Below are 207,345 nucleotides of genomic sequence, written 5' to 3' on the forward strand. Positions count from 1 at the left end.
AAAGCCCTGCAAGGCGGGTTGTTCGCTGCGCGGTGAGCCCTGGCTTTCACGGGGGGTATAAGTCGGCTTCTCGACCGTGGTTTTCATGTTGAAGCTGGTGACGCTTTCTTCATCGCCACTGCGAACACGCACCACCTCAAAATGAGGTGTTTCCAGCTGTTCGTTAGGAATAATGAAAATGTTGACCTGGTAACGCTGCTCGAGAGCGGCAATGGATTTGCGCTTTTCGTTCAGCAGATAGGCGGCCACGTCAACCGGCACCTGACCGTGGATCTGGCCGGTGTTGTCTTTTAGCGCTTCTTCTTCTATCAGGCGCAAAATGGCCAGTGCCAGCGATTCGTTATCGCGAATGGTGCCCTGGCCCAAGCAGCGGGGGCAGACATGAGTGCTGGACTCGCCAAGAGAAGGGCGCAGACGCTGGCGAGACATTTCCAGCAAGCCAAACCGGGAGATACGGCCCAGCTGAATGCGGGCACGATCCTGGCGGACGGCGTCGCGCAGGCGGTTTTCCACTTCGCGCTGGTGGCGTACCGGTGTCATGTCGATAAAGTCGATGACCACCAGGCCACCCAGGTCACGCAGGCGTAACTGGCGGGCAATTTCTTCTGCCGCTTCCAGGTTGGTTTGCAGCGCGGTTTCTTCGATATCGCCGCCTTTGGTGGCCCGTGACGAGTTGATATCGATACTGGTCAGTGCTTCGGTAGGATCGATAACGATGCTGCCGCCGGAAGGCAGGCGCACTTCGCGTTGAAAAGCCGACTCAATCTGACTTTCAATCTGGTAATGGCTGAACATGGGCACGTCGCCCTCGTACAGCTTGACGCGGCTGACAAAGTCGGGCCGTACCAGTTCGATATGATTTTTTGCCCGCTCGAAAATAACCGGGTTGTCGATCAGGATCTCACCGATATCGCGACGCAAATAGTCGCGAATGGCGCGCACTATCACGTTGCTTTCCTGGTGGATCAGGAAGGGGGCGGTGCCTCCTTCGGCGGCTTCCTGAATGGCGGACCAGTGCGTTTGCAGTACGTGCAAATCCCACTCCAGCTCTTCTGCCGATTTGCCCACACCGGCGGTGCGCACAATCAGGCCCATGCCATCGGGCAGGGTGAGCTGGGAAAGGGCTTCTTTCAACTCGGTACGCTCGTCGCCTTCGATACGGCGGGAAATCCCCCCCGCGCGCGGGTTATTGGGCATCAGTACCAGATAAGAGCCCGCCAGGCTGATAAAGGTGGTCAGGGCGGCCCCTTTATTGCCACGCTCTTCTTTATCTATTTGGACTATGACTTCCTGACCTTCCTTGACCACTTCCTTGATATTGGGACGGCCTTGATAGGTATAACCGGCGGGGAAATAGTTACGGGCAATTTCTTTGAGTGGCAAAAAACCGTGGCGGTCGGCGCCATAATCAACAAAGGCGGCTTCCAGGCTGGGTTCTACGCGGGTTATTTTTCCCTTATAGATGTTGGCTTTTTTTTGTTCGTAACCCGGGCTTTCAATATCCAGATCGTATAGTTTTTGCCCATCTACCAGGGCAACACGCAACTCTTCTTCTTGAGTTGCGTTGATTAGCATTCTTTTCATTGATGACTCTTTTTATATAGTTTTTACTGTTTTTACAGTGTTGGTATTGCCCCGGCCCAACCATGTTATTCCGACGGACACCGGCCTCGAGTCTGTGAGCGTAACGAATACAGCCTCCCGGCTGGGTACGCATGAGGCGCTTATTCAGGTGTCTTTCGCGTTAAGGGGAGAGCCCAAAGGTCGCGAATAAAACGGATAACCAGGGGTATTCAGGGTGTACTCCCCAATCTCGGCAAGCACGAAAAGCTACGTCATTATCACACTTTAACTGTAACCTTAGCAAGACGCCTTTTTTACATCAAATTACACAAGCTAATGGTAGAATATCTGTCATGAAAACAGAACAACACAGCGTGCGACTGCTCACCATAGAGGCTGAGTATGAAGGGCAGCGCATAGATAACTATTTAAAAACTCAGCTTAAAGGCGTTCCCAAAAGCCTGATCTATAGAATATTGCGTAAAGGCGAGGTAAGAGTTAACAAAAAGCGCATAAAACCTGAATATAAGCTGGTGAGCGGTGATGTGGTCAGAGTGCCGCCGGTGCGTGTGGCCGAGCGCGAACAATTGCTGCCGTCGGCCAAATTAAATCAGGTGCAATCCCTTGAAGCCGCCATTGTCTATGAAGACGATGCCTTGCTGGTGATTAACAAACCGGCAGGACTCGCGGTGCACGGGGGCAGCGGCCTGAGCTTTGGCCTTATTGAAGGCTTGCGAGCCTTGCGACCCACGGCGCGCTTTCTGGAGCTGGTGCACCGGCTGGACCGGGATACCTCGGGCCTGTTACTGGTAGCCAAAAAGCGCAGCATGTTACGCAGCCTGCACGAGCAGCTGCGGGAAAAAACCATGGACAAACATTATTTGGCGCTGGTTCGCGGTCAGTGGCAGCCACATCAAAAAGCGGTCAAGGCCCCGCTGAAGAAAAACGAGCTGGCCTCCGGCGAGCGGGTGGTGCGGGTAGATAAAGAAGGCAAACCGTCGGAAACCCGATTCAAGATCCTGCAGAAGTTCACTCAGGCCACCCTGGTGGAGTGCAGCCCCATTACCGGGCGTACCCATCAGATACGCGTGCATACCCTGCATGCGGGGCATCCTATTGCCGGCGACAACAAGTACGGTGATCAGGGGTTTGACGAGCAGATGCGCGGCCTGGGGTTGAACCGGCTGTTTTTGCATGCCTGCCGGCTGCGCTTTTTCCACCCTGGCCGGGAAGAAAGCATGGTGCTGGAAGCCCCCCTGGAGCCCGCGCTGAAAAAACTGCTGACACGGATGGCGCAATCATGAAGTACCCCCTGGTGATTTTTGACTGGGACGGCACCTTGATGGACTCGGTAGCACGCATCGTGTCCAGCATGCAGGCGGCTGCCCTGGAGTGTTGCCAGGCCATTCCTTCGGCGCCGGCGGTGCGCGATATCATTGGCCTGAGTTTGCACAAGGCGTTTCCCATCCTGTTTGGTGCGCTTACCGAGCAGGAGGAAGCGGCGCTATTGGCGGCCTATCGTCGGCATTATATAGAGCTTAACCAGACGCCATCGCCATTATTTGCCGGCGCCGCCGAGATGATAAAAAGTCTGCACCAGGACGGTTATCGATTGGCGGTGGCTACCGGCAAACAGCGAGTGGGGCTGGACCGCGTGCTGGCGGACACCCGGCTGGGCGGCTATTTTCATGCCTTGCGCGGGGCCGATCAGGCATTGTCCAAGCCCAACCCCTTGATGCTGGAGCAAATTCTGACCGAGCTGAATCTGAGCCCGGCCGACGCCGTGATGGTGGGGGATTCCAGTTACGACCTGGCCATGGCCGAAGCCATAGGCATGGATCGCATTGGCGTGACCTATGGTGTGCACGACAGCGCTAAATTATGCCAACATACTCCGGTGGCCCTGATCGATGACATCCGCCACCTGCGGGATTGGCTTTAACAGTTAGCGTAAGGAGTGAGGCGTAAAACGTGAGGAGTAAACCTCCATACCAACCAACTCGGTGTTGGTCGCCTCACTCCTGACCATTCCCACCTCACCTTTAGTTAAGGCACCTGGATTCCAAACTGACTCAGTAACTCGATCAGGGCTATCAGGGGCAAACCGATCAGGCTGTTGGGATCGCGGCCGTCCATGCGTTCAAACAGGCTGATGCCCAGGCCCTCGCATTTAAAGGCACCGGCACAGTCCAGTGCCGGCTCAAGCGCGAGGTAGCGCTCGATTTGTGCTTCACTCAAGGTGCGAAACACCACCGAAAAAGGCTCCACCAAGGAGTGCATCTCGTCTGTGGCAGCATCATAGACCGCAAGGCCGGTATAAAAGGTGAGTCGCTGGCCACTGGCCGCCAACAGCTGGGCCCTGGCGTTGGCCAGGGTGCCGGGCTTGCCGAGTATGGCACCCTGGTTCACGCACACCTGATCGGAACCAATAATCAGCCCGTTGGGATAATGAACCGCCACGGCACGTGCTTTCTGCTCGGCCAGCCGTTGGACCAGAGCCGGGGCCGTTTCACGGGGCAGGGCGCTTTCGTCTATATCCGAGCTCATGGAGCTAAAATTCAGTTTGAGCTTGCGCAATAATTGCTGACGGTAGGCAGAGGAGGAAGCAAGGATGAGTTGGGTCATGATCACCTGGACACTGTGTGAAGAGTCAGACTATTCTAATCCGCAAGCGGGGCGGCGTCATCCCGGTCAACACAGAACCCCGGGTATTTATTCTGTCTTGGGGAACATTTCTCTTTGACTCCACTGACCTCTCCCTATAATATGCGCGCCTTATGGAAAAGGTAAAGTTGCCCAACAAGGTTGATCTCGCTCGCTGCGCGCAAAATCGTCTGCAATATCAAGGCGAGTATGCCGCTGCTCTAATGCCCAGACTTGCGGAATCAACCCAAGGTATCCATGGTGATATCGACGTGTCTCTAGACTTTGGTACAGACGCCCAGGGGCTACGCATGATGTCGGGTCACGCCCGAGTTCAAGTGTCGCTTCAGTGCCAAAGATGTAATGAGCTGTTTGATACCACTATAGAATCCGAATTTACATACACACCACTGCGTGCAAATGCAGAGGTGTCAGAGGTGCCGGAAGACTACGACACTGTTGAAGTGGACGAGGCTGGCGAAATCGACTTGCTTGAACTGGTTGAGGATGAACTCATTCTCGGCTTGCCCCAGATACCGACTCATGAAAATGAGCACTGTTCTGAAGGTGCGTTCGATCAAAGTTTTGGTGAGCTGCCCGTTGCCGAAGAGCGTCCGAACCCTTTCGCGATTCTGGAAGAATTAAAACGTAAGTAACTGATTTAGGAGTGAGGTCAAATGGCCGTACAAAAGAGTAAAGTATCTCGTTCACGTCGTGGTCAGCGTCGTTCACACGACTCTCTGACTACAGCTGCACTGTCTGTAGACAAGACCACAGGTGAACTGCATCGCCGTCACCACGTGACTGCCGACGGTTTTTACCGTGGTGTTAAGGTTATCGCCAAGTAAGCGTAAACCTTGCCGCAGCTAACCGTTGCGTTAGATATGATGGGGGGCGATCATGGCCCTTCAATAACAGTGCCTGCCGCCGCGCAGGCACTGTTGCTTTTGCCTGAACTCAATTTGCTGTTGTTTGGTCTGGAAGAGGAGCTAGCCCCCTGGTTAAGCCGCTTTCAGTTGGACCGGCACCCCCGTGTGCAGGTGCAATTTTGCAGTCAGCAGGTGGGTAATGATCATAAAGCCGCTTATGCCCTGCGTCATCTAACCGACTCATCCATGCGCAATGCGCTTGATGCTCTGGCATCAGGGCGTGCCTGTGCCTGCGTCAGCGGGGGGAACACGGGTGCCCTCATGGCCATGGCCATCAAGACGCTCAGCACCTTGCCCGGTGTAGACAGACCCGCGCTTATTACCCGGCTGCCACAAGTGGGAGGCGGCTTTGCCCTGTTGCTCGACGTGGGGGCGAATATCAGCTGCAGTGCCGAGCAACTGGTACAGTTTGCCTTGATGGGCGAACAGGCGGCGCAGCATGCCCTGGGTATTGCACATCCCCGCATTGCCTTGCTGAATGTGGGGGCGGAAGCCAGTAAAGGAAATGACGTGGTTCGCGACGCAGGGCAGCGCTTAGCCCGGCTTTCTGGGTTACACTATAGCGGCTACATTGAAGGCAACGAGCTGTATTTGGGTCGAGCCGATGTTATCGTCTGTGATGGCTTTGTTGGTAACGTCGCGCTGAAAACCAGCGAAGGAATAGCCAAACTGCTGCTTGACCCACGAATAAAAAGCGGTTGGTTAAGCAAACTTTTGACTTTCTGGCTAAAAAAACGACTAGCTCATCTGAACCCCGACCAGTACAACGGTGCAAGTCTGATAGGATTACGCGCCAGTGTGGTCAAGAGCCATGGCAGTGCCGGCTCTCCAGCCTTCTTAAATGCGATCTTGCAGGCGATTTCCGAAATTGAACATGACCTGCCTGCGAGCATCGCGCATCGTTTGGATACTGCCCCACAGGACAGTCACGCAAGATAACGCCTATGAACAGTAGAATATTGGGAACCGGCAGCTACCTGCCGGAAGCGGTACGTACCAATGCCGACCTGGAACAAATGGTAGAAACCAGCAATGACTGGATAGTGGAACGTACCGGTATCCGGGAACGCCGCATCGCAGGTAACGATGAATCCATCGCCACCATGTCTTATCAGGCCGGCCTGCGCGCCCTGGAAGCGGCCAATCTGGACGCCCGACAGCTCGACATGATAGTGCTGGCGACGACCAGCGGTGATAATGCGTTTCCAGCCTCCGCCTGCGAAGTGCAGGCCATGCTCGATGTGCCGGGCATTCCGGCATTCGATCTTTCCGCCGCCTGTGCCGGCTTCAGCTATGCCCTGAGCGTGGCGGATCAATTTATCCGCAACGGCCAGGCCCGTCATATTCTGGTGATTGGTGCAGATGCACTGTCACGCATGTGCGAGCCCAACGATCGCTCCACCATCATACTGTTTGGTGATGGGGCCGGTGCCGTGGTGCTGGGTGCCAGCGAAGAGCCGGGCATTTTGTCGACGCATTTGCATGCAGACGGTCGTTACGCCGACATGCTCAAGTTGCCTCATCGTCAGCGCGGTATCAGCGGTGACGAAATGAACGCCTATATGACCATGAAAGGTAACGATGTTTTCAAGGTTGCGGTGTCACGTTTAAGCGAAATTGTGACCCAGACCTTAGAAGCGAACGGAATAGACAAGACCGAGCTGGACTGGCTGGTACCACATCAGGCAAATTACCGCATTATTAATGCCACCGCACGAAAATTGAGCATGTCACTGGACAAGGTCATTCTCACGCTGGACCGGCACGGTAACACCTCGGCGGCCAGTGTGCCCATCGCCCTGGACGAGGGGGTCCGTGACGGCCGTATTCAACGAGGCCATCTGGTGCTGCTGGAAGCCTTCGGCGGTGGTTTTGCCTGGGGTTCAGCCCTAGTACGTTTTTAACAAGGACAGACAATGACATTTGCCATTACCTTTCCCGGTCAGGGTTCTCAAACCGTCGGCATGCTGGCCGGCTTGCTGGCCGAGCACGACAGCGTAAAAGAGACCTTTGCCGAAGCCTCCCATGCCCTGGGTTACGATCTGGCCGAACTGGTGGTCAACGGCCCGGCCGACGAGCTCAATAAAACCTGGCGCACTCAGCCTGCCTTGTTGACCGCTTCGGTTGCCATTTGGCGACTATGGCAGCAGCAGGGTGGCGCCCAGCCGGCCGTAATGGCCGGCCACAGCCTGGGTGAATACTCGGCACTGGTCTGCGCCGGCGTATTGTCCTTGAGCGATGCGGTGAAACTGGTCGAGCTGCGCGGTCAGCTGATGCAGGAAGCCGTGCCGGAAGGCACAGGTGCCATGTCGGCCATTATCGGCCTGGACAACGACACTATTATTGCCAACTGTGCCAAGGCAGAAGAGGGCGAAGTGGTGTCTGCGGTCAATTTCAACTCACCGGGTCAGGTGGTGATTGCCGGTAACAAGGCGGCCGTAGAGCGCGCCAACCTGCTGATGAAGGAAAGCGGTGCCAAACGCGCACTGCCATTGCCCGTCAGTGTCCCTTCCCATTGTGCCCTGATGCGTTTGGCCGCCGAACAGCTGGAGCAAACCCTGGCAGAGATGACCTTTAATGAGCCAAGCGTGCCGGTGATCAACAATGTGGACGTCAAACAGGAAACCAGTGCCGCCGCCATCAAGGATGCCCTGGTACGTCAGCTTTACAGCCCGGTACGCTGGACCGAAGTCGTTGAAGCCATGGTGGGGCAGGGCGTGACTCTGGCCCTGGAAATGGGCCCAGGCAAGGTACTATCCGGCCTGGCCAAGCGCATCGACAAGCGTGTTGAAGGGCAGGCGGTCAATGATGATGCCAGCCTGCAGCAGGCGCTGGCGGCGGTTCAAGGGTAATCATTGCATTAATAAGGGCTGGCAGATTGCCAAACCGACGCACAACACCAGCCTGGTGGGATGAAACGCACCGGAAAGTGCCGGTGGCGGACAGGTGTGTTGCAGGTGCCAGCCCTCGCTATAACTGAAGGAGTCATTATGAGTTTTTCCGGTAAAGTGGTACTGATCACCGGTGCCAGCCGAGGCATTGGCCGTGCCACTGCCGAGCTGTTTGCCAGCCGTGGCGCCACCGTAGTGGGAACGGCCACCAGCGAAAAAGGGGCAGACGCCATTAGCGCCTACCTGGGCGAAAAGGGTGCAGGCCTGGTGCTGAATGTCACCGAACCCGCCTCTTTGGAGCAGTTGCTGGCGACGATTAAAGAGCGTTATGGCGATATTGATATTCTGGTGAACAACGCCGGTATCACCCGCGATAACCTGATGATGCGCATGAAAGAGGATGAGTGGCAGGATATTATCGACACCAACCTCACCTCGGTATTCCGTCTGTCCAAGGCGGTATTGCGCGCCATGATGAAAAAACGTCACGGCCGCATTGTGACCATCGGCTCTGTGGTGGGCACCATGGGCAACGCGGGTCAGGCAAACTATGCCGCAGCCAAAGCGGGCTTGATTGGCTTCAGTAAATCCCTGGGCCGGGAAGTGGCTTCCCGTGGCATTACCGTCAATGTGGTGTCGCCGGGCTTTATTGAAACCGATATGACACAGGCATTGAATGACGAGCAAAGGGCCGGTATTTTGTCTCAGGTGCCGGCGCAACGTTTGGGTAACCCCCAGGAAATTGCTTCTGCTGTGGCTTTTTTAGCTTCAGAAGAGGCTGGTTATATCACAGGTGAAACGCTGCACGTAAATGGCGGCATGTACATGGTGTGATGAAAATGTCCGCAGTTGCAGACTGTTTGGTGGAAAATCCTGCATTTTGAACAGGATTTCTGGTTAGACCAGCAGTAAATAGTCTTGCAAACCACGGTCATTTTAATACACTACCGCAACGACACGCACTAGCGTATTTCTAAAGGATAATATTGGTCATGAGCAACATTGAAGAACGCGTAAAAAAAATCATCATCGAGCAACTGGGCGTTAAAGAAGAAGAAGTAAAATCCGAAGCTTCTTTCGTTGATGATCTGGGCGCAGATTCCCTGGACACCGTTGAGCTGGTAATGGCTCTGGAAGAAGAATTCGATACTGAAATTCCTGACGAAGAAGCTGAAAAAATCACTACCGTTAAAGCGGCTGTTGATTACATCAACGCAAACCAGGAATAATAAATCTGTGCCGAAGTGGCTGTCCGTCACTTCGGCTCTTTCCCCGTTCTAATCCCCCATTCGGAGACGCACCTGTGTCCAAACGCAGAGTCGTGGTGACTGGTCTCGGTATGCTCTCTCCTGTCGGTAACACGGTTGATGCCAGTTGGCAGGCCCTGTTGGCAGGCCAAAGTGGCATCTGCAACATAGCGCACTTTGACACTACTGATTACAGCACCAAATTCGCAGGCCTGGTCAAGGACTTCGATCCCGAAGATCATGGTATCGCTAAGAAAGAAGCCCGCAAGATGGACTTGTTCATCCAGTACGGGGTAGCCGCTGGTTTACAGGCCATGGCCGATTCCGGTCTGGAGATTAATGACGCCAATGCCGATCGCGTTGGTGTGTCCATTGGTTCCGGCATTGGTGGACTTGGCTTGATTGAGCACAACCACACCAATTTGCTGGCCAGTGGCCCGCGCAAATTGAGCCCGTTTTTTGTCCCTTCCACCATTATCAACATGGTGTCCGGGCATTTATCGATTATGAGAGGCTTGCGCGGCCCTAATATTGCAGCAACCACTGCCTGTACCACAGGTACACACAGCATAGGGTTGGCTGCACGCATGATTGCTTACGGTGACGCCGACGCCATGCTGGCAGGCGGGACCGAAAAGGCCTCCACCACCATGGGTATGGGTGGTTTTGCCGCCGCACGCGCGCTCTCTACCCGCAACGACGAGCCACAAAAGGCCAGTCGCCCCTGGGACAAGGCCCGTGACGGCTTTGTACTGGGTGACGGTGCCGGCGTGATGATGCTGGAAGAGTACGAGCACGCCAAGGCCCGTGGCGCCACCATTTATGCGGAGCTGGTTGGCTTTGGCATGAGTGGCGACGCGCACCACATGACGGCTCCTCCTGCTGATGGCAGCGGTGCCGCCAAGTCGATGGCCAACGCCATTAAAGATGCAGATATCGATCCTGCCCTTATCGGCTACGTGAATGCCCACGGCACTTCTACCCCGCTGGGTGATGTGGCCGAGTTGCGTGGCGTGAAGCAGGTGTTTGGTGATCATGCCTACCAGTTGATGGTGAGCTCGACCAAATCGATGACCGGTCACCTCCTGGGTGCTGCCGGTGCAGTAGAAGCCATTTTCAGCGTGCTGGCACTGCGTGACCAGATAGTACCACCCACTATCAATCTGGATGATCCGGATGATGAGTGCGACCTGGATCTGGTTCCCCATCAGGCGAAAAAAGGTCAATTTGACTATGCCCTGTCCAATTCCTTTGGTTTTGGCGGCACCAATGGCTCATTGATTTTCAAACGCATATAATGGCCTTTTGGCCATCCCGAGCCCGGCCCTAGTGCCGGGCTTTTTTATGGGGGCAAGATGCAAACCCTTATTATCAATCACCCGATGAGCGATACCCCACTGAGCGATGCCGACGGGGTAATGGCACTCGGCCGTGCCTGGCAGCTGGGCGATGCGCACTTCAGCACCCTGCATGCCAGTGACGGGCAGTTGCACCACTGGCACTATCATCAGGCGCGGCTCATGGAGGCCTGCAGCCGTTTGCAGATGCCGATGCCGGACTGGCAGGCGGTGCACGAAGCGGCGCTGGCGGCCATGGAGCAGGCAGGAGACCAGGTGTTGCGCATTACGCTGGTTCGCGGCACCGGTGGTCGCGGCTACAGCATGACCGGCTGTGGTGCCACCACTGTGGTGATAAACTGTGCCCCGTTTCCCGGCCATTATTATCAATGGCGCCAGCAGGGCATTGCCCTGGGGGTGTGTGAAGGACGATTGGGACAGAGTTCGTTACTGGCCGGCTTGAAAACGGTTAATCGGCTGGAGCAGGTATTACTCAAAGCCGAACTGGATGCCCATGGCTGGCCCGAGGCTCTGGTGCTGGATAGTAATGACCAGGTAATAGAAGCCGTGACCGCCAACCTGTTTTGGCGGGAAGGCGAGCGCATTTATACTCCGGATCTGTCCTTGGCGGGGGTCAGTGGTACCCTGCGCGCCTGGTGCCAGGATTATCTGGGGTCGCGGCTGACGGTGAGCGAGACGGGGCTGGAACGATTACTGGCCGCCGATGAAGTCTGGCTGACCAATGCCCTAATGGGAATCGTGCCGGTCACGGCCATTGGCGAGCGGCGTTTTGCAGCGGATTTTATGATCACAAGGGAACTACAACTGGCTTATGAAGACACTCTTTAAATGGCTGACGCGCTTGTTTTTACTGGCGGTGTTGGTCATCGGCGGCATTGCCGCTTACGGCTATCAGCAATGGCAGAAGCTGGAGCAGATGACAGTCGTCCCCGGGGAAACACCCTTGTTTGTGGTGGCCCGAGGTGAAACCACCTTTCATTTGATCAACCGTTTGAGTGCCGAACCGGTCCCTGCGTTAACCCGCAGGATTTGGCTGCGTTTTCATCCCGAATTGGCCGCGGTGCGCCAGGGCACCTATAAGTTTGACCCGGACACCCGGCTGCGCTCGGCCTTGATGGCAATGGTGAATGGCGATGTCTATCGACTGCAGGTGACGCTGGTTGAAGGCCTGCGCCTGAGCGACTGGCAGCAACGACTGGCTCAGGCCGAATATCTGGATGTCACCCTGGACGAGGAGGTAACCGAGGCGGAGCTGGCCAGGGTACTGGGCCTGAATACCGACAAGCTGGAAGGCCGTTTCTTGCCGGAAACCTACAGCTATACCCCCGGCGATACCGATGTGTCCATCTTGCAGCGGGCCCATGATGAAATGGAGCGCTTTCTGGCGAAAGCCTGGGCCGAACGCCGCCCCGATTTACCCATAGCCACGCCCTATGAAGCCTTGATACTGGCCTCTATTATTGAGAAGGAAACCGGCATTGCCGAAGAGCGACCGCTGATTGCTTCCGTGTTTGTTAACCGGCTGCGGGTCGGCATGCGCCTGCAAACCGACCCTACCGTTATCTACGGCATGGGCGAAAGCTATGACGGCAACATCCGTAAAAAGGATTTGCAGACGCATACGCCTTATAACACCTACATGATTGATGGTTTGCCCCCGGGCCCCATTGCCATGCCGAGCAAAGAAGCCATTACCGCGGCCCTGCAGCCGGTAGACAGCGGTTATTATTATTTTGTGGCCATGGGCAAGGGCGAAGGGCGCCATTATTTCTCCAAATCCTTGCGTGAGCACAACAATGCGGTACGCCGCTACATCTTGAATAGGTAAATAATGAGCCAGTTTATTGTGATTGAAGGGCTCGAAGGTGCCGGTAAAAGTACGGTACAAGGCCATGTGGTGGCCTGGCTTGAAGCCAGAGGACTGACGGTGATGCGCACCCGGGAGCCGGGCGGCACGCCGCTGGCAGAAAAAATGCGGGGCCTGGTTAAAGAAGTACATGAAGAGCCGCTGACCATGGAAGCCGAGCTGTTGCTGATGTATGCGGCACGGGTGCAACTGGTGAAAAATCGCATTCAACCGGCGCTGGCCGCCGGTACCTGGGTGGTCGGAGACAGACACGACTGGTCGTCACTGGCCTATCAGGGGGGCGGACGAGGCATAGATATTGCGCTGATCAAACAGATCAAGCAGGCGGTATTGGGGGACTTTGCTCCCGACTTGATCCTGTACCTGGATATCGATCCGGCCCAGGGGCTGGAGCGGGCTCGGGTTCGCGGCGAGCTAGACCGCATAGAGCAGGAACAACTGGGCTTTTTCGAGCGCACTCGTGCCGGTTATTTACGTCTGGCCCAGGCTGACTCAGACTGTGAAGTCATAGATGCCAGCCAGAACGAGGCCGAGGTCAAGGCCGCGGTATTGGCTTGCCTGGAGCGACGCCTGTGTACCCTTGGCTAAACGAGCAGACACGGCAACTCACGGGGCTGATCGCCCAACGGCAACTGGGCCATGCGCTGTTGTTGAAGGGCATAGAGGGGCTGGGCAAGCGTGAGCTGGGTCTGCAATTGGCTCAGGCTTTATTATGCCAACATACAAGTGATGGGGAAAACAAGGTCCCGCCGCAAGCCGAAGTCGCCGTTCCTTGCGGCCACTGTCATGCCTGTCAGCTGGTCGTGGCGGGTAACCATTCCGACTTGCATATTATTCGTACCGATCAGCGCAGCATCAGCGTTGACACCATTCGCCAGCTGACTCAGGTATTGAGTGAAAGCGCCCGATTGGGCCATGGCAAGGTGGCGGTGATTGAGCAGGCCGAAAAAATGACCGAAGCAGCCGCCAATGCCTTGCTGAAAACCCTGGAAGAGCCGGCGGGGCAGTCCAATCTCTTGTTGATCAGTTCTCAACCCGATCGCTTGTTGCCCACCATTCGCAGCCGCTGTCAGCAATGGCTACTGCCGGTGCCGGACGCGGCATTGGTGCTCGACTGGCTGGCCGGGCAGGGGTTGGGCACGGCCGGAGCGCAGGCCAATTTAAGCGCGCTCAATGTAAACCAGGGCTCGCCACTGAATACCCGGGACTATTTGGCCGCGGGGACCGATCAGCGTCGCCAGCAATTGTTGCAGCAGTTTGCACAGTTACGACAACAGCCCCAGCTGTTAACCCGTGTGCAGGCCGGATTACTGGAGCAGCCGGTACACTTACTCTGGCTGCAATTATTGCTGCAGGATGCGCTGCAGCTGGCACTGGGCTTGTCGTCCGCCAGCCTGCGCCTGGTGGATAGCGAACCCCTGTGCCGGGGTGTGAGCGAGTTGGGCGCGCCCAGGCTGACCCTGGCCCTCGATGGCTTGGCGCAATTGCGCCGCACCCTGCAGTCGGGTACCGGCAGACCGGTCAACCCCGGGCTGCAGCTGACCCAGTGGCTGAATGACTGGTTGATTCATTAATATAAGGTGAAGTGCGAGGGGGAAGAGTAAAGAGTGAGGTGGAAGTACAGCCCCCTAGACTCCTCACTTCTCACGCTTCCCCCTTCACGATCTATTTAAAGGAGACGGTTTTGCTGGTTGACTCTCATTGCCACCTGGACAAACTTGAATACGGTAAAAAACACGCTGATATGGCCGAGGCCATTCGCAAGGCGGCCAATCGCGGTGTGCATCATATGCTGTGCATTAGCGTGGACTTATCGACCTTTCCCGAGATGCTCGCCGCCATCAAGCCTTTTCCTCAGGTGTTTGCCTCCTGTGGTGTGCATCCGCTGCATCAGGATGATGAGCCCAATGATCCCGGACTGCTGCAGCAGCTGGCGGCGGATCCGGCGGTGGTGGCCATTGGCGAGACCGGGCTGGATTACTTTTATGCTCCCGAGTCGGCCGAGTTACAGCGGCGTTCGTTCGAACAACATGTGGCCACGGCGGTGGCGCTGAACAAGCCCTTGATCATTCATACCCGTAACGCCCAGCAGGATACGCTGGATATTTTGCGTAACGGCGGCGCCGATAAGGTAGGCGGTGTGCTGCACTGTTTCACCGAGTCCCTGGAAATGGCCGAAGCGGCGATTGAGCTGGGCTTTTATATCTCCATTTCCGGCATTGTGACCTTTAACAGCGCAGCCGCCTTGCGGGAAGTGGTCAAAGCCCTGCCACTGGAGCGCTTGCTGGTGGAAACCGACTCTCCCTGGTTGGCGCCCGTGCCCTTTAGGGGGGAAGAAAACGAGCCGGCCTACACCCGCACCGTGGCGGAATTTATCGCCAAGCTGAAAGGGGTGTCGGTAGAAGAGGTAGCCGCCCAAACCACCGCCAACTTCTTCGAACTGTTCAAGCTGGCCAAACCCATGAACGTATAAATTGTTAAGCGTGAGGAGCGAGGCGCCAAACCGGCGCCTCGCTCCTCATGTATTACGGCTCACGCTTCACCTCTCACTCCTCCCAGCTATGCATATGTTCATCCCTCCTCTATAGTGATTATTCAATAAACAAACTGTTTCAATTGTGTCTTTTCTGGGAGGTGTGCCTTGCTGGCATGGCATGGGTGGCTGATTGCCGCCTTACTATTGTTTTTACTGGAGTTAACCGGCACCGGCTTTTTTGCCTTGGCTCTCGGGTTGGCGGCGCTGATCACCATGGCGGCGGCCTGGCTGAATGTCGGGGTGACCGGGCAGTGGTTCACCTTCGCCATCGCCGCCGCCGTGCTGGCTCCGCTACTCAAGTATCTGTTTCGTCGTTATGCGCCATCGCGCCGTACCAGCTTTCTGGCCGGAGAAGGACGCCGGCAACAAGGCGAAATCGTGCAGCTGTCTTCCGGTGAATATCGCCTCAAGCTGGAAGGGGATCTGTTTCCGGTACGCAGTGCCTCGGGGGCAACCCTGACGGCGGGCACTCGGGTCAAGGTGTGCCGATTTGATGGCATTACCGCCATTGTTGATTAAAAGGGGAAGGTTATGGATGCAATGTTAGTGGTCGCGCTGGTGTTTACCCTGGTTATTCTGGTGTTTGTCGTCAAGGGACTCATGATAGTGCAACAGTCGGAGGCGGTGGTTATCGAGCGGCTGGGGAGTTATAACAAGACCCTGGCGCCAGGGGTGAACTGGGTGATCCCCTTTATCGATCAGCCCCGCTCCATCAAGGTGCGCCGCTATCAGGCGATAGGCGGAGAAAACGTCGCCATAGTACAGGAAGAAACCCGCATCGACCGGCGCGAAACCGTACTCGACTTTCCCGGCCAGTCGGTGATCACCGCCGACAACGTGAGCGTGACGGTCAATGGTGCGCTGTATTTTCAGGTGATCGATCCCGAACGTGCCGTGTATCAAACGGAAAACCTGATTCAGGCCATCGAAATATTGGCCAAAACCTCGCTGCGTTCCGAAATGGGTAAAATGGAGCTCGACAAGCTGTTTGAATCCCGCCAGGAAATTAACGACAAGTTGCAATTGGTGATGGACGAGGCCGGCAACAAGTGGGGCGTCAAGGTCACCCGGGTAGAAATTCAGGATATTCTGATCCCGACCGAAGTAGAGGATGCCATGCGCAAGCAAATGGCAGCCGAGCGTGAGCGTCGGGCGCTGGTACTGCGTGCCAGTGGTGAGCGGGAAGCGGCCATAGCCAAGGCCGAAGGCGAAAAACGCTCCAGCATACTGGTGGCAGAAGGCCGCAAAGAAGCCGCCATTCTCATGGCCGAAGGTCAACGCAAGGCCATCGATGAAGTACTGTCTGCCGGGGATGAAAGACTGGATCCACAATTGGTGGTCGGTTATTTACTGGGGCTGGAATACCTGAAAACCCTGCCGGAGATCGGCAAAGAGGGCGATCGTATCTTCCTGCCCTTTGAAGCCAGCAGCGTACTGGGCGCAGTCGGCAGCATAGAAGCCTTGTTGAACGGACCCAAAAAATAATGGGCCAGGGGTGAAGTGAGGGGGGAAACCTAACCGCACAGATGCGGTGTTTGGTTCCCCCCTCTATTTACGCTTCACGCCTCACGCCTCACGGCGCTTTTCGTTCACATAACCAACCATAGGTAAGTGCCGACAGTAGGGCACAGCCACTCATGGTCAGTAGCATATACAGGGGCGAGCTGTCGGGCAGCATGGCCACCCAGGCTCCCGCCAGGGCGGCCATGCCGAAGCGCAGCGTACCGGCCAGTGACGAGGCGGTTCCTGCCAGGTTGGGCAGACTGCTGAGCAAGCTGGCCATGCAGTTACTGCCAATGGTGGAAATCACTCCTACATACAACATGATAGGGGCGACAACCGACCACAGCCCCCAGCCGAGCAAGGGCCCAATCGGCATCAGTATTCCCGCCAGCAACTGCAAACTCAAGGCCAGGCGCAGCATGGTGCGCGAGCCCAGTCGACGCACCCATCTGCCATTCAGGGTGGTAAACAGCATCAGGCTGATGACATTCAGCCCGAACAGATAACCTGTGTGTTGTGGCGATACCCCATAGATATCGATGTAGATAAACGAGGCACCGGTTAAAAAGGCGAACATACCGGCAAACGAAAAGGCGCCGCACAACATGAAACCCAACGCCTCGCGGGTAGAGAGCAGCCGCAGGTAACTGCGAATAATCGACATGAAATGCAAGGGCTGACGTCGCTCCGGGGGCAGAGTCTCGGGCAGCTTGAAACTGCTGAACAAGGCGATGAGTACGGTAAAGCCGGTGAGCACCCAAAAAATGGAACGCCAGCCAAACCAGTGAGCCAAATGTCCGCCCAGCATGGGAGCCACCAGGGGCGCCAATGTCATCACCAGTGTGATGTAGGCCATGGTGCGGGCAAAGTCTTCCCGATTGAACAAATCGCGCACCAGGGCCTGTACCACCACTGCCGAGGCGGCGCCGGCAAAGCCTTGAGCGGCCCGCAGCCAGGTCAGGCTTTCCACCGAATCGGCCATGGCACACAACATGGCGGCAATACCAAACACCAGCATGCCCCCCAGCAGCACGGGTCGGCGCCCCTTGGCATCAGACACGGGGCCAAACAACAATTGCCCCAGGGCAAAACCGCCGGTATAGGCGGCCAGGGTGGCCTGTACCCGGTGGGAGTTGGTGCCGAGTGTTTCGGCAATGGCAGGCATGGCGGGCAGATACATATCGATGGCGAGGGGGGTGAGGGCCGATACGGCACCTAACAGGATAATCAGTGGTAAGGTGGCATTAGATGACATGACGCAGCCGGTTCCTCCTGGATAACAAGGTGGCTCCCAGCCGCTTGTTGTCGTAAATGGTAAACGCAAAAAAAGCCAGGTACGAAATCCGTGTACCTGGCCTAGGGGAATGGCTCATTTGCTGAGCCGTGCGCTAGTGTGAAGGCGCCCAAAAAGCGCGCTTCACCTATCAACTATCGGCCAGAATGCACCAGCTCGCCAGCGAAGGGGCAAAAAAGATCAACAACCTGCAGCAAAAAGCGAGTCAGGATAGCGGATCCCACCAGAATAAGCGGTGAACGCCCCTGTGTCCAACAGCAAATATCAGGCCGGGCTCTTGCATCCCGGGTGGTATAATATTACTGTATATACATACAGAACAGGAGTCAGTTATGGCAGTCACAATACAGTATCTTGTAGTAAGAAACGGAATCGAAAAAATGGCGTTTACCAACAAAAAAGAAGCCGATGCCCATGATCGCCTGCTCGATCTGGCCGAACACCTCGACGAGGTGCTGGCGGATGGCCCCGTGAGTTTGAACGAGGCAGACCGTGAAGCACTGGCCCTGTATCTGGCACAGAACCAGGCCCTGTTAAGCGGCCCGAAAAAGAAGCCCGCCAAAAAGACCGATAAAGCCGCAGCCAAGGCTACTGATAGCGGCACAGACACAGCGCCAGATACGAGCGCCGAGACCAGCAACAGTGACGACGACATTCAGGCCGTCGCCTGACATCGGAACGCGATATAATATGTGAGGCGTAAAGGGTAAAGATCACCCACGCCTCACAGCATGGGTGTTTGGCATCCCCTCACGCCTCACGCCTCACGCCTCACGCCTCACTCCTCACGCTTCACATCCAACACCTTACTAAAGCTCAGCTATACAAGGTGCGATACAAACCATCCTGCTCCAGCAGCTCGTGATGGGTTCCCGACTGGCTGATCTTGCCATCTTCAAACACCAGCACGCGGTCTGCCTGGCGGATAGAGCTGAGGCGGTGAGCCACGATCAGTGTGGTTCTGCCCTGTAAAAACGTGGACAGGGCCCCATGCAGCCGGTTTTCGGTCTCGGTATCCAGGGCCGAGGTGGCTTCATCCAGGATCACGATAGCGGGGTTTTTAAGCACCATGCGCGCAATGGCCAGCCGTTGCTGCTGTCCGCCCGACAGCTTGACGCCGCGCCGTCCTACCTGGGTATTCAGGCCGTCTTCCATGACCGCCACCACATCATCCAGTTGCGCCACCTTCAGGGCCTGCCACAAGGCGGCATCGCCATGCTCATCCCCCAGGCTCAGGTTGGCGCGCACCGTATCATTGAACAAGACCGGCTGTTGCAAGACGGTGGCCACGTGCTCGCGAATGGTTGGAAAGCCGATGTCCTTGCTGCTGACCCCACCAAAGCAAATGACGCCGGTATCTGCCGGATACAGCCCCAGCAGCAGCTGGATGAAGGTCGACTTGCCGCCTCCGCTGGCACCGACCAGCGCGACTTTTTCACCCGCCTGGATCTGCAGGTTGACATCGTCCAGCACCTTACGCTCGCCATTGTAGGAAAAGCTGAGATTGCTGACCGCAATCGGCAGGGTAGTGACCCCCGAAAACGGGTTGGTACTGCCTTGTGGCTCGGGTTCGGCCCCCAGAGACAGCATGTTGTTCACCCGTTTGAGGGCGGCGCTGGCGGCATAAAAGGAGTACTGCATGTTCAGCAAATCCTGTACCGGGCCCATCATGAACCACAGGTAACTGAACACAGCAAATATCTGGCCAACGGTGAGGTCTGTATACAGCACCATGATCATGCCCGCGGCCCGAAACAGCTCGACCCCGGATAAAAACAGCAGGAAGCTGGCGCGGCTGGCCGCTTCGCTTTTCCAGGCATAATCAATGGCGGTATCGCGCACCCCGCGGGCACGGTCGGTCACGCGCAACAGGTAGTGGCGTTCGCGGTTGGCGGCCCTGATTTCGTGAATACCGTCTAGGGTTTCTATCAGGGCTTGCTGAAACAGCTCGAAGGCACTGTTTTCATCACGCTTCAGGTATTTGACCTTGGCACCCAGCCGGCTGGAAAAATACACCACCACCGGGTTGAGCAGTAAAATAAACAACCCCAGTTGCCAGCTGAGCAGCAGCAACACCACGGCGGTGCCAATCACGCTCAACAGGCTGATGAGTAAACGGCTCAGGGTTTCCCCCAGAAATTTATCCAGGGTTTCTACATCGGTGACAAAATGAGAACTGACAGTACCGGCCCCCACAGACTCAAAAGAACGCAGGGGGGTGCGCGACAACTGGCGCGCCAGTAATTGTCTGATCTGAAAGGTGAGGTTTTTGGCCACCCGGGCAAACTGGCGACCCTGAATAATATTGAATATCAGTGACAGGGTGCGCAACAGCAGTGTGATCACCAGCACGGCCAGAATGAAACCGACTCCGGTATGCCAGCTTTCGGGCAGCAGCCAGCTCAACCCTTCCAGCAAACGGCCCGGACTATCGAGTAATACTTCGTCTACCAGCAAGGGCATCAACAAGGGCACGGGAACCGCCAATACAGTGCCGCATAACGCAAACAAGTGCGCATAGATCAGTGCCGAACGCCGCTTTCGCATCATGTTGACGATATCTGACCACTGCAAAAGAGGGGTCTGCAGGTTTTTTTTATCCATCAATCACCATCATCGGGTTTTCATTTGGAGAAAGGGCAGGTAAGTTAGGCCAAAATTAACGATACTTTATGGCTATGTCTGAAAAAATTGCATTTTACCAGAGCCTTACTGCCCAGGCTCAGGCCTTGTGCGAAGGTGAACCAAACCGTATTGCCAAACTGGCTAACCTGTCTGCCCTGCTTAATCTGGCACTGGAAGACATCAACTGGGTTGGCTTTTACCTGCGCGAGCAAGACAGCCTGGTGCTGGGGCCTTTTCAGGGAAAACCCGCCTGCGTGCGGATTCCGTTAGGGCAGGGTGTGTGCGGTACCGCCGCCGCCAGTGGCCAAATCCAGCGTGTTGCCAATGTACATGAATTTTCTGGTCATATCGCCTGCGACAGTGCCAGTAACTCGGAAATTGTGCTGCCATTGCGTGACGGGGATAACATATGGGGGGTGCTGGACATTGACAGCCCTCAATATGGGCGTTTTGATGAAGAGGATGAAGCGGGTTTGCGGCAGTGGGTAACGGCAGTTCAACCCTTGCTGTAACGTTTGGGTCGCTTTTGTCTGTGTGCTCTTTATAATATGCGTGTATCAATGTGGGCAGTGCGCCCTTAGGCTTAAACCAAGGTATTTCATGGAAAACTCGGAAAAATTGAAAAACAGTAAAGAAGTCATCGCCTACCTGGCCGAACGCTTCCCGCAATGCTTTATCGCAACCGGTGAAGCCAAACCCCTGAAAATTGGTATTTTTCAGGATTTGGCCAGCCGTCTGGGTGAAGACCCCAAGGTCTCCAAGACCTTGTTGCGCACGGCATTGCGCCAATACACCTCAAGCTGGCGCTACCTGCATGGCCTGAAAGCGGGCCAGAGCCGAGTCGACCTGGACGGTGAACCTTGTGGCGAGTTGACCCAGGAGCATGTTGATCATGCCAAGGGTGCACTGAAAGAAAGCAAGGAAAAAGTGTTTGGTCAGCGCAAAGACAAAGCTGCCAAAGACAAACCCGCAGCCAAAAAAGCCAAACCGGCCCCGCGCAAGGTTGATCCGGCGACGCTGGCGGTGGCACAAGATGTAAAGGTCTTGCTGGGCAAGTCTCCGGTACCCGCTACTATTAAAGAAATTACTCGTGATGACGTTCAGGTGGAACTGAAAACCGGTATGTCGGTGCGTGTTAAATTCGAGCATCTTATTCTTTAAGGAGTAGGGTTTGATCAGTCACGGAATTCGTTTGTCTTTGATAGCCGCAGGCATGATGGCGGCAGGTATTGCCTGGGCAGTACCACCGACTACTGATGCTTCAGCCATTCCCATTTTGGCACCAGAAAGTCAGCATGCGGCTGCCAGCAAGCGGGTTACCGCGCTGTTCACCCGTTCTCATTATCGCCAGTTTCAGCTGGATGATGCCTTTTCCGGCCAGATTTTCGACCGTTTTATCGACAGTCTGGATTACGGCAAGAACATCTTCACTCAGGCCGACATTAATCGCTTCAAGCGTTATCGAGAGAGTTTCGATGATGCGCTCAGGGCCGGTCGGCTTGATATTGCCTTCGAGATGTACAACGAGAGTCTGCAACTGCGCTATCAGCGTCTGGTGTATGCCTTGTCGTTGCTCGATACCCCCATGAATTTCGATGGCAGCGAAGACTATCAGTTTGACCGTCGCAAGGCCGACTGGCCCAAGGATCAGGCCGAGCTCGACAAGCTCTGGTATCAAAGAGTGAAGTACGATGCCCTGAGCCTGGCCTTGACCGACAAGGACTGGGATGAAATCCGTGAAACCCTGGCCAAACGCTACAACAATGCCATCAAGCGCCTGGTGCAAAGTGAAAGCGAAGATGCCTTTCAGAGCTTTGCCAACGCCTTTGCCCGCACTATCGAACCCCATACCAGTTACTTGAGCCCCCGTAATGCCGAGCGCTTCGAGACCGAGATGAATCTGTCTCTCGAAGGCATAGGCGCTGTGTTACAGGCTGAAGACGACTATACGGTGATCCGCTCGTTGGTACCGGGCGGGCCGGCGGCCAAGTCCGGCGAACTGCAACCCGATGACCGCATCATAGGGGTAGGTCAGCAGTCCGAGAACATTACCGATGTTATCGGCTGGCGGCTGGATGAAGTCGTCGACCTCATCAAGGGCCGTAAAGGCACCGATGTCTGGCTGCAAATTCAGCGCGGCAAGGCCGTCACCGCGACACCCAAAGTCATTCAGCTGACCCGGGATACGGTACGCCTGGAAGACAGAGCCGCCAGTGGCAAGATCATCGAGGTGGCCGGTGAAAACATCGGAGTGATCGAAATTCCGAGTTTTTATGTCAACCTGAGCGTCGATGTTGCCGAAGAAATCAACAAGCTGAAAAAAGACAATATTCAGGGGTTGGTGATCGACTTGCGCGCCAATGGCGGTGGTTCCCTGACCGAGGCCTCCAGCCTGACCGGACTCTTTATCAAGAGTGGCCCAGTGGTACAAATTCGTGATGGCCTGGGGCGTATCTCGGTAAATGGTGACGACGATGGCCAGATCGCCTACGATGGCCCCATGACGGTGCTCATCGATCGTTATTCTGCTTCGGCGTCCGAAATTTTTGCCGCCGCCCTGAAAGACTACGGTCGCGCCGTTATCCTGGGTGAAAACACCTTTGGCAAGGGCACGGTACAGCAGCACCGCAGCTTGTCGCGCATTTATGACTTGTACGAGCACCCGATGGGGTTTGTGCAGTTTACCATTGCCAAGTTCTACCGCATTAATGGCGGCAGCACCCAGAACAAGGGCGTCAAGCCGGATATTCCGTTCCCGACGCCGATAGTGGCCGACGAAACCGGTGAAAGTCTGGAGAAGAACGCGCTGCCCTGGGATCAGGTAGACAGCCTCGAGTTCGAGACCATTCATGACTTAACGCCCTTGTTGGGCCAGTTGCGCCAGCGTCATCAGGCGAGAATAGAGCAGGATCCCGAGTTTGTTTATGTGTTCGAAGACATCAAGGAATACAAAAAGCTCAAGGAAAAAGACTCGATTTCCCTTAATCTGGCAGAGCGCAAAGCCGAAATGGAAGAGCAGGACGCCAAGGCCCTGGCTCGCCTGAACGATCGGCTACGCCGCGCCGGCCTGGATACGGTCAGCTCCCTGGATGACACTCCCAGTGACTTTGAGCCGGAAGACAGCTATCTGGAAGAAGCGGCACGCATTACCGCCGATCTTGCTCGATTGCTTGGCTAGTCCCCTTTGCCCGGCCAGCAGTCTGTTGGCCGGGCTTTTTGTATCACGCCCCCCCCGCTACGACTTTGACGAGATCTCCGCCATGACTCAAATAAAACCTCAAGTACAATATCGCGAAGATTATCAGCCGCCACATTACTGGATTGATACTCTGGATCTGGACATTCAACTGCATGACCATGCCACCGAAGTGGTGGCCATCAGCCGGGTGCAGCGCAACGGTGAGCACGACGAGCCACTGGTACTGGATGGCGAACAGCTAGAGCTGTTGCAGGTGGCCGTCAATGGCGTAGACATTACTCAATATCAGCAAACCGACAACAGTCTGATCCTGTCCCAGCTGCCGGAAAGCTTTGTGCTGACCATTAAAACCCTTATCGATCCGGCGGCCAATACGGCGCTCGAAGGGCTGTACAAGTCGGGCTCGGCCTTTTGCACTCAATGTGAGGCACAGGGCTTTCGTCGCATTACCTATTACCTGGATCGGCCCGATGTGCTGGCGCGCTTCAGCACCCGTATCACCGCCGATGCCGAGGACTACCCTTATTTGCTGTCCAACGGTAACCGCATCGATCAGGGCAGCCTGGACGACGGCCGCCATTGGGTGCAGTGGCAGGACCCGTTTCCCAAGCCGGCCTATCTGTTTGCCCTGGTGGCGGGCAATTTCGACGTCTTGCGCGATAGCTACACCACCATGAGTGGCCGCAAGGTGGCGCTGGAGATCTTTGTCGATCAGGGCAACCTGCATCGCGCCGGGCACGCCATGGACAGCCTGAAGGCCTCCATGGCCTGGGATGAACAGCGTTGCCACCTGGAATACGATCTTGACATCTACATGATAGTGGCGGTCGAGTTCTTCAATATGGGCGCCATGGAAAACAAGGGCCTGAATGTCTTTAACTCCAAGTTCGTGCTGGCCGATGCCAACACCGCGACCGATAACGACTACCTGGATGTCGAGCGGGTGATCGGCCACGAGTACTTTCATAACTGGACCGGCAACCGGGTCACCTGTCGTGACTGGTTTCAGTTATCACTCAAGGAAGGGCTGACGGTATTCCGGGATCAGGAGTTTTCTTCCGATCTGGGCTCGCGACCCGTTAACCGCATTCAGAACGTGCGGGTGATGCGCGGCCCGCAGTTTGCCGAAGACGCCGGCCCCATGGCGCACCCCATCCGGCCCGATGCGGTCATAGAAATGAACAACTTTTATACCCTGACCGTGTATGAAAAAGGCGCGGAAGTGATCCGCATGCTGCATACCCTGCTGGGGGAGCAGGCCTTTCAGCGCGGGCTGGCGCTGTATCTCCAGCGTCACGATGGCCAGGCCGCCACCTGTGATGACTTTGTGGCCGCCATGAGCGAAGCCAGTGGCCGTGATCTGACCCGCTTTACCCGCTGGTACAGTCAGGCCGGCACTCCGGTGCTGACCGTGAGCGATGACTACGATGCGGTCCAGCAACGCTACACCCTGACCGTGCGCCAGCATACCCCGGCCACGCCGGAGCAACCCCAGAAGCTGCCGTTGCATATACCCCTGAGCCTGGCCCTGTATACGGAGCAGGGCGAGCCCTTATCCCTGATGATGGCCGGCGAAGCCGTCGGCCCGGTACTGGATGTGCTGGAAGCCGAGCAGCAGTTTGTGTTCGAGCAGGTGCCCTCCAGGCCGACCCCGGCCTTGTTGCAGGGCTTTTCGGCGCCGGTGAAGCTGGACTACCCCTACAGCGACGAGCAGCTCACCTTGCTGGCCAAACACAGCATCGACGAGTTTGTGCGCTGGGATGCGGTACAGATGCTGATCAACAAGGCGGTGCGCGACAATGTATCCCGGCTGCAACGCCAGGAGCCGGCTGTGGTCCCCAGACCCCTGCTGGATGTGTTCCGTACCACCCTGGAAGACCCGGCCCTGGACAAGGCCCTGCAGGCGCAAATGCTGACCTTGCCCGATGTGGGCAGCTTGCTGGAACTGTTCGAACAGGTGGATATCGACTTGCTGGGACAGGTACACGAGCTGTTGCATAGCGAGCTGGCGGTGGCGCTGCAACCCTTGTGGCTGCAGGCCTATGAGCAGAATCAGACGCCGGAATACCGTATCGAGCATCAGGATATTGCCAAACGTGCCGTGAAAAACGTCGCGCTGAGCTATCTGGCGCTGGCCGGAGAGGCGCATCGGGTACAGCAGCAATATCAGGGTGCCGACAACATGACCGACACCCTGGCCGCCATGAAGGCTGCGGTGCGGGCCGAGCTGAGCGAAGCGGGTGCGCTGCTGGCCGATTTTGAAGGTAAATGGCAACAGGATGGCCTGGTGCTGGATAACTGGTTCCGGCTGCAAGCCACGGCCCCCGGCGACGATACCCTGGCGCGCATTCAGCAGCTGATGGCACACCCGACCTTCAGCCTGAATAACCCCAATCGAGTGCGGGCCGTGATTGGTGCCTTCATTATGGGCAACCCGCTGCAGTTTCATCGCATCGACGGTGCCGGCTATGATTTGCTGGTTTCGGTACTCACTCAGTTGAACAAGAGTAACCCCCAGGTGGCCTCACGGATGATCACGCCCCTGATCCAGTTTTCCCGACTGGACGATGCCCGCCAGGGGCTGATTAAAGCCCGCTTGCAGCAGTTGATGGCCTTGCCCGACCTGTCTCGGGACCTGTACGAGAAGATATCCAAGGCGCTGGCGTAATGCGAAGGCTGCGTTTTCGCCTGGCCATCTCGCGGGCGCAGCTGTTGCAGTACTATCAAGGTCGCACCGCGGCCTTGTCGGTGATCACCGAGCAAGGGGTACGACTGCAGGTAGGGCTGCATCATTTTCGCCGTTTTGTCGGGCACGACGGTTTAAATGGCCGTTTTGAAATTGAACTGAATGCCGAGCAGCAATTACATCGGCTCAGCCGATTATCGTAACCATTAACACAACGCCGCTCAGGTCATAATTAAACGACCCATTATTAAGCCTGTGCCGATAATACGGCACAGGCTTTTTTATCTATGGCACGGCGCATGGTTATAGCTAACTCACAGCGATCACATAACTATTCAATACAAATAGCCAAATATTCATTGGTATACAAAATAAACGTCGGTAAGAAAAACTTAAGACCGTGACTATATTCTGTTCATCAGTGATCGAGTCGATACTTTGGCATCTTTTTCTATTGCTTTGCTCGCATTCAAAATAGGGCGGGCTTACACTGGTTTAATCCTGTTGGGGAAGAGTCCCCTATGGTCATTGCCTGTATCCGAGGAAAATAACACCATGATATTTCAAGACGCCACAAGGTCCGTGTTACTCGAAAACGTCAACCAATTGGTGACAGAAAAATTTCCCGACACCACCGCAGACCTGGTTAATACCTTCGTCAGCAAGTTATACAGCGGCATTACCCATCACGATTTACACCACCGTAACGACAGCGATTTGTACGGCGCGGCCATCAGCCTGTGGAGCGCCTTCGAAACCCGCAGTGAAAGCACCCCTCATGTTCGGGTATATAACCCCGAACTGGCTCGCCATGGCTGGCAGTCGCCGCACACCATACTGGAGCTGATCACCAAGGATGCGCCGTTTCTGGTCGACTCCATTCGCATGGTACTCACCCGCATGGGCATCACCTCCCATTTAATGCTGCATCAACCCATGCATCTGGTGCGCAATAAACAGGGACAGCTACAGAAAATACTGACCACGACCGAAAAAACATCAGATTACAGTGCAGAAACCGCCTTTTTAATTGAAATAGATCGCCTTCCCCAAGCCAATACCCGCAACCAGCTAAAAGATGAACTGAAATCCGTGGTCGATGAAGTACTGCAAATGGTGGGTGACTGGCAGCCCATGGTCGAGCGACTGAACGACATTATTGACGCGCTGCCCAAGCAGGCCAAGGCCGCCCATCCCGAGCACATGCAGGAGACGCTGGACTTTTTAAACTGGATGGCCGATCACAAGTTCACCCTGATGGGCTATCGTCGCTATCACCTGAAAGCGGTGAAAGACGACTACGAACTGGTGCCCGAGCTCGACACCAGCTTGGGCTTGCTGCGCAATGTCCAGCAGGGCGAAGTTCTCAGGCTCGGCAACATGAACCCCACGGCCCGTGAAGCAGCCTTAAGCAACGATATTCTGATCCTGACCAAGACCAATCACAAGTCCCGGGTACACCGTCCTTCCTATATCGACTATATCGGCATCAAGCGCTTTGACGAACAGGGCAATGTGGTGGGCGAAGACCGCTTTATCGGCCTGTATGCTTCCAATATCTACAATACCAGCGCCATGGATATTCCGCTGATTGGTGCCAAGTTGAAGCGCATACTGGAAGACTCGGAGCTCGAGCCGGGTTCTCATGCCTATAAAGCCTTGCTGAATATTCTGGAAACCTACCCCAGAGACGAATTGATCCAGGCCACCGAAAAAGAGCTGAAAGAGATCGGCATGGGAGTGCTGGCCATGCAGGAGCGCGACATGACGCGCCTGTTTGTGCGCCGGGATTTATTTGGCCGCTTTTTCTCCTGCATGGTGTATGTGACCAAAGAGCGCTACAACACCGCCCTGCGCGAAAAAACCCAGGCGATTCTGCAGCGTTATTTTGGTTCGGAAGAAGAAGTGGAATTCACCACCTATTTTTCTGAAGGCGTACTGGCCCGTACCCATTATTTGATCCGGGTAGCAAACAACGCAATGGATATTGATGTGAGCGAAATTCAGGCCAACCTGATTGAAGCGGCCCGCAGCTGGGAAGATAAACTGGCGCAGTCGTTAACCGTGAGTTTTGGTGAAGCCGAAGGCAAGCGCTTGTCCGGCAAATACGGCAATGCCTTTCCTCGTGCCTATACCGAAAGCGTGATGCCCGGCTCGGCGGTGGCCGATATCGAAAAACTGGAAGCGCTGAGTGATAACAATCCGCTGGGCATGTTGTTTTATCGCGCCCAGGAAGAGCAGCGCGACTCTAACCGGGTACGGTTGAAGCTCTATCACAGAGCCGAGCCGATTCATTTATCCGATGTACTGCCCATGCTCGAAAACATGGGGCTGCGGGTCATAGGTGAAACCCCCCATAAAATAGAATGTGGCGGCGACACCTTCTGGGTACTCGACTTTTCCATGTATTACACCGGCGCCCCGCTGGATCTGGACCACAGCCAGCAACGTTTTCAGCAAGCGTTTGCCAAGGTATGGAATAACGAGCTGGAAAATGACGGCTTCAACCGCCTGCTGCTGGCCACCGACATGACCGGCCGGGAAGTCAGCGTACTGCGAGCCTATGCCAAATACATGCGCCAAACCGGCGTGACCTTCAGCCAGAGCTACATAGAAGAAACCCTGTCGCGTTATCCGCAATTGGCCGAGCTGCTGTTCAACCTGTTTGAACAGCGCTTCTCGTTGACGGTCAAGCAGGATACCGCCCAGCAGCACAAGCTGCACCAGCAACTGATAGCCGAGCTGGACAAGGTTGCCAACCTGGACGACGACCGTATCATTCGCCGCTATATGGAAATGATAGAAGCCACGCTGCGCACCAACTTCTATCAGGCGGCGAAAGACGGCACGGCCAAGGCGTATATTTCCTTCAAGCTGGCGCCGGAAACCATCAGCGACATGCCGCTGCCATTGCCCAAGTTCGAAATATTCGTCTATTCGCCCCGGGTAGAAGGGGTGCATTTACGTTGGGGCAAGGTGGCTCGAGGTGGCCTGCGCTGGTCGGATCGTCGTGAAGACTTCCGTACCGAAGTATTGGGCCTGGTCAAGGCGCAGCAGGTTAAGAATACCGTGATTGTACCGGTTGGGGCCAAAGGCGGCTTCGTCTGCAAACAGCTGCCGGTGGGCGATCGTGCGGCCTTCCTGAAGGAAGGGCAAAACTGCTACCGCTTGTTTATTCGCGCGCTGCTGGATGTGACCGACAATATTATTGACGGTGAGGTGATTCCTGCCCGGGACGTGGTGCGTCACGATGAGGACGATTACTATCTGGTGGTGGCTGCAGACAAAGGCACGGCATCGTTCTCGGATATTGCCAACGAAATCAGTGCCGAATACGGCCACTGGCTGGGGGATGCCTTTGCCTCGGGCGGCTCTGTGGGCTACGACCACAAGAAAATGGGCATTACTGCCCGCGGCGGCTGGGAGTCGGTAAAACGCCACTTCCGTGAAATTGGCATCGACTGCCAGCAAACCGACTTTACGGCGGTGGGCATAGGAGACATGGGCGGCGATGTGTTCGGTAACGGCATGTTGCGTTCCACCCATACGCGCCTGGTGGGGGCCTTTAACCATCTACATATCTTCATCGATCCCAATCCGGATGCGGCGATCAGCTTCAAGGAGCGCGAGCGGTTATTCACCACGCCCGGCTCAAGCTGGGCCGATTATGATGCCAGCCTGATCTCCGAAGGCGGCGGTGTATTCGAGCGCTCGGCAAAGTCGATCACCCTGAGCCCGCAGATGAAAACCTTGCTGGATACCAAGAAGGCTACCTTGACCCCCACCGAGGTGATCCGTCATCTGCTGACGGCCAAGGTGGATTTACTCTGGAACGGCGGCATCGGCACCTATGTGAAATCCAAGCACGAAACCGACGGTGACGTGGGCGATCGCGCCAATGACGCGGTGCGCGTGAATGGTGGCGAGCTGCGCGCCCGTATCGTGGGCGAGGGGGGCAACCTGGGGTGCACGCAACTGGGCCGTATCGAGTATGCGAGCACCGGCGGGCGGATCAACACCGACTTTACCGACAACGTTGGCGGCGTCGACTGCTCAGACAACGAAGTGAACATTAAAATTCTGCTCAACACCCTGGTCGACAAGGGTGAGCTGACCATGAAACACCGTAATCAGTTGCTGCATGACATGACGGATGACGTGACCGATATCGTGCTGACCAACGCCTATCGCCAGTCACAAAGCATCTCCATCACCGAGCACAGAGGCGCCGGCCCCCTCAAGGAACACCAGCACTTTATTCAGTGGCTGGAGCGCGAAGGCAAGCTCGACCGACAGCTGGAATATTTGCCCAGCGATGAAGAAATTGCCGAGCGCATGGCGGCCGGTCGTGGCCTGACCCGACCCGAGCTGGCCATTCTGGTGGCGTACGGAAAAATGGTGTTGAAAGACATGCTCAATATTCCCGAGCTGACCGACAACGACTATATTGCCCGCCTGCTGCCGATGAGCATGCCCGATAAACTGGTGGCCCAGTTTGGCGACGCCCTGATGAAGCATCCGTTGCGTAGCGAGATTATTGCCACTCGCTTAGCCAACATCATGGTCAACGACATGGGCTTTAACTTTGCCAACCGTCTGCAGGATGAAACCGGCGCCAGTATTTGTGACATTGCCGTCAGCTTCATGATTGCCCGGGAAGTGTTTGGCATGGACAGCCTGTTACGGGACATTGAAGCCCTGGACAATCAGGTACCGGCCAAGGTGCAGCTGCAGATGTTCTATCAGGTGCGCCGCATGATACGTCGTGCGACGCGCTGGCTCTTGCGCTCGCGCAATCGCAGCCTGAGCATAGAGCAAACCATTGCGCAATTTAAACCGGCTTATACTGCCTTGTCGGGCCATCTCTATCAGGCCATGGTGGCGTCCGAAGCCAAGGAGATCAAAGAGCAAGTGGCTGCCTTGGAAAAGCAGGGCGTGCCAACCTCGGTCGCAGAACGAGTCTCGCACATGAGCAGCCTGTTTTCGGCGCTGGATCTGGCTCAGGTGGCTGCCGAGCAGGACCGCGACATCAAGGTGGTGGCCGAGCTCTACTTCCTGCTGGGTGCCGAGTTGGAGCTGCACTGGTTCCTGGAGCAAATCAATCACCAGAGCGTGAGCAATCACTGGCAGGCGCTGGCGCGGGCTGCCTTTAGAGAAGATCTGGATTATCAGCAACGTAGTCTCACCGCCGTGGTACTGAAAAACTGTAAAGCGAAAGGTGAATGCGCTAGTATGCTCGACCAGTGGCTGGATGAGCATGAGCAATTACTGAATCGCTGGCGTCACCTGCTGGCTGAATTTAAAGCCTCGGGCAGCCATGAGTTTGCTCAGTTTTCAGTGGCGCTACGCGAACTGAACCTGCTTCATCTTAACTGTCTGAATGCCGTTTGATGTAACGGCGTACTGCACAAAAGCCCCGGCCCTGGCCGGGGCTTTTTTATAAGGACCAAATACGTGTATTCATTGGTAAAACCTCTTCTCTTTCAATGTGATCCTGAGCATGTCCACGAACTGACCATCAAGGGACTGGCGAAAACCCAGCATAGTCCACTGGCCGCCCTGTATCGCCAGCCCAAAATAGTCAACCCGGTCGAGTTAATGGGGCTGACGTTCGACAATCCGGTCGGGCTGGCCGCAGGGCTGGATAAAAACGGTGATTGTATCGACGCCTTTGCCGCCATGGGATTCGGCTTTATTGAAATCGGTACCGTCACGCCCCGGGCCCAGGATGGCAACGAGAAGCCGCGGCTGTTTCGTATTAAAGCAGCCGATGCCATTCTCAATCGCATGGGATTCAATAATAACGGCATCGATTATTTAATCGAAAACGTCAAACAGTCCCGCTATAAGGGAGTGCTGGGCATTAATATCGGCAAGAATAAAGATACCCCCGTCGAGCAGGGTAAAGATGACTATCTGATTTGCATGGAAAAAGCCTATGCCCATGCCGGCTATATTACCGTGAACATTTCGTCACCGAATACGCCTGGTCTGCGAAGCTTGCAGTATGGCGAGGCCCTGGATGACTTATTGTCCGCGCTCAAGCAACAGCAGCGCCAATTGGCCGAGCAGCATAATAAGCAGGTGCCGCTATTGGTTAAAATTGCTCCCGACTTGTCGATGGCCGAAATAGAGCAAGTGGCAGACAGCCTGGTGCGCTACGAAATAGACGGCGTGATCGCCACCAATACCACACTCGATCGAGACCTGGTATTTGATTTGCCGCACGCCCATGAAATGGGGGGATTAAGCGGGCGTCCGGTGCAAAATAAAAGCACCCTGGTGATCGCCGAATTATCGCGCCGCCTTGCCGGTCGTTTGCCTATTATCGGCGTCGGTGGTATCGATTCATTGACCGCAGGCCGCGAGAAAATGGCAGCCGGTGCCAGCCTGGTTCAGATATATTCCGGCTTTATTTATCAGGGGCCCACTCTTATTCAACAGCTGGCGCGTCACCTTTAATTCGATTATTGTTCATAACAGTTTGCTCCCCGGTCAAAATGCGATATATGATAAGTACTGGGGAAGACAAAATTCATAATAATGAACATATAAACATGAGGTGTGACCTGGATGTTACTTCAACCAAATGATCAGTGGCGCTGGTTTATGGGCGAAGATAAACACCTGATGCTGGACTTGGGGGCTGATATGCTGTTTAGCAGCCCCTATCTCAAAAAACATTTGGTGTGCCCAGAGGATCTGGATCAATGCTTTTCGGTAGAAGATACCGGGCTGTATTATAATTTTCTCGATAAACTGTCCTCGATCAGCTCCTCAGCGCAACGGGTACAGACGGCGCTGAACGGCGTGGCCGTGGCGCGTTTTTACAAACCCTTGATGCCGCAAAGCTGGTTTTTCGAGCCTCAGGCTGATTATCACCAACCCGAACTGGGCGAGCTGATTGCGCTGGATACCTCTGCCGAATGGCTGACCCTGATGGTGGTGGAAACCTCGCCGTCGGCTTCCGTGTGTATTTCCTTGTCGGGCAATCAACTGTTGTCCGGTAGCAAGCGTCTACCCACCTTTGGTGCTATCAAGGTGATGAACGACAGGATCATCAGCCTGGACAGCGGTAATCAGCAAGAAGAAATTCGCAAGGTGGGTTAAATACAGCGATAAGCGACAGACATAAGACGTGTTTTTGTAGGGTCGAATTCATTCGACCAAGGTCTTGCCGTAGGGTGAGCCGTGAAAGGTAAGGCGTGAGGGGTAAAGTATCGACGACAGGCTATGCTTTCACCTCACACCTCACTCTTTACGCCTTACGATTTTTTCAAACAGCATAAGCTCACTCAAATAAATGAGAGACAAGAATCAGAATAGAGTTACAGCTTGAATGGGGTGTTTTAAATTTGTGTTCGAGAGGGGCTAACAGGGTAGGGGAGTGCTGATAGGAGATATATATGTAATTGGTTGCGGGAGCCGGATTTGAACCGACGACCTTCGGGTTATGAGCCCGACGAGCTACCAGACTGCTCCATCCCGCGTCCATGACTTACATATTACTACTTTTAATACCTTTAAAACATAATGCCCAGTTTAAGTTGGTTGCGGGAGCCGGATTTGAACCGACGACCTTCGGGTTATGAGCCCGACGAGCTACCAGACTGCTCCATCCCGCGTCCATAACTTACTGGTACTACATGTAAAGGGTACTGCTTACGTCTTGCTTTTTGAATCTGATTGTATATCAAGTGGTTGCGGGAGCCGGATTTGAACCGACGACCTTCGGGTTATGAGCCCGACGAGCTACCAGGCTGCTCCATCCCGCGCCAATAACTTGATATCACACCATTACATTCAAACTTTACTGCTATTAAGCTGGTTGCGGGAGCCGGATTTGAACCGACGACCTTCGGGTTATGAGCCCGACGAGCTACCAGGCTGCTCCATCCCGCGTCCACTGCTTAATCTCTACTACTTATACATCTGTTGTTCAAGTTGGTTGCGGGAGCCGGATTTGAACCGACGACCTTCGGGTTATGAGCCCGACGAGCTACCAGACTGCTCCATCCCGCGTCCATTACTTAAACGCTACTGCTTTTCTACTACTGCTTTCTGAGCTGGTTGCGGGAGCCGGATTTGAACCGACGACCTTCGGGTTATGAGCCCGACGAGCTACCAGGCTGCTCCATCCCGCGTCCTCAGGCTGCGTATACTAGTGATCCGGCTCACTGAATGCAAGGGCTTAACCAGAACTTTATTCCGTATGCGCAACAATGCCGCAAGATGATTATTTAACACACAAAAAGCGGCAAGTTTTACAGTATTACGCCGGTTTGAGGTATAATACGGCCCTCTTTTTATTAGACAAGCGTGACTATGCTGCCGTTTTTTGCTACTTGCCCCAAGGGCCTGGAATCCTTACTCACCGATGAACTGAAAAACCTGGGCGCGACCGACCTTCAGGAAACCGTGGCCGGTGTGGCCTTCAAGGGAGAACTGGCCACTGCCTATCGTGCCTGCATGTGGTCGCGGCTCGCCTCGCGTATAATGTTGCAGCTGGCCGAGCTGACCATGCGCACCGACATGGACCTGTATTTAGGTGCAGCCAACATCGAGTGGGAGCAGCATATTCAACCAGGTCAAACCTTTGCGGTAGACTTTTCGGGTGGCAACGAAGCGATCACCAATACCCAGTATGGTGCGCTGAAAATCAAGGATGCCATCGTCGACCGGTTGACCAAGCGCTGGGGCGAACGACCGAACGTCGACAAGCGCACCCCCGATATTCGTATCCTGGCGCACCTGAAGCGCAATAACCAGCTGAGCATTACCCTGGACTTGTCTGGCCCCGCCTTGCATCAGCGTGGGTATCGCCAGCAGGCCGGCGAGGCCCCCTTGAAAGAAAACCTCGCGGTTGCCATTTTGCTGCGCAGTGGCTGGGACATCACCAAGCCATTGGTCGATCCCATGTGTGGCTCGGGTACCTTACTAATAGAGGCCGCCCTGATGGCCGCCGACCATGCGCCCGGTTTATTGCGCGTGCGGTTCGGTTTTATGGCCTGGAGCGGTCACGACCGTGAACTGTGGCAGGAAATCAGTGCCGAGGCCACGGTGCGCGCGACTCGTGGCTTGAAACAAGGCAATACCGAGCTGTATGGCTTTGACCAGGACAAGCGGGTATTGGCGTTTGCCGAAGAAAATGCCCAGGCCGCCGGGGTGGCTGCCTTTATTCGTTTTAGAGCCGGCGGCATCAATGACCTTGTCAATCCGGCGGCCGAGCCGGGCTGGGTGATCTCGAACCCGCCTTACGGCGAGCGCTTGAGCGAGTTTCCTTCTTTATTAGGCCTGCATCAGCTGTTGGGCGATAAACTGCGTGAGCAATTCAAGGGTTGGCACGTCAGCCTGATCTCCAGCTCCCCCGAATTGCTGAGCTGCTTGCGCCTGCGTCACGAAAAAATCTACAAGTTATTCAACGGTGCCCTGGCCTGTGATCTGCGCAACTATCTGATTGCCGAAGATGCCAAAGCCGCGCGCCCCCTGGCGGAAGACTTTGCCAACCGCCTGGCTAAAAACCTCAAGACGCTGGAAAAGTGGGCCAAAGCCGAGCAAATAGATTGCTATCGTCTGTACGATGCCGACTTGCCGGAATACAACGCCGCCATCGACCGTTACCTGGATTACATCGTGATTCAGGAATACGCGGCACCGAAAAGCATTCCCGAATACAAGGCCCGCGGTCGCTTTTACGATCTGGTGCAGGCCACCATGACGGTGACGGGTGTAGAAGGCCGCAAGGTGATTTTAAAGGTACGTGCCCGCCAGCAAGGTCGCGAGCAGTACGAAAGACTGGATCGCCGCGAGCAATGGATGCAGGTGCAGGAGCATAATGCACAGCTGCTGGTTAACCTGCACGACTACCTGGATACCGGCCTGTTTCTGGATCACAGACCGATTCGCAAGCAACTGGGCAAGATGGCCAAGGGCAAGGATTTTCTTAACCTGTTTGCCTATACCGGCAGTGCCACCGTGCATGCCGGACTGGGCGGGGCCAAAACCACCACCACGGTGGACATGTCGAAAACCTATTTGGGCTGGGCCGAGCGCAACATGGAGCTGAACGGCCTGACCGGACGCCGCCACCAGTTTATTCAGGCGGACTGCCTGCAGTGGCTGCGCCAGCCCGGTGACGATTACGACCTGATCTTCGTCGATCCACCGACGTTTTCCAACTCCAAGCGCATGGAAGATGCCTTCGACATACAGCAGGATCATCTCGAACTGCTGACGCTGTTAAGCAAGCGACTGCGAGCCGACGGAGTGATGATTTTTTCGAACAACAAACGTCACTTCAAGATGGACATGGACGGACTGGCCGAGCTGGGTCTGGTGGCAAAAGACATTACCAAGGGCAGCCTGCCCAAAGACTTTGCGCGTAACCCGCACATTCACAACTGCTGGGAAATTCGCTGGAGCTGATCATGAGCCTGACGCTGTTTTCTACCGATGGTTGCCACCTGTGCGAGCAGGCCTGGTCGCTGCTGGAACAAACCGGCTTGAGTGCCGATACCCGGCTTGAAGATATTATTGACGACGAACGGTGGATGGCTGCCTATGCGGTGCGCATTCCGGTATTGCTTCGCCCGGACGGCGGTGAGCTGGACTGGCCCTTTACGGCCGCCGATATTCTTGAATTTACTAGAGTGACTTAATGAGTTTATTAACCCTGCAAAACGCCCAGCTGGCGTTTGGTGATGCCCCGTTACTGGATGGGGTAGAGTTTAATATACAGGCCGGAGAACGGGTCTGTATTGTGGGCCGTAATGGTGCCGGCAAGTCGACGCTGATGAAGGTGATTGCCGCCGAATTACAGCTGGACGACGGCCGCCGTCAGCTACAGCAGGGCATCAATATCGCCCGACTGGAGCAGGATCCCCCCCAGGTTAACGACGATCAAACCGTGTTTGACTATGTGGCCGGTGGTCTGGCCGAAATGGGGGCCTTGCTGGCCAGGTATCATCATCAGCTGGAAAAAGTCGGTCACGACCACTCAGAAAAAGCGATGAATGAGTTGATGCGCCTGCAAGAGCAGGTAGAAGTGGCCAACGGCTGGCACTTCGATACCCGCATCAACCAGAGCCTGACGCTGCTGGAGCTGGATGGTGATACGCGCCTGAACGACTTGTCCGGCGGCTGGCTGCGTAAAGTGGCTCTGGCCCGGGCCTTGACCAACGAACCGGACATTCTGTTGCTGGATGAGCCGACCAACCACCTGGACATAGACGCCATTGCCTGGCTGGAAAGCTTTTTGCTGGATTTTAAAGGTGCCATCGTGTTTGTGAGCCACGACCGGGCCTTTATTCGTAAAATGGCCACCCGTATCGTGGATCTCGATCGTGGCAAGCTGTCCAGCTGGCCGGGCAACTACGACGACTATCTGGTCAACAAGGAAGAAGCCCTGCGCGTGGAAGCAGAGCAGAATGCCTTGTTCGACAAGCGCCTGGCACAGGAAGAAGCCTGGATCCGCCAGGGGGTCAAGGCACGTCGTACCCGTAACGAAGGCCGGGTGCGCGCCCTTAAGGAGTTGCGTAACGAACGCAGTCAGCGTCGTGAAAGTATCGGCAAGGTCAACGTGACCCTGGACGAAGTGCGCCGCTCCGGCAAGATAGTGTTTGAGGCAGAAAACCTGAGCTTTGCCTACGAAGACAAGCCCTTGTTGAACAACTTCTCTACCTTGATTCAGCGTGGCGATAAAATTGCGCTGGTGGGGCCGAACGGTTGCGGCAAGAGTACCCTGATCAAGCTGTTGCTGGGCAAGCTGGAGGCCGACTCCGGTACCCTGAAGTGCGGCACCAAGCTGGAAGTAGCGTATTTCGATCAGTATCGCGAACAGCTGGATCCGGAACGCACTGTCATGGACAACCTGGCCGAAGGCAAGCAGGAAGTGGAAGTAAATGGCCGCAGCCGTCATGTGCTGGGCTATTTACAGGATTTCCTGTTTGAACCCAAGCGCGCGCGTACTCCGGTTAAAGCCCTGTCCGGTGGCGAGAAAAACCGTTTGTTGCTGGCACGGCTGTTTTTAAAACCCAGCAACCTGCTGGTGCTCGATGAGCCCACCAACGATCTGGACGTAGAAACCCTGGAGCTGCTCGAAGAGTTACTGTCCGAGTATAAAGGTACCTTGTTGCTGGTCAGCCATGACCGGGACTTTATAGACAATACCGCCACCCATTGCTGGCTGTTTGAAGGGCAGGGCAAGGTCAGCGAATTTGTCGGCGGGTATCAGGATATGCAGCATCAGCTGTCCTATCGTGCGCCTGTGCAGAGCAAAACCAGCCAGAGCAAGGCAAAAGCCGCACCGCCTGCAGCCAAAGTGGAGGCAGCTGCCGACACCAAGGCCAAAATCAGCGGCAAGAAGCTGTCTTACAAGCTGCAGCAGGAGCTGAACGGCTTGCCGGCCAAACTTGAGCAACTCGAGCAAAAAATCGAGTCGTTGCAGGAAGTGGTGAATGCGCCCGACTTCTTCAGCAAGAGTGAAGATCTGACCCAGGCCACCTTGCAGCAGCTGGCCGAGGCCGAAGCCGAATTTGAACTCGCCTTTACCCGTTGGGAAGAGCTGGAAGCCCAGAGCTAAGCCCCCCGGATAAGCTGATCCTGAAACACTCCTCTGCCTGGCAGGGGAGTGTTTTTTTGCCTTATTGCCGTGCAGGCCCCACTATCTTCTTCTAGCCTGGTAATGTATTTTGCTTCCCGCTTCCCGCTTCCCGCTTCCCGCTTCCCGCTTCCCGCTTCCCGCTTCCCGCTTCCCGCTTCCCGTTGAAGTGGTCCGTTTCTGTCGCAGGGGGAAAATAAAAAAATGCATTGTCATCAAGCAGTAACCTGTTTTCGCTAGAGCTGGTTAAAATTTGACCTTGATTTTGGCTGGTAATTGCATTATTGATTAAGGGCGGTGGTCGGCGAATTCGCGGTATCACCGCATGCACTTTTTGTTGATTAAATGAGGGTTATACCTATGAAGAGACAAAAACGTGACCGTTTGGAAAGAGCGCGTACTCGCGGTTACCAGGCTGGCGTCAGTGGACGAGCAAAAGAAAACTGCCCCTATAATGATTTTGACGCCAAAGGACATTGGCTAGGGGGGTGGCGAGATGCCATGGAAGACAGAAGCTCGGGCCTCTTCATAAGATAATAGCGTTATTCGGCTGGCAGAATATCAAACACCCATGGCGCGCTTAACGCTGTGAGTGGCCAGCAAGTTAAACCTGATTGTTAACATGAGTTATAAAAAAGGCCCCGATACGTCGGGGCCTTGTTCTTTAAGCACTGGCTACCAGTACGGGATCAGAACGAGGAGGTGTCGGTAAACAGGCCCACTTTCAGATCTTTGGCTTCATAGATAACGCGGCCATCCACTTCTACCGTGCCATCGGCAATGCCCATGATCAGCTTGCGCCAGATCACCCGCTTCAGCGTGATCTTGTAGGTGACTTTTTTCGAGGTAGGCAGGATCTGGCCGGTAAATTTGACTTCACCTACACCCAGAGCACGGCCTTTGCCCGGGCCGCCTTTCCAACCCAGAAAAAAGCCAACCAGCTGCCACATGGCATCCAGGCCCAAACAGCCGGGCATGACAGGGTCACCGGGGAAGTGGCAATCAAAGAACCACAGATCCGGGTTGATATCCAGTTCGGCAATAATTTCACCTTTACCGTGCTCACCACCTTCATCGCTGATGTGCATAATGCGATCCATCATCAGCATGTTGGGGGCGGGCAGCTGGCTGTTGCCGGGGCCAAATAATTCACCCTGGCTACAAGCCAGCAATTCTTCTCGGGTAAAGGCGTGTTTGCCCAGTTCTTTTTGTGAAGGCATATCTTGTGAAGGCATAGTTCCACTATTCCGTTATGTTCAGGCCTGAGCCTGTCGTGTAAATTGGCGTCACTCTAGCGAACAGTTGTTCGCCAGACAAGTCCGATCACTTTAGCGTCGGAACAGGCGCCGTAAAAATCCGGTTTCCACGGGGTGACCATTAAGGTCGTCCAGCCGGTCTCTAATGCGACCAAACAAGGTATCGGGCTGCTCAACATCCCCGGCAACACTGCCGGTCAGCAGCTCGATGGCTTGTTCTACATGGGCCACCGGATAAATATGAAACTGGCCTGCCGCCATGGCGGCGACCACTTCGTCGGACAAATTCAGTTGCAACCGGTTGCTGGCCGGCAAAATGACCCCTTGCTGGCCGGTCAGACCCTGAATTTTGCACAGCCGGTAAAACCCTTCTATTTTTTCGTTAACGCCGCCCACGGGCTGCACGTTACCAAACTGATCCACGGCGCCGGTGACGGCAAAGTGTTGATAAATGGGCTCTTTGGCCAGTGCAGACAGCAGGGCACACAAACCGGTCAGCGAGGCGCTGTCGCCGTCTATTTCATGGTAAGACTGCTCGAACACCAGGTTGGCCGACAGGGGAGAAGGATGCTCGGCGCCAAACAGGTTGGCCAGATAGCCGTGAATAATCATCATCGCCTTGGCGTGAATATGGCCGGCGAGATCGGCTTTACGCTCGATGTCCGATACGTCGCCATCGCCCAGATGCACGGTGGCGGTCAGGCGCACCGGCTCCCCAAAGTCATAGGGGTGACCGGTGATCTGGATCACCGACAGGCCGTTGATTTGGCCCACTTCCTTACCCTGAGTCTGCATCAGGTACTGGCCATCGCGTACCCCTAAATCCGACTGCTCAATTAAATAGCTTAGGCGATGATCCTGCTCTTGCTGGGCCAGTATCAGGTGCGCATCGGTAATAATCTCACTTTGCTCGCGGCGGGCAATCACATCGGCCAGTTGCATCATAGCCACCAGCTGGGCCTCAACCAAAGACAACTTGTGCTGATGCTCGGTGAGTCGGCTGCTGTAACGGCACAAACGCAAAATGGCGCCGGCATCCATGTCCAGCAACTGGTACTTCTGCCGTAAATGGGACAAGAAGCCCAGGTAAGCGGGCAGATCGTCGCGGACATCCCATTCCGGAATGATGTCGGCGCGCAAAAAGGCCAGGGTATCGAGCTCGCGGTCCAGCAGGTACAGCTCGGCCACCGCCAGCCGGTCGCCTACCAGCACCAGGTGAATATTCAGCGGCGGTGGCTCGGGCTGAAAGTAAAACGCCGCCATTTCCGCCGAACGCGACCATTCTACCTGACGGGTCACCAGCGCATTTTTAAGCCGGAACCACAAATGAGGCTGCTCCAGCAGCTCTTCGATGGGCACGATTAAATAGCCGCCATTGGCCTGGTGGATAAGCCCGGGCTCCAAGAGATGATGATGGCTGAATACAGAGCCCTGCTCGGTTTGAAAGTGAATGGCGCCAAACAGTTGCTCGGGGGTGAACTGGCGCGCATACACCACCGGCATGGTGGTGTCATGCCGGTGCACCATCAGGTTGATCAGTACCGGGTGACTGAAGCCCTGGCCGGCGGCCACATGCTGAGACAGCAAGGACAGGTAGTCGGCCACCTTGTCGTTATTGTCCTGCTTTTTCAGGATGCGCTGCACTATGTGCTCGGCTTCGAGGTGGCGGGAGGATAATTCCAGCAACTGGCCGACCAGCTCGCAAAATTCGAGGCCGGTGCCTGCTTTCAGCTTGAGCCAGATGGGCTTTTGCGGATGATTGAGGTTTTCTGCATAACAGAGATCGAACAAGTCCGCATGATTCGCGTGTTTCTTTACCAGGCTCTCTACCAGCTCTTCGTAATCGACGCCGGCAAAGCCATTCAACAATAAAATGGGATTCACCGCATTCAGCGCCGACAAGGTGGCAAAGGCGGAATCTGCCCGGGCTTGCAAGGCACTGAACGGGGTGGTGGGAACCTCGTCAAGGGTGGCGAGATCGGGCAGAGTAAAAACAGGGTTCAGTTCAACGGGACTCAGTGGCTGCACTCAAAAACTCATCAAAATTGTTAAATGACCGCCAGTATACTGCAGCCAGCCTTGGGGTCGACAGCTTGATGGTCAATATGGGGGAAAAAGCCGATTTAACCGAGGATTGCCCCACAGGTTGTTGATAATTTAAACGCCGCCAGAGCGGGACACCGGCCCGGAGAGGACCGGGCGCTGGCCCGGCAGGGCTGGATGGCGATATGGATGACATATGGATGGCGACCAGGGCGGCAGAATTTATCGGCTGGCGCGTTTACGATAGTCAGCCAGCTGCACCACATTATCGAGGGCGGGCTTATCCGCATAGGGGCAGGGGAAGTCGCCGACCTTGGTGTTGGGATAGGCGCTGGCGGCCAGACCCGAGCCAAAACGAAACAGTGCGTCGTCCAGCAGCCGGACCATGGGCCTGAACCGTTGCGAGCGATTACCGCCGATTGTCTTTTCCAACTGATTGATATGCATGGCCAGGCCATAACAATGGTTGTCATCCATATACTCCAGCCCTTCCTGCTCCAGGGTTTGGGTAAACCAGAGCCCGGCATCGGTAATATGACCATTGATGCTGCGATCAAAATTATTAAACCAGTGGGACTGACAACGCTGATGGGTAAAGGCATCCACCATTAACGGCAGTTCGTCATCGGTAATGGCGCCGCTGTCTACCGCCAGATGCAGTGCTTCGTTGCCCCAACGCTCCAGCAGCACCTGCTCCAGTTCAATCTGGCTGGGAGGGGCACTGAAGGGCAGAAAGATCACGTAGCGGCTATATGCCTCCATGGCCACTATGGTGTAGTAGTCGTCATGTTGGCCGTGTTTCAACAGGTGGCACTGCCAGCACACCTTGGCATAACCGGAGCTGAGCGGCTGGGTGCCCACTCCTTTGCCGTTCGGGCTGGGGATGCGGGGGAGCGAGATCCCCAGCCAGCCTGCCAGGGCGTTACTGACCGAGATGATAATGTCCATATAGCTCCCTCAAGATAGGGTTGAGTGTTGTTCGGGTATGATAATGAAAATAACCGCAGAATTATACGCAGCCGAGCCGGCCAGGCCGGAGGCGCCAGCTGCACCACGTTTTGCATCGGGTTTATGGGGCGGCGGCGCCCAGGCTAAACACCAGCGCCTTGAGTCCGGCCTCCGGGTCTATGTCTTTAAACTCGGGCGGGTTGTCCAGTCGCTCTACAAAGTGCAGGGCGGGCGCGTGCTCGGCCATGTTGTCGATTAAAAACCGGCTGGGAATATCCGGGTCGTTCACGCAGGCCAGCACCTGGCCACCCGGGGCGAGTAACTCGGGCAGGCGGCGCAGGATTTTGTGGTAATCCTGAGTGAGCGCAAAGCTGCCTTTTTGAAACGAAGGCGGGTCGATAATAATCAGCTCATAAGGGCCCAGCTTGCGGACCTTGCCCCAGGACTTGAACAGCTCATGGCCCAAAAAGGTGACCTTGCTCAAATCGTGCTGGTTTAACCTGTGATTGTCCCGGCCCCGGGCCAGCGCCGCCCTGGCCATGTCCAGGTTCACCACCTGGCTGGCGCCGCCCGCGATGGCCGCCACCGAAAACCCGCAGGTATAGGCAAACAGGTTCAGCACCCGCTTGCCTGGGGCGTGCTGGCGCACCCAGTGCCGACCCAGGCGCATATCGAGAAACAAACCGTGATTCTGGTTGCGGCCCAGCTCCAGCTGATAGTGCAACCCCTGTTCACAGACCTGGGGCCTGGGCTCAAGCTCGCCCCACACTACCTCTACCGGCGCGCCGGGGCGGCTGCGATGTTGTAGTAATACAGATTTCGCGCCACTGTCTTGCCAAAGGGGAGCCTGGGTGAAGGCCTGCAAGCCCTGGGTTAACTGCGCCAAAAAGGCCGGCTCCGGCTCCCTGAACAGTTGCACCAGCAAGTGTTCACCCAGCCAGTCGGCGGTGAGCTGCTCCAGGCCCGGCGTGCAACGGCCACGGCCGTGAAACAGGCGCCGGATCTCCTGTGGCGCCTCGGCCTGGCTGCGGGTAAAGCAGGTGGCAAGCTGGTGAAAGAAAACGGGTAGGGCTGTGGTGTCCATCAGACTCTCGGCTAGCAAAACAGGCCGGCATTTTAGCGAGCCAGGCCCCATAACACCACCGCCTTGAATAGCCCGCTATTGGGAAGCGGGGGGATTGTCGTGAGCTTGAGCAGAGCTGCAACCTCCATCGGCAGGCATAGCGGCCTGCCAGGGAGCCGGCACCGACTGGTAAAGCGCGTGATCCGCCGGCATCAGCCCGGACAGGTGCAGGGAGTCGCCCACCTGGGAAATGGCTTCGCCCAGGGCTGCTCGCATGATGTCACGGGAAACAGGGCAATCCCGATGCATGACGAAGGGCGGCGAGGCCGCCGGCTGGCTGCGGCCAATAATGGTAACCCCCCGGGTATCCAGCAAGGGCCAGCTGTGGGCATCGATGGCCGCGATATCGGCAAGGCCCGAACGAAGTAAGTCCAGGCTGCAGGCATGGGCACCACTGACCAGCACCGACTGGCAAGATAGCTGGTGGCGCTGGGTCCACTCAAACAAAGCCGCACTCCCCGAGCGGGAGCTGGCCGAATTGATCACAAAGCGGTATGCACCAGGACAGGGCTCGCCCAGGGCATCGGACACCACTATGTGGCTGAAGTAGTCGCCCTCGGCGCAGTCCAGATCGCTGAACACGGGTCTGGCAATGGTCGTGAGCCCCTGGGCGCGGGGAGTAAACAGATCCGGCCCGCAGCACTGGCTAAGCAACAGCTTCGGGTTGGCCCACTGTTGTTCCAGCGGCGTGTGCCTGTTTAGCCTGTCCGGCAAGGAGTGCCGGGTAAACGGGGTCTGGGACAACAAGCCAACGCCATGATCGTGCAGCTGGCGCTTCAATACCGACCAGAAATGATCCTGCTGTGGCTGGCGCTGGGGTAAGTCATACCAGGGTAGGCTGGCCATCAAGGACACGGGGTTCTCCTGTAGGTGATCATCATGGCGCCCGCAGCGGGTGTGCTACCGGCCGCGGGCGCTTGCCGTTATGGTTTGCTTGAGCGCTGAAAGGATTTGCTGCTGCGCTTGCTGGCGCTGCGCCGGTTGGCCTGCTTATCCCGTGGGGGGCGTTTACGCTCGCCACTGGCAGGCTGGTCGGTCACCGGAAAGCCTTCCAGTGCCTGCAGCGGTAGCTCTGCTCCGGTGAGGTGACGGATGGCCGTCAGCGCACCGGCTTCGCCGTGGCAGGTTAACGAAATGGCCAGGCCACCCAGGCCGGCCCGGGCGGTGCGACCCACTCTGTGTACGTACACGGGCGCACTGGGGGGCAGGTCGAGGTTGATCACCACCGGCAAGGCGGTAATGTCTATGCCTCTGGCCAGCAAGTCGGTCGCCACCAATACCCTGACCCGGCCACCTTTAAAGGCCTGCAGTGCGCGCTCACGCTCGGCGTGCTCCTTTTCGCCATGCAGCGCCAGGGCTTCAATGCCGGCTTTGTTCAGCTTTTTGGCCACCGCATCGGCGCTGTCCCGCGCATTGATGAACACCAGCACCTGTTGCTGCCTGAACGAGTGCGTCAGCAAGGCAATCAAGGCCTGGGCCTTGCTGCCCTTGTTGACCAGATAACAGCGCTGCTCTATGTCTGCCACCACGCTGTTCTGGCGGCCCAGATCGATGCGCACCGCATTCGGCACCAATTGTTGGGTTTGCTGTTCGAGCTCGGCAGGCAGGGTGGCAGAAAACAGCAGGGTTTGGCGTGGCTCGGGCAGGGTGTGCAAAATACGTTGAATATCCGGCCAGAAGCCCATTTCCAGCAGGCGATCGACTTCATCCAGCACCAGGTGACGAACGGCACTCAATGACACCAGCTGTTGCTGAAGCAGGTCCAGCAGCCGGCCGGGCGTGGCGATCAGTAACCGGGGCGACTGCTGGTTGAGCGCCGCCACTTGCTGATCGAGACTGACCCCGCCGCAAACCGTGGCCAGTGTAAGCGACAGGGCACCGGCCAGAGGCGTCAGCACCTCGCCAATCTGGGCCGCCAGCTCCCGGGTGGGCACGATAATCAGCGCCTGAATGGGCTCCTCGTGCTGGGGCTGGCCCGGCTGTTGCACCAACTGTTGCAACAGCCCCAAACCAAAGGCCAGGGTCTTGCCACTGCCGGTGTGCGCCAACGCCAGCACATCCTCTCCGGTCATAATGGCGGGCAAGGCCTGCTGCTGAACAGGCGTGGGCTGCTGATACTGGTCCGGCAGGGCCGCCAGCAAATCTGGATGAAGCGAAAGCGCGCTAAAGGTCATGGAAACACCAACAGAAAGGGGGAGCGAAAGTCTAAACAGCCGGAGCCGACAAGTAAACTGCCTTGGTTAACACCGGCTTGTCAGCATAAAAACCTGCTGCCTTTAATGTAGCCTCGGGGAAAACCGATACCCGACAGGATAAAATACTGATAATTGCAGATTTGCGGGGTGAGTAGGCCGAATCGGGTTCGGCCTTCTGTTCAGACATCAGACACAGGCGGGGCGAGACGGCTACGGCCAGTCCCGTTTGGCCCGGTTAAAGAAGAATGTCACACCGCAGGGGGATCTTCCTTGAGTGTGCTCAGCTCCTTGATATGCGCAGGCGTAATGCCGCAACAACCGCCAATAATGCTGGCGCCGGCCCGGATCCATGACCGGGCAAAATTGCGGTAGGCGCTGGGCGTTAACTCTTCTCGCAGTGTGCAGAGCCCGTTATTGGCCTGATGTTGGTGACCGATAGGAGAGAAGCTGTTGGCATACACCCCCAGTCGTATCTGTTGCTCGGCACCGTCCGCCGTCAATGCCTGTCGGGCGCTGACAATGGCCTGCTCCAACACCTCGACACAGCTGCAGTTGAACAGAATGGCGGACAGCCGGGTTTTATCCAGCTGACGCACCACGTCCACTACCTTTTCGCCGGAGCGCAAGCGGGGCTCTGTGCCCGGCTCGTCCTGAATCGTAAAGGCCATCCACAATGCCTTGTCCGTATGCGAGACCCGGCTGGCAATCAGCTCCGCCTCGGCGAGGGATGACACCGTCTCGGCCAACCAGAAGTCCACCTGATCCTGCTGCTGGGCGATCAAGATATCGATAATCGGCCGGGCCTGGTCGGCGACAAACAGATCCGGGCGGTAAGAGCCCAGCACCGGCGGAATACAGCCGGCCACCCGTGCGCCCGGATACCGGCTGGCGCTGTCCCGGGCCAGGCTGGCAGCGAGCTGGATCAGCCGATGGCCGGACTCGTTAAAGCGCTCAGACCCGATATGAAAGGGCACCAGCGCATAGGCATTGGTGGTAATGAAGGGGAAATAGTAGATAACCGGAACCGCAGGGGGTCTGTTCTCGCCCGGCTAACTGTTACACCCAGGTAAAAGTCATTTGATGTTGAGGGTGATTATCATTATTTATAAACAATATAGAGTATTGAGGAAATAAAGCAGCAACCCAGCCTGCGGCTCGATATAAAACATAATAAACGCCAACATTAATTAAAAATAAACGTTTTAAGCAACACCTCTTTTCGTAGTAGAACAACACAGGGAATTAAAATGAACCAGTCAGTTAACGAAAGCATTAACAACATGATAAAACATGACGCCGCCCTAAGAAATGAGCATGAAGGCCTGAGAAATCGAGTGGGCTTTTACGACTTTACCCACCAGTTGCTGGAAGTGACAGGATCGGACGCCGCTGCGTTTCTGGATAAGATGTTTATCAACACCATCGCCAACATAAACGTTGGCAGTGCGAAATATACAACCATGTTGAATGAGAACGCAGAAATCATCGATGACGTGATTGTATTTCGTATGGCACAGGAAAAGTACTGGGTATCGACCCTCTACATTGCCGAGATGATCCAGTGGTTTGATACCCATTCTGCGGGTCAGGCGGTCAGCTATCAGGACATTACCGCCGAAACAAGCATGTATGCCATTCAGGGGCCCCGCTCAAAAGACGTCTTGAATGCCTTTTTGGGTGAAAGTATTGACGACCTGAAGTTCTTCACCATAGTCGACAACAGCATCGGCGAGATACCGGTAAAAGTCGCAAGATGTGGCTTTACAGGCGAGCTGGGCTACGAAATTTACATCAGCCCCGAGCACAAGGAACTGCTGGAAGAGAAGCTCAACCAGAGCGGCCAGGAGCACGGCATCGTTAAAATGACGACCGATGTGATCCTGACCAGCATTCCGTCTGAAAAGGGCTTTGTGCTGATGAAGGACGTGACCGGCATCAACCCGCTGGAAGCCAACTACGGCTGGCTGGTCGACTGGGACACCGACTTTATCGGCAAGGCTGTGCTGGAGCAGGCGAAAGCCGAGGGCGTTAAGCGCCAGCTGGTCGGATTTACCGTAGAAGACGCTGCGGCACAAGTCGCAGAGCAGGCCGTTGTTAAGGCCAATGGCGAGACCGCGGGCAAGGTAACCAACTTTACCTACGGATTTACCGTTGAAAAGAACATTGGTTATGCATTGATTGATCAGAACATCGCCAAGATCGGAGATAAAGTCACGATTGAAAGCGAGGGTAAAGAAATTGAAGCAACCCTTACCGAAAGGTGTTTCTACGACATCGAAGCCGCTATTCTTAAAGCATAAGATAACGCGCAAGCATATTTAACCACACGCTCGGGAGATTCGTTTCTTCCGGGCGTGTTTTATTTGGACTATCTCTTATTGATGAAGCTGGCGCCTGCACGGATCATTTCCCCACTGGTAAACATTAATTATGCCAACATACACTTTATATATAACTAAGAGATAGTCATAAGTAATACACCTGGAGTCCAGTCAATAAAGCTGGCGCCGGGATCAAGCACCGTAATAATACACGGCCACGTAATGGCAACTGGTGCCGGCCACCACCCATAAATGCCAGATAAAGTGACCGAAGGGCAGCTGATCATCAAAAATAAAAAACAGCACCCCCAGGCTATAACAGAGGCCGCCGGCCACCAGCCAGTAGATGCCAGCCGTTGGCATGCTGGCCAGCAGGGGCTGGATGGCAATGACGATCACCCAGCCCATCAGCAGATACAGGGCGGTAGAAAAGGCCATGGGCAAATGCTGGGCGAATACCTTGAGCAAGACGCCCATTAACGCCAGCGCCCAGATCACACCAAACAGGCTCCAGCCCCAGGCGCCGCTCAATACCCCCAGCAGCAGGGGAGTATAGGTACCGGCAATCAGTACAAAAATGGCGCAGTGCTCGAGTACCCGAAAGGCATGCTTGGCTTTCCCCACCGGCAGACAGTGGTACACGGTAGAGGACAGATACATAAAGATAATACTGGCGGCAAACAGGCTGGCGCCAACCACAAAGAAGGCATCACCGGTCACATAGGCCCGGTGCACGAGAAAGGGCGTGCCGATCACGCCGGCAACCAGGGCCAGCCCATGGCTGAGAGCATTGGCGGCTTCTTCGGCACGCGTTTGATGGCGGGAGACCCCCTTGCGATGAAACATCAAACACCTCCTTGGCTGGCGCTAATAACCTATTTACGCCACATCAACACCGCCGAATCAAGTGACATGCTAAGTAATATCCTATAACTGATTTGGATTTTGGCGCAGGTTTGCCTTTATCGTCACCCCCGCGAAGGAACGTCATCCCCGCGAAGGCGGGGACGGGGGTCCAGTGTCTTTGCAAGCACCCCGAAGGCAAGTATAAGAGATTACTGACCACCAATATAGTTATGCCAACATACATGGTTTGATATTAAACCCAATCACTATGTAACAACACCTTACTCATCCTATTAAAGTGTCTCTCTGTAACATAACTTTGGTTTACATATAGTGGGTAGCTACGACAGGATCTTACCAGCCATACCATCCAGCCTGGTTTTTACGACTTCATAGTAGGCATGACTTGCTTGAGTAATCGATAAAACCGCTCGCTGTCATTATGCTCGGCAATGTGACACAGCTCGAGCAAAGCAAGGGAGTACCGGTAAAGGCGACAAAAGCAGCCCTGGCGCATGCGAATATGGTTTTCGCCGCCCTGGCTGCGATGCCCTTCGTCAATCAGCACAACCTTACAATGATGTAGATACCGGGTTACAAGGTACTTCGATACGCTTCAAATACATCCATCAGTGCCAACTTATCTCTAACTGCGCGGAACAGGCTGTCCCTGTCAACGGCTGATAAGGGGGCTTTAAAACCGATAACTGTGCCTCGGGACTCATCCCAGTACTCAGTGCAGCCTTCGTTACTCAGCAACTTAATGGCAGCTTGGCGTAAGGCTGGGGTAGTCAGCTGACAGGCATAATAATTTACAGCAAACTGGTTGCCAGCCCTGGCATCCAGAAACAACACCACGTCTGAGTCAGTCTGCCAGTTACCAAACCCGAAGCGCAGTGCCGGATAGCCATGCCAGTGATTCAGCTGTGTTCCTACTTCCTTGCCATCAAACTGCTGTGTCAGGTATTTTCGGCAGTCCTGTTGCAAGGATTTGACCACGCTGTTTTTCAGCTCAAGTGCCTGCTGAATTTTATTAAGGTTGTCGAGCACGAAGGCTTCGGTTTTGTCGGCTACTTTGGGTGTGTTCATCAATGACTCCAGATGCAAAAGAAATTCACGCAGCAAAATGTGCCACTTGTTGAGCGGCTGCGAGATAAATGCCTGAGACAATTTGCTCGACAGCAACTCGATCAGCTGTGGGTAACCAATGCCGTGCCATCCTACTGGGGCGCTACCGTCAGGGGAAAGCACCACCAGCAGCGGCTGTTTATTGCTCGTGCCAGCTCTTTCGTTTGCGAAGCGCCGGTAACTCTCAAAGGGGTTGTTCTGGTGATGGTAAATCTTGTTTTCCAGCACCATGATCCAGTCATCCGACTCCAGAAACAGGTCGATGCGGCTGCCCGTTGCGGTGCTGACTTCCCGCTCCGGTGGCGTGCACAGTGAGGTGTTGTCTAGTACCGGTTCGTGGAGGTCGTGGCGTAGACAATCGAGCAAGGCCGACAACGCAAGGTCACCCAGTTTATGGTGAGCAGCCGGGTCGAGAAAAAAGGCCAGAATATCTGTGGTCGGGTTTTCAAAATAGCCTCGCCCGCCCAGGCTGAACAGGGTGGGCTCGGTCTCGACAAAATGTGGCAGACTTTTTATCTTGGCCAGCATTTTTTCTAATGCTTCCAAGTTCATGCGTTCACCACTCGGGTGACGTTCTGTGGCACTGTATTCTTCCTGAAATTTAGGGGCTGCGCTGTTCATCAGATAGTGATTCCCTGTTGTTGCAGCCAGCTAATGCCGGCTGCAGTGGTGCGGTAGGCTTGTTCGGGGTGATTGACCACTTCCGGGTGAAGGTAGTCAAGCAAGCCCTGTTGGTCTCTCAGCTTGCTCAGGTGGCTGGTTTTCAGCGGTGTGATCTTACGGTTGAGTAGGCTGGCCAATTCATCGGCCTTGTAAGGCCGGGTAGCACAAAGCCACAATATTACCGGCCACAGCTTGTCTTTACGGGCTTTGGGTGTCAGTTCGGCAATGCGTTCCAGCAAGAGGGGCGGGAGCTCACTCGTATTTGCACCGAGCTCACTCGTATTTTCGCCGAGCTCACTCGTATTTTCGCCGAGCTCACTCGTATTTGCGCCTGGTGCTGCGAGCAATGGCAGTGCCTGCCAGCCCGCCAGTTGGTAATAGGTGGCCGGTCCGGCTCCCCCTTTCACCAAACACTTTCGTTGATGGTGCAGTTTTCCCAGCACCTGACTGGCAGCCAGGGTGTCAAGCCCGGTCACGGCGCGTAACGCCGCATTATCAACCGCTCCGGTTTCTTTCGCCAGGATCAGCGCCTTGGCTTCATCATCACTCAGGGTGAGATGCCTGAACTGTTGTAGCCAGGCTAATTGCTGCTCACCCAACAACTGATGCAACAGGTAAATAGCGGTAAACTGATTTTCTATCGTATGACTGGAAAATACCGGTGGTGACAATCCGGACTGCTCCAGCAAGCGGCGCATGGTACGGATCCCCGAGCCTTTGGTTTCCGCAAAATCCACATCGTACAAGACACTCGCCAGCACGGGGTTACGCAGCACAGAACCCATGTCACCCAGGTGCATGTCCGGTTTAAGCGAATACCCGGCGTTACGGACTTCCAGACGGTTGCTGTAACGCACCACAAGAATAGGCTGGTGCACCCGATAATCCCGATGCATTACCGCATTCACTACTGCCTCTCGAATTACTTTCTGTGGTACCCAGGGGTGGTCCGAGCGTTGGGTCTCTCCCTCATGTAACTGAAAATGGCGGGGCATGTCGTCTAGAATGGTCGCTTCCAGCCTGGGGATCAGGCGTAACAGGGGCTCACGGAAATCCAGCGTGGAGGTAAATCGCTGCTCGGGATCTTCTACCCATTGAGTGCCCTGAATGCGTACATAATCGACGCGTACCGAGGGCAACAATCGACGCAGTGCCAGGGGTTTGCCCAACATCAGCAGGCCGGCGACATTGGGTAGCCAGCGGCCCTCGATGCGCTTGACCAGGTTCAGTGCCCGCAGCATGTCCGGATCGTCGGCCTGCAATTCTTCCGCATGCGGGCGCACCTGGGCCCGTAGTTTGCGATAGAGTGCAATCGCATCGGGATCTAGATCATCCCATTCGGCATCGTCCAGTACGACTTGCTCAAATCCACTGCCCAGTTTGGCCAGAATGATCGGCTCCAGATCACCCTGAGCACATTCGTAGTCGCCATTGAGGCCACGTCGCCAGACACCGGTTTTTCGTTTGTTCTTGCTGTCGAACTTGCCCTTGAAAACACACGGCTTCGCGGCCGGCGCCAGCTCAGGCACAAATACCGCCAGCAAGCGCTTGCCTTCCAGGATTACGGTTTTCCCCCTGACCGGAACCGGCGCTTCAAACTGATCTCGGCAATTAACCTGGAGTGTGTTCAGCAGGGTATCGGGGTTGTGCACCCCCTCCAGCCAGAATTGCTCATGTTCATCATCCGGCTCCCGTACGCCCAGCAGCAAGTAGCCACCGCCCAGCCCCGGCTCGTTGGCAAAGGCACAAACGGACTGCATCACCGAGCTGCCAATATCTCTGGCCTGTTTGGCCTCGATGCGCGGGTGTTCATCCAGGGCGCGCAATTCGGCCAGCAGGCGCTGGGGGTTGAATTCATCCGTTTCCATCAGCACGCCGCCGATTCGAGCTTGACCCGCAGTTTGCCGGTCAGCAACTGCTGTATCAGCGCCTTGTTGATTCTGTCCTGATTGATCTTGTCGTTCATGATTTATCCTGGCTGCAAAACGAAAGCATGACGGCTGGGCCTAACAATGCCAGCCCGAGCAGGTTGTATCGGTATGTATAGTACCGATATGGCGTCGTTATACGATGTGGGTCTGTAGGTTGTAGACGAAAAAGACGAAAAATAAGTGGTTGATAAAGTGGGCGAACAGACTTAACCGATCACTTTACACCGCGCCCTGCGCTTGGCAAGCAAACAGACCGATATGCGGCGCGTTTGGTCAAGCTTCAGGCGCACCAAAGTAAAGAGCAGGGCGCTTGTCTGGCTAACAGCGAGGATAATAACGTGAAGGACTCGGTTAATTCGGATATGCGGCAGGTACCGAATACCGGGAAGGCAAAAATAAAGGGCCCCGAAGGGACCCTGAATGAAAATTTACTTACAACCGCTGTGTCTGACCGCCTCTTTGAGGTTATCGATTATTTCCGAGAGCGGGGTACGGATACTGATGGTTTCTCCGGGCACCTTCATCGTCGCCTGGTTACCATCGTAATGGGCGACGGTGGCGATTAAATCACCGTTATAGTTGACCAGGCAGGAGGTTTTACTGACGTCGTCTTCCTTAATTTCTACGCCGTCCATCGCGTAGAAGGCCATAATCAACCGCTCTTCCAACGAGGAGAAATCTGAGGGCGGGGTAGAGGACTCGACTCCCTTGATTTTTTCCTTCAGCAGCGCGACTGCGGCTTCTATGGTATCGGTGCGCTCGTCTCCTTCGCCCAGCTGTATCGGCACCATGCCGTTGGCTGCGCGCTCACCCACAACACCCAACTGAAGCCCCTTGTAAAGTACGGTACAGGATTTGCGCACCGAGTCACTGTCGTAAACCACCACCCCATCGATGCCGGCCAGCGAACGGTCCAGTATTTTGGCTACCTCGGTTCTGTCGGTATCCGGAGCCTCTTCCGGCAGCACCGAGTCTATCTTGGCGACGGCATAGCCCAGCACCGCCTCAATGGTGACCTGTTCCATTTCATCTTCGTATTCCAGCTCTCGTTTGCCGAAAAGCGCCAGCCCTTTCAGGTGGCGCAAGGCTTCTTCCGAGAGAAGGTGCAGTGAGTCAACCACGTAAGAGAACAAGGGACGGCGAACCCCCATGCTCTGTTTGCCCAGCTCGTAGTAAACCATGGTGGCAGTCGGTTCGGTGTGGAGTGATTCCAGTATACCCAGCACCGTCATCTTGACGATGGCTCTGGGGGGAGGAGAGTTCCGGTTGGCCGCACCACTGGTACTCAGAAACACAGCGTAGAGCGCCGCCTCGGTATAGGGGTTGTCGGTAGTGGGGGTGGATTGCGAGCCGTCCACAGATTGACTGACTTCTGGGGTATCGTTAGACATGTTCACTCCGTCCTTTTAAAGCTGCTGGTTAATTTCAAACGCGATGTCGTTGATGGTCTCACCGCCGGCTGTGGGTGTGGTGGGACCATCTGTCTTATCCCAACCTTCGACACTAATGCTGAAAGTATAATCTATGCCTTCTAATACGATCACTTTACACCGCAGGCCACACTTGGCAAGCAAACCGACCGATAAGCCGCGCGACTGCTTAAGCTTCCGCCATAAATTCGAAGTCTGTAATAATGAAGAGCAGGGCGCTACACACCATCTTCGGCTTCTTCTTCATCTGGCGCTTCTATAATCGAGGTGTCCCAGGTGTTGGTGTTTTTGAACAGTACCAAGGTCTGTTGGTATTTGGCGAGCCGCTTCAGTTCCTGGTTGTCTTCTTCGGCCTTCGCCATCTCTATCGCTCCGTTTAGGGCGACGGTTAAAATGTCAATCACCAACGGCTTTTCCTGCTTGTTGGTGCCAACCAACCCCAGCAGCAGGGTGCCATCTTCCAGGCTCTGGTTTTTTATCAGATCCGCCACCACATCCTGTCTGCTTTGGGGCATTTCTTCTCGTTGCAGTTCTATCTCTTCAAATACCTGGCTGAAGGCGTCTTTAAAGAAGCCTTTCAGCTCTATGGTGGTTCGATAATGCATAGTTTTCGCCTTATTCTTTGTATTGGTTCACTTTAATGCTCTGAGTGTGAGCCTGTTACCGGGTTACAACAAGTCTATTTAGGGGGAGGACGAAGATCAGCCACCGCAGAGATTACGGCAATGCCTACATTATGGTAAATAGGGAGCAAGGCGGGAGGCTTGATGCCGGAAGTGACTGGGCTGACTAGCTGGCTTCCGCTGCACCATCATCGATAAATCTCCGCCCGAGTTCAGTGAGCTATGCCAGACTTAGGGCGAAAGACGGGTCTTCCCATGGCAATCCAAGCTTTTGCAGCATACAGGGCCCAAGCAGTATAGGCGTGAACAGGAATAAAAAGAGATAAACCATGAGGCTCAGTATCGGTCTGTAATCAGGGAAGGGCGGCTGTCTTGTCGTTTCTTGCGCTAGAACAAGGACGACAGCGGCTCACTCGATGAGACTGTTGATACCGGTTAGAAGAGGCTTTTGCCTTGGTCTGCTGTATCTGGGATCGACAGAAAAGGAGAAATGTTATGTCTGAAAATATGCATGGAATGGAAATGTGGTCTACGGGGCCACTCATGATGCTGGTGATGGCAGCCCTGGTGGTTGTGCCTTTTTGGTTTATCTTTTCTAAGGCGGGCCATTCGAAGTGGTTAAGCCTACTGATGGTGGTTCCCATCGTAAACGTCATTCTTTTATATTTCCTTGCGTTTAGCAAGTGGCCGAACCTTGGGAATAAGAATACGTAAGAATACCTTCCCAAAAGGCTTTGCTCCTGGAACAAGACTGCGCCTAACCAAACATTTATGGTAAATAGAGGTTCTGGTATCTGTATAGCTATTTAGTTAGGGCAACCTCCAAGATCCGTAATCCTGTACATGACAGTGTAACTATATGCTGCATTCAATGATGATCCGAGTTTGTTGCCCGATGAGCATGGGTTGCGGAGTATCGACATTGGAATTTACCGTGAACACGGCAGTTTCAGCTAGCTGCATGAAAACAGCCTTTGACGGTTTGAGCCATGACAGCTTGGGTAACGCCCAGTCATGTAAAGCCAGGTTAATCATCGAAGGCTTTGTAAATGAATGTATGGCTGAAATACCGGCTGCACAGACAACGCCATAGCTCAGGAGCAAACGAAGCCGTGAGCTGTGCCAGTCGACCGTCAGCATGGCCGGATGCTGTTAGTTACACAGCACAGATATAAACCACGGAACGCAGGTGGAGGCGGCTAAGGTAATGAGTACCTAAGTTGCTGAAAATTAATAGGTTCAGCATTATGGAAAAAATCATTGGGCGCTATAATATGTAACTTCGCATAATGTATATTATGTTAAATAGAGTATTATAGAGCTAGAATACAGCCTCATATTTGTGGGTTCCAGTTAAAAGTGAGATTTTTACAATACTGTGAGATCCACCGGCCAACCCCTTGCCTCTTTCTTACCCGTTACTGTTTAGCAACGTTTGGTTACGGCTTGAGCTGTCGGCTGTTTAAATACCAAACATCACATGGTTTAGCTGTGCATGACAGCGCACAACCATGTACCAGTTTGCCAGTCATGCATTTCGGCCGCGCAATGTGGTGCATTCTGTTGGAACAAGCTTGGCATCGAGCGAGCCGATCGTCGTCTGGTGTAGGTATGCAGATGGCACTTCAGTAAAGATTGGCATAGAGGTACACATGAAGAGCTGGTCTCCTGCTCCGATAGTGCTCGATGTTCCATCAAGGTTGCCATCTCTGGCTCGGTTTCACGGACGTTGTGGGCTTATACTTCACCCGGTATTGCTATCAAGCAGCAAGCAGCAAGCAGTTTGCAGTGGTTTGCCTATTCATCGAGCCTGGGGATCAGAACGCGTGACCGCAGTTGGTGATGTGGACACAGGTATGGCTTTATACCGCACTGGCTCTCACACGGGCCTGACATCATGGTCTTTCTACTTTTCAGAAGAGTTTGTGCCGGGTTTGGCTGTGGTTACCCCAACTTCTAAGCAGAATATCTGCTGCATCATGGGTGTGTCGCCATCATCGAGAGCGTTAAGTAAATGCCTTGGCTGCTGAAATACCCACATCCGAGCACCAGAAAACGATCAGTTGCATGCCTTTAACCAGCGAAGATATGCGTATAGCAGTCACCAGGCAAACTCTGAAAACCGCATGCTGACTGGGTTTCTAGCCGATTCAAGTAGTATGCGGGCCAACCGCCACGTTAATAGAAAGAGTAGTAAAAACAGCCCTTTAGGTTAATGCCGATAAACTGCATTATCGGCATTAACACATCATTATTTTTGCATAATATTGAAGTTAAGCTCGGTACCACTGAGAATGTGTTGTTACTTTCCCTGCTCTTTGCAGTTCTTTAGTAAAGATTGCTGTGCATTCGGATTGAAGATGCAAGCAACCCAACACCTCACCAGCTTTTCTAACGTCTCGGCACCGTATTGGTGTCGCTATGAAGTCAGCCCCCTGCTTTCGAGCTGATTGTCTGGCGGCTTGTTGGCAATTAACCATTAACCATGAGCGGGTGTGCTTGTGCCGTGCCCTGCTGCGCTCAGCATATGTGGGCTATACGGGAGCTCAGCTCCTTACCGGCGCCCCCTAGACTGAACTTTTTCGCCTCACTTCCTGGGCTCCCGACCCTGCGCGAGGATGCGGTTCCTTCGTGGGAGCGATGGCAGAATATCGTGTCCAGCCCTGTTCCTCTGTTAAAACGAAGGGCTCTGCCCTGCTCGCTGCCAATCATCGGATTTTACATACAAAAAAACCCGCCGAAGCGGGTTTTTTAGGTCTTGAATTACCTAAGGGTAATTACAGAGCCTGAATCTGTGAGGCTTGAGGACCCTTGGCACCTTCAGTCGCGGTGTAGGATACTGCCTGGCCTTCTGCCAGAGTTTTAAAACCACCGCCGACGATTTCGGAGAAATGAGCGAACAAATCTTTGCCGCCATCAGCAGGAGTAATAAAACCAAAACCTTTTGCTTCGTTAAACCATTTTACGGTACCGTTAGCCATTTTTTCTTACCTTTATTTTAGTGGTGAGCTTGTGCTCGAAAAATGCAACAAATATCAAATAAGGGAAGTTTGGTAACTGTAGTGCCGTAAGGTACGAACAATGACAAAAGGCCGCGCTAACTTGAAACTCTATGCTGGAGCGCACTCTACGCATGCATGGGGTGTGAGTCAAACATTATCTTGGCGCTCTTTTTTCCTGGTACCGATGTTGGGCCCCTCAGTCCCCAAAGACAGACTGGCTGCTTTAGCTTTCATGAATGTGCAAGCGGTTCAGGCGTTTGCTGATGGCACTTTCGTGACGCTCTATCTTGCCGGTGTGCAAATATTGCGAGGTGGTGTCTATGCTGTCGTGGCCCGCATCGGCTTGTACGTGGGACAAGGGACGGCCGTTCAGGTTAATGTCGTGAGTAATACCGGTGTGGCGAATACTGTGCACCGTCAGGCTGCGCATTTCGCTGGCATCATGTTCAAAGCCATCGTTGGCGGCATTGTCGGCGGCGTGAGCAATGAGCTCGTTCAACAAGTCACGCAGCTGGCGGATCCCCAGGTTGGCATTCAGCAAGCCCTGGTCTCGCCCTCGCCCGGCGGCCTTGTGGCGGACAAACAAGGGGGTGGCTTCATTGGGTGCCGGTAAGGGTGGCAACTGCAAGGCTTGCCGGTAGTGCTGCAGCGCTTCGAGCAGTTCACGGGATACGGCCACGGTGCGCTTTTTGCCGCCTTTGCTCACGGGAATATGAAAGCTCCAGATACCGGTATGGCTATCTCGGCGAAACTGGCTCATTACCGGCGAAAAGCCCGGTCTGGCCGCCACTTCAGAAATGCGCAGGTAGCAGCCGTACATCAAGGAAACCAGAAACAAGGTGCGTTGATGTCGTTCGGGATCCTGCTCTGCCAGCTGTTGTGCGGTACTCATCACGTAAGACCACTGCAGATCACTGAAGACCCTTACTTCATCTTCTTCACTAAAACTGGCGGTCAGCACCGGGCTGGAGCCAAAGCGACTGTGGCGCATCCACATCACGGCGGGATTGCGTTCGGTGACTTCTTCGTTGATCAGGTAGCTATAAAAGGAAGACAAGATCGCCATCTTGGTTTTCAGGGCTTTATCGCTAAGCTGATATGGTCTGGCAATGCCATCCTGCTTCTTGCCTAAGAACGGCCGCCATTGGGGATTGGGCTGACGTTCTCCCCAATCCTTATTCAGCATGAACTGAGCCACGTTATGGTAGGCGATCAGTGCCTTGGGGGGCGCCGAGCAATAGTCCACGTAACGGTTCATGCTGCGCCGATCCAGCTCGATGGGCGACGCCTGTTCGACATCGAAACACCAGTGCAAAAACGTGGTCAGTTCGCTGCGATAGGTCTTGTAGTTATTCTCGCTGAAACGGCTTTCCAGCAACCAGTCTACCGCATGCTCATAGATAAAGGCGGCATCGGCTACCTTATTCAGGGTAATGTCGGCGATATGCTGATTAACGACGCTGTTGCCCTCTTCCAGGTAGTGAGGAGCGTCGAACAATGGCAATACTTGGGTGGTCATCAATATCTGCGCTAAGTCACTGTGTATGTTTATACAGTATACCGGGTTGTCGGCAGGCTTGCCGAGCGAAGTGTGGTTGAAGCTTAACCGTGAGGTGTGAGAGGTAAAACGTGAGGCATAAAACATGGCAATTGTCCCCTCACGATTTACGCCTCACCGCTCACTCGCCTTAGCGCTCGACTTCAAATAGAAATTTAAACTGCTGCGTTTCGCCCTCGTGTTCAACATCCAGCACCCAGCCCCACACCATGCTGCGTTCGGTACAGGAGCCGACCAAAGCTTGCCCTTGCCAGTGTCCGGCAGCGTCCTGGGTGATGAGGGCCGGCAAGGTGCCCATGTACATACTGTGTCCTTCCAGGCGGCTGCCGGTTACCTTGGCATCGGGGTCGGACAGCGTCAGGGAGAGCTGAAAGGGTGACTCGGGCTGTAACTTGTCGGCGGTCAAATGGGCCTCTGCCCACACATTCCCCTGCTGCTCGCGGCAGGGGCTGTGGCCTATGTCACAAAACGCCTCTTTCGCCGTGTCCGGTTCGGGAGCCTGCGGGTCACCCTGGTAGGTTCTAAACCAGAATGCGGCGATCAATATTCCCAGCACTACCAGAATTTGTCCCAGTTTCGCGCCGGTCAACTTGTCTCTCATGCTTGTTTTTGTCCTCTATAGCATACAATTCACCAGGCTGTTTGATCTGGGTCAAGCCAGCTTTATATGCCTTCTGGTGCGGGTGAAGTGGTAATCATATTACTGTTTATACTGTTATTTTTGAAGCCACTCATTTATCATCCTCCCGGCAGCCAGCGCAATCGAGGCCTTGATCCACGGTTGTTAATAACCGGTTAATTAAGTAATCAAGCGTGCGGATGCCACTAACGAAGCGGTTATCTTACAATTCTTCCGACGTGTTTACCTTTTCGGTGAGCACAAACCTGAATAATTGCAGTGGAAGCGGAACTATAACGATGAGTCAAACTAATAATCAACCAAACTACAATTATACTGTAGTTCGCCAGTTTACGGTCATGACCGTAATCTGGGGTATCGTCGGTATGTCGTTAGGTGTGTTAATTGCAGCACAGCTAATCTGGCCTGCCCTCAACTTTGAAACACCCTGGTTAACCTATAGCCGATTACGGCCACTACACACCAACGCGGTTATTTTTGCGTTTGGTGTCAGTGCGCTGATGGCTACCTCCTTCTATGTCGTGCAGCGCACCTGTCAAGTCCGCCTCTTTGGTGGTCCGCTGGCAGCGTTCGTGTTCTGGGGCTGGCAGGCTATCATTCTTGCGGCGATTATTACTCTGCCCCAAGGTTATACCTCCACCAAGGAATATGCCGAACTGGAATGGCCAATCGATATTGCCATCGCCATCGTCTGGATAGCGTACGCTGTTGTGTTCTTCGGAACCCTGTACAAGCGCGTGACTTCACACATTTATGTGGCGAACTGGTTCTACGGTGGTTTTATTCTGACCATTGCCGTACTGCATATCGTTAACAGCATGGCTGTTCCGCTGAACGGCCTGAAGTCTTACTCCATGTATGCCGGTGCAGCCGATGCCATGATCCAGTGGTGGTATGGCCATAACGCGGTAGGTTTCCTGCTGACCGCAGGCTTCCTGGGCATGATGTACTACTTCGTACCCAAGCAGGCGGGACGTCCGGTTTATTCTTACCGTTTGTCCATCGTGCACTTCTGGGCGCTGATCACCCTGTACATCTGGGCCGGCTCTCACCACCTGCACTACACCGCCCTGCCCGACTGGGCTCAGTCTCTGGGCATGGTGATGTCCCTGATCCTGTTCGTTCCTTCCTGGGGTGGCATGATCAACGGTATCATGACGCTGTCCGGTGCCTGGCATAAACTGCGTTATGACCCCATCCTGCGCTTCCTGATCGTGTCCTTGTCGTTCTACGGCATGTCCACCTTCGAAGGCCCCATGATGGCAATCAAAACCGTTAACGCCCTCTCCCACTACACCGACTGGACCGTAGGTCACGTACACTCGGGTGCACTGGGCTGGGTAGCCATGATTTCTATCGGTGCCGTTTATCACCTGATCCCCAACCTGTTTGGCCAGGAGCGCATGTACAGCATCAAGCTGATTGGCACTCACTTCTGGTTAGCCACCATTGGTACGGTTCTGTACATCGTGTCCATGTGGATCAGTGGTGTGATGCAGGGTCTGATGTGGCGTGCGGTGAACGACGATGGCACCCTGACTTACAGCTTTGTTGAAAGTCTGCAGGCCTCGTACCCGTTCTACTTTGTACGTTTCCTGGGCGGTTGTTTCTTCCTGACCGGTATGTTGCTGATGGCCTACAACACCTATCGCACCATTCAGGCGCCGAAAGGCTCCCTGCAAGCCATTCCGCAGCCAGCATAAGGAGACGTGAACATGAAAAACCCAAAGAATCGTCACGAGTTGGTTGAAACGAATACAACCTGGTTGGTGATACTGACTGTTATTGCGATCAGTTTTGGTGGCCTGGTAGAGATCGTTCCCCAGTTCTTTCAACAGCAAACCACAGAGCCAGTAGAGGGCCTGCGCCCCTATACGGCTCTGGAAATGGAAGGTCGTGACCTTTACATTCGCGATGGATGTCATGTCTGCCACAGCCAGATGATTCGTCCTTTCCGTGCTGAAACCGAGCGTTACGGTAACTATTCCGTGGCCGGTGAAAGCGTGTGGGAACACCCCTTCCTGTGGGGCTCCAAGCGTACCGGTCCCGATCTGGCCCGTGTAGGTGGTCGTTACTCCGACGAGTGGCATCGTGTGCACCTGATCAACCCGCGTGACGTGGTGCCCGAGTCGAACATGCCTGCCTTCCCGTGGCTTGAAACGAACATACTGGACGGTAAAGAAACTGCGGCCAAGCTGAGCCTGTTCCGGGATAGCTTCGGCGTTCCTTATACCGATGCCGATATTGAAGGTGCCGAAGCAGCCGTTAAGGGTAAAACCGAAATGGACGCTATCATCGCTTATCTGCAATCGCTGGGCCACGCCCTTAAATAACCGGAGTCGATTATGGATTTCAGTACCCTGGATGCACTTAAACCTACTCTGATTAGCTATCAGACGCTGTTGTTGTTTGTGATGTTTATCGGTCTGGTCTCGTGGGCTTACAGCAAACGACGTAAAGACAAGTTTGATGAGATAGCCAACTCTATCTTTGATGATGAAGACCAGCCGGGCGGATCGTCTCCGGGTACTGAGCAGGATCGCGCAGGAGCTAATAAAAAATGAGTACTTTTCTGAGTGTTTTTGTCACCCTCATCAGCCTGGGCACCATTTTTGGGTGTCTGGCGCTGCTGATCTGGTGTTCTCGCGACAAGATGGGGATGGAAGATGGCGCCCCTACTGGCCACACCTATGACGGCATTACCGAGCTGAACAACCCGCTGCCCAAGTGGTGGAGCTACCTGTTCATCTTCATGGTGGTGTTCTCGCTGATCTATCTGGCGCTGTATCCTGGGCTGGGTAACTTTAAAGGCCTGTTGGGCTGGACGAGTTCCAACCAGAACGTACGTTCGCTGGAAGAGTATCACGCGGCGGCTGCCGAAGCTCGGGAGCAAGGCAAGCTGGTGCAGTACGATCGGGAAATGGTCAAGGCGGACGAGGTGTTTGGTGCCAAGTTCCGTGAGCTGACCTATGAAGCCGATGGTACTACCTATTTTGCCATTGCCGACATCGCTCAAAACGAAGATGCCACCAAGGTGGGCCAGCGCCTGTTCTTGCAAAACTGCGCCCAGTGTCATGGTTCCGATGCCCGTGGTGCCCGTGGTTTCCCTAACCTGACCGACGGTGATTGGTTGTGGGGCGGCAAGCCAGAGCAGATCAAGGCCACCATTATGCACGGCCGCCAGGGCGCCATGCCGGCCTGGGGCGACGCCCTGGGTGAAGATGGCGTGCGTGAAGTGGCTTCTTATGTGTTGAGCCTGTCCGGCCGTAAGGTTGATGCAGTGGAAGCACAGAAAGGCCAGGCTCGCTTTGCCGTATGTGCCGCCTGTCATGGTATGGACGGCACCGGTAACGAGATGATGGGTGCCCCCAACCTGACCGACAACATCTGGTTGTATGGTGGTTCCCGCGCCGCGGTTGAAGACACCATTCGCCATGGTCGTCATGGTGTCATGCCAGCCTGGAAAGACATTCTGGGTGAAGACAAGGTCCAGTTGCTTTCCGCTTATGTGTACAGCTTGAGCAACAGTAATTAAGCCCATCGGGCTCTGGTAAAAAAGCCCCGCTCGTCGGGGCTTTTTTTTGCTATATTAGCCACTGCTTTTTTTGTAGTAGGAATTGTTATGCAACGTCATTGGTATCAGCAGTTTTGGCCCTGGTTTCTTATCGTACTGCCCCTGTGCGCAGTCGCCGCCAGCCTTTATACCTTCTATTTGGCAAGCTCGGGTGCCGACAGCATGGTAGTGGATGACTACTACAAAAAAGGCCGGGGTATCAATAAAGACTTGAGCGAATTGAAGCGTGCCGCCGAGCTGAATATGGTCGCGACCCTGAGGTATCAGGACGAGCAGGTCTCTATCGTGCTGGACGGTGAACACAACAAAGGGGAAGCGATCCGGGTCAACTTTACCCACCCTACCCTGGAAAAAGAAGATCACCGGCTGCTGATGAGCAGCGATGCGGCGGGTATTTACCGGGTCCGCCTGGACACTCCGTTGATGAAGGGCAACTGGAACCTGCAAATAGAAGCCATGGATGGTAACTGGCGGTTGCAGGAGCGTATTAGCCTGCCCATTAGAGAACAGTTGATTATTCGCGCAGGGAGCTGATGATGGACGGCTGTTTTCACTGTGGTGAGGCCGTACCCACCGGCAATCGCTACCAGCTGGAACTGGACGGGACGGCGCAGTCATTTTGTTGCCCGGGGTGTTTGGCGGTTGCCGAAACCATTATCGATTGTGGCCTGTCCAGTTACTATCAACACAGAACCGCCCCCGCGCCCAAGGCGGAGGCGGTGCCCGATGAACTGAAGCAGTTGCAGCACTACGATCTGGCCGAAATACAGCAAGACTTCGTTAGCGACAAGGACAACCTGAAAGAAGTGCAGCTGTCTATTTCCGGGCTAAGCTGTGCGGCTTGTGCCTGGTTGATTGAACGTCATTTATCCCGGGTGGCCGGGGTGGTGCTGATCCAGGTCAATACCACCACCGAGCGCGCCCGTCTGCGCTGGGACGAAAAGCTGACGCCCCTGAGTCGGCTGCTGGCCGCCTTTGCCGATATCGGTTATCAGGCACGGCCTTTTCAACCCCACCAGCAAGAGCAGGCGTACAACCAGGAAGTCAAAGCCTATCTGTTGCGCATGGGCGTCGCCGGCATTGCCAGCATGCAGGTCATGATGGTGGCCATCGCCCTGTACGATGACCTGTTCCCTGAAACCGATGCCGGCCTGATCGAGTATTTTCGCTGGATAAGCCTGTGGTTGTGCATTCCGGTCATGGGGTACTCTGCCCTGCCTTTTTATCGTAATGCCTGGCGCGGCCTGAAAAACCGCGCCCTGAACATGGACTTGCCGGTCTCGCTGGCGATGGTATTCGCCTTTGTGGCCTCGGTATATGCCACCGTGACACAAACGGGGGATGTGTATTATGAATGCGTGTCCATGTTCGCCTTCCTGTTGCTCACCGGGCGTTTTCTGGAAATGCGCGCCAAGCGGCGTGCCTCGGAAACCACCGCCAACCTGACCTTGCTGGTGCCCATGCTGGCTCGCATAGAAACCGACGAAGGTGAACAGGAAGTCGCGGCCAAAACCCTGCAACCCGGGCACACAGTGCTGGTGGCGCCGGGGAGTCAGATCCCCGCCGACGCCGAGATTATCAGCGGCAGTACCAGCATAGATGAGTCCATGCTCACCGGGGAGCACCTGCCGGTGATCCGCCATGTCGGTGATGCGGTGTTTGCCGGCACCACCAACGTGGAGTCCCCATTACGACTGCGGGTATTGCGTCCCCTGAGCGAGGCCCGGGTGTCGGAAATTTTGCGCGCCCAGGACGACGCCTTGCTGGAAAAGCCCAAGGTGGCGATTCTGGCGGATCAGTTGTCCCGCTACTTTGTGGCGGCCCTGCTGCTGGTGACCCTGGCAACCTATGTTATCTGGCTGCAAGTGGATGCCGACAAGGCATTCTGGGTCATGCTGTCGGTGCTGGTGGCTACCTGCCCCTGTGCGCTGTCGCTGGCCACCCCCACCGCACTCACTGTGGCTACCTCCCGGTTGAGTCGCTCCGGGGTGCTGGTACGGCGAGCCCATGTGCTGGACACTTTGCCTAAAATCAATCGCATCGTGTTCGATAAAACCGGCACCCTCACCCGGGGGGAAATTACCCTTGCCGCTACCCGGCTATATGGCGATCTCGACGAGTCACGGGTGTTGGCCATTGCCGCCGCACTGGAAGCCCAGTCGGAGCATCCCATTGCCCGCGCCTTTGCCGACTACCGTCAGACCGGCATGACAGTGACGGATCGGGAAAACCAGGTGGGCCGGGGCGTCACCGGCAAAATTGATGGCCGTGACTGGCAACTGGGCAGTGGCGCCTGGCTGGCCCCGGAGCAAGTGAATGAAGAGCTGTGCGTTTATCTGGCCAACGACAAGGGGCTGGTGGCGCGCTTCAGCCTGTCGGATCCATTGCGCAGCGAAGCGGCGGCACTGGTACAGGCCTGTGCTACCCAGGGGATAGCCACCACCATTTTAACCGGGGACAGCTCGGGTCAGGCCGAGCGAGTGGCCGCAACCCTGGGGGTGGATCAGCTGATCAAGCACGCCAGCCCGGATGACAAGCTGGCCTACTTGCAGAAGCGTGACCAGGCCGGAGATATTTGTTTGATGGTGGGCGACGGTATTAACGATGCACCGGTACTGGCCGGGGCGCATGTGTCTTTTGCCATGGCGGGCGGGACCGATATTGCCAAGAACAGCGCCGATGCCATCATGCTGGCCGACAACTTGCGGCACATTTTAACTGCCCGGCACATCGCCACCCGTTGTCGCGCGGTGATCAAGCAGAACTTTAGCTGGGCGCTCGGCTATAACCTGATTATTCTCCCCCTGGCGGCCACCGGCCATGTCTCCCCCTGGTTAGCCATGGTGGGCATGTCGGTCAGCTCCCTGATTGTGATGACCAATTCACTGAGGCTCGCACGCTAATGACAGATGATGTAGAAGTTTGGTATTTCATGATCCCCGTGGCCATGGTGTTTGTCGGCATCGCCATTGTGCTGTTTTTCTGGTCGGTTAAAAGCGACCAGTTTGAAGATCTGGACCGGCACGGCAGTAGCATTCTGTTTGATGATGACGATGCCTCACACCAGCAGGCACAACGACAGCCATTGGCCGACCAGCAAGAAGCCGCTGACAATCAAGGCGGCACCGACAAGCAAGACCTGCACTCATGACCACACAGCTTGATGCCTGGGCGGCTTTGCTTATCGGTTTGCTGGGCGCCGGGCACTGCATTGCCATGTGCGGCGGCGTGGCGGCGGCCTTTTCCATGGCCATTCCGGCTGAACAACGGCGCTGGCAAGGGCTGTATTTACTCAGTTACAACGCCGGGCGCATTCTAAGCTACAGCCTGGCCGGAGCGCTGGTGGGGGGGGTGTTTGCCAGCCTGGCCGATATCAGCCTGGGCAAGCAGGCGCTGGTGTTCATGCGCCTGCTCACCGGCGTGATGATGATCCTGCTGGGCTTGTACCTGGCACGGTGGTGGTTTTTCTTGTTGCACCTCGAAAAACTCGGCTCGGGTCTCTGGCGACACCTCAAGCCCCTGGCCGGTCGCTTTGTTCCGTTCAGGCACCCCCTGGCGGCACTACCCTTTGGCATGATCTGGGGCTGGTTGCCTTGCGGCCTGGTGTATTCGGCGCTGACCTGGAGTGCGGTGTCCGGCGGGGCACTGGAAGGTGCTCGGGTGATGGCGCTGTTTGGTTTGGGCACCCTGCCCACCCTGTTGGCTCTGGGTGGCCTGGCCGGCCAGTTGCGCCATTGGCTCAATCACCCCATGTTTCGTCAGGTATCTGGTATCTTGTTGATTTTTTATGGTTTGTTTACCATTTATCAGGTTTTGCCCGTCGGGTACTAATCTATTAAGCGGTCATTTTTGGTGCTATGATTATTCATTGGCACCACAAAAGAACTGAGCGATGGGAAATCAGAAAAAAACAACGAGAACGACCAACGGCAGCAGTTGTGCTATCCACTGCCAGGATTGCAGCATCAGCCAGCTGTGTATCCCGCTTGGGCTTAACTCCGATGAATTGGACGAGCTGGATAACATTATTGAACGGAAAAAACCGATTCAAAAGGGCCAGGAACTGTTCAATGCCGGCGAAGAGCTGAAGTCGCTCTATGCCATTCGGGCCGGGACGGTCAAGTCCTATACCATTACCGAGCAAGGCGACGAACAGATCACCGCTTTTCACCTTGCGGGCGACCTTATCGGTTTTGACGCCATTAACAGCGGCCACCACCCTTCCTTTGCCCAGGCTCTGGAAACCGCCATGGTGTGCGAAATTCCGTACGAAATACTCGACGAACTTGCCGGCAAGCTGCCCCGCTTACGACAGCAAATCATGCGTTTGATGAGCAGCGAGATTAACGGCGATCAGCAGATGATTTTGCTGTTATCGAAAAAGACCGCCGAAGAACGCCTCGCTTCTTTTTTGCATGGTTTGTCGAGCCGCTATTCGCAGCGTGGTTTTTCGGCCAGGGAATTCAGGCTGAGCATGACCCGCGGCGACATAGGTAACTATCTGGGGCTGACGGTAGAAACCGTGAGCCGGTTGCTGGGCCGCTTTCAGAAGAACAACCTGATTGAAGTAGACGGCAAGTATATTCGCATTCTGGACTTGCCCGAGCTGGCCAGTCTTGCCGGCGCGCCCTCGTCTGCCTCATCGTTAGCTTGACATTTATGTTCATAGAAAGGGACGCCTTATGATTAAATATCAACATATTCTGGTGGTACTGGATCCGCTGGCTGAAGTTCAGCCGGCTTTGCACCGCGCCGTGTCCGTGGCCGCATTGCAGGAGCACGCCGACATTACCGTCTTCATGGCGATTTATGATTTCTCCTATGAAATGACCTCCATGCTGTCGAGTACCGAGCGCGACGAAATGCGCGAAGGGGTACTGCAGGGCCGCGAAGAGTGGCTGAAAACCCTGCTCACACCCTACGAAAACAGCAAGGTAAAGTTCAATCTCAAAGTGGTCTGGCACAGCCGCCCCTTTGAAGCCATTATTCAGCAGGTGCAGGACGGTCAGCACGATCTGGTGGTAAAAAGCACCCACAAGCACAGCCTGATCCAGTCGTTCATCTTTACCCCTACCGACTGGCACCTGTTACGCAAGTGCCCCTGCCCGGTGTTGCTGGTCAAGGAGCAGGACTGGCCCATGGGCGGCAATGTGCTGGCGGCCATTAACTGCGGCAGCGACGATAAAGAGCAGGATGCCTTCAACAACAAGATCATTGGCGAAAGTGCCGAGGTGGCGCGCCTGCTGTCGGCAAAGCTGCACCTGATTAATGCCTACCCCATTACCCCGGTCAACATGGCGCTGGAGTTGCCCGACTTCGATCCCAATGTGTATAACGCCGCGGTAAAACGTCATCACGAGAGAGCGCTCTATGAGTATGCGGTGCGCTTCGATCTGGAAACCAGCAGCCTGCACCTGGAAGAAGGCCTGGCCGAAGAAGTGATCCCGATCTGCGCCGATAAAACCAATGCCAGCCTGGTGATATTGGGATCGGCAGGCCGCACCGGCTTTTCGGCGGCGTTACTCGGCAATACCGCAGAGCAGGTGGTCGACAAATTGAGTTGTGACGTACTGGTGCTGCGCCCCGACGCCTAATACTTGCCTAATCCCGTCACGGGCGTCTTGCCCTCGAGACGCCAGTCACTATAATAACCCCAGTTTTTTTGCTGGGGTTACCATGTCCGTCTCAACTCGATCCGACTCAACTACGTCTGTCTCAAACAAATCCGCTTCAAGCACGTCCGACTCAAACCAGTCTGCGCTTTCTGCCAAACAGGTTTACAGCTTCAACAAGCTGCAAAAGCGGCTGCGTCGAAACGTGGGTCAAGCCATTGCCGATTTCAACATGATTGAAGAAGGCGATCGCGTCATGGTGTGCTTGTCCGGTGGCAAAGACAGCTACGCCATGCTGGATATGTTGCTCAATATCAGGGCCCATGCCCCCATCTCGTTTGAGATTATTGCCGTCAACCTCGATCAGAAGCAGCCCGGATTTCCCGAGCAGGTGCTGCCTGATTATCTGGATGCACTGGGGGTGGAGTACAAGATTGTTGAAGAAGACACTTACTCCATCGTCATGGACAAAGTCCCCGAAGGTAAAACCACCTGCTCGCTGTGCTCCCGGCTGCGTCGCGGCATTTTATATCGCACCGCCACCGAGCTGGGTGCCACCAAGATTGCCCTGGGCCATCACAGAGACGACATTCTCGAAACCCTGATGCTGAACATGTTTTATGGCGGCACCATGAAGTCGATGCCCCCCAAGCTGGTGAGCGACAATGGCAAGCATGTGGTGATCCGCCCGCTGGCCTACTGCAAGGAAAAAGATCTGGTGAGCTTTGCCGCGGCCAAGGCGTTTCCGATTATTCCCTGTAACCTGTGTGGCTCGCAGGAAAACCTGCAGCGCCAGGCCATCAAGAATATGCTGCAGGACTGGGACAAGCGCTTTCCGGGCCGTATCGAAAGCATGTTCCGCTCGCTACAGAACCTGGTGCCCTCTCACTTGCTGGACCATCAGCAGTTTGACTTCAAGAGCATCAACAGTGACTCGGGCGTGATCGACGGTGGCGATATCGGGTTCGACAAGCCGGACGTGGCACCGCGCTTTATCGATGAAGACGCAGAGGCGCCCGAGCTGGGCGAACGCCTGGATATTGTTGAAGTAAAATAAGAACCGTGAGGAGTGAGGTGAAAAGCGGGAGGCGTGATTTACACCTCACACCTATCGCCTCACTCTTTACGCATTACGAGTTTCTAAAACCAGGGCGTGATTCGCACCGCGGGTAACGTCAGGCTGCCCTCTTCTGCCAGCTGCTCCTGAGTCAAGGTCAGCTGCCGCTCGCCGTTAATCCGTTGCTCCGGTTTAGCGGGGGTCAGCTTGATGCCTTTCAGCTCGGGAACAAAATAGCGACCAGGCCAGCCGGCCATTTTTTGCAGCAGACGGTACATGTCGTCTTCTACCTGATGCAATTCAGACAGGGCCACCTCGCCACCGGCCAGGTTGCTTTGTATCTGAACCGAAATATCACAGTCGTGACTCCCCATCATCTCCAGGGCCAGCACGGCTTTGTCCAGATCCAGTTCTTTATCTTCTGGCAGCACAAACTGGCCATGAGGCAATACAGTCACCTCGCCTCTGATGGTGTCATCTACCCGTATCACTCCCGACTCTATGGTGCACAAGCCCTGGCCATCGGCCCGGCTTAAATAAAAGCCCAGCTCGGCATGCTCTATCCTGGATTTTTTAACCTTGGCCATGTATTTATAAAAGCCGCTATACCCCAGCTCCAGGGGCGCGGCTTGCAGCTGACTGGTCGATAGCGCCACCAGCGTGGCAATCATCAGTGACGTCTTCATGCCTCAAAGTGGTCCTTGTTGGTGGGGGAAGAAGAAGGCGGATCCAAAGGGGCGGCATCGGTGCCTTCCACGCCACAGGCTTCACGATACAGAATACCCTTGACCACTATATACATGGGCACCACCCAGATAAGCCCCACACCCAGCGTAAATACCGCGCCCATAAACAGCAGCAGCATCAGGATGTGAATCGTCAGCAATGCCAGCCACTGGCGGGCAAACAGACGCAGCGAAGTGGTTATGGCCTGTATCGGGGTCATGCCCTTGTCCAGGATCAACGGAAAGGTAAACATCAGCGCCACACTCAGGATCAGGGTGGGCAGCATGGACAAGACAGGTGACAGACCCAGCATTTGTCCCAGCGGCATAAACAGGCTGCTGATAATGCCCATCAAGAGGCTGGCGACCGCCAGGGGCAGTAAAAAGCGAAAATAATCAAAAATCTGATTAGGGCGAATGGGTCGGTCAACCGCCCTGTGTACGCCCATCATGTCGAGTGCCGCACTCATGGGGGCGATAATCATGGATATCGCCAGGCCCAGCAGGCTGACGCCCCAGGTCATTTCTTCACTGTCTCCGGAGACCGCCACCAGTAATTGATTGAGTACCAGCCAGCAGCCGACCACGCCAATGGTCGCCAGCAGTATTGGCATTTTGGCACCGTGAATACGCTGCCAGGCTTCTTGAAAAATGACTTTGGGGGCGAGTGTAAAACCCTGCTGTAACGACCGTTGCAGCCGGGCAAATCGTGGTTCATTCATTAATACAGTCTCTAACTTAAGATGGTGCCATTATAACGGAGGAAGCCGAGCGAGACAGCAAAGCTAAGCCATTATTAACACAAGGAATTAAATAGACGCTATTTTCTCATAGAACAGTAAAAGTGTTCATCTCGGTCATAAATATTTGCTTTGCTTTGCTCCCCCGGCTCACTAGAATGCGCGCTCTTTTGGATATCTAAACGCAGTGCGTTTTCATCGAGGTGCATAAGGCTACATGGCGGAACAATCTATTCCCCTAGTCTCTCTGACGGGTATTAGTAAAGCATTTGACGGCAAAGCTATCATAAACAACCTGGACTTATCCATTTATGACGGCGAATTCCTGACCATTCTGGGTCCTTCCGGATGTGGTAAAACCACGGTATTACGATTGATTGCCGGCCTTGAACAGGCAGACTGCGGACGCGTGACCCTGGCGGGGTCCGACATTACCGCCGTGGCGGCCGAACACAGACACGTGAATACGGTATTTCAAAGTTATGCCCTCTTCCCCCATATGACGCTGTTCGACAATGTGGCCTTTGGCCTGCGCATGCAAAAGCTGCCCATGGCCGAGATCAGGCCCCGGGTGCTGGAAGCATTGAAGATGGTGCAGCTGGATGCCATGGCCAACCGTTATCCGCATCAACTTTCCGGTGGTCAGCAGCAACGGGTGGCCATTGCCCGAGCCGTGGTCAATCGCCCCAAGGTGCTGTTGTTGGATGAGTCCCTGAGTGCGCTCGATTACAAGCTGCGCAAGCAAATGCAGAGTGAACTCAAGCAGCTGCAACGCCGCCTGGGTATTACCTTCGTCTTTGTGACCCACGATCAGGAAGAAGCTCTGTCGATGTCGGACCGGATAGTGGTGATGCATGGTGGCAAGATAGTGCAGGACGGCACCCCCCGCGAGATTTATGAGTCGCCGGCCAACTTGTTTGTGGCGCGCTTTATTGGCGAGATCAACGTGATGGACGGTGAACTGCTCGGCCCGGCAACGCCAGGCAGCTGGCATGCCCGGGTAGAAGGCCGAAATTGTGTGGTACACAGCCAGCAACCCTTTACCGCCGGTGACAAGGTGTGTGTCTTGCTGCGCCCCGAAGATTTGCGCATGAAGATCACCGATGCCAATGCGACCACGGACGGCGTTGCCGGGCGTATTGTCGAGCGCTTGTATAAAGGCGCCACATTGGAGTCACGGGTCGAACTGCAGTCAGGTCAGCACATTCTGGTGTCCGAGTTTTTTGACGAAGACGATCCCGACTTTGATTATCGTCTTGGCGAACAGGTCAGCCTGACCTGGGTGGATAGCTGGGAAGTGGTACTGCCCTATGAACAACACTAATACCCTGGCCACTCGCCCACTGGCTGCCCGGATAAAGGGGCTGAAGGGCAATGGTTTCAGAAACCTGGCGGTCAGTCTGATCGTCGGTTGGTTGCTGCTGTTTGTGTTTTTGCCCAACCTGATGATCATTGCCACCAGTTTCATGACCCGGGATCACGCCAGTCTGGTCAGCCTGGTGTTCAGTCTGGACAGTTATAGCCGTTTGCTCGATCCCCTGTATATACAGGTACTGGGGCATTCGCTGCTGATGGCGGGCATCGCCACCCTGCTGTGCTTGCTGGTGGGGTATCCGTTTGCGTTTATTATTGCGCAAATGCCGGTGCGTGTTCGCCCGTTATTGCTTTTTTTGGTGATAGTGCCGTTCTGGACCAACTCCTTGATACGGACCTACGCCCTGAAAATCGTGCTGGGTACCAAGGGGTTACTGAACACTGTCCTGCTGAGCCTGGGCCTGATTGAGCAGCCACTGCGCATCATGTTTACCGAAGTAGCGGTGATCATTGGGTTGGTGTACATACTGCTGCCCTTTATGGTGCTGCCTTTGTACTCGGCCATTGAAAAGCTCGATGGCCGCTTGCTGGAAGCGGCACAAGATCTGGGGGCGGGTAAGGTGTCGCGGTTTTTCCGCATTATATTGCCGCTGACACTGCCCGGCATAGTCGCCGGTTGCCTGCTGGTGTTCTTGCCGGCGCTGGGCATGTTCTATATCTCGGACCTGCTCGGTGGCGCCAAAAACCTGTTGATTGGCAACATCATCAAAACCCAGTTTTTGAATATTCGCGACTGGCCTTTCGGTGCCGCCACCAGTGTCACCTTGACGCTGCTTATGGCCGGCATGATGTATGTGTATTATCGCGCGGCGAAAATGATGAACAAGAAGGTGTCACTCGATGATTAAGTGGCTGAAGGGGTGTTTTTTACTGTTGGTATTCGCCTATTTGTACATTCCGATAGGAGTGCTGATAGCCAACGCCTTTAACCGCTCCAAATTCGGTATCCGCTGGGAAGGCTTTACCCTGGAGTGGTTCGAGCGGCTGGCCAATAACGCCAGCCTGATGGAAGCGGCCCGTCATTCCCTGACCATAGCCCTGGTGTCGGCCACCGCCGCGGCGCTCATTGGTACTCTGGCCGCCGTGGCGCTGTATCGTTACTCGTTTCGCGGCAAGCGGTTTGTGGGGGGCATGCTGTTTGTGGTGATGATGTCACCGGATATAGTGATGGCCATTTCGTTGCTGGCGCTGTTTGTGGTGCTGGGGATCTCGCTGGGATTCTGGTCGCTGCTGTTTGCACACATCACCTTTTGTCTGCCATTCGTGGTGATTACCGTGTATTCCCGGTTAAAAGGCTTCGATGTTCGCATGCTGGAAGCGGCGAAAGATTTGGGTGCGAGTGAAGCCGTTACCTTTCGGCGTATTATTCTGCCCCTGGCCGGCCCGGCCATTGCTGCAGGCTGGCTGCTCAGCTTCACCCTGTCACTCGACGATGTGATTGTGAGTTCGTTTGTCACGGGGCCAAGCTATGAAGTGTTACCGCTGAAAATTTACTCTATGGTCAAGGTCGGTGTTTCACCCGAAGTGAATGCACTGGCTACGTTAATGTTGGCAATGTCGCTGATCCTGGTGGTGATAGCGCAGTTATTATTAAGGAAGAAACAATAATGAAATTAGCTCTTCGCCCTCTGGCCTGGGTTATGGCTGCCACGTTTCCCGTGCTGGCGCAGGCACAAGATCGCCTGTCGGTTTATGCCTGGGCCGAATATATCCCCGAAGCGGTATTGCAGGACTTTACCAAAGAAACCGGCGTTAAGGTGGATTACGCCAGTTTTGACTCCAACGAAGCTCTGTATGCCAAGTTGAAGCTGTTGCAGACCAGCAAGGCCAAGGAAAGCTACGATGTTATTTTTCCGTCCAGCTACATGGTCAGTAAAATGATCCGTGAAGGCATGTTGCAACCGCTCGACAAGAGCAAGCTGCCGCATTTTGCCGAGCTGGATGACAGTATTCTGAACAAGGACTTTGATCCCGAAAACCGTTACAGCATGCCCTACTCTTTTGGCAGCACCGCCATTGCGGTGAACCGTGATGATTTGCCGGATGCCGAGGTGAGCTCATGGCAGCATCTGTGGGACAGCCGCTGGGAAAATCAGCTGATGCTGACGGATGATATTCGCGAAAGCTTTCAAATGGCGTTGTTAACCCTGGGATATTCGGCCAACAGCCGCGAGCCGGCCGAAATCCAGGCCGCCTATGAAAAGCTGATCCCGCTGCAAAACAACGTGCTGCTGTATAACTCGGATAACCCGCGGCTACCTTATGTCACCGGGGAAACCTCGCTGGGCTTGTTGTGGAGCGATCAGGCGTATAAAACCCAGCAGGACGGCATAGCGCTGGACTATGTTTACCCGAGTGAAGGCGCCATTTTTTGGGCGGATAGTGCGGTGATCCCGAGTAATGCCAAGTCGGTAGATGCGGCGCATCAGTTCCTGGACTTTTTAATGCGCCCCGCCGTGGCGGCACAAATCATTCAGGAGTTGGGTATCGCCGTTCCCAACAAGGGAGCCAAGGCACTGCTGCCGGCCGAAGTGGCCAATAACCCTGTGTTGTTCCCCTCGGTCGAGGTGATCAATCAGGGGCATTTTCAGGAAGATCTGGGCGACGAAGTGCTGGCCATTTATGAAGGCTACTGGGTCAAGCTCCGCTCTCGGTAATCTGCACTGACGACAGCAAGGCCCGCCATTGAGCGGGCCTTTTTATTGCAAATAATCTGCAAGTCACCTGCCAGAAGGCTGAGCGATCAACGCCTTGTTATCGACGGATGCTTTTACTGTAGATGACGGGCGTTCAATAATTCGTTGACGCACTTCACCACCTCGACGGTGGCAGCGCCATAACGGTGTTCATTGAAGTGGCTCTTGACCTGACTGGGCTCCAGATTTATTTCTATGGTATGGGCGTTATGCATGGCGGCTTCGTGTACCAAGCCGGCAGCCGGATACACATTGCCCGAGGTGCCAATAGCAATAAACAAGCTGGCTTCACTCAATGCCTGATAAATGCGGTCCAGCCCCAGGGGCATTTCACCAAACCACACCACATGGGGCCGTAGCGGCTCGGGAAACTGACAGCACTGACACAGGTCCGTGGTATGAATGGCGGTTGGCCAGTCGGTGGTCTGATTGCTGTGCGGACAACGGGCCTTTAATAATTCACCATGCATGTGCAGTACGTTTTTGCTGCCTGCCCTTTCATGCAGGTCATCGATGTTCTGCGTGACTAGGGTCACTTGTTCCGGCCACTGGGCTTCGAGTTTTGCCAATGCCTGATGCGCCGCATTGGGCGCGACTGTGTGGAGTAACGCTCGGCGGTCATTATAAAATTTATGCACCAGTTCGGGGTCTCGTTTATAACCCTCGGGCGTGGCGACATCTTCTATATGGTGGTCTTCCCACAGTCCATCGCTGGCCCTAAAGGTTCTAATACCCGACTCGGCCGAGATACCCGCACCGGTGAGAATGACAATATTACCTTTAAGCACTGGTTGCATCCCTCTGTTAGCAGGTTATTCCATTAATCTGTTCATTCAGGCTAACAGCTACCAGGGTTTAAGGCCAATACGGCCTTAGTCTTACTCTTAATATCTGTGAGGGGTTAAGGGGGAAATAGTGAAGGGAAAAAGATAAACAAAACCTGCAGCTAAACATTCGGTGTGTCAGCCGATGCGCCTTACACTTCACGCTTCACTTTTTACACAATAAAAAGCCAGGCACTGGGCCTGGCTGTGTTTTATTCTGCCGACGAGTCAGACTCGTCGGGGGGTGAGAGATGTTCTACTCTGGCTTTAAGTTTTTGCCCCGGTCGAAAGGTGACCACCCGGCGCGCCGAAATGGGAATGTCCTCTCCGGTTTTAGGGTTGCGCCCGGGGCGCTCCCCTTTGTTTCGTAACTCGAAGTTACCGAAACCGGAAATTTTGACCTGTTCACCTTGCTCAAGAGCGGAGCGTATTTCTTCGAAAAACGCTTCTACCATCTCTTTGGCATCGCGCTTGGACAAGCCAAGTTCGGTAAACAGATGCTCTGCTAAATCGGCTTTGGTTAAGGCCATATCAATCCCTCAAGGATGCACTAAACTCGTCAGAAAGTGCCGCCACAATACGCGCAACCGTATCGGCAATTTCTTTCTCTTCCAAAGTTCTGTGAGTATCTTGCAACACCAAGCTAAGCGCTATGCTCTTCTTGTCGTCACTAATGCCCTGACCTTGGTATACATCAAACAAGTTTAATCCAACCAATTGATTTCCGCCAACTTTCCTTGTTAAATCAAGGATATCGCCAGCGGCTACATCCTGGTCTACGACCAGTGCCAAATCGCGGCGGTTGGCAGGGAAGCGGGAAATCTCGACCGCCTCGGGTGTATGACGCTCACTAATGGCACTCAACTCGATTTCAAACACATAGGCCTGAGACTTGAGACCCAGTTTACGCAGCAGGCTGGGGTGCACGGCGCCAAGGGTACCCACCTGGCGACCCTGGTTCAATAACACCGCCGACTGCCCCGGGTGCAAGGCACTCACGTCTGCGCGGGCAAAAGAGAAGTTGAGCGACTGTCCGCCCAATGCCAGCAAGCTTTCTACATCGCCTTTAACATCGAAAAAGTCGACCGTCTTGTCGGCCATATCCCAATGTTCACCGGTCACCGAGCCCAACAACAGACCCGCTAACACCGGGGTTTGGCGCACGCCATTTTCGGCGCTGTCATCGGGAATAAAGGTCAAACCCTGTTCGAACAGGCGTAACCTTGGCTGCTGACGATTCTGGTTATAGACGGCTGCCTGAATGAGCCCGGGCCACAGGGATACCCGCATTTCCGACATGTCGGCGGCAATCGGGTTGGGCAGCACCATGGTTTTTGCATCGGGGAACAGCAACTTCTGCTGCTTGGGATCCACGAAGCTGTAGGTAATGGCTTCCTGATAACCCAGATCGACCAGGGCATCCTTCAAGCGATTGAGGGGCAATCTGGCTTCGCGATGCTGTGACATGGTCAAGCCTGCCACCGGTGCCTGGTTGGGGATATTGTTATAGCCGTAAATGCGCGCCACTTCCTCTACCAGATCTTCTTCGATGCTGATGTCGAAACGATAGCTGGGCACCCTGACCTGCCAACCTTCGGCGGTCGTCGTGACCTCCAGCCCAAGACGAGCCAGCATGTCGCTCACCTGAGTCGCTTCGATGTCGATGCCGATCAAGCGATTGAGTCTGTCATGACGCAAGGTAACCGTGTTGGCGGTGGGTAACTGATCTTGTGCGACGGCTTCCACGACCGGGCCGGCTTCGCCACCACAAATGTCCAGCAAGAGCGCGGTTGCCCGCTCCATGACTTTATGTTGCAGCTGATAATCCACGCCCCGCTCAAAGCGGTGAGAAGAGTCGGTGTGCAGCCCGTAGTTGCGGGCACGACCCGTAATGGCCAACGGACTAAAGAAAGCACACTCCAGCAGCACATCACGGGTTTGTTCGGTTACGCCCGTGGCTTCGCCACCGAAGATGCCGGCCATGGCAATGGCTTGCTGTTGATCGGCGATCACCAGAGTGTCGCTGTTCAGGCTGACCTCAACACCGTCGAGCAGCGTGAGCTTTTCACCCTGCTCTGCCATGCGCACCCGAATGTCGCCATTCAGGGTCGCCAGATCGAAGGCGTGCATGGGCTGGCCCCATTCCAACAACACGAAGTTGGTAATGTCGACCACGGGATCGATACTGCGAATCCCGCTGCGGCGCAGTTTTTCCTGCATCCATAACGGCGTGGCCGCGCTGACATCGATATTCTTGACCACTCGGCCCAGATAACGAGGGCAAGCGTCGGCGGCATCCAGCTCGATGTTGACTTTATCGTCTATGGTGGCGGCAACCGCAGGGATCTCCGGCCAGTTAACGTCTTGCTGGTTGAGTACTCCCACTTCACGAGCCACACCGGCCAGGCTCAAACAATCGGCCCGGTTGGGAGTGAGATCGATGTCGATAATCTCGTCGTTCAGCTGCAGGTAGTCACGCACACAGGCACCAATGGGGGCGTCGGCGGGCAATTCGATAATGCCGCTGGAGTCCAGGTCGATACCAATTTCGCTGTAAGAGCACAGCATGCCGTGAGACGGCTGGCCACGCAGCTTGGCTTTTTTGATCTTGAAGTCACCGGGCAATACGGCACCCACGACGGCCACCGCCACTTTCAGACCCTGGCGACAGTTGGGCGCGCCGCACACTATGTCGAGCAGCTCGTCGCCACCGACGTTGATTTTGGTGACGCGCAGCTTGTCGGCATCCGGGTGCTGGCCACATTCGACCACCTCCCCCACTATTACCTGACTGAAGTCACCGGCGACGGGCTCGATGCCGTCCACTTCCAGTCCCGCCATGGTAATCTGCTCGGCAAGAGCCTCGGTGTTAAGGCCGGTAGCAACCCACTCGTCCAGCCATGATTTTGAAAATTTCATTTTTGCTCCTGCCGCTTACCGGAATTGCTTGAGAAAACGCAGATCATTTTCGAAGAAGGCGCGCAAGTCGTTCACGCCATAGCGCAGCATGGTCAAACGCTCTACCCCCATGCCGAAGGCGAAACCGCTGTAACGCTCGGGATCGATGCCCACGGAACGCAGTACGTTAGGGTGCACCATGCCGCAGCCGAGTACTTCCAGCCATTTGCCGTTCTTGCCCATGACGTCCACTTCGGCACTGGGCTCGGTGAAGGGGAAGTAGGATGGACGGAAGCGGATCTGCAGGTCTTCTTCGAAAAAGTTATGCAGAAAATCGTGCAGTACGCCCTTCAACTGGGTAAAACTGACGTTTTCGTCGACCAGCAAACCTTCTACCTGATGGAACATGGGCGTATGGGTTTGATCGTAGTCGTTACGATACACGCGACCGGGTGAAATAATGCGGATCGGTGGCTGCTGGTGTTCCATGGTGCGAATTTGCACGCCAGAGGTCTGGGTACGCAGCATCAGCTTGGGGTTAAAATAAAAGGTGTCGTGATCGGCCCGTGCCGGGTGGTGTGCCGGAATGTTCAGAGCGTCGAAGTTATGAAAGTCATCTTCGATTTCCGGGCCTTCTGCCACCTGAAAACCCAGCTCGCCAAAAAACGACTCTATGCGCTTTATGGTCCGCGTAACCGGGTGCAGGCCACCAATGCTTTGACGGCGACCCGGCAGACTGATGTCCAGGGTTTCCGACGCCAGCTTCTGGTTCAACTCGGCCAGCTGCAAGGCTTCGCGCTTGCTGTTGATAGCCGAGTTAACCGCTTGTTTGGCCTGGTTGATCACCTGCCCGGCAGCGGGACGCTCTTCGGCGGACAACTTGCCCAGGGCTTTGGACTGTTCGGTAAAAAAGCCTTTTTTACCCATGTAATGCACCCGGATCTCATCCAGTTCGGCGGCGTTGGCGGCAGCCAGGATCTCCGCCTGTGCTTTGACGATCACGTCTTGCAGCTGATCCATGTATTCCTCGTTACTTGCCCACATAGTGCAGACATTGAATAATTTGAAGGTCTTGATAATAAAGGATTTGTGTTTTTTCTGCTACCGCTGAACCAATGAGCAGGCAACAAAAAAGGAGGCCGGAGCCTCCTTTTTTACTTCATCGTCTTAACGACTTATACCAGGGCTTCTTTTGCTTTGGCAACCAAAGCAGTGAAGGTGGTTTTGTCGTGTACGGCGATATCAGCCAGGATCTTGCGATCGATTTCAACAGAGGCTTTTTTCAGGCCATTGATGAAGCGGCTGTATGACAGACCGTTCTGACGGCTTGCAGCGTTGATACGCGCAATCCACAGCTGACGGAACTGACGTTTTTTCGCGCGACGGTCACGGTATGCATATTGACCGGCTTTGGTTACTGCCTGTACCGCTACGCGATAGACGCGTGAACGGGCACCGTAATAACCTTTGGCTTGCTTTAAAATTTTCTTGTGACGAGCGCGAGCGGTCACACCACGTTTAACTCTTGGCATTATTCACTATCCTCTTAAGCATTCGGCAACATGGATTGAACCTGGGCAACATCAGCTGCTGCTACCAGACACTTACCGCGCAGCTGACGCTTACGCTTGGTGCTTTTCTTGGTGAGGATGTGACGCAAGTGGGACTGCTTACGCTTAAAGCCACCCGCGGTTTTTTTAAAGCGCTTTGCAGCACCTTTATTGGTTTTCATCTTCGGCATAACAACTCCGCATTGTTAATAATAACAAACAGACAAGGCGAGCCGGATAACCATTACCCGGCTACTTGCAAAACCTTACTGTTTTTTCTTTGGGGCCAGCACCATGACAGCTTGACGCCCTTCCATTTTTGGAAAAGCTTCAACAACGGCCAATTCGTCCAGATCCGCTTTGATGCGGTTGAGCAAATCGAAGCCGAGGTCCTGGTGCGCCATTTCACGACCGCGAAAACGCAGCGTGATTTTGGCTTTGTTGCCCTCTTCTAAAAAGCGAACCAGGTTGCGTAGTTTTACCTGGTAGTCGCCATCATCGGTTCCGGGACGGAATTTGACTTCCTTCACCTGAATTTGTTTGTGCTTTTTCTTTTGTTCTTTGGTTGCCTTGCTCTTCTCATAGATGAACTTGCCATAGTCCATCAAGCGGCAAACGGGCGGCTCGGCATTGGGACTGATTTCCACCAGGTCTACACCTGCGCTGGCGGCAGCTTCGAGAGCCTCAGCAATGGAGACCACGCCTAGGGCTTCGCCCTCCAGGCCAACTAATCGAACTTCTGGCAGTCTGATTTCTTCATTCAGTCGATTGCGTGGAGCTGGTTTGCTCCCTCTTTTAGCGCCTTTTATAACTTATCCTCCACTGTTTTCTTTCCGCGAGTATGGATTTCCTGCTGTATCAGCTGGCTGAGCTCTTCTACATCGAAGACGCCTAAATCCATTCCTTTCCGGGTACGAACCGCTACTTTGCCGGCTTCGACTTCTTTGTCGCCACAAACCAGCATGAAAGGTACCCGCTTCAGAGTATGTTCGCGGATTTTAAAGCCTATTTTCTCATTTCTCAAGTCTGCTTTGGCTCTAATGCCAATATTATTCAGACGCTTGCTGAGATTGAGGGCGTAGTCGGCCTGATTATCGGTAATATTGAGTACCACTACCTGAGTGGGAGCAAGCCAGGTTGGAAACAGGCCTGCGTACTCTTCTATCAAGATACCGATAAAACGTTCGACCGAACCTAGAATAGCACGGTGAATCATAACCGGCACGTGACGTTCGTTGTCTTCGCCCACATAACTGGCACCCAAACGGCCAGGCAAGGCAAAATCGAGCTGTATTGTACCACACTGCCAGGCGCGGTTCAGACAATCGTGCAGGGTAAACTCGATTTTTGGTCCGTAAAAGGCACCCTCGCCCGGTTGCAGTTCGAAGTCGATGTTGGCGGCATGCAGAGCCTGCTGCAAGGCCAGCTCGGCCTGGTCCCAGGCTTCGTCACTGCCAATGCGCTCTTCGGGACGGGTAGACAGCTTAACGACGATGTCGGTAAAACCAAAGGTCTGGTAAGTGTCATAGACCAGCTTGATACAATCGGATACTTCAGACTGTATTTGCTCTTCGGTACAAAAAATATGGGCATCGTCCTGGGTAAAGCCTCGCACCCGCATCAGGCCGTGCAGTGCACCACTGGGCTCGTTACGATGACAGCTACCAAATTCGGCCATGCGCAACGGCAGATCGCGGTATGACTTCAAACCCTGATTGAATATTTGTACGTGGCCCGGGCAGTTCATTGGCTTGATCGCATACTCGCGATTTTCCGAACTGGTGGTAAACATATAGTCTGCGTACTTGTCCCAGTGACCGGAGCGCTCCCACAGTACGCGGTCCATCATGAGCGGACCCTTTACCTCTTCATAGTCATATTCACGCAGCTTAACGCGGACGAACTGCTCCAGCTCGCGGAAGATGGTCCAGCCGTCATGGTGCCAGAACACCATGCCCGGTGCTTCTTCCTGCATGTGGTAAAGATCGAGCTGTTTGCCGATCTTGCGGTGGTCGCGCTTGGCGGCTTCTTCCAGCTGCAGAAGGTAGCCTTTAAGGGCCTTTTTATCGGCCCAGGCGGTACCATAAATGCGCTGCAGCATCTTGTTCTTGGAATCACCACGCCAGTAGGCACCGGAAGTTTTCTGCAACTTGAAGTGCTGACAAAACTTCATGTTCGGCACATGGGGGCCACGGCACATATCAATGTATTCTTCGTGATGATACAGGCCGGGGCGATCGTCCTGACTGACGTTTTGATCGAGAATTTCTATTTTATAAGGTTCATGCCGTTCGGCAAAGGTGTCACGGGCTTCTTGCCAGCTCACCTTTTTCTTGATGACCTGATAGCCGGTCTTTGCCAGCTCCTGCATGCGCTTTTCGATTTTGGCCAGGTCTTCTTCGGTCAGGACGTGATCCAGGTCAACGTCATAATAGAAGCCATTGTCGATAACGGGGCCGATGGCCATTTTGGTCTGGGGCCAGAGTTGCTTGATGGCATGACCCAGCAGGTGAGCACAAGAGTGGCGCAGTATTTCCAGGCCGTCTTGATCCTTGGCGGTAATAATGGCCAGTTGTGCATCGGTTTCTATCAGTTCGCAGGCATCAACCAGTTGACCATCGATGCGCCCTGCAATACAGGCTTTGGCCAGGCCAGGCCCTATATCCTGGGCGACGTCCATCACGGATACCGCGTGATCAAAGTGGCGTTGGCTACCATCGGGAAGAGTAATTGTCGGCATGAAATATCCTTAACAGTGGTGCACCCTACCAAAGCGCACATGTAATGTATGAAAATGAACCCAGATTTTGCACAAGCTTCATTGCTGCTTTAACCGTCTGACGTACCTTGCCAGTTTGGCGCACCTTAAACGACCAAGGCGTTGGGGCGGCACGGGTTAAGGCGCAGCACTTTATCAGAATTGCCCCTTGCCTGTCATCCGGGTTGATGCGGGGTGTCCTGCTTTTTCTGTGCCTGGTGCTTAAGCCAGATAAAGCGACTGTGGGGAATATAGAGTAAATCCGCGACCTGACGAATGACCCCTTCTTCTTGTGGATCCACTTGCCCGTCGCTAAAGGCGACCGCCCACAAGGCGTACAGGATATCTTCGCGCTCCGCTATCGGCAGGTTTTTCAACTCGGCGGTAAATTCATAAAGTGACACCACCTGATCTTGCCGGCTCTTGTACTCGGCCAACAACTGCTGCACTGTGGCCGCACTTTGCTGGGTCAGCCGTATCAGCAAGTGCTCAAGCTGTTGCTGCTCCTCCCGGCTTGCCTGACCGTCAGCCATCATGACTTCGCCGAGCAAGGCGGTAATGGCCAGCTCTTTACTCGTTGTCGAGGGCGCCGGCTGTGTCTGGTCGGTGACAAACCACTGTTTCAGTTGTTCAAGCATAAGCATTCCCCAATGATGAATGTCATGTATAGCCTATAATGTTGTCACCATCTTCGTCAGTATGCGGGAGAGATTATGTGGCCCACTATTGCCAATCAAATCAGCGAGGCGACGAAAACCGACTTTAGTGTGATGAATAAAAAGCCACTGGCGGGCGGGGAAATTAATCGTGCATTTTACATCGATGATGGCCAAACCGCGTATTTTGTAAAATTGAACGATGCGGTGCACCTGGAGAAGTTTCGTTGTGAATGGAACAGCCTGGATCACCTTAGAGCCAGCGACACCTTGCAGGTGCCCAGACCCATTTGTTGTGGCAGCACCTTGAGCAGCAGCTTCCTGGTACTGGCCTATCTGCCCTTCAACGAGGGCAGCGAGCAGGCCTGGCATGCGCTGGGCCAGCAGCTGGCCCGCTTACACCAGAGTCAGCACCAGCCCATGTACGGCTGGGACGATGACAATTTTTTAGGGTTGTCGATACAACCCAATGCCTGGCACAAGAAATGGTCTACCTTCTTTGCCGAGCAACGCATCGGCTGGCAACTGACGATACTCGCCGACAAGGGCATACATTTTGGTGATGTCGAGGAAATAGTGACCTGCATCAAGCAGCGGCTGATTCATCATCAGCCCGCAGCCTCTCTGCTGCATGGTGACTTGTGGCGGGGCAACGTGGCTTTTTACGATAATAGACCGGTTATTTTCGACCCTGCCAGCTATTTTGGTGATCGGGAGGCGGATATTGCGATGACGGAGCTGTTTGGCCAGTTTCCTCATGTGTTCTATCAAGGTTACAATGCCGTCTGGCCGCTAGACGCTGGCTACAGAGAGCGTAGTGAGATCTATAATTTATATCACCTGCTTAACCATGTCAGTCACTTTGGCGAACCCTATCGCGAACAGGCCAGCAGCAGTGTGAATCGTATTCTTTCGAGCTAGGAGCATTAATGTCATCACCCGTGGTCTTGATTACCGGTGCCGCCAAGCGTATTGGCGCCCAGATGAGCCGTCATTTACACCAGTCGGGTTATCGGCTGGTGTTGCACTATCACAGCAGTGATACCGCCGTGCTTGCCTTGCAGCAAGAGCTGAACAGTACCAGACCCCACAGCGTGGCGATTGTTCGCCAGGATCTCACCCAACTCGAGCAGCTACCGGCCATGGCCGACCGGGTACTGGGCTGCTTTGGTCGCCTGGATGGCTTGATCAATAATGCCTCGAGTTTTTACCCGACGCCGCTGGCATCGAGCACGCCGGCACAATGGCAAGACTTGATGAGTACCAATGCCGCTGCCCCGTACTTTCTCATCCAGGCACTCTCACCGGCCTTACGCCAGCAAAACGGCGCCATCATCAATATGGTCGATATTCATGCCGAAAAAGGGCTGCAGCATCATTTGTTATACAGCATGGCAAAAAATGCACTGGCCACCCTGACCCGGGGCCTGGCAACCGAACTGGCCCCGCACATCCGGGTGAACGGTATCGCCCCCGGTGCCATTATCTGGCCGGCACATGAGCTGACCGCCGAGCAAAAACAGCAGGTGTTGGCTACTATTCCCATGGGGCGCCTGGGGCAGGCTCAGGAAATTGCCGAAACGGCGGCGTTTTTACTGGCGGGCCCTGCCTACCTGACCGGACAGATTATTGCACTGGATGGCGGACGTTCGAGCCGCGGATTAAGCGAAGCCTGATATCCGAAAGGAGCAGCGAGATGCGAGATTATTATGAGCAGGTGATTCAATGCCCTCATTGTGGCCACAATACCAACATAGTGGTGGACGCGTCCGAGGGGGATCAGAATTATTATGAAGACTGCAGCGCCTGCTGTAACTCGATTCACCTGACGATTGTTCGCAATGAATTAACCGATCAGGTGGAACTGAGCGTGGATGCGGATGATGAACAGATTTTCTGAATCAGGCTGATTTTGTGCTTATCTGCATTTGTATGTTGGCATAATAATGCTTGCTGCCAGCCTGAGCCCGGGTTGTTCGCCGTGATCAGCAACCCGGGCTGTCATGCCAGACTATCGACTGGCCATGACCCGCTCTACCGTGTCGACGATGGCTTGGGTCTGGGGGTCTATTTCAAGATTCACCAGGGTTCCCGGGGTAATGCTGCCTAAATTGGTGCGCGCCAGTGTTTCCGGGATCAGGTGCACCGCAAAGCGATCCGACTGCACGGCGCCGACGGTCAGGCTGATGCCATCAATGCCGATGTAGCCCTTGGTAAACACGTATTTTGCCAAGTCTGCCGGCAAGGCAAACCACAACGTGGTGTTGGTATCGCTGACCTGCTGCTCCAGCAAGGCGCTCATGCCCATGATATGACCCGACATCGCATGACCGCCTATGTCATCACCAAAGCGAGCGGCTCGTTCCAGATTGACGCTGTCCCCCACCTTGAGCAACCCCAGGTTGGTGACCCGCAGGGTTTCCTGCATCAAGTCAAAGCTGACCTCCTGGCCATCGATGGCAGTGACCGTCAGGCAACAACCGTTATGTGCCACAGAGGCACCGAGTTCAAGGCCGGGCAGCAACGCAGACGGCAACTGCACCCTATGGGTTCGAAAGTCTTGTTTGTCGACGATATCCAATACGGTGCCTTGACCTTGCACTATTCCGGTGAACATGATTTTTCCTTTATAATGTCAGTTAAAGATAGTGGGAAAACACCTCCATCAAGGCTATAGTCCCAATAATTATCGTTTTACAGCGTTTGTTACCAGCCTTATGCCCGGTAAAGGCACACTTCCCGCTATTCGACAAACCTCTTCCTCTTGCAAGCGAGAACACCATGGCCCTGAAGCCTTATTTGTCTGAAGTCCCCCGTTTATTGCGGTTGTGTGGCCCCATTCTGGTGGCCCAAATGGCACAAACCACCATGAGCTTTGTCGATACCGTGATGGCCGGTCAGGTCAGTGCCACCGATCTGGCGGCGGTTGCCGTGGCCACCAGCTTTTGGCTGCCGCTTATTTTGCTGGTTCAGGGCGTCATTATGGCGCTCACCCCCATCATATCGCAATTGAACGGCGCGCGTCGCCAGAGTGAGGTGGCCAGTGCCGTGCATCAGGGTTTTTGGCTGACCATATTGGTGACTCTGCCCGCCATGCTGGCACTCTATTACTCGCCACAGGCGTTGCACTGGATGGAGGTTGAGCCTTTGCTGGCAGAGAAAACGGCCGGCTATCTGCATGCCATTTTATGGGGCATGCCGGCCTATGCCTTGTATCAGGTATTACGCAACTTCAGCGAGGGACTTTCCCATACCCTGCCCACCATGGTCATCAGCTTTATTGGCCTGCTGGTGAACGTGCCGGCCAACTATGTGCTGATCCACGGCAAGTTTGGCTTGCCCGCCCTGGGCGGGGTGGGTTGTGGTTATGCGTCGGCGGTAATGTTCTGGGTGATGCTGGTAGGCATGGTCATTTACACCCAGCGCTCGCCCCTCCTCCGCCCATTTGCGATATTTTCTGCGCTCAGTGCGCCGGACTGGCCCCGGATTGGCCGTTTGTTTCGGCTCGGTTTGCCCATTGCCCTGGCCATTTTCTGTGAAGTCACCCTGTTTACCGTGGTGGCCTTGCTACTGGCCCCTCTGGGGGCGGAAATTGTCGCCGGCCATCAGGTGGCCATTAACTTCTCCAGCATCATTTTCATGATACCGCTGAGCCTTGGCATGGCGATTACCATACGCGTTGGCCACTGCCTGGGGGAAAACCAGCCCGGCAAAGCCAAAATCATCAGTATTATGGGCATCGCCCTGGGCTGCATGATGGCGATGGGCACCGCCCTGACCACCATCTGGGGCCGTTACTGGATTGGCGGTTTGTATACCGATAATATCGAGGTGATTCAGCTGGCCGCCAGCTTGCTGTTGCTGGCCTCTTTTTACCAGATTTCAGACTCTATCCAGGTGATTGCCGCCGCCGCCCTGCGGGGGTATAAAGACACGCAGACCATTTTCTACATAACCTTCATGTCATTCTGGTTATGTGGCTTCCCCATAGGGATGGTGCTGGGCATGACCGACTGGGTTGTTCCGGCTATGGGCCCTCACGGCTTCTGGATTGGTTTCCTGGTCGGTCTGTCGGTATCGGCCTTCTCCTTGATATGGCGATTACGGGTGATTTATGCGCGGGTCGAACATAATAGTCGGGCTAATCGGCCTCTGGTTGATGGCATGTAGCCCACAGGATGATCTTGAAAGCCACTTTCATACTTATTTGAAACGGGTGGCCCACGTACTAGAGGTCGCGGAGCCGGTATTAACGCCGGCTCCGCCCTTGCCGCCCCTGCCCGCCCAGCGACAGCTAACGCTGACTCAGGAACGTATCAGCACCGGCCTGCTGGACGCATTAAAACTCGGCCAGTGTGACCTGCTGGCCCTGGTAGGGGAACACAACAGCCCGGTAGGTAAAAGCCAAAGTGCCGCCGGCCAGCTGTTATATCACCTGCAATTTCAACAAGGGCTGCAGCTGTGCCAGGCCGAACACCCCGATCCCGAGCTGCAAGCCTGGTTACACAGCATTGAACAACAAAAAGCTCCCCTGCTGCCCGGCTTTCACTGGAACATGATGATCGCGGAGCCCGAAATTCGTGCCGCACTCACCCCTCGCTCCCCCGCGCTGCCTTTCACGCAACAACCTGGGTATCAGGAAACGGTACAAGCCTTCGATCTGTTCGCCCAACTGCACAACCTGGCCAGGGGCGAAATCGATACGCAGCCGCTCGGTACCCAGCAACTCAATCAGGCGCTGTCCGGCCTGTATCAGAACCCCTATCTCGGCCGTTTGTTTTACTCCCTGCACAGTGCCGGCCACTATCTTGAGCAAAGCCGCCGGTTCTTGCAGCAACTGGAACAGTTTGACTGTCGCCGTGGCGGACAAATAAAAGCCAAGCGACTGCGTAATGCCCTGCAGCACTACTACATCAACGGGATTCAGCACTATCTGGGGCAGATAGATCGCCAGTTTGTGCAACTGGCTCCCCTGCTGCAAAGCACACTTGAGCCCCCCGGGAGCAAACGCGACATCATGCAGGCTTATCGGCAACAGCTGGCACTGGGGCTCAACAGTCAGGTCTATGTTCGCTACCGCAAACAGACCCTGGAACATGCACGAATGTGGCAATCTTTTTTAAAGCGGTGCGATATTTCACCAACCTGAGCAATAGTTATCCATCTGATTATGTTATAAGAAAAAAGGCTTGCCACCCCCGAACGCCTTGGCTAATATACCGCTCGTCCAAGACACGATACGCCCTTAGCTCAGTTGGTTAGAGCGCTACCTTGACATGGTAGAGGTCGGTGGTTCGAATCCACTAGGGCGTACCAAAACTCTTGTACTCTGCGTCCTTAGCTCAGCTGGTTAGAGCACTACCTTGACATGGTAGGGGTCGGTGGTTCGAATCCACTAGGACGCACCAAACACTGAAAAGCCCGCTCGATTGAGCGGGCTTTTTGCTTTGTGGGTGAAGAATGAAAAGTGAATCGTGAGGGGTGAGGAGTAATACCAATTACAGTAAAGATCTGTTCACCTTTGAACCTGAATACCAGAGGCACCACAGCCACCTCCCACGACACGCCATAAACTCATCCCTGAGGGCTCGGGAAATGCCATCCATGCATTTCACGGTCGTGGGAGGTGATCTCTGCTGCCTCTTCTTAGGCTCCGAGTTGCCTGTAGGCAGCACCAACAGGCAACTCTGTAGCATCAGGGAGGATGAAGGGAGCTACTCCACCGACCATCACATGACAAGGATGTCATGTGCTGAGCGTGCAGGGGGCGAGCTTGCCTCGCCGTGACGAATCGTTTCAATCTGACCGAACATCCAGTGAATGTTCGCAGCAGGTTAAAACGGTGAGTGTCATTTATCCGAAGCGTGTCGGTGGAGGAGGCCCTTTATCCGACCTTTATAGAGCAAGAAAATAGATCTGCTATTTAATCTGTTTGGTATAAAAACCGAGCCTGCAGGTCAGGGGCTCCCCCTCTCTCTTAACGCCTCACCCCTCACTCGCTTTTATTTAGCGCCTTTCATCGCCAACAGGGTGGCGATATTTCTGGCGGTAAAGGTCAGGTTCTGCTCTGCCTCGGCGAAGGCTTCTTGCAGTGTCATCACCCGCGGCATGATAGAGAACACCGCATCGATACCGTGATCGCAGACGACGGCCACGTCCTCGCTGATGCTGCCGGCAAGGCCAATCACCGGGATGTCGTAGATTTTGGCGGTTCTGGCCACGCCAATCGGCGTTTTACCAAAAATGGTCTGGCTGTCGATGCGGCCTTCACCGGTAATCACCAGATCCGCACCTTTTACCGCGTCTTTCAGCCTGGTCGCTTCAATGACGATGTCGATGCCGGGCCTGAAGGTGGCGTCCATAAAGGTCATCATGCCAAAGCCCATGCCACCGGCGGCACCGGCTCCATTTTTTTCTCGCTGATCGGCAAAGCCGCTGGCCACAATCACATCGGCCAGATGGGTCAGCGCTTGTTCGAGCCTGGCTGCCTGCGCTGTGGTGGCGCCTTTTTGTGGGCCAAATATTGCGGTCGCGCCTCTGTCGCCCAGCAGCGGGTTGTCCACGTCACAGGCTACCTCAAAGGTACAGTCGGCCATGGCCGGGTGCAGCCCACTGATATCTATGCTCTTCAGATTGCTCAAGGCCGCGCCGCCATCGGCAATTTCGTTGCCCTGGGCGTCCCTGAACTTGGCACCCAGCGACGCCAGCATGCCGACACCCGCATCGTTGGTGGCACTGCCCCCCAGGCCCACAATGATATGACGCAGGCCGGCGTCCAGGGCGTGACGAATCAACTCCCCCGTCCCCCGTGAAGTCGCCATACAGGGATCTCGCGCTTCCTGTGCCACATGGTGCAAGCCGGACGCCGAGGCCATTTCAATCACGGCCGTCTTGCCATCGCCCAGCACGCCATAGTGCGCCTCAACCGGATTACCCAGTGGCCCGGTCACCCGGGTGTGCACTATGTTACCTCCGGTAACGGCGACCAGGGCTTCCACCGTGCCCTCGCCGCCATCGGCCATGGGGATCAGCCGGTACTCGGCATCCGGGTAAACCGCCAGAAAGCCCTGCTTGACCGCTTCGGCGACTTCCAGTGCCGTCAGGCTCTCCTTGAAGGAGTCGGGAGCAATAACAATTTTTTTCATGGGAGCACCTTCATCATAAGGGTCAAAGAGAATAAAAGTATCTGTGCTTCGGGGAGCAATGACCATGTGCAAACGCACAAGATGCCGCTTTTCTTTTTGTGCGCGATAGGTCAACCGCCCCTAGTCGAGAATGATCTTGCCAAGATAAAGGCGTAACAGCTGATCCAGTTTTTTGTAATCCACCCCGGTAATGTCGTGAATTCTGTCGAGCCGGTAGCGCAGGGTATTTCTGTGAATATCAAGCTGGCTGGCACAACTGAGCATGTCTGCCGATGAAGAGATGAGTGTGTGCAGCGTCAAGCGCAGTGTGCCATGGGGATCCTGCTCAATGAGCGCACGATACTCTTTGGTCAACTCCGCCAACTGCCACCCCTGTGCCGATGAAGAAACAAGGACTTTTTCTTTATGGCTGTCGTAGCAATACTGCGTTGCCGTCTCGCCGAGTGCCTCAGGTCTGCCAAATTGCATGGCGGCGGTGGCCGTTTTGTAAGACAGGGCCAGTCCCGACAGGGAGTCCACCCTGCAGCCCACCCCTATTGTGAGTGGCTGTGCGAGCAGCTCGACCAGCTGCGCTATTTTGGCGTCTACCTTGGCCTTGTCACCGGCTTCGAGTATCAGGGTCAGGCCGCCCCCCTGGCGATAGAAAAACAGGCCATTTACACGCAAATTCAAGGCGGGGGTCAAGTCCAGCTTTTGTTGCTGTAACCGGTGCGGGCTCTCCGGCTGGATGATGACGCACAGTGCCGGATAGCGGATCTGCAACTGAAGGCTCTTCACGCGCTGCTGCGCCGTCGTTTCGTCCAGCCGGCCGTCAACAAGCTGCTTGAGACACTCCTCCCTTTCGGCATTTAATAACTGTGCCGCGTCCTTTTCCCGGCTTTGCTCCACCAGCAGCTCGGCGGTCATCTTCAGCAAGGCCCCCAAGTCACACACCTGCTGCGGCTCGCCGGTGATCCCCACCACGCCGATGCAGCTGCCTTGATACTCGATGGGCAGGTTGATCCCGGGCCTGGCACCCGTCAGATAGCGGGTACTGGCCTGATCGACAATGACCGGCTCCCTGCGTTCTATGACCCGGCTGGCCCCTTCGTGCACCAGACCCACCCGGCTGGTGTCGGTAGACGCCACCACCCTGCCCTGCCTGTTCATCACATTGATATCGTAGGGGATCAGGCCCTTGGTTCGGGCAATGATTTTTTCGGCAATAATACCTTCAATTTCCATCATATGTTCGTCGTGCTTCAAGATCAGCGCAGGCCCTGTGACATCAAGCCGGCTCGCTGGGGTTGATGGTGCGCCTCTTCATACTCGGCTCGCTGGTCGTCGGCCCAGCCTGCAGCCAGCCAGGTTTGTGCCGCCATCAGAGTGTGCGGCTGGGGCTGGCGATTATAGGCCAGTGATATTTGTCTTACCCGGGGCTGGGGGCTCACGTTCAACACTTCTATGGTGGCCCGCTCGGGGCGTAACATGCGATAAATGTAGCATTGACCCGACATGATCTTGTGAGCATAACTGGCCACACAGTGGTGCATCAAGCGCCCTTCTTCCTGCAGGTCTTCCATGCTCAACACAGGAAAAATATCCTGATTGCCGGCCACAGGTGGCGGTGGAAACAGGGTTGTACCATCGCTCACCAGATAGCTGCGCTGATTCATGCGATCGGTCCAGCGATCGTGCAGCGCTTTTACGGCGGCAAAGTCGGCACAGCGCTCCAGGGCAATTTGCGCATCCGTTATCCCCAGCAGCTGTGCAACATTTACCGCATCTTCCCAATACCGGTACTGAGGCTGAATTTCGATTTGCAAGCGACTGTAGGAGTCGACCGTATTCAGCAGCCGGTTTTTCAGCCAGTGGCTCTTTCGTAACAGCGGGTATCGGCGGCTGGCAAACAACGCCTGTATGGGAATGGTCGGCCAATTCAGGAAAGGGGTTATCTGCTGGGGATGAGCCAGGCAGTCATACAAGGCATGATATTCCTGGCCATCTCCTTTGCTTAACTGAATGCGCGCCAGCACCTTGACCAAAGCCTTGCTGCCCTGGCCGGTGATTGCCTGCAGCATATGCATTCTGGGCCGAGCCAGTGCGGCTTTTATCTCGGTTTGCGACCAGTCGTCGTCAAAGCTGTGGCAGATCAACAGCCAGCATAGCTGGGGGGAATGAGCAAACAGCTCCCGGGCGGTCGCGCTACGGGCCAGCCAGCGTAATAAAATGGCCTGGCGATAGCCATAGGGCTGCACCGCGTCGCGAATATCGGCCGGAATACGCCGTACAAACCCCGCCAGCGGCCCACCGACCGGCGATTGTTTCGCGGCGGCGAGCAGCGGTAGAGCAAAATCACTCTCTTCTGGATACCAGCGTCCCTGCTCCCATCGCTCACAACCAAACCCCGCTTCCCAGGACCGATATCGAAAACGAACCGATATGGGGTGCGACAATTGCACAACCAGGTCCCCTGCTGCCGTGCACTCGATTTGCTGTGGCTCCAATTGCATATCACTCTCCTTGATGTGGGCCAGCTATCAACCCGTACAGCTTATTTTATTGGTGCCCCGATAGCACCGCATTCTTGATGATTAATGCTCAAGACACTGAAATTGCAAGGGAGTAGCTGCTTATCACCAATTGTATGTTGGCATAACAAGGCTATTGGGGAGCACCCTTTTGCATGTTGGCATAAAAAACAAACCCTCTGGTGCAACCGGATATACGGAATATAAAGAAAGAGCGGTCGGGTTCACCCCCTGGAGCTATGACTCGGTTAGCGCCAGCAGGTCCCTGCAATGCCGCCAACCAAACACGGCAAGCTCGCCATCGGTCTGTAGGCACGGCTTATCGCCCCTGCCCCGGGTAACGATGAGCTGGATGCTGCGAAAGAAAGGAGGATCTATATTTACGTTGACGTAAAGCGCCAGCAGTATGTATTGCGGAATAAAAAAGAAAACCCTCGCAAGCGAGGGCCAAAATAAACGGAAACGTGCTTAAACAGAGCTATACATCTTAGTTGCCACCTTGACCACTCAAGCTGGGCAAATGGCTTAACTGCAATGTCCGTCCAATCTAACCGCTGCAAAATGTGGAGTCAATGCATAAAAGGGAAAAGGTACGAATTAAATATCGCCCTCCCACCAATTTGACGTTTACGTTAAGGTGATGATATTTATTGTTTTAGCGACGCTAAGCCCCGCCCCCACAAACGCTGAGCTGCCTCCGGGATCGGGAAGACTCGTATGAAATATTCATAACTGAGAACGATTTCACAAATTCTTCGATATTTCTGAGCGTTACACAAGCAGGTTGGCTAAATCATGACTAATCTTTTACCAAGGGAATGAAGATATGTGCGCAAGGCTCTTGCTTACAAGTACTGAAGCAGCAGAGCCGAGATTAGGGGGAATACATCATGGCTATTTTTGAGCATTACCAAACGCGTTATGAAAAAGCGAAAGAAGAAGAGTACAGCCTGCAGGAGTTCCTGGACATGTGCCGGGACGACAAAGCCTGTTACGCTTCGGCCTCCGAACGCCTGTTGATGGCGATAGGTGAGCCGGAAATGATCGACACCGCACAAGAGCCAAGGTTAAGCCGGCTCTTCTCTAACCGGGTCATTGCCCGCTATCCGGCATTTTCCGAGTTCTATGGCATGGAAGACAGCATAGAGCAAATTGTGTCCTACCTTAAACACGCCGCTCAGGGGCTGGAGGAAAAGAAACAGATTCTGTATTTGCTGGGTCCTGTGGGGGGTGGTAAGTCTTCGCTGGCCGAGTGCATAAAGTCCCTGATGCAAAAGATGCCCATCTACCGCCTCAAGGGGTCTCCGGTTAACGACCATCCCTTCTGCCTGTTCGACGCTATCGAGGACGGTGCCGTGCTGGAGCAGGAATACGGCATTCCCAAGCGCTACCTGCGGGCCATCATGTCGCCCTGGGCGGTCAAGCGGCTGCACGAGTTTGGGGGCGATATTACCCGCTTCACGGTAGAGAAGGTCTACCCGTCGGTGCTGGATCAAATTGCCATCGCCAAAACCGAACCCGGTGATGATAATAACCAGGACATTTCATCTTTGGTCGGCAAGGTCGACATTCGCCAGTTGGAGCATTACGCCCAGGACGATGCAGATGCCTACTCTTACTCCGGTGCCTTGTGTAAGGCCAACCAGGGGTTGATGGAGTTCGTCGAAATGTTCAAGGCGCCGATCAAGGTGCTGCACCCATTATTAACCGCGACCCAGGAAGGTAACTACAACGGTACCGAGGGTCTGTCTGCCCTGCCCTTCGAGGGCATTATACTGGCTCACTCCAACGAGTCCGAGTGGCAGCACTTTAAACATAACCGTAATAACGAGGCGTTTCTCGACCGGGTGTATATCGTCAAGGTGCCTTACTGCTTGCGGGTGACCGAAGAAATCGATATCTACCAGAAGCTGCTGTTCAACAGTGAGCTGGCCCACGCCAAATGCGCGCCGGGTACCCTGGAAACCCTGGCGCAATTTACCGTGCTGTCACGGATGAAAGAGCCGGAAAACTCCAACCTGTACTCCAAGATGCGGGTCTATGACGGTGAAAGCCTGAAAGACACGGATCCCAAAGCAAAATCGTATCAGGAGTATCGTGACTATGCCGGGGTAGACGAAGGCATGAACGGCCTCTCAACCCGTTTCGCCTTCAAGATCCTGTCCCGGGTATTCAACTTCGACCATGCAGAGGTCGCGGCCAACCCGGTACACCTCTTCTATGTACTGGAGCAACAAATAGAGCGGGAGCAGTTCCCACAAGAAGTGCATGACCGCTACCTTGAGTTCATCAAGGGCTACCTCATTCCCAAGTACGTCGAGTTTATCGGCAAGGAAATTCAAACTGCGTACCTGGAGTCCTACTCTGAATACGGACAAAACATTTTTGACCGCTACGTGGTGTATGCCGACTTCTGGATTCAGGATCAGGAGTACCGGGATCCGGATACCGGCCAGCTGTTTGACCGTTCAGCCCTTAATGCCGAACTGGAGAAAATAGAGAAGCCCGCCGGCATCAGCAACCCGAAAGACTTCCGTAACGAAATCGTCAACTTCGTGTTACGGGCCCGGGCCAATAATGCAGGCAAAAACCCTAACTGGACCAGCTACGAAAAGCTGAGAACCGTTATCGAGAAGAAAATGTTCTCGAATACCGAAGAGCTGTTGCCGGTCATTTCCTTTAATGCCAAGACCAGTGCCGATGAACAGAAAAAACACGATGACTTTGTCGCCCGCATGATGGAAAAGGGATATACCCGCAAGCAGGTCAGATTGTTATCCGAGTGGTATCTGCGTGTTCGCAAGTCTACTTAACAAGGTAAGTGTTGGGGGAAACTATGGCGCATTTTATCGATAGACGACTAAATGGCCGCAACAAAAGCGCTGTGAACCGGCAGCGCTTTATCCGCCGCTATCAACAACAACTTAAAAAAGCGGTGTCAGATGCGGTACTCAAACGCAGTATTCAGGATATCGACAAGGGTGAGAGTGTCTCCATTCCCACCCGGGATATCTCCGAGCCGGTGTTTCATCAAGGCAAGGGCGGATACCGCGAGCAGGTCCATCCGGGCAACGATCAGTTTGTAACCGGCGACAAGGTAGACAGACCCCAGGGAGGAGGCGGTCAGGGAAGCGGACAAGGGGATGCCAGCAACCAGGGAGAAGGACAGGACGATTTTATTTTTGAAATCTCAAAAGAGGAATATCTCGACCTCTTGTTCGATGGTCTGGAGCTGCCCAACCTCGAAAAGAACAAGCTCAATAAAATTAGCGAAATGAAGACCTTTCGTGCCGGCTACTCTGCAGACGGGGTACCGGCCAACATTAATATCGTACGTTCGTTGCGCCAGTCACTGGCGCGGCGCATGGCGCTGCAGGTGGGCAAGAAGAAAACCGTGGCCGAGCTGGAGCGGGAGCTGGCCGAGCTGGGGCGCCACCCCACCCGGCATTATGCCCGCATTCAGGAACTGGAGCTGGAAATCGCCGAGTTGAAACGCCGTATTGCAGCTGTGCCCTTCATCGACACCTTCGATCTGCGCTTTAACAACTTCGTGCAAAGGCCCGTTCCTTCAACTCAGGCGGTGATGTTTTGCATCATGGACGTCTCCGGCTCTATGGATCAGGCCACCAAAGACATGGCAAAGCGCTTTTACTTGTTGCTGTACCTGTTTTTGACCCGCACCTACAAGAACGTCGATGTGGTGTTTATCCGCCATCACACCCAGGCCAAGGAAGTCGATGAGCAGGAGTTTTTCTACTCCCAGGAAACCGGGGGTACCATTGTCTCCAGTGCGCTGCAGCTCATGAAAAAGGTCATAGACGACCGCTACCCCGCCGATCAGTGGAATATTTACGCCGCCCAGGCATCGGATGGTGATAACTGGGCCGATGACTCTCCCTTGTGCAGGCAGTTGCTGCAAGACGATCTGATGTCGCTGGTGCGCTATTTCGCCTACATCGAAATAACCACTCGCGCCCACCAAACCTTGTGGCACGAATATGAGTCCATCGCGCGCAGCTTTTCCAACTTTGCCATGGAGCATATACGCTCGGTAGAAGATATTTACCCCGTATTCAGAGAGCTGTTCAAGAAGCAGGCGGCATGAGGTGACCATGATTGAGACCCAAACCCAAACCCGAACTCGCCCGCTTAGTGACGGGCCAGACTGGAGCTTTGAGTTACTCGAAGCCTACCACACGGAAATAGCCCGTATTGCCAAGCACTACGGCCTGAGTACCTATCCGAATCAAATCGAAATTATCATGGGCGAACAAATGATGGATGCCTACTCCAGCATTGGCATGCCCATTGGTTATCATCATTGGTCGTATGGCAAAAAGTTTATTCAAACCGAACAAAACTACAAACGTGGGCAAATGGGGCTGGCCTATGAGATTGTAATCAACTCCAACCCCTGTATTGCCTATCTGATGGAGGAAAATACCCTGCCCATGCAGGCGCTGGTGATTGCCCATGCCTGCTACGGCCATAACTCCTTCTTCAAGAACAACTACCTGTTCAAGGCCTGGACCGACGCCGAGTCGATTATCGACTACCTGCTGTTTGCCAAACACTACATCAGCGAGTGTGAGGAAAAACACGGCGTGGCCGAAGTTGAAGCCATTCTTGACAGCTGTCATGCCCTGATGAACTACGGGGTCGATCGTTACAAACGGCCACAGCAACTGTCGCTGGCCGAAGAAAGGCGGCGCCAGAAGGCCAGGGAAAGCTATCTGCAAACCCAGGTCAACGAACTGTGGAAAACCCTGCCGCGTATGGACGATGCCAAGGCGGAAGAAAAACGTCGCTACCCCGCCGAGCCGGAAGAAAACCTGCTGTACTTCATAGAGAAACATGCGCCGCTACTGGAGCCCTGGCAGCGCGAGATCGTGCGTATCGTGCGCAAGATCAGTCAGTATTTTTATCCGCAAAAACAAACCCAGGTGATGAATGAAGGCTGGGCCACCTTCTGGCACTACACCATTAGCCAGCACATGTATGACGAGGGCCTGGTCACGGATCGCTTCATGATGGAGATACTGCACAACCACACCAATGTTATCTTTCAGCCGGCTTATAACAGCAAGTACTATTCGGGCATCAACCCTTATGCGCTGGGCTTTGCGATGTTTGTGGATTTGCGCCGCATTTGCGAACACCCTACCGCGGAAGACAAGGCCTGGTTTCCGGATATTGCCGGCTCCGACTGGGTGAAGACCCTGCACTTTGCGATGGAGAACTTCAAGGACGAAAGCTTTATCAGCCAGTTCCTGTCACCCAAGGTGATGCGGGATCTGCATTTGTTTGCCGTGTCCGATGACGATACCCGCAACTACCTGGAAATTTCCGCCATTCACGATGAGCAGGGGTATCACGCATTGCGCCAAAAGCTGTCCAGCCAATACAACCTGTCCAATCTGGAGCCGAATATTCAGGTCTATAACGTGGAGGTTAAAGGTAATCGCTCCCTGACCCTGCGCCATGTGCCGCACAATCGCATTCCCCTGTCCGACTCCAGCCATGAAGTGCTGAAACACGTGCATCGCCTGTGGGGCTTTGATGTGTTGCTGGAGCAGGAAGAGCCGGATGGCAGCGCCACTATCCTCAGTCGCTGTCCGGAGCTGAATCCGTAAGGTGTTAGGTGTTAATAGTGAGGGGAAAGCAGTGGTAAGACGGTGAAGAGTATAGGGTAAGAGCCTCTGGGGTTCTCCTTTACTCTTCACGATTCACATTTCACTCAATTATTTAGCCCTGAGCCATACCTTCGGGTAAGCGATCGCGCATTTCGAGCCACAACTTGCCCGACGCCTTGCCATAGTCTCGTACCAGCTCGGCCACCTGGTCCAGCTCGCCTCTGCTTGCCAGGGCGGCCAGATCCCGATAATAAGTGCCAGCCAGCTGACGCGCCGCAGGCAAAGAGAAGTAGTAACGCCCTACCCGACAGTACAGCCCCTTGAAACCATTCAGAATCAACCCGTAAATGGGATTGCCGGAAGCAAAGGCCAACTGATGATGCAGTTCGTAATCGAAGGCGGCATAGGCGTCGGCTTCGTCGGCCAGCTGCTCTAACTCTGCGATAACGCTCGCCACCTTTTCCGGGTTGTTTTTTATTGCCGAACGAATGAAAATGCTGCTGATATGGGTACGGGCAGATAACAGATGATCGATCAACTCCGGCATCTTGTCTTCATCAAGCCGCGCCAGGGTTTCCAGAATATTCAGGCTGGAGGTTTCCCAGAAGTTGTTTACCCGGGTGGGTTTGCCGTGTTGTATGGTGAGCCAGCCGTCCCGGGCCAACCGTTGCAACACCTCGCGCAGCGTGGTTCTGGTCACGCCGATGAGCTCCGACAATTCACGCTCGGCCGGCAAGATAGAGCCAGGTGGAAAGTGACTGTTCCAGATGGATTCTATGATATATTGTTCCGCGAAATTGGCTGGACTTTGTGCCTTAATGACCATAAAACCACTCTGTTAAATATATTAAAAATGGGTAAAACCAAAGGCTGATAATAACAGAGCAGACCAGTTCTCCACAAGCTCCGCCCCCTTTTCCTTCTGCTTACCGGCCAGAATCATTTTTACGTCATACTGTGAGGATTTCATGCTGTACGCCTTTTCTCGTTCTCGTTTCGCCTGGGCACTGCTGACTCTGGGCTCGGGCCTGTTGCTGGCTGTCGCCCTGTACTTTCAATATGGTCAGGGCATGGCCCCCTGTGTAATGTGCGTCTACCAGCGAGCCGCACTGGCCGGCGTGATGCTGGCAGCCTGTCTGGGCTGGCTGGCACCGAAGCACGGGCTTATCAGCAACCTGGCTTTGCTGGGCTGGCTGACCGCCGCCGTTAAAGGCGGACTACTGGCCAAGGAGCATGTCGGCTATCAATTCAACCCCTCCCCCTTTACCCAATGCTCCAGCGTGGCCGAGTTTCCCTCCTGGTTACCACTCGACACCTGGTTACCCGGCCTGTTTCACCCCAGCGGCGATTGTTCCGACGTCTCCTGGGCATGGATGGGTCTGAGTATGCCCCAGTGGCTAATGGGAATATTCGCCGGCCTGGCCGTGCTGGCGATGGTGTTTATCCTGATGAGGATCACGGGGAAGCAAGCAGTAAGCCGTAAGCTATAAACACGCCGTGAATACTTCCCTGTAGGCTCAAACCGCGCCTTCCCTGGCGCGGATGATCGGCTGAGCAGCCCCCTCTGCCTTCCAATTGAACGACAAAAAGGCTTGCAAGAACTTTGTCTTGCAAGCCTTATCAGGTTCAACCTTGTTCTAATCTTAATGATTCCGTGGCTTCAGTGGATTCCGTGGCAAAGATGTTTTTAATCTTGAAAGCCAGCAGGCTACAGAGCTCAGGAAAGTGAAGCGATATGACTTGAGTTTATCTTACAGCTTATGGCTGTGTTTACTCCTCACGCTTTACGCCTCTCCCCTCACTCGGGATCATTTCGCCCAGGTAATGATGTGCTGCTCCCAGGCGCCGGCCCTGGACTCGGGCACGACCTTGCCCCGTACCGACTGCCCCGCCTTGTGCATGGCACTCTTCGAGCCCGTGCGCAGCGGGTGCCAGGATGGCAGCGACTGCCCCTCGGACAGCAACCGATAAGCACAGGTAGAGGGCAACCAGAAATAGTCATCCAGCTTGTCACGGGTAATTTTCAGGCAGTCCGGCACGATGGAAAACCGGTTTTCATAGTTACTGCAGGCACAAGTGTGGGTGTTTAACAGCTCGCATGCCACATTGGTATGCACCAACTCGTCCGTATCCTCATCAATCAGCTTGTTGAGGCAGCACTTGCCACAACCGTCACACAGGGCTTCCCATTCCTGGTCGGTCATCTGTTCCAAAGACTTGGTATACCAAAAATCAGCCTGCATTACTTATCCTGCTACTTGAGCACTAAAACGGTACTGACCGTTCAATTGCATATCGAGTTGATCCTGGGGCTTGAGCTCGGCGACCCCTTGCGGGGTGCCCGTCAAGACAATGTCGCCGGGGTTCAGGGTAAAGCAGCGGCTCATTTCGGCCAGCAGCTTTCCTATCGGCCACATCATCTGGGCGGTATTCCCCGCCTGCCGGGGCTGACCATTGACCTGCAGGCTGAAATCGAGCTGCTGCAGGTGGCCGATCATGTCGGGCTCTACAAACGGGCTGACGGGGCAGCTGCCATCGAAAGCCTTGGCGCGCTCCCAGGGGTGCCCCTTGGCTTTCAGCTCGTCCTGTACGTCACGCAAGGTCAGGTCGAGCGCCAGCCCCACCCCCACGATGGCATCCAGGGTGTGCCCCGGTTCGGCATGACACAGGCGTCGACCGATCAGCAGTGCCACTTCCAGCTCGTGGTGTACGGCACCCAGCCCCTTGGGCAGCAGCAAGGGGACATTCAGCCCCGTCAGGCTACTGGCCGGCTTGATGAACAGCAGCGGTTGGCTGGGGACAGGATTGTTAAGCTCGGCGGCATGGTCCTGATAGCTGCGCCCCACGCACACTACCTTGCCAACCGCATAGGGCAGCGGTTGACCTTGCACGTCCAGATGTTGATACATGTGTCGCTCCTGTTGATGTCATTTCAGGCCTGCTTGCTTCATACCGTCCAGAAAAGGCTACAATTTATTCTTTGCACGAAACTCTTTGAGCAGGTTTTCTGGCGGAGGCGGTAATTGCAGGTAATACCCTTGCGTTTTCAACGCCGTTTTCACCTTGGTCAAATCAGCTTGTCCAAGTTGTGTTTTATTTGCCAGATTAATAATCATAGCAAGTTGCGGCGTACCAAAGGTATCCAGTAACGCGGACGGCACGCGAGAAAAGTCGTCGCGTCGCTCGACAAAAAGATAGGTTTGGTCCATTTTGGGACTTTTATATACTACAGATAACATGGAAGTTGCTATAATCCGTCGGCTTTATTGCCAGTTAGGGCGGCAAACTATAACATCAGCGCGAACAATAACAAAAAGGATTATATCCTTGGGGGAAAGCCGCTTATGGCGGAGCATGGTATTGAATTAAAAGGCAGTAGTTTTACCCTGTCCGTGGTGCACCTCACCGATCACGATGTTGGCAGGGTAAAACGCCTGCTGGCAGAAAAAGTTGCATTGGCCCCGGCCTTCTTTCGGGCCGCACCCCTGGTTATCAACATTGAAAAGCTCTTACAGACACCTGACTTTTCGGCTCTCGCCCAGGCTCTCAGAGAACTGGAACTGGTTCCGGTGGGGGTAACGGGTGCGAAAAGCGATGAAGCCCGGGCTGCAGCTCGCGCCGCAGGCCTGGCCATCGTCAGCACCAGCAAGGCGGCGGTCACACAAGCCCCGGCCGAGCTTAAAGAGCCCCCCGCCGAGCTGCTTAACCAGCCCGGCACCAAGGTGCACCGAGGCCCGGTGCGCTCTGGCCAGCAGGTATATGCCGCCAACGGTTCCCTGGTGGTGCTGGGTGCCGTCAGTAACGGGGCTGAAGTGATTGCCGATGACAGTATTCATGTTTATGGACCACTGCGCGGTCGAGCCGTTGCCGGCGCCAAAGGTAATGAGTCGGCAAGAATTTATTGCCAGCAGCTAATGGCCGAGTTGATTTCCGTCGCCGGCCATTATCAAATCAGTGCAGGGCTACAGGGTGACAACTGGGAACAGGCTGTCACTATTTCTCTGGCGGGCGAGCAGTTAACGATCGACCGACTCTAATTATTTTCGACTTTAGGAACACAATATGGCACGAATTATCGTCGTCACATCTGGAAAGGGAGGCGTGGGTAAAACCACCTCCAGTGCAGCCATCAGTACCGGACTGGCCAGCCTTGGTCACAAAACGGTGGTGATCGATTTCGATATTGGCTTGCGTAACCTTGACTTGATCATGGGCTGTGAGCGTCGCGTTGTATACGACTTCGTCAATGTCATCAACGGAGATGCCAACCTGAATCAGGCGCTGATCCGCGACAAGCGGATCGATAACCTCTACATACTGCCCGCTTCTCAAACCCGGGACAAAGACGCCCTTACCCGTGAAGGCGTAGACAAAGTACTGAAAGACCTGGCCGCCATGGACTTTGAGTACATCGTTTGTGACTCTCCTGCCGGCATCGAAACCGGGGCCATGATGGCACTCTACTTTGCCGATGAAGCCATTATCACCACCAACCCGGAAGTGTCCTCGGTACGGGACTCCGACCGGGTACTGGGAATACTGGCGTCCAAGTCGTGGCGGGCAGAGCACAACATGGAGCCCATCAAGGAGCACCTGTTGCTGACTCGCTACTCACCCGAGCGCGTCAACCGTGGCGACATGCTGGCCGTACAGGATGTGCAGGAAATACTGGCGATTCCGCTGCTGGGGGTGATTCCCGAGTCTCAGGCGGTGCTTAAAGCCTCCAACGCCGGTGAGCCCGTGATCCTGGATAACGAATCCGATGCCGGCCTCGCCTATGCCGACGCCGTCGCCCGCCTGCTCGGTGAAGAGCGCCCCTTCCGTTTCCTCGACGAAGAGAAAAAGGGATTTTTCAGCAGAATTTTTGGGAGTTAATTTATGTCTCTACTGGACTATTTCCGTTCACGAAAGAATCAGAACAGCGCTCAGCTTGCCAAAGAGCGCCTGCAGATCATTGTTGCGCACGAACGTAGCCAGCGGGATACCCCGGATTATCTACCGCAAATGCAACAGGATATATTGGCGGTAATCCGTAAATATGTGGATATCGATATCGATCAGATTTCGGTACAGCTGGATCAAAAAGGCGACAACCTGTCGGTGCTCGAGCTGAATATCATGTTTCCGGAAGGCGATGAAAAGGCCATCGGCAAGGTAGAAGGCTAAGTCGCTTGCACCACATGATGCGTTACGCCAGGGTCGAAACTCTTATCGTTCCTGGCGCAACCTCCGATGCCGTCAGCTCGTCGTCAATTACAGCTGCGACCCCAGCAGCTCACCGCGCCAGCCTTGCAGCAGGATCGGCTTGATGTCTGCACTTTCTTCCAGTCGCCACTTCCAGCTCAGGTATTGATGGATCAGCCGCTTGGAGGCAATCACCTCGGCGGGGATTTCGGCCTGCTCACCGGCGGTTTCCACCAGTGACTTGATTCGCTTTAGCTCTGCCTTGTAATCCGGGTAATCAATCAGTCGTTTAACCGGCTGAGGCCAGTGCGCCGGCTCGGCCAGTGCCTGCTGCACCAGCGCCAGCAGGGTATCGCCATGGCGACGAATTTCCATGGGATCCAGATCCAGCTTCGCCAGATCGGCCAGCGACAGGGGCGCCCGCTCTGCCACACGGAACAAGTGCGCTTCTTTCACTACAAAGTTGACGGCCAAGTCGCGCTGGCGGGCCTCATTCAACCGCCACTGGCACAAAGGCTGCAATATTCCCAGCGCCTGACTGTCCAGAGTCCAGGCATTTTTGATGTCCAGATAAGCGTAGGCAGGATCAACGCTTTCGGTACGGCGCTTGACGGCCCGCTCGCATTCCTGCTCAAACCATTCCGTCAGGCCCTTTTGTGCCAGCTGCTCCATGAGCTTCTGATAGACGGGATAGAGATAAATCACATCGTCCGCCGCATAGCTCAGCTGGGCACTCGACAGGGGGCGAGCCAGCCAGTCGGTGCGCGCATGGGCTTTATCCAGGCTGACACCCAGCATTTTTTCTACCAGGGGGGCAAACCCCAGCTGACTGCCCAGTCCCAGAAACGCGGCGGCCAGTTGCGTGTCGTGGATACGGCCCGGCAAGGAGCCACTTTGGTGCTGCAGCAGTTCGAGATCTTCGCCGCCGGCATGCAGTACACACACTCGGTCCGGATCATTCAGCAAACGCCACAGGGGCGACAGATCGGATACGGCAAGCGGGTCAATCAACCCCGTGTGCTTGCCATCAAACAGCTGATACAGGCCGGGCTTGGCATAGAAGGTACGGGTACGAATAAATTCGGTATCCAGCGCCAGCAGGCGGGCATCCGTGTTACAAAACTCGGTGAGGGTCTGGTTATCGGTGATCAGTGTATAAGTCATGAGTACTCTGTGTGGACGGAAAAATAAAACCCCAGATAACTGGGGTCTCGGCTCAAGAGGCTTCGTCTCTCAGCTCTCGACGCAGTATTTTACCGACATTGGTTTTAGGCAATTCGTCACGAAATTCTATCACCTTAGGTACCTTATAGGCAGTCAGATATTGCCGGCAATGGGCCTTGAGGGTATTTATATCCAGCTCGGCGCCCGGCTTCTTCACCACCACCAGCTTGACCACTTCGCCGCAGTCCGCATGAGGTACGCCCACCGCCGCCGCTTCCAGTACCGCCGGATGCTGCATGGCCACCTCTTCAATTTCGTTAGGAAAAACGTTGAAGCCCGACACCAGTATCATGTCTTTCTTGCGATCGACTATGGTCAAAAAGCCTTGCTCATCCATGGTGGCGATGTCACCGGTGCGCAGCCAGCCATCATGGAACGGACTGTCGGGGCCGTCACTGTCTGCTTCATTCGCGCCCCAGTAGCCGCTCATGACCTGAGGGCCCTTCACTTCCATTTCGCCGGGGGTATGGGTCAGGGTAATGACCTGACCGTCATCATCGACCAGCCGGACATCGGTCGAGCACACGGGCAGGCCAATGGAGCCGTTATAGCCGTCCATATCATAGGGGCACACGGTTACCAGCGGCGCGCATTCGGTCAGGCCATAGCCTTCCAGCAAGCGGCTACCGGTAATAGACTGCCAGCGTTCGGCCACCACCCGCTGCACCGACATGCCGCCGCCTATGGTCAACTTGAGACTGCTGAAGTCGTGCCCTTGAAAGTCTTCATTGTTCACCAGGGCATTGAACAGGGTATTCACCCCGGTAATACAGGTAAAGTCATAGCCTTTGAGCTCTCGCACCAGGCCGGGAAGATCCCGGGGGTTGGTGATCAGCAGATTCTGGGCGCCAATGCGAAAGAACAGCAAACCGTTCACCGTCAGGGCAAAGACATGGTACAGCGGCAAGGCCGTCACCACCTTTTCCTGGCCCATGTTCAGTACCGGACCATAGACCCCCAGACACTGCTCGACATTGGCCAGCACGTTGCCGTGACTCAGCATGGCGCCCTTGGAACGCCCCGTGGTACCACCGGTATATTGCAAGAATGCCAGCGAGTCGCCATTCAGCTCGGGACGGATATAACGCAAGCCGTGGCCCTGGCTTAACGCCGTGCTGTAGCGAATATGATTGGGCAAATGGTAGTCGGGTACCAGTTTCTTGACGTACTTGACCACCAGATTGAGCAAGGTCCCTTTTATCGCTCCCAGGTGATCGCCCATGCGGGTCAAGATGACATTTTTAACCGGCGTGTCTGGCAGCACCTCGGCCAGGGTGTGGGCAAAATTTTCCACTATCACTATGGTATCGGCCCTGGCGTCAGTCAGCTGATGCTTGAGCTCACGTGCCGTATACAGCGGATTGACGTTAACCACCACCAGGCCGGCACGCAAGGCACCAAACAGACACACGGGGTATTGCAACAGATTGGGCATCATCAAGGCGATACGCGAGCCGGGGGCCAGCTGTAACGATTGCTGTAAATAGGCGGCAAAATCTCGCGACAGACCATCGAGCTCGCGATAGCTCAGACTCTTGCCGAAGTTGGTATAGGCGGGCTGATCGGCAAAGTCATTGACGCCCTGCTCGAACAGGTCGATCAGTGAAGAGAAGGTATTGGCATCTATGTCGGCGGGCACATCAGCCGGGTAACGCTGCAGCCAAGGCTTGCCGGAAAAGGGAGTCGGCGCTTCGCCGGATTGGACGTGTTCCATATCAGTCTCCTGGGACAGGACAAAAGGCCTGGCTCGGTCATATGTTCAACCGGCCCTGCTTACTCGCTAGCCTAGTAGATTAAAGTTTTTACTCTAAAAGTCATTACAAATCCACAACAAAACCACCACCAGGTAACATAATCCTTGCCGGGTATGGGTTAGCGCTGCCGTTGCCGCTGTCGTTGGTGCCACAGTCGAATGCGCCGCAGGTTGTTACGCCTGCGCCGTTGCCGATATTGTAAACTGCGATGATAAGGGCGCTGAACATAAAACATCAAAGTCTGAGTGTCCTGGCGCCGCTTGATGGCAAATATAACCACATCGGCTCCTGTTAACGACCGGGCAGTTTCTGCCAGGTCACCTTGTCCCTAAGATAGACGGGTTGGGCCTCGGCGGCATCCACTCCCTGTCCACTCTGCCACAATAGCAGTGCCTGGGGCAGCAAGTCCCGCGCTTCCGGATATGGCAGGGCATCGCAGACATGGTCGACCCGCTCGGTCAGCTCGCCATAGGTGACAAAGCCCGAGCCCACGCCACTGGCCCAGTGCTGATGGGCCGCCTCGGCGAGAAACGCGCCCGGCGCCAGCACCTGTTCGGCCTCGCGCACCACCATGACGCCCTGCTCCAGCGCATAGCCACCAACATAAATTTCTCCCATACGGGCATCAATGGCACTCAACACCTGCCGGGCATCACACAGGCGGTAAGCCCCCTGGGCCAGCGCCTGCAAATTGGACACGCCCAGCAAGGGCAAGTCGGCCCCAAAGGCCAGACCTTGTGCCACCCCCAGGGTAATGCGCACACCGGTAAAGGAACCCGGACCCCGGCCAAAGGCCAGGCCGTCGAGATCACTCAGCGCCAGCTCCCCTTCGGCCAGCAACTCGGCCACCATGGGTAAAATCAAGTCCGTATGGCCCCGAGGCGCCACCTGATAACGACTGAGCACCTCGCCGTCCTGCCACAGGGCAGCAGAACAGGCCTCGGTGGCGGTATCAATGGCCAGTATTCGGGTCATGGGTTATTACTCCAGCGTTGATAAAAATTCGGCCACCTGGCTCAGGCAGCGGGTACGCGGCATGGCAGGCAGGCTATTAATAAAATCGGCACCATAGGCGCGGTTGACCAGGCGGTCGTCGGTGATCACCAGGGCGCCGTTATCGGCCACATCCCGGATCAGCCGCCCGACTCCCTGCTTCAGGGTAATAATGGCTTTGGGCAGCTGCACCTTGGCAAAACCGTCTTCGCCACGGCGGCGACAGTCATCCAGGCGGGCACTGAGCAAGGGATCGTCCGGCGCACTAAAGGGCAACTTGTCGATCACCACACATTGCAGCGCATGACCGCGCACATCGATCCCTTCCCAAAAACTGCTGGTGGCCACCAGGACGGCACGGCCATCCTGAGCAAAGCGCTCCAGCAATCGTACCTTGTTGTCTTCGCCCTGAACCAGAATGGTACGATTTAACTTAAGGCGCAGCACCTCGGCCACTTCGTTCATCACCTTATAACTGGTACACAGAAAGAAGCTGCCCCCCGGCACCGCCGACAAGGTATCCACCAGTGACTCGGCCAGCCAGCGACCACGCCCCTGGGCGTTGGTGGGTGGCAAGTAACGGGGCACACACAAACGAGACTGGCGAGAGTAATCAAAAGGGCTGTCCAATTGCAAGGTGCGGGGCCGGGATAAGCCCATATCGGCGCAGAAGTGGTCAAAACGGTTCCCCACCGCCAGGGTGGCCGAGGTAAATATCCAGCTGGCCGCCTCTTTGCTCAGCTCGGCAGAAAAGCGCTCGGCGACCGACAGCGGGGTTTTATGAAAGCTGATGTGCAGGCGCGTACAATCGAACCAGTAGGAGTAGCCGTCCTCTTCTACCCGGGTGACCGCTTCCAGCTGGGTACGCAAGGTCACCAATCGCTCGAAGCACTGATCCAGCTGCTCGCCCCGCCCCAGCGCCAGCTTGAGCACCTCATAACAAAAGGCCAGGCTTTCGTTTAAGCGCGCCAATCCATGGGTCACTTCCGGGCGGGCCAGCATCGGCCTGAGCTGGCCGCGCTTGCTGTCGTGACCAAAGGTCAGGCGTAAATCCTGGGCATAGCGCTCAACCTGATCCGCCACCTTGCTGATTTGCGCCATGTCCTTGGCTTCTACTTTTTGTGCCAGACGCAAATCCCGCGCCAGCTCCAGAAACTGACGGCTGGACTGGCTCTGGCCAAAATACTGGCCGGCAATATCGGGCAGCTGATGGGCTTCATCCAGAATATAGGCGTCGGCTTCGGGGATCAGTTGACCAAAGCCGGTGTCGCGCACCGCCATGTCGGCAAAAAACAGATGATGGTTCACCACCACCACCTGAGCCTCCATCGCTTTGGCTCGCGCCTTGACCAGGAAGCAGTCCTGATAATGACTGCACTCGCGGCCCAGACAATTATCGTTGGTGCTGGTTACCAAGGGCAGTATTTCGCTGCGTTCGGCCAGCCCGGGAATATCGCCGATGTCGCCGCTGTGGGTCATGGGCATAAAGCGCCGTACTCGCTGCAAGTCGGCCAGCCCCTCGGCAGACAGGTGCGGGACGCTGTCGTTCAGCAGCTTGAGTCGCTCGATGCACAGGTAGTTGGCCCGGCCTTTCAGCAAGGCGACCGGATGATGATAGGCCATGGCCTTGACCAGGGTAGGCAGATCGCGATGAAACAGCTGCTCTTGCAGGTTACGCGAACCGGTGCTGAGCACCACCTTCTTGCCGGCCGCCAGCACGGGGGCCAGATAGGCATAGGTTTTGCCGGTGCCGGTCCCCGCCTCGACCACCAGCGGCACCTTGTCTGTCAACGCCTGGGCCACCGCCGCCGCCATGTCAACCTGGGCCTGGCGAGGTTTAAAGCCCTCTATGGCGTGGGCCAAAGGGCCCTGCTCGGTGAAAAGCTCGGTAAATCGGGAAGCAGAAAGCGGGTTGTCGTCGTCCAAAGCGGGGCAGTCTCGTCAAAGAAAAATCCATGATAACAAAAGCCGCCGCAACACGGCAGTCGACTATTCCGTTTTTAACAATGCCGTGCGACACTCTTGACGTTCCCTTCTTACCTGTTGCCAGCCCCTAGGAGTCATGATGTCCGAAACCGGTGGCCTACTCCATGCCAGTGTTATTTTCCTGTTAACGGCGGTCTTGATGGTGCCGCTTGCCAAGCGGCTCAAATTGGGAGCCGTGCTCGGCTACCTGTTAGGCGGGGTACTGATAGGGCCCTCGGTATTGGGGTTGATCACGGCACCCGAAAGTATTTCCCAGCTTTCGGAGTTAGGCGTGGTGATGCTGATGTTCATCATCGGCCTGGAGCTGTCGCCCCGTCGGTTATGGGTAATGCGACACGCCGTATTTGGTGCCGGTTTGGCCCAGATGCTGCTGACCGGCGTCTTGCTGGCGCTGGGCGCCTGGCAGCTGTTTGGCCAGAGCTGGCAAGCGGCATTGATATTGGGCTTTGGCCTGGCGCTGTCGTCTACCGCCATGGGGCTGCAACTGCTGGCCGAGCGCAAGGAAATGAGCAGTGCCCATGGCCGTCAGGCCTTTGCCATCCTGTTGTTCCAGGATATCGCAGCCATTCCGCTTATTGCGCTGGTACCGGCGCTGGGCACGGCTCAGGCCAGCTCGGGTGAAGGGGGTACCCATTTACTGCAGATTGTGGCCAGTATCGGCCTGGTCGTGATTGGTGGCCGCTACCTGTTGCGCCCGGTGTTTCGCATTGTGGCCAAAACCGGCCTGCAAGAAGTCTCTACCGCCACCGCCCTGCTGGTGGTCATGGGTACGGCCTGGTTGATGGAATGGGCCCATGTGTCCATGGCACTGGGGGCCTTTCTGGCCGGCATGTTATTGGCCGACTCGGAGTATCGCCACGAGCTGGAGTCGCAGCTGGAGCCATTTAAAGGCTTGTTGCTGGGCCTGTTCTTTATTGGCGTGGGCATGAGTGCCGACCTGAGCCTGCTCTGGCAACATCCGGTGATGATATTCGGGCTGGCGTTGTTATTGCTGGGGCTCAAGTTCCCCCTGCTGGCCCTGGTGGGGCGCATGATAGGTAAACTAGACTCGTTAAGCGCCATCAAACTGGGGCTGTTACTGGCCGCCGGCGGTGAGTTTGCCTTCGTCCTGTTTGGCCTGGCCCGTGACAATGGGCTGTTCAACGGGGAATTACACGACATACTGGTGATGACCATCACCCTGTCGATGGCGCTCACCCCCTTGATATTGTTGCTCCTGTCGCGCCGCTTGCGACAGGCTGCTCCGGCTCGCCCGGTTCCGCCGGAATACGAAGCAATAGATGACCATCACCCTCGCGCCGTGATTCTGGGCATGGGCCGCATGGGGCAAATTGTCGCCCGGGTACTGCGCGCCCAGCGCATTCCTTTTGTGGCCTTTGAAAACGAAGTCGACACCATCAGCATTACCCGCAGCATCGACAACATTGCCATCTATTATGGCGATCCCTTGCGCCCGGGCGTGTTGCGCACCGCCGGTGCCGAGCAGGCAGAGTTTTTTATCGTCGCCACCGACGATCCGGACATCAACCTGCACGCCACCCAGGTGATCCGCGAGCGCTACCCGCACATGAACGTCATCTCCCGGGCTCGCAACCGCCAGCATGTGCACAAGTTATGGGATTTGGGCGCCATGCCGGTGCGGGAAACCTTTCATTCCAGCCTGGAAATGAGCCGCCGCGTGCTGCAAGGCCTGGGGCTGGGGGAAGAGCAAATAACCGCCCGGTTGCGCCGCTTCCGCGAACACGATGAGCGCGTACTCATGGAACAACACAAGGTATATGACGACGAAGCGGCGGTATTTCAAACCGCTCGTCAGGCTCGGGCTGAACTGGAAACCCTGTTTGAAGCGGATCATCTCGAACAGGCACCCAAAGTACTGAACCCGGAGGCCAGTGCTCAACGCCGTGAGGAGTAGAGTGTGAGGGGTGGTGAGACGTGTGACGTGAAGCGTAAGGAGTGAGGAGTGAGGCGCAAGGGATGGGCGCTGTCGGCAGTTATGATGCCCTGCGCCCATCCCTGTTTTTATGTTAGCCGTATTACCTTTGGTGTAGAAAAGCCCCGTCGGTGCCGGTCAGCAGACCCGGCCCGGTGGGGATTTCCCGCTCGCTGTGGTAGTGGACCGGAGTCCCGCTACAACCACCGAGCAACAGCAATATCACCAGCATGATAGGTATCTTCATCTGGGCTCCTAAAACTTGATCCGGGCACCGGCAATCAGCGCATCCACTTCATCGAGATTTTCTCCCGCCCGCTCCAGATCATAGTTGCGATAGCCCACATAGAGCTCGGTCGCCCAATCGTCGACACTCTGCACCATCTGTACCCCGACCGACTTGGCCTTGTCGCTGCGCTCTACAGCATGGTTGGCAACATGGTAGTCGGCAGACAGTGCGGTTTTACCGGCGTTAAACCACTGGTTCTGATACCCCAGCTTGCCGTAGAAGAAATTGGGATCCAGGGCATCGCTGTCCCGCTCCCCCGCCGCCAGGGTGACGCTGACTCCGCTGTTATGCAGGAAGGAAGCCGAGCCATTGACCTGGCCGCTGTTGTTTTGCTGATCCGAATAGGCCACTGCCGCCGCCAGGGTGCCCAGATCATAGTCGGCGGAATAGGTCAGTGCCGTATCCCAGGCGCTGTCTTCCACCGCACTGGCCGCCAGTTTCATACCGGCAAATGACGGGGTATCGTAACGCAGGCGGTTTCTTCGGCCCAGACCGTCCAGGTTGAGAAAGACATCGCCCACCCGGGTCATGCTCAGGTTACCGGCGCCATCACGGAACTTGATGCCCCCGGCAATATCGGCCGTCGAGGAGTAGCCCACCAGGGCTGTGCCAGACAAGTCCATTTCGGAGCTGTCTTCACTGGCGGTCCAGCCTTTACCCATCCACAGTTTGCCGAGTCGGTCGTGATCGAAATACACCTCCAGCCGGCGGTCGGAAATAATATTGTCACTATCCGACTCGTTATCCTGGCTGACCTTGGCGGTCGAATTGGACTCCAGCTGTACCTCTATGGCGGTTCCCACGGTCAGCTCGGGGCTGACATCCCCTTCACCGATCACCCGTAACCGGGTAGAAGAACTGTCGTTATCAACATGGTAGAGATCGGTTTCCTTGCCGTCATCCACCACCAGCATGGCCCGGTTCACATGACCGGAAACGGACACCCGGATCTTGTCATTACCCGAGCTGACGGCGGCCGGCGCCCTGTGGGCACTCATGGTTTCAACCTTGGTCTCCGCCGCCCGGGCCCGCGCTTCGGCATTCTGGGTTTTGGTTTCAAGCTGATCGACCCGCTCCAGCAGGGCACCCAGCTGGCGCTTGAGCTGATCCAGTTCCTGTGCATCGGTCAGGGCCAACGCGGGAGCGCTGGCCATGGCGCAGGCGATGGCCGTCGCCAGTAGTGCTTTTTGATAGGCCATGGTGATTCTCCTCTCACTTCACTGCATTCCTGGATACAGACATCCCCACCCGACGGATGAGGCGCTGTGTTTTCAAGGCATTGCATGAGGCACTATGATGCCCTCTCTTCTTGACTGGTTGTTTTTTAAACAACGCCTTACCATTAACCTTAGTCAAGCTCGGGTTGAAGCACCATTTTGTACCGCGAGAGAGTCAGCCATCGCCACACCGGCTCTTTTCATCCGGCCAGCTGCACCAGCCAGGCCGGCACCGCCTTCCCAGCTCTGCTCCCCGGCTATTATCAAGGAATGCCGGTGCTCTGCTGTTGACCTCCAGCAGATTACTCAGAGATGCCGGGTGATAACCGGTACTTTGATGCCGCCTGGCCATCATCCATTCCTTTTTGGAATGGATTCACGAACAGTTGCCGTTTGTCATGACTCATGATGTGGTATTAAGGTGCTGGGGTATGAAACCTCTTTGGTCAAAGGACATTACCATCATGGCGCTCGAACATTTTTTGCCCGCGGACGATATTCGCACTCTGTTTTCCACCTCCATGTCCCGCATGTATCAGCAGGAAGTGCCCCAGTACGGCACCCTGATGCAGCTGGTAGCCGAGGTCAACGAGCAGACTCTGGCCAATGAGCCCGGCCTGCAACAGCAATTGCATGACAACGGCGAGCTGGACCGGCTCAGCCTGGAACGCCATGGGGCCATTCGGGTGGGTACAGCGGCAGAGCTCAGCATGCTGCGCCGGGTCTTCGCTGTCATGGGTATGCACCCGGTGAGCTATTACGATCTGTCCGAAGCCGGGGTACCGGTGCACTCCACCGCCTTTCGCCCCATCGATGAAGCCTCACTCCGCCGCAATCCGTTCCGTATTTTCACCTCGCTATTGCGCCTGGAGCTGATTGAAGATGAAGCCCTTCGCGCGCGCGCGGCCGAGATACTGGCCCAGCGCGATATTTTCACGGCCAAGGCACGGGAGCTGGTCGCCCAGGCCGAGCACCAGGGTGGCTTGACGTCGGACCAGGCCCACCAGTTTGTCGCCGAAGTACTGGAGACCTTTCGCTGGCATCAACACGCCATCGTCGATTTGCCCACTTATCAGGCCCTGCAGGATGCTCACCCTCTGATTGCCGACGTGGTGTGCTTCCGTGGTCCGCACATCAATCACTTGACCCCGAGAACGCTGGACATCGACACCGTTCAGCAACAAATGCCCGCTGCCGGCATCAACCCCAAAGCGGTGATCGAAGGGCCGCCTCGTCGTCAGTGTCCCATTTTACTGCGTCAGACCAGCTTTACCGCCCTGAAAGAAACCATTCACTTTGCCGGTGAGCAAATCGGTACTCATACCGCTCGCTTCGGTGAAATCGAACAGCGCGGCATGGCGCTCACTCCCAAGGGCCGCGCCCTCTACGACGAGCTGCTGAACCGTTCGCGGCAGGCCCCGGCTCAGGCCGACAACCAGAGCCATCAGAGCCTGCTGGCCACCGCCTTCGCCGACTTCCCGGACGATGAAACCAGCCTGCGGACACAGCAACTGGGCTATTTCCGTTACAGCCTGACCGAGGCCGGTCGTCAGCAGGCCGGACAGGGTATCGCCAACGACGGGCTGGACGCCCTGATAGCTGCCGGCCTGGTACAGGCTACGCCCATCACCTATGAAGATTTTCTGCCGGTCAGCGCCGCCGGTATCTTCCAGTCCAACCTCGGCGGCACCAGCCATAAGGCCTATGCCCAGAATGCCAATCAGGCCGCTTTCGAGCAGGCCTTGGGTTGCCCGGTGACCGACGAGTTCGGTCTCTACGCCACACTGCAGGACGACTCCGCCCGTCAGGTGCTGCAGGCACTGGGCGCCTGAAGCCACCCCATGTAACTTCCGAGTACAGGTCGGGCGGCGCCCTGCAGGCCTCTCCCGACCTTGACTCGAACACCGCCACTTTCGAGTCAAAATAAACGACCATGCGATAGAGATTCGACCACTAAAACATCTGGAAATTCGCCAGTAAATGGCTAAAAACCCCACAAAAAGAAAGAGAAACAAACAATCCCGTTTTCACTTTTCATTTGATCTTAAGCGAAAAATAGTAGACCCTTCGCCTTCATTTTTCAGCCCATAACCAGGCCGGAGCACACCAGACATCAACAGTCACTGGCTGACATTGACGATGAAATGGACAGAGAGCTCGGCTGATAAGGACATTGACCCCATGAAAAAGACACTACTGACTGCCGCCACCCTGACGCTGACCACCGCCCTGATCGGCTGTGACGCCGGTGGCAGCAAAGCCAACATCGCCATCGGCCCCGCCGCCAGCACCACCCAGAAAGTTTCGCAAATGGTACTGAATGCCTACGGCATCACAGAAGGCGACTACAACGCTTATCAGGAGCGCTTTGGTGACGCTCTGGACGGCGTGCAGGATGGCAACATCGATATTTCCATGGGCATCATGGGGCTGCCAGCTGGCAGTATCGAAAGCCTGCAGGCTTCGTCCGGTGATGTCGTCATGCTGAGCCTGTCTGATGAAGTGGTCGAAAAAATCGAGAGCAGCAGCGATTACCGCCGCTTCATCATTAGCAAGGACAGCTACAAATTCCTGGACGACGACGTTCAGACCATAGCCGCCTTCGCCGTCATGATGGCCAATACCAACACCATCAACGATGAAATGGGTTACCAGCTGGCCAAGGTCATGTACGACCAGGCCGACCAGATCACCCACTCCCAGGCCAAGTTCCTGACCCTGGAGCACGCGCTCAATGGCAGTGATGCACTTAAAATCCACCCGGGTGCCAAGCGTTTCTATGAAGAGAAAGGCCTGACCGTGAACATGCCGGTAGCAGAGCTGGGCGACATCACGGCCAAGCAGGAGTTTATTCTGGGTACCGGCAGCCAGGGCGGCACCTATTACCCGCTGGGTGGTGAAATTGCCACCACCTGGAACAACAACATCCCCGGTGCCAACTTCACCAACGTAGAAACCAGTGCTTCCATCGAAAACCTGGTTCGCATCCGTGATGGCAAGATGGATCTCGGCATGTCGGTTCACGTTCCGGCCCGCAACGCCCTGGAAGGCAAGGCCGAGTTCGAAGGCACTCCAGTCGATAACGCCGCTTTCATCGGCCAGATCTACCCGGAAGTGGTGCAAATCGTCAGCCGTTCAAGCAATAAAGTGTCTTCTTTCGAGAACATCAAAGGGAACTAAAGCCCCCCGGTTTTGATTGAGGTGGGCATCCGTGTCCGCCTCTTTTTATTTGGCTAATGGATATCTGCTATGGATAACACTCAAACACCTGAAGCACTGCTAGAGAAATACGACAAAGAGTCGGCCTTCAGAAAAGATATTGGCCGCTGGGGCTGGATAGTCACCCTGTTTGCCGTTGCCCTGACCAGCTTTCACCTCTATACCGGCTACTTCGGTACCCTGCCCACCCAAAAGCAGGGCGCAGTCCACCTCGGCCTGGCGCTGGGCATGATATTCTTGCTGTATCCGGCCAGCCGGCATGGCATCAAACGCAGTGGTGTGGCCTGGTATGACGTGATTCTGGCCTTCGTCGCTACCTTCGCGGCCTATTACAAGATCCTGTTTTTCAACGAAATCCTGCAGGGCCGTATTACCGGCTACTCTAGTGTTGACTTGGCCATTTCCGTTCTCGGCGTGCTGTTTGTGCTGGAAGCGACCCGGCGTACCGTGGGTATGCCCATCGTCATCGTTGCCTCACTGGCCATTGCCTATGCCTTGTTCGGCAACTTCATCCCGACCCGTATTCTGTCTCATCCCGGCTTCGAGCTGACCGATGTGTCGGTCAGCCTGTGGTTCCGGGAAAGCGGCATCTTTGGCACTCCCATCCAGATTTCTGCCAAGTTCATCTTCCTGTTCCTGTTCTTCGGCGTGGTGCTGACCCGGACCGGCGTCGGCCAGTTCTTCAACGATCTGGCCTTTGCCTGCACCGGCCGCTTTACCGGTGGCAGCGCCAAGGCCGCGGTTATCGCCAGTGCCTTCCAGGGCATGATATCCGGCAGCTCGGTCGGCAACACGGTCGCCTCCGGCTCTTTCACCATTCCCATGATGAAGAAGGCGGGATTCAAGCCCGAATTTGCCGCCGCCAGCGAAGCCGCCGCCTCGACCGGGGGGCAGATCATGCCGCCGCTGATGGGGGCCGCCGCCTTTATCATGGTGGAGTATATCGGCGTGTCTTATGCCGAAATCATGATGGCCGCCATTATTCCCGCCATTCTCTACTTCAGCGGCATCTTCATCGGCGCCCACTTCGAAGCCAAGAGACAGGGCATTCTGGGTATTCCCAAGGATCAGCTGCCGAGCAAACTCGGACTGCTCAAGCGTCAGGGTTACATGCTGCTGCCGCTGGTGGTGGTGGTCGGCACTATTCTCGCCGGCTTCACCGCCCAGCGTGCCGCCCTGCTCGGCATTGCCGCCGCCCTGATCGTCAGCATGATCAGAAAAGAAACCCGGCTGTCACCCAAGTCGTTGCTGTCGCTGCTTGAACAGGGCGCTCGGGTGGCTCTGCCGGTGATCGCCGCCGTGGCTACCGCCGGTATCATTGCCGGCGTGGTTGGCATGACCGGCCTGGGCTCCAAGTTTGCCGCCGGCATCATCAACCTGGCCGACGGCACCCTGATCCTGGCGCTGATCTTCACCATGATCGCCTGTATCGTACTGGGCATGGGCCTGCCGACCACCGCCAACTATGTGGTGACGGCCACCATAGCGGCGCCTGCGTTGATCAACGAATTTGGCCTGGCACCCATTTCCGTGCACCTGTTCGTGTTCTACTTCGGCATAGTGGCCGACATCACCCCGCCGGTGTGTCTCGCCGCCTATGCCGGGGCCGGTATCGCCCGCGCCAACCCGATGAAAACCGGGGTGACCGCGGTCAAGCTGGCCATAGGCGCCTTTATCATTCCTTATGTGTTCGTCTATAACCCGATACTGGTAATGGTGGACGTGAACCTGCCGGAACTGATCATGGCGCTGGCCCTGGCCCTGCTGGGCATGATGGCCATCAGCAGCTCGCTGATTGGCTACTTCATTCGCCCCTCATCGATGCTGGAAAGAGGCATGCTGCTGGCCGCCGGCCTGGCCATGGTCACCCCAGGCGCCATTAGCTCAGGCTCAGGTCTGGCACTGATTGCAGTCAGCTACTGGCTGCAGCGCCAGCGTCCTGCTCTGGCTGCCGTATAAAAAACAAGGCGTGAGAGAACTCTCTCACGCCTTTCTCTTTGCCTGTCAGTCTCCCTGCTGGCTCCCACCCCATACTCAAGCTATCCAGACACAGGTATACTGGCTGTCTGGTCTCCTTTCATTAACGGTCTCATGCGCTACCTACCTTCCATTGCTGCCATGCAGTGCTTTGAAGCCGCCGCCAGGCACCTCAGTTTTACCCGCGCGGCAGATGAGCTCAGCCTTACCCAGAGTGCGGTCAGCAAGCAGGTGGCTCAGCTGGAGTCCTTCCTGAATCGCAAGCTGTTCCGGCGCGTACGCCGCTCTTTGTGCCTGACCCCGGAAGGCACCATTTATATCGGTGAAGTTCGCAAGATCCTGATTCAGCTGGAAATGTCATCCCAGTACATCATGTCCTACAACAACCACCTGGATGTGCTCAAGATAGCGACCCTGCCGACCTTCGGCACCCGCTGGCTCGCCCCCAGGCTGACAGACTTTCTCGACCGCCACCCCCATATCAACCTGAACTGCTGCGAAAAAGTCGAAACCTTCGATCTGGACAAGGAAGGCATCGACATCGCTTTTTTCTACGGTCACGGCAGCTGGCCCGGCCTGGAGTGTCACCGCTTGTTTGATGAAGAAGTGGTGCCCGCCTGCTCGCCGACGCTACTCGACAGCCAGGCTCTGGACTCGCCGATGGCACTGACCCGCTACCGACTGATGCACCTTTCAACCCGGCCCCGAGCATGGCACGACTGGTTTGCCTCCCAGAGCCTGACCACGGAATACAGCTACCAAGGCAACCACTTTGAAACCTTCCATATGCTGATCCGGGCCACCATGGCCGGCACCGGCATCGCCCTGTTGCCACGCTTGCTGATTGAGGATGAGCTTGCGCGAGGGGAACTGGTCATTCCCTGGCCCCATTCCCTGCACAGTACCAGCGGCTATTATCTGGCCTACCCGGAGCGACTGGGGGAGGTCGAAAAAGTCCGCCTGTTTGCCGACTACCTGCTACATCAACTTGAATAGCAAGCGGTGCATATCGCCGACTGTTGAATATAACGGCTGTTAACCGTGTGTGGTCAGCATGTGCCCGGCCACCCCCAGCATAAAGCCCAGCACGGCGCCCAGAGGAGGTGCCCAGTGCTTGTCCAGCACCGTTTGCGGGGCGATATCCTGAAACACCGAATATAAAATTCCACCGGCGGCAAACAGCATGATGCCCGCGACCAGCATGGGGGAGTCTGCCAGCCAGAAGTAACCGGACAAGCCCGCGACCGGCCCCAGCAAGGCCATGACGGCAAAAATAATAATGATGTTCTTGCCGTTAAAACGCCCCGATGCCCCCAGCTCACGATAGGCGCTAAAGCCTTCCGGCATGTTTTGCAATGCCATCAAGCCCGCCAGCAAGAGCGCACTGCCGGTGCCACCAATCGCCAGCGCCGCCCCCAGCGCCAGCGCCTCGGGAATAAAGTCCGACAACATGGCCGCCAACTGGCTGGCCGGGGTATTTAACTTGTACAGCAGTATATCCAGGGCCATAAAGGCGATGCCGCCGGCACCAAAGCACAGAACGGCACTGGTCAGCGACAGCTGGGCCGTACCCTCCGGCACCAGCACCAGGGCGACCGCAGACAACAAGGCGCCACCGCCAAAAGCGGCTACCGCGTGGCGAAACTCGTCTTCCAGCCAGTTGGGCCGAACATGCTGCTTGCTGCCCGCAAAGGCACCCAGCGGCATGGCCATGCCCGCCATCAGGGTCAGCCCCAGAATAATAAGAATCTCAATCATGAATACAGCTCCTCATATTTAAAATCTCCATTTGGCTCTTATTATGGCAGCTTGTGACTGCAAAGCCATGTCCTGCGGGGGATGCTTTCCCTTAGTCATTGGCTGCCGTTCACGGTAAAATAGCCGAACTGCTTGGCAAATAAGGATATTAATCAATGACGACTATGCGAGTGAACACAAGGCGGACGAAAACCAGGCGCTTGCTTGCCGCCGCCCTCACTCTCACCCTGGCCGCGGCTATCGGCGGCTGTGATGTACCAGATGACAAGGCCAATATTGCATTGGGGCCCGACTCCAGCACCACACAGCAAGTCGCGCATTTAATACTGAATGAATACGGTATTAAAGATACCGACTACCATGCTCACTCCATGCGCTTCGAAGATGCACTGGAAGGAATAGAAACTGGCAGCATCGATATTTCGATGGCCTTTCTGGGTCTGCCGACCAGCAGCATAGCGAGCCTGCAGGCCGCCACCGGTGATGTCACGCTGCTGAGCCTGTCCGATGACGTGATCACCCGGATTGAAAATAACAGTGACTATCACCGTTTTACCATTAGCAAAGACAGCTATAACTTCTTGACCAAGGACGTACACACCCTGGCCGCCTATGCGGTATTAATGGCCAACACGCACACCATTAATAACGAAATGGGTTATCAGCTGGCCAAAATCATGTATGAGAAGACCGGGCAACTTCCCCATGCCCAATCTCGGTTCATGACCCTGAACAATGCCCTGAACGGCGGTCAAAACCTGCAGATTCATCCGGGTGCCAAACGGTTTTATGAAGAGCAAGGCCTGACCGTGAACATGCCGGAAGCCTCACTGGATGGCGTATCCGCCAAACGGGAATTCATTTTTGGCACCGGCAGCCAGGGAGGTACCTATTATCCTTTAGGGGGCGAGCTGACGACCTTGTGGAATAAGCAGCTCCCCAGCATCAATATCACCAATGTTGCCACCCAGGCTTCCATTGAAAACCTGCACGGCATAGCCGAGGACAAAATCGACCTGGGGATGGCGGTGCATGTTTCTGCCTATGAAGCCCAGCAAGGTATGGGTGAATTTGCGAATGCCAAGGTAGGTAACGCCGCCTTTATTGGTCAGCTTTACCCGGAAGTCTTTCAAATCGTGGCCCGAACCGGCAACCGTGTTTCGGCTTTTACCGACATCAAGACCAGCACTCCCTAGCCGCCCCTCAAGCTGGCAATCAAGCCGGAGGCAAGCCATTTGATGCAGCCTTCGGCGCCAGCTCATCAACATTACCCAGCCCTTCGGGCAGCCATCTGCCGTCATTGTTCCCCAACACTCTCTGCATAAGTATTCTCCCGACAAACCACAGCAAGATCCTGATGCTCATCAGGATGGCGGTTCAACAAACCTCTTATACCAGCCACTACACAAGCCTCTTAAATAAAACAACAGCAGAACTAGCATCTTAGGTCGTTACAAAACATGACTTTACAACCACACCCGGGCAAGCTTCGATACATTACTCCGAATCGCAGCGAATATTTATTCACATTTACCGAAAAATGCATCATTCACCCTATAGTCGACTACTCGTCGCGTTCAGCTACCGGAGGGCACTCGCCATGAAGGGGTTGACGGTGATTATTTTATTTAAATCCGGGGTTGGCAAAACCGGTTGGGCTTGTTAATGTGAACCCAGACCCATTAGAGAGACAGGCCACCACACTCATGAACTTCCTGCACAACGCCAAGCATCACCATCATCATCCCGATTAAGCTTTCAGAATAATATTCTGGAAGGCTCAACGCTTGGCGGCTTCCAGCAGGACAGAAAACATCACCCTCGGAAGCTTTGCTCCGAGGGTTTTTTCGTTTTAACGGTTGAATAAATTTTTATTTTTAAAGTGACACAAGGAATATCACAGCATGACTCTGGACCAAACTCGTTTACGTATCGCTATTCAAAAATCTGGCCGCCTGAGCAATGAGTGCCAAAAACTGCTTAAGGGTTGTGGTGTCAAACTAAACCTGCGCGAACAGCGCCTGATTGCTCACGCAGAAAACATGCCCATCGACTTGCTGTTGGTGCGTGATGACGATATTCCGGGCCTGGTCATGGACGGTGTGGTCGACCTGGGTGTGGTGGGCGAAAACGTACTGGAAGAAACCCTGATGGAACGCCAGGCACAAGGCGAAGCCGCCGACTACAGCGTACTCAAGCGTTTGGACTTCGGTGGCTGCCGCCTGTCGCTGGCCGTATCACAAGAAGCCAACTATCAAGGCATTAAAAGCCTGGAAGGCAAGCGGATTGCGACCTCGTACCCCTGGTTGCTGAAGCGCTACATGGACAGCCAGGGCGTCAAGTTCAAGAGCGTGATGCTCAATGGCTCGGTAGAAGTGGCCCCTCGCGCCGGCCTGGCCGATGCCATTTGTGATCTGGTGTCGACCGGTGCCACCCTGGAAGCCAATGGCCTGGTAGAAGCGGATGTCATTTACCGCTCCAAGGCCGTGCTTATTCAAAGCGCCACTCCCCTGTCTGCCAGCAAGCAAGCGACTATCGACCGGTTGCTGCCGCGTATTCAGGGACTGCAACAAGCCCGTGAAAGCAAATACATCATGCTGCACGCCCCCAAGAATCGCCTGGAAGAAGTCATCGACCTGCTGCCCGGCGCCGAGCGCCCCACTATTATGTCACTGGCCGGAGAGAGCAATCAGGTTGCCATTCACATGGTGAGCAGCGAGGACATGTTCTGGGAAACCATGGAAGGTTTAAAAGCGCTGGGCGCCTCCTCTATTCTGGTGCTGCCCATCGAGAAGATGATGGAGTAAGACATGAATATTCTCGACTGGAATCAACTCGGCAACACCGAGCAAACGGCGGCCTTGCGCCGCCCCGCCCTGGCACAGAGTGGCCGCGAAGGCGTGGTGGCCGATATTATTGCCAAGGTGCGCAGCGGCGGCGATGCCGCGCTTATCGAGCTGACCCGCACCCTGGACAAGGCCGAGCGCAACACGCTGCAATTATCCGCCCGGGAGATTGATGAAGCCGCCGACCGCGTCAGTGACGAGCTGAAAGCCGCCCTTGAGCTGGCCATCAACAATATCGAAACCTTTCACCGCGCCCAGCTGCCTGTCTCCATCGAGCAGGAAACCAGCCCGGGGGTGCGCTGCGAGCTGCACTTTCAGCCCATCGAAAAAGTGGGCCTGTATGTACCCGGTGGCAGTGCGCCTTTGGTGTCGACCGTGATGATGCTGGCCATTCCGGCCCGGCTGGCCGGCTGCCAGCGGCTGGTACTCTGTTCACCGCCGCCCATCAACGACGCCATTATCTACACCGCTCGTCGCTGTGGTGTCGATGCCATTTATACCCTGGGTGGAGCGCAAGCCGTGGCCGCCATGGCCTATGGCAGCGAAACCGTCACCAAGGTGGACAAGATTTTCGGCCCGGGCAACACCTGGGTCACCGAAGCCAAGCGCCAGGTATCATCCGGCGTAGACGGGGCCGCCATCGACATGCCTGCCGGCCCGTCGGAAGTGCTGGTGATTGCCGACGAACACGCCGATGCCGACTTTATTGCCTCCGACTTATTGTCTCAGGCCGAGCACGGGCCCGACTCTCAGGTGATTTTGGTGACGCCCAGCCGGTTACTGGCCGAGCGGGTCAATATCGCGCTGGAGCAACAGCTGGCACTCTTATCCCGTGCCGACATTGCCAGCCAGGCCCTGGCCGAAAGCCGCACCTTTATTTGTACCGACCTGGAGCAAGCCGCGGTGATTTCCAACGCCTATGCTCCCGAGCATTTGATCGTGCAAACGGCCGATCCGCGCGGCCTGTTGCCAAGATTGAAAAACGCCGGTTCTATCTTCCTGGGCGCCTGGACCCCGGAGTCGGTGGGTGATTACGCCAGTGGCACCAATCACACCCTGCCGACCTACGGCTATTCCCGCACCTACTCCAGCCTGGGGATTGCCGATTACCAGCGCCGCTTTACCGTGCAGGAGCTGACGCCGGCCGGCCTGCAGGCCATAGGCCCGGCGGTGGAGTTACTGGCAGCCACCGAAACCCTGGATGCCCATAAAAATGCGGTAAGCCTGCGGCTTGCCAAACTGGAGAAACAAGCATGAGCGTGACACAATTAGCGCGCAAACAAGTACAGGCGCTCACCCCTTATCAGTCGGCACGACGCATTGGCGGCCAGGGCCACATCTGGCTCAATGCCAACGAGGCGGCAGACAGCGGCGAGTACCAGCTGGACTGCTCGCGCCTTAACCGTTACCCCGAGTGTCAGCCACCCCAGGTGGTCAATGCCTATGCCGCCTATGCCGGCGTCGGCCCGGATCACATATTGGTGACCCGGGGCGGTGACGAAGGCATAGAGCTGCTCATTCGCACCTTTTGCGAGCCGGGCCAAGACAACATAGTGCTCTGTTCGCCCACTTACGGCATGTATGCCATCAGTGCCGAAACCAACGGCGTGGGCATTATCGATGTGCCCCTCAACAGCGAGCGCCAGCCCGACTTCGACGGCATTATTGCCAAACTCGACAACGCCAAAATCGTGTTCCTGTGCTCACCCAACAACCCCACCGGCGATCTGGTTGACAGCAAGGGCCTGTGCCGCTTGCTGGAGGCCGCCGAGGGCCGCGCCCTGGTGGTGGTTGACGAGGCCTACATCGAATTTTGTCCCGAATTCAGTCAGGCCAGCTTGTTGGCCGACTATCCGCAGCTGGTATTGATCCGCACCCTGTCCAAAGCCTTTGGCCTGGCGGGGCTGCGCTGTGGCTTTACCCTGGCCAACCCGGAGGTAATCGGCTTGCTGCTCAAGGTGATTGCCCCCTACCCCATTCCCGAGCCGGTGGCGCAAATTGCCGCTCAGGCATTAAGCGAGCAGGGTCTGGCCACCATGCGTGCCCGGGTAGCCGACATCAACCAGCTAAAAGCGAGCCTGGCCGAGCAATTGCGCCAGCACGCTCAGGTTAAAGAAGTGTTTGCCCCCAACGGCAACTATTTACTGGTGCGTTTCCGCCAGGGCGCGGCCTTGTTTTCGCGCATGGCCAAGGCCGGTATTATTTTACGCGACTTTGCCAGCCGGCCCGGACTGGCGGACTGCATTCGGATCACCATCGGCAACCAGGCCGAGATGGACGCGGTACTCGACGTACTGCAACAGGAGCAATAAGTGACTAAGGAACGTATTTTATTCATCGACCGCGACGGCACCATGGTAGAAGAGCCGGCGATTGACAAGCAGCTGGACCGCCTCGACAAGCTGGCGTTTTTGCCCGGCGTGATCCCGGCGCTGCTTAAGTTACAGGATGCCGGCTACAAGCTGGTAATGGTGACCAACCAGGACGGCCTGGGCACCGACAGCTTCCCGCAGGAAGACTTTGATGCCCCCCATAACCTGATGATGCAGATTCTCACCTCGCAAGGGGTGCAGTTTCAGGACGTATTGGTGTGCCCGCACTTTCAGGAAGACGACTGTGCCTGCCGCAAGCCGCGCCTGGGACTGGTCAAAGACTATCTGCAAGCCGGTCGCATCGACTTTACTGACTCCTGGGTGATTGGCGATCGCCAAACCGACATTCAGCTGGCGGAAAACATGGGACTACCCGGCCTGCACTATGGCCACGGTGATGTCGGCCAGGAAAAGCTGGGTTGGCCACAAATAGTGGCACGACTGTTAAGTCGTGGGCGCACCGCCGCCGTGACGCGCACCACCAAAGAAACCGATATTCGTATTTCACTGGATCTCGACACCCAGGGCGGCAGCCAGATCCACACCGGTCTGAACTTTTTTGACCACATGCTGGATCAAATTGCCACCCACGGCGGCTTTCAACTCAATGTTCAGGTGGACGGTGACCTGCACATTGACGATCACCACACGGTAGAAGATACCGCCCTGGCACTGGGTGAAGCCCTGCGCAAGGCGCTGGGCAACAAGCGGGGCATCGGCCGCTTTGGCTTCGTGCTGCCCATGGATGAATGTGAAGCCGCCGTAACCCTGGACTTGTCCGGCCGCCCCTACATGAAGTTTGAAGGCGAGTTCCGCCAGGACAAGGTCGGTGACATGTCGGTGGAAATGGTGCCGCACTTCTTCCGCTCGCTCAGCGACAGTCTGGCCGCCAACATTCACCTAAAAGTGACCGGCGATAACACCCACCACATGGTGGAAAGCACCTTCAAAAGCTTTGGCCGCGCCCTGCGCCAGGCCCTGAAAGTGGAAGGCAACGAACTGCCTTCCAGCAAGGGGGTATTGTGAGTCAATCGATCAAGGTCGCCATTATCGACACCGGTTGTGCCAACCTGTCCTCGGTGCGCTATGCCATAGAGCGCCTCGGCTACAAGGTGACCGTCAGCAAGGATCACGACGTGCTGCTGGCCGCCGACAAACTGCTGTTGCCCGGCGTGGGCACGGCCCGCGAGGCCATGAAAAACCTGGCCGAGCGTAACCTGATTGAGCTTATCGGTCAGTTGCAGCAGCCGGTGCTGGGCATCTGTTTGGGCATGCAAATGCTGGTCAGCCACTCGGCAGAAGGCGATGTAGACTGCCTGGGGCTGATCAACGCCAGCTGCGATCACCTGGAAGCCAGCGAAGGCGTACGCTTGCCGCACATGGGCTGGAACCAAATTACCCCCATGCCCGGCAACCCGTTGTTTAAAGATATTCCCGAGGGCAGCTTCTTCTACTTTGTGCACTCTTATGCGGTGCCGGTAGGCGAATACACCCTGGCCAGCAGTCACCACGGGCAAGCCTTTAGTGCCGCCATTGCTCGGGCCAACTTCTTTGGCGTGCAATTTCACCCGGAACGTTCGGGTGCGGCGGGTGCACAACTGTTGAAAAATTTCCTGGAGCTGTAATAGATGATAATTCCTGCCATAGATCTGATCGGTGGTAAGGTGGTGCGCCTGTATCAGGGCGACTACCAGCAAAAAACCGAATATACCGCCTCGGCACAAGAGCGGTTCGACCTCTACGTGGCCGAAGGCGCCACCCAGCTGCACCTGGTTGATCTGGACGGCGCCAAAGACAGCAGTCGGCGCCAGCTGGATGTGATCCGGAGTCTGATTGCCAACACCCGGGCACCCGTGCAAATTGGCGGCGGCATTCGTACCGAGCAAGACGTTAAAGACCTGCTCGACATCGGCGCCCAGCGGGTCGTCATTGGCTCCACCGCGGTGAAAAACCCGGAAATGGTGGTCGGCTGGCTAAAGCAATACGGCCCCGACCGCATCGTGCTGGCGCTGGACATCAACATTACTGCCGACGGTGAAAAGAAAATCGCCATTGCCGGCTGGCAGGAAGACAGCGGCATCACCATTGAAGCCCTGCTCGAACACTACCTGCCCGCCGGTTTGTGCCATGTATTGTGTACCGACATTTCCAAAGACGGCACCCTGACCGGCTCCAACGTGGCCTTGTATCGTGAACTGGCGGCCCGCTACCCCACTATTTTGTGGCAGGCCTCCGGCGGTATCGGCAACATAGACGACGTAGACGCGCTTAAGAATACCGGCGTGGCCGGCGTGATCCTGGGTCGCTCTTTGCTGGAAGGTAAATTCACCGTGGCGGAGGCAATTTCATGCTGGCAAGACGCATAATTCCGTGTCTGGACGTCAAAGACGGGCAGGTGGTCAAGGGCGTTAAGTTTCGTAACCACGAAATTATTGGCGATATAGTGCCACTGGCGCAGCGCTACGCCGCCGAAGGAGCCGATGAGCTGGTGTTTTATGATATTACCGCCAGCAGCCAGGATCGGGTGGTCGACAAGAGCTGGGTGAGCCGCGTGGCCGAGGTGATCGACATTCCCTTCTGTGTGGCCGGTGGTATCAAGTCCGTCGCCGATGCGGCGCAGATCCTGGAGTTTGGTGCCGACAAGATCTCGATCAACTCCCCGGCGCTCAGCAATCCGGCGTTGATCACCGAGCTGGCCGACACCTTTGGCGTGCAGTGCATCGTGGTGGGCATCGACTCTTACTTTGACGCAGCCAGCGGCGCCTATCAGGTACATCAGTTTACCGGTGACGAAAGCCGCACTCAGGTCACCCAGTGGAGCACCCTGGACTGGGTTGAAGAAGTACAGCGCCGCGGTGCCGGTGAAATTGTACTGAACGTCATGAACCAGGATGGCGTGCGCCAGGGCTACGATCTTGAGCAGCTACTGAAAGTACGCGCCATCTGTAATGTGCCGCTGATTGCCTCGGGCGGTGCCGGTGAAATGTCGCACTTTAAAGATGCCTTTTTGCAGGCCGATGTCGACGGCGCGCTGGCCGCGTCGGTATTTCACAAAGGCATCATCAACATTGGTGAGCTGAAGCAGTATTTAAGACAAGAAGGAATCGTTATTCGTGACTGACAGCAACAAGCCAGATAGCAACAAGTTCAGCCCGGAGCAGCTGGATTGGGATAAAGTCGACGGTCTGATGCCGGTTGTGGTGCAAGACAATCGCAGCGGCCGCGTGCTCATGCTGGGCTATATGAACCAGGAGGCCCTCGCCCACACCCTGGCCAGCAAGCAGGTCACCTTTTTCAGTCGCACCAAGAATCGGCTGTGGACCAAGGGCGAAAGCTCGGGTCATTTTCTGCAGTTAACCGACATCAGCACCGACTGCGACAACGACACCCTGCTGGCCCTGGTGGAGCCTATCGGCCCCACCTGTCATTTGGGTAATGTGTCTTGTTTTAACGAGCAAACCCTGCCCGACCTGGCATTTTTGGCCGAGCTTGAGCAGGTGGTGGCCAGCCGCAAGGGGGCCGATCCCAAGTCGAGCTATACCGCCAGCCTGTATGCCAGCGGCACCAAGCGCATTGCACAAAAGGTGGGTGAAGAAGGAGTAGAAACCGCCCTCGCCGCCACCGTGCATGATCATGACGAGCTGGTTAACGAGTCGGCAGACTTGTTGTACCACCTGACGGTGCTGCTGCAACAGGAAGGCCTGCAGCTAAGCGACGTGATTGCCAAACTGCAAGCGCGCCACCAGCTAAAACCATAAACCAAGCGGTATCTAATCGTAGGGTCGAATTCATTCGACCGCTTTAAAGGCGTGCCGCTGTGTGGGATCGAATACTTTTTATGTAAAGCATGGCCCCTACAAAAAACATCGGTTTCTGATTATTAATAGCTACCTCTATATGTGCTCCCATCGCTTTTCGTGGGAGCATTTTTTTAGCCGCCCTTCTCATTCATCACCCGTTACGCTTCAGGCTCCATGTCGTCTGTTGCTTTGGCCGCGCTGTCCCGCCTCAGTCGCATTTAAAAAGCATCCTGCTCCGCAGGCCCGGCAGCTAAAGCACCGGCTACAAAACACCCCCTTCCTCTTGAATCTCTGATTTTCGTTTTTGGCTTTATACAAGCACGACCTAAACTTCGCCACTAGCCACATTATGTCAAATATAAACCAGACAAGCGGCGCCCAACCTGCTCTTGCCACCCGCAATACCCCGTCACCCTCGCGAAGGAACGTCTCCCCCGCGGGGACGGGGACGGGGGTCCAGTGACCTTGCGAGCGACACTAGGGCTGACCGTGCTGTGCCACCTGCCCTGGATTCCCGTCTGCACGGGAATGACGGCAGATCAGCAGCTGTTATGCGGGCTGCTTAGCTACGTCCGCAAATGTGTTAAATCGACTTGCCGTTGTGTGGCCGGGCTGCTAACTTAATGAACAAACCTTGTATGTTGGCATAATGACATGTTTACACTGGCAGCACGTTTAACGCAGACCTTTACCGAGCTGGAGCTCGCCATGGCGGAGTTAACCCAGCGGGTAACCGAGCTGGCTAACAGCACCGATATTCTGGCTGGCTGCTTTTCGCTGCCGGCGGTGGCCACCGGCGACGAGCACGACCCGGTTTCGCACATCAGCGTCAGTCCCCTGGAGGGGGACGAGGCCATAACGGCGGCCTTGAACGGCTTTCGGCAATGGTTTATTCAGCCGAACTGTTCGGCCAAGGCCAGCTTTCGGCTTCCCGGCTATCTGGTGTTGCCTGCCAGTACCCAGCCTGAGCTGCGCGCCCTTATCGAGCGAATAAACAACCTGAAAAGCCAGTTCAAGGCGCAGGTACAAGAAGCGGGCAGTCGCGACCAAAAATTTGCGCTGGTGCACGACACCCTGCCCGGTCTGATCACCCTGCAGGTGTATCGCCATTTGGTGCTGTTACCTCATGCGGTCTCCCGGCTGGGCTTTACCTGGGCCAACAAGCAGATTATTCAGAAGATAGATAAAGACGCCCTGGTGCAACAACTCACCGATGCCCGTTTGTCACCGCCGCCACTCACGGATCCCCAAACCTGGCTGCAATGCGTAGACAGAGAAATTTATGACGTAAAGCGACTGCCCGCCAACGTAGAGCTGCGCCTGCGCCGGCCCGTAAAAACCCACCCCATGGTAAATGTTCGCTGGCAGGAAGAACTCACCCCGCGCCAGCAACAGGTGAAAGCGCACCTGCCCTTGCTGTTGTGTCAGGATGAACTGCCCGCCATTACCCCGCTGGGCAACTACCCGCCAGAAAAGGTACGCAAACGTCGCGCCGCCGCCATTACCGATGAGCCGCTGATCCCGCGATTGCATATTTACCCATATCAACCGCGCAAGTGACCGTGAGGGGTGAGGATAAAGGGTAAGAGACGTACAGAAAATCGGTTGTTGGCCTGGTGTTCTTTCTCTCGCTCCCCCCTTTCACGGGTCCAGGTGTGCCCTGCCCACAAAAGGTCTGGCCAGTGTGAGTGTTAAAAGCCGTTTTTTAATGGCGGCGCAAGTGATATAAATAGAGGGGTCACCTAACACCCTTAACGACAAGGATTGAATAGCATTATGTTTGAGAAAGTCACCGCTGCACCGGCCGACCCAATTTTGGGCCTGACTGACACTTTTCGTAACGATCCTCGTACCAATAAAATCAACTTGGGCGTAGGTATCTATAAAGACGAAGCGGGCCAGACCCCGGTACTGCGCTGTGTAAAAAAAGCCGAAGCCCGTTTGGTGGAAGAGCAAACCACCAAAAACTATCTCAGCATAGAAGGCGTAGCAGCCTATGCCAAGGTAGTACAAAAGCTGCTGTTTGGTGAAAATGCCTCCATTATCGCCGAGCAACGTGCACGCACCGCACAGTCTCCAGGCGGCACGGGTGCCCTGCGCATTGCCGGTGAGTTTATCGCCCGCCAGCTGGACACCAACACCATCTGGCTTTCCAACCCTACCTGGGCCAACCACAGAGCCGTGTTTACTGCCTCTGGCCTGGAAGTAAAAGAGTACGGTTACTATAACGCCGACGCCAAAGACCTCGACTTTGACGCCATGCTGGCGGACCTGGCCCAGGCCAAAGCCGGCGATGTCGTACTGCTGCACGGTTGCTGCCATAACCCCACCGGCATAGATCCTACGCCTGCCCAGTGGGAACAACTGGCCAAGCTGTCTGCCGAAAAAGGCTGGTTGCCGCTGTTCGACTTCGCCTATCAGGGCTTTGGTCAGGGCATAGACGAAGACGCCTACGGCCTGCGCGTATTTGCCGAGCACAACGTGGAACTGCTGATCGCCAGCTCTTTCTCCAAGAACTTTGGCATGTATAACGAACGTGTGGGCGCGTTTACTCTGGTCGCCAAAGACGCCGACACCGCCAACACCTCGTTCAGCCAGGTGAAAGGCATTATTCGCTCGATTTACTCCAACCCACCCGCCCACGGTGCCAACGTTATCGCGCTGATTGCCGATGACCAGGAGCTGTATGCAGACTGGTTGCAGGAACTGGCCGAAATGCGCGATCGCATTCAGGAAATGCGTACCCTGTTTGTAGAAAAGCTGGCCAGCCGTGGCGTCAGTAAAGACTTCAGCTTTATTGCCCGCCAAAACGGCATGTTCTCGTTTTCCGGCCTCACCAAAGAACAGGTTGAGCGACTGAAAGACGAGTTTGGCATCTACATTGTTGGCTCGGGCCGCATTAGCGTGGCCGGCATTACCAAGTCGAACATAGACGCCTTGTGTGACGCCATCGCCGCCATCGTTTAAGCGCCGCCGAATAGCAAAAACCCCGCTCTGCGGGGTTTTTTATTGCCAGTCACAACGGGGTGAAGAGTGAAGAGTGAAGAGATAAAGATAGCGCCCGGCATTGGCTTTATGTAGGGTCGAATTCATTCGACCAAAACCCTGGCACGGCCTAAGCGGTCTGATACTTGTACCTAAAATAAGTCGACCTTACGATTATCTAAATTGTTGTGTTAAATCGCCTACGGCTTACCTATGCCCGTGGCGAAAAAGCCTTTGGGCTTTCCTTGCCGTGCAATTGAATGAACGGCTAAAACTGTCGTATTATCAGTCACTCATTGCTAGTATCCCAATACGACTTCCATTGGTTGAACCTCATTGCCAACACACGTCACCGCACATCACAAAGCGCCTGCTAAACCGGTTTCCCGCCGGCGGCTGCGAATATGTCACGAATGTGACTTGTTGCTAGCGCTGCCTCGCCTTAAAACCGGCGAAAAGGCGGTGTGCCCGCGTTGTGAACATACCCTGGTGCGGCGACACTCCAATCCGGCCGAGCGCAGCTTGGCACTGGCGGTGGCCACCCTTATTCTGCTGGCGCTGTCGGTGGCCTTTCCCTTTTTAAGCTTCGATATCAGCGGCATTGGCAATCGCATCGAGTTAACCGAAACCGCCTCAACCCTCATCGGGTTGCATCAGCCGCTGGTGGCCCTGTGCGTGCTGCTCACCGTTATCATATTGCCCGCCGTCTACCTGTTGAGTCTGGTCTGGCTGTGCGTGGGCATCACCCTCGGCCAGCCCTTGCCCCGCAGCCGACAAATGGCTCGCACCCTGGGCTACATCACCCCCTGGATGATGGCGGACGTGTTTGTCATTGGTACCCTGGTCAGCCTGATCAAGATTATCGGCATGGCCGACATAGAGCTGGGCATGTCGTTCTGGACCTTTTGCGCCTACGCGCTGCTACTCTTGCTGACCACCCAGTCGGTCGACCGCGACTGGCTGTGGCTCTATCTTGATCCCGAGCCCAAGGCCCCGCCAGAGGGCGAGCTGGGCGTGTCGGCCTCACAGCAGGGATTGGCAGGCTGCAACACCTGTGGCCTGGTGAACAAGCTGTCCGACAACGGCCGGCCCCGCTGCTTGCGTTGCGACGAGCCGTTGCATCCCTACACTGGCGTGAATAATCAGGCGACCCTGGCCCTGCTGGTCGCGTCCATGCTCTTGTATATACCGGCCAACCTGTACCCCATCATGATCACCACCTCGCTGGGCGACACTCAGCCTGCCACCATCATAGGGGGCGTGCTGCTGTTTTTTCAGCATGGTGACTGGCCCATCGCCATGATCATCTTAACCGCCAGCGTTCTGGTGCCGGTCAGTAAAATGCTCGCCCTGCTCTGGTTGTGCTACATAGTGCGTCAACCCAAAACCACCCTCAGCCAGCTCAGCCGGGTGCGTTTGTATCGCATCACCGAGTTTATTGGCCGTTGGTCCATGGTGGATGTCTTTGTGGTGGCCATTCTGGTGGCGCTGATCCGTAACGGCTCGCTGATGTCCATTGAACCGGGTGCCGGCGCCTTGTCGTTTACCGCGGTGGTGGTACTCACCATGCTGGCCGCCATTATGTTTGATCCGCGCAGCATCTGGCAGTCGGCAGCCCATCTGCCTCCTGTTTCAACGTCTAACGTCACTTCGCCTAAGGAAAATCATCATGTCTGACCCCCAGCGCGCCACGCGCCGGATCCAGCGCTCTCTTTCTCCGGTTTGGATAGTGCCTTTGGTTGCCGTCCTCATTGGCGCCTGGATGATTTACGACAACCTCAGCCGCCTCGGCCCTTCCATTATCCTGGTAATGGACAATGCCGAAGGCATAGAAGCCGGCAAAACCCTGATTAAAACCCGCAACGTAGAAGTGGGCCGGGTCGAAAAGGTGAGCTTGTCGGACGATCTGAGCCATGCAGAAATAGTGGCCCGCATGAGCCCTCAAGCGGCAGACATGCTGAACAAGGAAACGCAATTCTGGGTGGTCAAGCCACGCATTGGCCGTGAAGGGGTCAGCGGTTTGGGCACTGTGTTATCCGGAGCCTACATACAGCTGCAACCGGGCAACAGCCCAGAGCCGCTCGAAGTCTTTGAGGTACTGAATAACCCGCCGGTTGCCCCCGCAGATGCCCCCGGGCTGCGCATTAACCTGGTCAGTCAGGTAGGCAACGCCATTACCACCGGCGACCCCGTTACCTACCAGGGCTACACGGTAGGCCGGGTAGAAAACAGCCATTTTGATCCCGAAAAGCGCGAAATGCGCCACCGGCTGTACATTCAATCGCCTTACGAAGTCCTGGTGACCACTACCACCCGCTTCTGGACCGCCTCCGGGCTGGATCTGCGTCTGGACTCGGAAGGCTTTCGCGTGAATGTAGCCTCGCTGGAGTCCTTGATAGGGGGTGGCATTACCTTTGGCGTGCCCAATAATGCCTCCATGGGCCGCCAGGCCAAAGAAGGCGCCAACTATGTGCTGTTCAATGATGAAGACAGCGCCAAGGAAGGTCGTTACAGCGACTACCTTGAATATGTGCTGTTGGTTGACGATACGGTGCGCGGCCTGAGCAATAATGCCCCCGTTGAATACAGAGGCGTGCGCATTGGGACCGTGGTCAGCGTCCCCTGGAACTTTACGGCTCCCCAACCCGACTCCTTGAGCCGCTTTGCCATTCCCATCCTTATTCGTATCGAGCCCCAACGGTTCGACGACACCGAGCAGGAGCTCGATTTAGACGAGTGGCAACAGCGGCTAAACCGGATGTTCAGCCATGGCTTGCGTGCCTCCCTTAAGGCCGGTAACCTGCTGACCGGTGCCCTGTTTGTCGACCTTAACTTCTACAAGGATGCCGCACCGTTTCAACACATGACCTTTGCCAGCAAGTCGGTGTTTCCCACCACCTCGGGGGGCTTTGCCCAAATTGAACAGAAGGTTTCCAACCTGCTCGACAAGCTGAACAACCTGAAAATCGAGCCCATACTGGATACCCTGAACAGCACCCTGGCCAGTACCCAGCAAACCATGAGCAAGGTCAACGAGATTGCCGCTTCGGTCGACAAGCTGCTTACCGACCCCGCCACCGAGCAGTTACCGGCCAACGTCAACAACACCATGCGTCAGCTGCGCGATACCCTGCAAGGGTTTGCCCCCGACTCGGCTGGCTATAACGAGCTGACGCAAACGCTGTCGCGACTGGAAAAACTGATGCGAGATCTGCAGCCTGTTATTCGTACCCTGAGCGATCAACCCAATGCTCTGATTTTTGATAAAAAGTTAACGGAAGATCCACAACCGAGGGCCAACAAATGAACATAATGTCTCCTGCCCGCCCCGTCCTGTTCGCCAGTGTGCTGCTGGCATCCTTATGGGGGTTGGCTGGCTGCGCCGGCAGCAACCCCGGCCCTGCCAGCTATGTGTTGCCGGCCTCGGCGCCGGAGCAGCAGTATGCCAATGCCATGGCCGTCAAGGTGGCGCCGGTACGCCTGGCTGGCCACCTGGACAGCGAAGGCATAGTGATGCAATTGAATGACATAGAGGTGTATCAGGCCCGCCAGCACCTGTGGGCCGAAGATATTGGCCGACAGTTACAGCAGCAACTGCAACAGCGCCTGGCCCTGACTCTGCCTCAGGCTCACGTCGTCAGCCAGGGGCAGCCCTTGCAAGCCGGCGTGCCGGTGCGCGACATTCGGGTGTTTGTCAGTCGTTTTCAGGGGCATTATCAGGGGGGTGCCATTGCCGAAGGCCAATGGCAATTGTTGGATGGCAGCGGCAGAGTGCTTAAACAAGCCCGCTTCAACATTGAGCAGCCGCTCGCCGATGATGGCTACCCCGCGCTGGTACGCGCACTGGGTAGCGCCTGGGATACTTTGGCCGATCAACTGGCGGCCGAACTCGTTCGCTAAGGCGGCCGTGATCAAACAAAGGGCGCCGTGGCGCCCTTTGTAAATTCATGTTTACTCGTCAAAAGTGAGAGTGCAAGTTGTTAGCGCACTACTTCTCGCCGATTGAATACTCTGTCATTATTACGACGACGCGGCTGAGTCAGAATATCCAGCCAAGCTCCGGGATCGACCAAGCTGCCCTCTCTCTCGGGTTTGAGCCAGTTGGGCAAGTTCTGAATGGTAACCCTGATGTTTTTTTGCTCTTTTGAGTAGGGCTGCACTATTACTCTTGTGGCATCCAGACCCAGTACCAGTTCTGGCTCCAGTTCGGGTTCATTGTGCACACTGGCAGACTCCTTCAGGCTATAAAGGGTAGTCTTGTCCTCAACCAATGTTTGTAGATTACTGCCGAAGTAATTTAGCCCCGCGCTCATGCTGCCCACCTCACCCACCTTGACCTCCGCATCTTGTACGAGCACAAAGCCATAGCGAAGACGGTCATTTTCATCACCCAGAGTCGTTGTCTTTCCCTCAATGTCTTCAAGATCATCGTGATCGTTAATGGTCAGGGAAAGAGGCAGATCCAGTGCCGTTTCCGGAAATGGCTGGTCTTTGGTGAATTCAAGCTTGCCAGTGTTCAAGGTAATAATATGCTCGCCAGTTCCACTACCTCCTGCTGTTTTGCTTTCGGAAATAACTTTCTCCAATCCATGAATCGGATACTCTGTATCCAGCACAAGATCGGCATACTTTTTAAGTCCGCCGGCAAATTCACCACTGTAACTGGGCAGGAACTTGCTGTTTATATCCAGGCCCACCACGGTAAAAGAAGGAGCGGGTTCAAAACTTACGCCTGGCTTGCCAGCATAAACTACATCATCCCTGATATCGCCGGGCGTGGCAGTCACCTGCAACGAGGCTGGCACAGTACGACCAACAAAGGCCTGATGCCCTTTGGTAATCAAGAGATTGTCATTGTCAGGTATATATGGCGCGGTCCATTCTGGAAGACTTATACCCAGCCTGCCGACTAACTTGCTGTCTAACTTATATTGGGACAGTGTATCGTCTTGGCTGTTAATACCAAAAGTATTTATTTGTATTTCGTCGCTACTTTGTAGGTTTACTTCAACCAATTGAGTGAGACCTTGCTGTTCTTTAAGCCAGTTAAGGGGCAAATTGTTGTCGTTAACATCCAGCGCAGCCACAGAAAAACCAACAGGCTCACCGGCCGCACCCAGCACTGTGCAGCTGCCAGCGTGGCTTGCATAGAAGAAGCCATTATCATCGCCACAGTCTACAGCCTGCTGCACCTGCCAGGATACTGGCACAAAGGCGACCTGTTCAGTAACGGCTTTAGCCGCATAGCCTCCTGTCGGCAGCATTTGCCTTGCACTCAGCGTTAATAGATCCGCACGAGGGTAATTCAGCGTGGCTCCGGACACCGGCAAGGTCAGCTGTTTTTTTAGCCCGGCATTCAAAGTTTCGGAGCCGCCAGGCCAGCTAACAATAACAGGGCCGCTAAAGCCACTGGCACTACTTTCAAAACCAAACTCCATATCTACGATAGCATTTGATGCCAAGCAACCGCCGGTAATGTTAATTGGAGCATGATCACCGGCGTAAGTGGTATCTACGGAAAGAGTAAAGGCTCCGTCATTTGCGTTTTCATCCGGTTTGTTAACCGTACAGCTTCTGGCACCATCTACATAACAGACCAATGGATTTTCCGCATCGGGATCCATGTTTCCACCTTGACCACCACTTTGTACTACCATGGTAAAAGGATAGTTCAGTTTATTACTTTTTATATGTTTGCTTTCCGTACCAATAAAGTTATTAAAGTTAACCAGATTAGAACCATTGGCTTTGACATGAAGCTTTGCTTTATCTTGGTATAAATCATTGCAGAGATTGTCTGTACATGCTTTTACCGTTAGATACTCAGAACAAGTATTAAAATGAAGTTCATAATGATCGACTTTCGTTACATTAGTAATATTTAGCTCACGATAATCAATCAAAGAGCTACTTTCCATATCGAGATTGACTACATTGACAGCACCATATATTTTTGTAGAGCTGCCCATTTCCAGATCCCCCTGAACATAAAGGTGACCATACAAACGGGAGGAGCCCTCTATATCAGCCTCTCCATCATCATCATCATCGTCGTCACCGTACACAAACAACAACAATGGCTGACCGTCTTTACCTAATTGTACATCACCTTCCAAGTCAATTTCTTCCCCGACATACACAGTAGTAAGGCTGTTTCCTAGGGGGATTAATTTAGCGCTTCCTGTCAGCTCTAACTCTTCAAACCAGTAGGTGCCCGCCGTCAGATAAAGCTCTGCCGAACCACTCATCACCAGCGATTTAGCCTGCACAGAACCATATAACTTTGAGCTTCCGCCAATCTTGATATCCCCCTTTGTTTGCACATCGCCATACCAGACAATATCGTCACTCAGAGTGATATCATTATTATCGTAATGATAAATATTCACCTTCGACTCGGCGCTGCCCAAAGAGGAGATAGCAATATTAACGTTGTCTTTAACGTAAAAATTTACCTCCCCAGCCGGTGCAACCATTAATTTTGCGCCACCGGACAAGTCCAGTGAGTCGAGCCAGTAATTACCCGGCTGCAGGGTTAATACCGCACTTCCGTTTATTTTTAAAGTCTCAGAAATAGTCACATCGCCTGCATTCGAAATAGAAACTTTGCAATCACCACCTGCGATCACTTCTTTATACTTATCGTCTTTGAGTTTAATATTTTGACCATTCCAACTGGTACACTTGCTTCCAGCTGATGAGTTTTTCTTATTAAATACTGGCAGAGTAAACGGGTGATTATTAAAAGCAGGAAGCGAATAGGGCGCTAGTGTTTTACCACTTATCCGACACGAGCCATTATCACATTTACCATTAAGATCATCGTACTTTTTAAAATCGAGTTTACCTTTCCTGGTACCAATAATCTGGCTATCCCAACCCATATCCACCTCACCCTCTTTACTGTGGCTTTGTGCGGCATAAGGGAAAAGTTCTGCAACATTATGTGTTGTCGCAGCATAAGTTACTGAAAAAAAAGGTAGCAAATAAGTTGCCAGCACTAAAACTTTAATATTCATTTATCAATCACCTCAACTTCAATGTTTCGGATCACCGTTAATTGGCTGGTACTACAAGCTCCGGTGGCAATGACGTTAACCTGTGTCACACCGTTTTCAGTTGTTGGCAGAGTCACTTTTATCTGCGTATCACAGCCACCAATTTCAGGTGAATTGACGGCAGGGGCAGCGATGTCGTTCAGCAATATAAATACTTGTTGCTCCAGTGCCGACTCGGCTGCCAGGCGCGCCTTTAGCGCTTGTACTTCATATACCAGCTGCTGGCTGCTTTGGTTAGACAAGGTCGCCAAACCAGCCATTAGGCCGGCCAATATCACTATGATAAAGATAACGCTCAGCAGCATGCTGCCAACTTGCTTGGGGCTAACTCTACCATGAGTATCAAGGTTCATAAGCCACCTGTATCTGGCTGGGTAATACCAACTCACCGTCTTGGGTTTGCAATGATAACGACATCACCAATAACTGAAGGGGATCATCGTAGCTTGAAAACTCACTGTTTGACGTTAGGTTGCTCAACATTAAAATACCGGGTGCGGGCAACCAATCCGAACCCGTTTTTTCGGCCCGCAGCAGCTTATCACCTTGCAGGCAAAACCTGACCTGACGTTGGTGCAGCAAAGTATAACGATTTCCCCTGCCTTCTTTACTAAAGATAGGGGCCGGTGGGTCAAAAGCATCAGCAAAAGATACACTAAGGGGTGCCTTGGGTGTTTGGCTTTTAAATGTAGCCACATTGGTCGGCAATGTGTCCGGGTAATCCTGCCACACGGTTTGGCCACTGTCGGCTTGCACCGCCAGATTAACATCTGTAATGGTATTTTCTTGCTGTGTTAACGGAATAATAAAATTTGCGTTCTTATGTATGACATCGCCTACATAATGACCTGACGTTAATACCGGTACAAAAGACACACAGCGATTCGCTATTCCCACCTCATTAGGACTGATATACACACTGGGGCTGTAAGCCAGATTGAGTTCGCGCTTGATACGTTCCATGGCAAAGCGGGCACCGGACAAAGCCTGGCCGCGCTCGGCAGTGTTAACATAACTGCTGGCCATATCGGCAATAAAGCGGACGCTGAAGATAGCACTAATACCGATTAATACCAGTACTATCACCAGTTCTATGAGCGTAAAACCGCGCGCTTTCATCGGATATTGTACCTGTGTAGCTCAAAAGTCAGAGTGCCACCTTGAATGATTATGATGTTAATTCTGACTTTTTTAACGAATAGAACTGGGTTGGCTTCATCGTAACCGGGCATTAACGCCGGAGGAGACTCAACACAGGTCTCCACATTAAAACGCGAATACAGCTCAGGAGCTGGCAATCCAAGATCGCTCGCTAGTGTTTGGCCATCGATAGCATTGGCACCACACCAAAGGTTGAAGTCATCCACCACAGTAAAGTCTTTAATATTGGCTGTGCTAGCTAGAGAGCTAGTATTGATACACCCTATTACACTGGGAGTAATACCACAGCGCTCTTGTACGCTGGGGTTATTATTGTCGTCGTATTTTACCGACCAGATTTGTTCAGTCAGGGCTTCGGCCAGCGACACGGCTCGAAACTGAAACACCGGATCCAGTTGCCGATGTTGGCTGGAAAAAAAAATACCCACGCCCACCAGAACGATGGCAAGAATAACCAGCCCCAGCACAAATTCCACCAGGCTGAGGCCCGTTTGTTTGGCACTGTGCAAACAAAGGCGCTGATGGCTTAAAACCTGATTGTTAATATTAAGGGCCATGAACATACCCCTCGGGTTCTATACGCACGACTTTATCGCCCAAGGTAATCATCAAGGTACTATCTAACGGAGCACCATTAATAAATGGGCGCCCCAAACGACTATGTTCACTCAAATAGTTAGGATCAACAGCTGACTGCTGACCAAACTGCAATAGCAGTGGCAAGCTATAAGAGGAGGAAGATGCTATCGTGAGTGTTAATCCGGTTTTACCTAAAAACAGCCCCTGTTGTTCGGCAGCTGTTAGTTGACTTTCGTCCAATAGTTGTGCTGCATTACAGTTTTTCGCAATAGAAAAACCGTTATCCGTAAATGCAATCAGGCCGCAGCGTGATAGCTCACTATTTTCTGCCAACGCCGCCGGATCATTCATGGCTCTTAACTGCACTTGGCGCAGCAAGCCCACCAGGTTTTCTGCCTGCAATCGCTGCTCAAACTGATTATCTAACGGCAGCCGCGGCAAGACTACGGCTCCGACAATGCTCGTCAACAAGATGACCAGCACCAGTTCAATAAGAGTAAAACCACGCCATGCATGCATAAGATTAAGGTTTCATCGGATTAGGATTTAATAGCGTTAAAAAAGGCGGCCTAAGCCGCCCTATTAAAGTATTAATTATTAACACTCTTCAGTTGTAGATGTTACTTCCGCAGGAGTAATTATAGTTTCGTCAGCAGCTTTTGACGCTTGTGTATACACGACCTTACACTTTTCAGAGTCTAAGCTCTTCGGACTGATGGTTACTGAAGTTTCATCAATAACAACATTATAACGGCCCGCGTCGAAATTATCTAATGTACCTAAAATACCACCTTTCCAATCGTCTTCAACGTTGGTCGTAGCGTTGAGTCCCGCAATTGGATAGCCAAAAGCAAATGTAGTATCTGCGTATCCTGGTACTGATTTTGCATCATCGGCATCTGCTGCTCCCATACCTTTACTGGCTATCTGAGCTTTGGCGTTAGCCATGGTCGCGGCCGTAGAAATAGAGCTCTTCATGGCATTCAAGTTGGCACCGTAGGCATCACCTTGCAGGTTGAACAATCTAGGGGCAGCCACGGCACCTAAAATACCGAGAATGATAATAACAATCACTAATTCTATTAATGTAAAACCGGCAGACTTATTCATGAATTCTTTTATCCCTTCGTTAACATTTAACTATTTAAATATAAATTAAAGTTGATTTAATAATCGAGAATATCATACTTTGTATGCTAAGAACCGGCAAGCATTTACGTGATTAAGAGTTAACCGGCCAAGCCCACCATGTCCCACATGGGGGTAAAGATACCCAAGGCTAATAGTAATACCATGGTGGATATACCGACTATCAAGATAGGTTCGATTTTAGAGGTCAGGTTGGTAATGTCGTAGTCCACTTCTTCTTCATAAAAGCGCCCCGCTTCCATCACCATTTGGTCGACCCGGCCGGTTTCTTCACCCACCTTGAACATCTGCAAAATCAGCGGGGTAAAGACACCGCTGTCGGTGGCCACCCGCGACAGGCTGTTGCCCGAGGCCAGCTTGTCGCCCATGGCTAAAATCGCCTGGGTCAAGTAAGCGTTGCCAGTGGCGTTGCCGGCCAGGGTTAACACCTGCACTATCGGAACTCCGGCGCTTAGCATCATGGCAAAGCTGCGGCAAAAACGTGCCAGTAAAATTCGTTTTACCAAGGGCCCGATAATGGGAATACGTAATAGCCAGTAATGCCAGCGCAAACGGCCTTTTTTAGTCTGTACGTAGCGCCAGAGTAAAATACTGGTGACAATAATGCTCACCACTATATGCATTATGTAGCTGGTAAAAAAAGCAGATGAATTGATCAACAGCTTTGTAGCCCAGGGCAAGTCGGTACCCATGCTGGCAAATATGCCAGTAAAGGCCGGGATCACATAAATGTTGACCACCACCATGGCCGCTATCATGGCGATAGTCACAAACATGGGGTAGCGAATGGCCGCCTTCACCCGACGGCGGGTGTCCAGTTCCAGCTGAAAATAATGGGCCAGTTGCAAAAATGCCTCTTCCAGCTGCCCAGTGCTTTCGCCGACATCGACCAGAGACACGAACAGGTTGTTGAAAATATGCGGGTGTCCCGCCAGCGCATTGGCCAGGGTTTGCCCCTGGTTAAGCGCCTCGGCGACCTCGTTTAACGCCGAAATCAGCAGCTTGTTATCCGTGGTGTCGCGCAGCCCTTCTACAATCCGCAGAATGGGAATACCGGCCCGCGTGAGCGAAGAAAACTGGCGGCATAAAATCAACAGCACTTCCAGCTTTACGCCGCCATGCAGAAACTGACGCCACTTGATATCGGTTTTTACGCTGCCTTTGGCCTCTTTTATTTCGACCGGTATCAGGCCGGCGTTCATCAGACTGTCGGCGGCGGCCTGGGCCGAGGCTGCCTCTAGTCGACCTTTGTTTAGCTGGCCACGAGCATTGCGCGCCCGATATTCAAAAAACGCCATCAGTCCAGCCACTCGCTCAGGCGCAGTACTTCGCTTAAGGCTATGTCACCGGCCTGGGCCAGCTTGAGTGCCGAGCGCGCCAGGGTGACGTAACCGGTGTCGGCGGTCACCAACTGATTAAAACGCTCTATGTTTTGTTCGCGCAGGCTGTCGGCCATGTCCTGGCTGATCTCCAGCCATTCATAGACCCCCACTCGCCCTTTGGCGCCGGTGTGATTGCAGCTGGCACAGCCTTTGCCCTGATAAAAGTGCCCTGCCTCTATGCCCGGAGCCAAATACTGCAAAAACTGTTGTTCACTCTGCTCAAGCGGATGCTCCACCTTGCAGTATTCACACAAACGGCGCACCAGCCGCTGGGCCAATACGCCTTTAAGGGTACTGGCCACCAAGTAACCGGGCACGCCCATGTCCATCAGCCGTATTGCCGAGCTGGGGGCATCGTTGGTGTGCAGGGTCGACAGCACCAGGTGACCGGTAAGCGCGCCGCGCATGGCTATTTCTGCGGTTTCCTGATCGCGCATTTCGCCAATCAGCAAGACATCGGGATCTTGTCGCAGGCTGGTGCGCAAGATACCGGCAAAGGTCAAGCCGGCCTGGGTGTTCACCTGCACCTGATTGACCCGAGGGAGTTGGTACTCTACCGGATCTTCTGCGGTAATGATTTTACGCTCTGGGGTGTTGAGTTCGGTCAAGGCGCTATACAGGGTGGTGGTTTTACCGCTACCCGTGGGGCCAGTCACCAGAATAATGCCGTTGGGGCTGGCCAGCTTGCGCCGAAATGACGCCAGCAAGTCTGCAGGCATGCCGGCTTTGTCCAGGCTGCGAATGCCTTGGGACTGATCCAGCAACCGCAATACCACGGCTTCACCAAACTGCACCGGCATGGTGGCCATGCGCACATCCACCGGATTGCCTTTAATGGTCAGGGCAAAGCGGCCGTCCTGGGGTAAACGACGTTCGGCAATGTTCAGGCCGGCCATGATTTTCAGTCGTGATACCAGGGCGGGGGCAATGTTGACTTCTTTAAGTTCGGTTTCCTGCAGCGAGCCGTCTACGCGCATGCGTAAACGGATCAGGTTTTTTTCAGGCTCGATATGCACATCGGACGCCCCCACCTGCAAGGCATCTTCAAACATCGAATACAGCAGTTTGGCCACGGTTGCGTCGCTGTCATCCAGGCCGGCGGCCTCTAGTGCCGGTCGTGATAGCGCGTTTTCATCCTGTAACTGCTCGGCGAGGTTGGCGATGTCCTTGGTGCGACGATATAACTGATCATACAAGCCAAACAGCTGGCTTTGCGGCGCTACCGCCAACTCCACTTCTCGCGGAAAAAGCAAATCATTAATGGCGTCTTGGGTATCAAGCTCGGCGGGGTCGGACAACACCACCGTCGCCTGGGTATCATCCGCCGCTATCACCAAAGCGCGATGGCGGCGGGCATACACCTCGGGCAGCAATTTGACGGCCTTGGGGTCTATCTCTACCTTGTTCAAATCCAGCAGGGGCAAGTCAAGTTGTCTGGCGACAAAGCCCAGTAGTTCTTGCTCGGTGAGTATGCCCATTTGCACCATCAGCGCGCCAATGCGCCCTCCCTCACGCTGCTGTTGTTGCAGTACTGTGTCCAGTTGCTGCGGGGTGATCACCTCATGATCGATGAGTAACTCACCCAGGCGTTTAGTCAGTTTGTGTTTGGCCATCTTGCCCCCGCTGCTGTAACTGCTGTAATTGCTGCTCTACAAAACGTTGCGATGCCGCGCCCAGGTTGGCACTGGATCGCGCCTGCAAAAAGGCGGCGGTAAAATCTTCACCTATTTGCCGTTGGCATAACCCCAGCCCCAGCCACCAGCCGCCCACCCGATTATGCTCCAATAGCTGTTTATAGGTCGCAATGGCTTGCTCACACTGGTTACTGCGCCGCGCCATGTCGGCCTTGAGGCTGTAATAGTCCAGGTGTTCGAACAAGGGTGGATGGACTTCGTCAAGCACTTGCAACGCCGCATTATAACGTTGCTGCTCGGCCAGCAGTCGTGCCAGGGTTAACCGCAAGTCGGCCTGTTCGGGCGCCAGCGTCAAGCCGATTTGTAGCTGCTCTCGCGCCTGCACCAGGGCGCCACGGCCATACAACAAGGCGGCCAGTCTTAAACGGCTGCCATGATCGTCAGGGTATTCAGCAAGCGCCTGCTGTAATGCTTGCTCCGCCAGCGGCCAGTTGTTGATGGCCAGGGCGGCATCTGCCTGCCGATGCAGTTCGGCCAGCCAGTCGGCGCGACTGAGCACCACTTCGCTAATGTTGAGTTCACCCAGAACCTCGCTATCAGCAGGCTCTGCCGTGACCAGCAGATCTTGCCACGCCACGTTTTGGTAGTCGGCGTCCAGCGCATCCGAGCTATTGACCAAGGTGGGGATTGCCATTAATGACAGTCCCAACAGGCAAAGCTTCGAGGAGCTGATTACCCCTGCTGTTCCGCGGCACAGTGCCATTACAAGACTCCGCTGTGGATCATGTTAAGCGGCGCGGGCTGGGGTGGATACCATTTTTCCAGCAGGTCGCGAGAGCGTTGCAACTCGTTTTGCCAGGTATTTTCGGCAACCACTACCGGGCGGAGCATGATCACCAGCTCGCTTTTTTGCGTGCCCAGATTGCGGTTTTTAAACAGGTTGCCCAGCACCGGAATTTTGCTGAGCACCGGCAAGCCGCTTTCCATCTGCCTTTGTTTTTCCTGCATCAGGCCGCCAATGATAATCATCTCGCCGGAGCGGGCTTCCACTATGGTATCCGATTCGCGTACCGTGCTGCGCGCCAGCGGCAAGGTAATGCTGCCTCCGCCAAAGTCGATTTGCTTATCACCATCGGTGACTTCAGTGACCGAGGGGTGAATATGCAACAGCACCTTGTTGTCGTCGGATATTTGCGGCGTTACATCCAGTGATATGCCCGAGAAAAACGGCGCCAGCTCGATATCGGGAGACTGCTCTACCACGCCATTGCTGGTGGTGGTGTTAAGGGTAAAGTTGGTAACAAAATACTCATCGGTGCCCACCTTGATCACCGCTTTCTGGTTATTGCTGGTGGTCACCCTGGGGTTGGACAAGGTGTTTACCTCGCCCTGAGTCTGCAGCAGGTTGACGACGGCGGTAAAGTTACCGTCGGTAAAGTTAAACACGGCTCCGCCGCCGATGAGATTGGCGATAGGATTCAAAAAACCGGGAAATGGATTGACGGTGCCACCGGTAACTCTATGCTCGGGCCCTATGTTATCGCCGGTGCCAGCCTGCAGGTTCGCCCAGTCTATGCCCTGCTCGTAGCCATCATTAAGCTCGACTTCAATAATACGGGCTTCCAATACCACCTGGCGCTTAAGCTGGCGTTCGGCTCGGGTTAAAAAATCTTCCACCAGAGCCAGCTCATCAGGGGCGGCACGTACGCTGACCAGACCCGCCTGTGCGTTGGTGACCACCACGCGGTCGTCCTTGTCGCCAATCAAACGGCTAAGGGCCGACTCGAGATCTGCCCAAAAGTCGTTGTTGGACTCGGTACTGATGCGCGTTGAATCTCCCGAGTTGCCGCCATCGCTATCGCTGGACAGGCTGCTGCCACTCACGGCGGTTTTTGACTGCCCCAGGCGCGACAGCATCAGATAGTTCACGTTAAAGGTGCGAGTACGCACGCCGTTGGGATAAACCTGATACACGCCGTTTTTATACTCAATGCCGTAACCATAAAGCTGTGAAATGGCCGCCATGGTTTCGGACAGGGTCGCCTGGCGCAGGTTAAGGCTAATGGCGCCGTTTACGTCCGGGTGTACCGCTATGCTGATGCCGTGCTGGCTGGCCAGGGCATTGAAAAAGCTGCTGGCCGCTACCCCGTTGGCGGCAATGTCGAAGCGACGCACCCGAGGGCTGGCCGTAACGGCGGTGCTGGTGGGCCGGGCGCTCATTAATTCCTGCTCGACCTCCATGGGCACCGCATCGGGGCGAATGTTGAGAGCGTCGTCGAGTGCTGCTTTGGGTAAAGAGCCACCCGGTGCCGTGACACAGGCCGCCATAGACGCACCCAGCAAGGCTATCGCTAAAGGTCGTATTGTTACGTTCATTGATTACTCAAGCTTGATAATGAAGGAAATAACGTCAGGGTCAGCGGCTTGCCCTGCCCTTGCAGCAATACCTGATCCGCGTTAATGCGCACCAGCCGATAGTTCTGCACGCTATCGCCCACTTGGTAACGCTGGCCGTCGATAATGGCACTGCCCTGACGGCCACTGAAAATGGCCTGCAACTGTAGCTGAGGTGCGTGTGTCATGCCTGGTGCTGTGGGGGCTGCGGGTACAACAGCCGGCGCCCTCAAGGGTTGGGTAGGATCCTGCACCCCTGCCGTCGTGCTCAGCAGCAGCAACAATAATGAATTAACCACGCAGCAACTCCTTGTGTTGGCTGATAGTAAAAAAGTCGAGGCGAATAATGGCTTGCGGGTATTCCTCTAACTCGAATTCCAGGCCACGCCAAAAAATACGGCCAGACAGCTGCTCCAGCAGTTTGACGTAATCAAGCAGTGCCATATAACTGCCGCTGAGCAAAAGACTGAGATCGTGCCGGTACAGGGGCTCGCTGGCCTCTTCAGCGTTTAGCCGCTGCGGAGCCTGGTTGCTCAGTTCCAGCAGCTCCAGGCCCTTGCTCTGCTCCAGCATGCTCAGCAGCAGGCCCGACATTTGCTCTGGCTCTACCAGGGTACGCATTCGTTCATCAACGTTCTCGTTGAGCTGGCTCAAGCGGCGATTAAGCCGTTCCAGCTGCCGGGCATTATCACTATTCGACAATTTCGCAATGCCCTGGCTGAGTTCGGCCTTAATTTGCTCTTGCTCGGCAAGCTGACGGTGCAGCGCTTGCTGCTCGGTATCACGCTGTATCACGCTGGCCTGCACGCTGGACTCATACACCAGCAGCCCCAGCCAGGCCACCAACGCCCAGCAGGCGCCCAGCACCAACCAGCGCTCACGCTGAGACAAAGCAAGAAAACGGCTGTGCAGATCGGCCATCTGCTGCTTGATGGAACTCATGGCGTCATCTCCGCACTATAGAGGCTGAAGCTAAAGCCCCCCTCGGGTTGCTGATTAATCGCCAATTGACCAAACGCATGCCCGCGCAGGCTGCTGCGCTGCTCAAACCCCAGAATCCAGGCAGGCACGTCACTGGCCCTGGCGGCTTCGCCACGCAATACCATTTGTTTTCCTTGCAGGGTCAGGCCCTTTAACGCCACGCCCTGCCAGGGAATGTGCGCCAAATCGTTTAATGTGCTGGCATAAGACACGAGATTTTTTTGTGCCAGCAGGCTCAGCAATTGCTGGCGCGCCTTGATATTCTGCTCGACACGCTGGCGCTCGCTGTCGTCCTTGCGGCCATTCAGCAGAGCCAGGGTTTGATGCAACTGCTCGGTATCCCGCGTTCCCGCCATCACGGCGGCCCGCAAGGCATTGTTCTGCTGTTCAAGCTGATAGCTATTGAAGCCGGCATTGGCAAATATGGCTCCCCACAGCACCACTATGGCCAGGCTGACTTTCCACAACAGGCCAAGGTTGGCATGATCCTGGTCCGGCTTCAGCGCGGCCTGATAAAACTCGATGCGCTGCTTCATGCCTTGCTCTCTTTCAAAATTCCCAGTGCCGGCAGGCCGATGGGGCTGAAAACGTCAGAGGTCAGTGACTCGGGTTTGATATCAAATACCTGGCTAATGGCGTTTTGAATGGCTGGCGTCACGCGCTGCGGGAGTGCCAGATACCAGTTGTTGGGCGCGGTCAGCTTGAGCTGGCCCACCGCATAGTCGATGCTGCGCTGTAATTCGAGCAACAGGTTGTCGAACACAAACTGATCGACCGGCATGTTTTCGTCATCCAGTGCCTGAAAGCCGCGAATGGTGCGGGAAAAGTGCCACTGGCGCTGATGAATAAAGGTCAGCGTTAACTCCTGACCGGGCACCTTGTGCAATAACAGCCCGCGTACGTCGGGCTCAAGCAGGTTGGCCATCGCCAGCTCATCCACCCCGATAGTGGCAATCTCACACTGAGGGGTAATGGCTCGTACCAGTGTCGCCAACTGCTCGCGCTCGCTGCTGTAAACGGCGATACGGGCCTGCCCTGCCGGGCCTTGGGGCAAGTCGATATAATCGAACAGCAGGGTTTCAACCGGTTCACTCACCAGCTCGCGCATGCACCAGGGCAAGGCTTGCTGCAGTTCGTCGTCCGGCATGGCGGGCTTTTCGATTTGGGTTTGCTTGTACCACTGTCGGCTGAGCGCAATATGCAGCCGCTGCCCCAGCCATTGCTGTTCGTCAAGCAAGGCACGCAGCGCAGCGGTCACCGTCTCGCCACTGGCAAGGGGCCGCTCAATCAGCATCAGGGGGTTAAGTTCATCAACTGCAAGCAAGGTATTTGATGTCAGGTAAATACCCACTGCAGAGGATGCCCGCGCGGGTTTAAGCCAACTTGGTATCAGTTCCATTTGCACCGCATAATAAATAAAGGGTCAGTATAAACAGATAAAATCGCATTAGAAACAAGCAGCTGGATAAATTAATAAATACGTGTTTGTCGGCGTATTTAGGCTTTTATCCAGATTGGAGTCAAGGCTCTAACTTGGTAGAGGCGTCTTTTCTCATAGGTGAATCACAGAAAAGTCAAGGTGAGATAAATAACCACGGGGATAGTCACTATCGACAGCAGATTTCCCAGTAACACAATGCTGGCCATTTTATCAGGTTGGCAGCCATATTGTTCACATAATAGATAATTAAGTACCGCAGGAGGCAGCATCACCGACAGCGCCAGCAACTGCAGCCAGTCCCGGGTTAACGGCAACCACCAGGCTACCAGCAACAAACTGCTGGCCCCAACCAGCAGATAACTGACATTTACCTTGAACGCCAGCCCCAACTCGCCAATTTCGCCACTCGACAGCCGAACCCCCAGGGCAAACAGCATGAGAGGGACTGCTATCTGTCCCAGCAAATCACTACTGGTGTACACAAACTCTGGCAGCAGGCTGCGATGCTCGGCCAACAGCAGTCCCAGTGCGGCCGCCCACAGGATGGGACTTTTCAACCACTGCCAGCGCCCTGCGGAGTGCGATAAAATAAACAGGCCCAGGGAAAAGTGAATCACGTTGGACAGCACAAACAAAATAATAATGGCGCCGAGCTTATCGTCGCCATAGGCCAGCATCATCAGGGGGATACCAATGTTGCCGGTATTGCGAAACATGCCCCCCAGCACCAGGGTGCGCCGCTCCAGCCCCCGGAAGTGAAACACACACAGCAAAAGCCCCGGCAACAGAATAACCAGTACGCCGGCCACCAGCAGCGGCCAGCTGGCTCCTAGTTGTATCGGGTTGTCGACCAGCGCCGAAAATACCAGGGCCGGGCAAAACACCGCCACATTGGCCAGGTTCACAAAGCTCATGTCGGTATGCCGCTGGCGTCGGCCAAAGGCAAAGCCTATCGCCACCACGGCAAAGACCGGCACCACTATGTTGAGCAAGGTCGAAAACATACTTCCCTTAATAACTTGGCGCCCGCCACCCCGCCCCCGGCTAAAAATGCACACCGCCTTTCATCGAGCTGCGTGAGACAGACAGGCACGAAAAAGGCGCCATTATGGCGCCTTGATATACCGCTGTCTAGCCGCCGACCGGGCCGGCTTCAGGCTTAGCCGTAACGGCTGACTGCCAAACCACTGTCGTCGATATCGGGCTGACGACCACTGATAAGATCGGCGATCAGCTTGCCCGAGCCCGGGCCCATGGTCCAGCCCAGGGTACCGTGGCCGGTGTTCAACCACAGGTTCTTGTAACGGGTGGCACCAATAATGGGTGTGCCGTCTGGCGTCATGGGGCGGAAACCAGTCCAGAACTCGGCTTCTTCTACATTGCCACCTTCGGGGAACAAACTTCTTACCGACTCGGCAATGGTGGCGCGACGGGCTTTGGGCAGATCGGCGTTAAAGTCGGCCAGCTCTGCCGTGCCGGCGGCACGAATGCGATTATCGAATCGGGTAATGGCCACCTTGTAGGTTTCATCCATGACGGTGGACTGGGGCGCATCTGCATCGCTTTTCACGTCCAGCGTCAGTGAGTAGCCTTTAATGGGATACACAGGCAGACGAATACCCAGGGGGTTCAGCAAGAATGGGGAGTAGCTGCCCATGCATACCAGCACCTGATCGGCGGTTTCCAGTCCATTTGATGTTTGTACGCTGCGAATCGTGTCGCCGTCGTTCACCAAGGCCTTGATTTCGGTATTAAATTTAAACACCACTCCAAGCGCCTGGCATTTCTTTACCAGGGATTTGGTGAACAGGTTGCAGTCACCGGTTTGGTCGGCAGGAAAATGCAAGCCGCCTACCAGCTTGTGCTTGACTCGCTCCAGCGCCGGCTCATTGGCAATACATTCCGCTACATTCAACATGCTGTGCGGCACATTAAATTCCTGCAGCACCTTGATGTCTTTGGCCGCATCATCAATTTGCTTTTGGGTACGAAAAACCTGTAGCAACCCTTTCTTGCGACCTTCAAAGGGCAGTTTGAGCTCATCCTGCAGGTTGTTGATGCACTGACGGCTGTACTCGGAAACCCGCACCATGCGCGATTTATTCACGCCGTAGGATTTTTCATTGCAGTTGGCCAGCATAGACAGCATAAACTGCCACTGAGCCGGGTTAAGGCTGGGGCGAACCTTCAGGGGAGCGTGAGACTGAAACATCCACTTGACGGCTTTTTGGGGGATACCCGGCGCCGCCCAGGGGGAGCTCATGCCAAATGAAAGCTGACCGGCATTGGCAAAGCTGGTTTCTTCAGCCGCATCGGGCTGTCTGTCGATAACGGTCACTTCGTGACCCTGTTGCGCTAAATACCAGGCGCTGGTTACACCGACAACGCCACTACCCAATACCAATACCTTCATCACATTCCCCTGGCAAGATGTTTCAATACCGAGAATATCGTCTATAAAAACAAGAAAATCCAGAGTAAAAAATAGCGCAATCAAACCACGAGCCAAACCGCATCAGCTCAGCACTCCAGCAGGCTACATCTTCATCTGAGCGTGGTTTACTCGACAGCAGATAACTCCAACTTTAAACCTCAAGGTAAAATAAAACACCACCACCGAGTAAAGTGTGAGAAAGATCTCATTTTCAAAAATAATGGCTAAAAAGCGAAGGTGGGCAGCGCGACGCCAGGATCTGCTGACCCGTGGCGCACAGGGTCCCCCGTCCCCGTCCCCGCCTTCGCGAGGATGACGTTCCTGCGCGAGGATGACGTTCCTTCGCGAGGATGGCGTTCCTTCGCGAGGGTGGCAGAGTTTTCAAGGGGGTGATGGGTCCAGTATTAGAAGAACAACGCTCCCTAGCCCGATGCAGCCTGCAAGCGCTGCTTTTCTTCCGCCAATAACTGGTTCAGCTCGCTTATCTGCTCGGCCGATGGCCTTTGCTCCCGCTGCAGGGGCAACAATAAGGTGAGTACCTGGTTGGCCAGCGAGACCAAGCCACAGGCCCTGGCCTGCTCGGCCAGGGTGCGCACCACTCGCTGCGCTTCCGGCCAGTTTTCGGTGGCCAGCAACGCCTGTAATAGCCAACCGTCATCCTGGTGCTGTGCAATAAACTGCTGCTGCTCCTCGGTACAAGTCCTTGCCTGCCCAGGCATTGGCTGGCGTTGTGGCTCGGCCTGCACCGGCGGTACCTCTGGCTCCTGTTCCCGGATGGCTTGGGTCACGACCGGCGCTAATACCTGCATCAGCGCCTGATACAAGTCGAAGCGATTGACCGGCTTGGTCACGTAACTGTTCATGCCTGCCGTCAGGCTGGCTTCCCGGTCACCCCGCATGGCGCTGGCGGTGAGTGCCACTATGGGAATGTCGTGATTGATATTGAGCTTGCGAATTTGCCGGGTGGCTTCTATGCCGTCGAGTATGGGCATTTGCAAGTCCATTAGTATGGCATCAAAGTTATGCTCGGCAGTTAACTCCACCGCCTGACGGCCATTGTTGGCCAGGGTGACCGACACCCCTATTTTTTTCAGAAACTCCACAATAAGCTGCTGGTTCATGCGGTTATCTTCGGCCAGCAATATTTGCTTGCCCAGCAGCCGCGCCTGATAAGGTGCCAGATCCTGCTCATCGCAGCTGGGTGTTGCCTCCTGCTCCTCGGGCTGGTGCAGCAATCGCTCCAGGCAATGGCGCAGGCTGTGCTCGGTCACCGGCTTCGCCAGGTACTGGTTCAGGCCGAGGGTGCGCATTTGCTCGGCGGGCTTCTCCTGGCCAAAGGCACTGCTCATTGCCACCTTGATATGGCTTAAATGGGGTTGCTGAAGCATATGGCGAGCCAGATCCAGACCGCTGTCCTGACCCAGACAGCAATCGATGAGCGCCAGCTCAAGCTCGCTGCCGCGCTTGAGCAGCAGCTCTTTCGCATCATTGATGTTCGAGGCGCTATACACCACCAACCCAAGCTGACGCAGCAACTGGCCGAGCACTTCGATGACCAGGACATTGTCATCCACCAGCAGGATTTTTCGCCCTTTCAGGTGCGAAGGCCTGTCGGCTCTTTCCGAGCGCACCCTTGCCACCGGCTGCAGTGGCAAGTGCACGGTAAAAGTCGAGCCACGTCCGGGCTGACTGCTGACCTCGATGGTGCCCTGCATCAGCTGCACCAAATGATGGGTAATACTCAGGCCAAGGCCGGTCCCCCCGTATTTACGGGTGGTGCTGGCATCCACCTGGGTAAAGGAGTGAAAGAGGCGGTCGAGTTGTGCGGGAATAATGCCGATGCCGGTGTCGGTCACCGTAAAACACAGCCGAGGCTCGGCCTGGTTGCAGATAAAGACTTTAAGCACCACCTCGCCCCGCTCGGTAAATTTAACGGCGTTATTGACCAGGTTGACCAGCACCTGCCCCAGGCGCAGCGGATCTCCGTGCAGGCGATCGGGCACGGCGGGATCCTTGTCGATAATCACTTCCAGCTGTTTATGTTCCGACATATCCGAAAACAACCCGGACAAGCGTTCGAGCTGCTCGTTAAGATCAAACTCTATGTCTTCCAGCTCCAGCTTGCCCGCCTCTACCTTGGTGAGATCCAGAATATCGTTAATCAACAGCAGTAGATTGTCGGAGGAGTTTTCGATTTTTTTCAGATACTGCAGCTGTTGCATGGTCAGCGGCGTTTGTTGCAGCAAGGAGGAAAAGCCGATAATGGCGTTCATGGGAGTACGAATTTCGTGGCTCATGTTGGCCAGAAAGTCGGTTTTGGCCCGTGCCAGCGCAAAGGCGGCCTCACTGGCGTCGCGCAGCTCACGGTTACGCAAGACGAGCCAGGCCAGTCCCAGGCCAAAATACAGCAGCAAAATCAGCGATAAAGCCATCACCATGCCTTGCCAGCCGTCTTCGGCTTGCTCGCGCCACTGGCTGGCATGGGCTAACAACACGGCGCTGTCGTCCACCGCAATGTCATAGCGCAGCTGCACCAGTTTTTCCAGGCTATGCCAGTACAGCTGAAAAAAATACAGTGCCTCTTGCTGCTGCTCACTGGCCCCGGGCTGCAGGCGGCTGGCGTCATCATCCAACGCATACAGATACTGGAGGTTGGTCGCATTGGTATACAGCTGGCTGCGCCGCAACAAGAGCCGGTATTGCTCGCTGTTGGCCTGGGTGTTTAACGCATTCACCCTGTCGGCAAAGGCACTCAGGGCATAGCGACTGCGCATGTCTGCGTCTTGTAGCTGCTGCAGTCTCTGCTGATAGTGCTCAAGCTGCGCCAGCACCTCATCCAGGCTGGCCGGTGGATGGCTTTCTCTATTAGCAAACTGCATGAAGCTTGAGGCAGCCAACGACAGGTCCACTATCTTTTCATTTAAATACTGGCCGTTCTCGTTATAGAACTCCACCTTGTGCTGTAGATGGTGCAGCGCCTTTACCACAGGCATGACGTTTTGTTCCAGCGCCGAGTAATCGCGATGTTGCCGGTACTGGTTAACGCCATAACCCAGCAATAATAGCGATAACAGCAGCACAGAAATCGAGAGATCCCAACGGGGAATAAAAAATCGATGCCGTTTTGCAAGCAACATCATTTTTTGTCCCCCCAGTCAGGTGATATACTGCTAATCTTCGATAAAACAATAACATAACGAGAAATGAACATGTCTGGTGAGATTCCACAACAAAATATAAATATCAGGGCTAAGTGGGGCATTTTAAGCGTCAGCCTGATTTTGTTCCTGGTCATGCTGAATACGCTGCCGTTTGAACCAGGGGTGACCAAGGGCCTGAGCCTGCTGGTGTTTATTGCCGTGCTTTGGTTGACAGAAGCCCTGCATATTACCATTACCGCCTTGTTGGTACCTCTGCTGGCCGCCTTGTTGGGTATTCTGACCACCAGCGCCGCCTTGAGCAACTTTTCCAACTCCATTATTTTTCTGTTTCTCGGGGGCTTTGCCCTGGCAGCCGCCATGCACAGCCAGCAGCTGGACCGGCTGATTGCCAGTCGTATTCTGCACCTGGCCAAGGGACGACTGGCTGCGGCCGTGCTGTTACTGTTTTTTACCGCGGCTTTCTTGTCGATGTGGATCAGTAATACCGCCACCACCGCCATGATGCTGCCCTTGGCATTGGGGCTGCTCAGCTGTCTGGAGGCCGAACGCCATAATAATACCTACCTCTTTGTACTGCTGGGGGTTGCCTACAGCGCCAGCATTGGGGGGATTGCCACCCTGGTCGGCAGCCCGCCCAATGCCATTGCCGCCGCCGAAGTGGGGTTGAGCTTTAGCGAATGGATGGCCCTGGGCCTGCCGGTGACCCTGCTGCTGTTGCCCGTGGCCATTGTGGTGCTGTATCTGCTATTTCGTCCAAACTTGAATGAGCGCATCGAGCTGGCAGCCGAGCGCATTACCTGGACCGGCAAGCGCAAGACCACCCTGGGCATTTTTGTGATTACCGTATTCTTGTGGATATTTTCCGGCCCCGTGTCCAAGGCGCTGGGCGGAATCGCCTCGTTTGATACCATAGTGGCGTTGCTGGCCATCGCCATGATAGGTATTACCCGGGTAGCCGAGTGGAAAAACATCGAGAAGCATACCGACTGGGGTGTCTTGCTGTTGTTTGGTGGCGGCTTGACCCTGAGCCATGTACTGAAAGAAACCGGCACCAGCCTGTTTCTGGCACACCACCTGACCGACATGCTGGGCAATGCCAATCCGTTCTTGATTCTGCTGGTCATTACCGCCTTCGTGGTGTTTTTAACCGAGCTGGCATCCAATACCGCCAGTGCCGCCCTGCTTATTCCGGTCTTTGTGGCGGTGTCGGACAGCCTTGGCCTGCCGCCTGTGATGGTGGCCTCGGTTATTGCCGTATCGGCTTCCTGCGCCTTTATGCTGCCGGTGGCCACCCCGCCGAATGCCATCGTGTTTGGCTCGGGCTTTATTCAGCAAAAAGACATGATGCGAGCTGGTCTGGTGCTGAACCTGGCCTGTATCAGCCTGTTGGCCGGCTATTTCTATCTGTTTGGCTAATTGGCCAAGTAGTTCGTTCTAGCAGGCGAGTAAACCATAACCGTAAGCCGGACCTTGTGAAGGGTGAAGGGTGAAGGGTGAAGGGGAAAGATAGCGCCGAGCGCCCTGCCAAACATGGGGCTGTGTGTTTTGTAGGCGCACACTTGTTCGCGCGCTTGCTGCTCTATGCTTACCCTGTTGCACAGGGTCCGCCGAAGTCCTCTTTACCAAAGAGACGGGCGGGCTACACTAAACGCAAAAAAGCCGCTGAGTTTCAGCGGCTTTTTTGTTGGCGCATCCTTGCCGTATTGCGATTGCTTACGACTGCCAGAACGGTTTACTGACTTCCTGGTAGCGGTCGGCTTCGTTCAGTCCGATGTCTTTTAGCAGATAGTCCGGCATTTGTGCTAACTGGCGACGGGTGCGACTACGCTGCAACCATAAAACCAACTTGGCACGTAAACTAGCGGGTTGAGTGACTCCACCCAGACGTGAGCGGGTAGGATATTGAACCTGAGTATCGGTATGCATGATGCGCCTCCTGAGCAGAAATTCGGCACAGCATAGTCAGCACCCTGCCCACTCTCAAATCACATTTATTCGATCGCAACATTAGATTTTGTAATAGGTTAACGAATCTAAAATGCGAACAAACACACTACCATCAACCCCTTAACAAGCCGTCTCCATGGCTTGCTGGCCACGGCGGCTACAAAAACATGCACCTAAAAATAATCAATCACTATTGGTAGCTCTTTAGGCATCACCACCCATTTAAACTGAGGAGTGCTGGTGCCATGCTGAATAATTATACAAAAATAGCACAACAGCAGTCACCACTGTAAAAGCGGCGGCTTGTCGACGATTATACTCAAAATGCAAAAAACACAGATGAACCACAAAATTAAACCAGGGCGATACATAACACTAATTTAACAGCACAACACAAATAAAATCACCAACATCGACAGCCAACACCCGCAATCTCCAGTGTCTACATGGCTCATTCGACCAGTTGCCACATTGATTTAATGAGGCTGGCTCCCTATTCTGCGCGCCACTTATCTATTCTTACCTCTTATAACATTGCTTGAGGAATTACTATGAAACGAGAACAGTGGGGTTCTCGCACCGGGTTTATCCTGGCGGCCGTTGGCTCGGCCGTGGGTTTGGGTAATATCTGGCGCTTCCCTTACATGGCCTACGAAAACGGCGGCGGTGCCTTTTTCATCCCTTATCTGTTTGCCATGCTGACCGCAGGCATCCCGTTTATGATCCTGGAGTTTACCCTGGGTCATAAGTATCGCTCCGGCGCCCCCAAGACACTGCGCGCGCTGAACAGCAAATTTGAGTGGCTGGGTTGGTTTCAGGTCATGATCTCGGCCATTATCGCCTTCTACTATGTAGTGGTGATTGCCTGGGCCATTTCCTATGCCTACTTCGCCTTCACTCAGGCCTGGGGGGAGGATAGCAATGCCTTCTTCTTTGGCGAGTTTTTGGGGTTGGGTGACGACAGTGCACCGTCGAACCTGGGCAGCCTGCAGTGGCACTTGCTGTTGCCGCTGTGTCTGGCCTGGGCCGCCACCTACTTTGCCACCTACCGTGGCGTAAAGGGCGGCATAGAGAAGGTCAACAAGGTACTCATGCCCTTGTTGTTTGCCATGGTGCTGTTGCTGATTGGCCGCATTGCCTTTCTGCCCGGCGCGCTGGACGGCATTAACTGGCTGCTGGAGCCTGACTTTAGCAAGATTTGGGATCTCAAGGTGTGGTCTGCCGCTTACGGTCAGATTTTCTTCACCCTGAGCGTCGGCTTCGCCATTATGCTGTCTTACGCCAGCTACCTGCCGGAAAAATCCGATATCAATAACAACGCCTTTATGACGGTGTTAATGAACTGCGGCTTCTCCATTCTGGCGGGCATCATGATCTTTGGTGCCCTGGGTTATATGGCCAATGTGCAGGACAAGGCCCTGACCGACGTCGTTAGCTCCGGGGTTGGCCTGGCGTTTGTGACCCTGCCTACCGCCATTAACCTGCTGCCCGCCCCCGGCGTGATGGGACCGTTGTTCTTCCTCGCCCTGATGTTTGCCGGTATCAGCTCGCATATTTCCATTGCCGAAGCCGTGACCACAGGTCTGATGGACAAACTGGGCTGGAGCCGCCCCAAAACCGCGACCGTGTTTTGCTCTGTAGGCCTGGTGGTGAGCACGCTGTTTATTACTCAGGGTGGCCTGTTGCTGCTGGATCTGGTTGATTACTTCATCAATAACATTGCCCTGCTTGGCTCTTGCCTGCTTGAGCTGTTACTGGTGGGCTGGTTGTGCCGCCTGCAGGACTTCCGTGAACATGCCAACCGTATCTCCGAATTTACCATCGGCGGCTGGTGGGCCATTTGCATCAAGTTTGTCTCTATTGGCATGCTGGTGATCATTTTGTTCAGCAACATAATGACGGCATTCAAGGAAAACTACGGTGGCTACTCCAACAATGAAGTGACCTTTATTGGCTGGGGCATGCTTACCCTGATGCTGGTGCTGGCCATTATTATCAATCTGAGCAGCAAGCAGGAGCGTAAAATATGACCACAGGTGCCATCATCATGCTGATCATTGGCCTGGGTATTACCTGGGGCGGTGCCGCCCTGTGTATACGCCGCGCCATGAAGGCAAAGCAGAGCGCATAATGTTGCGCTCACCCAGGGTCGATTGACCTGAATCAACGGCTGCCAACGCAAGTTGGCAGCCGTTTTTTCGTTTATGAAGGGTTACAAAGGCAGTGTGTCTCGTAAATTTGCAGTGTTCAGGGGGCTTGCTTGGTGCTCAATTCCAGCTCCGGCTTCTCGTATGGCGCTGTTCTGGGGTATGCTTGCCCGTTTTACCGCTTCGAGTCTTGACTGAATATGGATTGGGATGCTGCCGTTACCGAACGTAACGCCGTGCTGGCACAGCTGGCCGGGTTGATTGACACAAGCACGGCGCACTGGCCTGCCCCGAGCGAATTGAACCAGATGCTGGGCAATCACCTGCCGGTACGCTTTATTGATGATAACGACTTTGCCGCTTTAAACTGCTATTACGAACAGGCCGTGGCACAAGGCATGGTGCCAACCCGGGCCGCCAACTGGCACGACTTTTTTGGCGCCGTGATCTGGGCCCTGTACCCCGAAACCAAGGCATTGCTTAACCGGCTGCACATGGTAGACATTCAGGCCCATGGCCTGCGTCAACGTACTCCCAGACGCGATCGCATCACGCATTTTGATGAGTGCGGCATGGTGCTGGCTGTTACCGACAAAGCCGAAATAGAGCCCTGGCTGCGCGAGCACCAGTGGCAACTGCTGTTTCTTGACCAGCGCCACCGCTGGGGCAAGAGCTGGCAACCCTTCGTGTTTGGCCATGCCTTGTACGAACAGGCGCTGGCGCCCTTCATTGGCATGACGGCGAAATGCGTCATAGTAGAAATGGCCGACGATTTCTTTACGCTGCCCCTCGCCGAGCGTTATGCCATGCTGGATGCCCGACTGGCGGTGGAACTTGAGCAAAGTGCGCTGTTTGATCAGCCTCGCCCACTACGCCCCCTGCCGATGCTGGGGATCCCCGGCTGGTGGCCGGCCAATGAAGACGCTGTGTTTTACGACAATCAGGATTATTTTCGCCCTCGTCGTAACAGATGATTTATTCCGTGTTTTTTCTTACACTTACCGCCCGACTATAAAGAGGATCTTGTTGTGTCTCTGGCCGACCCCGTTTATGACCTTGAATTTAAACGCCAGTATCTGCACCCCAGATACTGGCCGACCTGGCTGGCCATTGCCGCCCTGTGGCTACTGGCCTGGCTGCCGGTGCGAGCACGGGATGCCTTTGCCGGCGCCTTTACGCCCCTGCTGATCCGGCTGGCCAAAAAGCCCTGCTACATTGCCCGTACCAACATAAAGTTGTGCTTTCCCGAGCTGTCGGCGCCACAAGTCGAACAGATGCTGGCCGACTCCATTCGTACCGGCCTGATGACCTTTATCAGCTATGGCGAGTGGACCGCCCGCAGTCGCGAGTATTTACAGCGCCGCTTTGTGGTACAGGGCCAGGAGCACCTGGACGCCTGCCTGGCCGCCGACGAGAAAATAATTTTCATGATCCCCCATACCTGGGCGATTGATGCCGGTGGTCTCTATTTAACCTCCTTGGGTTTGCCCATGTGCACCATGATGCACAGCGCCAAAAACCAGGTGTTTGACTGGTTTATCAACCGCCAGCGCGCCCGTTTCAATGGCATAGTGTATGAGCGGGATGCGGGCATTAAAGCGGTGATTAAAACCATTAAAAGCGGCAAGCATTTCTTTTATCTGCCGGATCAGGACCATGGTCGCGAGGCCAGCCTGTTTGTGCCGTTTTTTGCCGAAATGAAAGCCACGTTGCCGGCACTGCCCAAGCTGGTCAAGCTGACCGGCGCCAAGGTGATACCCGTGCTCAGCGTGTACAACACCCGGCTGCACCGCTACGAGTTGATCATGCGCCCCGCCATGACCCCCTATCCCACCGCCGACTTGACTGCCGATACCCGCGCCATGAACGCAGAAATAGAAGCCCTGCTGGGCGAATGGCCAGAGCAATACATGTGGTTCCTGAAGTATTTTCAAACCCAGGTGGATAGCGATGAAGGCCGCTACGAGGCTGGTATTCGCCAGATAAGAAAGCGCTGATGGACTGGCTACATTATCTATTGATGATAGCGCTGGGCGCGCTCGTGTTGTGGCTGGTCAGCCGAATTGACGACTGGCTAATCGCCAGAGAAAATCGCCGCAGGCAGCGGTAAGCTTGTAGCCCGCTCGTCTCTTTGGTAAAGAGGACCTAGGCTTACCCTGTGCAACAGGGTAAGCCTAGACCACCAAACCGCGTAAACAAGTATGCGCCTACAGAACACACTGCCCTTTGGATAGCTGGGCGCCGGGCGCCCAGCTATCTTTATCCCTTCCCTCTCACTGCATCCCAATCAACCCGGAAACAGCAGGAACTTGGCGCCGACCAGGATCAGGAAAATGGCGAATGCGCGTCTGAGTGCGATGGCCGACAACCGGTGTGCCAAAATGGCGCCCAGGCGGGCAAAGGGGACGCTGGCAAGGCTGATGCCCAGTAATGCCGGCAAATAAACATAACCCCAGGCTTCGGCGGGCAAGTTCTGGTGTCCCATACCGTGCACCACATAGCTGAGCGCCCCCACCAGGGCGATAGGAAAGCCACATACTGCCGACACCGCGACGGCCCGCTGCATGGGCACCGAGCACCAGGTTAAAAATGGCACCGTCAGCGAGCCGCCACCAATGCCAAAAATACCCGACGCCCAGCCAATGATACCGCCCACCGCTGCCTGCATCGGCTTACCTGGTAACTGGGCTCCCCCCTGCGGGGCCAGGCTGAACAGCATTTGGGCCGCCATTAACCAGGCAAACAGGCCAATCAAACGCTGCAGCAAGGGACCCGATAATTTGTCGGCGGTATATCCCCCCAACCAGGCGCCAACTATGATGCCCACCGATATCATGGCGGCCAGCCGCCAGTCGACGGCTTTACGACCATGGTGGGTGTGAATGGCACTGAGGGAAGTAAACATTATGGTCGCCAGCGAGGTACCCACCGCCATGTGGGTGATCAGGTCGCCGCCTATCCCCTGGAGTTTAAAACTGATGATGAGCACGGGCACAATGATCAAACCGCCGCCGACGCCAAACAACCCCGCCAGAGTGCCAGCAAAGGCCCCCAGCGCCATATACATTAACCAGGTCATGATATATCCCTAAAAAGACAAAGTATTTTATGATGTAAAGGGTAAGCGCCTCATTGGGTGTTTATTTCACTCCTCACGCCTTACCCATCACATAGTATCTCACGGTACCCACATGAGTTATACGATGTGACTTAAGTAATATCTCGTCACTGATGTGGATATCGCCACCCTCGCGAAGGAACGTCATCCTCGCGTAGGTGGGGGGGGATAGTGTCTTTGCAGGAGAAGCGCAGGCTGACAGATCTGCGCCATAGGCCCTGGATTCCCGCCTTCGCGAGAATGACGACAGAGCCACAGAAAAAGGGACATTGAATCAGATAGGGATTAAACGCTAGATCTGTGTTTTAACGCCCAGGCTGATCACCACGCGACGGTTGGTATTGCGCCCTTCTGCATCGCGGTTATCGGCTATGGGTCGGCGTTCGCCATGGCCTTCAAGGCTGATGCTGCCTTCTGGCAACCCCAACTCCATAAAGTAAGCCTTGATAGCCTCGGCGCGGCGCTGTGACAGCTGCTTGTTATGGTATTCGGTGCCAAAGCTGTCGGTATAGGTATTAATGACCACTTCACCAATGTTGGGGTCGGCTTTCACGTATTCGCTGATCATGGCCAAACGCTGGCTGGAATGAGCCGTGAGCTCGTCTTCGTTATTCACGTAATTCAGCACGCTGAAGGCGATATCCTCGAAGCTGTACGGCAACAGGTTGGCCTGACAGTCTAAAAAGGCCGCATAGCGGGCACGAAAGTTGACCGAGGACAGGCCAACGCTGGTGAGCCGCCCATTGCGATACCAGTCGTCAAAATAAAAGGTTGGCCAGCGACCCTCGCTCAATTCGTCCAGCATCACCCAGGCAGACTGCTGCTCTACCATGGCATCAAACTGTTGATAAAACGTGACCTTGGACAAATTGCGTGCCGCTCGGCCCGGTTGCCACTGGGGAGCTTCGCTCACCAGGGCCGCCGACTGCGTGCGCGGCTGGGCCCGCAAGGGGCTGAGGGCGAACACCAAATTGATATTCTTGGCGGCGCGACTCACAAAGGCACCGGTGCCAAAGCGAGGAATCGGATGCTCCAGCCGACACTCTATGGCCGAGTCGGATGTCAGCCGCCATAAAGACTGATCCATATTGGCAAGGTAGGCGCGGGGCTGGGCCCAGGCTCCTGCACACAGGGTCAGCCCTGCTATGAATGTAATAATGCGCACGACGACTCTCCCGTAAATCGATACCCAGATCATCGGCGGCATTGGCAATAGCTTTAGTGCTTTAATGTAATGCCAAATTTTTCCCCGTGGGCTTTAATGTCGCGCGCCAGCACGGCTTTTTCTTCTGGTGACAGCCAGCAGGCCTCTACGCTGTTCAGCGCCAGCTGCAACAAGTCGTGATTGCTGGCCCCCAGGCCGTGTTGCAGGGCCCGGTAATTGGCCGTCATGTAACCGCCAAAGTACGCCGGATCGTCAGAGTTGACGGTCACACACAAGCCCGCGTGCAGCAGCTCGAGTATGGGGTGCTCACTCATGTCGTTAATCACCTTCAGCTTGAGATTGGACAGCGGGCACACGGTAAGCGGGATCCGCTCCTGAGCCAGCCGAGCCATCAGGGGGGTATCATGAATGGCCGCCACACCGTGGTCGATGCGTTCCACATTCAGTATATCCAGCGCATCACGAATATAGCTGGCGGGACCTTCTTCTCCGGCATGGGCCACCAGTCGATACCCCTGAGCCTGGGCGGCGGCATACACCTTGGCAAATTTGGCCGGCGGATTTCCCTTTTCTGCCGAGTCGAGGCCAATGCCCGATAACTGCTGGCTGAATGGCTCCGCCTGGCGCAGGGTGTCGAAGGCGGCATCTTGAGAGAGGTGGCGTAAAAAGGACATAATCAATCGGCTGGTCAGGCTCCATTGTTGCCGTGCCTGCTCCAGCGCGCGTACTATACCGCCAATAACGGCGGCCAGCGGCACATCGCGCTCGGTATGGGCCTGAGGATCAAAGAATATTTCTACATGTCGTACATTATCGGCATGAGAACGCTCCAGGTAGGCCCAGGTCAAATCAAAAAAGTCCTGCTCGGTTTGCAATACCTGCATACCCTGGTAATACACATCCAAAAACGATTGCAAATCGCTGAATTGATAGGCGGCCCGCAAGGCATTTTCATCGGGATACTTGAGGGTGATACCATTGCGTTTGGCCAGGGCAAACACCATTTCGGGCTCCAGAGTGCCTTCGATATGCAGATGCAACTCCACTTTGGGCAATTCACTGATAAAGGTGGGCATGGCGTTTCTCCACAGGGTTGTTCTTGAACAGAAATAATAACTTAAGATAAAGATAACAAATATCTAACAACCCGCCTCGGGATATTGCCCAATGTGCGCCAAATCGGTGGCAGAGCAGACCGCGAGGCCGATATAGCCTCCGGGCAGGAAACGCCGTTTATTTTTGCTCCATATCGGGTCGGTAGCTGGCGCAGACGACACACATAACGGATATCCGGGCAAAATAGTGCAAGCCGGTCTCGACTGCAGAGGTACACTGCGGGTTGGGGTTTACCGTTTATTCACGACAAGGACAGGGTTACATGTTCTCTTTTCTAAAACGCAGCATTGTCTGGTTACTGACCTTACTGATCATGGTGCCGCTGCTGCTGACCCTGCTGTATCGCTTTGTGCCGGTGCCGGCCACGCCGCTCATGGTCATCCGCCTGTTCGAAGGGGAAAGCTGGGCCAAAGACTGGCAGCCTTCGGCGCGCATATCCAGCCACCTGAAAGCAGCGGTGATTGCCGCCGAAGACAATAAATTCTGCCGGCACCAGGGCTTTGACTGGGACGCCTTTGCCGACGTGCTCAGCGAGTTTAAAGACGAAGGTAAATTAAGGGGCGGCAGCACCATTACCATGCAAACCGCAAAAAATCTGTACCTGTGGCCCGGTCGCAGCTTTGTTCGCAAGGGGCTGGAGGCCGTTTATACCCCCATGCTGGAACTGATTTTGCCAAAGCAGCGTATTATGACGCTTTATTTGAACATCGCCGAATTTGGCCCCGGTATCTATGGTGCCGAAGCGGCCGCACAGGCGTATTTTAATACCTCTGCAGCCAATCTGTCGCGCTATCAGGCCGCCCTGCTCGCCGCCGTATTACCCAACCCCAGGCGCTTCCTCGCCAACCGCCCTTCTGCCTATGTGCAGGGGCGAGCCAGCACCATTCAGCGCCGCACCCAGCAGCTGGGTCCGCTGCTCGAGTGTGTGGCCAAATGATGAGCTGATAAGGGCCTTGTCATCTGTTTGTCATCACCCATAACGACAGTAAGCCTCAGGAGCAGTGAACACCGAGTGAGCCGATAAGCAATATCTCATAACCGATGTGAATACTGGGGCTAGCGGGAGTAACGACAGAACCACACCTGTGATACGAGATTACTTACAGGATTCAAGGAGAATAGTAGTGAATATAAAAAATCTGATCTGTGATATTGATGGCGTTATATTGCATAACAACGATTTAATTCCCGGAGCCGATGCCTTTGTGCACCGCGTGCTCGAGCAAGGTATCAACTTGCTGTTTTTGACCAATTACCCGGCGCAAACTCCCAGAGACTTGCAAAACCGTTTTTATTCGGCAGGCATCGAAGTCCCCGAGTCACTCTTTTATACCTCGGCCATGGCCACCGCCGATTTTTTAAAACGCCAGACCGGGCAAAAGGCCTATGTGATTGGCGAAGGCGCCCTGATCCACGAGCTCTATAATGCCGGCTTTACCATTACCGACATCGATCCCGACTTTGTGGTGGTGGGGGAAACCCGCAACTACAACTGGAGCATGATCCAGATGGCGGCGCAGTTTGTGGCCGGCGGCGCCCGCTTTATTGCCACCAACCCGGACACCCATGGCCCGCACATGCACCCCGCCTGTGGTGCCCTGTGCGCCCCCATAGAGCGCATGACCGGCAAAAAACCCTTCTACGTAGGTAAACCCAGCGCCTGGATAGTGCGCGCCGCTCTTAATCACATGGATGCCCACTCCGAAAATACCCTGATTGTGGGCGATAATCTCAAAACCGATATATTGGCGGGCTTTCAGGCCGGCCTGGAAACCGCATTGGTGCTCACGGGCGTGAGCCAGGTCAAGGATATTGACAAGATGCCGTTTCGTCCGCAGCATGTTTATGCGTCTGTCGCCGACATCGATTTGTTTTGAGTTATGCTTGAGCCAAACACTATCTCATCACTGATGTGACTCTGTGTTCTTTAATCATCATCCTCGCGAAAATGACAAGAGAGAGGCGGGAATGACGGGAGAACCATACCTGTTATGCGGGATTACTTAACATAACTAATAAGTTGATTTAATGGACCCTACTTTTATTGCAATCGCCTTTGGCTGCGGTTTACTTGTTTACCTGATTAACCTGCCTCCCTTGATTGGTTTTTTGGCGGCGGGCTTTGTGCTCAACGCCATGGGCTATGAAAGCAATGCCACCCTGGACACACTCGCCAACCTGGGCGTGACCCTGTTGTTGTTCAGCATCGGCCTTAAGCTCGATATTAAAACCCTGTTGAAAAAAGAAGTGTGGGGCACCGCCTCGGGGCATATTGTGCTCTCCACCCTGCTGTTTACCCTGGTACTGCTGGCAATAAAAAGCATCGGCTTCAGTCTGGCACTGGAGCTGGAATGGCGTCAGGCCGTGCTAATGGGCTTTGCCTTGAGTTTTTCCAGCACCGTCTTTGCGGTCAAGGTGCTGGAAGAGCGCAGCGACATGAACACCTTTTATGGCCGTATTGCCATCGGGGTGCTGGTGATGCAGGACCTGTTTGCGGTGGCCTTTTTAACCGCCTCTGCCGGAAAAGTGCCCAGTCCCTGGGCCTTGAGCCTGCTGGTCCTGCTGCCCCTGCTGCGTCCTGTGTGCTTCAAAATTCTGGAACGCACCGGCCACGGTGAACTACAAACCCTGTTTGCCGTGTTTCTGGCCCTGGTGGTCGGGGTCGGCGGTTTTGAGCTGGTGGGCCTGAAAGGCGATTTGGGTGCGCTGATCATGGGGATGTTGCTGGCCTCCCATTACAGTGCCTCGGCGCTGGCCAAGTCGTTCTTCAACATGAAAGAACTGTTTTTGGTGGCGTTTTTTCTCAGCATAGGTCTGAACGGCATGCCCACCACGGAAGCGCTGTGGATTGCCGGAATTCTGTTGCTGGTGCTGCCGGTTAAAAGCTTTATCTACTATCTGCTGTACAGCCGCAGCCAGCTACGTATTCGTACCTCTTTGCTGGCCACCTTCAGCCTGTCCAACTATTCTGAATTTGGTCTGATTGTGGCCGCCCTCGCCGCCAAGCAAGGACTGCTGAGCAACGACTGGGTGATAGTGGCCTCCATTGCCCTGGCGGTTTCCTTTGTGGTATCGGCGCCGCTGAACAGCCATAACGAGTCCCTGTATCGCCGTTTGATGAATCGCTTCCAGCCAAAAGAAAGCCCACACTTGCACCCCAACGACAGACCCATAGAGCTGGGCAATGCCAAGGTATTGATCATCGGTATGGGACGCATTGGCCAGGGTGCCTACATGGAGCTGGAAAGCCGCTATCCGGGCCAGTTGCTGGGCATCGACAGCGACATCAAGAAAATAGAGTTACTGAAAGAGCTGCAGATCAATGCCATTGAGGGGGATGCTTCCGACTCGGACTTCTGGGACAAAACCAGCATCACCGATCAGCTGGAATATATCTTTTTGGCCATGCCCAACCACGCGGGTAACCTGTACGCACTACAGCAGATCCGCTTTCACCATTTCACCGGCCGTGTCGCCGCTATTATCTGTTACCCGGAAGAAGGGGCCCAGCTGCGTGCCATGGGAGCCGATGATATCTTCAATATCTATGAAGAAGCCGGCAGCGGCTTTGCCCGCCATGTGATTGAAGACAACGAAGCACAGGCGATTGCAAGCAGGTGAGGAGTGAGGAGTGTTTTCACCTCACGCCTCACTGTTAGCACCTCACGATTAATCAATGGCCGCCGTCGTCTTTGTCGTATGGGTATTTAACGTGGCCATAGCGGATCACCAAAATGGCGATGGCCAGTACCAGAGCGGCCCCGGCCACCGTAATCAGGCGCCAGCTGTCCATGCCTTTCATGTCCAGTATCAGGTAGCGAGCCAATGCCACTATGGCGATATACAAGGGGATACGAATCGGCAACTTACCCGAGCGCAAATAAATGGCCACCATGGCCAGCACTTCCAGATAAATAAACATCAGCAAGAGATCGGCCAGGGTCACGGTTCTGGCTTGCCACATATGGCCAATTTCAATGCCGACCGCCGCAACCGTTGCCACGGCCACTATTATCAAGCCGAGATGCTGCAACATATCCAGCACCTTGCTCCCTAACATGCGATTCTGGCTCATGATGTTTCCTTTGTGACGAATGAATAACATAAATCGATAATGGGTTGTCCGCATGGCGCTTTCTGTTTTAAGCACAGCCTTGGCGGTGCCCTTGTCCCTCCTGCGGCTGCCCTCTATAATACCCGCGATTTAGCGCCCATTGCTTATAAGAAATGAAACTTGTATGAATCTTTTTCATAAAACCAAGATGCCATTCTAGATCACACCGTTAACCGCTATGGTGCACCGAGGTGCTTGAGCCTTGGCCTGCGTTTGTGCATCTTCGCGTGAGTATCTCGGCGCTAGCCGGTACTGCCCTCACCCGCCCTTCAACCCTGGAACATTCACAATGCTATCGAATATTAAGCAGACTTGGTTTTTTAACGTCCGAGGAGACGTGCTTGCCGGCCTGGTGGTTGCGCTGGCCCTGATCCCCGAAGCCATCGCCTTTTCCATTATTGCCGGCGTCGACCCGAAAATCGGCCTCTATGCCTCATTCAGCATGGCGGTTGTCATTGCCTTTGCCGGCGGCCGTCCCGGCATGATTTCGGCGGCCACCGGTGCCATGGCACTGCTGATGGTGACTCTGGTCAAAGAGCATGGCCTGCAGTACCTGCTGGCCGCCACCCTGCTCTGTGGTGTGTTGCAGATTATCGCCGGCTATTTACGCCTGGGCGAACTCATGCGCTTCGTGTCGCGCTCTGTGGTCACCGGTTTCGTTAACGCGCTGGCCATACTGATTTTTATGGCGCAGTTGCCCGAACTGATCGACGTCACCTGGCATGTCTACGCCATGACGGCCGCAGGCCTTGGCATTATCTACCTGCTGCCTCTGGTTCCCAGAGTCGGCAAGTTGCTGCCCTCGCCACTGGTCTGCATCGTCAGCCTCACCCTGGTCGCCGTGTTCTTTGGTATTGATATTCGTACCGTGGGCGACATGGGCGACTTGCCCGACAGCCTGCCGGTGTTCTTGTGGCCCGACGTGCCGCTGAATCTGGAAACCCTGGCGATTATTTTCCCCTATTCGTTGTCACTGGCCATAGTTGGCCTGCTTGAGTCCATGATGACGGCGACCATAGTCGACGACCTGACCGACACCAAGAGTGATAAAAACCGCGAATGCAAAGGCCAGGGTCTGGCCAATATCGCGACTGGTGCCTTGGGCGGCATGGCCGGTTGTGCCATGATTGGTCAGTCGGTGATCAACGTGAAGTCCGGCGGTCGTGGTCGCCTGTCTACTCTGGTCGCCGGGGTGGTATTGCTGATTATGGTGGTGTTTCTCGGCCCCTGGGTGTCACAAATTCCCATGGCGGCCCTGGTAGCCGTGATGATAATGGTGTCTATTGGTACCTTTAGCTGGAGCTCCATTACCGATCTGAGAGCACACCCCGCCAGCTCCAGCATAGTGATGATCGCCACCGTCGCGACTGTGGTGTACAGCCATAACCTGGCTTATGGTGTTCTGGTCGGTGTATTGCTGAGCGCGCTGTTTTTTGCCAACAAGGTCGGCCAGATCCTGTATGTGGGCTCCAGCAAGGCCAAAGATGGCAGCCGGGAATATCAGGTCGTAGGCCAGGTATTCTTTACCTCTGCCGAACAGTTTGTTGGCGCCTTTGACTTCAAGGAAGTGGTCAGCCATGTTCGTATTGACCTGACCCGCGCCCACTTCTGGGATATTACCGCCATTGGTGCCCTCGACAAGGTTGTGTTGACCTTCCGCAGAGACGGAACCGAAGTAGAAGTGGTCGGGCTCAATGAAGCCAGTGCGACCATGGTCGATCGCTTCGCGGCGCACAATGACCCCAAGGCCGTTGATAACCTGATGGGCCACTAACAGAAGGATTTTGTATGACAACCAATGTAATCGCCTGTATCGACGGCTCCAGCCAGGCCAGCGCAGTCTGTGACTCTGCCAGCTGGGCAAGCCAGCGCCTGAGCGCCCCCCTGACCTTTTTGCATGTGCAGGACAAAAGCCGGGCAGCCATGGACAGCAACTTGAGCGGCAGTATTGGCCTGGGCAGCCAGGAGCAGTTATTGGCGCAGCTGGCCGATCTCGATGCCCAGCGCAGCAAACTGGCCATTGAACAAGGTCGACTCATGCTGGAAGCCGCCCAGGATCGCGCCCTGAACAACGGCGTCACCGCCACCCCCCTGCAACGCCACGGCGAATTTATTGAAACCCTGGTGGAGCTTGAAGCCAGCACGCGGCTATTGATTCTCGGCCGTCACGGTGGGGACGCGACCTCGGCTTATGCTCATATTGGCAGCCAGGTAGAACAGGCTATTCGTGTTCTGCATTGTCCTGTTCTGGTCACCCAGGGGGAGTTCAAGGCCCCCCAAAAAATCATGCTGGCCTTTGATGGCAGCGCCACCACCCGCAAAAGCGTCACCATGCTGGCCGACAGCCCGCTGCTGGCAGGGCTGGAGGTGCATCTGGTGTTGGTAGGCGCCGATACCGCCGAGCATCAGGAGCAACTGAAGTGGGCTCGCGCCTTGCTGGACAATGCCGGCATCCCTTCCCGGTCATGCATAGTGCCCGGTGACGTAGAGCAGGCATTAACGACGTATCAGCAGCAGCAGGGGATCGACATGATAGTGATGGGCGCTTATGGCCACTCACGCATTCGCCAGCTGCTGGTCGGCAGCACCACCACCAACATGATCCGCGCCGCACAGGTACCGCTACTGATACTGCGCTAAGTAATCCCGAGCAGGTGCGGAGTTGCCTGTAGGTGCTATCTACAGACAACTCGGTGCTTGTGGAGAGGCAACAGAGTTCGGCTCCCACGACCGTGAAATGACAGGGATGTCATTTCCCGAGCCCCCAAGGATGGGTTTATGGCGTGTCGTGGGAGTTGACTCTGTTTCCTCTGGTACTCAGCTTTAAAATAGACCTTATTTTTACTTAGATTGGTATAAAAAAAGCCCCTGCAGGCTTATGCCTGCAGGGGCTTTTTTCTGGCTAGCGCAACGATAACAGCAAGGAGTCAACCCGACCTGAGCAGTGTTTGACGCCTTACCCTTCACGCCTCGCGCTTTACACTAACTTAAGCAATACCCTTCTCGCGCAGGTACTCTTCGTAGCTGCCACTGAAGTTACGCACACCGTCTTCGCTCAGCTCTAAAATACGCGTCGCCAGTGAGGAAACGAACTCACGGTCGTGGGACACAAAGATCAGGGTGCCCTGATACATTTCCAGTGCCATGTTCAACGACTCGATCGATTCCATATCCAGGTGGTTGGTCGGTTCATCCATAATCAGGATGTTTGGCTTTTGCATCATCAGCTTGCCAAACAACATGCGACCCTGTTCACCACCAGACAGTACGCCCACCTTTTTCTTGATGTCGTCCTGGCTGAACAACAAGCGCCCCAGCACACTGCGTACCGATTGCTCGTCATCCCCTTCCTGCTGCCACTGGCTCATCCAGTCGAAAACGGTGAGATCCATATCGAAGTCGGCCGCATGATCCTGGGCATAATAACCAATGCTCGCATTTTCAGACCACTTGTACTCACCACTGACCGGGGCCAGTTCACCGAACAGGGTTTTCACCAGGGTGGATTTACCGATGCCGTTGGCACCCAGAATGGCAATACGCTCGCCCACTTCCACCAGCATGTTCAGGTTTTTGAACAACAGGTTGCCGTCGTAGCCCTGAGACAGCTGTTCCACTTCCAGTATGTTGCGATACAGCTTTTTGTCTTGCTCGAAACGGATAAACGGGTTCTGACGGCTGGACACCTTGACGTCTTCCAGCTTGATTTTTTCAATCTGCTTGGCACGAGAAGTGGCCTGACGCGCCTTGGAGGCGTTGGCGCTAAAACGGGCGACAAAAGATTGCAGATCGGCAATTTGTGCCTTCTTTTTCGCGTTGTCGGACATCAAACGCTCACGAGCCTGAGTCGATGCCAGCATGTAATCGTCGTAGTTGCCCGGATACACTCGCAACTCACCGTAGTCCAAATCGGCCATGTGGGTACAAACGCTGTTCAGGAAATGACGATCGTGAGAGATGATGATCATGGTGCTGTTGCGCTCGTTCAACGCACTTTCCAACCAGCGGATGGTGTCTATATCCAGGTTGTTGGTGGGTTCGTCCAGCAGCAGTACGTCCGGATTGGAGAACAGAGCCTGGGCCAGCAGCACCCGCAGCTTCAGGCCCGGTGCCACTTCGCTCATGGGGCCATTATGCTGTTCAACTGCAATGCCCACACCCAGCAGCAACTCGCCGGCGCGTGACTCGGCGGTGTAGCCATCATACTCGGCGACCAGGCCTTCCAGCTCTGCCGCTTTCATGTAATCGTCGTCGGTGGCTTCCAGATTGGCGTAAATGGCGTCGCGTTCGTGAATGGCAGCCCACAACTCACTGTGGCCCATCATCACCACATCCAGCACGCGGAATTCTTCGTAGGCAAACTGATCCTGACGCAACTTACCCAGACGTTCGTTGACATCCAGGCTGACGTTACCCGAGCTGGGGTCCAGATCCCCACCCAAAATCTTCATAAAGGTGGACTTGCCACAACCGTTGGCGCCAATCAGGCCGTAGCGGTTGCCGTCACCGAATTTGACGGAAATATTTTCAAACAACGGCTTGGCGCCGAATTGCATGGTGATGTTGTTGGTGGAAATCAAGAAGCAGACTCACAATTAACGAAATGAAAAAAGAGGCGTTAGCCGAAGGGGGACAAGGATACCGACAGTCGGCGTAAAGTTCAAAGAATGTACGCATTTATCGGTCTGAACAGGATGAGGTTCGTTGTTATTGTTAAATAGGAATAAGCAGCATTTTTTTATATCATATCTGCTCATATGAAGGTCACCTTATGGAGAGCACGGTGCACAACAATTACCTCAACGCCACCCTGATGGATGAAGTCGTCGCCATCGCACGCCAGGCCGGCATCGTTATCATGGACATTTACCGCCGCCCCATCAGCGTGACGGAAAAAGCCGATCACTCCCCCCTGACCGAAGCCGATTCCGCGGCTCACCGGTTGATTGACCGGCGTCTTAACCAGCTGTCTCCGGGATTGCCGGTGTTGTCGGAAGAGGATACGGCGTCATTTCCCGGCCCCGATGCCCAGGGCCGCTACTGGCTGATCGATCCCCTGGATGGCACCAAGGAGTTCATCAAACGCAACGGCGAGTTCACCGTGAACATCGCCCTCATCGAGCAAGGCAAGCCGGTGCTGGGGGTGGTCTATGCCCCGGCACTGGATGTGTGCTACACGGCCGCCCTGGGGCTGGGCGCCCATAAAATCGATGCTCAAGGTCAGGTCAGCCCGCTGGCCGTGGCCACCCACCACGCCAATCACCCCTGGCGTGTGGTGGGCAGCCGCTCTCATGCCGGAGATGCCCTGCCCCGGCTGCTGGCACAGCTGGGCAGCCATGAACTGGTGGCCATGGGCAGCTCGCTCAAACTGTGTCTGGTGGCAGAAGGCAGTGCCGATCTGTACCCGCGTCTGGGGCCCACCTCCTTGTGGGATACCGCAGCGGCCCACTGTGTGGTAGAGCAGGCCGGTGGCCAGGTGCTGCAATTGAACGGCCAGCCCCTGAGCTATGCCAATACCCGGCAATTGTTAAATCCCTACTTTTTGGTGACCGGCAACAGCCAGCAACATTGGCCGGAGTTGTTTGAATCGTGAAACGTGAGGGGTGAGGGGTGAGGGGAAGACAAACACTTAAATCTATTTTTGCCACGGAATCCACGGACCCCACGGAAAAATTAAGATGAAGACCAAAACGAACATTGACTTGGTAAGACCTTACAAGAGAGATGCTCTTGGCCTGTCGCTCTTCGTCCGTGGGTTCCGTGGGTTCCGTGGGTTCCGTGGCGAAGAAGTCTTGAGTCTTTAAAGAAAAATTTCGACTAAAGCCACATTAGTTTCGAGGTATTACTTAGCCGCCTGTTTGGCAGTCTGGTCTCTTCACGCCTTACGCCTCACCCCCTCATTCATGCAGCCTTTATCTCGCAACCAATACATCACAGGGAAGCGTACTCAAGAAGCTGGTGGCGACACTGCCGATCAGCAGCCGGCTGATGCCTTGCCGGCCATGGGTGCCCAAGACCAGCAGTTGAGGGCGCTGCTGCTCAACCGCATCGAACAGGCAAGCCTGTACATTGCCCGTTAATATGTCGGTTTGAATGCGGCTTTTATCCCCTGCTGCCAGAAAGTGCGCCATCTCGGTTTCCACTTCCTGGCGCAGCCGGGCTTTTTTCTCGCCCAGCATATTGTCGAGGTCCTGCGGGTCGTAGCGCACAAAACCGATGAAAGGCGGATCACAGACGTGCACCAGCCGAATGCTCGCCTGAGGCGCCAGCTTCAGTCCCGCCTGCAGCGCATGATGTGAACTGCGGGAAAAGTCTGTGGCCGCCAATACATTTTGGTAAGGCTCGGCAGAGTCGGTACTGACCATCAATAACGGAATATCGCAATGACGCAACAAGCGCTCGGCGGTGGTCCCGATAAACAGGTCCCGCAACGGCTCTATATGATGGCGCCCGACAATCAGCACTTCGGCCCCCAACTGACTGACCTGCTTGCTTAACACCTGGTAGGGCTTGCCTAACAGCACGTGGCAGCGGGTGTTGGCTTTAACCGAGTCGGGTAACTGTTCGAAAAGCTCCTGCAGCGCCAGATCGGCCGCCTGCTTCAGCCGATGACGCATCGATATCTCGATCATGGGCTCGTACAATGTCAGTGCATCATCCACCACATGCACCATGTGCAGCCTGGCCTTGAGCCGCGCCGCCAGCTCGGCCGCCCTTTTCACCACCAGCAGGGAGCCGGGTTCCAAATCGATTGCAACAAGTAGCGTTTTCAAAGCGACTTTCCTTATGTCAGTCTCAAACGGTAATGGCTGAAGCGCACGGGGCAGGCTCTGCACACTATTTAAATTGAGCATTCCCGTTTTTGCCACTAAAAGCAAATTCCGGCCATCCACCCATACAAACCCCTTGGCCGTCGGCTTTGTATTTTCCTAACCCGCTCTTTAGTTTACACTGTTGCCCCTTTACCGCCCCACTGTCTGTCAGGAGTCTTAGTGTTAACAGCAGAAATTGCCATGCGTTGGCTAACCGCCGGCTATATCGACCACTATGTGTGTGAAAACTGTCACGGCATTCACTTGTCCGAGTTACAGGAGCTGGATGGCATACTGGAAAGTCGACTGTTTGTTGAGCATGAAGGCGCAATCGTCACGACCGAGATTGAAGTCAGGCCCACCGGCCTGCTGGCGTTAATGGCCGACTTGAGCCGCCTGAACATGAATTACCCCAGCCTCAAGGTGTTTATAGATATAGTGGACGATAACCTGCCCCGCCTGATTGTGGCCGATTATCTGCATACACAGGCCGGTATGGATCAGCGCCAGTTTTTATGGATAGTACAGCAGACCATGATGGCGACTCAGCAACTGCTGCAGGAAATTACCGAACTCGGTTTTCTGATGCAGGACGATGAACCGCAAAAAACACCCTCCGCTGTGCACTAAGCGATCAATTTGCACAAGCTTAAGCCGGTTAAACGTTTTTTTAGCGAAAAGCCTTGAACAAGCCACGGCTTGTCGCTAAATTACCGCTCGTCTTACGGAGCCAGCTACATCTGCCCGAGGACATGAATCCGCAAGCAATAAGCTGGTGAAAGTGACACCTGTTATCAAAAAACACAAAAAAATATGGTGAGGTGTCCGAGTGGCTGAAGGAGCTCGCCTGGAAAGCGTGTATACGGCAACGTATCGAGGGTTCGAATCCCTCCCTCACCGCCATATTGACGAGAAAGCCCTTGTTTAGCGTATCGCTGAACAAGGGCTTTTTTGTGCCTGTCATTCTCTTGCTTTTCATTTATCCCCTCTGTTTGCCACCGATTTGATGATCGTTCATCGTTAAATATGACAAGCGGCAGTTTAAGCAGTACTCTCGTCCTTCACATGCAATTTTTCTTTCTGGCTACCTGAGTCGCGATAAGTGTTAATAGGCGCTCCTGATGGAGGGTTCGACGTGAATGCAGTTGTACAGTTTGAACAGGATTTTAGTAACATAATAGAGGCCATCGCCGGACCCGGCATTGGTATTTTCCCTCACTTTATCGATGCCGGGCTGGCAGCCGCGTTGCGCCACGATCTGGCCACCCTCCCCCCGGAGGAGCTGACGCCTGCCGCCATTGGCCGTGAACAACATCAGCAAACCAATGAGCGGATCCGCAGTGACAAGACCCGCTGGATAGAAGGCGACACGCCGGTACAACGCTATTATCTGGCGTTGATGACCAGCCTGAAACAGGCCCTGAACCGCCAATTGTTTATGGGCCTGAAAGACTACGAATGCCACTACGCGCTTTATCAGGCGGGTGATTTTTATAAAAAGCACCTGGATGCCTTTCGCGGCCGCAGCAATCGTCGACTCACGACCGTGCTCTACCTGAACGATGACTGGCAGGCCAGCGATGGCGGCGAGCTCCTGGTCTACCCGCTGCAAAGCAAAACGGTTTTGCACAGAGTGACGCCCGAAGCCGGTACTCTGGTGTGCTTTTTATCGGAAGACTTTCCCCATGAGGTATTGCCGGCGGCAAGGGACAGAGCCAGCATTGCGGGCTGGTTTCGCATCGACGACCCTATTGCCCCCAGCCTGCAGCTATCACCAACATAATCACCAATTATCGATAACACAAAAAACAAACGCATAATTTAACGTTTCACCATAAAAGCCACTAATAATTATCATATATATAATGAGGTGGCTTTATTTATGTTTTTTATTCATTTCTGCTTTCCATCCCACCGTGAGTCTGCCAACCTGAATTTATAGTACGGAGCAACAAATTAAGGATGATGCTATGTGTTCTATCTTCGGTATTCTTGAACTCAAGTCTGATGTCGCCACCCTGCGCGCTCGCGCACTGGAGCTCTCCAAGCTGCTTCGCCATCGTGGCCCGGACTGGTCCGGCATTTACAGCTGTGAGCAGGCGATTCTGGTGCACGAACGGTTGGCCATTGTTGGCCTGGACAGCGGCGCCCAACCCTTGCTGAACCCGGCCAGAACCCATGCCCTGGCAGTGAATGGCGAAATCTATAACCACAAGGCGCTGCAGGCAGAGCTGACCAGCGACTTTGAATTTCAGACCCAATCGGATTGTGAGATTATCCTGGCCCTGTATCAGGAAAAAGGCCCTGAGTTTCTCGATGATCTCAATGGTATCTTTGCCTTCGTGCTCTACGACGAAGAGCAGGATGCCTATTTGATCGGTCGGGATCACATGGGGATTATTCCGCTTTATACCGGCCACGACGAACAAGGTAATTTTTATGTGGCCTCCGAGATGAAGGCCCTCACCCCGGTGTGCAAAACCATTAGCGAATTTCCACCCGGGCATTTGCTGTACAGCAAAGAAGGCAAGTTGCGCCGCTATTATCAGCGTGACTGGGAAGATTACGCCAATGTCGAGCAGCAAACCTCGAGTGTAGAGGAGCTGCGCGACGCGCTAATGGCGGCCGTCAAGCGCCAGCTAATGTGTGATGTTCCCTATGGCGTGCTCTTGTCGGGCGGGCTCGATTCGTCGGTGATTTCTGCCATTGCCAAAATATATGCCGACCGGCGCGTAGAAGATCAGGACAACAGCAAAGCCTGGTGGCCCCAGTTACACTCGTTTGCCGTAGGCCTGGAAGGCGCCCCGGACCTGCTTGCCGCGCGCAAGGTGGCCGATCACCTCGGCACGGTGCATCACGAGCTGACCTACACGGTGCAAGAAGGCCTGGATGCCTTGCGTGAAGTCATCTATCACCTCGAAACCTATGATGTCACCACCATCAGAGCCTCTACCCCCATGTATTTGATGGCACGGCGCATTAAAGCCATGGGCATCAAGATGGTGCTGTCCGGCGAGGGCTCCGATGAATTGTTTGGCGGTTACCTGTATTTTCACAAGGCCCCCAATGCCAGGGAGTTTCACGAAGAAACCGTACGCAAGTTACAGGCGTTGCACATGTTCGACTGTTTGCGAGCCAACAAGTCAATGGCCGCCTGGGGAGTGGAGGCTCGGGTCCCTTTTCTCGACAAAGAGTTTATGGATGTGGCCATGCGCCTCAACCCCATCGACAAAATGTGCGGCCAGGGAAAAATGGAAAAGCACATACTGCGCCAGGCCTTCAGTGACTTGCTGCCCGAGGAAGTGGTGTGGCGTCAGAAAGAGCAGTTTTCCGATGGCGTGGGTTATTCCTGGATCGACAGCCTTAAAGACATGGTAGAGCAAGAGGTCACCGACCAGATGATGGCGGCGGCAGGCTTTCGCTTCCCGTTGAATACCCCCATCAATAAAGAAGCCTATTATTATCGCGCTATTTTTGAGGCCCACTTTCCTCAGGAGTCCGCCGCGCGCTGCGTGCCCTGTGGCCCGTCCGTGGCCTGCTCGACACCCACGGCCATCGAATGGGATGAACAATGGAAGCTGATGGCCGATCCTTCAGGCCGCGCCATTAAAGGGGTACACGATCAGTCCTATTAGGGTCTGTTGACCGTTCGAGATGATTTTCAGCAGCCACCGACCCGCCAGGCTCGGTGGTTTGCTGTTAATGCGTAAACAGTGCCCAGCACCCAGCGCCTGGTTAAAAATACACATCGCCTTTTGTAGTCCTGCGCTTTAGCTGCAGGTTCTGCGTAGCAGAATGGTTTTATACCATCCTGCTGAGACGGAACTGCGCGCTCAAAGCGGCAGCCTACAGGCTGTGCTGCCGTTTTTGGTCCAATGAATTGGACCCTACAAAATATGCTCTTCGTTTGTGGGGTCCGTGGCAAAAGGGGTTGGGGTTTAGAGCTTCCTATTCACTCTTTACCCCTCACTCTTCACCTGTTCGAACGGTCATCTAGCCAATCCTGCCAGCAGGCCGCTGCGCCGCTCTACCCGTCTTTGTATGGCCTGCTCAAACACCTGATCGCGGCTTTCTATCAAACTGAAGTGATGCCGTGCCCGGGTAATACCGGTATACAGAAGCTCTTTGGTGAGCACCGGATTCAGGCTCTCGGGCAGGATCAAGGCGGTGTGGGCAAATTCCGAGCCCTGAGACTTGTGCACCGTCATGGCAAACACGGTTTCTATGGCGCTGAGTCGACTCGGCAAAACAAACTTCAGCTCGCCCGAGCCATCGTTGCGCGCAAAGGCCACCCGCAGGACGGTTCGGCCCGGCTCGTCCGGCAACCGCAGGGCGATGCCAATGTCGCCGTTCATGAGCCCCAGACTGTAATCGTTGCGGGTGACCAGCACGGGCCGACCCTCGTACCAGCCTTGATCGGCACTTAACAAGCCACGCTTGTGCAGCAGGGTCGCAATGCGCTCATTCAGCCCTTCTACCCCCCAGGGGCCCTTGCGCACCGCACTCAGTAACCGAAACTCATCAAAGGCGGCCAGCACTTGCCCTGCCCACAGTTCCCAGGCTGGATCATCGGCGTCACAACTGGCCTCGGGCCGCGCTTGCTGCAGCAGCTCGAGGTAATGGCCGTAACCCAGCGCCTCGCCCCAACCGGTTAGCAGCAGCTTGTCCAGAGCCCTGTCTTGCTCATTGCGCAGCCCCAGCCGGTACAGGTCGGGGCGACCTTCGGTGAGAATGCGCCGCGCCTGTCGTGCATCCTGCTCGTTCACCGCCAATGCCAGTTGCCCGATGCCGGACTGGCTGCCAAAGCGTCGGGAATAACGCAGCATCAGGGTGCGCTGCGCCAGCGGATGCTGTTCGTTATTGCCCGGCTGCAAGGCCGGATGAGCCAACACTTCGCCACTCACCTGCTCCAGCCAGTCCCGCAGTGCCGGATCGTAGCGCCCCGCTTCGGCGTCGCGACACAAATCACCCAACAAGGCGCCCGCCTCCACCGAGGCCAGCTGGTCTTTATCACCCAGCAAAATCAAACGTGCATGCAGGGGCAAGGCCGCCAGCAGAATGGCCATCATCTCCAGGTCGATCATAGAGGCTTCATCCACCACCAACACATCCAGCGGCAGCAGGTTGCCCGCGTGATGACGAAAGTGCCGGCTATTGGGCAGGCTGCCTAACAGGCGATGCAAGGTGGTCACCTCGCTGGGAATGGTGGCGCGCACCGCCTCGCTCACCGGCAAGGACGCCACCTGAGCACCAATCGACTCGGTGAGTCGCGCCGCAGCCTTGCCGGTGGGGGCCGCCAACCGAATGCGCAGCGCCTGACTGCCCGCCGACTGCTGCAACAGCGCCAGCAAGCGCACCACGGTAGTGGTTTTACCGGTTCCCGGCCCGCCGGTGATCAAGCTGAAATTACCCCGCACCGCCAGGGCACAGGCCAGCTTTTGCCAGTCGGTCTGGCGCTGACCCTCCACCACTAACGGCTCGGGAAACAACTGCTCCAATTGCTGGCTCAACTGTTGCGGCAACTCGGGCGTCAGCGCCATCCGGTTAGCCAGCGCCTGGGCCACCGACTGCTCATAACGCCAGTAGCGGCGCAAATACACACGCTGCTCATCCAGCACCAGGGGCGTGGAAGTCTCTCCTGTGGCCCCGGCCACCAGGGAGCTGGCTTGCAGTTTCCGACACCAGTCGGCCAGCGTCACCCCGGCCAGCAACCGGGACGGTAGCTGGGTAACACCGGCTTCGTCACCTTCCGGCGGCATGGACAAGGCAAAGTCGGGGCTGGCCAGCGTCGCCTCCAGATCCAGGCACACATGGCCATGGCCCAACTGGTGGCTGGCCAGGGCCGTGGCCAGCAACAACAACGGCTCGGCATCGGGATCCAGCTCGGCAAAAAAGTGCGCTAAGGCGCTGTCGAGCGCGCGCAGCCAGCCCTTTTCTACCCAGGTGTCGAGCAGCGTAAACATCTGGGTTCGACACTGCAGCGGGGTCTCCATTACGGGTTCAGGATGAAGCATGAGATGACTCCTCGTTGATCTCGCCACTAAAGAGGGCATCCAGGGTTTCAATCAATTCTTTGGCTGGCCGCTCGTAATACATGGCCTGGGGATGACGCACAAATAAATACAAGGCGCCGCCCATGTGGGTGTCGTAGTCATAATCGGGCAGACGCAGTTTGAGCTGGCGGTGCAGTGCCAGTATATAGAGCACATATTGCAGATCGTATCTGTGCTTGACGATCTGCTCTACCATGGCGGCCTGGGTATAGTCGGCGTCCTCCGCCCCTAGCCAGTTGGACTTGTAGTCCACCACGAAGTAACGGCCCTGATATTCAAACACCAGGTCGATAAAGCCCTTGAACATGCCGTTCAAGGTATCGGGCAGCAACTCGGCTCTGGGGTGATCGGGCAATACCGCCGCCTGCACCCGTTGATCCAGGCGGCGCACATCGACCTTGGTGGCTTCAAACCAGAACTCCAGCTCGGGCTGATAGGTCACCAGCTCGGCCAGGCTCACCGGATCGTATTGCGGGTCATCGTTTAAGCCAGTGCCTGAACCGGTGCCAAACAGCGGCGTTTGCACCAGTTGCCCCAGCCACAGGGTTAGGGGCGTGATCCATTCGGTCAGGCCGCGCAACTGGCAACGGCGCGCCAGCTGTTCGGTGAATGCCGGTGAGTCGATGTTGAAGTTTTCTGCCGCCGCCAACTCGAGCAGGCCGTGCAAAAAGGTCCCCGGATTGGGCCCCCGCGGAAAGCCGTGCAGCGTGGGCGTATCCTGCGCCAACAGCGGCATTAACACCGCCTCTTGATCGTCGTCGGCCACCGTGGCCGCCGCCGCACTCTCTGGCGCCGTATCTTCAAAGCGCTGGGCCGGTTTGGCCGAACTGAGCGCGCCGGTACGCAAGGCACTGTAAGAGGCAATCCACCAATGCTCGGCGGCGCGGCGCATCGGGGTTCGCCAACAGAGTTCGGCCTGGGCCTGGGTCAGATCCTGCAACATCTGGCCTTTGGGCTCGGGGAGCGGACTGATGGCGATTTCGCCGGGGGTGGCCAGCGGGGTTAACCAGTCAGTTAACGACGGACTGGTGGGCAAGGCCACCCCCGCCCCCAATAACTGGCCGATGGCCGAACGGTGCAATATCGACTCCTTGGCCCGGCTCCTGATGTCGGCCAGGCCCAGCCAGCAGCCGTGACGCGCCCGGGTCAGGGCCACATACAGCAAGCGCATGTCTTCCGCCAACCGCTCCTGCTCGGCCTGCTCCCACTGCTCCTGGTTCGGTGAGAGCACCAGCTTGCGCTTTTCGCCATCATGCACCCGGATCGGCTCTTTTTTGTTGAGATCACGAAACGAACAGATAAACGGCAGAAAGACCAGGGGATATTCCAGCCCCTTGGATTTGTGAATGGTCACCACCCGCACCAGCGCCGCATCGCTTTCCAGGCGCAACACCTGCTCATCGGCGGTGTCCTCGGTGCCTAACACGCGTTCGGCCAGGTGTCGGGTGAGCGCCTGCTCGCCATCCAGGTTGGCGGCGGCTTGCTGCATCAGCTCGGCCAGGTGCAAGATATTGGTGAGTGCCCGCTCGCCATCGGTGCGCTGCATCAGCCGGCCGGGCAAGTCAAAATCGTGCAGCAGCTGGTGCAGCATGGGCAGCACCCCCTGCCGACGCCAGCGCGCGCGATAATCGCGAAACTGCATCACCCTACGCTCCCAGCTGCGCTCATCCTGATTGAGCTGTTCCAGCTCACTCAGGGTCAGGTCCAGGGTACGACTGGCCAGGGCCGCGCGCAGTAAACGGTCTTGTTCCGGCTCGGCGCAGGCCCGTAACCACAACATCAGATCCAGCGCTTCCTGGCTGTTAAAAATAGAGTCCTTATCGGACAAGTAAACGCTGCGTACGCCCAGTGCGGCCAACTCGCTGCGGATGGCCTGTGCCTCGGTAAAGTTGCGCACCAGCACCGCTATATCGCTGGGTTGCAGCGGTGTCAGCGTATCGTTTTCCACAAAGCCGGCGCGCCTTTGTTGCCCCAGATTCAGCAGATCGGTGATCTCGCTGGCGGCACTGGCGGCCATGTGGGCACGATAGTCGCCGGCGGTCACCGGTTCGTCCTGGGTGAGTTGCCAGCAGGTCAAGGCGGGCTCTGCCGTTAGCGGCGAATCTGCGGTGCGACTCACGCACCACTGCTCTTTGCGGCCTTTGCCGTTCACCGGCATGAATGGCAGCGGGTTGTCATCGCCCTGGCGAAACAGAAAGGCCCCTCGGCCCTCCGCTCGCTGTTCGGCCAGCGAAAACACGCGGTTAACGGCGTTCACCATGGCCGTGGCCGAGCGAAAGTTGGTATCCAGACTCTCGTGCCGACCACTGGTGGCCTGGCGCGCACTCAAATAGGTATGAATGTCGGCACCACGAAAGGCATAAATCGCCTGCTTGGGATCGCCGATTAAAAACAGCCCCGTATCCTGCGGGTTGTCGGTTAACTGATAAATGCGGTCAAAAATGCGGTACTGCAGCGGGTCCGTATCTTGAAATTCATCGATCATGGCCACGGGAAACTGCAACCGGATCACCTCGGCCAGGCGATCGCCGTTCTCCCCTTGCAGGGCATCGTCGAGCCGGGACAGCATGTCGTCGAAGCCCATTTCGGCGCGGCGGCGTTTTTCTTCATCGAAGCGCCGACTGACCCAGGCCGCCGCATGCCGGCGGGCAGTTTCGAAAGGAGCAGCCAGCTCCGCCAGCTGAGCCGGCAAGGTCGACATGGCGGTAAACGCCGGATGGGTTGGCGGCTCCCCCACCTTCCAGGCTTCGGCGATACCCTCGGGCGTCAGGCGATGAATCGCCGCCTCGCTCAGGGTCAGCTCTACCTCATCACTGTCGAGCCAGTCGCGAATAGCGGCCAGCCAGCCATCGGTGCGCTTGGCCTGCAGCCACTTGCCGTGAACCTGTTTGTTCGCGATGCCCGTATGCAGCAGACAATGTAGTTCATCCAGCCAGAGATCCCAAGGGGCCTTCAGCGTGGCCAAGGCCCGGGCTTTTTGCTGCAGGCCAGCCTCCAGCAGCTCGGCCAGTGACTGCGTGACGTCACCGGTTTCCTGCAATAAAGGCTGTATCGCCTTCAGCAGCTTATCGGGGTTTTCCCAGTGCTGTATGACCCAGGCCAGGGGCTCACCGGTGAGCGGATAGCATTGCTGGCGCCAATAATCCCGCACTACCTGGGCTTTCAGCTCGTTATGATCCGTTTGCAGGGTTTGGGTAAACAGGCTGCCGCTGTCGAAGGCGTGCTCGCGCAGCATGCGCTGGCACCAGCCATGAATGGTGGACACCGCCGCCTCGTCCATCCACTGGGCGGCAATGTCGAGGCGGCGTGCACAGGCGGGCCACTGCTCCTGGTCAAAGTCGGCCTTGAGTTCTTCCAGCAGGTCATCGCCCTTGATGTCGTCACGAAACACCTGCGCCGCTTCGACCAGTCGCGCCCGAATGCGGTCGCGCAGCTCGCGGGTGGCGGCATCGGTAAAGGTCACCACCAGTATTTCGGGAGGCAGCAACTCGCGGCCAAAGGCGGCGTCGCCACCGTGGCCGAGTACCAGACGTAAATACAAGGCCGAGATGGTAAAGGTTTTACCGGTACCGGCACTGGCTTCTATCAGGCGGCTGCCGCGCAGCACAAAGCGCAGCGCCAGAGGCCGGGTGGCTGCCTGTGGTGGGGGTAATAATGCGCTCATGCTTTTTTCTCCGCTTTCATCAAGGTGGGCTGGTGAGTGAATAACGGGCGATACAACTGCTCGCTCCAACGGGCAAACTCGCCGCTGGCGGTCAGGCTGGCAAAGCTGGGATACTGGCGGGACAAGGCGGCATTTTGCCGGCATTCTCCCCCGCCAGAATAGTCACTGCCCTCGTACTGGGTGCGTGCCTTGTTTTCATCTTCCTTTTCCAGCCACGCCATGGCGGTTTGCAGGGCCACCGGCAGCGGGGACTCCAGTCCCAACCGCCAACCGCTGAGCCATTCCCGCAATATGTTGCAGGCCTCGTCCTGATTGAGCGATTTGAACTCCAGGGTGGCATCTTCCCCCACCAGCCAGGTGGACAGTTCGATACCCGAGGCTGCCGCCACCACCTGCGCCACAAAGGGCCGCAGCAGCCGGTGCCACTTGAAGGCTTTTTTGTGCAGCAAGTTGCCCGGCTGCAGCTCGAGTCGAGCCAGCTGCTCATTATGTTGGTGCAGACCACCCAGCCAGCCTTGCAGCTCAATGCCCCCATGAGCAAAGTGCAGCGGCAAGGGTGAGTCGAGCCGGGTGGGCCACTGCTGGCACAATCGCTGATAACGCCGTAACTGCTCGGGCAGCGGCCCCAGTAACTGGGCTTGCAGCTGGGCACCAAAACCGGCCAGCGGCAATAACCCCTGGCCGCTTTGCCGAACGGCGGCCTGCGCCAGCACCGACTCGAGATCCTCAACCGACTCGCTGGCGTGCTCCAGCAGTTGCTGCTTGAGCTGATAGACTTGCAAGCCATCCAGGCTGAACGGCTCTTCGTCCAGCTGGGGCGAGGCATCTTCCCCCAGATACACCTTGAGTCGCTGGGTAAAGAAGTGCCCCACGGGATCGCGTAAAAAGTGCTGTAGCTGCTCCAGCTGGCGCTCCAGTAGCTGGCTGTTATCGCCCAGCAAGGCAGGCAAGGGAGCTTCTTGAGGCTCGGCAAAATGATTATGCACCCCGGCCCATTCCCGGGCATAACTGAACAGGGGCCCCTGGCCGGTAAAGTACTGTCGACTGAAGGGCTGTAACGGGTGCTCTGTGGTGATGGCCGCCAGCACGTCATGCTCGATATCACTCTCGTGCCGGGGGTCCTTGTCCCATTGCCAACCGGCGGCCAGATGGTCCCTGAGTTGTCCCACCAGCACCGACGGCGGACGCTCGCTGTTATCCCGTATGCTGCGCCCTATCCAGCTGATGTACAGCCGCTCTCGCGCCGATAACAGGGCCTCCAGCAGAAGATAGCGATCGTCTTCTCGCCGCGAGCGGTCTCCGGGCCGGTAATCATTGGCCATCAGGTCAAAATCGAGCGCCGTCACGGTGCGCGGATAATCACCGTCGTTCATGCCCAGCAGGCACACCATACGAAACGGAATGGCCCGCATCGGCATCAGGGTACAGAAATTCACCGCACCGGCCATAAAGCGCTGACTCAGCCGCCCTTGATCCAGGGCGCCCAGCCAGGCTTCACGCACTACATTCAGCGGCAAGGCTTCATCGAGATCGACACCGGAACACAGCTGCTGCCAGTCTTCCAGGGCTTCGGTCAGGCTGGCGATCAGGGTTTGATCCCGGTCATTCGTCGCCAGAAAGCAGTCACTCAGCATACCGTGCAGCGCCTGACCCCAGTCGGCGGGCAGCTTGAGTTGCGACAATTGCTGATGCCAGTGATCCAGGGTGTCCAGCAAGCGCACCAGAGGCCCGATCAGGGCCGCATCCAGACCGCCAATTTCATCATAGGGCTCAATGCCCAGGCAGGCATCGCCACTGCCCACCGCATACCCCAGCAGCATACGGCGCAAGCCAAAGCGCCAGGTATTTTGCTCCATATCGGCGGGCAGACCCAATGCCGCCCGGCGTTGGGCATCCAGCCCCCAACGCACTCCGGCGCCCTCAATCCAGCGGTGCAGGGTGGGCACGTCCTGCTCCTTGATGCCGAAGCGATCGCGCAGCGCCGGCACTTCCAGCAAGTCGAGAATTTCGCTCACGGTTTGCCGGTTATCCGGCAGGCGCAGTAACTGCTCCAACGCAATCAACAAGGGATCCGTGCCCCGGCTACCCTGATCGGACAGGGTAAAGGGAATATAGCGGTCGTCTTCCCGTTGATACTGGCCAAATACCGCCTCTATGTGCGGGGCATAAATATTGACGTCGGGCACCATGACGATGATGTCCCGGGGGCGCAGGCTGGCATCGCGGCTAAAATACTCCAGCAACTGATCGTGCAGTATTTCCACTTCCCGCTGCGCGCTGTGGGCAATGTGAAAGCGAATGGACGCCGACTCCATGTTGAGTGGCGGCCATTGTTCGCGGGTTTCGGCCAACGGTCGCAGGTTAAGCATATCGTCCTGCAGCTGACCCAATAAATGTTGGGTGTCTCCTTCGCCAAACAGATCGATACGGGTGCCCATGGCGGCAAAGCGTTCCCGGTAATGCTCCGGATCGTCAATGCTGTCGAGCAGGTTGATGTAATCGCGCCCCTGCTTGCCCCAGGCCGCCAGCAAGGGATGCGCATGCTGGTGCAGGTCGTTATCGGTTAATACCTGTGGCTGGCCGGATTTTCGGGCATGGCGGCGAAACTGGTGCCGGAGCAGGTCCTGATCCGGCACTATGTCGCCCCAGTGATGCTGGCAAGGGTTGTGTACGCACAATAACACCTGACTAAAACGCGCCAGTGCGGCCAGGGCTTCCAGGGTTTGCGCCGGCAGCGATGAAATGCCAAACACGATCACCCGCCGTGGCAAACCCGCAGGGGCCTGCTCGGCGTCGCGCAAATGCGCCACAAAGCGCGGGTGTACACCGGCACGACTGCCGGCCAGCTGGTCGTGGCCCACGTCATCCAGCAAGGCGCGCCATAATGCCGGCTGCCACAACACGGCCTTATCCAGCGCCACCGGCCCGCGACGGGCACTGATGATCTGGTCCCGCCCCTCGGCCCATTCGGCCAGCCAGTCGGCACGATACACCTGATATTGATCGAACAGGTCGGCCAGACGCTCGGCCAGTTGATAGCGTTTGCGGCAATCATCATCCTGCTGCAAAAAACGACTTAAAGGGGAAAAACGCTCGTCTGCCAGCAAATCGGGCAGCAAACGCATTAAACGCCAGGTTAGCGGTGCTTTATCCAGCGGTGACTGCTGGGGAATACTGTCGCTGCCCAACACCTGCCGGTAGGTTTGCCACAAAAATCGCGCCGGTAAATCCACCTGCATCGCCGCCGCAATGCCGCCGCTACGCTGCTCGGCCAGCGCCAGCTTTAACCACTGGGCTATGCCGTTGCTTTGCACCAGTATGACTTCGTTTTCTAACGGTGCCAGCGGGTTACGCCGCATCCAGGCCACCGCCAGCTCTCTCAACTCTTCCAAATGGTTACCGTGCACCACCATCAAACCTGGCGCCAGCGCATTATTATTATGCATGCAAATTCCTTGTTATCACCCTGCTCGCCCCATGATAACGCCAAACGCCGCAATACGCCTTTCGAAGTGCAGTCTGAAGTTCGGCCCCCCCTCTACTGTTATGTTGCGCCTTTGTTATGATGAGCCTCGCGGCTGCCAAGACACGGCAGCGCGATAGGGTTTTATTTACCAATAAAATAAGGATATTTCTCTTGTCACAGTATATTCAATCTCGGCCCCATATGGGGATATCTGATGCGGAGGTCATTTCCTCACGGGTTGCCAATCGCAGACCGGATACCCGCATCGATCGCTTTACCTTTTTCTCCGTGCTGTTCATCGTCGTGGCCGTCACCTTGCCATTGGTGCTGTATCCCGAACAAGGGGCTGACTGGGTCGCCCAGGCCAAGACCTTCATTACCGACAAGTTTGGTGTGTTTTATCTGGCGCTGGGGGTGATGGCGGTGCTGTTTGTCACCTACATCTCATTTTCTGACATCGGCAACATCAAGCTGGGCAAGCCGGAAGACGAAATGGAGTTCAAGACCAGCTCCTGGGCGGCCATGATGTTTTGTGGCGGCATAGGTGCCAGCATCCTCTATTGGGGCATTATCGAGTGGGCCTACTATTATCAGGGCCCTCCTTTCGGCCTGGAGCCCGGCTCGACCGAAGCCATTCGTTGGGCGGCTACCTACGGCATGTTCCACTGGGGCCCCGTAGCCTGGTCCATCTACCTGATCCCTGCCATTCCCATCGCCTATTTCACCCATGTTCGCAACTCCCCCAGCCTGAAGATCAGCCATAGCCTGATGCCCTTGTTCGGTGAAAAGTTTGCCGTCAGCAACTGGGGCAAGCTGGTCGACGTCCTCTTTGTGTTCGGCATGCTGGGCGGCGGCGCCACCACTCTGGGTCTGGCTTCTCCCATGGTCACCGAAGGTCTGCACGAACTGGTGGGGCTGCCCATCAACATCTGGAGTCAGGCGGGCGTGCTGCTGGCCACGACTGCCTTGTTTGCCTACAGCGCCTTTCGCGGCCTGAAAAGCGGCATTCAGTTTTTTTCCAACATCAACTTCTATCTGGCACTCGGCTTCGTTCTGCTGGTGCTGCTGGCCGGCCCCACGTCCTTTATTCTGAATACCGGACTCGAAAGCCTCGGCCGCTCGCTCACCCAGATGCTGACCATGATGACCTGGACCGAGTCCTTCGGCGGTTTCAGCGAATACGGCTTCAAGGAAACCAACTTCCCCGGTGACTGGACCATTTTCTACTGGGCCTGGTGGCTGGTGTTTGCCCCGACCGTGGGCTTGTTTATCGCCAAGATCTCCAAAGGGCGCACCATTCGCCAGATGGTGGTGGGCTCCATTTTCTTCGGCTCGCTGGGTTGCTCGGCCTTCTTCATGGTACTCGGCAACTACGGCCTCTATCTGCAGTTGTCCGGCGTGCTGGATGTCGTGAATGTGCTCAATACCCAAAGCCCCACCGCCGCCATTTTTGCCGTGCTCAACACCCTGCCAATGACCAAGCTGGTGATTGCCCTGTTCACCCTGCTGGCCGTGATTTTTACTGCCACCACCTTCGACTCCATTTCCTACATTCTGGCGTCTGTGGTGCAGCGTGAGGTAGATGACGAGCCCCATCGCTGGAACCGCCTGTTCTGGGCCTTTACCCTGTGCTTTATGCCGGCGGTATTAATGTTCCTCGGCGGACTGTCCACCCTGCAGACCGCCTCGATTTTTGCCGGGGCGCCGCTGCTCGTGATCATGACCTTGATGATGATCTCCATCATCAAGGCGGCCAAGTACGATCTCCACTACCAGCCGGATTACTCGCTGAACACCATTCACATCGAAGAGCTGCCCGAAAACTCCCCCTGGGAGCACGGAGCCACTTCGGAAGCTCCGGAAGGATCCGTCTTGGCACAACAGGCCGAATACGAAGAAACCCGTATCAATCTGGAAGAGGAAGTGGCTGCAGCCAGGCTCGATACCTGAGTCGGCGTGAATTAAAAAGCAGGATAACCGCTCGGGGCGCCGCTAATGCGGCGCCCCGATTTTCGTTTATGGACGTTGTGTTATGGACCTTGTGTTATGGGCGATAGTTGGCACCCAGATCCATGGACTGCTCTGGTGGGATACGGGCAAAACTGACCGGCATCTTGCGTAAGCTGTCTTTGCCGCGGGCGGTTAAATCGGACATAAACTGAAACTGCTGTCGCGGATCCATGGGGTAGGCTTTAATCCGATAGTGAGTCCCCCAGGGCTGCTCTTCCAGCAACACCAACACCGGCCGGCTGAGTTTAAGATACGGGCTGGACAGGGCTACGTCTTCCAGTACCCGGCGCACTTCATGGGCATCGTGATCCGGGCTCAGATAAAAGCTGACCACACACATCAGGCTGGCACCGCCGTTATTGGCGTTATGAATGAGCCCGGTCCACAGCTTTTGGTGCGGAATAAAAATAACGGTGTCATTCGGCGTGACCACCTCCACCACCCGCATGCCGATGCGCCTTACTTCGCCATAATTGCCCTCTACTTCTATCCAGTCTCCGGGCCGGTAAGGCATTTCGTAGGCGGCGACGACGCCGGCGATAAGGCTGCTCACGTAGTCTTTCAGCGCAAAACCAATCGCCAACCCGGTCACACTCAAGATGGCTATCGTGTTTTGTACGGTCAGCTCAATAAACAGCGGCACTATCCATAGTATGGCGCCGATTATCACCACAATACGAATGGTGGGGATCAGCGCCAGTACAAACAGTCGGCGACGACTGTGCAGCCGGTTAGCCAGCCAGGGCAAGAGCTTCTGGCTCAGCCACACCAGCACCACCGCAACCAGCACCACTATGATGGCTTCAATGACGATGGCGGTGGTAATGTCTCTGAACAGGTTGATAAAACGTTTTGGTTCCATATTCGCCGCCCGTTAGAATCCGTCCAGTAAATAGTCTCGGCCCGCAAGAAAGTCCCGCGCCAGCAAATAGCCCAGCACGTTCAAGCGCCAGAACTCCCCTTCTCGCTCAAGGATCCCGAACTGCTCTAATCGCAATAACTGTACGTTGAGTTCATCGGCCGCTATCGACGACAGCACTTCTTGAAGGCGCTTGCCACTCAGGCCACGATGTAATAACAAGGCATAGAGAATAAAGGCGGTATTATCGTCGGCCTCTACCGGTAATGACGGTTGCAGCTGTTCTGTGCTGTTCTTGCATGCCCATAAGGCCAGGGCCATACCGACATTGCCCCTGGCTTCTCCTGCCAATCGTTCGAGCTGCCTATTGGGCCCTTTTATCCCCAGTTGCCGCAACAAGTCGGGCGGGGCAGGAGCAAAACAATAGACCCGGGGCAAGTTAAGCGGCCAGGTACTGCGCAAAAAAGCAAATGCCCAACTGTCGCACACGATCAACCCCTGGCCAAAATCCCCTTGCAGCAATCTGGGTAACAGCACCCGAATAAACCGCAAGCCGTCGGCACTGCGCAGCACAAAACGCGCCAGGTCCTCAATCAGCCAGGGGGAGTCATGCAGCTCTTGTTGCTGCCACCATTCATCTACCGACACCTCGCGTATTTGTGCCATGCTGGGTGGGGTCAGTAACGCCCACCCTTGTTGCCAGGTCCAGTCTCGTGCAATCACAGCGGTGCCGCTGAAGGGGGGATCAAGCAAAAAAGTAACGTCCGGTTTTTTATCCGACACCCAGTCCGCAAGATGATGATGCAAGGCACTCACCGCAGCCGTGCGATCAAAGTTCTGATAATCGGCCAGCTCCACGCTCGCATCTTTTTCTACTTCATCACCGTCATCTATACCAAAGGTACGCAGTAACCGACGCCACAGCAGCTGAACGCGAGTCAGGGTGGGAGGCAATGGACACTGATAGTCTTCGGCCAGAATCAATTGCCAATGGTTGGTGTCGGGCATCCCGTCTCCTTGTCGGTGCAGGCATTTGGTGCCGAGTGGATTTTTTACCAGGGTAGACAGTGCCCTCTTGCTTGCACCTTTCAACAAAGCACAACAAGACTGACTATAGCAATAAACGAGGGTATATCTTTTAACGAGGGGTAGAAAGGAGACAAAACGGTAACCGGCGAGGCTTATTCTGGGGGGGCGTCTGTATTTATTGTTGACATCCTCCCCCTCCCTAAAGGAAGAGGATTCCCGTTAGTCACCTGACGGGTTCCTGTTTCACAGTGGACTGCTCAGGCGGGAGCTTGGTTATCGCTGTAAATTCCGCACAGTTGGCGGATTTTACGGTGTCGAACCAACCCCATATCCGCCTAAGTCTCACATCCACTCCGCAGGCTTAACATCCGGCGAGCCCCGCCGTAGGTCTGCATAGAGACAGAGTAAGTATAGAAACCGTTGGCGCGTTGCGCCAATCCGTTATCCCTCCTCGCTCAGAAAGGGCGAGGAGGGATAACGGAGAGCACTGATGAGTTACGCAGCATTACTTACAAGCGATTAACGGGCGTGTTGCTTGGCGCGTTTGCCGCGTAATATCTTTTTCTTTGGCCCGGCATTTTTGGGAGCCTGGCCGCCTTTCAGGCGCACGGGCCTGGCCGTAGATTTGCCGGCCGACTCACCACCAGACTTGGCGCGGCGTGGCTTGCCTTTGGGCTGGGAGTGATTGGAGCTTTCCAGCTCAATCACGGTTTCACTGGCCCGGTTGGAACGACCCGACAAGACCTTGCGCGAGATATTCTTTAGCAGTGAACCCCGATCGCTCACCTCAAAGCCTGGCTTGATGATGCGCTTGATCCCGGTACCAATCAGCTTTTGAATACGCTCCAGGGCCTGCTCTTCTTCACGGCTGACAAAAGAAATGGCATTGCCTGGCGCGCCTGCCCGCCCCGTGCGACCGATACGGTGCACGTAATCTTCCGGCAAATAAGGCAGGTTAAAGTTCACCACATAATCCAGGCCTTGAATGTCCAGCCCCCGGGCGGCAACTTCAGTGGCAATCAATATTTGCAACTTGGCGGATTTAAAGTCGGCAATAGCACGACGCCGCGAGCCCTGGCTTTTATCGCCATGACAAACGGCAGCTTCAATCTTGTTCTTTTTAAGGCCGGCTAATAATCGCTCGGCCTGATCCTTGGTGCTGGTAAACACCAATACCTGAAACCAGTTTTTTTCTGCCAGCAGTTGTTCAAACAACTCTATTTTGCGGCTTTCTTCTACCGGATACACCGCATGTCTTACGGTATCGGCCGTGCTGTTTATTTTGGTCACGCGCAGTTGCTGATGGTTTTTCAGTATTTTATGCGACAACTCATTGACGGCGGGTGACGTTGTGGCTGAAAACAACAGGGTTTGGCGGGTGGCTGCAGTCAGTTGCATCAACTTCAGCACATCGGCAATAAAGCCCATGTCCAGCATGCGGTCGGCTTCATCCAGCACCACAAATTCAACGTCGCTTAAGGTGACATTCCCCAGGGTCAGGTGCTCCAGCAAACGGCCGGGGGTGGTGATCACGACATCAACGCCCGCTTTTAACTTGTTGGCCTGGCCACCCATTTTAACGCCGCCATAGAGGGCCGTTACGCTAATAGGCAAGAACTTCGCATACGCACCAATATTGTCGGCCAATTGCTCGGCCAGTTCACGGGTGGGGGTCAGGATCAAGGTACGCGGACGCCGAGCCACTGTGACTTTGGGTTTATCCAGCATGCGTTGTAATACGGGAACGGCAAAGGCGGCGGTTTTACCGGTACCGGTTTGCGCAACCACCTGTAAGTCTTTACCGCGACGCGCGGGCACAATGGCCTGGGCTTGTACGGGTGTCATAGCACTGTAGCCACATTCAACAAGAGCGCGTTGCAGCTCCGGGGCCAAATCTAAAGATGAAAATTGCATAAGAGATCCTCTGTAGAGTAGCTACAGTCAAAAAAACGAGAGCAGAATATACAGCATTTTAGCAATAGAAGAGAGGATTGATTGCCGGATCACACTTTTAGCCGGACACCCTGTACCTTTTGCCCCCGGCATTCATCGACTCCTTTGATAACACTCCCTCTGATAAACCTGGGCTGTTTGGCTAAAAGCCTGCCTTGGCGCCTGAACGTCAAACACCGGCCCCTGCGAGGCTGACAAGTCATCAATGGTCACAGATTGACCTTTATAAATGAATGATGTAAGATACTGATTATATTAATAATTTATTTAACGAGGTTTTATCACACAAGGAGAGCATTATCACTATCAATCAAGGTGATCGTATTTACCATCCCGGTTATGGTATCGGTATCGTTAAAGCCATTCGTAAAAAAAGCTTTTCTGGTGAAAGCAAAACCAAATTTTTCAAACTCCACTTCGAACGTAATGACCTCACCTGGCTGGTGCGCGCCAACGATATGCCAAGCAGCATTCGCAGCGTGATGAGTGCCCAGGAAGCCAAAAAAATTATTCAGCATTTAACAAGCTGGCAAGGCACGCTGAGCGAGCAGTGGAAAGTGCGCGCCACGGCCAACCAGGCGGCCATCGATAAAGGTGATCCGTTTGGTTACGCTGAACTGGTAAAGGGGCTCAGCCTGATGCAGCAACAGACTGCCCTGAGCGCAACCGATCGCAAGCATTTGAACCATGGTATAGAGTTTCTGTGTGAAGAGCTGGCCGACGCTCTGGGTAAAACCCACGACAGAGTGCGCCAACTCATTGATAAAGCTACCTCTTCACAACCCACGGTAGCCTAGCCCACGGCCCTCATCAGTGAGGTTGCATCCAACAGCACCTTCTTATGGCCTGCCCAACGGCAGGCCAGCTTTTTTGTTTGAGCAAAAAAAATCGCTTTCTGCCATGGCTATGTCGCTGGCTCCGACCAGACCGCAAACTCACAGCCATTGGGATCACTGAAGTGAAAACGGCGCCCTCCCGGAAAAGAGAAAATATCCTTGACGATAGTCCCACCAGACTGCTCCACCTTTTTGAGAGTGGCTTCCAGATCGCGACTATAAAGCACAACCAGTACACTTCCATTGCCGGTTGTAGCCACCTGCTCCGACTTAAAGAAGCCGCCATCCAGACCGGCATTCTCAATCGCTACGTATTCAGGGCCATAGTCGATAAATGACCAGCCGAATGCATCACCAAAAAACCTTTTGCTTGCCTCCAGGTCCCGTGAAGGCATTTCGACGTAGTTGATTTTTCCAGTCTCTTTCACGGCTTTCTCCCGCTCGCTAACGCTCGGTTCAATGGCGACCACTTCGCTCTATTGTAGCGGCTTGTTATGTACTCAACATGGCATATGCGGTGGTCCAGGCTTTGAGTGTGTCTTTGCCATATAGATAAAAATAGATGTTCAAGTCGTTATACCTGGGCTCGCCACAGACGCCAAACGCTATGTTGGCGGCCTCGGTTATCGGGTAGCCATAGGCTCCACAAGATATGGCAGGAAAAGCAATCGATTGGCAGTTATAGCTAAGCGCCAGCTCCAGGCACTGTCTATAGCAGGACTCAAGTAAAACACCTGGCTGCTGCTCGAGCTTGAATACCGGCCCAACCGTGTGGACTACGTATTTTGCCTGCAGCAACCCGGCCGGCGTTATTCTTGCCTCCCCCGTGGGGCAGCGAATACCATTGACCGCCTTAACTTTACGGCACTCTTCCAGTAGCCCGGGCCCCGCTGCCCTGTGTATGGCCCCATCAACGCCGCCGCCCCCAAGCATGACCGGGTTTGCTGCATTGACTATGATATCGACATGGGCAGTTGTAATGTCGCCTTCCAGAATTTCAATGTTGTTCATGGCTTCCCTTGTTCTTGGGTAGATAACGCTGAGCATAGCGGCAACGAAGCCTTCTATCTACATAGTCCATTGCGAACTCCCTGTTTGCGTCAATGCACTTTAAGAACTGCATAGCCACCCGCTTTAGAAACACTCCCCTGCTGTTGCCACATAGCGCCAACAGTCTGGGTTTATTGCCATCATCAGCAAAGGGAGTGATGAGGAACAGTAAAAAATTTTAACTTGGCTTGGTTTCTACAAAAGCCAATTCGACTGGCACCCTACACCCACGTTACATCTCGATTGAATCCCCAAGGTAAACTTTTCGTCAAGCTTACGATCCTAAACCGGCAAACCAGAATAAAGTCATCTATCCTTTGAAATCATATATGCAGCTGATATGCAACATATATACAGTAGCAATCATCAGGCAAAACAGGATGAATCATTAGCCGTTAGGGAGGATGCTGAATGCAGCTTAAAAATCTCTACAAACCCATACGCATCGCGAGTTTTGTCGTGCTCGGCCTGATGCTGGTCGCCGTGCTTTACGCGTTCACCATGACCGTCCTGCACTGGACCGGGATCAATGTCTGAAGATGAGGCGCGATTATGAACAATAGACAAGCCAGACTCTTCGCCATCGGCTCCACCGCCGTCGCGGCCATTCTGTTTCTGGGCATGACGCTGGACAGTCATCGCCAATTTCCCACCCTCACCAATGCCGACAATATCACTCCGGAAGTCATCCACGGTAAAGACGTGTGGCACAAATACAATTGCATCAACTGCCATACATTATTTGGTGAAGGTGCCTATTATGCCCCTGATTTGACCAAGATCACTCAGCACAGGGGGGAGGCCTACCTGCATGCCTACATGCGTGATCCGTCAAAGTTCTATAACGAACAAAAACACCGCCGCCTGATGCCCAAACAAGATCTCAGTGAGCAGGAAATCCACGATCTGGTGACCTTCCTCGGTTGGGTCAGTGAGGTTGATAACCAGGGCTGGCCACCCCGGCCAATCCTGGTTACCGGGGGTTTCAGCCAGGCCGCAACTCACGCCGAGGCGGCAACTGCCCCGCCAGCAGACAGCAACAGCGATCCGCGTGCCCTGGGCGAAAGCCTGTTTGCGACGGCTGTGCCTACCTGTATGGCCTGTCACTCCCTGGTGCCTGGAGCAGACGGTGCCGGCCCCAGCCTCGCAGGCATAGTGACCCGAACCGAAGTACTGCTGCAAAGCGACGACTACCAGGGCCAGGCAACGGATGTGGAAGGCTATTTGCACGAGTCTATCGTCAATCCCTCTGCACACCTGGTCCCAGGTGATATGTACTCGGCAGGGGGCACCTCTTTCATGCCCACCGGCTATGCCAATAGCCTGACGGATGAGCAAGTCGACCAGCTGACGGCGTTTCTCGCCACTCTGAAATAACACCTAGCGGCTGCCGCGCTGGTTGCGGCAACCTAAAAAAGGAGAAGACAATGCGCTATAAGTCCCAGTCTGTCGCCTATTGGTACTTTGCCGTGGCCATGGTGTTGTTCGGCTTGCAGCTGGTGTTCGGCCTGCTCTCGGCGACCAAGTATCTAGGGCCGGACCCCTTGCTGTACATACTGCCCTTTGACGTCACCAAGGTGATTCATACCAACCTGCTGATCGTCTGGGTACTGACCGGCTTCATGGGCGCGGCCTACTGGCTGATCCCCGACGAGTCGCGTACCGAGCTGTACAGCGTCAAGCTGGCCTATATCCAGCTGGTGCTCTGGACCTTGATGGGCGTGACCGCGGTCATCGGCTATCTATTTCGCTACGGCACTGGCAACAAGCTGCTGGAACAGCCGCTGCCACACAAGATCGTCATCGTCATCTGCATGCTGATATTTCTGTTCAACATTGGCATGACCATCAAGAAGTCCGGGAGGTTCACCACCACCGAAGGGGTATTGGTGCTGGGCCTGGTCAGTTCGGCGGTGCTGTTCTTCCCGGCACTGCTGGAATACGAGAACTATACCGTCTCCATCTTCTATCGCTGGTGGACTATCCACTTGTGGGTAGAAGGGGTGTGGATGATGATTTTAGGCAGCTTTCTGGCCTACCTGTTGATCCGTCTATCCGGCGCCGACCGGGAAGTCATGGAAAAGTGGCTGTATGTGATCGTCGGTCTGGTATTTCTTGCCGGCATCCTCGGCACCGCGCACCACTACTACTGGGTTGGCGTGCCCTACTACTGGCTGCCAATAGGGGGCTTTTTCAGTGCCCTTGAGCCGCTGGCCATAGTGGGCATGGCCATGTACGCCTATGGTGCCATGCGACGCTCTGGGCTGTCCCATCCCAATGTATTGGCCCTGCACTGGACCCTGGGCTGTACTATCTTCACCCTGTTTGGCGCAGGCTTGCTGGGGCTCGCCCATACCTGGCCCAGCATCAACAAATGGACCCACGGCACCCTGATTACCGCCATGCATGGTCACGCCGCCTTCTATGGCGCCTATGCCATGATAGTACTGGCGATGATCAGCTACGCCCTGCCTTCACTGACGCATGAGCGCAAAAACCAAAGTAATGCCATCGGTTACTGGGCATTCTGGCTACAGCTGGCCGGCATGTTTGGCATGACACTGTCGTTCGCCACGGCCGGAATCGGCCAGGTCTATCTGGAGCGCATCATGGGCATGGGCTATCTCGACGCCCAGCTGAAAATTCAGGTGCACTTTGTCATGCTGATCGCCTCTGCCACCTTGTTCACCGGCGGGGTTGGCCTGTTTATCTTTGACTTCTTCAGCCGTCGCCCACGCTTCGACGTCGACGAAGCAGAACCCGCTCATGACCCCGTCGCCAGCGAGCACAGCTGATATGATCGTTAATCACCTCATGCAAGAGCAGGAACGGGAGCCAGTGCCGACCACCGAGCCCTGGTATCAGCCAACCGGCAACGAGGTGGCACTGTTCGAGCAATGCCATGAGCGCCATCTTGCGGTCATGCTCAAAGGCCCGACCGGGTGCGGCAAAACCCGATTTGTTGAGCATATGGCCTGGCGTCTGCAGCGGCCGTTAATCACCATTGCCTGCCACGATGATCTGGCGGCCAGCGACCTTATCGGACGCTACCTGATTCAGCATGATGGTACCGTCTGGCAGGACGGTCCCTTGACTCGGGCGGTGCGCGAAGGCGCTATCTGCTATCTCGATGAAATAGTTGAAGCGCGTCAGGATACGGTAGTGGTACTGCACGCGCTAACCGACCACCGGCGTATGCTGCCGATCGACAAGACGGGCGAGCACCTCCAGGCCGCCCCCGGTTTTCAACTGGTGGTGTCTTACAACCCCGGTTATCAACGGATGCTGAAGGATCTCAAGCCGAGTACACGCCAGCGTTTTGTGGCCATGGATCTGGATTTTCCTGCTGCACAAGACGAAGCTCTGATCGTCCGCCATGAAAGCGGCGTCGATCATGCCACCGCCACCGGCCTGGTGGCACTGGCCGAGCGCATTCGGCAACTTCGTGACCGGGGTCTGGCCGAGGTGCCCAGCACCCGCCTGCTGATAGCCGCAGCAACCTTGTCTGCCAGCGGAATCGAGCTGCGCGAAGCCTGCTATGCAGCTATCGTCTCCCCCTTGTCCGATGAACCGTCTATGATCAGCGCTCTGCGGGATCTGGTTGACGGCACCTTTATTTAACATGGCCGAACCCGAAGAGCTGCTCAGCGATGCCGCGCGGCATGCAACCATCTTTAGTCAGAAACTCTGGCGACGCTATCGTCCACTCCCGGTAGGGCCACCCACCGCCCTGCTGGCCGATATTGCACCGCGTCTGGATCTGCTGATTACCGCGGTGACCGGCCATAGCTATCCACTGCGCATTGCCCAGCCTCCTGCCCACCCGACCTTTCTCTCGCGGGTATTTCGGCGCACCCAATTTCCCTGGCAGCAACAACCGGTGCCGGCAACCAATGGCCGGTTTCTCTGGTTACCAGCCGACTCACGAATCGAAGATATCAACTTCGGCTACGAGCTGTATCGAGTCATGGCCTTGCAGCAAGCTTTGCGCGCGGTACGCGGTAGTGCCGAGCCACCGCAACCAATAAGCTCCCCATTGCACAGAGACGTGTATTTATTGCTTGAAGCCTGGGCGTCGGATGTGACCCTGCTGCGTCTGCTTCCCGGTATGCAACAGTCCGTGCTGCGGTTACGCCAGCATGCCCTGCAACAGCGCCCCACCCTGAATCGCTTTTCTGCGGCACGCCGCCCCTTAGAGCTCTGGCTACGCCACTTACTGGAAAGCCCTGTTACCTCAAGTTTCGTTCCCCTTAGTGACAGTCCCGCACAATCTTGCTGGCTGGCCGCGGAGCTTATCAACAGTCAGCGGCTTTGCTCTTGCGATAACAAGACGGGGATTCAAAATGCGAGCGACCACAAGCTGGGGGATGCGCCGTTGCTTAAAGACTGGTGGACGGGAGAGCTGCTTGCATCTGCCCTCACCAGCAGCCATATCGAAGACAGCGCCGAGCAGCACGCCGACCCGTCTGCCACGCCGCCGCGCAGTAGTCATATGCCACGCCGCCCTGAGGTACGCGAAGCGACCGAGGAAGAAGACAAAGAAACGGCTGACGAGGGTATTCTTATGGTGCAGGCTGACGAGCCCCACCAACAAGCAGAAGATCCCTTCGGTATGAACCGACCGATTGATCGGGATGAGGACACCAGCGCCGACGAGTTTGGCGATATGTTGTCGGACTTGTCCGAAGCACGCCTGATTTCCACTCCCGGTTCACCCAAGGAAGTACTGCTCGCCGATGACCCGCCGGATACCAATACCGCCATGCAATTACGACGGGCCGTGCGTGAGAATAGCGGTATTCGCTACCCCGAATGGGATTATCGGGCTCAGGCCTACCGCGATCCCGGCGCAACCGTAAGAATACTGCCCAACCTGCCAGGCACTCAGGCCTGGGTGGATAGCACGCTGGAGCAGCATAGCGCCCTGCTGAATCAAATCCGCCGCAACTTCGAAATGCTCAGTGCCAGGCGCGTAACCCGCCGCAAACAACTAGATGGAGATGATATCGATCTCAATGCCTGGATCGACAGCTATGCAAACTTTCGCGCCGGTGGCGCACTATCTGAAGCCTTGTATCAAACCCGCCGCACCGCCGATAGAGATCTGGCCATCACCTTGCTGATTGATGTTAGCGGCTCGACTGACAGCTGGGTTGGGGCTAACCGACGGATTATTGATGTAGAGCGTGAAGCCCTGTTACTGGTATGCATTGCCCTCGAGGGCATGGGCGAGCCCTATGCCGTACAAGCTTTCTCGGGGGAAGGCCCGGATAGGGTGATTGTTCGGGAATTAAAGAATTTTGACGAACCATTCAGCAACAAGGTTGCGCTGCGCATCAGCGCGCTGGAACCCGAGCACTATACCCGTGCCGGTGCCGCCATCCGCCATGCCAGCACCGCTCTGATGCAGCAACCGGCAACACATCGGCTACTGCTATTGCTGTCGGATGGCAAACCCAACGACAAGGACGACTACGCCGGCCAATACGGCGTCGAAGACATGCGCCAGGCGGTAACAGAAGCCAAGCTGCAGGGAATTTCCGCTTTCTGCCTGACGATTGACCGCCAGGCCCCATACTATCTGCCGCACATCTTCGGTATCCATCATTACGCGCTCTTGCCACGCCCCGAACTCCTGCCAATTGCACTGCTGGATTGGTTGAAGCGTTTGGTCATTCACTGATGACAGCTGTAGTTGTAACCCTGCCCTCGTCCCTGCAGGCTGTTATAAAGCATCCAGCTAAACCTTACTCTCGGCACATAACGCTTAAATAATAGAAAAATATTGATTGGCTATTTTTTGCGTTACTTTGCAAAAAAGAGACACTTGCTAAACACTAACAACAATATGATAATTACTTAACCTACCCCACAGCAAAGAAATTATTTGTATGAAAACACCTAAGCACCTTAATGCACTAAGGGCTTTTGAAGCGACAGCCCGACTAGGTAGCTTTAAAGCCGCAGCTGATGAAATAGGTGTCACCCCTGAAGCTATTGGGCAATTAGTTCGCACATTGGAATCTTACTATTGCATACAGCTTTTCATACGTAATAAAGGTGGAAAAAGACTTACAGCAACCCAAGAAGCACTCAACATTCTGCCAAGCTTGAGTGAAGCATTCAGGTGTTTGTCTAGGGTTACTGATAGATTAAAAGGCTTGTCGAAATCGGGAGCTTTAACTATTAGCTCTCCCCCATCTATTACTTCTAAGTGGTTAGTACCTATTTTACCTAAGTTTTTGAATGACGAGTCTGATATAGACGTTAGATTAGATATAACAAACCGCCTACTCGATTTAACTACAGGTGAATTTGATATTGTCATTCGATACGCTAGAAAAGCAGAGGATTGGTCAAATTTGAATGTTACATCATTAGCTGAGGATGAAAACCTCCTAGCTGTATGTTGCCCTAGATTATTAAAAGCACACCCAGAAATCGCCGAGATTTCAGGCTTACTTAAGCAAACTTTAATTCGAGATATAACCCTGGAAAATTCAAGTTATCCTAACTGGCGAGAATGGTTAAATAAATCCGGGGTTACCGAATTCAATAACACTAACTTTTTAGAGGTCAACGCCCCCTTAGTTGCAATAGAAATGGCAAAACTTAGTCAAGGTGTTGCACTTGTGCGTGAACACCTTGTGCATAGCGAAATAGCCGCAGGAACTTTAATAAATATTTACCCTAACAAACTTCTATCAACAAATTGGGGTTATTACATTATTACCCCGCCAAACCCTAGATCTCAAGTTAAAATTTTTGCTAACTGGCTTGAAAAAGAGTTAAGGTTGTTGTTGTAAAAGGCTGTACAGTTAGCCGCAAGCATTTTTGACTAAAAAATAAGTGTTAAAATAATTACAGCCAGCTAATCGTGTAGCTTTTTCACTTCACATTGTACAAATAATTGCTGTTATCGCACTGCCTGCAACACGCATAGCCATACCCTATGCTCACCGCTTACCCCATCAAAGATAGTCTATTCCAGTTAATTTTCGCATTCATACAAACATTTTCTTCTGTTGCACAGAAGTTATCATGCTTTGTTGAAGTTGAGTTAAATAGGTAGAATCTACATATTAAGATGGCACAAAATCAGTTACAGCATAAAAGGACAACTATTTAGATGGCGACGACATCCTCAATAATGAAAACATCTGGCCAAATCAAATCTGAACTTAATTATATTAAGCCAGACAGTACTCTCGCTCCTGAAGTTTTTTACTCTGGTGGATCAGCACCACAAAAATACAATGATGCTTATGCATTTATGCCAGCTACTATTGATGATGCGCGCAGTTCACAAGAGATATTTTCAGTTCACAAACAAGGCTTTCAATTAGTTACAGCCCCGACAAAACATAAAGATTTTACAGACGAAAAAGCTATTGAAGCTAGTTATTATGACGAAGTGATTGCGATTATTAAAGATGCCACCGGTGTGAAAGATGTTTTTGTTTTTGATCATACTGTAAGACGTGGCTCTGCAGACAGCAGCCGTAAACCAGCGCATCATGTTCATAATGATTATACTGAGCAGACGGCTCAGTCTCGTGCACAAGAGCGTATTGGAGTGGAGCAGTTTGCTAAACTCAAAGGTCGTCGAATGATCCAGATTAATGTTTGGCGTCCCTTGGTGGATATTGTAAAGCGCTCACCTTTAGCATTTTGTAATGCGGCTAGTGTTAATCAAAAAGATTTACTGATATCCAAAATTCACTTCCCAGATACAGATCATGTTGGTGAAATATATGCATTGCGTAAAGCTGCTGAGCAGAAGTGGGTCTATTTTTCAGAAATGAATCACGATGAAGTTGTTCTTATTAAAGGCTTCGACTCCGTGAAAGAGGGCGTAGCCCGGTTCACACCGCACACGGCTTTTGAATACCCAGATCAAGATCCAAATGTTGACGCAAGAGCGAGTATCGAAATACGTACATTTGCTTTTTATTAAAACAATAAAAAGTAGTAACACCTACCTAATTTATTACTATTAACTTAGGCTGTGAAGGAGTTAATAGTTTTCTGGCATGAATATTTTTTATTAAAATAACCATGCATTAAAAAATAATATGAAATAAAGCTTAAATATAGCTACTTCAGCTAAAAATAGGTGGCTTACTAAAAGCCGCCTATTTAGCTTTAGTGTTACTGACCGCATTTTCGAAAATCAATGCAAGCAGCAGATTTTTGCCATGATTATCAGATGGTTACGAGCAAGTAAATGTTAATTAATGGTAATTAGGTCAGTAGCTGTTGTCATGAAGTAGCTACCACATACTAGTTATTTATTAACCTCAGTTGAGACACCTGTGCTGTTCAAATTTTAGGACTACTTTGAGCGACTGTATTTATTAACTTTTTCTTTATCACAAAAAGAAACGAAACAAGCTAAAAACTTTAAATAAAATGCCAAAACCACAAAATAAAACAATCGAACACGTGGTGGCATATAACGCCCTGTTAAGGTGTGAGCAACGTAATACCAAAGCTTCCGCATAACACCTTAACCACTAAACGCAACGCGTAGCAAAAATGCCACGCGTTGCGAATCACTCTTAAACAGTTTGTTGAACTAAGCCGCTTCGCGGCAGAAAAATGGCGCTCCCTATCATACTGATCTCAGAGCCCTACCAGAGTGGTAGCGGACTGGAGATAGCATGATGAATAGCCAACAGCAACGCCACTTCGATG

Annotated in this window: 180 protein-coding genes, 9 tRNA genes and 2 pseudogenes (1 of these 191 cut by a window edge); 105 read left to right on the top strand and 86 right to left on the bottom strand. The window is 55.0% G+C overall.

Going from position 1 to position 207,345, the window contains the following annotated elements; genetic code table 11:
* Positions 1–1,584: the start of a ribonuclease E gene (gene rne, locus ACN0VL_RS01555; protein ID WP_417614369.1), read on the bottom strand. Its footprint begins 1,638 nt before the window's first position; 1,584 of the gene's 3,222 nt are visible here — the first part of the coding sequence; the start codon lies at positions 1,582–1,584; its stop codon lies beyond the left edge, outside the window.
* Positions 1,585–1,916: 332 nt separating this feature from the next.
* Between rne and rluC the strand changes: the two genes are divergently transcribed.
* Together rluC and ACN0VL_RS01565 are read left to right on the top strand one after the other, a co-directional pair.
* Complete coding sequence (gene rluC / locus ACN0VL_RS01560) at positions 1,917–2,867, top strand: 23S rRNA pseudouridine(955/2504/2580) synthase RluC (RefSeq protein ID WP_417614370.1); 951 nt, start codon at positions 1,917–1,919, stop codon at positions 2,865–2,867.
* Positions 2,861–3,505 (top strand): HAD family hydrolase, encoded by a 645-nt coding sequence (locus tag ACN0VL_RS01565; RefSeq protein ID WP_417614536.1) that lies wholly within the window; start codon positions 2,861–2,863, stop codon positions 3,503–3,505. The genes rluC and ACN0VL_RS01565 overlap by 7 nt, the downstream gene beginning before the upstream one ends.
* Before the next feature lie 104 nt (positions 3,506–3,609).
* Here the strand turns inward: ACN0VL_RS01565 and ACN0VL_RS01570 are convergent, their stop codons facing one another.
* Positions 3,610–4,191, bottom strand: a complete 582-nt coding sequence (locus ACN0VL_RS01570; RefSeq protein WP_417614537.1) for a Maf family protein — start codon at positions 4,189–4,191, stop codon at positions 3,610–3,612.
* 149 nt (positions 4,192–4,340) lie between these two features.
* Here ACN0VL_RS01570 and yceD point away from each other — a divergent pair, with 149 nt between their 5' ends.
* From yceD to ACN0VL_RS01645, 15 genes are all read left to right on the top strand, one after another.
* The gene (yceD, locus tag ACN0VL_RS01575) at positions 4,341–4,862 is read left to right on the top strand and encodes a 23S rRNA accumulation protein YceD (RefSeq protein WP_417614371.1); all 522 of its coding nucleotides are present in this window, start codon (positions 4,341–4,343) and stop codon (positions 4,860–4,862) included.
* 21 nt (positions 4,863–4,883) lie between these two features.
* Positions 4,884–5,054 carry a 50S ribosomal protein L32 gene (gene rpmF, locus ACN0VL_RS01580; protein WP_188628923.1) on the top strand — a complete coding sequence of 57 codons (171 nt, stop codon included), beginning with the start codon at positions 4,884–4,886 and terminating at the stop codon, positions 5,052–5,054.
* Between the two features lie 9 nt (positions 5,055–5,063).
* Positions 5,064–6,074, top strand: coding sequence for a phosphate acyltransferase PlsX (gene plsX / locus ACN0VL_RS01585; protein ID WP_417614372.1), 1,011 nt, complete (start codon positions 5,064–5,066; stop codon positions 6,072–6,074).
* 5 nt (positions 6,075–6,079) lie between these two features.
* On the top strand, positions 6,080–7,039 hold the full coding sequence (locus tag ACN0VL_RS01590; RefSeq protein WP_417614373.1) for a beta-ketoacyl-ACP synthase III: 960 nt from the start codon (positions 6,080–6,082) through the stop codon (positions 7,037–7,039).
* Between the two features lie 12 nt (positions 7,040–7,051).
* Positions 7,052–7,987 carry an ACP S-malonyltransferase gene (gene fabD / locus ACN0VL_RS01595; protein ID WP_417614374.1) on the top strand — a complete coding sequence of 312 codons (936 nt, stop codon included), beginning with the start codon at positions 7,052–7,054 and terminating at the stop codon, positions 7,985–7,987.
* Between the two features lie 138 nt (positions 7,988–8,125).
* The gene (gene fabG / locus ACN0VL_RS01600; RefSeq protein WP_417614375.1) at positions 8,126–8,860 is read left to right on the top strand and encodes a 3-oxoacyl-ACP reductase FabG; all 735 of its coding nucleotides are present in this window, start codon (positions 8,126–8,128) and stop codon (positions 8,858–8,860) included.
* Positions 8,861–9,018: 158 nt separating this feature from the next.
* Positions 9,019–9,255: an acyl carrier protein gene (acpP, locus tag ACN0VL_RS01605; protein WP_086963052.1), complete on the top strand. Its 237-nt coding sequence runs from the start codon at positions 9,019–9,021 to the stop codon at positions 9,253–9,255.
* 74 nt (positions 9,256–9,329) lie between these two features.
* Complete coding sequence (fabF, locus tag ACN0VL_RS01610) at positions 9,330–10,571, top strand: beta-ketoacyl-ACP synthase II (RefSeq protein WP_417614376.1); 1,242 nt, start codon at positions 9,330–9,332, stop codon at positions 10,569–10,571.
* A 57-nt stretch (positions 10,572–10,628) separates the two neighbouring features.
* On the top strand, positions 10,629–11,459 hold the full coding sequence (gene pabC, locus ACN0VL_RS01615) for an aminodeoxychorismate lyase (RefSeq protein ID WP_417614377.1): 831 nt from the start codon (positions 10,629–10,631) through the stop codon (positions 11,457–11,459).
* Positions 11,443–12,459: an endolytic transglycosylase MltG gene (mltG, locus tag ACN0VL_RS01620; RefSeq protein WP_417614378.1), complete on the top strand. Its 1,017-nt coding sequence runs from the start codon at positions 11,443–11,445 to the stop codon at positions 12,457–12,459. The genes pabC and mltG overlap by 17 nt, the downstream gene beginning before the upstream one ends.
* Before the next feature lie 3 nt (positions 12,460–12,462).
* Positions 12,463–13,086, top strand: coding sequence for a dTMP kinase (gene tmk, locus ACN0VL_RS01625; protein ID WP_417614379.1), 624 nt, complete (start codon positions 12,463–12,465; stop codon positions 13,084–13,086).
* Complete coding sequence (gene holB, locus ACN0VL_RS01630; protein WP_417614380.1) at positions 13,071–14,072, top strand: DNA polymerase III subunit delta'; 1,002 nt, start codon at positions 13,071–13,073, stop codon at positions 14,070–14,072. Before tmk ends, holB begins: the two co-directional genes overlap by 16 nt.
* A 110-nt stretch (positions 14,073–14,182) precedes the next feature.
* Entirely contained in the window at positions 14,183–14,971 is a 789-nt protein-coding gene (locus ACN0VL_RS01635) for a TatD family hydrolase (RefSeq protein ID WP_417614381.1), read from the top strand.
* Positions 14,972–15,139: 168 nt separating this feature from the next.
* Positions 15,140–15,553 carry an NfeD family protein gene (locus tag ACN0VL_RS01640; RefSeq protein ID WP_417614382.1) on the top strand — a complete coding sequence of 138 codons (414 nt, stop codon included), beginning with the start codon at positions 15,140–15,142 and terminating at the stop codon, positions 15,551–15,553.
* 12 nt (positions 15,554–15,565) lie between these two features.
* Entirely contained in the window at positions 15,566–16,519 is a 954-nt protein-coding gene (locus ACN0VL_RS01645; protein WP_417614383.1) for an SPFH domain-containing protein, read from the top strand.
* A gap of 88 nt (positions 16,520–16,607) precedes the next feature.
* On the opposite strand, the gene ACN0VL_RS01650 is transcribed toward ACN0VL_RS01645, so the two are convergent.
* Positions 16,608–17,792, bottom strand: a complete 1,185-nt coding sequence (locus ACN0VL_RS01650; RefSeq protein ID WP_417614384.1) for a Bcr/CflA family multidrug efflux MFS transporter — start codon at positions 17,790–17,792, stop codon at positions 16,608–16,610.
* Between the two features lie 371 nt (positions 17,793–18,163).
* Here ACN0VL_RS01650 and ACN0VL_RS01655 point away from each other — a divergent pair, with 371 nt between their 5' ends.
* Entirely contained in the window at positions 18,164–18,502 is a 339-nt protein-coding gene (locus tag ACN0VL_RS01655) for a YebG family protein (RefSeq protein ID WP_417614385.1), read from the top strand.
* Between the two features lie 145 nt (positions 18,503–18,647).
* Here the strand turns inward: ACN0VL_RS01655 and ACN0VL_RS01660 are convergent, their stop codons facing one another.
* Positions 18,648–20,435, bottom strand: coding sequence for an ABC transporter ATP-binding protein (locus ACN0VL_RS01660; protein ID WP_417614386.1), 1,788 nt, complete (start codon positions 20,433–20,435; stop codon positions 18,648–18,650).
* A 74-nt stretch (positions 20,436–20,509) separates the two neighbouring features.
* On the opposite strand from ACN0VL_RS01660, the gene ACN0VL_RS01665 reads away from it, so the two are divergent.
* The 8 genes from ACN0VL_RS01665 to ACN0VL_RS01700 all read left to right on the top strand — a co-directional run bounded on the left by ACN0VL_RS01665 (position 20,510) and on the right by ACN0VL_RS01700 (position 33,451).
* Positions 20,510–20,968, top strand: a complete 459-nt coding sequence (locus ACN0VL_RS01665) for a GAF domain-containing protein (protein ID WP_417614538.1) — start codon at positions 20,510–20,512, stop codon at positions 20,966–20,968.
* Between the two features lie 88 nt (positions 20,969–21,056).
* Entirely contained in the window at positions 21,057–21,617 is a 561-nt protein-coding gene (gene proQ / locus ACN0VL_RS01670; protein WP_417614387.1) for an RNA chaperone ProQ, read from the top strand.
* A gap of 10 nt (positions 21,618–21,627) precedes the next feature.
* A complete protein-coding gene (gene prc, locus ACN0VL_RS01675; RefSeq protein ID WP_417614388.1) occupies positions 21,628–23,634 on the top strand; it encodes a carboxy terminal-processing peptidase in 2,007 nt (668 codons plus the stop codon).
* 82 nt (positions 23,635–23,716) lie between these two features.
* Entirely contained in the window at positions 23,717–26,323 is a 2,607-nt protein-coding gene (gene pepN, locus ACN0VL_RS01680; protein ID WP_417614389.1) for an aminopeptidase N, read from the top strand.
* Positions 26,323–26,544, top strand: coding sequence for a DUF2835 family protein (locus ACN0VL_RS01685; RefSeq protein WP_417614390.1), 222 nt, complete (start codon positions 26,323–26,325; stop codon positions 26,542–26,544). Before pepN ends, ACN0VL_RS01685 begins: the two co-directional genes overlap by 1 nt.
* A 352-nt stretch (positions 26,545–26,896) precedes the next feature.
* A complete protein-coding gene (locus ACN0VL_RS01690; RefSeq protein WP_417614391.1) occupies positions 26,897–31,732 on the top strand; it encodes an NAD-glutamate dehydrogenase in 4,836 nt (1,611 codons plus the stop codon).
* A 63-nt stretch (positions 31,733–31,795) separates the two neighbouring features.
* Entirely contained in the window at positions 31,796–32,803 is a 1,008-nt protein-coding gene (pyrD, locus tag ACN0VL_RS01695) for a quinone-dependent dihydroorotate dehydrogenase (protein WP_417614392.1), read from the top strand.
* A 111-nt stretch (positions 32,804–32,914) separates the two neighbouring features.
* A complete protein-coding gene (locus tag ACN0VL_RS01700; RefSeq protein WP_417614393.1) occupies positions 32,915–33,451 on the top strand; it encodes a cell division protein ZapC in 537 nt (178 codons plus the stop codon).
* 303 nt (positions 33,452–33,754) lie between these two features.
* Here ACN0VL_RS01700 and ACN0VL_RS01705 read toward each other — a convergent pair.
* From ACN0VL_RS01705 to ACN0VL_RS01730, 6 genes are all read right to left on the bottom strand, one after another.
* Positions 33,755–33,831: transfer RNA gene (locus ACN0VL_RS01705), tRNA-Met, on the bottom strand.
* Between the two features lie 58 nt (positions 33,832–33,889).
* Positions 33,890–33,966: transfer RNA gene (locus ACN0VL_RS01710), tRNA-Met, on the bottom strand.
* A gap of 73 nt (positions 33,967–34,039) precedes the next feature.
* Positions 34,040–34,116: transfer RNA gene (locus ACN0VL_RS01715), tRNA-Met, on the bottom strand.
* A 50-nt stretch (positions 34,117–34,166) separates the two neighbouring features.
* A tRNA-Met gene (locus ACN0VL_RS01720) sits at positions 34,167–34,243 on the bottom strand.
* Positions 34,244–34,286: 43 nt separating this feature from the next.
* Positions 34,287–34,363: transfer RNA gene (locus ACN0VL_RS01725), tRNA-Met, on the bottom strand.
* A 45-nt stretch (positions 34,364–34,408) separates the two neighbouring features.
* A tRNA-Met gene (locus tag ACN0VL_RS01730) sits at positions 34,409–34,485 on the bottom strand.
* A gap of 181 nt (positions 34,486–34,666) precedes the next feature.
* On the opposite strand from ACN0VL_RS01730, the gene rlmKL reads away from it, so the two are divergent.
* The 4 genes from rlmKL to rmf all read left to right on the top strand — a co-directional run bounded on the left by rlmKL (position 34,667) and on the right by rmf (position 39,476).
* On the top strand, positions 34,667–36,766 hold the full coding sequence (rlmKL, locus tag ACN0VL_RS01735; protein ID WP_417614394.1) for a bifunctional 23S rRNA (guanine(2069)-N(7))-methyltransferase RlmK/23S rRNA (guanine(2445)-N(2))-methyltransferase RlmL: 2,100 nt from the start codon (positions 34,667–34,669) through the stop codon (positions 36,764–36,766).
* A 2-nt stretch (positions 36,767–36,768) separates the two neighbouring features.
* Positions 36,769–36,999: a glutaredoxin family protein gene (locus ACN0VL_RS01740; protein WP_417614395.1), complete on the top strand. Its 231-nt coding sequence runs from the start codon at positions 36,769–36,771 to the stop codon at positions 36,997–36,999.
* Positions 36,999–38,921 carry an ABC transporter ATP-binding protein gene (locus ACN0VL_RS01745; RefSeq protein ID WP_417614396.1) on the top strand — a complete coding sequence of 641 codons (1,923 nt, stop codon included), beginning with the start codon at positions 36,999–37,001 and terminating at the stop codon, positions 38,919–38,921. Before ACN0VL_RS01740 ends, ACN0VL_RS01745 begins: the two co-directional genes overlap by 1 nt.
* Positions 38,922–39,299: 378 nt before the next feature.
* Positions 39,300–39,476, top strand: a complete 177-nt coding sequence (gene rmf, locus ACN0VL_RS01750; RefSeq protein ID WP_417614397.1) for a ribosome modulation factor — start codon at positions 39,300–39,302, stop codon at positions 39,474–39,476.
* 152 nt (positions 39,477–39,628) lie between these two features.
* Here the strand turns inward: rmf and fabA are convergent, their stop codons facing one another.
* The 7 genes from fabA to ACN0VL_RS01785 all read right to left on the bottom strand — a co-directional run bounded on the left by fabA (position 39,629) and on the right by ACN0VL_RS01785 (position 47,520).
* Complete coding sequence (fabA, locus tag ACN0VL_RS01755) at positions 39,629–40,159, bottom strand: 3-hydroxyacyl-[acyl-carrier-protein] dehydratase FabA (protein WP_417614539.1); 531 nt, start codon at positions 40,157–40,159, stop codon at positions 39,629–39,631.
* Between the two features lie 108 nt (positions 40,160–40,267).
* On the bottom strand, positions 40,268–42,223 hold the full coding sequence (locus ACN0VL_RS01760) for a Lon protease family protein (RefSeq protein WP_417614398.1): 1,956 nt from the start codon (positions 42,221–42,223) through the stop codon (positions 40,268–40,270).
* A gap of 237 nt (positions 42,224–42,460) precedes the next feature.
* Positions 42,461–43,186, bottom strand: coding sequence for a hypothetical protein (locus tag ACN0VL_RS01765; RefSeq protein ID WP_417614399.1), 726 nt, complete (start codon positions 43,184–43,186; stop codon positions 42,461–42,463).
* Positions 43,187–43,307: 121 nt separating this feature from the next.
* Positions 43,308–44,270, bottom strand: a complete 963-nt coding sequence (locus ACN0VL_RS01770; protein ID WP_417614400.1) for a class I SAM-dependent methyltransferase — start codon at positions 44,268–44,270, stop codon at positions 43,308–43,310.
* A 75-nt stretch (positions 44,271–44,345) separates the two neighbouring features.
* Positions 44,346–45,164 (bottom strand): hypothetical protein, encoded by an 819-nt coding sequence (locus ACN0VL_RS01775; RefSeq protein WP_417614401.1) that lies wholly within the window; start codon positions 45,162–45,164, stop codon positions 44,346–44,348.
* Between the two features lie 68 nt (positions 45,165–45,232).
* Complete coding sequence (locus ACN0VL_RS01780; RefSeq protein WP_417614402.1) at positions 45,233–46,483, bottom strand: DEAD/DEAH box helicase; 1,251 nt, start codon at positions 46,481–46,483, stop codon at positions 45,233–45,235.
* Positions 46,484–46,752: 269 nt separating this feature from the next.
* On the bottom strand, positions 46,753–47,520 hold the full coding sequence (locus ACN0VL_RS01785; RefSeq protein ID WP_417614540.1) for a homocysteine S-methyltransferase family protein: 768 nt from the start codon (positions 47,518–47,520) through the stop codon (positions 46,753–46,755).
* Between the two features lie 231 nt (positions 47,521–47,751).
* Between ACN0VL_RS01785 and ACN0VL_RS01790 the strand changes: the two genes are divergently transcribed.
* Positions 47,752–48,804 carry an aminomethyltransferase family protein gene (locus ACN0VL_RS01790; protein ID WP_417614403.1) on the top strand — a complete coding sequence of 351 codons (1,053 nt, stop codon included), beginning with the start codon at positions 47,752–47,754 and terminating at the stop codon, positions 48,802–48,804.
* A gap of 213 nt (positions 48,805–49,017) precedes the next feature.
* Here ACN0VL_RS01790 and trhA read toward each other — a convergent pair whose 3' ends face one another.
* The 6 genes from trhA to ACN0VL_RS01820 all read right to left on the bottom strand — a co-directional run bounded on the left by trhA (position 49,018) and on the right by ACN0VL_RS01820 (position 55,428).
* Complete coding sequence (gene trhA / locus ACN0VL_RS01795) at positions 49,018–49,671, bottom strand: PAQR family membrane homeostasis protein TrhA (protein WP_417614404.1); 654 nt, start codon at positions 49,669–49,671, stop codon at positions 49,018–49,020.
* Positions 49,672–50,053: 382 nt separating this feature from the next.
* Positions 50,054–50,239: a hypothetical protein gene (locus ACN0VL_RS01800; protein WP_417614405.1), complete on the bottom strand. Its 186-nt coding sequence runs from the start codon at positions 50,237–50,239 to the stop codon at positions 50,054–50,056.
* A 26-nt stretch (positions 50,240–50,265) separates the two neighbouring features.
* On the bottom strand, positions 50,266–51,420 hold the full coding sequence (locus ACN0VL_RS01805; RefSeq protein ID WP_417614406.1) for a PD-(D/E)XK nuclease family protein: 1,155 nt from the start codon (positions 51,418–51,420) through the stop codon (positions 50,266–50,268).
* Positions 51,420–53,330 carry an ATP-binding protein gene (locus ACN0VL_RS01810; protein ID WP_417614407.1) on the bottom strand — a complete coding sequence of 637 codons (1,911 nt, stop codon included), beginning with the start codon at positions 53,328–53,330 and terminating at the stop codon, positions 51,420–51,422. Before ACN0VL_RS01810 ends, ACN0VL_RS01805 begins: the two co-directional genes overlap by 1 nt.
* 491 nt (positions 53,331–53,821) lie before the next feature.
* A complete protein-coding gene (locus ACN0VL_RS01815; RefSeq protein WP_417614408.1) occupies positions 53,822–54,784 on the bottom strand; it encodes a hypothetical protein in 963 nt (320 codons plus the stop codon).
* A 257-nt stretch (positions 54,785–55,041) separates the two neighbouring features.
* Positions 55,042–55,428: a hypothetical protein gene (locus tag ACN0VL_RS01820; protein ID WP_417614409.1), complete on the bottom strand. Its 387-nt coding sequence runs from the start codon at positions 55,426–55,428 to the stop codon at positions 55,042–55,044.
* 513 nt (positions 55,429–55,941) lie between these two features.
* On the opposite strand from ACN0VL_RS01820, the gene ACN0VL_RS01825 reads away from it, so the two are divergent.
* On the top strand, positions 55,942–56,160 hold the full coding sequence (locus ACN0VL_RS01825; RefSeq protein WP_417614410.1) for a hypothetical protein: 219 nt from the start codon (positions 55,942–55,944) through the stop codon (positions 56,158–56,160).
* Between the two features lie 2,063 nt (positions 56,161–58,223).
* Here ACN0VL_RS01825 and ACN0VL_RS01830 read toward each other — a convergent pair.
* The 3 genes from ACN0VL_RS01830 to ACN0VL_RS01840 all read right to left on the bottom strand — a co-directional run bounded on the left by ACN0VL_RS01830 (position 58,224) and on the right by ACN0VL_RS01840 (position 60,607).
* Positions 58,224–58,427 carry a cold-shock protein gene (locus tag ACN0VL_RS01830; RefSeq protein ID WP_071474100.1) on the bottom strand — a complete coding sequence of 68 codons (204 nt, stop codon included), beginning with the start codon at positions 58,425–58,427 and terminating at the stop codon, positions 58,224–58,226.
* 244 nt (positions 58,428–58,671) lie between these two features.
* Positions 58,672–59,967: a tyrosine-type recombinase/integrase gene (locus ACN0VL_RS01835; RefSeq protein WP_417614411.1), complete on the bottom strand. Its 1,296-nt coding sequence runs from the start codon at positions 59,965–59,967 to the stop codon at positions 58,672–58,674.
* Positions 59,968–60,136: 169 nt separating this feature from the next.
* Positions 60,137–60,607 carry a hypothetical protein gene (locus ACN0VL_RS01840; protein WP_417614412.1) on the bottom strand — a complete coding sequence of 157 codons (471 nt, stop codon included), beginning with the start codon at positions 60,605–60,607 and terminating at the stop codon, positions 60,137–60,139.
* A gap of 317 nt (positions 60,608–60,924) precedes the next feature.
* Between ACN0VL_RS01840 and ccoN the strand changes: the two genes are divergently transcribed.
* From ccoN to ttcA, 11 genes are all read left to right on the top strand, one after another.
* A complete protein-coding gene (gene ccoN / locus ACN0VL_RS01845; RefSeq protein ID WP_417614413.1) occupies positions 60,925–62,349 on the top strand; it encodes a cytochrome-c oxidase, cbb3-type subunit I in 1,425 nt (474 codons plus the stop codon).
* Between the two features lie 12 nt (positions 62,350–62,361).
* A complete protein-coding gene (gene ccoO, locus ACN0VL_RS01850; RefSeq protein ID WP_417614414.1) occupies positions 62,362–62,979 on the top strand; it encodes a cytochrome-c oxidase, cbb3-type subunit II in 618 nt (205 codons plus the stop codon).
* A 12-nt stretch (positions 62,980–62,991) separates the two neighbouring features.
* Entirely contained in the window at positions 62,992–63,210 is a 219-nt protein-coding gene (locus tag ACN0VL_RS01855; protein WP_417614415.1) for a cbb3-type cytochrome oxidase subunit 3, read from the top strand.
* Entirely contained in the window at positions 63,207–64,181 is a 975-nt protein-coding gene (gene ccoP / locus ACN0VL_RS01860; RefSeq protein ID WP_417614416.1) for a cytochrome-c oxidase, cbb3-type subunit III, read from the top strand. Before ACN0VL_RS01855 ends, ccoP begins: the two co-directional genes overlap by 4 nt.
* An 87-nt stretch (positions 64,182–64,268) precedes the next feature.
* Positions 64,269–64,754 (top strand): FixH family protein, encoded by a 486-nt coding sequence (locus tag ACN0VL_RS01865; RefSeq protein ID WP_417614418.1) that lies wholly within the window; start codon positions 64,269–64,271, stop codon positions 64,752–64,754.
* Between the two features lie 2 nt (positions 64,755–64,756).
* Positions 64,757–67,123 carry a heavy metal translocating P-type ATPase gene (locus ACN0VL_RS01870; protein WP_417614541.1) on the top strand — a complete coding sequence of 789 codons (2,367 nt, stop codon included), beginning with the start codon at positions 64,757–64,759 and terminating at the stop codon, positions 67,121–67,123.
* Positions 67,123–67,371: a cbb3-type cytochrome oxidase assembly protein CcoS gene (gene ccoS / locus ACN0VL_RS01875; RefSeq protein ID WP_417614419.1), complete on the top strand. Its 249-nt coding sequence runs from the start codon at positions 67,123–67,125 to the stop codon at positions 67,369–67,371. The genes ACN0VL_RS01870 and ccoS overlap by 1 nt, the downstream gene beginning before the upstream one ends.
* On the top strand, positions 67,368–68,051 hold the full coding sequence (locus ACN0VL_RS01880; protein WP_417614421.1) for a sulfite exporter TauE/SafE family protein: 684 nt from the start codon (positions 67,368–67,370) through the stop codon (positions 68,049–68,051). Before ccoS ends, ACN0VL_RS01880 begins: the two co-directional genes overlap by 4 nt.
* A 61-nt stretch (positions 68,052–68,112) precedes the next feature.
* Positions 68,113–68,874 (top strand): FNR family transcription factor, encoded by a 762-nt coding sequence (locus tag ACN0VL_RS01885; protein ID WP_417614423.1) that lies wholly within the window; start codon positions 68,113–68,115, stop codon positions 68,872–68,874.
* 28 nt (positions 68,875–68,902) lie between these two features.
* Complete coding sequence (gene uspE, locus ACN0VL_RS01890; protein ID WP_417614424.1) at positions 68,903–69,814, top strand: universal stress protein UspE; 912 nt, start codon at positions 68,903–68,905, stop codon at positions 69,812–69,814.
* Between the two features lie 82 nt (positions 69,815–69,896).
* On the top strand, positions 69,897–70,889 hold the full coding sequence (gene ttcA, locus ACN0VL_RS01895) for a tRNA 2-thiocytidine(32) synthetase TtcA (RefSeq protein ID WP_417614425.1): 993 nt from the start codon (positions 69,897–69,899) through the stop codon (positions 70,887–70,889).
* Positions 70,890–70,972: 83 nt separating this feature from the next.
* On the opposite strand, the gene ACN0VL_RS01900 is transcribed toward ttcA, so the two are convergent.
* Positions 70,973–71,575, bottom strand: a complete 603-nt coding sequence (locus ACN0VL_RS01900) for a DUF2987 domain-containing protein (protein WP_417614426.1) — start codon at positions 71,573–71,575, stop codon at positions 70,973–70,975.
* The gene (locus tag ACN0VL_RS01905; protein WP_417614427.1) at positions 71,572–72,336 is read right to left on the bottom strand and encodes a hypothetical protein; all 765 of its coding nucleotides are present in this window, start codon (positions 72,334–72,336) and stop codon (positions 71,572–71,574) included. Before ACN0VL_RS01905 ends, ACN0VL_RS01900 begins: the two co-directional genes overlap by 4 nt.
* Positions 72,337–72,571: 235 nt before the next feature.
* Between ACN0VL_RS01905 and potA the strand changes: the two genes are divergently transcribed.
* The 4 genes from potA to ACN0VL_RS01925 are packed head-to-tail and all read left to right on the top strand — an operon-like array spanning position 72,572 to position 76,385.
* Complete coding sequence (potA, locus tag ACN0VL_RS01910) at positions 72,572–73,678, top strand: spermidine/putrescine ABC transporter ATP-binding protein PotA (protein WP_417614428.1); 1,107 nt, start codon at positions 72,572–72,574, stop codon at positions 73,676–73,678.
* Positions 73,665–74,576 carry a spermidine/putrescine ABC transporter permease PotB gene (potB, locus tag ACN0VL_RS01915; RefSeq protein ID WP_417614429.1) on the top strand — a complete coding sequence of 304 codons (912 nt, stop codon included), beginning with the start codon at positions 73,665–73,667 and terminating at the stop codon, positions 74,574–74,576. The genes potA and potB overlap by 14 nt, the downstream gene beginning before the upstream one ends.
* On the top strand, positions 74,569–75,336 hold the full coding sequence (gene potC / locus ACN0VL_RS01920) for a spermidine/putrescine ABC transporter permease PotC (RefSeq protein ID WP_417614430.1): 768 nt from the start codon (positions 74,569–74,571) through the stop codon (positions 75,334–75,336). The genes potB and potC overlap by 8 nt, the downstream gene beginning before the upstream one ends.
* The gene (locus ACN0VL_RS01925; protein ID WP_417614431.1) at positions 75,336–76,385 is read left to right on the top strand and encodes an extracellular solute-binding protein; all 1,050 of its coding nucleotides are present in this window, start codon (positions 75,336–75,338) and stop codon (positions 76,383–76,385) included. Before potC ends, ACN0VL_RS01925 begins: the two co-directional genes overlap by 1 nt.
* Positions 76,386–76,498: 113 nt before the next feature.
* Here the strand turns inward: ACN0VL_RS01925 and cobB are convergent, their stop codons facing one another.
* From cobB to ACN0VL_RS01970, 9 genes are all read right to left on the bottom strand, one after another.
* Entirely contained in the window at positions 76,499–77,221 is a 723-nt protein-coding gene (gene cobB, locus ACN0VL_RS01930) for a Sir2 family NAD+-dependent deacetylase (RefSeq protein WP_417614432.1), read from the bottom strand.
* A gap of 239 nt (positions 77,222–77,460) precedes the next feature.
* Positions 77,461–77,778 (bottom strand): integration host factor subunit alpha, encoded by a 318-nt coding sequence (gene ihfA / locus ACN0VL_RS01935; RefSeq protein ID WP_417614433.1) that lies wholly within the window; start codon positions 77,776–77,778, stop codon positions 77,461–77,463.
* Position 77,779: 1 nt separating this feature from the next.
* Complete coding sequence (gene pheT, locus ACN0VL_RS01940; RefSeq protein ID WP_417614434.1) at positions 77,780–80,167, bottom strand: phenylalanine--tRNA ligase subunit beta; 2,388 nt, start codon at positions 80,165–80,167, stop codon at positions 77,780–77,782.
* Between the two features lie 15 nt (positions 80,168–80,182).
* Positions 80,183–81,166, bottom strand: a complete 984-nt coding sequence (pheS, locus tag ACN0VL_RS01945; RefSeq protein ID WP_417614435.1) for a phenylalanine--tRNA ligase subunit alpha — start codon at positions 81,164–81,166, stop codon at positions 80,183–80,185.
* 155 nt (positions 81,167–81,321) lie between these two features.
* The gene (gene rplT, locus ACN0VL_RS01950) at positions 81,322–81,678 is read right to left on the bottom strand and encodes a 50S ribosomal protein L20 (RefSeq protein WP_188628857.1); all 357 of its coding nucleotides are present in this window, start codon (positions 81,676–81,678) and stop codon (positions 81,322–81,324) included.
* A gap of 14 nt (positions 81,679–81,692) precedes the next feature.
* Positions 81,693–81,887: a 50S ribosomal protein L35 gene (gene rpmI / locus ACN0VL_RS01955; protein ID WP_417614436.1), complete on the bottom strand. Its 195-nt coding sequence runs from the start codon at positions 81,885–81,887 to the stop codon at positions 81,693–81,695.
* A 75-nt stretch (positions 81,888–81,962) separates the two neighbouring features.
* Positions 81,963–82,505 (bottom strand): translation initiation factor IF-3, encoded by a 543-nt coding sequence (gene infC / locus ACN0VL_RS01960; RefSeq protein ID WP_417614542.1) that lies wholly within the window; start codon positions 82,503–82,505, stop codon positions 81,963–81,965.
* Complete coding sequence (gene thrS / locus ACN0VL_RS01965) at positions 82,502–84,436, bottom strand: threonine--tRNA ligase (RefSeq protein WP_417614437.1); 1,935 nt, start codon at positions 84,434–84,436, stop codon at positions 82,502–82,504. The genes infC and thrS overlap by 4 nt, the downstream gene beginning before the upstream one ends.
* 194 nt (positions 84,437–84,630) lie before the next feature.
* Positions 84,631–85,092, bottom strand: coding sequence for a TerB family tellurite resistance protein (locus tag ACN0VL_RS01970; protein ID WP_417614438.1), 462 nt, complete (start codon positions 85,090–85,092; stop codon positions 84,631–84,633).
* Between the two features lie 75 nt (positions 85,093–85,167).
* Here ACN0VL_RS01970 and ACN0VL_RS01975 point away from each other — a divergent pair, with 75 nt between their 5' ends.
* The 3 genes from ACN0VL_RS01975 to ACN0VL_RS01985 are packed head-to-tail and all read left to right on the top strand — an operon-like array spanning position 85,168 to position 87,010.
* The gene (locus ACN0VL_RS01975; RefSeq protein WP_417614439.1) at positions 85,168–86,031 is read left to right on the top strand and encodes a fructosamine kinase family protein; all 864 of its coding nucleotides are present in this window, start codon (positions 85,168–85,170) and stop codon (positions 86,029–86,031) included.
* Between the two features lie 8 nt (positions 86,032–86,039).
* Positions 86,040–86,786, top strand: coding sequence for a pteridine reductase (locus ACN0VL_RS01980; RefSeq protein ID WP_417614440.1), 747 nt, complete (start codon positions 86,040–86,042; stop codon positions 86,784–86,786).
* A 20-nt stretch (positions 86,787–86,806) separates the two neighbouring features.
* Positions 86,807–87,010, top strand: coding sequence for a CPXCG motif-containing cysteine-rich protein (locus ACN0VL_RS01985; RefSeq protein WP_417614441.1), 204 nt, complete (start codon positions 86,807–86,809; stop codon positions 87,008–87,010).
* 111 nt (positions 87,011–87,121) lie between these two features.
* Here ACN0VL_RS01985 and ACN0VL_RS01990 read toward each other — a convergent pair whose 3' ends face one another.
* A complete protein-coding gene (locus ACN0VL_RS01990; protein ID WP_417614442.1) occupies positions 87,122–87,727 on the bottom strand; it encodes a riboflavin synthase subunit alpha in 606 nt (201 codons plus the stop codon).
* A 170-nt stretch (positions 87,728–87,897) separates the two neighbouring features.
* On the opposite strand from ACN0VL_RS01990, the gene ACN0VL_RS01995 reads away from it, so the two are divergent.
* From ACN0VL_RS01995 to ACN0VL_RS02010, 4 genes are all read left to right on the top strand, one after another.
* Entirely contained in the window at positions 87,898–89,280 is a 1,383-nt protein-coding gene (locus tag ACN0VL_RS01995; RefSeq protein ID WP_417614543.1) for an MATE family efflux transporter, read from the top strand.
* Positions 89,270–90,259, top strand: a complete 990-nt coding sequence (locus ACN0VL_RS02000) for a DUF3080 family protein (RefSeq protein WP_417614443.1) — start codon at positions 89,270–89,272, stop codon at positions 90,257–90,259. Before ACN0VL_RS01995 ends, ACN0VL_RS02000 begins: the two co-directional genes overlap by 11 nt.
* A 90-nt stretch (positions 90,260–90,349) precedes the next feature.
* A tRNA-Val gene (locus ACN0VL_RS02005) sits at positions 90,350–90,426 on the top strand.
* A 15-nt stretch (positions 90,427–90,441) separates the two neighbouring features.
* Positions 90,442–90,518 (top strand) — tRNA-Val (locus ACN0VL_RS02010).
* Positions 90,519–91,112: 594 nt separating this feature from the next.
* On the opposite strand, the gene ACN0VL_RS02015 is transcribed toward ACN0VL_RS02010, so the two are convergent.
* From ACN0VL_RS02015 to ACN0VL_RS02025, 3 genes are all read right to left on the bottom strand, one after another.
* The gene (locus ACN0VL_RS02015; RefSeq protein ID WP_417614444.1) at positions 91,113–92,255 is read right to left on the bottom strand and encodes a glycerate kinase; all 1,143 of its coding nucleotides are present in this window, start codon (positions 92,253–92,255) and stop codon (positions 91,113–91,115) included.
* 120 nt (positions 92,256–92,375) lie between these two features.
* Positions 92,376–93,482, bottom strand: a complete 1,107-nt coding sequence (locus ACN0VL_RS02020; protein WP_417614445.1) for a CdaR family transcriptional regulator — start codon at positions 93,480–93,482, stop codon at positions 92,376–92,378.
* A 20-nt stretch (positions 93,483–93,502) separates the two neighbouring features.
* The gene (locus ACN0VL_RS02025) at positions 93,503–94,747 is read right to left on the bottom strand and encodes a PcfJ domain-containing protein (RefSeq protein ID WP_417614446.1); all 1,245 of its coding nucleotides are present in this window, start codon (positions 94,745–94,747) and stop codon (positions 93,503–93,505) included.
* Positions 94,748–95,655: 908 nt separating this feature from the next.
* Between ACN0VL_RS02025 and ACN0VL_RS02030 the strand changes: the two genes are divergently transcribed.
* From ACN0VL_RS02030 to ACN0VL_RS02040, 3 genes are read left to right on the top strand one after another with little or no spacing between them, the layout of a single operon-like run.
* On the top strand, positions 95,656–97,578 hold the full coding sequence (locus ACN0VL_RS02030) for a PrkA family serine protein kinase (RefSeq protein ID WP_417614447.1): 1,923 nt from the start codon (positions 95,656–95,658) through the stop codon (positions 97,576–97,578).
* A gap of 23 nt (positions 97,579–97,601) precedes the next feature.
* Positions 97,602–98,870 (top strand): YeaH/YhbH family protein, encoded by a 1,269-nt coding sequence (locus tag ACN0VL_RS02035; RefSeq protein WP_417614448.1) that lies wholly within the window; start codon positions 97,602–97,604, stop codon positions 98,868–98,870.
* A gap of 7 nt (positions 98,871–98,877) precedes the next feature.
* The gene (locus tag ACN0VL_RS02040) at positions 98,878–100,398 is read left to right on the top strand and encodes a SpoVR family protein (protein WP_417614449.1); all 1,521 of its coding nucleotides are present in this window, start codon (positions 98,878–98,880) and stop codon (positions 100,396–100,398) included.
* A gap of 112 nt (positions 100,399–100,510) precedes the next feature.
* Here the strand turns inward: ACN0VL_RS02040 and fadR are convergent, their stop codons facing one another.
* Both fadR and ACN0VL_RS02050 read right to left on the bottom strand, forming a co-directional pair.
* Positions 100,511–101,224, bottom strand: coding sequence for a fatty acid metabolism transcriptional regulator FadR (gene fadR / locus ACN0VL_RS02045; protein WP_417614450.1), 714 nt, complete (start codon positions 101,222–101,224; stop codon positions 100,511–100,513).
* A 21-nt stretch (positions 101,225–101,245) separates the two neighbouring features.
* Positions 101,246–101,368, bottom strand: coding sequence for a hypothetical protein (locus tag ACN0VL_RS02050; RefSeq protein WP_417614451.1), 123 nt, complete (start codon positions 101,366–101,368; stop codon positions 101,246–101,248).
* Between ACN0VL_RS02050 and dsbB the strand changes: the two genes are divergently transcribed.
* Positions 101,367–101,888, top strand: a complete 522-nt coding sequence (gene dsbB / locus ACN0VL_RS02055; protein WP_417614452.1) for a disulfide bond formation protein DsbB — start codon at positions 101,367–101,369, stop codon at positions 101,886–101,888. The genes ACN0VL_RS02050 and dsbB overlap by 2 nt on opposite strands.
* Before the next feature lie 318 nt (positions 101,889–102,206).
* Here the strand turns inward: dsbB and ACN0VL_RS02060 are convergent, their stop codons facing one another.
* The 3 genes from ACN0VL_RS02060 to ACN0VL_RS02070 are packed head-to-tail and all read right to left on the bottom strand — an operon-like array spanning position 102,207 to position 103,637.
* Positions 102,207–102,641 carry a YcgN family cysteine cluster protein gene (locus tag ACN0VL_RS02060; protein ID WP_417614453.1) on the bottom strand — a complete coding sequence of 145 codons (435 nt, stop codon included), beginning with the start codon at positions 102,639–102,641 and terminating at the stop codon, positions 102,207–102,209.
* Positions 102,642–102,644: 3 nt separating this feature from the next.
* Entirely contained in the window at positions 102,645–103,307 is a 663-nt protein-coding gene (locus ACN0VL_RS02065) for a fumarylacetoacetate hydrolase family protein (RefSeq protein WP_417614454.1), read from the bottom strand.
* A gap of 57 nt (positions 103,308–103,364) precedes the next feature.
* The gene (locus tag ACN0VL_RS02070; protein ID WP_417614455.1) at positions 103,365–103,637 is read right to left on the bottom strand and encodes a YcgL domain-containing protein; all 273 of its coding nucleotides are present in this window, start codon (positions 103,635–103,637) and stop codon (positions 103,365–103,367) included.
* 105 nt (positions 103,638–103,742) lie between these two features.
* Between ACN0VL_RS02070 and minC the strand changes: the two genes are divergently transcribed.
* Genes minC through minE form a run of 3 tightly spaced genes read left to right on the top strand, consistent with a single transcriptional unit; the run spans position 103,743 to position 105,564 of the window.
* A complete protein-coding gene (minC, locus tag ACN0VL_RS02075) occupies positions 103,743–104,435 on the top strand; it encodes a septum site-determining protein MinC (RefSeq protein WP_417614456.1) in 693 nt (230 codons plus the stop codon).
* Positions 104,436–104,460: 25 nt separating this feature from the next.
* Positions 104,461–105,273, top strand: coding sequence for a septum site-determining protein MinD (gene minD, locus ACN0VL_RS02080; protein WP_417614457.1), 813 nt, complete (start codon positions 104,461–104,463; stop codon positions 105,271–105,273).
* A gap of 3 nt (positions 105,274–105,276) precedes the next feature.
* Positions 105,277–105,564: a cell division topological specificity factor MinE gene (minE, locus tag ACN0VL_RS02085; protein WP_417614458.1), complete on the top strand. Its 288-nt coding sequence runs from the start codon at positions 105,277–105,279 to the stop codon at positions 105,562–105,564.
* 87 nt (positions 105,565–105,651) lie between these two features.
* Here the strand turns inward: minE and rnd are convergent, their stop codons facing one another.
* The 4 genes from rnd to ACN0VL_RS02105 all read right to left on the bottom strand — a co-directional run bounded on the left by rnd (position 105,652) and on the right by ACN0VL_RS02105 (position 111,479).
* Positions 105,652–106,746 carry a ribonuclease D gene (rnd, locus tag ACN0VL_RS02090; protein WP_417614459.1) on the bottom strand — a complete coding sequence of 365 codons (1,095 nt, stop codon included), beginning with the start codon at positions 106,744–106,746 and terminating at the stop codon, positions 105,652–105,654.
* Positions 106,747–106,798: 52 nt separating this feature from the next.
* Positions 106,799–108,520 carry a long-chain-fatty-acid--CoA ligase FadD gene (fadD, locus tag ACN0VL_RS02095; RefSeq protein ID WP_417614460.1) on the bottom strand — a complete coding sequence of 574 codons (1,722 nt, stop codon included), beginning with the start codon at positions 108,518–108,520 and terminating at the stop codon, positions 106,799–106,801.
* A 331-nt stretch (positions 108,521–108,851) separates the two neighbouring features.
* Positions 108,852–109,535: a tRNA (adenosine(37)-N6)-threonylcarbamoyltransferase complex dimerization subunit type 1 TsaB gene (gene tsaB / locus ACN0VL_RS02100; protein ID WP_417614461.1), complete on the bottom strand. Its 684-nt coding sequence runs from the start codon at positions 109,533–109,535 to the stop codon at positions 108,852–108,854.
* Between the two features lie 6 nt (positions 109,536–109,541).
* Positions 109,542–111,479 carry an ATP-dependent DNA helicase gene (locus ACN0VL_RS02105; protein WP_417614462.1) on the bottom strand — a complete coding sequence of 646 codons (1,938 nt, stop codon included), beginning with the start codon at positions 111,477–111,479 and terminating at the stop codon, positions 109,542–109,544.
* A gap of 136 nt (positions 111,480–111,615) precedes the next feature.
* Between ACN0VL_RS02105 and ACN0VL_RS02110 the strand changes: the two genes are divergently transcribed.
* On the top strand, positions 111,616–113,454 hold the full coding sequence (locus ACN0VL_RS02110) for a monovalent cation:proton antiporter-2 (CPA2) family protein (protein WP_417614463.1): 1,839 nt from the start codon (positions 111,616–111,618) through the stop codon (positions 113,452–113,454).
* A 121-nt stretch (positions 113,455–113,575) separates the two neighbouring features.
* Here the strand turns inward: ACN0VL_RS02110 and ACN0VL_RS02115 are convergent, their stop codons facing one another.
* Complete coding sequence (locus ACN0VL_RS02115; protein ID WP_417614464.1) at positions 113,576–113,719, bottom strand: hypothetical protein; 144 nt, start codon at positions 113,717–113,719, stop codon at positions 113,576–113,578.
* A gap of 8 nt (positions 113,720–113,727) precedes the next feature.
* A complete protein-coding gene (locus tag ACN0VL_RS02120; protein ID WP_417614465.1) occupies positions 113,728–114,960 on the bottom strand; it encodes a porin in 1,233 nt (410 codons plus the stop codon).
* 449 nt (positions 114,961–115,409) lie between these two features.
* Here ACN0VL_RS02120 and ACN0VL_RS02125 point away from each other — a divergent pair, with 449 nt between their 5' ends.
* From ACN0VL_RS02125 to ACN0VL_RS02140, 4 genes are all read left to right on the top strand, one after another.
* Complete coding sequence (locus tag ACN0VL_RS02125; RefSeq protein WP_417614466.1) at positions 115,410–116,810, top strand: VOC family protein; 1,401 nt, start codon at positions 115,410–115,412, stop codon at positions 116,808–116,810.
* A 349-nt stretch (positions 116,811–117,159) separates the two neighbouring features.
* On the top strand, positions 117,160–118,158 hold the full coding sequence (locus ACN0VL_RS02130; protein ID WP_417614467.1) for a TAXI family TRAP transporter solute-binding subunit: 999 nt from the start codon (positions 117,160–117,162) through the stop codon (positions 118,156–118,158).
* A gap of 69 nt (positions 118,159–118,227) precedes the next feature.
* Positions 118,228–120,156: a TRAP transporter permease gene (locus ACN0VL_RS02135; RefSeq protein WP_417614468.1), complete on the top strand. Its 1,929-nt coding sequence runs from the start codon at positions 118,228–118,230 to the stop codon at positions 120,154–120,156.
* A gap of 132 nt (positions 120,157–120,288) precedes the next feature.
* Positions 120,289–121,170 carry a LysR family transcriptional regulator gene (locus tag ACN0VL_RS02140; RefSeq protein WP_417614469.1) on the top strand — a complete coding sequence of 294 codons (882 nt, stop codon included), beginning with the start codon at positions 120,289–120,291 and terminating at the stop codon, positions 121,168–121,170.
* A gap of 39 nt (positions 121,171–121,209) precedes the next feature.
* Here ACN0VL_RS02140 and ACN0VL_RS02145 read toward each other — a convergent pair whose 3' ends face one another.
* Positions 121,210–121,932 (bottom strand): ZIP family metal transporter, encoded by a 723-nt coding sequence (locus tag ACN0VL_RS02145; RefSeq protein ID WP_417614470.1) that lies wholly within the window; start codon positions 121,930–121,932, stop codon positions 121,210–121,212.
* A 155-nt stretch (positions 121,933–122,087) separates the two neighbouring features.
* On the opposite strand from ACN0VL_RS02145, the gene ACN0VL_RS02150 reads away from it, so the two are divergent.
* From ACN0VL_RS02150 to ACN0VL_RS02215, 14 genes are all read left to right on the top strand, one after another.
* A complete protein-coding gene (locus ACN0VL_RS02150; RefSeq protein WP_417614471.1) occupies positions 122,088–123,128 on the top strand; it encodes a TAXI family TRAP transporter solute-binding subunit in 1,041 nt (346 codons plus the stop codon).
* 714 nt (positions 123,129–123,842) lie between these two features.
* Positions 123,843–124,739: an ATP phosphoribosyltransferase gene (gene hisG / locus ACN0VL_RS02155; RefSeq protein ID WP_417614544.1), complete on the top strand. Its 897-nt coding sequence runs from the start codon at positions 123,843–123,845 to the stop codon at positions 124,737–124,739.
* Between the two features lie 3 nt (positions 124,740–124,742).
* Positions 124,743–126,035 carry a histidinol dehydrogenase gene (gene hisD / locus ACN0VL_RS02160; RefSeq protein WP_417614472.1) on the top strand — a complete coding sequence of 431 codons (1,293 nt, stop codon included), beginning with the start codon at positions 124,743–124,745 and terminating at the stop codon, positions 126,033–126,035.
* On the top strand, positions 126,032–127,090 hold the full coding sequence (hisC, locus tag ACN0VL_RS02165) for a histidinol-phosphate transaminase (protein WP_417614473.1): 1,059 nt from the start codon (positions 126,032–126,034) through the stop codon (positions 127,088–127,090). The genes hisD and hisC overlap by 4 nt, the downstream gene beginning before the upstream one ends.
* Positions 127,091–128,176, top strand: coding sequence for a bifunctional histidinol-phosphatase/imidazoleglycerol-phosphate dehydratase HisB (gene hisB / locus ACN0VL_RS02170; RefSeq protein WP_417614474.1), 1,086 nt, complete (start codon positions 127,091–127,093; stop codon positions 128,174–128,176). It begins immediately after the preceding gene.
* An 8-nt stretch (positions 128,177–128,184) separates the two neighbouring features.
* A complete protein-coding gene (hisH, locus tag ACN0VL_RS02175; RefSeq protein WP_417614545.1) occupies positions 128,185–128,775 on the top strand; it encodes an imidazole glycerol phosphate synthase subunit HisH in 591 nt (196 codons plus the stop codon).
* 3 nt (positions 128,776–128,778) lie between these two features.
* Positions 128,779–129,516, top strand: coding sequence for a 1-(5-phosphoribosyl)-5-[(5-phosphoribosylamino)methylideneamino]imidazole-4-carboxamide isomerase (gene hisA / locus ACN0VL_RS02180; protein ID WP_417614475.1), 738 nt, complete (start codon positions 128,779–128,781; stop codon positions 129,514–129,516).
* Positions 129,498–130,271, top strand: coding sequence for an imidazole glycerol phosphate synthase subunit HisF (gene hisF / locus ACN0VL_RS02185; protein WP_417614476.1), 774 nt, complete (start codon positions 129,498–129,500; stop codon positions 130,269–130,271). The genes hisA and hisF overlap by 19 nt, the downstream gene beginning before the upstream one ends.
* Positions 130,264–130,908 carry a bifunctional phosphoribosyl-AMP cyclohydrolase/phosphoribosyl-ATP diphosphatase HisIE gene (hisIE, locus tag ACN0VL_RS02190; RefSeq protein WP_417614477.1) on the top strand — a complete coding sequence of 215 codons (645 nt, stop codon included), beginning with the start codon at positions 130,264–130,266 and terminating at the stop codon, positions 130,906–130,908. The genes hisF and hisIE overlap by 8 nt, the downstream gene beginning before the upstream one ends.
* A 696-nt stretch (positions 130,909–131,604) precedes the next feature.
* Positions 131,605–132,510 carry a DNA replication terminus site-binding protein gene (gene tus / locus ACN0VL_RS02195; RefSeq protein WP_417614478.1) on the top strand — a complete coding sequence of 302 codons (906 nt, stop codon included), beginning with the start codon at positions 131,605–131,607 and terminating at the stop codon, positions 132,508–132,510.
* Positions 132,511–132,726: 216 nt separating this feature from the next.
* The gene (locus ACN0VL_RS02200) at positions 132,727–133,917 is read left to right on the top strand and encodes an amino acid aminotransferase (RefSeq protein WP_417614479.1); all 1,191 of its coding nucleotides are present in this window, start codon (positions 132,727–132,729) and stop codon (positions 133,915–133,917) included.
* Positions 133,918–134,271: 354 nt separating this feature from the next.
* The gene (locus tag ACN0VL_RS02205) at positions 134,272–135,612 is read left to right on the top strand and encodes a PqiA/YebS family transporter subunit (RefSeq protein WP_417614480.1); all 1,341 of its coding nucleotides are present in this window, start codon (positions 134,272–134,274) and stop codon (positions 135,610–135,612) included.
* Entirely contained in the window at positions 135,605–137,242 is a 1,638-nt protein-coding gene (gene pqiB, locus ACN0VL_RS02210) for an intermembrane transport protein PqiB (RefSeq protein WP_417614481.1), read from the top strand. The genes ACN0VL_RS02205 and pqiB overlap by 8 nt, the downstream gene beginning before the upstream one ends.
* Positions 137,239–137,835, top strand: coding sequence for a PqiC family protein (locus tag ACN0VL_RS02215; protein WP_417614482.1), 597 nt, complete (start codon positions 137,239–137,241; stop codon positions 137,833–137,835). Before pqiB ends, ACN0VL_RS02215 begins: the two co-directional genes overlap by 4 nt.
* Before the next feature lie 80 nt (positions 137,836–137,915).
* Here the strand turns inward: ACN0VL_RS02215 and ACN0VL_RS02220 are convergent, their stop codons facing one another.
* The 18 genes and pseudogenes from ACN0VL_RS02220 to ACN0VL_RS02305 form a co-directional block, all read right to left on the bottom strand.
* A complete protein-coding gene (locus ACN0VL_RS02220) occupies positions 137,916–140,954 on the bottom strand; it encodes a hypothetical protein (RefSeq protein WP_417614483.1) in 3,039 nt (1,012 codons plus the stop codon).
* Positions 140,951–141,346, bottom strand: coding sequence for a hypothetical protein (locus ACN0VL_RS02225; protein WP_417614484.1), 396 nt, complete (start codon positions 141,344–141,346; stop codon positions 140,951–140,953). Before ACN0VL_RS02225 ends, ACN0VL_RS02220 begins: the two co-directional genes overlap by 4 nt.
* The gene (locus ACN0VL_RS02230) at positions 141,336–141,956 is read right to left on the bottom strand and encodes a type II secretion system protein (RefSeq protein ID WP_417614549.1); all 621 of its coding nucleotides are present in this window, start codon (positions 141,954–141,956) and stop codon (positions 141,336–141,338) included. Before ACN0VL_RS02230 ends, ACN0VL_RS02225 begins: the two co-directional genes overlap by 11 nt.
* Before the next feature lie 90 nt (positions 141,957–142,046).
* Positions 142,047–142,112 (bottom strand): annotated as a pseudogene (locus tag ACN0VL_RS02235) (prepilin-type N-terminal cleavage/methylation domain-containing protein); the annotation flags it as partial.
* A complete protein-coding gene (locus ACN0VL_RS02240; RefSeq protein WP_417614485.1) occupies positions 142,109–142,711 on the bottom strand; it encodes a type IV pilus modification PilV family protein in 603 nt (200 codons plus the stop codon). The gene ACN0VL_RS02240 and the pseudogene ACN0VL_RS02235, both read right to left, overlap by 4 nt.
* Entirely contained in the window at positions 142,701–143,252 is a 552-nt protein-coding gene (locus ACN0VL_RS02245; protein ID WP_417614486.1) for a prepilin-type N-terminal cleavage/methylation domain-containing protein, read from the bottom strand. The genes ACN0VL_RS02240 and ACN0VL_RS02245 overlap by 11 nt, the downstream gene beginning before the upstream one ends.
* 78 nt (positions 143,253–143,330) lie before the next feature.
* Positions 143,331–143,843: a prepilin-type N-terminal cleavage/methylation domain-containing protein gene (locus tag ACN0VL_RS02250; protein WP_417614487.1), complete on the bottom strand. Its 513-nt coding sequence runs from the start codon at positions 143,841–143,843 to the stop codon at positions 143,331–143,333.
* A 119-nt stretch (positions 143,844–143,962) separates the two neighbouring features.
* Entirely contained in the window at positions 143,963–145,180 is a 1,218-nt protein-coding gene (locus ACN0VL_RS02255; protein ID WP_417614488.1) for a type II secretion system F family protein, read from the bottom strand.
* Positions 145,180–146,877 (bottom strand): GspE/PulE family protein, encoded by a 1,698-nt coding sequence (locus ACN0VL_RS02260; RefSeq protein ID WP_417614489.1) that lies wholly within the window; start codon positions 146,875–146,877, stop codon positions 145,180–145,182. Before ACN0VL_RS02260 ends, ACN0VL_RS02255 begins: the two co-directional genes overlap by 1 nt.
* Positions 146,855–147,592: a tetratricopeptide repeat protein gene (locus ACN0VL_RS02265; RefSeq protein ID WP_417614490.1), complete on the bottom strand. Its 738-nt coding sequence runs from the start codon at positions 147,590–147,592 to the stop codon at positions 146,855–146,857. Before ACN0VL_RS02265 ends, ACN0VL_RS02260 begins: the two co-directional genes overlap by 23 nt.
* A gap of 68 nt (positions 147,593–147,660) precedes the next feature.
* A complete protein-coding gene (gene mshL / locus ACN0VL_RS02270) occupies positions 147,661–149,274 on the bottom strand; it encodes a pilus (MSHA type) biogenesis protein MshL (RefSeq protein ID WP_417614491.1) in 1,614 nt (537 codons plus the stop codon).
* A complete protein-coding gene (locus ACN0VL_RS02275) occupies positions 149,271–149,591 on the bottom strand; it encodes an MSHA biogenesis protein MshK (RefSeq protein WP_417614492.1) in 321 nt (106 codons plus the stop codon). The genes mshL and ACN0VL_RS02275 overlap by 4 nt, the downstream gene beginning before the upstream one ends.
* Positions 149,584–150,234, bottom strand: a complete 651-nt coding sequence (locus ACN0VL_RS02280; protein ID WP_417614493.1) for an MSHA biogenesis protein MshJ — start codon at positions 150,232–150,234, stop codon at positions 149,584–149,586. Before ACN0VL_RS02280 ends, ACN0VL_RS02275 begins: the two co-directional genes overlap by 8 nt.
* Complete coding sequence (locus tag ACN0VL_RS02285) at positions 150,231–150,809, bottom strand: fimbrial assembly protein (RefSeq protein WP_417614494.1); 579 nt, start codon at positions 150,807–150,809, stop codon at positions 150,231–150,233. The genes ACN0VL_RS02280 and ACN0VL_RS02285 overlap by 4 nt, the downstream gene beginning before the upstream one ends.
* Positions 150,806–151,672, bottom strand: a complete 867-nt coding sequence (locus tag ACN0VL_RS02290; RefSeq protein WP_417614495.1) for an MSHA biogenesis protein MshI — start codon at positions 151,670–151,672, stop codon at positions 150,806–150,808. Before ACN0VL_RS02290 ends, ACN0VL_RS02285 begins: the two co-directional genes overlap by 4 nt.
* 164 nt (positions 151,673–151,836) lie before the next feature.
* On the bottom strand, positions 151,837–152,718 hold the full coding sequence (locus ACN0VL_RS02295; RefSeq protein WP_417614496.1) for an AEC family transporter: 882 nt from the start codon (positions 152,716–152,718) through the stop codon (positions 151,837–151,839).
* A 155-nt stretch (positions 152,719–152,873) separates the two neighbouring features.
* A complete protein-coding gene (locus tag ACN0VL_RS02300) occupies positions 152,874–154,127 on the bottom strand; it encodes a D-amino acid dehydrogenase (RefSeq protein ID WP_417614546.1) in 1,254 nt (417 codons plus the stop codon).
* Positions 154,128–154,570: 443 nt separating this feature from the next.
* Positions 154,571–157,288 (bottom strand): response regulator, encoded by a 2,718-nt coding sequence (locus ACN0VL_RS02305; RefSeq protein WP_417614497.1) that lies wholly within the window; start codon positions 157,286–157,288, stop codon positions 154,571–154,573.
* Positions 157,289–157,357: 69 nt separating this feature from the next.
* On the opposite strand from ACN0VL_RS02305, the gene ACN0VL_RS02310 reads away from it, so the two are divergent.
* Positions 157,358–158,725 (top strand): SLC13 family permease, encoded by a 1,368-nt coding sequence (locus tag ACN0VL_RS02310; protein WP_417614498.1) that lies wholly within the window; start codon positions 157,358–157,360, stop codon positions 158,723–158,725.
* 297 nt (positions 158,726–159,022) lie between these two features.
* Here ACN0VL_RS02310 and ACN0VL_RS02315 read toward each other — a convergent pair whose 3' ends face one another.
* On the bottom strand, positions 159,023–159,235 hold the full coding sequence (locus ACN0VL_RS02315) for a DUF1127 domain-containing protein (RefSeq protein ID WP_417614499.1): 213 nt from the start codon (positions 159,233–159,235) through the stop codon (positions 159,023–159,025).
* Positions 159,236–159,807: 572 nt separating this feature from the next.
* Between ACN0VL_RS02315 and ACN0VL_RS02320 the strand changes: the two genes are divergently transcribed.
* From ACN0VL_RS02320 to lpxM, 4 genes are all read left to right on the top strand, one after another.
* Positions 159,808–161,286: a sodium-dependent transporter gene (locus tag ACN0VL_RS02320; protein WP_417614500.1), complete on the top strand. Its 1,479-nt coding sequence runs from the start codon at positions 159,808–159,810 to the stop codon at positions 161,284–161,286.
* Entirely contained in the window at positions 161,283–161,387 is a 105-nt protein-coding gene (locus ACN0VL_RS02325) for a MetS family NSS transporter small subunit (RefSeq protein ID WP_417614501.1), read from the top strand. The genes ACN0VL_RS02320 and ACN0VL_RS02325 overlap by 4 nt, the downstream gene beginning before the upstream one ends.
* A gap of 216 nt (positions 161,388–161,603) precedes the next feature.
* Complete coding sequence (locus ACN0VL_RS02330) at positions 161,604–162,377, top strand: DUF3025 domain-containing protein (protein WP_417614502.1); 774 nt, start codon at positions 161,604–161,606, stop codon at positions 162,375–162,377.
* A 54-nt stretch (positions 162,378–162,431) separates the two neighbouring features.
* Positions 162,432–163,400: a lauroyl-Kdo(2)-lipid IV(A) myristoyltransferase gene (gene lpxM, locus ACN0VL_RS02335; protein WP_417614503.1), complete on the top strand. Its 969-nt coding sequence runs from the start codon at positions 162,432–162,434 to the stop codon at positions 163,398–163,400.
* Positions 163,401–163,690: 290 nt separating this feature from the next.
* Here lpxM and ACN0VL_RS02340 read toward each other — a convergent pair whose 3' ends face one another.
* From ACN0VL_RS02340 to ACN0VL_RS02350, 3 genes are all read right to left on the bottom strand, one after another.
* The gene (locus ACN0VL_RS02340; protein ID WP_417614504.1) at positions 163,691–164,482 is read right to left on the bottom strand and encodes a sulfite exporter TauE/SafE family protein; all 792 of its coding nucleotides are present in this window, start codon (positions 164,480–164,482) and stop codon (positions 163,691–163,693) included.
* A gap of 331 nt (positions 164,483–164,813) precedes the next feature.
* Positions 164,814–165,686 carry a flagellar protein MotY gene (locus ACN0VL_RS02345; RefSeq protein ID WP_417614505.1) on the bottom strand — a complete coding sequence of 291 codons (873 nt, stop codon included), beginning with the start codon at positions 165,684–165,686 and terminating at the stop codon, positions 164,814–164,816.
* Positions 165,687–165,739: 53 nt separating this feature from the next.
* Positions 165,740–166,762 carry an adenosine deaminase gene (locus ACN0VL_RS02350; protein WP_417614506.1) on the bottom strand — a complete coding sequence of 341 codons (1,023 nt, stop codon included), beginning with the start codon at positions 166,760–166,762 and terminating at the stop codon, positions 165,740–165,742.
* 302 nt (positions 166,763–167,064) lie between these two features.
* Here ACN0VL_RS02350 and mtgA point away from each other — a divergent pair, with 302 nt between their 5' ends.
* The 3 genes from mtgA (at position 167,065) to ACN0VL_RS02365 (ending at position 170,423) form a co-directional block, all read left to right on the top strand.
* Entirely contained in the window at positions 167,065–167,739 is a 675-nt protein-coding gene (gene mtgA, locus ACN0VL_RS02355) for a monofunctional biosynthetic peptidoglycan transglycosylase (RefSeq protein WP_417614507.1), read from the top strand.
* A gap of 187 nt (positions 167,740–167,926) precedes the next feature.
* Positions 167,927–168,679 carry an HAD-IIA family hydrolase gene (locus tag ACN0VL_RS02360; RefSeq protein WP_417614508.1) on the top strand — a complete coding sequence of 251 codons (753 nt, stop codon included), beginning with the start codon at positions 167,927–167,929 and terminating at the stop codon, positions 168,677–168,679.
* Positions 168,680–168,830: 151 nt separating this feature from the next.
* A complete protein-coding gene (locus tag ACN0VL_RS02365) occupies positions 168,831–170,423 on the top strand; it encodes a cation:proton antiporter (RefSeq protein WP_417614509.1) in 1,593 nt (530 codons plus the stop codon).
* 52 nt (positions 170,424–170,475) lie between these two features.
* On the opposite strand, the gene ACN0VL_RS02370 is transcribed toward ACN0VL_RS02365, so the two are convergent.
* Positions 170,476–170,877: a phosphate-starvation-inducible protein PsiE gene (locus ACN0VL_RS02370; RefSeq protein WP_417614510.1), complete on the bottom strand. Its 402-nt coding sequence runs from the start codon at positions 170,875–170,877 to the stop codon at positions 170,476–170,478.
* Between the two features lie 328 nt (positions 170,878–171,205).
* Here ACN0VL_RS02370 and ACN0VL_RS02375 point away from each other — a divergent pair, with 328 nt between their 5' ends.
* Both ACN0VL_RS02375 and ACN0VL_RS02380 read left to right on the top strand, forming a co-directional pair.
* The gene (locus ACN0VL_RS02375; RefSeq protein ID WP_417614511.1) at positions 171,206–172,690 is read left to right on the top strand and encodes a SulP family inorganic anion transporter; all 1,485 of its coding nucleotides are present in this window, start codon (positions 171,206–171,208) and stop codon (positions 172,688–172,690) included.
* A 14-nt stretch (positions 172,691–172,704) separates the two neighbouring features.
* Positions 172,705–173,556 (top strand): universal stress protein, encoded by an 852-nt coding sequence (locus ACN0VL_RS02380; protein WP_417614512.1) that lies wholly within the window; start codon positions 172,705–172,707, stop codon positions 173,554–173,556.
* Between the two features lie 347 nt (positions 173,557–173,903).
* On the opposite strand, the gene ACN0VL_RS02385 is transcribed toward ACN0VL_RS02380, so the two are convergent.
* Positions 173,904–175,496: an ABC-F family ATPase gene (locus ACN0VL_RS02385; RefSeq protein WP_417614513.1), complete on the bottom strand. Its 1,593-nt coding sequence runs from the start codon at positions 175,494–175,496 to the stop codon at positions 173,904–173,906.
* 233 nt (positions 175,497–175,729) lie between these two features.
* Here ACN0VL_RS02385 and cysQ point away from each other — a divergent pair, with 233 nt between their 5' ends.
* Positions 175,730–176,509 carry a 3'(2'),5'-bisphosphate nucleotidase CysQ gene (gene cysQ, locus ACN0VL_RS02390; RefSeq protein WP_417614547.1) on the top strand — a complete coding sequence of 260 codons (780 nt, stop codon included), beginning with the start codon at positions 175,730–175,732 and terminating at the stop codon, positions 176,507–176,509.
* A gap of 319 nt (positions 176,510–176,828) precedes the next feature.
* Here the strand turns inward: cysQ and ACN0VL_RS02395 are convergent, their stop codons facing one another.
* Positions 176,829–177,689 carry a universal stress protein gene (locus tag ACN0VL_RS02395; protein ID WP_417614514.1) on the bottom strand — a complete coding sequence of 287 codons (861 nt, stop codon included), beginning with the start codon at positions 177,687–177,689 and terminating at the stop codon, positions 176,829–176,831.
* Positions 177,690–177,929: 240 nt separating this feature from the next.
* On the opposite strand from ACN0VL_RS02395, the gene ACN0VL_RS02400 reads away from it, so the two are divergent.
* From ACN0VL_RS02400 to asnB, 4 genes are all read left to right on the top strand, one after another.
* Positions 177,930–178,358: a YbjN domain-containing protein gene (locus ACN0VL_RS02400; protein ID WP_417614548.1), complete on the top strand. Its 429-nt coding sequence runs from the start codon at positions 177,930–177,932 to the stop codon at positions 178,356–178,358.
* A 185-nt stretch (positions 178,359–178,543) separates the two neighbouring features.
* Positions 178,544–178,631: transfer RNA gene (locus ACN0VL_RS02405), tRNA-Ser, on the top strand.
* A gap of 232 nt (positions 178,632–178,863) precedes the next feature.
* Positions 178,864–179,511, top strand: coding sequence for a 2OG-Fe(II) oxygenase (locus tag ACN0VL_RS02410; protein WP_417614515.1), 648 nt, complete (start codon positions 178,864–178,866; stop codon positions 179,509–179,511).
* Between the two features lie 187 nt (positions 179,512–179,698).
* Complete coding sequence (gene asnB / locus ACN0VL_RS02415) at positions 179,699–181,363, top strand: asparagine synthase B (RefSeq protein WP_417614516.1); 1,665 nt, start codon at positions 179,699–179,701, stop codon at positions 181,361–181,363.
* Positions 181,364–181,717: 354 nt separating this feature from the next.
* Here asnB and recD read toward each other — a convergent pair whose 3' ends face one another.
* Genes recD through recC form a run of 3 tightly spaced genes read right to left on the bottom strand, consistent with a single transcriptional unit; the run spans position 181,718 to position 190,891 of the window.
* The gene (recD, locus tag ACN0VL_RS02420) at positions 181,718–183,742 is read right to left on the bottom strand and encodes an exodeoxyribonuclease V subunit alpha (RefSeq protein WP_417614517.1); all 2,025 of its coding nucleotides are present in this window, start codon (positions 183,740–183,742) and stop codon (positions 181,718–181,720) included.
* Positions 183,729–187,445, bottom strand: coding sequence for an exodeoxyribonuclease V subunit beta (gene recB, locus ACN0VL_RS02425; RefSeq protein WP_417614518.1), 3,717 nt, complete (start codon positions 187,443–187,445; stop codon positions 183,729–183,731). Before recB ends, recD begins: the two co-directional genes overlap by 14 nt.
* Positions 187,442–190,891, bottom strand: a complete 3,450-nt coding sequence (recC, locus tag ACN0VL_RS02430; protein WP_417614519.1) for an exodeoxyribonuclease V subunit gamma — start codon at positions 190,889–190,891, stop codon at positions 187,442–187,444. Before recC ends, recB begins: the two co-directional genes overlap by 4 nt.
* A gap of 191 nt (positions 190,892–191,082) precedes the next feature.
* Between recC and ACN0VL_RS02435 the strand changes: the two genes are divergently transcribed.
* The gene (locus ACN0VL_RS02435) at positions 191,083–192,861 is read left to right on the top strand and encodes a BCCT family transporter (protein WP_417614520.1); all 1,779 of its coding nucleotides are present in this window, start codon (positions 191,083–191,085) and stop codon (positions 192,859–192,861) included.
* A 94-nt stretch (positions 192,862–192,955) separates the two neighbouring features.
* Here ACN0VL_RS02435 and ACN0VL_RS02440 read toward each other — a convergent pair whose 3' ends face one another.
* The 3 genes from ACN0VL_RS02440 to ACN0VL_RS02450 form a co-directional block, all read right to left on the bottom strand.
* Positions 192,956–193,783 (bottom strand): mechanosensitive ion channel family protein, encoded by an 828-nt coding sequence (locus ACN0VL_RS02440; RefSeq protein ID WP_417614521.1) that lies wholly within the window; start codon positions 193,781–193,783, stop codon positions 192,956–192,958.
* Between the two features lie 12 nt (positions 193,784–193,795).
* A complete protein-coding gene (locus ACN0VL_RS02445; RefSeq protein WP_417614522.1) occupies positions 193,796–194,788 on the bottom strand; it encodes a hypothetical protein in 993 nt (330 codons plus the stop codon).
* A gap of 540 nt (positions 194,789–195,328) precedes the next feature.
* The gene (locus tag ACN0VL_RS02450) at positions 195,329–196,723 is read right to left on the bottom strand and encodes a DEAD/DEAH box helicase (protein ID WP_417614523.1); all 1,395 of its coding nucleotides are present in this window, start codon (positions 196,721–196,723) and stop codon (positions 195,329–195,331) included.
* A 344-nt stretch (positions 196,724–197,067) separates the two neighbouring features.
* Between ACN0VL_RS02450 and ACN0VL_RS02455 the strand changes: the two are divergent.
* Together ACN0VL_RS02455 and ACN0VL_RS02460 are read left to right on the top strand one after the other, a co-directional pair.
* Positions 197,068–197,196 (top strand): annotated as a pseudogene (locus tag ACN0VL_RS02455) (CarD family transcriptional regulator); the annotation flags it as partial.
* Positions 197,197–197,220: 24 nt separating this feature from the next.
* The gene (locus ACN0VL_RS02460; RefSeq protein WP_417614524.1) at positions 197,221–197,559 is read left to right on the top strand and encodes a CarD family transcriptional regulator; all 339 of its coding nucleotides are present in this window, start codon (positions 197,221–197,223) and stop codon (positions 197,557–197,559) included.
* 107 nt (positions 197,560–197,666) lie between these two features.
* On the opposite strand, the gene ACN0VL_RS02465 is transcribed toward ACN0VL_RS02460, so the two are convergent.
* The gene (locus ACN0VL_RS02465; RefSeq protein ID WP_417614525.1) at positions 197,667–198,026 is read right to left on the bottom strand and encodes a VOC family protein; all 360 of its coding nucleotides are present in this window, start codon (positions 198,024–198,026) and stop codon (positions 197,667–197,669) included.
* A gap of 64 nt (positions 198,027–198,090) precedes the next feature.
* On the bottom strand, positions 198,091–198,609 hold the full coding sequence (locus ACN0VL_RS02470) for a macro domain-containing protein (RefSeq protein WP_417614526.1): 519 nt from the start codon (positions 198,607–198,609) through the stop codon (positions 198,091–198,093).
* Positions 198,610–199,059: 450 nt separating this feature from the next.
* On the opposite strand from ACN0VL_RS02470, the gene ACN0VL_RS02475 reads away from it, so the two are divergent.
* The 7 genes from ACN0VL_RS02475 to ACN0VL_RS02505 all read left to right on the top strand — a co-directional run bounded on the left by ACN0VL_RS02475 (position 199,060) and on the right by ACN0VL_RS02505 (position 206,605).
* A complete protein-coding gene (locus ACN0VL_RS02475; RefSeq protein WP_417614527.1) occupies positions 199,060–199,185 on the top strand; it encodes a hypothetical protein in 126 nt (41 codons plus the stop codon).
* A gap of 15 nt (positions 199,186–199,200) precedes the next feature.
* Entirely contained in the window at positions 199,201–200,025 is an 825-nt protein-coding gene (locus tag ACN0VL_RS02480; RefSeq protein WP_417614528.1) for a c-type cytochrome, read from the top strand.
* A 50-nt stretch (positions 200,026–200,075) separates the two neighbouring features.
* On the top strand, positions 200,076–201,443 hold the full coding sequence (locus ACN0VL_RS02485) for a cbb3-type cytochrome c oxidase subunit I (RefSeq protein WP_417614529.1): 1,368 nt from the start codon (positions 200,076–200,078) through the stop codon (positions 201,441–201,443).
* A gap of 1 nt (position 201,444) precedes the next feature.
* Positions 201,445–202,269: a CbbQ/NirQ/NorQ/GpvN family protein gene (locus ACN0VL_RS02490; protein ID WP_417614530.1), complete on the top strand. Its 825-nt coding sequence runs from the start codon at positions 201,445–201,447 to the stop codon at positions 202,267–202,269.
* The gene (locus tag ACN0VL_RS02495) at positions 202,250–204,331 is read left to right on the top strand and encodes a nitric oxide reductase activation protein NorD (protein WP_417614531.1); all 2,082 of its coding nucleotides are present in this window, start codon (positions 202,250–202,252) and stop codon (positions 204,329–204,331) included. The genes ACN0VL_RS02490 and ACN0VL_RS02495 overlap by 20 nt, the downstream gene beginning before the upstream one ends.
* Before the next feature lie 208 nt (positions 204,332–204,539).
* A complete protein-coding gene (locus tag ACN0VL_RS02500) occupies positions 204,540–205,454 on the top strand; it encodes a LysR substrate-binding domain-containing protein (RefSeq protein ID WP_417614532.1) in 915 nt (304 codons plus the stop codon).
* 323 nt (positions 205,455–205,777) lie between these two features.
* Entirely contained in the window at positions 205,778–206,605 is an 828-nt protein-coding gene (locus ACN0VL_RS02505; RefSeq protein WP_417614533.1) for a CmcJ/NvfI family oxidoreductase, read from the top strand.
* Positions 206,606–207,345: the final 740 nt, after the last annotated feature.

Origin of the sequence: Oceanisphaera sp. (genome assembly GCF_048268965.1) — a bacterium.
Taxonomy (GTDB): Bacteria; Pseudomonadota; Gammaproteobacteria; order Enterobacterales; family Aeromonadaceae; genus Oceanimonas.

Bases quoted from the DNA above. Each gene is read 5' to 3' on its own strand.
- rluC (WP_417614370.1), top strand. From the start codon at position 1,917: ATGAAAACAGAACAACACAGCGTGCGACTGCTCACCATAGAGGCTGAG.
- yceD (WP_417614371.1), top strand. From the start codon at position 4,341: ATGGAAAAGGTAAAGTTGCCCAACAAGGTTGATCTCGCTCGCTGCGCG.
- rpmF (WP_188628923.1), top strand. From the start codon at position 4,884: ATGGCCGTACAAAAGAGTAAAGTATCTCGTTCACGTCGTGGTCAGCGT.
- ACN0VL_RS01590 (WP_417614373.1), top strand. From the start codon at position 6,080: ATGAACAGTAGAATATTGGGAACCGGCAGCTACCTGCCGGAAGCGGTA.
- fabD (WP_417614374.1), top strand. From the start codon at position 7,052: ATGACATTTGCCATTACCTTTCCCGGTCAGGGTTCTCAAACCGTCGGC.
- fabG (WP_417614375.1), top strand. From the start codon at position 8,126: ATGAGTTTTTCCGGTAAAGTGGTACTGATCACCGGTGCCAGCCGAGGC.
- acpP (WP_086963052.1), top strand. From the start codon at position 9,019: ATGAGCAACATTGAAGAACGCGTAAAAAAAATCATCATCGAGCAACTG.
- pabC (WP_417614377.1), top strand. From the start codon at position 10,629: ATGCAAACCCTTATTATCAATCACCCGATGAGCGATACCCCACTGAGC.
- mltG (WP_417614378.1), top strand. From the start codon at position 11,443: ATGAAGACACTCTTTAAATGGCTGACGCGCTTGTTTTTACTGGCGGTG.
- tmk (WP_417614379.1), top strand. From the start codon at position 12,463: ATGAGCCAGTTTATTGTGATTGAAGGGCTCGAAGGTGCCGGTAAAAGT.
- ACN0VL_RS01645 (WP_417614383.1), top strand. From the start codon at position 15,566: ATGGATGCAATGTTAGTGGTCGCGCTGGTGTTTACCCTGGTTATTCTG.
- ACN0VL_RS01650 (WP_417614384.1), bottom strand. From the start codon at position 17,792: ATGTCATCTAATGCCACCTTACCACTGATTATCCTGTTAGGTGCCGTA.
- ACN0VL_RS01655 (WP_417614385.1), top strand. From the start codon at position 18,164: ATGGCAGTCACAATACAGTATCTTGTAGTAAGAAACGGAATCGAAAAA.
- ACN0VL_RS01660 (WP_417614386.1), bottom strand. From the start codon at position 20,435: ATGGATAAAAAAAACCTGCAGACCCCTCTTTTGCAGTGGTCAGATATC.
- ACN0VL_RS01665 (WP_417614538.1), top strand. From the start codon at position 20,510: ATGTCTGAAAAAATTGCATTTTACCAGAGCCTTACTGCCCAGGCTCAG.
- proQ (WP_417614387.1), top strand. From the start codon at position 21,057: ATGGAAAACTCGGAAAAATTGAAAAACAGTAAAGAAGTCATCGCCTAC.
- pepN (WP_417614389.1), top strand. From the start codon at position 23,717: ATGACTCAAATAAAACCTCAAGTACAATATCGCGAAGATTATCAGCCG.
- ACN0VL_RS01685 (WP_417614390.1), top strand. From the start codon at position 26,323: ATGCGAAGGCTGCGTTTTCGCCTGGCCATCTCGCGGGCGCAGCTGTTG.
- ACN0VL_RS01690 (WP_417614391.1), top strand. From the start codon at position 26,897: ATGATATTTCAAGACGCCACAAGGTCCGTGTTACTCGAAAACGTCAAC.
- ACN0VL_RS01700 (WP_417614393.1), top strand. From the start codon at position 32,915: ATGTTACTTCAACCAAATGATCAGTGGCGCTGGTTTATGGGCGAAGAT.
- rlmKL (WP_417614394.1), top strand. From the start codon at position 34,667: ATGCTGCCGTTTTTTGCTACTTGCCCCAAGGGCCTGGAATCCTTACTC.
- ACN0VL_RS01740 (WP_417614395.1), top strand. From the start codon at position 36,769: ATGAGCCTGACGCTGTTTTCTACCGATGGTTGCCACCTGTGCGAGCAG.
- ACN0VL_RS01745 (WP_417614396.1), top strand. From the start codon at position 36,999: ATGAGTTTATTAACCCTGCAAAACGCCCAGCTGGCGTTTGGTGATGCC.
- rmf (WP_417614397.1), top strand. From the start codon at position 39,300: ATGAAGAGACAAAAACGTGACCGTTTGGAAAGAGCGCGTACTCGCGGT.
- fabA (WP_417614539.1), bottom strand. From the start codon at position 40,159: ATGCCTTCACAAAAAGAACTGGGCAAACACGCCTTTACCCGAGAAGAA.
- ACN0VL_RS01765 (WP_417614399.1), bottom strand. From the start codon at position 43,186: ATGGACATTATCATCTCGGTCAGTAACGCCCTGGCAGGCTGGCTGGGG.
- ACN0VL_RS01770 (WP_417614400.1), bottom strand. From the start codon at position 44,270: ATGGACACCACAGCCCTACCCGTTTTCTTTCACCAGCTTGCCACCTGC.
- ACN0VL_RS01780 (WP_417614402.1), bottom strand. From the start codon at position 46,483: ATGACCTTTAGCGCGCTTTCGCTTCATCCAGATTTGCTGGCGGCCCTG.
- ACN0VL_RS01790 (WP_417614403.1), top strand. From the start codon at position 47,752: ATGAACCAGTCAGTTAACGAAAGCATTAACAACATGATAAAACATGAC.
- trhA (WP_417614404.1), bottom strand. From the start codon at position 49,671: ATGTTTCATCGCAAGGGGGTCTCCCGCCATCAAACGCGTGCCGAAGAA.
- ACN0VL_RS01805 (WP_417614406.1), bottom strand. From the start codon at position 51,420: ATGAACAGCGCAGCCCCTAAATTTCAGGAAGAATACAGTGCCACAGAA.
- ACN0VL_RS01810 (WP_417614407.1), bottom strand. From the start codon at position 53,330: ATGGAAACGGATGAATTCAACCCCCAGCGCCTGCTGGCCGAATTGCGC.
- ACN0VL_RS01815 (WP_417614408.1), bottom strand. From the start codon at position 54,784: ATGTCTAACGATACCCCAGAAGTCAGTCAATCTGTGGACGGCTCGCAA.
- ACN0VL_RS01820 (WP_417614409.1), bottom strand. From the start codon at position 55,428: ATGCATTATCGAACCACCATAGAGCTGAAAGGCTTCTTTAAAGACGCC.
- ACN0VL_RS01825 (WP_417614410.1), top strand. From the start codon at position 55,942: ATGTCTGAAAATATGCATGGAATGGAAATGTGGTCTACGGGGCCACTC.
- ACN0VL_RS01830 (WP_071474100.1), bottom strand. From the start codon at position 58,427: ATGGCTAACGGTACCGTAAAATGGTTTAACGAAGCAAAAGGTTTTGGT.
- ACN0VL_RS01835 (WP_417614411.1), bottom strand. From the start codon at position 59,967: ATGACCACCCAAGTATTGCCATTGTTCGACGCTCCTCACTACCTGGAA.
- ACN0VL_RS01840 (WP_417614412.1), bottom strand. From the start codon at position 60,607: ATGAGAGACAAGTTGACCGGCGCGAAACTGGGACAAATTCTGGTAGTG.
- ccoN (WP_417614413.1), top strand. From the start codon at position 60,925: ATGAGTCAAACTAATAATCAACCAAACTACAATTATACTGTAGTTCGC.
- ccoO (WP_417614414.1), top strand. From the start codon at position 62,362: ATGAAAAACCCAAAGAATCGTCACGAGTTGGTTGAAACGAATACAACC.
- ACN0VL_RS01855 (WP_417614415.1), top strand. From the start codon at position 62,992: ATGGATTTCAGTACCCTGGATGCACTTAAACCTACTCTGATTAGCTAT.
- ccoP (WP_417614416.1), top strand. From the start codon at position 63,207: ATGAGTACTTTTCTGAGTGTTTTTGTCACCCTCATCAGCCTGGGCACC.
- ACN0VL_RS01865 (WP_417614418.1), top strand. From the start codon at position 64,269: ATGCAACGTCATTGGTATCAGCAGTTTTGGCCCTGGTTTCTTATCGTA.
- ACN0VL_RS01870 (WP_417614541.1), top strand. From the start codon at position 64,757: ATGGACGGCTGTTTTCACTGTGGTGAGGCCGTACCCACCGGCAATCGC.
- ccoS (WP_417614419.1), top strand. From the start codon at position 67,123: ATGACAGATGATGTAGAAGTTTGGTATTTCATGATCCCCGTGGCCATG.
- ACN0VL_RS01880 (WP_417614421.1), top strand. From the start codon at position 67,368: ATGACCACACAGCTTGATGCCTGGGCGGCTTTGCTTATCGGTTTGCTG.
- ACN0VL_RS01885 (WP_417614423.1), top strand. From the start codon at position 68,113: ATGGGAAATCAGAAAAAAACAACGAGAACGACCAACGGCAGCAGTTGT.
- uspE (WP_417614424.1), top strand. From the start codon at position 68,903: ATGATTAAATATCAACATATTCTGGTGGTACTGGATCCGCTGGCTGAA.
- ttcA (WP_417614425.1), top strand. From the start codon at position 69,897: ATGTCCGTCTCAACTCGATCCGACTCAACTACGTCTGTCTCAAACAAA.
- ACN0VL_RS01900 (WP_417614426.1), bottom strand. From the start codon at position 71,575: ATGAAGACGTCACTGATGATTGCCACGCTGGTGGCGCTATCGACCAGT.
- ACN0VL_RS01905 (WP_417614427.1), bottom strand. From the start codon at position 72,336: ATGAATGAACCACGATTTGCCCGGCTGCAACGGTCGTTACAGCAGGGT.
- potA (WP_417614428.1), top strand. From the start codon at position 72,572: ATGGCGGAACAATCTATTCCCCTAGTCTCTCTGACGGGTATTAGTAAA.
- potB (WP_417614429.1), top strand. From the start codon at position 73,665: ATGAACAACACTAATACCCTGGCCACTCGCCCACTGGCTGCCCGGATA.
- potC (WP_417614430.1), top strand. From the start codon at position 74,569: ATGATTAAGTGGCTGAAGGGGTGTTTTTTACTGTTGGTATTCGCCTAT.
- ACN0VL_RS01925 (WP_417614431.1), top strand. From the start codon at position 75,336: ATGAAATTAGCTCTTCGCCCTCTGGCCTGGGTTATGGCTGCCACGTTT.
- cobB (WP_417614432.1), bottom strand. From the start codon at position 77,221: ATGCAACCAGTGCTTAAAGGTAATATTGTCATTCTCACCGGTGCGGGT.
- ihfA (WP_417614433.1), bottom strand. From the start codon at position 77,778: ATGGCCTTAACCAAAGCCGATTTAGCAGAGCATCTGTTTACCGAACTT.
- pheT (WP_417614434.1), bottom strand. From the start codon at position 80,167: ATGAAATTTTCAAAATCATGGCTGGACGAGTGGGTTGCTACCGGCCTT.
- pheS (WP_417614435.1), bottom strand. From the start codon at position 81,166: ATGGATCAGCTGCAAGACGTGATCGTCAAAGCACAGGCGGAGATCCTG.
- rplT (WP_188628857.1), bottom strand. From the start codon at position 81,678: ATGCCAAGAGTTAAACGTGGTGTGACCGCTCGCGCTCGTCACAAGAAA.
- rpmI (WP_417614436.1), bottom strand. From the start codon at position 81,887: ATGCCGAAGATGAAAACCAATAAAGGTGCTGCAAAGCGCTTTAAAAAA.
- thrS (WP_417614437.1), bottom strand. From the start codon at position 84,436: ATGCCGACAATTACTCTTCCCGATGGTAGCCAACGCCACTTTGATCAC.
- ACN0VL_RS01970 (WP_417614438.1), bottom strand. From the start codon at position 85,092: ATGCTTGAACAACTGAAACAGTGGTTTGTCACCGACCAGACACAGCCG.
- ACN0VL_RS01975 (WP_417614439.1), top strand. From the start codon at position 85,168: ATGTGGCCCACTATTGCCAATCAAATCAGCGAGGCGACGAAAACCGAC.
- ACN0VL_RS01980 (WP_417614440.1), top strand. From the start codon at position 86,040: ATGTCATCACCCGTGGTCTTGATTACCGGTGCCGCCAAGCGTATTGGC.
- ACN0VL_RS01985 (WP_417614441.1), top strand. From the start codon at position 86,807: ATGCGAGATTATTATGAGCAGGTGATTCAATGCCCTCATTGTGGCCAC.
- ACN0VL_RS01990 (WP_417614442.1), bottom strand. From the start codon at position 87,727: ATGTTCACCGGAATAGTGCAAGGTCAAGGCACCGTATTGGATATCGTC.
- ACN0VL_RS02000 (WP_417614443.1), top strand. From the start codon at position 89,270: ATGGCATGTAGCCCACAGGATGATCTTGAAAGCCACTTTCATACTTAT.
- ACN0VL_RS02015 (WP_417614444.1), bottom strand. From the start codon at position 92,255: ATGAAAAAAATTGTTATTGCTCCCGACTCCTTCAAGGAGAGCCTGACG.
- ACN0VL_RS02020 (WP_417614445.1), bottom strand. From the start codon at position 93,482: ATGATGGAAATTGAAGGTATTATTGCCGAAAAAATCATTGCCCGAACC.
- ACN0VL_RS02025 (WP_417614446.1), bottom strand. From the start codon at position 94,747: ATGCAATTGGAGCCACAGCAAATCGAGTGCACGGCAGCAGGGGACCTG.
- ACN0VL_RS02030 (WP_417614447.1), top strand. From the start codon at position 95,656: ATGGCTATTTTTGAGCATTACCAAACGCGTTATGAAAAAGCGAAAGAA.
- ACN0VL_RS02035 (WP_417614448.1), top strand. From the start codon at position 97,602: ATGGCGCATTTTATCGATAGACGACTAAATGGCCGCAACAAAAGCGCT.
- ACN0VL_RS02040 (WP_417614449.1), top strand. From the start codon at position 98,878: ATGATTGAGACCCAAACCCAAACCCGAACTCGCCCGCTTAGTGACGGG.
- fadR (WP_417614450.1), bottom strand. From the start codon at position 101,224: ATGGTCATTAAGGCACAAAGTCCAGCCAATTTCGCGGAACAATATATC.
- dsbB (WP_417614452.1), top strand. From the start codon at position 101,367: ATGCTGTACGCCTTTTCTCGTTCTCGTTTCGCCTGGGCACTGCTGACT.
- ACN0VL_RS02050 (WP_417614451.1), bottom strand. From the start codon at position 101,368: ATGAAATCCTCACAGTATGACGTAAAAATGATTCTGGCCGGTAAGCAG.
- ACN0VL_RS02060 (WP_417614453.1), bottom strand. From the start codon at position 102,641: ATGCAGGCTGATTTTTGGTATACCAAGTCTTTGGAACAGATGACCGAC.
- ACN0VL_RS02065 (WP_417614454.1), bottom strand. From the start codon at position 103,307: ATGTATCAACATCTGGACGTGCAAGGTCAACCGCTGCCCTATGCGGTT.
- ACN0VL_RS02070 (WP_417614455.1), bottom strand. From the start codon at position 103,637: ATGTTATCTGTAGTATATAAAAGTCCCAAAATGGACCAAACCTATCTT.
- minC (WP_417614456.1), top strand. From the start codon at position 103,743: ATGGCGGAGCATGGTATTGAATTAAAAGGCAGTAGTTTTACCCTGTCC.
- minD (WP_417614457.1), top strand. From the start codon at position 104,461: ATGGCACGAATTATCGTCGTCACATCTGGAAAGGGAGGCGTGGGTAAA.
- minE (WP_417614458.1), top strand. From the start codon at position 105,277: ATGTCTCTACTGGACTATTTCCGTTCACGAAAGAATCAGAACAGCGCT.
- rnd (WP_417614459.1), bottom strand. From the start codon at position 106,746: ATGACTTATACACTGATCACCGATAACCAGACCCTCACCGAGTTTTGT.
- fadD (WP_417614460.1), bottom strand. From the start codon at position 108,520: ATGGAACACGTCCAATCCGGCGAAGCGCCGACTCCCTTTTCCGGCAAG.
- tsaB (WP_417614461.1), bottom strand. From the start codon at position 109,535: ATGACCCGAATACTGGCCATTGATACCGCCACCGAGGCCTGTTCTGCT.
- ACN0VL_RS02110 (WP_417614463.1), top strand. From the start codon at position 111,616: ATGATGTCCGAAACCGGTGGCCTACTCCATGCCAGTGTTATTTTCCTG.
- ACN0VL_RS02115 (WP_417614464.1), bottom strand. From the start codon at position 113,719: ATGAAGATACCTATCATGCTGGTGATATTGCTGTTGCTCGGTGGTTGT.
- ACN0VL_RS02120 (WP_417614465.1), bottom strand. From the start codon at position 114,960: ATGGCCTATCAAAAAGCACTACTGGCGACGGCCATCGCCTGCGCCATG.
- ACN0VL_RS02125 (WP_417614466.1), top strand. From the start codon at position 115,410: ATGAAACCTCTTTGGTCAAAGGACATTACCATCATGGCGCTCGAACAT.
- ACN0VL_RS02130 (WP_417614467.1), top strand. From the start codon at position 117,160: ATGAAAAAGACACTACTGACTGCCGCCACCCTGACGCTGACCACCGCC.
- ACN0VL_RS02135 (WP_417614468.1), top strand. From the start codon at position 118,228: ATGGATAACACTCAAACACCTGAAGCACTGCTAGAGAAATACGACAAA.
- ACN0VL_RS02140 (WP_417614469.1), top strand. From the start codon at position 120,289: ATGCGCTACCTACCTTCCATTGCTGCCATGCAGTGCTTTGAAGCCGCC.
- ACN0VL_RS02145 (WP_417614470.1), bottom strand. From the start codon at position 121,932: ATGATTGAGATTCTTATTATTCTGGGGCTGACCCTGATGGCGGGCATG.
- ACN0VL_RS02150 (WP_417614471.1), top strand. From the start codon at position 122,088: ATGACGACTATGCGAGTGAACACAAGGCGGACGAAAACCAGGCGCTTG.
- hisD (WP_417614472.1), top strand. From the start codon at position 124,743: ATGAATATTCTCGACTGGAATCAACTCGGCAACACCGAGCAAACGGCG.
- hisC (WP_417614473.1), top strand. From the start codon at position 126,032: ATGAGCGTGACACAATTAGCGCGCAAACAAGTACAGGCGCTCACCCCT.
- hisA (WP_417614475.1), top strand. From the start codon at position 128,779: ATGATAATTCCTGCCATAGATCTGATCGGTGGTAAGGTGGTGCGCCTG.
- hisF (WP_417614476.1), top strand. From the start codon at position 129,498: ATGCTGGCAAGACGCATAATTCCGTGTCTGGACGTCAAAGACGGGCAG.
- tus (WP_417614478.1), top strand. From the start codon at position 131,605: ATGTTTACACTGGCAGCACGTTTAACGCAGACCTTTACCGAGCTGGAG.
- ACN0VL_RS02200 (WP_417614479.1), top strand. From the start codon at position 132,727: ATGTTTGAGAAAGTCACCGCTGCACCGGCCGACCCAATTTTGGGCCTG.
- pqiB (WP_417614481.1), top strand. From the start codon at position 135,605: ATGTCTGACCCCCAGCGCGCCACGCGCCGGATCCAGCGCTCTCTTTCT.
- ACN0VL_RS02215 (WP_417614482.1), top strand. From the start codon at position 137,239: ATGAACATAATGTCTCCTGCCCGCCCCGTCCTGTTCGCCAGTGTGCTG.
- ACN0VL_RS02220 (WP_417614483.1), bottom strand. From the start codon at position 140,954: ATGAATATTAAAGTTTTAGTGCTGGCAACTTATTTGCTACCTTTTTTT.
- ACN0VL_RS02225 (WP_417614484.1), bottom strand. From the start codon at position 141,346: ATGAACCTTGATACTCATGGTAGAGTTAGCCCCAAGCAAGTTGGCAGC.
- ACN0VL_RS02230 (WP_417614549.1), bottom strand. From the start codon at position 141,956: ATGGAACGTATCAAGCGCGAACTCAATCTGGCTTACAGCCCCAGTGTG.
- ACN0VL_RS02240 (WP_417614485.1), bottom strand. From the start codon at position 142,711: ATGGCCCTTAATATTAACAATCAGGTTTTAAGCCATCAGCGCCTTTGT.
- ACN0VL_RS02245 (WP_417614486.1), bottom strand. From the start codon at position 143,252: ATGCATGCATGGCGTGGTTTTACTCTTATTGAACTGGTGCTGGTCATC.
- ACN0VL_RS02250 (WP_417614487.1), bottom strand. From the start codon at position 143,843: ATGAATAAGTCTGCCGGTTTTACATTAATAGAATTAGTGATTGTTATT.
- ACN0VL_RS02255 (WP_417614488.1), bottom strand. From the start codon at position 145,180: ATGGCGTTTTTTGAATATCGGGCGCGCAATGCTCGTGGCCAGCTAAAC.
- ACN0VL_RS02260 (WP_417614489.1), bottom strand. From the start codon at position 146,877: ATGGCCAAACACAAACTGACTAAACGCCTGGGTGAGTTACTCATCGAT.
- ACN0VL_RS02265 (WP_417614490.1), bottom strand. From the start codon at position 147,592: ATGGCAATCCCCACCTTGGTCAATAGCTCGGATGCGCTGGACGCCGAC.
- mshL (WP_417614491.1), bottom strand. From the start codon at position 149,274: ATGAACGTAACAATACGACCTTTAGCGATAGCCTTGCTGGGTGCGTCT.
- ACN0VL_RS02280 (WP_417614493.1), bottom strand. From the start codon at position 150,234: ATGAGTTCCATCAAGCAGCAGATGGCCGATCTGCACAGCCGTTTTCTT.
- ACN0VL_RS02285 (WP_417614494.1), bottom strand. From the start codon at position 150,809: ATGAAGCAGCGCATCGAGTTTTATCAGGCCGCGCTGAAGCCGGACCAG.
- ACN0VL_RS02290 (WP_417614495.1), bottom strand. From the start codon at position 151,672: ATGGAACTGATACCAAGTTGGCTTAAACCCGCGCGGGCATCCTCTGCA.
- ACN0VL_RS02295 (WP_417614496.1), bottom strand. From the start codon at position 152,718: ATGTTTTCGACCTTGCTCAACATAGTGGTGCCGGTCTTTGCCGTGGTG.
- ACN0VL_RS02300 (WP_417614546.1), bottom strand. From the start codon at position 154,127: ATGAAGGTATTGGTATTGGGTAGTGGCGTTGTCGGTGTAACCAGCGCC.
- ACN0VL_RS02305 (WP_417614497.1), bottom strand. From the start codon at position 157,288: ATGATGTTGCTTGCAAAACGGCATCGATTTTTTATTCCCCGTTGGGAT.
- ACN0VL_RS02310 (WP_417614498.1), top strand. From the start codon at position 157,358: ATGTCTGGTGAGATTCCACAACAAAATATAAATATCAGGGCTAAGTGG.
- ACN0VL_RS02315 (WP_417614499.1), bottom strand. From the start codon at position 159,235: ATGCATACCGATACTCAGGTTCAATATCCTACCCGCTCACGTCTGGGT.
- ACN0VL_RS02320 (WP_417614500.1), top strand. From the start codon at position 159,808: ATGAAACGAGAACAGTGGGGTTCTCGCACCGGGTTTATCCTGGCGGCC.
- ACN0VL_RS02325 (WP_417614501.1), top strand. From the start codon at position 161,283: ATGACCACAGGTGCCATCATCATGCTGATCATTGGCCTGGGTATTACC.
- ACN0VL_RS02330 (WP_417614502.1), top strand. From the start codon at position 161,604: ATGGATTGGGATGCTGCCGTTACCGAACGTAACGCCGTGCTGGCACAG.
- ACN0VL_RS02340 (WP_417614504.1), bottom strand. From the start codon at position 164,482: ATGACCTGGTTAATGTATATGGCGCTGGGGGCCTTTGCTGGCACTCTG.
- ACN0VL_RS02350 (WP_417614506.1), bottom strand. From the start codon at position 166,762: ATGCCCACCTTTATCAGTGAATTGCCCAAAGTGGAGTTGCATCTGCAT.
- mtgA (WP_417614507.1), top strand. From the start codon at position 167,065: ATGTTCTCTTTTCTAAAACGCAGCATTGTCTGGTTACTGACCTTACTG.
- ACN0VL_RS02365 (WP_417614509.1), top strand. From the start codon at position 168,831: ATGGACCCTACTTTTATTGCAATCGCCTTTGGCTGCGGTTTACTTGTT.
- ACN0VL_RS02370 (WP_417614510.1), bottom strand. From the start codon at position 170,877: ATGAGCCAGAATCGCATGTTAGGGAGCAAGGTGCTGGATATGTTGCAG.
- ACN0VL_RS02375 (WP_417614511.1), top strand. From the start codon at position 171,206: ATGCTATCGAATATTAAGCAGACTTGGTTTTTTAACGTCCGAGGAGAC.
- ACN0VL_RS02380 (WP_417614512.1), top strand. From the start codon at position 172,705: ATGACAACCAATGTAATCGCCTGTATCGACGGCTCCAGCCAGGCCAGC.
- cysQ (WP_417614547.1), top strand. From the start codon at position 175,730: ATGGATGAAGTCGTCGCCATCGCACGCCAGGCCGGCATCGTTATCATG.
- ACN0VL_RS02400 (WP_417614548.1), top strand. From the start codon at position 177,930: ATGCGTTGGCTAACCGCCGGCTATATCGACCACTATGTGTGTGAAAAC.
- asnB (WP_417614516.1), top strand. From the start codon at position 179,699: ATGTGTTCTATCTTCGGTATTCTTGAACTCAAGTCTGATGTCGCCACC.
- recD (WP_417614517.1), bottom strand. From the start codon at position 183,742: ATGCTTCATCCTGAACCCGTAATGGAGACCCCGCTGCAGTGTCGAACC.
- recB (WP_417614518.1), bottom strand. From the start codon at position 187,445: ATGAGCGCATTATTACCCCCACCACAGGCAGCCACCCGGCCTCTGGCG.
- recC (WP_417614519.1), bottom strand. From the start codon at position 190,891: ATGCATAATAATAATGCGCTGGCGCCAGGTTTGATGGTGGTGCACGGT.
- ACN0VL_RS02440 (WP_417614521.1), bottom strand. From the start codon at position 193,783: ATGGAACCAAAACGTTTTATCAACCTGTTCAGAGACATTACCACCGCC.
- ACN0VL_RS02445 (WP_417614522.1), bottom strand. From the start codon at position 194,788: ATGCCCGACACCAACCATTGGCAATTGATTCTGGCCGAAGACTATCAG.
- ACN0VL_RS02450 (WP_417614523.1), bottom strand. From the start codon at position 196,723: ATGCAATTTTCATCTTTAGATTTGGCCCCGGAGCTGCAACGCGCTCTT.
- ACN0VL_RS02460 (WP_417614524.1), top strand. From the start codon at position 197,221: ATGCCAAGCAGCATTCGCAGCGTGATGAGTGCCCAGGAAGCCAAAAAA.
- ACN0VL_RS02470 (WP_417614526.1), bottom strand. From the start codon at position 198,609: ATGAACAACATTGAAATTCTGGAAGGCGACATTACAACTGCCCATGTC.
- ACN0VL_RS02475 (WP_417614527.1), top strand. From the start codon at position 199,060: ATGCAGCTTAAAAATCTCTACAAACCCATACGCATCGCGAGTTTTGTC.
- ACN0VL_RS02480 (WP_417614528.1), top strand. From the start codon at position 199,201: ATGAACAATAGACAAGCCAGACTCTTCGCCATCGGCTCCACCGCCGTC.
- ACN0VL_RS02485 (WP_417614529.1), top strand. From the start codon at position 200,076: ATGCGCTATAAGTCCCAGTCTGTCGCCTATTGGTACTTTGCCGTGGCC.
- ACN0VL_RS02490 (WP_417614530.1), top strand. From the start codon at position 201,445: ATGATCGTTAATCACCTCATGCAAGAGCAGGAACGGGAGCCAGTGCCG.
- ACN0VL_RS02500 (WP_417614532.1), top strand. From the start codon at position 204,540: ATGAAAACACCTAAGCACCTTAATGCACTAAGGGCTTTTGAAGCGACA.
- ACN0VL_RS02505 (WP_417614533.1), top strand. From the start codon at position 205,778: ATGGCGACGACATCCTCAATAATGAAAACATCTGGCCAAATCAAATCT.